This is a genomic window from Pseudomonas sp. DF11, assembly GCF_058148565.1.
Genome location: NZ_JBYVYN010000002.1, coordinates 54,966 through 285,651, shown reverse-complemented (window position 1 = coordinate 285,651; position 230,686 = coordinate 54,966). Strand labels below are relative to the sequence as shown.

General features: G+C 59.7%; 196 protein-coding genes and 2 pseudogenes (2 of these 198 only partly in view). 74 read left to right on the top strand and 124 right to left on the bottom strand.

Annotation, left to right across the window (positions count from 1 at the left end; all coding sequences use genetic code 11):
- A protein-coding gene (zigA, locus tag AC30D9_RS07930) for a zinc metallochaperone GTPase ZigA (protein ID WP_490143839.1) crosses the window boundary here: on the bottom strand, positions 1 to 931 show its 5' portion. It extends 278 nt beyond the left edge of the window; the window shows 931 of its 1,209 coding nt (coding positions 1-931); the start codon lies at positions 929 to 931; its stop codon lies off the left edge, out of view.
- Between the two features lie 145 nt (positions 932 to 1,076).
- Here zigA and AC30D9_RS07925 point away from each other — a divergent pair, with 145 nt between their 5' ends.
- From AC30D9_RS07925 to AC30D9_RS07905, 5 genes are all read left to right on the top strand, one after another.
- Complete coding sequence (locus tag AC30D9_RS07925) at positions 1,077 to 1,469, top strand: glutamine synthetase (RefSeq protein ID WP_490143838.1); 393 nt, start codon at positions 1,077 to 1,079, stop codon at positions 1,467 to 1,469.
- A gap of 116 nt (positions 1,470 to 1,585) precedes the next feature.
- The gene (gene folE2 / locus AC30D9_RS07920) at positions 1,586 to 2,482 is read left to right on the top strand and encodes a GTP cyclohydrolase FolE2 (protein WP_490143837.1); all 897 of its coding nucleotides are present in this window, start codon (positions 1,586 to 1,588) and stop codon (positions 2,480 to 2,482) included.
- On the top strand, positions 2,479 to 3,147 hold the full coding sequence (locus AC30D9_RS07915) for a metal ABC transporter ATP-binding protein (protein WP_134926518.1): 669 nt from the start codon (positions 2,479 to 2,481) through the stop codon (positions 3,145 to 3,147). The genes folE2 and AC30D9_RS07915 overlap by 4 nt, the downstream gene beginning before the upstream one ends.
- The gene (locus tag AC30D9_RS07910; RefSeq protein WP_134926520.1) at positions 3,147 to 4,013 is read left to right on the top strand and encodes a metal ABC transporter permease; all 867 of its coding nucleotides are present in this window, start codon (positions 3,147 to 3,149) and stop codon (positions 4,011 to 4,013) included. The genes AC30D9_RS07915 and AC30D9_RS07910 overlap by 1 nt, the downstream gene beginning before the upstream one ends.
- Positions 4,014 to 4,024: 11 nt before the next feature.
- Positions 4,025 to 4,900 carry a metal ABC transporter substrate-binding protein gene (locus AC30D9_RS07905; RefSeq protein WP_490143836.1) on the top strand — a complete coding sequence of 292 codons (876 nt, stop codon included), beginning with the start codon at positions 4,025 to 4,027 and terminating at the stop codon, positions 4,898 to 4,900.
- A gap of 65 nt (positions 4,901 to 4,965) precedes the next feature.
- On the opposite strand, the gene AC30D9_RS07900 is transcribed toward AC30D9_RS07905, so the two are convergent.
- A complete protein-coding gene (locus AC30D9_RS07900) occupies positions 4,966 to 5,487 on the bottom strand; it encodes a DUF3617 domain-containing protein (RefSeq protein WP_307572905.1) in 522 nt (173 codons plus the stop codon).
- Between the two features lie 141 nt (positions 5,488 to 5,628).
- Here AC30D9_RS07900 and cls point away from each other — a divergent pair, with 141 nt between their 5' ends.
- Positions 5,629 to 7,068, top strand: a complete 1,440-nt coding sequence (gene cls / locus AC30D9_RS07895; protein WP_307572908.1) for a cardiolipin synthase — start codon at positions 5,629 to 5,631, stop codon at positions 7,066 to 7,068.
- Here the strand turns inward: cls and cfaB are convergent.
- The 5 genes from cfaB to hflK (AC30D9_RS07870) form a co-directional block, all read right to left on the bottom strand.
- Positions 7,065 to 8,252 carry a C17 cyclopropane fatty acid synthase CfaB gene (cfaB, locus tag AC30D9_RS07890; protein WP_134926524.1) on the bottom strand — a complete coding sequence of 396 codons (1,188 nt, stop codon included), beginning with the start codon at positions 8,250 to 8,252 and terminating at the stop codon, positions 7,065 to 7,067. The genes cls and cfaB overlap by 4 nt on opposite strands.
- 182 nt (positions 8,253 to 8,434) lie before the next feature.
- On the bottom strand, positions 8,435 to 10,354 hold the full coding sequence (locus tag AC30D9_RS07885; protein WP_307572913.1) for a heavy metal translocating P-type ATPase: 1,920 nt from the start codon (positions 10,352 to 10,354) through the stop codon (positions 8,435 to 8,437).
- Complete coding sequence (gene hflK, locus AC30D9_RS07880; protein WP_134926526.1) at positions 10,351 to 11,403, bottom strand: protease modulator HflK; 1,053 nt, start codon at positions 11,401 to 11,403, stop codon at positions 10,351 to 10,353. Before hflK (AC30D9_RS07880) ends, AC30D9_RS07885 begins: the two co-directional genes overlap by 4 nt.
- Positions 11,400 to 12,440, bottom strand: a complete 1,041-nt coding sequence (gene hflC / locus AC30D9_RS07875) for a protease modulator HflC (RefSeq protein WP_490143835.1) — start codon at positions 12,438 to 12,440, stop codon at positions 11,400 to 11,402. Before hflC ends, hflK (AC30D9_RS07880) begins: the two co-directional genes overlap by 4 nt.
- Positions 12,437 to 14,398: a protease modulator HflK gene (gene hflK / locus AC30D9_RS07870; RefSeq protein WP_490143834.1), complete on the bottom strand. Its 1,962-nt coding sequence runs from the start codon at positions 14,396 to 14,398 to the stop codon at positions 12,437 to 12,439. Before hflK (AC30D9_RS07870) ends, hflC begins: the two co-directional genes overlap by 4 nt.
- A gap of 219 nt (positions 14,399 to 14,617) precedes the next feature.
- Between hflK (AC30D9_RS07870) and lpdA the strand changes: the two genes are divergently transcribed.
- A complete protein-coding gene (gene lpdA / locus AC30D9_RS07865) occupies positions 14,618 to 16,018 on the top strand; it encodes a dihydrolipoyl dehydrogenase (RefSeq protein WP_490143833.1) in 1,401 nt (466 codons plus the stop codon).
- Between the two features lie 131 nt (positions 16,019 to 16,149).
- On the opposite strand, the gene AC30D9_RS07860 is transcribed toward lpdA, so the two are convergent.
- The 7 genes from AC30D9_RS07860 to AC30D9_RS07830 form a co-directional block, all read right to left on the bottom strand.
- Positions 16,150 to 18,300: a hypothetical protein gene (locus AC30D9_RS07860; protein WP_490143832.1), complete on the bottom strand. Its 2,151-nt coding sequence runs from the start codon at positions 18,298 to 18,300 to the stop codon at positions 16,150 to 16,152.
- On the bottom strand, positions 18,287 to 19,480 hold the full coding sequence (locus AC30D9_RS07855) for a DUF3142 domain-containing protein (RefSeq protein ID WP_490143831.1): 1,194 nt from the start codon (positions 19,478 to 19,480) through the stop codon (positions 18,287 to 18,289). Before AC30D9_RS07855 ends, AC30D9_RS07860 begins: the two co-directional genes overlap by 14 nt.
- Positions 19,481 to 19,577: 97 nt before the next feature.
- A complete protein-coding gene (locus tag AC30D9_RS07850; RefSeq protein ID WP_490143830.1) occupies positions 19,578 to 20,390 on the bottom strand; it encodes a class I SAM-dependent methyltransferase in 813 nt (270 codons plus the stop codon).
- Positions 20,384 to 21,538, bottom strand: a complete 1,155-nt coding sequence (locus AC30D9_RS07845) for an acyltransferase family protein (protein WP_307572927.1) — start codon at positions 21,536 to 21,538, stop codon at positions 20,384 to 20,386. Before AC30D9_RS07845 ends, AC30D9_RS07850 begins: the two co-directional genes overlap by 7 nt.
- The gene (locus tag AC30D9_RS07840) at positions 21,535 to 22,407 is read right to left on the bottom strand and encodes a class I SAM-dependent methyltransferase (RefSeq protein WP_490143829.1); all 873 of its coding nucleotides are present in this window, start codon (positions 22,405 to 22,407) and stop codon (positions 21,535 to 21,537) included. The genes AC30D9_RS07845 and AC30D9_RS07840 overlap by 4 nt, the downstream gene beginning before the upstream one ends.
- On the bottom strand, positions 22,404 to 23,696 hold the full coding sequence (locus tag AC30D9_RS07835; protein WP_307572931.1) for a glycosyltransferase: 1,293 nt from the start codon (positions 23,694 to 23,696) through the stop codon (positions 22,404 to 22,406). Before AC30D9_RS07835 ends, AC30D9_RS07840 begins: the two co-directional genes overlap by 4 nt.
- The gene (locus AC30D9_RS07830; RefSeq protein ID WP_490143828.1) at positions 23,690 to 25,294 is read right to left on the bottom strand and encodes a glycosyltransferase; all 1,605 of its coding nucleotides are present in this window, start codon (positions 25,292 to 25,294) and stop codon (positions 23,690 to 23,692) included. Before AC30D9_RS07830 ends, AC30D9_RS07835 begins: the two co-directional genes overlap by 7 nt.
- A gap of 425 nt (positions 25,295 to 25,719) precedes the next feature.
- Between AC30D9_RS07830 and AC30D9_RS07825 the strand changes: the two genes are divergently transcribed.
- The 8 genes from AC30D9_RS07825 to AC30D9_RS07790 are packed head-to-tail and all read left to right on the top strand — an operon-like array spanning position 25,720 to position 34,723.
- Positions 25,720 to 26,634 (top strand): GDP-mannose 4,6-dehydratase, encoded by a 915-nt coding sequence (locus AC30D9_RS07825; RefSeq protein WP_490143827.1) that lies wholly within the window; start codon positions 25,720 to 25,722, stop codon positions 26,632 to 26,634.
- Positions 26,631 to 27,599 (top strand): GDP-mannose 4,6-dehydratase, encoded by a 969-nt coding sequence (gene gmd / locus AC30D9_RS07820; protein ID WP_134926538.1) that lies wholly within the window; start codon positions 26,631 to 26,633, stop codon positions 27,597 to 27,599. Before AC30D9_RS07825 ends, gmd begins: the two co-directional genes overlap by 4 nt.
- Positions 27,600 to 27,602: 3 nt before the next feature.
- The gene (locus tag AC30D9_RS07815; RefSeq protein ID WP_307572936.1) at positions 27,603 to 29,045 is read left to right on the top strand and encodes a mannose-1-phosphate guanylyltransferase/mannose-6-phosphate isomerase; all 1,443 of its coding nucleotides are present in this window, start codon (positions 27,603 to 27,605) and stop codon (positions 29,043 to 29,045) included.
- The gene (locus AC30D9_RS07810) at positions 29,045 to 29,842 is read left to right on the top strand and encodes an ABC transporter permease (RefSeq protein WP_490143826.1); all 798 of its coding nucleotides are present in this window, start codon (positions 29,045 to 29,047) and stop codon (positions 29,840 to 29,842) included. The genes AC30D9_RS07815 and AC30D9_RS07810 overlap by 1 nt, the downstream gene beginning before the upstream one ends.
- Positions 29,842 to 31,107: an ABC transporter ATP-binding protein gene (locus tag AC30D9_RS07805; protein ID WP_134926540.1), complete on the top strand. Its 1,266-nt coding sequence runs from the start codon at positions 29,842 to 29,844 to the stop codon at positions 31,105 to 31,107. The genes AC30D9_RS07810 and AC30D9_RS07805 overlap by 1 nt, the downstream gene beginning before the upstream one ends.
- Positions 31,104 to 32,471 carry a glycosyltransferase family 4 protein gene (locus AC30D9_RS07800; protein ID WP_490143825.1) on the top strand — a complete coding sequence of 456 codons (1,368 nt, stop codon included), beginning with the start codon at positions 31,104 to 31,106 and terminating at the stop codon, positions 32,469 to 32,471. The genes AC30D9_RS07805 and AC30D9_RS07800 overlap by 4 nt, the downstream gene beginning before the upstream one ends.
- A complete protein-coding gene (locus AC30D9_RS07795; RefSeq protein WP_307572943.1) occupies positions 32,462 to 33,592 on the top strand; it encodes a glycosyltransferase family 4 protein in 1,131 nt (376 codons plus the stop codon). The genes AC30D9_RS07800 and AC30D9_RS07795 overlap by 10 nt, the downstream gene beginning before the upstream one ends.
- On the top strand, positions 33,593 to 34,723 hold the full coding sequence (locus AC30D9_RS07790) for a glycosyltransferase family 4 protein (RefSeq protein ID WP_307572945.1): 1,131 nt from the start codon (positions 33,593 to 33,595) through the stop codon (positions 34,721 to 34,723).
- Between the two features lie 79 nt (positions 34,724 to 34,802).
- On the opposite strand, the gene AC30D9_RS07785 is transcribed toward AC30D9_RS07790, so the two are convergent.
- Positions 34,803 to 35,429 (bottom strand): glutathione S-transferase family protein, encoded by a 627-nt coding sequence (locus tag AC30D9_RS07785; RefSeq protein WP_490143824.1) that lies wholly within the window; start codon positions 35,427 to 35,429, stop codon positions 34,803 to 34,805.
- A 125-nt stretch (positions 35,430 to 35,554) separates the two neighbouring features.
- Positions 35,555 to 36,457, bottom strand: coding sequence for a LysR family transcriptional regulator (locus AC30D9_RS07780; protein ID WP_490143823.1), 903 nt, complete (start codon positions 36,455 to 36,457; stop codon positions 35,555 to 35,557).
- A 413-nt stretch (positions 36,458 to 36,870) separates the two neighbouring features.
- Here AC30D9_RS07780 and AC30D9_RS07775 point away from each other — a divergent pair, with 413 nt between their 5' ends.
- Positions 36,871 to 39,006 carry an LTA synthase family protein gene (locus tag AC30D9_RS07775; RefSeq protein WP_490143988.1) on the top strand — a complete coding sequence of 712 codons (2,136 nt, stop codon included), beginning with the start codon at positions 36,871 to 36,873 and terminating at the stop codon, positions 39,004 to 39,006.
- A 60-nt stretch (positions 39,007 to 39,066) separates the two neighbouring features.
- Here AC30D9_RS07775 and nudK read toward each other — a convergent pair whose 3' ends face one another.
- Genes nudK through AC30D9_RS07755 form a run of 4 tightly spaced genes read right to left on the bottom strand, consistent with a single transcriptional unit; the run spans position 39,067 to position 42,426 of the window.
- Entirely contained in the window at positions 39,067 to 39,663 is a 597-nt protein-coding gene (gene nudK, locus AC30D9_RS07770) for a GDP-mannose pyrophosphatase NudK (RefSeq protein WP_490143822.1), read from the bottom strand.
- Between the two features lie 38 nt (positions 39,664 to 39,701).
- Complete coding sequence (gene nadE, locus AC30D9_RS07765) at positions 39,702 to 40,538, bottom strand: NAD(+) synthase (protein WP_490143821.1); 837 nt, start codon at positions 40,536 to 40,538, stop codon at positions 39,702 to 39,704.
- Position 40,539: 1 nt separating this feature from the next.
- Positions 40,540 to 41,769 carry a nicotinate phosphoribosyltransferase gene (pncB, locus tag AC30D9_RS07760; RefSeq protein ID WP_134926548.1) on the bottom strand — a complete coding sequence of 410 codons (1,230 nt, stop codon included), beginning with the start codon at positions 41,767 to 41,769 and terminating at the stop codon, positions 40,540 to 40,542.
- Positions 41,770 to 41,778: 9 nt separating this feature from the next.
- On the bottom strand, positions 41,779 to 42,426 hold the full coding sequence (locus tag AC30D9_RS07755; protein WP_490143820.1) for a nicotinamidase: 648 nt from the start codon (positions 42,424 to 42,426) through the stop codon (positions 41,779 to 41,781).
- 182 nt (positions 42,427 to 42,608) lie between these two features.
- Between AC30D9_RS07755 and AC30D9_RS07750 the strand changes: the two genes are divergently transcribed.
- Positions 42,609 to 43,166 (top strand): adenylyltransferase/cytidyltransferase family protein, encoded by a 558-nt coding sequence (locus AC30D9_RS07750; protein ID WP_490143819.1) that lies wholly within the window; start codon positions 42,609 to 42,611, stop codon positions 43,164 to 43,166.
- Positions 43,156 to 43,863 carry an NUDIX hydrolase gene (locus tag AC30D9_RS07745; RefSeq protein WP_490143818.1) on the top strand — a complete coding sequence of 236 codons (708 nt, stop codon included), beginning with the start codon at positions 43,156 to 43,158 and terminating at the stop codon, positions 43,861 to 43,863. Before AC30D9_RS07750 ends, AC30D9_RS07745 begins: the two co-directional genes overlap by 11 nt.
- Before the next feature lie 3 nt (positions 43,864 to 43,866).
- Here the strand turns inward: AC30D9_RS07745 and AC30D9_RS07740 are convergent, their stop codons facing one another.
- The 23 genes from AC30D9_RS07740 to rpmH form a co-directional block, all read right to left on the bottom strand.
- Positions 43,867 to 45,123 (bottom strand): type II toxin-antitoxin system HipA family toxin, encoded by a 1,257-nt coding sequence (locus AC30D9_RS07740; RefSeq protein ID WP_490143817.1) that lies wholly within the window; start codon positions 45,121 to 45,123, stop codon positions 43,867 to 43,869.
- Complete coding sequence (locus AC30D9_RS07735; RefSeq protein ID WP_307572963.1) at positions 45,116 to 45,577, bottom strand: helix-turn-helix domain-containing protein; 462 nt, start codon at positions 45,575 to 45,577, stop codon at positions 45,116 to 45,118. Before AC30D9_RS07735 ends, AC30D9_RS07740 begins: the two co-directional genes overlap by 8 nt.
- Before the next feature lie 332 nt (positions 45,578 to 45,909).
- On the bottom strand, positions 45,910 to 47,742 hold the full coding sequence (gene glmS, locus AC30D9_RS07730; RefSeq protein ID WP_490143816.1) for a glutamine--fructose-6-phosphate transaminase (isomerizing): 1,833 nt from the start codon (positions 47,740 to 47,742) through the stop codon (positions 45,910 to 45,912).
- 1 nt (position 47,743) lies between these two features.
- Positions 47,744 to 48,520, bottom strand: a complete 777-nt coding sequence (locus AC30D9_RS07725) for a DeoR/GlpR family DNA-binding transcription regulator (RefSeq protein WP_060739917.1) — start codon at positions 48,518 to 48,520, stop codon at positions 47,744 to 47,746.
- A 208-nt stretch (positions 48,521 to 48,728) separates the two neighbouring features.
- A complete protein-coding gene (gene glmU / locus AC30D9_RS07720; protein WP_490143815.1) occupies positions 48,729 to 50,096 on the bottom strand; it encodes a bifunctional UDP-N-acetylglucosamine diphosphorylase/glucosamine-1-phosphate N-acetyltransferase GlmU in 1,368 nt (455 codons plus the stop codon).
- 117 nt (positions 50,097 to 50,213) lie between these two features.
- Positions 50,214 to 50,639 (bottom strand): F0F1 ATP synthase subunit epsilon, encoded by a 426-nt coding sequence (locus tag AC30D9_RS07715; RefSeq protein WP_058438442.1) that lies wholly within the window; start codon positions 50,637 to 50,639, stop codon positions 50,214 to 50,216.
- A gap of 45 nt (positions 50,640 to 50,684) precedes the next feature.
- Entirely contained in the window at positions 50,685 to 52,061 is a 1,377-nt protein-coding gene (gene atpD / locus AC30D9_RS07710) for a F0F1 ATP synthase subunit beta (RefSeq protein WP_134926556.1), read from the bottom strand.
- 27 nt (positions 52,062 to 52,088) lie between these two features.
- Positions 52,089 to 52,949, bottom strand: coding sequence for a F0F1 ATP synthase subunit gamma (gene atpG, locus AC30D9_RS07705; RefSeq protein ID WP_072397487.1), 861 nt, complete (start codon positions 52,947 to 52,949; stop codon positions 52,089 to 52,091).
- 50 nt (positions 52,950 to 52,999) lie between these two features.
- Entirely contained in the window at positions 53,000 to 54,544 is a 1,545-nt protein-coding gene (atpA, locus tag AC30D9_RS07700) for a F0F1 ATP synthase subunit alpha (protein ID WP_134926557.1), read from the bottom strand.
- A 21-nt stretch (positions 54,545 to 54,565) separates the two neighbouring features.
- Complete coding sequence (locus AC30D9_RS07695) at positions 54,566 to 55,102, bottom strand: F0F1 ATP synthase subunit delta (RefSeq protein ID WP_003187192.1); 537 nt, start codon at positions 55,100 to 55,102, stop codon at positions 54,566 to 54,568.
- 12 nt (positions 55,103 to 55,114) lie between these two features.
- A complete protein-coding gene (locus AC30D9_RS07690; protein WP_003187193.1) occupies positions 55,115 to 55,585 on the bottom strand; it encodes a F0F1 ATP synthase subunit B in 471 nt (156 codons plus the stop codon).
- Positions 55,586 to 55,643: 58 nt separating this feature from the next.
- Positions 55,644 to 55,901 (bottom strand): F0F1 ATP synthase subunit C, encoded by a 258-nt coding sequence (atpE, locus tag AC30D9_RS07685; RefSeq protein ID WP_003097235.1) that lies wholly within the window; start codon positions 55,899 to 55,901, stop codon positions 55,644 to 55,646.
- Between the two features lie 131 nt (positions 55,902 to 56,032).
- The gene (gene atpB / locus AC30D9_RS07680; protein ID WP_003187195.1) at positions 56,033 to 56,902 is read right to left on the bottom strand and encodes a F0F1 ATP synthase subunit A; all 870 of its coding nucleotides are present in this window, start codon (positions 56,900 to 56,902) and stop codon (positions 56,033 to 56,035) included.
- Positions 56,903 to 56,918: 16 nt separating this feature from the next.
- The gene (locus AC30D9_RS07675) at positions 56,919 to 57,326 is read right to left on the bottom strand and encodes a F0F1 ATP synthase subunit I (protein ID WP_134926558.1); all 408 of its coding nucleotides are present in this window, start codon (positions 57,324 to 57,326) and stop codon (positions 56,919 to 56,921) included.
- 148 nt (positions 57,327 to 57,474) lie between these two features.
- Positions 57,475 to 58,347, bottom strand: a complete 873-nt coding sequence (locus AC30D9_RS07670) for a ParB/RepB/Spo0J family partition protein (protein WP_134926559.1) — start codon at positions 58,345 to 58,347, stop codon at positions 57,475 to 57,477.
- 9 nt (positions 58,348 to 58,356) lie between these two features.
- Entirely contained in the window at positions 58,357 to 59,154 is a 798-nt protein-coding gene (locus AC30D9_RS07665; protein WP_003207100.1) for a ParA family protein, read from the bottom strand.
- An 18-nt stretch (positions 59,155 to 59,172) separates the two neighbouring features.
- Complete coding sequence (rsmG, locus tag AC30D9_RS07660; protein ID WP_209022226.1) at positions 59,173 to 59,808, bottom strand: 16S rRNA (guanine(527)-N(7))-methyltransferase RsmG; 636 nt, start codon at positions 59,806 to 59,808, stop codon at positions 59,173 to 59,175.
- A 5-nt stretch (positions 59,809 to 59,813) separates the two neighbouring features.
- The gene (mnmG, locus tag AC30D9_RS07655; protein WP_490143814.1) at positions 59,814 to 61,712 is read right to left on the bottom strand and encodes a tRNA uridine-5-carboxymethylaminomethyl(34) synthesis enzyme MnmG; all 1,899 of its coding nucleotides are present in this window, start codon (positions 61,710 to 61,712) and stop codon (positions 59,814 to 59,816) included.
- A gap of 563 nt (positions 61,713 to 62,275) precedes the next feature.
- A complete protein-coding gene (mnmE, locus tag AC30D9_RS07650; RefSeq protein ID WP_490143813.1) occupies positions 62,276 to 63,646 on the bottom strand; it encodes a tRNA uridine-5-carboxymethylaminomethyl(34) synthesis GTPase MnmE in 1,371 nt (456 codons plus the stop codon).
- 79 nt (positions 63,647 to 63,725) lie between these two features.
- Positions 63,726 to 65,408: a membrane protein insertase YidC gene (gene yidC / locus AC30D9_RS07645; protein WP_134926563.1), complete on the bottom strand. Its 1,683-nt coding sequence runs from the start codon at positions 65,406 to 65,408 to the stop codon at positions 63,726 to 63,728.
- A 2-nt stretch (positions 65,409 to 65,410) separates the two neighbouring features.
- Positions 65,411 to 65,656, bottom strand: a complete 246-nt coding sequence (yidD, locus tag AC30D9_RS07640) for a membrane protein insertion efficiency factor YidD (protein WP_010465488.1) — start codon at positions 65,654 to 65,656, stop codon at positions 65,411 to 65,413.
- Positions 65,649 to 66,050, bottom strand: a complete 402-nt coding sequence (rnpA, locus tag AC30D9_RS07635) for a ribonuclease P protein component (RefSeq protein ID WP_003207107.1) — start codon at positions 66,048 to 66,050, stop codon at positions 65,649 to 65,651. The genes yidD and rnpA overlap by 8 nt, the downstream gene beginning before the upstream one ends.
- 16 nt (positions 66,051 to 66,066) lie before the next feature.
- The gene (rpmH, locus tag AC30D9_RS07630; protein ID WP_003213577.1) at positions 66,067 to 66,201 is read right to left on the bottom strand and encodes a 50S ribosomal protein L34; all 135 of its coding nucleotides are present in this window, start codon (positions 66,199 to 66,201) and stop codon (positions 66,067 to 66,069) included.
- 566 nt (positions 66,202 to 66,767) lie between these two features.
- On the opposite strand from rpmH, the gene dnaA reads away from it, so the two are divergent.
- From dnaA to gabP, 5 genes are all read left to right on the top strand, one after another.
- Entirely contained in the window at positions 66,768 to 68,300 is a 1,533-nt protein-coding gene (gene dnaA, locus AC30D9_RS07625; protein ID WP_134922169.1) for a chromosomal replication initiator protein DnaA, read from the top strand.
- A gap of 39 nt (positions 68,301 to 68,339) precedes the next feature.
- Complete coding sequence (gene dnaN / locus AC30D9_RS07620; protein ID WP_109752832.1) at positions 68,340 to 69,443, top strand: DNA polymerase III subunit beta; 1,104 nt, start codon at positions 68,340 to 68,342, stop codon at positions 69,441 to 69,443.
- 20 nt (positions 69,444 to 69,463) lie between these two features.
- A complete protein-coding gene (gene recF, locus AC30D9_RS07615; RefSeq protein WP_039593171.1) occupies positions 69,464 to 70,567 on the top strand; it encodes a DNA replication/repair protein RecF in 1,104 nt (367 codons plus the stop codon).
- Positions 70,568 to 70,572: 5 nt separating this feature from the next.
- A complete protein-coding gene (gene gyrB, locus AC30D9_RS07610; RefSeq protein ID WP_134922170.1) occupies positions 70,573 to 72,990 on the top strand; it encodes a DNA topoisomerase (ATP-hydrolyzing) subunit B in 2,418 nt (805 codons plus the stop codon).
- A gap of 300 nt (positions 72,991 to 73,290) precedes the next feature.
- Positions 73,291 to 74,685, top strand: coding sequence for a GABA permease (gabP, locus tag AC30D9_RS07605; protein WP_307572983.1), 1,395 nt, complete (start codon positions 73,291 to 73,293; stop codon positions 74,683 to 74,685).
- 96 nt (positions 74,686 to 74,781) lie between these two features.
- On the opposite strand, the gene AC30D9_RS07600 is transcribed toward gabP, so the two are convergent.
- Positions 74,782 to 75,516, bottom strand: coding sequence for a response regulator transcription factor (locus AC30D9_RS07600; RefSeq protein WP_134922172.1), 735 nt, complete (start codon positions 75,514 to 75,516; stop codon positions 74,782 to 74,784).
- Between the two features lie 238 nt (positions 75,517 to 75,754).
- Between AC30D9_RS07600 and AC30D9_RS07595 the strand changes: the two genes are divergently transcribed.
- Complete coding sequence (locus AC30D9_RS07595; protein WP_490143812.1) at positions 75,755 to 77,272, top strand: sensor histidine kinase; 1,518 nt, start codon at positions 75,755 to 75,757, stop codon at positions 77,270 to 77,272.
- Between the two features lie 191 nt (positions 77,273 to 77,463).
- On the opposite strand, the gene AC30D9_RS07590 is transcribed toward AC30D9_RS07595, so the two are convergent.
- The 4 genes from AC30D9_RS07590 to glyQ form a co-directional block, all read right to left on the bottom strand.
- Complete coding sequence (locus tag AC30D9_RS07590) at positions 77,464 to 78,243, bottom strand: lysophospholipid acyltransferase family protein (RefSeq protein WP_134922174.1); 780 nt, start codon at positions 78,241 to 78,243, stop codon at positions 77,464 to 77,466.
- An 80-nt stretch (positions 78,244 to 78,323) separates the two neighbouring features.
- Positions 78,324 to 78,863: a D-glycero-beta-D-manno-heptose 1,7-bisphosphate 7-phosphatase gene (gene gmhB / locus AC30D9_RS07585; RefSeq protein WP_307572988.1), complete on the bottom strand. Its 540-nt coding sequence runs from the start codon at positions 78,861 to 78,863 to the stop codon at positions 78,324 to 78,326.
- 4 nt (positions 78,864 to 78,867) lie between these two features.
- On the bottom strand, positions 78,868 to 80,919 hold the full coding sequence (gene glyS / locus AC30D9_RS07580) for a glycine--tRNA ligase subunit beta (protein ID WP_490143811.1): 2,052 nt from the start codon (positions 80,917 to 80,919) through the stop codon (positions 78,868 to 78,870).
- Positions 80,916 to 81,869, bottom strand: coding sequence for a glycine--tRNA ligase subunit alpha (glyQ, locus tag AC30D9_RS07575; RefSeq protein WP_022641565.1), 954 nt, complete (start codon positions 81,867 to 81,869; stop codon positions 80,916 to 80,918). Before glyQ ends, glyS begins: the two co-directional genes overlap by 4 nt.
- Before the next feature lie 81 nt (positions 81,870 to 81,950).
- On the opposite strand from glyQ, the gene AC30D9_RS07570 reads away from it, so the two are divergent.
- The 3 genes from AC30D9_RS07570 to AC30D9_RS07560 all read left to right on the top strand — a co-directional run bounded on the left by AC30D9_RS07570 (position 81,951) and on the right by AC30D9_RS07560 (position 84,540).
- Positions 81,951 to 82,508: a DNA-3-methyladenine glycosylase I gene (locus AC30D9_RS07570; RefSeq protein ID WP_490143810.1), complete on the top strand. Its 558-nt coding sequence runs from the start codon at positions 81,951 to 81,953 to the stop codon at positions 82,506 to 82,508.
- 43 nt (positions 82,509 to 82,551) lie between these two features.
- Positions 82,552 to 83,439, top strand: a complete 888-nt coding sequence (locus tag AC30D9_RS07565; protein WP_041023035.1) for a lysophospholipid acyltransferase — start codon at positions 82,552 to 82,554, stop codon at positions 83,437 to 83,439.
- A 312-nt stretch (positions 83,440 to 83,751) separates the two neighbouring features.
- Positions 83,752 to 84,540 (top strand): SDR family NAD(P)-dependent oxidoreductase, encoded by a 789-nt coding sequence (locus AC30D9_RS07560; RefSeq protein ID WP_134922178.1) that lies wholly within the window; start codon positions 83,752 to 83,754, stop codon positions 84,538 to 84,540.
- A 114-nt stretch (positions 84,541 to 84,654) separates the two neighbouring features.
- On the opposite strand, the gene AC30D9_RS07555 is transcribed toward AC30D9_RS07560, so the two are convergent.
- The 4 genes from AC30D9_RS07555 to AC30D9_RS07540 all read right to left on the bottom strand — a co-directional run bounded on the left by AC30D9_RS07555 (position 84,655) and on the right by AC30D9_RS07540 (position 87,972).
- A complete protein-coding gene (locus AC30D9_RS07555; protein WP_490143809.1) occupies positions 84,655 to 85,218 on the bottom strand; it encodes a phage infection protein in 564 nt (187 codons plus the stop codon).
- Positions 85,219 to 85,251: 33 nt separating this feature from the next.
- Complete coding sequence (locus tag AC30D9_RS07550) at positions 85,252 to 85,671, bottom strand: organic hydroperoxide resistance protein (RefSeq protein WP_030139009.1); 420 nt, start codon at positions 85,669 to 85,671, stop codon at positions 85,252 to 85,254.
- A 430-nt stretch (positions 85,672 to 86,101) separates the two neighbouring features.
- A complete protein-coding gene (locus AC30D9_RS07545) occupies positions 86,102 to 87,226 on the bottom strand; it encodes a GGDEF domain-containing protein (protein ID WP_490143808.1) in 1,125 nt (374 codons plus the stop codon).
- Positions 87,227 to 87,408: 182 nt separating this feature from the next.
- The gene (locus tag AC30D9_RS07540; protein ID WP_490143807.1) at positions 87,409 to 87,972 is read right to left on the bottom strand and encodes a TetR/AcrR family transcriptional regulator; all 564 of its coding nucleotides are present in this window, start codon (positions 87,970 to 87,972) and stop codon (positions 87,409 to 87,411) included.
- Positions 87,973 to 88,122: 150 nt separating this feature from the next.
- Between AC30D9_RS07540 and AC30D9_RS07535 the strand changes: the two genes are divergently transcribed.
- Complete coding sequence (locus tag AC30D9_RS07535) at positions 88,123 to 88,824, top strand: glutathione S-transferase (protein WP_134922182.1); 702 nt, start codon at positions 88,123 to 88,125, stop codon at positions 88,822 to 88,824.
- A gap of 145 nt (positions 88,825 to 88,969) precedes the next feature.
- On the opposite strand, the gene AC30D9_RS07530 is transcribed toward AC30D9_RS07535, so the two are convergent.
- Entirely contained in the window at positions 88,970 to 89,344 is a 375-nt protein-coding gene (locus tag AC30D9_RS07530) for a lysozyme inhibitor LprI family protein (protein WP_134922183.1), read from the bottom strand.
- A 136-nt stretch (positions 89,345 to 89,480) separates the two neighbouring features.
- Complete coding sequence (locus tag AC30D9_RS07525) at positions 89,481 to 90,038, bottom strand: hypothetical protein (RefSeq protein WP_134922184.1); 558 nt, start codon at positions 90,036 to 90,038, stop codon at positions 89,481 to 89,483.
- 504 nt (positions 90,039 to 90,542) lie between these two features.
- On the opposite strand from AC30D9_RS07525, the gene AC30D9_RS07520 reads away from it, so the two are divergent.
- On the top strand, positions 90,543 to 90,902 hold the full coding sequence (locus tag AC30D9_RS07520) for a DUF6124 family protein (protein WP_490143806.1): 360 nt from the start codon (positions 90,543 to 90,545) through the stop codon (positions 90,900 to 90,902).
- 292 nt (positions 90,903 to 91,194) lie between these two features.
- On the opposite strand, the gene AC30D9_RS07515 is transcribed toward AC30D9_RS07520, so the two are convergent.
- The 3 genes from AC30D9_RS07515 to AC30D9_RS07505 all read right to left on the bottom strand — a co-directional run bounded on the left by AC30D9_RS07515 (position 91,195) and on the right by AC30D9_RS07505 (position 93,741).
- Positions 91,195 to 91,968 (bottom strand): MetQ/NlpA family ABC transporter substrate-binding protein, encoded by a 774-nt coding sequence (locus tag AC30D9_RS07515; protein ID WP_490143805.1) that lies wholly within the window; start codon positions 91,966 to 91,968, stop codon positions 91,195 to 91,197.
- A 91-nt stretch (positions 91,969 to 92,059) separates the two neighbouring features.
- Positions 92,060 to 92,734 (bottom strand): methionine ABC transporter permease, encoded by a 675-nt coding sequence (locus AC30D9_RS07510; protein ID WP_003196204.1) that lies wholly within the window; start codon positions 92,732 to 92,734, stop codon positions 92,060 to 92,062.
- Positions 92,734 to 93,741 (bottom strand): methionine ABC transporter ATP-binding protein, encoded by a 1,008-nt coding sequence (locus AC30D9_RS07505; protein ID WP_490143804.1) that lies wholly within the window; start codon positions 93,739 to 93,741, stop codon positions 92,734 to 92,736. Before AC30D9_RS07505 ends, AC30D9_RS07510 begins: the two co-directional genes overlap by 1 nt.
- A gap of 210 nt (positions 93,742 to 93,951) precedes the next feature.
- Between AC30D9_RS07505 and katE the strand changes: the two genes are divergently transcribed.
- On the top strand, positions 93,952 to 96,144 hold the full coding sequence (gene katE / locus AC30D9_RS07500; RefSeq protein ID WP_305490396.1) for a catalase HPII: 2,193 nt from the start codon (positions 93,952 to 93,954) through the stop codon (positions 96,142 to 96,144).
- Positions 96,145 to 96,262: 118 nt separating this feature from the next.
- Here the strand turns inward: katE and AC30D9_RS07495 are convergent, their stop codons facing one another.
- The 4 genes from AC30D9_RS07495 to zur are packed head-to-tail and all read right to left on the bottom strand — an operon-like array spanning position 96,263 to position 99,059.
- A complete protein-coding gene (locus AC30D9_RS07495) occupies positions 96,263 to 96,976 on the bottom strand; it encodes a PA5502 family lipoprotein (RefSeq protein WP_490143803.1) in 714 nt (237 codons plus the stop codon).
- 37 nt (positions 96,977 to 97,013) lie between these two features.
- On the bottom strand, positions 97,014 to 97,802 hold the full coding sequence (gene znuB / locus AC30D9_RS07490) for a zinc ABC transporter permease subunit ZnuB (RefSeq protein ID WP_134922191.1): 789 nt from the start codon (positions 97,800 to 97,802) through the stop codon (positions 97,014 to 97,016).
- Positions 97,795 to 98,577 carry a zinc ABC transporter ATP-binding protein ZnuC gene (gene znuC / locus AC30D9_RS07485; protein ID WP_307573013.1) on the bottom strand — a complete coding sequence of 261 codons (783 nt, stop codon included), beginning with the start codon at positions 98,575 to 98,577 and terminating at the stop codon, positions 97,795 to 97,797. Before znuC ends, znuB begins: the two co-directional genes overlap by 8 nt.
- Positions 98,577 to 99,059, bottom strand: a complete 483-nt coding sequence (zur, locus tag AC30D9_RS07480) for a zinc uptake transcriptional repressor Zur (RefSeq protein WP_109752856.1) — start codon at positions 99,057 to 99,059, stop codon at positions 98,577 to 98,579. The genes znuC and zur overlap by 1 nt, the downstream gene beginning before the upstream one ends.
- A gap of 66 nt (positions 99,060 to 99,125) precedes the next feature.
- Here zur and znuA point away from each other — a divergent pair, with 66 nt between their 5' ends.
- Positions 99,126 to 100,055: a zinc ABC transporter substrate-binding protein ZnuA gene (gene znuA / locus AC30D9_RS07475; protein ID WP_490143802.1), complete on the top strand. Its 930-nt coding sequence runs from the start codon at positions 99,126 to 99,128 to the stop codon at positions 100,053 to 100,055.
- A 172-nt stretch (positions 100,056 to 100,227) separates the two neighbouring features.
- On the opposite strand, the gene AC30D9_RS07470 is transcribed toward znuA, so the two are convergent.
- Together AC30D9_RS07470 and AC30D9_RS07465 are read right to left on the bottom strand one after the other, a co-directional pair.
- On the bottom strand, positions 100,228 to 101,178 hold the full coding sequence (locus tag AC30D9_RS07470; protein WP_134922194.1) for a homoserine kinase: 951 nt from the start codon (positions 101,176 to 101,178) through the stop codon (positions 100,228 to 100,230).
- Between the two features lie 59 nt (positions 101,179 to 101,237).
- Positions 101,238 to 101,525, bottom strand: a complete 288-nt coding sequence (locus tag AC30D9_RS07465) for a DUF2782 domain-containing protein (RefSeq protein WP_014335817.1) — start codon at positions 101,523 to 101,525, stop codon at positions 101,238 to 101,240.
- Between the two features lie 74 nt (positions 101,526 to 101,599).
- On the opposite strand from AC30D9_RS07465, the gene polA reads away from it, so the two are divergent.
- On the top strand, positions 101,600 to 104,368 hold the full coding sequence (gene polA / locus AC30D9_RS07460) for a DNA polymerase I (RefSeq protein ID WP_490143801.1): 2,769 nt from the start codon (positions 101,600 to 101,602) through the stop codon (positions 104,366 to 104,368).
- Positions 104,369 to 104,793: 425 nt separating this feature from the next.
- Here polA and yihA read toward each other — a convergent pair whose 3' ends face one another.
- On the bottom strand, positions 104,794 to 105,435 hold the full coding sequence (gene yihA / locus AC30D9_RS07455) for a ribosome biogenesis GTP-binding protein YihA/YsxC (RefSeq protein ID WP_109752860.1): 642 nt from the start codon (positions 105,433 to 105,435) through the stop codon (positions 104,794 to 104,796).
- Between the two features lie 191 nt (positions 105,436 to 105,626).
- On the opposite strand from yihA, the gene AC30D9_RS07450 reads away from it, so the two are divergent.
- The 7 genes from AC30D9_RS07450 to AC30D9_RS07420 all read left to right on the top strand — a co-directional run bounded on the left by AC30D9_RS07450 (position 105,627) and on the right by AC30D9_RS07420 (position 112,922).
- Entirely contained in the window at positions 105,627 to 105,917 is a 291-nt protein-coding gene (locus AC30D9_RS07450) for a c-type cytochrome (RefSeq protein WP_003196231.1), read from the top strand.
- A gap of 46 nt (positions 105,918 to 105,963) precedes the next feature.
- The gene (locus AC30D9_RS07445) at positions 105,964 to 106,575 is read left to right on the top strand and encodes a c-type cytochrome (protein WP_134922197.1); all 612 of its coding nucleotides are present in this window, start codon (positions 105,964 to 105,966) and stop codon (positions 106,573 to 106,575) included.
- A 199-nt stretch (positions 106,576 to 106,774) separates the two neighbouring features.
- On the top strand, positions 106,775 to 107,419 hold the full coding sequence (locus AC30D9_RS07440; RefSeq protein WP_490143800.1) for a thiol:disulfide interchange protein DsbA/DsbL: 645 nt from the start codon (positions 106,775 to 106,777) through the stop codon (positions 107,417 to 107,419).
- Between the two features lie 15 nt (positions 107,420 to 107,434).
- Positions 107,435 to 108,313 carry an endonuclease/exonuclease/phosphatase family protein gene (locus AC30D9_RS07435; RefSeq protein ID WP_134922199.1) on the top strand — a complete coding sequence of 293 codons (879 nt, stop codon included), beginning with the start codon at positions 107,435 to 107,437 and terminating at the stop codon, positions 108,311 to 108,313.
- Complete coding sequence (locus AC30D9_RS07430; protein WP_490143799.1) at positions 108,310 to 110,349, top strand: diguanylate cyclase; 2,040 nt, start codon at positions 108,310 to 108,312, stop codon at positions 110,347 to 110,349. The genes AC30D9_RS07435 and AC30D9_RS07430 overlap by 4 nt, the downstream gene beginning before the upstream one ends.
- Positions 110,350 to 110,453: 104 nt before the next feature.
- A complete protein-coding gene (locus tag AC30D9_RS07425; protein ID WP_490143798.1) occupies positions 110,454 to 111,233 on the top strand; it encodes an N-acetylmuramoyl-L-alanine amidase in 780 nt (259 codons plus the stop codon).
- Between the two features lie 75 nt (positions 111,234 to 111,308).
- Positions 111,309 to 112,922 carry an EAL domain-containing protein gene (locus AC30D9_RS07420; protein ID WP_490143987.1) on the top strand — a complete coding sequence of 538 codons (1,614 nt, stop codon included), beginning with the start codon at positions 111,309 to 111,311 and terminating at the stop codon, positions 112,920 to 112,922.
- 6 nt (positions 112,923 to 112,928) lie between these two features.
- Here the strand turns inward: AC30D9_RS07420 and AC30D9_RS07415 are convergent, their stop codons facing one another.
- Both AC30D9_RS07415 and algB read right to left on the bottom strand, forming a co-directional pair.
- Entirely contained in the window at positions 112,929 to 114,719 is a 1,791-nt protein-coding gene (locus tag AC30D9_RS07415) for an ATP-binding protein (protein ID WP_134922202.1), read from the bottom strand.
- A 10-nt stretch (positions 114,720 to 114,729) separates the two neighbouring features.
- Positions 114,730 to 116,076, bottom strand: a complete 1,347-nt coding sequence (gene algB / locus AC30D9_RS07410; protein WP_003196247.1) for a sigma-54-dependent response regulator transcription factor AlgB — start codon at positions 116,074 to 116,076, stop codon at positions 114,730 to 114,732.
- A gap of 436 nt (positions 116,077 to 116,512) precedes the next feature.
- Between algB and AC30D9_RS07405 the strand changes: the two genes are divergently transcribed.
- The 5 genes from AC30D9_RS07405 to AC30D9_RS07385 all read left to right on the top strand — a co-directional run bounded on the left by AC30D9_RS07405 (position 116,513) and on the right by AC30D9_RS07385 (position 121,088).
- Positions 116,513 to 116,800, top strand: a complete 288-nt coding sequence (locus tag AC30D9_RS07405; protein WP_134922203.1) for a hypothetical protein — start codon at positions 116,513 to 116,515, stop codon at positions 116,798 to 116,800.
- Between the two features lie 80 nt (positions 116,801 to 116,880).
- On the top strand, positions 116,881 to 117,045 hold the full coding sequence (locus AC30D9_RS07400; RefSeq protein ID WP_003177151.1) for a DUF1328 domain-containing protein: 165 nt from the start codon (positions 116,881 to 116,883) through the stop codon (positions 117,043 to 117,045).
- Positions 117,046 to 117,047: 2 nt separating this feature from the next.
- On the top strand, positions 117,048 to 117,512 hold the full coding sequence (locus AC30D9_RS07395; RefSeq protein ID WP_307573033.1) for an inhibitor of vertebrate lysozyme family protein: 465 nt from the start codon (positions 117,048 to 117,050) through the stop codon (positions 117,510 to 117,512).
- A gap of 704 nt (positions 117,513 to 118,216) precedes the next feature.
- Entirely contained in the window at positions 118,217 to 119,548 is a 1,332-nt protein-coding gene (gene gltP / locus AC30D9_RS07390; protein WP_490143797.1) for a glutamate/aspartate:proton symporter GltP, read from the top strand.
- A 310-nt stretch (positions 119,549 to 119,858) separates the two neighbouring features.
- Entirely contained in the window at positions 119,859 to 121,088 is a 1,230-nt protein-coding gene (locus AC30D9_RS07385; protein WP_134922204.1) for a nucleoside recognition domain-containing protein, read from the top strand.
- A 5-nt stretch (positions 121,089 to 121,093) separates the two neighbouring features.
- On the opposite strand, the gene AC30D9_RS07380 is transcribed toward AC30D9_RS07385, so the two are convergent.
- The 10 genes from AC30D9_RS07380 to AC30D9_RS07335 form a co-directional block, all read right to left on the bottom strand.
- Positions 121,094 to 121,726, bottom strand: coding sequence for an ABC-type transport auxiliary lipoprotein family protein (locus tag AC30D9_RS07380; protein WP_307573035.1), 633 nt, complete (start codon positions 121,724 to 121,726; stop codon positions 121,094 to 121,096).
- Complete coding sequence (locus tag AC30D9_RS07375; protein WP_490143796.1) at positions 121,723 to 122,661, bottom strand: MlaD family protein; 939 nt, start codon at positions 122,659 to 122,661, stop codon at positions 121,723 to 121,725. The genes AC30D9_RS07380 and AC30D9_RS07375 overlap by 4 nt, the downstream gene beginning before the upstream one ends.
- A gap of 1 nt (position 122,662) precedes the next feature.
- A complete protein-coding gene (locus AC30D9_RS07370) occupies positions 122,663 to 123,466 on the bottom strand; it encodes an ABC transporter ATP-binding protein (protein ID WP_490143795.1) in 804 nt (267 codons plus the stop codon).
- Positions 123,463 to 124,611 carry an ABC transporter permease gene (locus tag AC30D9_RS07365; protein WP_134922208.1) on the bottom strand — a complete coding sequence of 383 codons (1,149 nt, stop codon included), beginning with the start codon at positions 124,609 to 124,611 and terminating at the stop codon, positions 123,463 to 123,465. The genes AC30D9_RS07370 and AC30D9_RS07365 overlap by 4 nt, the downstream gene beginning before the upstream one ends.
- A 52-nt stretch (positions 124,612 to 124,663) precedes the next feature.
- Entirely contained in the window at positions 124,664 to 125,689 is a 1,026-nt protein-coding gene (locus AC30D9_RS07360) for a DUF5924 family protein (protein ID WP_134922209.1), read from the bottom strand.
- A gap of 232 nt (positions 125,690 to 125,921) precedes the next feature.
- A complete protein-coding gene (locus tag AC30D9_RS07355) occupies positions 125,922 to 127,313 on the bottom strand; it encodes a M16 family metallopeptidase (protein WP_307573039.1) in 1,392 nt (463 codons plus the stop codon).
- 186 nt (positions 127,314 to 127,499) lie between these two features.
- Positions 127,500 to 129,158, bottom strand: a complete 1,659-nt coding sequence (locus AC30D9_RS07350; protein ID WP_109752877.1) for a Na/Pi cotransporter family protein — start codon at positions 129,156 to 129,158, stop codon at positions 127,500 to 127,502.
- Between the two features lie 337 nt (positions 129,159 to 129,495).
- Entirely contained in the window at positions 129,496 to 130,263 is a 768-nt protein-coding gene (locus AC30D9_RS07345) for a TerC family protein (RefSeq protein WP_307573042.1), read from the bottom strand.
- Between the two features lie 76 nt (positions 130,264 to 130,339).
- Entirely contained in the window at positions 130,340 to 131,647 is a 1,308-nt protein-coding gene (locus AC30D9_RS07340; protein ID WP_109752879.1) for a CitMHS family transporter, read from the bottom strand.
- Positions 131,648 to 132,070: 423 nt separating this feature from the next.
- Positions 132,071 to 132,409, bottom strand: a complete 339-nt coding sequence (locus tag AC30D9_RS07335) for a DOPA 4,5-dioxygenase family protein (protein WP_307573045.1) — start codon at positions 132,407 to 132,409, stop codon at positions 132,071 to 132,073.
- An 84-nt stretch (positions 132,410 to 132,493) separates the two neighbouring features.
- On the opposite strand from AC30D9_RS07335, the gene AC30D9_RS07330 reads away from it, so the two are divergent.
- The gene (locus AC30D9_RS07330) at positions 132,494 to 133,153 is read left to right on the top strand and encodes an NAD(P)-dependent oxidoreductase (RefSeq protein WP_490143794.1); all 660 of its coding nucleotides are present in this window, start codon (positions 132,494 to 132,496) and stop codon (positions 133,151 to 133,153) included.
- 5 nt (positions 133,154 to 133,158) lie between these two features.
- Here AC30D9_RS07330 and AC30D9_RS07325 read toward each other — a convergent pair whose 3' ends face one another.
- A complete protein-coding gene (locus AC30D9_RS07325; RefSeq protein ID WP_134922214.1) occupies positions 133,159 to 134,109 on the bottom strand; it encodes a choline sulfate utilization transcriptional regulator in 951 nt (316 codons plus the stop codon).
- Between the two features lie 114 nt (positions 134,110 to 134,223).
- On the opposite strand from AC30D9_RS07325, the gene betC reads away from it, so the two are divergent.
- From betC to AC30D9_RS07310, 3 genes are all read left to right on the top strand, one after another.
- The gene (betC, locus tag AC30D9_RS07320; RefSeq protein WP_490143793.1) at positions 134,224 to 135,738 is read left to right on the top strand and encodes a choline-sulfatase; all 1,515 of its coding nucleotides are present in this window, start codon (positions 134,224 to 134,226) and stop codon (positions 135,736 to 135,738) included.
- A gap of 16 nt (positions 135,739 to 135,754) precedes the next feature.
- Positions 135,755 to 136,675 (top strand): choline ABC transporter substrate-binding protein, encoded by a 921-nt coding sequence (gene choX, locus AC30D9_RS07315; protein WP_307573053.1) that lies wholly within the window; start codon positions 135,755 to 135,757, stop codon positions 136,673 to 136,675.
- A 264-nt stretch (positions 136,676 to 136,939) separates the two neighbouring features.
- Positions 136,940 to 138,508: a SulP family inorganic anion transporter gene (locus tag AC30D9_RS07310; protein ID WP_490143792.1), complete on the top strand. Its 1,569-nt coding sequence runs from the start codon at positions 136,940 to 136,942 to the stop codon at positions 138,506 to 138,508.
- A gap of 153 nt (positions 138,509 to 138,661) precedes the next feature.
- Here AC30D9_RS07310 and aroE read toward each other — a convergent pair whose 3' ends face one another.
- Positions 138,662 to 139,483, bottom strand: coding sequence for a shikimate dehydrogenase (gene aroE, locus AC30D9_RS07305; RefSeq protein WP_134922218.1), 822 nt, complete (start codon positions 139,481 to 139,483; stop codon positions 138,662 to 138,664).
- A gap of 13 nt (positions 139,484 to 139,496) precedes the next feature.
- Positions 139,497 to 140,411 (bottom strand): oxygen-dependent coproporphyrinogen oxidase, encoded by a 915-nt coding sequence (hemF, locus tag AC30D9_RS07300; RefSeq protein ID WP_134922219.1) that lies wholly within the window; start codon positions 140,409 to 140,411, stop codon positions 139,497 to 139,499.
- A 164-nt stretch (positions 140,412 to 140,575) separates the two neighbouring features.
- On the opposite strand from hemF, the gene AC30D9_RS07295 reads away from it, so the two are divergent.
- Entirely contained in the window at positions 140,576 to 141,553 is a 978-nt protein-coding gene (locus AC30D9_RS07295) for an NADPH:quinone reductase (protein WP_490143791.1), read from the top strand.
- Positions 141,554 to 142,105: 552 nt separating this feature from the next.
- Here the strand turns inward: AC30D9_RS07295 and tsaC are convergent.
- From tsaC to AC30D9_RS07280, 3 genes are all read right to left on the bottom strand, one after another.
- Entirely contained in the window at positions 142,106 to 142,663 is a 558-nt protein-coding gene (gene tsaC, locus AC30D9_RS07290; RefSeq protein WP_134922222.1) for an L-threonylcarbamoyladenylate synthase type 1 TsaC, read from the bottom strand.
- Positions 142,664 to 142,724: 61 nt separating this feature from the next.
- The gene (dprA, locus tag AC30D9_RS07285; RefSeq protein ID WP_490143790.1) at positions 142,725 to 143,819 is read right to left on the bottom strand and encodes a DNA-processing protein DprA; all 1,095 of its coding nucleotides are present in this window, start codon (positions 143,817 to 143,819) and stop codon (positions 142,725 to 142,727) included.
- Positions 143,820 to 143,899: 80 nt separating this feature from the next.
- Positions 143,900 to 144,925: a LysM peptidoglycan-binding domain-containing protein gene (locus tag AC30D9_RS07280; RefSeq protein ID WP_490143789.1), complete on the bottom strand. Its 1,026-nt coding sequence runs from the start codon at positions 144,923 to 144,925 to the stop codon at positions 143,900 to 143,902.
- A gap of 169 nt (positions 144,926 to 145,094) precedes the next feature.
- Here AC30D9_RS07280 and def point away from each other — a divergent pair, with 169 nt between their 5' ends.
- From def to AC30D9_RS07250, 6 genes are all read left to right on the top strand, one after another.
- Positions 145,095 to 145,601 (top strand): peptide deformylase, encoded by a 507-nt coding sequence (def, locus tag AC30D9_RS07275; protein WP_042731214.1) that lies wholly within the window; start codon positions 145,095 to 145,097, stop codon positions 145,599 to 145,601.
- Positions 145,602 to 145,672: 71 nt separating this feature from the next.
- The gene (gene fmt / locus AC30D9_RS07270) at positions 145,673 to 146,632 is read left to right on the top strand and encodes a methionyl-tRNA formyltransferase (protein ID WP_490143788.1); all 960 of its coding nucleotides are present in this window, start codon (positions 145,673 to 145,675) and stop codon (positions 146,630 to 146,632) included.
- Positions 146,629 to 147,939: a 16S rRNA (cytosine(967)-C(5))-methyltransferase RsmB gene (gene rsmB, locus AC30D9_RS07265; protein ID WP_490143787.1), complete on the top strand. Its 1,311-nt coding sequence runs from the start codon at positions 146,629 to 146,631 to the stop codon at positions 147,937 to 147,939. The genes fmt and rsmB overlap by 4 nt, the downstream gene beginning before the upstream one ends.
- Before the next feature lie 25 nt (positions 147,940 to 147,964).
- Positions 147,965 to 149,338 (top strand): Trk system potassium transporter TrkA, encoded by a 1,374-nt coding sequence (trkA, locus tag AC30D9_RS07260; protein WP_134922227.1) that lies wholly within the window; start codon positions 147,965 to 147,967, stop codon positions 149,336 to 149,338.
- 176 nt (positions 149,339 to 149,514) lie between these two features.
- A complete protein-coding gene (locus AC30D9_RS07255) occupies positions 149,515 to 149,826 on the top strand; it encodes a tetratricopeptide repeat protein (protein ID WP_490143786.1) in 312 nt (103 codons plus the stop codon).
- Between the two features lie 442 nt (positions 149,827 to 150,268).
- Entirely contained in the window at positions 150,269 to 151,210 is a 942-nt protein-coding gene (locus tag AC30D9_RS07250; protein ID WP_490143785.1) for a lipid II-degrading bacteriocin, read from the top strand.
- 701 nt (positions 151,211 to 151,911) lie between these two features.
- Here the strand turns inward: AC30D9_RS07250 and AC30D9_RS07245 are convergent.
- The 6 genes from AC30D9_RS07245 to AC30D9_RS07220 all read right to left on the bottom strand — a co-directional run bounded on the left by AC30D9_RS07245 (position 151,912) and on the right by AC30D9_RS07220 (position 160,520).
- A complete protein-coding gene (locus AC30D9_RS07245) occupies positions 151,912 to 154,872 on the bottom strand; it encodes a bpX6 domain-containing protein (protein ID WP_490143784.1) in 2,961 nt (986 codons plus the stop codon).
- Positions 154,859 to 156,694: a hypothetical protein gene (locus AC30D9_RS07240; RefSeq protein ID WP_490143783.1), complete on the bottom strand. Its 1,836-nt coding sequence runs from the start codon at positions 156,692 to 156,694 to the stop codon at positions 154,859 to 154,861. Before AC30D9_RS07240 ends, AC30D9_RS07245 begins: the two co-directional genes overlap by 14 nt.
- On the bottom strand, positions 156,694 to 157,131 hold the full coding sequence (locus AC30D9_RS07235; RefSeq protein ID WP_134922230.1) for a bpX5 domain-containing protein: 438 nt from the start codon (positions 157,129 to 157,131) through the stop codon (positions 156,694 to 156,696). The genes AC30D9_RS07240 and AC30D9_RS07235 overlap by 1 nt, the downstream gene beginning before the upstream one ends.
- A 5-nt stretch (positions 157,132 to 157,136) precedes the next feature.
- Positions 157,137 to 158,258, bottom strand: a complete 1,122-nt coding sequence (locus AC30D9_RS07230) for an AAA family ATPase (protein WP_134922231.1) — start codon at positions 158,256 to 158,258, stop codon at positions 157,137 to 157,139.
- A gap of 375 nt (positions 158,259 to 158,633) precedes the next feature.
- A complete protein-coding gene (locus AC30D9_RS07225) occupies positions 158,634 to 159,542 on the bottom strand; it encodes a DMT family transporter (protein ID WP_134922232.1) in 909 nt (302 codons plus the stop codon).
- A gap of 3 nt (positions 159,543 to 159,545) precedes the next feature.
- Complete coding sequence (locus AC30D9_RS07220; RefSeq protein WP_167659287.1) at positions 159,546 to 160,520, bottom strand: aKG-HExxH-type peptide beta-hydroxylase; 975 nt, start codon at positions 160,518 to 160,520, stop codon at positions 159,546 to 159,548.
- A 424-nt stretch (positions 160,521 to 160,944) separates the two neighbouring features.
- On the opposite strand from AC30D9_RS07220, the gene AC30D9_RS07215 reads away from it, so the two are divergent.
- The 4 genes from AC30D9_RS07215 (at position 160,945) to AC30D9_RS07200 (ending at position 165,347) form a co-directional block, all read left to right on the top strand.
- A complete protein-coding gene (locus AC30D9_RS07215) occupies positions 160,945 to 161,652 on the top strand; it encodes an NHL repeat-containing protein (RefSeq protein ID WP_490143782.1) in 708 nt (235 codons plus the stop codon).
- On the top strand, positions 161,597 to 162,934 hold the full coding sequence (locus tag AC30D9_RS07210) for a M10 family metallopeptidase C-terminal domain-containing protein (protein WP_490143781.1): 1,338 nt from the start codon (positions 161,597 to 161,599) through the stop codon (positions 162,932 to 162,934). Before AC30D9_RS07215 ends, AC30D9_RS07210 begins: the two co-directional genes overlap by 56 nt.
- A gap of 686 nt (positions 162,935 to 163,620) precedes the next feature.
- Entirely contained in the window at positions 163,621 to 165,153 is a 1,533-nt protein-coding gene (locus AC30D9_RS07205) for an anti-phage dCTP deaminase (protein ID WP_490143780.1), read from the top strand.
- 17 nt (positions 165,154 to 165,170) lie between these two features.
- Positions 165,171 to 165,347 (top strand): hypothetical protein, encoded by a 177-nt coding sequence (locus AC30D9_RS07200; protein ID WP_490143779.1) that lies wholly within the window; start codon positions 165,171 to 165,173, stop codon positions 165,345 to 165,347.
- A 145-nt stretch (positions 165,348 to 165,492) separates the two neighbouring features.
- On the opposite strand, the gene AC30D9_RS07195 is transcribed toward AC30D9_RS07200, so the two are convergent.
- From AC30D9_RS07195 to AC30D9_RS07180, 4 genes are all read right to left on the bottom strand, one after another.
- Positions 165,493 to 165,987 carry a hypothetical protein gene (locus tag AC30D9_RS07195; RefSeq protein ID WP_490143778.1) on the bottom strand — a complete coding sequence of 165 codons (495 nt, stop codon included), beginning with the start codon at positions 165,985 to 165,987 and terminating at the stop codon, positions 165,493 to 165,495.
- Between the two features lie 41 nt (positions 165,988 to 166,028).
- Entirely contained in the window at positions 166,029 to 166,655 is a 627-nt protein-coding gene (locus AC30D9_RS07190) for a hypothetical protein (RefSeq protein ID WP_490143777.1), read from the bottom strand.
- A gap of 68 nt (positions 166,656 to 166,723) precedes the next feature.
- Positions 166,724 to 168,517, bottom strand: coding sequence for an ATP-dependent nuclease (locus AC30D9_RS07185; protein ID WP_490143776.1), 1,794 nt, complete (start codon positions 168,515 to 168,517; stop codon positions 166,724 to 166,726).
- 343 nt (positions 168,518 to 168,860) lie between these two features.
- On the bottom strand, positions 168,861 to 169,223 hold the full coding sequence (locus AC30D9_RS07180; RefSeq protein WP_490143775.1) for a DUF6124 family protein: 363 nt from the start codon (positions 169,221 to 169,223) through the stop codon (positions 168,861 to 168,863).
- Positions 169,224 to 169,916: 693 nt separating this feature from the next.
- Here AC30D9_RS07180 and AC30D9_RS07175 point away from each other — a divergent pair.
- A complete protein-coding gene (locus AC30D9_RS07175) occupies positions 169,917 to 172,109 on the top strand; it encodes a TonB-dependent receptor (RefSeq protein ID WP_490143774.1) in 2,193 nt (730 codons plus the stop codon).
- A gap of 12 nt (positions 172,110 to 172,121) precedes the next feature.
- On the opposite strand, the gene AC30D9_RS07170 is transcribed toward AC30D9_RS07175, so the two are convergent.
- Entirely contained in the window at positions 172,122 to 172,562 is a 441-nt protein-coding gene (locus AC30D9_RS07170) for a hypothetical protein (protein WP_490143773.1), read from the bottom strand.
- Positions 172,563 to 173,022: 460 nt separating this feature from the next.
- On the opposite strand from AC30D9_RS07170, the gene AC30D9_RS07165 reads away from it, so the two are divergent.
- Positions 173,023 to 173,610 (top strand): DUF805 domain-containing protein, encoded by a 588-nt coding sequence (locus AC30D9_RS07165; RefSeq protein WP_490143772.1) that lies wholly within the window; start codon positions 173,023 to 173,025, stop codon positions 173,608 to 173,610.
- A 278-nt stretch (positions 173,611 to 173,888) separates the two neighbouring features.
- Here the strand turns inward: AC30D9_RS07165 and AC30D9_RS07160 are convergent.
- The 6 genes and pseudogenes from AC30D9_RS07160 to AC30D9_RS07135 form a co-directional block, all read right to left on the bottom strand.
- A pseudogene (locus AC30D9_RS07160) lies at positions 173,889 to 174,243 on the bottom strand (DUF6124 family protein).
- A 557-nt stretch (positions 174,244 to 174,800) separates the two neighbouring features.
- Complete coding sequence (locus tag AC30D9_RS07155) at positions 174,801 to 175,436, bottom strand: SCO family protein (RefSeq protein ID WP_109752904.1); 636 nt, start codon at positions 175,434 to 175,436, stop codon at positions 174,801 to 174,803.
- The gene (gene cyoE / locus AC30D9_RS07150; RefSeq protein WP_018600879.1) at positions 175,433 to 176,332 is read right to left on the bottom strand and encodes a heme o synthase; all 900 of its coding nucleotides are present in this window, start codon (positions 176,330 to 176,332) and stop codon (positions 175,433 to 175,435) included. Before cyoE ends, AC30D9_RS07155 begins: the two co-directional genes overlap by 4 nt.
- Positions 176,320 to 177,399, bottom strand: a complete 1,080-nt coding sequence (locus AC30D9_RS07145) for a COX15/CtaA family protein (RefSeq protein WP_490143771.1) — start codon at positions 177,397 to 177,399, stop codon at positions 176,320 to 176,322. The genes cyoE and AC30D9_RS07145 overlap by 13 nt, the downstream gene beginning before the upstream one ends.
- Before the next feature lie 10 nt (positions 177,400 to 177,409).
- On the bottom strand, positions 177,410 to 177,994 hold the full coding sequence (locus tag AC30D9_RS07140; RefSeq protein WP_134922243.1) for a PA_0111/PP_0108 family protein: 585 nt from the start codon (positions 177,992 to 177,994) through the stop codon (positions 177,410 to 177,412).
- Positions 177,960 to 178,697 (bottom strand): SURF1 family protein, encoded by a 738-nt coding sequence (locus AC30D9_RS07135; RefSeq protein WP_490143770.1) that lies wholly within the window; start codon positions 178,695 to 178,697, stop codon positions 177,960 to 177,962. Before AC30D9_RS07135 ends, AC30D9_RS07140 begins: the two co-directional genes overlap by 35 nt.
- 70 nt (positions 178,698 to 178,767) lie before the next feature.
- On the opposite strand from AC30D9_RS07135, the gene AC30D9_RS07130 reads away from it, so the two are divergent.
- Complete coding sequence (locus AC30D9_RS07130; RefSeq protein ID WP_109752909.1) at positions 178,768 to 178,971, top strand: twin transmembrane helix small protein; 204 nt, start codon at positions 178,768 to 178,770, stop codon at positions 178,969 to 178,971.
- A 24-nt stretch (positions 178,972 to 178,995) separates the two neighbouring features.
- Here the strand turns inward: AC30D9_RS07130 and AC30D9_RS07125 are convergent, their stop codons facing one another.
- The 4 genes from AC30D9_RS07125 to coxB all read right to left on the bottom strand — a co-directional run bounded on the left by AC30D9_RS07125 (position 178,996) and on the right by coxB (position 183,400).
- Complete coding sequence (locus AC30D9_RS07125) at positions 178,996 to 179,883, bottom strand: cytochrome c oxidase subunit 3 (RefSeq protein ID WP_134922245.1); 888 nt, start codon at positions 179,881 to 179,883, stop codon at positions 178,996 to 178,998.
- Positions 179,884 to 179,907: 24 nt separating this feature from the next.
- Positions 179,908 to 180,459: a cytochrome c oxidase assembly protein gene (locus AC30D9_RS07120; RefSeq protein ID WP_490143769.1), complete on the bottom strand. Its 552-nt coding sequence runs from the start codon at positions 180,457 to 180,459 to the stop codon at positions 179,908 to 179,910.
- Positions 180,460 to 180,597: 138 nt separating this feature from the next.
- Positions 180,598 to 182,190, bottom strand: a complete 1,593-nt coding sequence (gene ctaD, locus AC30D9_RS07115; RefSeq protein WP_307573108.1) for a cytochrome c oxidase subunit I — start codon at positions 182,188 to 182,190, stop codon at positions 180,598 to 180,600.
- An 82-nt stretch (positions 182,191 to 182,272) separates the two neighbouring features.
- The gene (gene coxB, locus AC30D9_RS07110; RefSeq protein ID WP_134922248.1) at positions 182,273 to 183,400 is read right to left on the bottom strand and encodes a cytochrome c oxidase subunit II; all 1,128 of its coding nucleotides are present in this window, start codon (positions 183,398 to 183,400) and stop codon (positions 182,273 to 182,275) included.
- A gap of 373 nt (positions 183,401 to 183,773) precedes the next feature.
- On the opposite strand from coxB, the gene AC30D9_RS07105 reads away from it, so the two are divergent.
- Positions 183,774 to 184,424, top strand: coding sequence for a hypothetical protein (locus AC30D9_RS07105; RefSeq protein ID WP_134922249.1), 651 nt, complete (start codon positions 183,774 to 183,776; stop codon positions 184,422 to 184,424).
- A 129-nt stretch (positions 184,425 to 184,553) separates the two neighbouring features.
- On the opposite strand, the gene AC30D9_RS07100 is transcribed toward AC30D9_RS07105, so the two are convergent.
- Positions 184,554 to 185,039, bottom strand: a complete 486-nt coding sequence (locus AC30D9_RS07100; protein WP_047703887.1) for an acyl-CoA thioesterase — start codon at positions 185,037 to 185,039, stop codon at positions 184,554 to 184,556.
- Positions 185,040 to 185,321: 282 nt separating this feature from the next.
- On the opposite strand from AC30D9_RS07100, the gene AC30D9_RS07095 reads away from it, so the two are divergent.
- Complete coding sequence (locus AC30D9_RS07095; RefSeq protein ID WP_134922250.1) at positions 185,322 to 187,085, top strand: cation:proton antiporter; 1,764 nt, start codon at positions 185,322 to 185,324, stop codon at positions 187,083 to 187,085.
- Positions 187,086 to 187,098: 13 nt separating this feature from the next.
- Here AC30D9_RS07095 and AC30D9_RS07090 read toward each other — a convergent pair whose 3' ends face one another.
- The 3 genes from AC30D9_RS07090 to uvrD form a co-directional block, all read right to left on the bottom strand.
- Positions 187,099 to 187,506 carry an SMI1/KNR4 family protein gene (locus AC30D9_RS07090; protein WP_003187120.1) on the bottom strand — a complete coding sequence of 136 codons (408 nt, stop codon included), beginning with the start codon at positions 187,504 to 187,506 and terminating at the stop codon, positions 187,099 to 187,101.
- Between the two features lie 139 nt (positions 187,507 to 187,645).
- Entirely contained in the window at positions 187,646 to 188,521 is an 876-nt protein-coding gene (locus AC30D9_RS07085) for a Tim44 domain-containing protein (RefSeq protein WP_134922251.1), read from the bottom strand.
- Positions 188,522 to 188,829: 308 nt separating this feature from the next.
- Positions 188,830 to 191,013: a DNA helicase II gene (gene uvrD, locus AC30D9_RS07080; RefSeq protein WP_307573117.1), complete on the bottom strand. Its 2,184-nt coding sequence runs from the start codon at positions 191,011 to 191,013 to the stop codon at positions 188,830 to 188,832.
- Positions 191,014 to 191,274: 261 nt separating this feature from the next.
- On the opposite strand from uvrD, the gene AC30D9_RS07075 reads away from it, so the two are divergent.
- Entirely contained in the window at positions 191,275 to 194,145 is a 2,871-nt protein-coding gene (locus tag AC30D9_RS07075) for a putative bifunctional diguanylate cyclase/phosphodiesterase (protein WP_490143768.1), read from the top strand.
- Between the two features lie 68 nt (positions 194,146 to 194,213).
- On the opposite strand, the gene AC30D9_RS07070 is transcribed toward AC30D9_RS07075, so the two are convergent.
- Positions 194,214 to 194,528 (bottom strand): hypothetical protein, encoded by a 315-nt coding sequence (locus tag AC30D9_RS07070; RefSeq protein ID WP_490143767.1) that lies wholly within the window; start codon positions 194,526 to 194,528, stop codon positions 194,214 to 194,216.
- 430 nt (positions 194,529 to 194,958) lie between these two features.
- Here AC30D9_RS07070 and hexR point away from each other — a divergent pair, with 430 nt between their 5' ends.
- Positions 194,959 to 195,825 (top strand): transcriptional regulator HexR, encoded by an 867-nt coding sequence (gene hexR, locus AC30D9_RS07065; RefSeq protein WP_003187110.1) that lies wholly within the window; start codon positions 194,959 to 194,961, stop codon positions 195,823 to 195,825.
- Positions 195,826 to 196,104: 279 nt separating this feature from the next.
- Complete coding sequence (locus AC30D9_RS07060; RefSeq protein ID WP_134922258.1) at positions 196,105 to 196,314, top strand: PA3496 family putative envelope integrity protein; 210 nt, start codon at positions 196,105 to 196,107, stop codon at positions 196,312 to 196,314.
- On the opposite strand, the gene AC30D9_RS07055 is transcribed toward AC30D9_RS07060, so the two are convergent.
- A complete protein-coding gene (locus AC30D9_RS07055) occupies positions 196,256 to 197,218 on the bottom strand; it encodes a LysR family transcriptional regulator (protein WP_134922259.1) in 963 nt (320 codons plus the stop codon). The two genes, AC30D9_RS07060 and AC30D9_RS07055, sit on opposite strands and share 59 nt — an antisense overlap.
- Positions 197,219 to 197,405: 187 nt before the next feature.
- On the opposite strand from AC30D9_RS07055, the gene AC30D9_RS07050 reads away from it, so the two are divergent.
- Together AC30D9_RS07050 and oadA are read left to right on the top strand one after the other, a co-directional pair.
- Entirely contained in the window at positions 197,406 to 198,821 is a 1,416-nt protein-coding gene (locus tag AC30D9_RS07050) for an acetyl-CoA carboxylase biotin carboxylase subunit (protein WP_307573127.1), read from the top strand.
- A 12-nt stretch (positions 198,822 to 198,833) separates the two neighbouring features.
- The gene (oadA, locus tag AC30D9_RS07045; protein WP_109752923.1) at positions 198,834 to 200,642 is read left to right on the top strand and encodes a sodium-extruding oxaloacetate decarboxylase subunit alpha; all 1,809 of its coding nucleotides are present in this window, start codon (positions 198,834 to 198,836) and stop codon (positions 200,640 to 200,642) included.
- A 63-nt stretch (positions 200,643 to 200,705) separates the two neighbouring features.
- On the opposite strand, the gene AC30D9_RS07040 is transcribed toward oadA, so the two are convergent.
- The 3 genes from AC30D9_RS07040 to AC30D9_RS07030 form a co-directional block, all read right to left on the bottom strand.
- Positions 200,706 to 202,796, bottom strand: a complete 2,091-nt coding sequence (locus tag AC30D9_RS07040; protein WP_490143766.1) for an autotransporter outer membrane beta-barrel domain-containing protein — start codon at positions 202,794 to 202,796, stop codon at positions 200,706 to 200,708.
- Positions 202,797 to 203,066: 270 nt separating this feature from the next.
- Positions 203,067 to 203,900 carry an amino acid ABC transporter permease gene (locus tag AC30D9_RS07035; protein WP_490143765.1) on the bottom strand — a complete coding sequence of 278 codons (834 nt, stop codon included), beginning with the start codon at positions 203,898 to 203,900 and terminating at the stop codon, positions 203,067 to 203,069.
- A complete protein-coding gene (locus AC30D9_RS07030) occupies positions 203,897 to 204,718 on the bottom strand; it encodes an ABC transporter substrate-binding protein (RefSeq protein ID WP_307573134.1) in 822 nt (273 codons plus the stop codon). Before AC30D9_RS07030 ends, AC30D9_RS07035 begins: the two co-directional genes overlap by 4 nt.
- Positions 204,719 to 204,832: 114 nt before the next feature.
- Here AC30D9_RS07030 and AC30D9_RS07025 point away from each other — a divergent pair, with 114 nt between their 5' ends.
- Positions 204,833 to 205,732, top strand: a complete 900-nt coding sequence (locus AC30D9_RS07025) for a homocysteine S-methyltransferase family protein (protein ID WP_134922262.1) — start codon at positions 204,833 to 204,835, stop codon at positions 205,730 to 205,732.
- Positions 205,733 to 206,008: 276 nt separating this feature from the next.
- Positions 206,009 to 211,360 (top strand): dermonecrotic toxin domain-containing protein, encoded by a 5,352-nt coding sequence (locus AC30D9_RS07020; RefSeq protein WP_490143764.1) that lies wholly within the window; start codon positions 206,009 to 206,011, stop codon positions 211,358 to 211,360.
- A gap of 709 nt (positions 211,361 to 212,069) precedes the next feature.
- Here the strand turns inward: AC30D9_RS07020 and AC30D9_RS07015 are convergent.
- The 3 genes from AC30D9_RS07015 to AC30D9_RS07005 are packed head-to-tail and all read right to left on the bottom strand — an operon-like array spanning position 212,070 to position 213,842.
- The gene (locus tag AC30D9_RS07015; RefSeq protein ID WP_134922265.1) at positions 212,070 to 212,741 is read right to left on the bottom strand and encodes a GNAT family N-acetyltransferase; all 672 of its coding nucleotides are present in this window, start codon (positions 212,739 to 212,741) and stop codon (positions 212,070 to 212,072) included.
- Positions 212,742 to 212,751: 10 nt separating this feature from the next.
- Positions 212,752 to 213,198 (bottom strand): GNAT family N-acetyltransferase, encoded by a 447-nt coding sequence (locus AC30D9_RS07010; RefSeq protein ID WP_109752930.1) that lies wholly within the window; start codon positions 213,196 to 213,198, stop codon positions 212,752 to 212,754.
- A 2-nt stretch (positions 213,199 to 213,200) separates the two neighbouring features.
- Positions 213,201 to 213,842 carry an FMN-binding negative transcriptional regulator gene (locus AC30D9_RS07005; protein ID WP_307573142.1) on the bottom strand — a complete coding sequence of 214 codons (642 nt, stop codon included), beginning with the start codon at positions 213,840 to 213,842 and terminating at the stop codon, positions 213,201 to 213,203.
- Positions 213,843 to 213,943: 101 nt separating this feature from the next.
- On the opposite strand from AC30D9_RS07005, the gene pdxR reads away from it, so the two are divergent.
- Positions 213,944 to 215,488, top strand: a complete 1,545-nt coding sequence (gene pdxR / locus AC30D9_RS07000) for a MocR-like pyridoxine biosynthesis transcription factor PdxR (protein ID WP_307573143.1) — start codon at positions 213,944 to 213,946, stop codon at positions 215,486 to 215,488.
- A gap of 141 nt (positions 215,489 to 215,629) precedes the next feature.
- Here pdxR and AC30D9_RS06995 read toward each other — a convergent pair whose 3' ends face one another.
- From AC30D9_RS06995 to AC30D9_RS06985, 3 genes are all read right to left on the bottom strand, one after another.
- Positions 215,630 to 219,946 (bottom strand): dermonecrotic toxin domain-containing protein, encoded by a 4,317-nt coding sequence (locus tag AC30D9_RS06995; RefSeq protein WP_490143763.1) that lies wholly within the window; start codon positions 219,944 to 219,946, stop codon positions 215,630 to 215,632.
- A gap of 485 nt (positions 219,947 to 220,431) precedes the next feature.
- Positions 220,432 to 221,532 carry a polyamine ABC transporter substrate-binding protein gene (locus AC30D9_RS06990; RefSeq protein WP_307573147.1) on the bottom strand — a complete coding sequence of 367 codons (1,101 nt, stop codon included), beginning with the start codon at positions 221,530 to 221,532 and terminating at the stop codon, positions 220,432 to 220,434.
- Positions 221,533 to 221,544: 12 nt separating this feature from the next.
- Positions 221,545 to 222,576 (bottom strand): histone deacetylase family protein, encoded by a 1,032-nt coding sequence (locus tag AC30D9_RS06985; RefSeq protein ID WP_490143762.1) that lies wholly within the window; start codon positions 222,574 to 222,576, stop codon positions 221,545 to 221,547.
- 372 nt (positions 222,577 to 222,948) lie between these two features.
- On the opposite strand from AC30D9_RS06985, the gene AC30D9_RS06980 reads away from it, so the two are divergent.
- The gene (locus AC30D9_RS06980) at positions 222,949 to 223,461 is read left to right on the top strand and encodes an RICIN domain-containing protein (protein WP_490143761.1); all 513 of its coding nucleotides are present in this window, start codon (positions 222,949 to 222,951) and stop codon (positions 223,459 to 223,461) included.
- Between the two features lie 229 nt (positions 223,462 to 223,690).
- Here the strand turns inward: AC30D9_RS06980 and AC30D9_RS06975 are convergent.
- The 4 genes and pseudogenes from AC30D9_RS06975 to AC30D9_RS06960 form a co-directional block, all read right to left on the bottom strand.
- Positions 223,691 to 223,762, bottom strand: a pseudogene (locus tag AC30D9_RS06975) (DUF6124 family protein); the annotation flags it as partial.
- Between the two features lie 102 nt (positions 223,763 to 223,864).
- Positions 223,865 to 225,394, bottom strand: coding sequence for a SulP family inorganic anion transporter (locus AC30D9_RS06970; protein WP_307573152.1), 1,530 nt, complete (start codon positions 225,392 to 225,394; stop codon positions 223,865 to 223,867).
- Between the two features lie 92 nt (positions 225,395 to 225,486).
- Complete coding sequence (locus AC30D9_RS06965; RefSeq protein ID WP_109752939.1) at positions 225,487 to 226,218, bottom strand: carbonic anhydrase; 732 nt, start codon at positions 226,216 to 226,218, stop codon at positions 225,487 to 225,489.
- Positions 226,219 to 226,424: 206 nt separating this feature from the next.
- On the bottom strand, positions 226,425 to 227,483 hold the full coding sequence (locus tag AC30D9_RS06960; RefSeq protein WP_490143760.1) for a PA0069 family radical SAM protein: 1,059 nt from the start codon (positions 227,481 to 227,483) through the stop codon (positions 226,425 to 226,427).
- Between the two features lie 194 nt (positions 227,484 to 227,677).
- On the opposite strand from AC30D9_RS06960, the gene AC30D9_RS06955 reads away from it, so the two are divergent.
- Positions 227,678 to 228,358 (top strand): phosphatase domain-containing protein, encoded by a 681-nt coding sequence (locus AC30D9_RS06955; RefSeq protein ID WP_490143759.1) that lies wholly within the window; start codon positions 227,678 to 227,680, stop codon positions 228,356 to 228,358.
- Here the strand turns inward: AC30D9_RS06955 and AC30D9_RS06950 are convergent.
- Together AC30D9_RS06950 and AC30D9_RS06945 are read right to left on the bottom strand one after the other, a co-directional pair.
- Complete coding sequence (locus tag AC30D9_RS06950) at positions 228,300 to 230,351, bottom strand: M3 family metallopeptidase (RefSeq protein ID WP_490143758.1); 2,052 nt, start codon at positions 230,349 to 230,351, stop codon at positions 228,300 to 228,302. The genes AC30D9_RS06955 and AC30D9_RS06950 overlap by 59 nt on opposite strands.
- Before the next feature lie 115 nt (positions 230,352 to 230,466).
- Positions 230,467 to 230,686 carry the 3' portion of a YheV family putative zinc ribbon protein gene (locus tag AC30D9_RS06945; protein WP_047230061.1) on the bottom strand. Its footprint extends 59 nt past the window's final position, so the window shows 220 of its 279 coding nt (coding positions 60-279); its start codon lies off the right edge, out of view; it ends in the stop codon at positions 230,467 to 230,469.

Genomic DNA, 230,686 nt, shown 5'->3' with positions numbered 1-230,686 from the left:
TCAAGCCGCCGGCCTGGGACCAACTGCCCGCCTCCTCAGGTTTGCTGGCCAGCCAGAAAAAACCTTTCGAACGCAGGAGTTTGCCGTTGGGCCACGGGCGATCGATAAAGTTGAAGAACCGCTGGGGATGAAACGGCCGGCGTGCCCGATAGGCAGTCGAGGCGATGCCATATTCCTCGGTTTCTGGCACGTGCTCACCACGCAGTTCCTGTAGCCAGCCAGGGGCCTGGGCCGCGCGCTCGAAGTCGAAGAGGCCCGTGTCGAGAATTCGGCCCAGCGGCACCTGCCCCATGACCATCGGGATGATCTGCGCCTGGGCATTGAGGCGCCGTAAAATCGCGGTCAATTCTTCCCGATCATGCTGGCTGATCAGGTCGATTTTGCTGATCAGAATCACGTCGGCAAACTCGATCTGTTCGATCAGCAGGTCGGTGATCGAGCGTTCATCCTCCTCACCCAGGGTTTCGCCCCGTGACGCAAGGCTTTCGGCGGCCTGGTAATCCAGCAGGAAATTCACCCCGTCGACCACCGTCACCATGGTGTCGAGTCGTGCCACATCGGCCAGGCTTCGGCCTTCTTCATCACGAAAAGTGAAGGTTTCCGCCACTGGCAGCGGTTCGGAAATGCCCGTGGATTCGATCAGCAGGTAATCGAAACGCCCTTCCCTGGCGAGTTGCCCGACTTCTTCGAGCAGGTCCTCGCGCAGCGTGCAGCAGATGCAGCCGTTGCTCATTTCCACCAGTTTTTCTTCGGAACGACTCAGGGTGACATCTCGCTGGACTTCGCTGCCATCGATGTTGATCTCGCTCATATCGTTGACGATCACGGCAACTCGCAGATTGTCGCGATTGCGCAGGACGTGGTTGAGCACTGTGCTTTTACCGGCGCCGAGGAATCCAGAAAGAACGGTTACAGGAAGACGATTGGGCATCAGGTATATCCTCATCGGGCGGCCGCTTCGATTACGGCTCGTTTCCAGGGGTTGGCTAGGTTTAGGATTCGGTTGTTTTTATGTTATAGTATAACAACACAATTCAACCAGCCCCCCCCGTCCCTCATTGGCCTGAGATCAATCCATGCGCAATCCTTTGAAATTGGTATTGGCGAGCCCATTGCTGCTGTGGGCGTTGAGTGCTTCGGCCCAAAGTCCGCTTTTGGCGAACTGCACCCGTAGTGCGAATTTGCTGGCGTGCGCGGATAGTCAGGGCAACGCATACAGTGTCGCGACGGCTGGAAGCACCATTTATTTGCGAGGTTTTGAAGCAGCCAGTCACCGCTATTGGGCGCAAACGAATAGCCGTTACGGTCAGCTCACATTTTTTACTGGCTTGGCATCGGATGGAGAAAGTTGGGTCGGATACAGCCGGCGTGTGGGCTGGACCACCCTTAATCGATTCTCGAGTTCAGGGGGGAGTAAGGGTGCTTTTGTATGCGGACGCATGAATGGTTGCCAGGACTCTGCTCGCTGATGTTTCACGTGGAACGCGGACGCTTGGCGAGATGAAACTCCTTTCATGGAAAAGGTTTCTATAAATTAGTCGTTATACTATAACATCTAATTTTGAACCTTCGATGGACCTTGACCATGAACGCGTTAACCCTGCCCGACGTCGCTGCGCAGGCTTCACGTCAAACCCTACCCCTCGATTGGGTCGGCATGTGTGGCATCGCAACGCCGGTTTTGATTGGCGGCCAGCGTCTAAGTGCATTGGCCGACGCGGGCGTCAGCCTCGATGACGGTGAGGCGCGAGGCATTCACATGTCACGCCTGTACTTGGCGCTGGAGCTGCTTGAAGAAACGACGCTTTCACCCGCGTTGTTGCGCCGAATCCTGGAGCAATTTCTCGATAGCCATGAAGGCCTGTCCCATGCGGCATCGCTCAGTGTGCATACCGATCTGCTGCTCAAGCGTCCGGCATTAATCAGCCCACTGGAGGGTTGGAAACGCTATCCGGTGAGCATCGAAGCCCACTTGAAAAACACATTGTTCCACGTGGAACTGAAAATTCAGATTGCCTATTCCTCGACTTGCCCTTGTTCAGCCGCGCTTGCTCGACAGTTGATCCAGCAGCAGTTCGTCGACGACTTCGCTAACAAGCAACTCGAGCATGCCGAAATCCTGTCCTGGCTGGGCTCATCGAACGGTATCGTCGCCACCCCGCATAGCCAGCGCAGTACCGCGACCCTGACCCTACGCCTGAACGCCAACGCAAAAGAATTGCCGTTGTTGTCGTTCATCAATGAAGCCGAAGTGGCCCTCGGCACCGCTGTGCAGACCGCAGTCAAGCGCGCCGATGAACAGGCATTCGCCCTGGCCAACGGACAAAACCTGATGTTCTGCGAAGACGCCGCACGGCGACTCAGTACGGCTCTGCGTCGGTCGCCCGACATCGTTGCCCTGGATGCGCGCGTCGTTCATGCCGAAAGCCTGCACGCCCATGACGCCGTGGCTCAAAGTCGTTGGATTCGAGGCGCCTCATGATCAACTGCCAATCGCTACGCTGGGGTGCTCCCGGACAACCTCTCACGCCGCCGCTCGTCATGGAGCGACCGGCCGGCAGCCTCACGGCGATCATCGGTGCCAACGGCTCGGGCAAAAGCAGTCTGTTGAAGGTGCTCGCGGGATTGCAAAAACCGCTATCCGGTAAAGTCACGCTGGATGTTCCGCGGCGCGGCGGGGTTTCGTTCATGCCGCAGCAACAACATCTGGATCGGCAATTCCCTATTAGTCTGCAAGAGTTGGTGGCCGCCGGCTCCTGGGGCAATCAACACACACCGGCCTTGCGCAGGCAGTTGCTCCAGAGCGTACTGGCCGATTGGGCGCTGACCGGCCTCGAGCATCGGCCACTGATGGCGTTGTCTGGAGGCGAGCTGCAACGTGCCCTGCTCGCTCGCCTTAGCCTGGCCGAAGCGCCGCTGCTGTTGCTCGACGAACCCCACGCCGCCCTGGATGAACAAGGCCAAGCACTGCTGTGGAAACACATCCATCGCTGGCATGCCGCAGGCCGGACCGTCGTGGTGGTCTGTCATGATCTGGCAGCGGTACGCCAACACATCCCCCATACATTACTGATTCGCAGCACGGGCTGCGTGCTGGGGCGCAGCGTCGACTTGATCGCCCAACAACCCCAGACGTGGGTGGCCTGATGCTTGCGGCCTCCCATCTCTGGCAACCGTTTCAAGAGTTTGTCTTCATGCGCAGGGCTTTGCTTGGCGGTCTTGTGCTGGCGTGTAGCACGGCTCCATTGGGCGTATTCCTGATTCTTCGGCGTATGAGCCTGATTGGTGACGCTGTGGCGCACGGCATTCTGCCTGGCGCTGCCCTCGGTTTCTGGTTTGCCGGGCTGAGCCTTCCGGCCTTGACCGTCGGCGGCCTGGGCGCGGGCTTGAGCATGGCCGGGCTCGCCGCCTGGATTACCCGGCGTACCGGTCTAAGGGAGGACGCCAGTCTCGCGGCGATTTATCCCATTTCCTTGGCGGCTGGCGTGTTGATCCTCGGCATGGCCGGCAAACGCCTGGACTTGCTTCACCTGCTGTTCGGCTCGGCATTGGCGGTAGACGGCCCGACACTCACCGGCATGCTGTGGGTTTCAGGAGCCAGTCTGTTGGCGATGGCGCTGATTTATCGACCGTTGCTACTCGATACCCTCGACCCGCTGTTCCTGCAAACCGTCAGCCGTCTCGGCCCGTTGGCCCATGGGGTGTTCCTGACCCTGGTGGTGTTGAACCTGGTGATCGGCTTCCAGGCCATTGGCGCGTTGATGGTGGTCGGCCTGATGATGCTGCCGGCGGCCGCATCGCGATTCTGGAGCCGTCGCCTGCCGCTCCTGATGTTGATCGCGGCGCTGTTCGGTTGCCTCTCCGTGTGGCTTGGCCTGTTGTTGTCCTTCTATTACTCACTGCCCAGCGGACCGTCCATCGTACTGGTGGCGGGCGCGTTGTATTTGCTGTCGGTGGTATTCGGTCCGGTGCACGGTTTGCTGCGCCGCCCGCCTTTGCTCACATCCCAATGAGGTGTTTCCCGATGCGCGTTCTGCTCGTGCTAATCAGTCTGGTGCTGTCCATGTCCGTGTCCGCCGCCGAAAAGCTCCAGGTGGTGACCAGCTTCAGCATCCTCGCCGACATGACCCGACAGGTCGGCGGCGAGCACATTCAAATCACCAACATGGTTGGGCCGGACGCCGATGCACACACCTACGAACCCACGCCAGACGACGCCAAGGCGTTGCTCAGGGCAAAACTGATCATCAAGAATGGGTTGGGCTTCGAGCCGTGGCTGGATCGCCTGGTGACCAGCACCGAAACCAGCGCGCCGGTGATCAGCGCCAGCCGCGGTGTAATCCCGCGGTCACTGGATGAGGATGGCGAGACCGTCCCCGACCCGCACGCGTGGCACAACCTGGCGAACGCCGAGCTGTATGTCAGCAACATCACCAAGGCACTGGAAGCTGCGGACCCGGCCAACAAAGCGGACTACGAGCGCAACAGCCAGGCATACCTGAAGAAAATCTATGCTCTGCTCGCCGAGGCCAAGGCCAAGCTCGGCGCATTGCCAGCCGGTAATCGCAAGATCGTGACCTCCCACGATGCGTTTGGTTACCTGGGCCAGGCCTATGGCATCGAGTTCATGGCCCCCCAGGGTTTGTCCACGGAACGTGAACCTTCGGCGGCAGAAGTCGCGGCGCTGATTACCCAGATCCGTCAGGCGAAGGTCAAAGCGGTGTTCATGGAAAATATCAAGGACGCGCGCCTGCTCAAGCAGATCGCCGACGAGAGCGGCGCCCACATCGGCGGCACGCTGTACTCCGATGCGCTCGCGGCCAGTGGACCGGCCAGCACCTTCACCGGCCTGTTCGAATACAACCTCAACACGTTGTATGAGGCGTTGAGTCGGCCTTGATCTGGCACCTGTGAGAGCAAGATTTGCTCCCACAGGTCGCCCCGGCCCATTACTTCAAACGAGGTTCAAGCCCTCGGCTTGACCGTCCCGCAATCCTGCCCCAGCCACACCGCGCGCGTATCAAGGCTACCGTTCTGTTGGATGCCGGTGGCGTTGAAAGTGCCATTGACCTTGGTGGTGAATTCACGATCGCTCTGGAACGTCGCTACCCCGTTACCTTGGGCTTTCGGGCAACTGAAGCGAAACTTCCACTGATTGCCGGTGCGCTCGGTGATCTGCTGCTTGCACCCCGATTGCGGGTCTTGCAGTGGAATGTCATTGGTTTGCACCTGCGCCGGGGTCAGGCAGACACGAATACCTTTACCACCCATGGTGATGCCCTGTTTTTCCAGCATCGCCCGTTGCTCCGGGGTCATCTGGGTTTGCAACTGGCCGAGGATCAGTTGCAGATCCGGCAGGTTCTGGTTATCAACCTTCATGTTGCTGGTGGTCAGTTCCCACAAACCCGGCTGGAGCATCTGCGCCTGAGCCGCCATCGGAACCGACAAGCCAATCGCCAAGGCCATACCCAGCAGACGAACATTCATTGCATAAACTCCAGAGGACAAGTGGCCGTTAGACGCCGCCCACAGGCTTCGGTTCAGGCCCGGGACGAGTGAATTAAATAGCGACATTCGCCATGGAACATGGTCTGTTAAGCATTGAAACTTCCGGAGCAAGGCTGCCCCATGGATTATTTTGGCCCGCATGTTTTCGGTTACTTGATCGCGCTGCTTCACACCCTGGGTTCCATCGCCGCCGTCCACGCCGTCCTGACGGTACGCACTGCCCAAGGCTCGATTGCCTGGGCCCTGTCGCTGGCGTTCATTCCCTATCTGACGTTGATTCCTTATCTGGTGTTTGGCCGCAGCACGTTCGATGGTTACATCAAGGCTCGCCGCCAAGCCAACGAAGAGATGCGCAAGGCAATCTCCGAGCTGAACTGGCGGCCCTGGGTCGAAGAAGCCCTGACCGCCCGCGCCTCCCAGGCCTACGCCTCGTTGCGGGCGATGCCAAAACTGGGACGCACACCGTGCCTGGCGAATAACCAGGTACGTTTGCTGATCAATGGCCCTGCCACATTCGAGGCAATTTTCCAGGCCATCGAGCAGGCTCGACAGGCCGTGCTGATTCAGTTTTTCATCATCCATGACGACCGTCTCGGCCAACGCCTGCAAACCCTGCTCTTGAAGAAAGCCGCCGAAGGCGTGGCCGTGTACTTGCTCTATGACCGCATCGGCAGCCATTCCCTGCCCCACCGCTATGTACAGGACCTGCGCGACGGTGGCGTCCATGTAAAAGCGTTCGCCACCCGCAGCGGCTGGCTCAACCGGTTTCAGGTCAACTTTCGCAACCACCGCAAGATCGTAGTGGTGGACGGTGTGCAGGGGTTTGTCGGCGGGCACAACGTGGGCGACGAATACATGGGCCAGAAGCCACCCCTGGCGCCGTGGCGCGACACCCATGTGCAAGTGTGCGGGCCGGTGGTGGCGAGCATGCAAGAGTCCTTCGCTGAAGACTGGTTTTGGGCAGCCCGTTCGCTGCCGCCGCTGATCCTGCCGGACAGCTATCCAGACAACGGGGTGCTTTGTCAGTTGCTGGCCAGCGGCCCAGCCGATGCCTACGAAACCTGCTCACTGTTTTTCGTCGAGGCCATTCACGCAGCCAGCGAACGCGTATGGATCACAACGCCTTACTTCATCCCTGACGAAGCGGTATTCGCGGCCTTGCGCCTGGCGGTACTGCGCGGGGTCGATGTGCGCATCCTGCTGCCCTCGCGACCCGACCACAAAGTCGTCTACGCCGCGTCGAGCCTGTATGCGTTTGAAGCGGTGCGGGCCGGGGTGCGGATGTTCCGTTATGCACCAGGCTTCCTGCATCAGAAAGTGGTGCTGATCGACCGGGAAATCAGTGCCATCGGCAGCGCGAACCTGGATAACCGTTCGTTCCGCTTGAATTTCGAAGTCATGCTGCTCACCGTGGACATTCCGTTCGCCACCGAGGTCGAGCAAATGCTTGAGCAGGACTTCGCCCAGGCCCAGGAAATCGACATACAGGAAAGCCGGGAAACCCATCGCCTACAGAAAGTCGGCATGCGGGTCGCCCGGCTTATTTCCCCGATACTTTAAGGCGCGTAGATGTCGTCGCGGGTCCAGGGTAGTTCGTGGCTACCGTCAGCGTGGGCCTTCACCGCCAGGATCTGGTGCAGATTGATCCAGCCCTTGGCGAACGCGTAGGCACAGCCGGCCAGGTACAAGCGCCAGATCCGCAGTGCCTGTTCCGGCACCTCCTTCGACGCGGCTTCGAGGTTGTCTTCCAGGCGTTCACTCCAGTGATCGAGGGTACGCGCGTAGTGCAGGCGCAGGCTTTCCACATCGACGATCTCCAGTCCCGCTTCGCTGATCTGGGCGGAAATCATCGACAAATGCGGCAGTTCACCATTGGGAAACACATACTTCTCGATGAACTCACCCGCGCCGCGACCGACCGGACGACCGTCGGTGTGCTTGGCGGTGATGCCATGGTTCATCACCAACCCGCCCTCACGCACCGCACCGAACAGCGTCTTGCAGTACTGCTCAAGGTTGGCGTGGCCGACATGTTCAAACATGCCGACGCTGACCACTTTGTCGAAGCGGCCATCCTGGGGCAAATCGCGGTAATCCAACAGTTGCAACTCGACCTGATCCTCCAGGCCTTCGGCCTTGACCCGTTCCCGCGCCAGTGCCAGCTGCGCCTTGCTCAGGGTAATGCCGAAAACCTTGGCACCAAACTCCCGCGCGGCGTAACGGGCCAGACCGCCCCACCCGCAACCGACGTCCAGCAGATAGTCACCCGGCTGTAATCGTAGCTTGCGGCACAAATGGCGGAATTTGGCTTGCTGGGCCTGTTCGAGGGTTTCACTGCCCGTCTCGAAATAAGCACAGGAATAGGCCATGTCACTGTCGAGCCACAGCTGATAAAACGCGTTGGAAAGGTCGTAGTGATAGGAGATGGCCTTGGCGTCGGTTTCCTTGTCATGGACGGAGCGCACCGGCTGGTTGTCAGGATCGTCCTCGACCAATGCCTGGCTCAACTCATCGCAGACCCGAATGACTTCGTGGATCGGACCTTCGAGCTCCAGTTTGCCCTCAACAAACGCCGCCCCCAATGCGTCCAGGCTGGGATGGGTGAATTGCGCGACCATTTGTGGGTCCTTGACCACGATCGTGACACTGGGATCGGCACCCAGGGTAAATTCATGGCCGTCCCAGAGCCGCAGCCGAAGCGGCAGATGCAGATTCTGTAAGGCCGGTGGAAGTTGCGCGAGCATGAGTAATCCCCCCTTTTTTCAGACGTCTGAAATGAGGGTAGACCATCATAGAAAAATAGCAGGCTATCGAATTTATAGCCTTTCTCTATCACTGCCCCAAATTCACTCCTTGTGCCGGGTACGGCCAGTATGGGTGCCCTCTCCAACAGAGACTGCAAGGGTGAAGCACAGTTCGCCAAGAGCTATCCAACGGTTTCCTTCCCTTGGATTTTCAGCAGTGGCTCCTGGAACCGCAGCAATCGCCCCGCATTACCTAACACTAGCAGGGTACTGAGATTGTGCAGCAGCGCCGCGATCATCGCCCCCGCCGCGCCGAGCCAGCCGAACGCGGCAAAGGCGACGATTGCCAACGTCCAGCCCAGGCCGATGATCACATTGACCTGCAATGTGAGCCTGCATTGGCGACTCAATCGCACACAAGTGCCAAGGCGCCGCAGGTCGCTGCCGATCAGCACGATGTCTGCCGATGCCAGGGCGATGTCGGCACCACCCGCGCCCATTGCGACGCCCACGACCCCGGCCTTGAGCGCCAGCGAATCGTTGATGCCATCGCCCACCACCATGGGGCGAAACCCATGATCGATTTCGGCCATGACCCGTTTGAGTTTGTCTTCCGGTAAAGCCTGGGCTTGCAGATCGCCGATGCCGACATCCCGGGCCAGGGTCGTGGCCACACTCTGGCGGTCGCCGGTCAACAACAACTGACGCCCCAGGCCCAGCTCGCGCAGCTCAGCCATGGCCACCCGGGCCTCCGGCTTGACGCTGTCGGCCAACAACAGCCAGGCGAGGAATTGCCCGTCCAGGGCCAGGCCGGCAATCGGGCCGTCGTGCTCAGGGACCGCTGAGGTTTGAATGCCCAGGAGTGCGAACAGCTCCGGCCGACCGAGCGCCGCTTCCCCCTGCGCGGTCATCGCGACCACGCCCAATCCCTGGCGCTCGTGGATATCCGTCAGCGGCAGGCAGTTTTCCTGCTCCACCAACCCCGCCAACGCACGACTGACCGGATGACTGCTGGCCGAACCGAGGCTGGCGGCCAAAGGCAACAGCAACGATGCGTGAGCATCCTGGGCATGTTCGATGGATTGCAGGCGCAGCACGCCATAGGTCAAGGTACCGGTCTTGTCGACCACCAACGAGGTCAGGTCCGCCAATTCTTCCAGGAAGGCTGAGCTACGGATCAGGATCCCGTGGCGAGCCGCCACCGCGATCCCGGCAATGGCGGTGGCCGGCGCCGACAGCACCAACGCACAAGGACAGGCAGCTACCAATACCGCCAGCATCGCCTGGGCATCGTTGGTCACGAACCAGGTCACCGCCGCCAGCAACAACACCAGTACCAGGTAGCTACCGGCGTAACGTTCCAGCAAACGGGTGATGGGTGGCTTGGAGCGTTCGGCGTTCTGCATCAGGGCGATGACTTTGCCCAGGGTGGATTCGTCGCCGGTACGGGTCACTTCCAGGCGCAGCAGGCCATCGAGGTTGATCGCGCCACCAAAGACTTCGGTGCCTACCACCGCCTCCAACGGCACCGACTCACCGGTGATGGGCGCGGTGTCGAGGCTGGCCTGGCCGGACAATACCCGACCATCGGCCGGCACCCGATCGCCGGCACGCACCTCCACAATATCGCCGGCTCGAAGCGTCGCGTTGTCGACGTCGATGATGGAACCGTCGGCTTGCACCTTACGACCTTGACTGCGGGTCAGTTGACCCAGGGCATGGATCGCCTCCTGGGAACCGATAACGCTGCGCTCTTCCAGCACATGGCCGAAGATCATGATGATCGGCAACAGTGCCGCCGTCAGCAGGTCGCCGGTGGCCCAGGCACCAAGCATTGCCAGGGCGATGAGTTGGTCAGTGATCCCGTGCAGGCTCGGGTACCGCAAGCTGTACCAGGCCGAACGCATCACCGGCACCGCCACCAGCAGCGAGGCAAAACCCAACAACAGTTGACTGACACCGCTCTGCTCCGGTGACCAGCCGCGCCATACCAGGCCCAATGCGAGCAGGCCGAGGGCGAGCATCGCCAAGGTCAGTTGCCGAGCGGCGACGCGTTGTTCAGCCGAGGACAACATCGGCACAGTGTTGGTTTGGGCGGTCATTGTCCGGCTCCCTGGATGATCAGGCGGGAATCGTCTTTCGGGTCGACCGTGGTGACTGAACCGGCCTGGCGAAGGATGGCAGGCATGCGCTCGCGATACAGGCGCAGCAGCATTTGTGGATCGCTACCTTGGGTCTTCGCCAGGCCAAGCACCGTGGCCGTATCGGCTGAAGCCTTGGCGAGGCGCTCGCTGGCCTGGGCATGGGCGACCTGCACGGCACGGTCGGCGTCTTGGCGGGCGGCCTGGGTAAGCTTTTCGGCTTCGGTACGCGCGTTAGCCACGGCTTTATCGGCCTGCTGGCTGGCCGTCAGCACCGCATTGAAGGCACTGACCGCCGGCCCTGGCAGACTCGATTGCACATCGACCCGCACCACTTCGATGCCCAAGCCCTGCCCTGTCGCCGCCAGGTCGGCCAGGCGTCGGTTAAGACCCTGCACCAAATCACCACGCAAGCGCTCGCGACGCTCGGCTGCCTGATTGTCGCTGCCCATCAATTCAGGGCGAGCCACCAGAATGGTGTCCAGGTCCCGAGCCGCGGTCAGGGCCACGGCACTGCGGGTAGCCAGTCGGTCCAGGGCCGGCAGGACATGTTCACCTTGCAAGACGAAGGCGTAAGGGTCGGTGACCTTGTAGAACACCCGCACATCCAGTTGCACCACGCCGGCATCACCGGTCAATAAATAACCAGAGCCGGCCAACGCATCGCTGACGGGCGTGGCGAAACTGGCCACGCGATCGGCCTGCAGGGCCGCGTCCGAGCGCAGCAGATTTTCCACTCGCCGCTCGAGCACCCGGTCCGCCGCTGGCAGCAGGATTACCTGTTCCACAGGGCGCGGCCACGCCAACAAAAGGCCAGCATTCTGGATGCGATCCAAGGCGCCAAAGTGCAGCACTACCGCGCGATTCTGCGGATCGATCTGCCGCACGTTGGAAAAGACCCAAGCCAATGCGGCCAACACCGTGACGGCGTAAAGCGCCAGAAACGCCAGGCGCCCGGCTTGAATCCACGGGCTGGATAACTCGTTTGTTCCACGTGGAACCAAACTCATGGTTGTGTTCCACCTTTGCCTTCCAGGGAAACAGGACCGTCCACCAGGACACGGAATGGCGCGGCATCGGTGCGCAAAATCAATTTCGTGCCTGGGCTGACAATGGTGCCCAAGGTGTCCAGCGAACGTAACAGGTTGTAGAGCTGCGGGGAGCCGGCGTAGGCCCGGCCATAAATTTCGGCCGCTTCTACCCGCGACTGCGCTTCGATATCGGCAGCCTTCACGGTGGCGTCAGCCTGCATGACTCGCGCATCCCGCTCTGCGGCGGAGCGAATCTGCGCCGCTTCACGCTTGCCGATGGCAGTGCGTTCGGTGGCGATGGTCTCGCGCTCGGCCCGCATGCGATCCACCGTCGCCGTCAGCGTCACCGAGGGCAAAGTCAGACGCTCGATGCCAACTTGCAATACCCGCACGCCATAAGTGGTAAGCAATTGTTGATCGATCTGTTGACGCAACTGCGCTTCGAAATCGGCGATGCGCACCTGGCTGGCATCAGTGTTGACCAGATTCGCCAAGTCAAAACTGGCGGCCGTGGTTTCCAGCGCCGAGCCGACGAAAGTGCGGATCTGCCGCGCAGCTTCGTCTGGTTGGTTCTGCACTGCGCGCATGAAACGCTGCACGTTGTCCGGGTCACCCTGCACCTGCCAGGCCACGTAGGCCTGGACGATGATTCGCAGTCCATCACGGGTGCCGACATCCTGCAGGCCACTGGACGTGGTGCGTAATCGCAGGTCCACCGGGATCGCCGCTTCGAACGGCGCCGGCCAGCGCCAACCGAGGCCGGGTTGCAGCAGCACCCGTGCCGGGTTGCCGAAACGGGTGATGACCGTGGCTTCCCCCGAACGCACTTGCACAAGGCTCGCGGCTGCGACGGCAAACGCCACCAGCAGCGCCGCCCAACCCATCCGCCGCCAGGGGAACGGACCGGCGGGCTGCGAATCGCCATGGTGGTGGTGATGGTGGCCATGATGATGACCGGCATGACCGTGATCGTGACCGGCGTGGTCGTGGTGACCGTGTGAAGAGGACTGGCTCAATGGGCAGCTCCTGGCTGGACAGGGTTACGCGGCGACGCGGGGTCTGCCGGCAGCGTGAAGGTACGCAAGTCGATGGTCGGCGCGTTGCCACTGCCGCCCAGGCGATGATCGAGAACCAGCAACTGGGCTTTGCCAAGGCCCTGGCTCAGTTGGCTCAAATAATGTTCCAGCACGAAAGCGTGCCCCGCCGTGGCGTAGGCCTTGCGATCGGCGTTGAAACGCAAGTCGGCAGCCTGGGCGGTCGCGTTGATTTCCCGAGCAGTGGCATTAGCCTGGTCATGGGCAATGCTGGCTTGTAGTTGCGCTTGGTTGGTCTGTTCCGCCGCCGCGCCACGCTCTCGGGCGATCAGCGCCTGGGCGCCGATCTGCGCCGCCTGCACGCCGTGGTAGGCATTGGCCGCGCCGGCCGGCGGATGAATCGCCTCCACGACCGTCGCGAGGATTTCCACACCGCTATCGAGCGCTTGCAAGTCAGCCTGCACGGCGCGACCGATTTCGTCGGCCAGGCTGACACGGTCCGCGCCCAGCAAACCGTCCAGCGTACGCGAAGCAAATTCATGCACCAGGATGCGGCTGGCTGTGCTGCGGATCAGCGTCGGCACATCGGCGCTGTTGTAGGTCGCCGCCAGCGCTGCGGCGTCAGTCAGGCCAATGCGATAGACAAAACGCACATCCATGTTGACGATCTGGAAGCTCTGCTGGTCGGCACGACGACTGGCAATGACCTGGGACTTGTCGTTCACATGGCTGGCGTCCCACAGCCGATTGGCGATTGCCGGGGCCGGCCCCTCCGCCGGTTCGGCTTCGCTGGTAGCCCGATTATCCGAGACGCTGGTCGCCAGCTCATGCACAACACCATTCTCGACGTTGAGCACCCTGCCCCATGGCCATGGCAACGCGACATGCAAACCCGGACCGAAGACCTCCACCGGTTTACCAAAACGCTCATAGATGCCCCGCCCCTGCAGCGGCACTTCGTGCACGCCCGTCAACAACCAGCCCACCAGCGCCACCAGCGCCAACACCGGTAAAAAAGCCCGGCGCATGTAACTGAAGGCCCAGATCTGGCGCAGATCGATGCCAAAACGGTTGTGCAGTTCATGTTGCAAGGCGAGCAGCGGTTGCGGCGGCCAACGCAGCAGATCGGCGATGACACTTCGGCCCAACAGCGTCGGTTCCAGGGCGTCCCGGCGCGGGATGAATAACGACAGCACGGCGCGCAGCAACAATTCTGCCGCCACTAGCCCCGGCAACAGCCCCATCAACACCGCCAGACGCATCGGCCAGATGGACGTTTCTGCGGCGAACAACAGACACAAGGCGCCAAGCACCAGCACGATGATCGCTACTCGCGTCAGTTGCGCCAACGGCGGCGCTTCCGGCCATTCCGCGGGGGATTGCTGGGCCAATTGCCGCTCGAACACCAATAACCCGAACGCCAGGAGCAACGACAGCACCGCCCCCACACTGGCCGAGACACCGAGGGTGGCAGCGGGCAACGCCAAGTTCCAGACTTGCTCCAGGCTCAGCAACACCAGCACTGCCCAACCGGCCAGCCACAACGCAGGCGCACCGATTTGCTTCAGCAGGCCGACCCAGCGTGCGCCGATTCGCTCCAGCAGCCGCTCATACCAACCCAGGTTATCAACAGGCTCGTTTTGCGCAGGCAAGTTATCCACAACCGGCAACAGCGCCCTGCTACGCCATTGCGTCACCCACCAAGCCGATTGCAAACCTGCTACCAAAACCAAGAGTCCCGCCGCTTGGCTGACCAGCAGAACCGGCCATAGCGATTGCGGTGAAAACACCCCGATAAAAAACGCTAGCACCAGACCCAAACCCGCCACGCTTCCCAGGGCGAAGGCGATCTGCTTCAAGCGACGCCCTTGGAACGACGCTCGCTGAAAACGCGGCCATTCGGCCACCTGTGCCCCCTCGACATCAAGATCGACTTGCATACCACCCCAGCACTCGTGGCGATCAAAATCCGGCCCGTGACAGATGCCACCGACACTCCGTTATATGCCGTTACCTTATAACGGTTCCTGTGAAATTTCCGTTTTGAATTCTTCATGACAAGGTCCGCTCCGACCTCTTGACTTAAGCCTTGACCGAAATCTCTGGAAACGCTCATATTACGAACATAATTTTTTATCAGGCCAAGCGGGAGAACAGCGATGAGCAATTACGACGTGGTCATTCTGGGCGGCGGACCCGGAGGGTATAACGCGGCGATTCGCGCCGGCCAGTTAGGGTTGAAAGCCGCCTGTGTCGAAGGCCGAGCCACCCTCGGCGGCACCTGCCTGAACGTCGGCTGCATGCCCTCCAAGGCACTGCTGCACGCCTCGGAACTGTACGAGGCCGCCATAGGCGCGGAATTCGCCAACCTGGGTATTGAAGTCAGCCCTACCCTCAACCTCGCGCAAATGATGAAGCAGAAGGATGAAAGCGTCGCCGGCCTGACCAAGGGCATCGAATTTCTGTTTCGCAAGAACAAGGTCGACTGGATCAAAGGCTGGGGGCACATCGACGGGCCGGGCAAAGTGACCGTCACCGGTGACGATGGCACCAAGACCGAACTCAGCGCCAAGGACATCGTCGTCGCTACCGGCTCGGAGCCCATGCCCCTGCCAGGCGTGACAATCGATAACCAGCGAATCCTCGATTCCACCGGCGCCTTGTCCCTGAGTGAGGTGCCCCGGCATCTGGTGGTGATCGGCGCCGGCGTCATCGGCCTCGAACTGGGCTCGGTCTGGCGACGCCTGGGGGCCGAGGTGACCGTGGTGGAATATCTCGACCGCATCTGCCCGGGGGTGGACGGCGAGGCCGGCAAGACCCTGCAACGTGCCTTGGGTAAACAAGGCATCCAGTTCAAGCTGAGTTCCAAGGTCACGGGCGCCGTTGCCTCGGCCAGCGGCGTGCAATTGCACATCGAGCCGGCGGCGGGCGGCGAATCACAGACCCTGGACGCCGATTACGTGCTGGTCGCCATCGGTCGCCGGCCTTACACAAAGGGGCTGGGGCTGGAGAACGTCGGGCTGAGCCCTGACCAGCGCGGCATGCTCGCCAACCAGCAGCACCGCACCGAAGCGCCTGGCGTCTGGGTGATCGGCGATGTGACGTCCGGGCCGATGCTGGCCCACAAAGCGGAGGACGAGGCCATGGCCTGCATCGAACAGATCGCCGGTAAAGCCGCCGAGGTCAACTACGCGCTGATTCCCAGCGTCATCTACACCCGTCCGGAACTGGCCAGCGTCGGCAAGACCGAGGAACAGCTCAAGGCCGAAGGTCGCGCCTACAAGGTCGGCAAATTTCCCTTTACGGCCAACAGCCGGGCCAAGATCAACCACGAGACCGAAGGGTTCGCCAAAGTCCTGGCCGATGAACGCACCGATGAAATCCTTGGCGTGCACCTGGTGGGCCCGAGCGTCAGTGAGATGATCGGTGAATACTGCGTGGCCATGGAGTTCAGCGCTTCGGCCGAGGACATCGCCCTGACCTGTCACCCCCACCCTACCCGCTCGGAGGCGTTGCGCCAGGCGGCGATGAATGTGGAGGGGATGGCGACGCAGATGTAGGAACAGCGCAAATCTTGCGTGAACACTGTTTGGTCTGGGGACATGGTTAACCTGTGGTGAGGGGATAAATCCCCTCGCCACAGGGGGCCATCATGACCCGGTCCAAACGCTGTGTTCGGCTGGTCGCTAGCTTAGCCGGCCGACATCCGCGCCTTGCGCCGGCGCCGGCTGATCAACCCCAACGCCACTGCTACCACCAACACGACCCCGCCCACTTCCAGCCAAACCTTGTAAGGGCGCAGCGCCGAACGAATCGGGTCCAGGGCCTGGGTCACGTAGCGTTTGTTCGCCGTACCGAAATCCGGTTGCTGGCATTGGTGACCGAAATCCCCGGCCCAATCCACATACGGACCTTCCTTCACATAGCGTTGATACAACGCGCTTTGCTCTTCAAGGCTGGAGTTGTACCCCACCGCTTTGCACAGCACCGCCGCAAACGCCTGGCTGGTATGTGGCAAATGATCCGCAGCCTGGCTGGCCAGCGCTGTGGCGACAAAACGATAGTGATAACGCACGTCCGGCTGCGCCGCGCTGGCTTGCTGGCGTTGGACTTCGCCTTCAGCCACCAGCGGCCCGACGCTCAGCTCGACCGGTTCCAGGCTGTAGTTGCCTCCCAGGCTGGCGTAATCCGGCGCCATCTCATAGCCAAGCAGTTCCATGCCCCACTCACGCGCCATCCGGGACGCATGGAAATACGCCTCGGCCCGCCGGGTTGGCCACCATTTGGACTCGGCATCCTGGCGCAATTGCCCATAGGCACGGGCCTTGTTCTGCAGGTCAGCGTTATCGAAATAAGCCGGCGCCTCATCAAAGCGCCCTTCCCTCAGTAAGCGACGGCCCAACAGATTGCGCAGGCTCGCGGCCACCGGCAGTGGCACGTAGTTGTCCCGATCCTCCTGGCTCAACGCCGGTGGCGCCGGGACTTGGGCGTCGACGTACTGCTTGAGCTCATCCACTGTGAGCACACGCTCGGCCACTGCGGCTGCGTCGTACCAATAGTTGCTCTGGCCGCGATAGAGCTGATCGAAGGCTTGCAGGTAATCGCCCCGCTGCAAGGCCAGGATCGCGCTTTCACCTTCGACCCGGCACTTGGGTTGCACCGACTCGAAATTCCAATCCGCTGTGCGCCGCGGGCCCCAGGATTCATCGTTCGGAAAGGCCTGGGCTGCCTTGGCATAAGCCGCCGCCGCGGCCACCTTGTCGCCGTCGCGCAATGCCAGCTTGGCCCGCACCCACCAGGCCAGGCCGGTGTTGGCGGCTTTTTGCACAAAAGCCTGGGCGCTGGCGTAATCGCCGTGCTGGTAACTCACCGCCGCCAGACGGTCGGCGTCGTCCAGGTTGTCCCGAGCGTTGGCCTGCAACAGTTTGAAGAGCCTTTTCTCGCCCGAGGGTTCTTCACCGTCCCACCAACCGACGCGGCTGAGCAAGTAGGCGGTGACCAACCGCTGCACCGCCTTAGTCTTGAGCAGTTCGCCCAAGCGTTCATCCGGCTGGACGCTCAAATCACCGGCCAATTGCAGCAATGAGCTGTAGCCGACCGCAGATCCCTGCAGGTTCTGGGTCGCGTACAGCCCAATGGCGCTGTCCCAGTCGTCAGCGGTGTAGGCCACCCGGGCTTCTTCGCCAAGGCTGGCGATGCCCAGTTCCAGTGGATCGCTGAAGCCGGCAATGCTCATTTCCCGGGCCTGGCGAAACGCTGCTCGCGCCTGGTCCTGCAAGACCACAGGGTCACCGCTGCCGGCCTCGGTGCTCACGGCGAACAATGCCCGGCCCAGGGAGTACGCGGCCCAGGTGCTGCGCAACCGACGTTGGTCGGCCGGTAATGCCAGCAACTGCTGGAACGCTTCCACGGCGCGTTGATGTTCACCGATGTTGAAAGCCGCCGCGCCAACGGCATACAGGCGCAGCTCATCGGGCAGGTTGGCCGCTTCGGCTGCCACCTGATCGACATCGGTCAGGGCCCGCAGGCGCTCCACCACCGCTTGCTGCGGCGGGGTCAGGCCAATCTGCTCGGCCTTGGTGCGTTGTTCAACGTAGGAAGACTGGTCGTCATAGCTGTAGTCCGGGTTGCGCGTCGCCTCGGTGGCCGGCTTGAGCCCGGCAATCGCCTGGCCGAGGCGGCTGACCTCGAAGCGAAAGTTGCCTTCGGGCAATTCGGCCAGCGACTGGGCGCGGTTATCCAGCAGGCGCATCGGAAAATCCGGCCCGCAGGCCAGCACCGGGCCCAGCGGCAGGCAAAGGCTCAGACACAGCAGGTGGCGAGGCCACTTACGGGTAAACATTGAAACCTCCTTGGTCAATTTTCGTACAGCGCGCCCAGCCGATCGCTCGTTGGCTACCAGCCGCCAAGCGGCCTTCCTGAATGCGGGTGAAGGTAAGCAGTCCGGGGGTTTGTTGCAACGTATAACCGGCCAAGGCATCGACGCCGTCACACGCGCCCACGGCAAGCGTCAGGCGCTGGGGCCAGGGGCTGTCGAGATTGCCCTGGTTGACCAATCGGATATCGTACAAACCGCCCTGTTCGCCCCATTGCAACGCCAGGCGACTGTCCAGGGTGTCTCCCCGGGCAACGGCGCCAAGCGTGGTCAGGCTCCACGCCCGACGGTCGCCAGCCAGCGGCAGGCGAAACCAGATCAGCCCGGCGAGATGTTTCGGCGGATCGGCCCGCAGATCTGTCGCAAGCCCGGCCACTTGCCGCGGGTCGGCCAGCAGCTCGCGCCGTTCGCCAGCCCGATCGATCGGCACTTCACTTTCCACCACCGGCACGCCGCTTTCCTGGGTCAGCAGCGCCACGCCGTAAGCCGGCAGGGCCAGATAAAACGGCTTCTGGGTGACCTTGCCCCAGCGCTGCGCCCAGTGCCGGGCCTGTTTCGGATCGAACAATCCTTGCCGTGGATCGCTCACCGCGTGGACCTGCAACACACTGCTGTCCACCGTTTCCAACAACCCCGCCAATGCTGGGCTGTCGAGCCAGGCCGGCAGCGCCGTGATGCTCAGCCGCAAGTTGGCGGGCAGGACTTGCCGCAGTTGGCCGAGGAATTTTCCATAGGCCGGCAACCGTGCATTGCCGGCATCGTGGTCGATCTCTATCCCTATTGGCGCCAGACCTTGGGCTTGCCAATCACCCAGCACCTGCTGGATTTGCGCGATCACTTCGTCCTGGTCCAAGGCCTTGAGCTGGCCATCCAGGCGAATCACGGCGATCAGCGGACGACCGTCAGTCTTGAGCATCGCCGGATCGATCCGCGCACGACTCCAGCCCGCCCCGGGAAAAGCCTGCAACGCCAGCACCCGCAGCGTGGAAAAATCGCCCTGGCTTTGGCGCAGCGCGAGCTCATGGGCCGGCGTCCACTGGCGTTGCCAGATATAGAGTTGTTGGTCGAGAGCCGGAGTTGGAGGCTTTTCACACCCCCCCAACAGCAACATGGCGAGGGCCAGGGTTAGCCGGAGAAGAAAAATCATGAAGCCTTACCACCCCGAAAAAGTGCGCAGATTAACGCCGTGCACATCATTGTGGGAGCGAGCAAGCTCCCACAGGGTTGGTTTCTCCAACAGCCCATCAAGGCTTACGCGCAATAATCACCTGACTCTTGGCCACCACCGCGTCCAGCGCCTGCTTGATCTGCGCGCCACGGGGCGAGTTCAGCACAGCCTGCCAGGTGTCGGCCCAATGATTGAGCAATGGGTGGTCGGCGTTGCTGAAATCGACCTTGGCCTCCCAGAACAACAGCATCCACATCGACCAGTAGAAACCGTATTGGCTGTGGCTCAACACCTCCAGCCCAGCGTCACTGACCATCGCCTTGAACTGCTCTTCGCTGATGATGCGAATGTGGTTGGGCTTGCGGAAATACTCCGGCGCGGCGATGTCTTTTTGCAGTTCTTCGGAACTGGGGTGCGGCACGCTCAGCAGGTACAGCGCGCCGGGCTGGCCGACCCGCACCAGTTCAGCGAGGAACTGCGCCGGGTCGTCGACATGCTCGATGACTTCGGTGGACACCACCCGGGTGGCCGTGGCATCGGCAATGGGCAGCGGGTTGCAGTCGGTCACGTAGCACTCGACTTCCCGCGCGGGAGTGTCGCTCAAGCGCTGGCGAGTGGCTTCGACCTTGGCCGCGTCGATGTCGGCGATGATGATCTTCGCCCCGCGCATCCCACAAAAATGCACGTTGCCGCCATCGCCACAGCCCACGTCCAGCAGCGTGTCTTCAGGCGTCACCGGGAAACCGGTGAACAGTTCGCCGGTTTGCTGGTTGAACCAGCCGCTGAGCATCGCATCGTGCAGCCCGAGCATATACGGGTCGACTTTCTCGGCGACCGGCTCGGCAGGCGCGGGCGTGCCCGTGGTGAGTTTCTTCAAAAGGCTCAGCATGACGGGGCTCCAGAGACAGGAAGGACGGTTCGGGCGGCGGACAGGCGTTCAACCAGTTGGGCGCCACGATTGCGCATGGGCATTTCGACCCAGCGGTAGTTGAGTTCGCTCAACAGCCCGATCAGCGACAGGGCGCAAGCCAGGGCCAGCCAGGGATGGCTTGCCGGGTCCGGCGAACCCAAGGGCGCGAAACGAAACCACAACTCGCGCAGCAGGAAAAATACCGGGATGTGGATCAGGTAGATCCCATAGGAACGACTGCCCACCCAGGTCAGCGCGGTTTTCAATCGGCTGCGGGGCAACAGGTAATCCCGATCGTAAGAGGCCACCCAGACCAGCACGGCACTGAGCACAGCAATGACCCCGAGCCGGTAGAACGACAAATTGAAGTGCTCGGTCGCGATCCAGGCCATCACGCTGCCCAGGGCCAGTACCAGCAGCACACCCAAGGGCGGGCGGCGCAGCCACGTGGGCTCGAAGCGCCAATAGCTGGGCCGCAGGCTCCAGATCGACAACAACACACCCAGCGCCAAGGCATCGGTACGAATCACCGACAACCACAGCGCCCGCCAGGTGAAAAACTGCACCAGCACCACCGCCAGCAGCACCCACACCAGATAGCGGCGCGAGACGAACACCAGCAGCGGCAGGATCAGATAGAACTGCTCTTCCAACGACAGCGTCCAGTACACGAAGCTCGCGCCGTATTCGTAATGCATGAACGCATCGGCAAAACGCAGGTTGGCGAATTGCAGGAAACCGGCCAGGGTCGCCTGCAGGTTGGCCTGCACGCTGCCAAATGCCCCGGAACGGTTCAGGAAAAACACCGCCAACAACACCAGCAGCAACCAGAGCCAGGCCGACGGCAGCAGGCGAAACGCCCGGCGAATCCAGAATTCCCGGGTGACGGCCCAGAACTGCCGGGGGCTGTCGCAGCGACGCAACTGCGGGATCAGGCTGCGTCCGATGACGAAGCCGGATATCGCGAAGAACAGGTCCACGCCCCACCACAGCTGGAAACTCTCGGCCAGGGCCGCCAGACGCGGCCATCCGCCAGGAAACGGCATGCCTTGCAGGTGATGGAACAACACGCCGATCACCGCAACGGCGCGCAGCAACTCGATGTCCATGATCCGCTTGCTGCTCATGAAGTGCTCCCGGAGAAAGAATCGGGTTTACGCGCGATGATGACCTGGCTCTTGGGCATGAACCGGTCCAGCACCTGCTTGATCGCCAGGCCGTCGGGTTGCGCCAACAAGCCCTGCCAGAGGCTCGCCCAACGCTCCATCAACGCGGGATACGGGGCCTGGATACGGTCGCGCACGGCGCCCTCGAGGTCCCGGCCAGCCGCCTGTTCGCTGGCCCAGAAGAAAATCATGCCCATGACCCAGAAAAATCCACTGGCCTGGCGATGCTCGATCACCAGCCCGGCGTCCTCCACCAGCGCGGCGAATCGTTCGGCACTGAAAATCTGCACATGATTGGGTGCTCGAAAGTAGCCCGGCGGCGCGATGCCTTGCTGCAAATGCTCCCCCACCGAGGCCGGCACGCTGAGCAAATATTGCGCCCCGGGCCGGCCCATGCGCACCAGTTCGGCCATGAACGGCGCGGGTTCATGGATATGTTCGAGCACTTCCATGCAGACGATCTTGTTCGCGCAGCCATCGGCCAGGGGCAGTGGCAGGCTGTTGCTGACCAGGCCCAGGAACGGCGCGCTAGCCTGGGCCTCGACCTGGCGAGCCAGGTCGCGCACCTTGTCCTGTTCGCTGTCGGTAAAGATCACGGACGCACCCTGGCGCATCGCAAACAGCGTCGCCACACCTTCGCCGCACCCCACATCCAGCAAGGTATCGTCGGCCGTGATGGCAAAGCCCTTGAGCAATTCGCCGGTTTCACTGCAAAACCAGCCGTCAAGCATCGCGTCGTAGAGGCCGGCATCCCGGGGCGAAACGGCCGCCGCCGGCGGTGGTGAAGGCTCCACCGCGGGTCTGAACCCGGCCAGCCATCGCCGGATCATGGCTGCTGCGCGTTCCTGCGCCGCTCAGTCAGGTCTTCGAAAAACGCCCGCAAACGCTGCTCGGCGTTGGCCTGGCTGCAGAACTTTTCCAGGCTGCGCACGGCGTGGGCCGACATGCGGCGATAGCGCTCGGGGTCGTTTTTGGCCACGTCATAACTGGCGCGATAGGCCGAACACAGCGAGTCCCAATCAGTGACATAACGCAGGGTCCGGTACGCCGCACGCGGGTCGTGGGGCCAGGCGGTCAGTTCCTCGGTCGAATCCACCACGAAGGCATTGTCGTGGTCGATGTAGTCAGCCATGGCCGTGTTCAGCGGCGCGATCGCCGGACGGCCGCAGGACATGAATTCCATCAACGGCAAGCACTGTCCTTCGCCATAGGAACTGTTGACCACATACCGGGTGGCTTCCACCAGTCGCTCGTAGTCCGCGTCCGCCAGGTAACCGTGAATCAGCACGATACGGCAGCGGTACGACTGGTTCTTGTAGACGTGATGAAGCATGTCGGCGAGCGCGGCTGTGACGTCGTGATGCGTCAGCTTGAGCACCAGGGTCGCGTCGGGAACATCACGGAACGTCGTGCAAAAGGCGCTGATCATGTCCTTCCAGTTCTTGCGCCCGTCGTAAGGATTGAACACGGAGGTATAGATCACACCGTCCAGCAGCAACTCGCAATCCTCGGCCGGGCCGTCCAGCGCCAGCGGCGTGCCGGCCTGATGCGCCGGCGGGCCATAGGGCCGCAGGTCCGTGGTGCGGCTGTCGATCAACAGACCACGCAATTGCAGGCGCATGTGATCCACCGTCGGCCGCTGGGCCAGCATCGCGCCGCGAGCGGCAAAGCGGTCCCATACCGGCGCCGCGATGGCGGCGATGGGGAAGTCCGCGCCCATCACCTCACGGACGGTCGTGACGGTGAAGTTGGAGTGGGTAATCGCCATGCCGGTTGCGCCCAGGACCACCCGCCAATCGTGCCGGGGTTCGCCCTGCCAGCTTTCGGTGGGGATGGTGCTGAACTCCCAGGCGAACACTGGAATCGTCGGGCAAGCGTAGTGGGCGGCGGTGCGATGAGGGGGTGAAAACGACAGGAATACGCAATCCTCGCCACGCCCCAGGCAATCGGCATACAGCTGATCGACCTCTTCGTCAGGCCGAGTCACTTCGACGACCCGCCCCAACCGCTCCAGCACCGGGCGAAACTCCTTGAGCACGAAGTAATAGCTGTACTCGGGCTTGCCGAGGTTCTCCAGGATGTTGCTCTGGTTGGTTTCCGAATAAATGATGATCAACATGAGGCGCTACCTGCCTGGACCACCAGCGGCAGCCTTTCGTCACAGCCTGGCGCAGCCAGGAAATCCGCCAGGCGCCGCTGCACCGGGGCGAACGCGCAATAGCGGCGCATCCGCTCGTTCGCGGCAACGGCCATGGCCTGGTAGGTCTGCGGCTGGTGCTTGGCCATGGCGTAGCTCTGCTGGTAGGCGAGCTTCAATGAACCCCAGTCGGGCCGATGGCGCAGGGTGCGATACAAGATGCGCGAGTCTTCCGGCCAGATGGTCGGTTCACGGCTGGACTTGACGATAAAAGCCACCTCGGCATCGATGTAATCGCGCATCGCCGTGTGGTCCGGCGCGATGACCGGGCGTGCACAGGACATGAACTCCATCAACGGCAGGCACAGGCCTTCGCAGCGGGACGCGTTGACGTAGAAACTCGCGGCGCCATACAGCCGGGCGAATTGCTCGTCTTCCAGGTAACCGTGCATCACCACCACCCGGCAACTGAACGGCGACAGCTGGGACAGCAACGTCAGCAGCTCGACGTAGTAGGTCGACAGGTCGTTCTGGGTCATTTTCAGCACCAGCGTGGCGTCCTCGACGTCGCGCAGGGCCCAACAGAAGGCAGTGATCAACTGATGCCAGTTCTTGCGACCGTCATCGGGGTTGAACACGCTGACGTACACCACCCCGCTGACCTCGGTCTCCACCACTTGGCTGGTGTCCGGCAGGATGGCCTGGGGATGTTCCGGTGGCGCGGGCTCGGGAGTGGGCTCCTCGACGAACACCGGCGGCGGCGCCGGCCCTCTGAGGATCCTGCTGACCGCAACGCGTACCGGCACCGGTACCAGGTCGCGGACCGCCTCGCGATACCAGCACAACAGGTTGTGCTTGAACAGCCACACGGGGCCCTGCTCGGTCTTGCCGGTACGGATGACTTCACGCAGGTAATGGCGGGAAATGAATGCCCGCCGCCGCCAGGTCAGGGGCGGCGGCTCGATGATCGATTTCGGTTCTGGTTCTGGCTCAGGCGTCTCTTCGATGATCGGCGCGATCAAACCATCGGCCGACAGCCCGAGGGGTCGGCTGTCGATGATGCAGCCCTTGATCTGCAAGGTCGTTCCCGGGTTGACCGGCAGGCTCGGATATTGCTCCCGAACCGCCGCGAAACGCTCCCACAGCGGTGTGGGCAGTACCAATACCGGGAAGTCCTCGCCCAAGGTCCGCCGGATCGCCTCGGCCGTGTGGCTGGACAAGGTAATCACCCGGCCATGACGGGCCAGCGTGCGGCTCCAGTCATGCCGCAGATCGTCGTCCCAGTGCTCGGCCGGGATCGAATCGAACTCCCAGGCCACCACGCAGACCATCGGGCAAAGCAGGTCCAACGGCGTCTTGTGCGGGGGTGAAAACGACAGGAACAAGCAGTCCTGCCCGGCCTGCCGCAATGTCTGATACAGCGGATCGACCTCGGCGACTGAAGACACCACATGCACCGGCCCCAGGCTTTCCAGCACGGGACGATAGGCCTTGAGCACGAAATAATAACTGTACTCAGGGCGGCCAAGGCTCTGGCTGATGGAGTGATCGTTTACGTCCGAGTAAAGAATGAAATTCATGGCATCCCATCATGGCGCCGCCATCCTGGCAGCCCTACTTCATGACGGTCGAATCACGTATCGAGCCGGCCCGGGGGCCGTCACGCGTCGTTCATCTTGCTACCCGTCTCGTTCTTGTTTTTTTAGGGGCCGCCCCTGGGGTTCATCTCGAAGATCGAAACCGGGGACAGCCTGACGAGGGGCATTCTAAACACATCCACCAAGGGTTCGTGAACCGCTTGGCGTGAATAAACCGACTATAAATATGAGAACTGACCGGTCACGGTTTGCCCTGTTGAAATTGCGGCAAAATTGGCACAGATTGGCAACCAAACAACTACAACAAACGCTTCTCTAGGCTGACCGTTGAGTGACTTTTCCCCGATCTTACGGAAATTTCCCACTCAGTTCGCAATAGACGAAGCGACCGTCAAGGGAGCTGGTGCTTGAAAAAACGTCTGTTCGTTACGGGCCTCAGCGGTTTCGTGGGACGTCACATCAAATCTCGACTGAACAGTCATGATTCGGCGTGGCAGGTGATGCCTGTCGCTGCCCGCTACGACCTGACGGATGCCAAGACCTTGGAAGGCCTCTGGCCCGAGGTTCCCGATGCCGTGATCCACCTGGCGGGCCAGACATTTGTCCCTGAGGCCTTCCGCGATCCGGCGCGCACCCTGCACATCAACCTGCTGGGCACCTTGAACCTGCTCCAGGCCCTCAAGGCCCGGGGTTTCACCGGGACGTTCCTGTATGTCAGCTCCGGTGATGTCTATGGCCAGGTCAGCGAAGACCAATTGCCGATCACCGAACTGCAACCGCCCGCCCCGCGCAACCCGTATGCCGTGAGCAAGCTGTCGGCCGAACTGCTGAGTCTGCAATGGGGCATGAGCGAAGGCTGGCCGGTGCTGGTGGCCCGCCCGTTCAATCACATCGGCCCCGGTCAGAAAGACAGCTTTGTCATTGCCAGCGCCGCCCGGCAAATCAGCCGGATCAAGCTAGGCCTGCAACCGGCTCGGCTACAGGTGGGCGATATCGACGTGACACGCGACTTCCTCGATGTCGGCGATGTGATTTCGGCCTACCTGGCCCTGCTGGACAAAGGCGCCCCGGGGCAGATCTACAACATCTGCTCGGGCCGCGAGCAGAGCATTCGCAGCCTGATCGAACAACTGGGCGATATCGCCCAGGTCGATGTGCAACTGATCCAGGACCCTGCGCGACTTCGCCGTGCAGAACAGCGTCGTGTCTGTGGTAGCCCAGCCAAGCTACGACAGGCCACCGGATGGACGCCTGAAACAACAACACAACAATCCTTGCGGGCGATCCTGTCCGACTGGGAGATACGGGTACAACAAGAATGAAAAGTGCACTGATCACAGGGATCACCGGCCAGGACGGCGCGTATCTGGCCAAGTTGCTACTCGACAAAGATTACAAAGTCCACGGCCTGGTGGCGCGACGAAGCAGCGACTCGCGCTGGCGGCTGCGAGAGATGGGCATCGAACAGGACATCGTTTACCTGGACGGTGACATGGCCGATGCCTGCTCGGTGCAACGGGCCGTGATCAAATCGGCGCCGGACGAGGTGTATAACCTGGCCGCGCAAAGTTTCGTCGCGGCCTCATGGGACCAACCGGTGACCACCGGCATCGTCGACGGGCTGGGGGTCACCCACCTGCTCGAAGCCATTCGCCAGTTCAGTGTGCATACCCGTTTCTACCAAGCCTCCACCAGCGAAATGTTCGGCCTGATCCAGGCCGAACAACAGGACGAGCACACCCCGTTTTACCCACGCAGCCCCTATGGCGTGGCGAAACTGTACGGCCACTGGATCACCGTCAACTACCGGGAAAGCTTCGGCCTGCACGCCAGCAGCGGGATCCTGTTCAATCACGAATCCCCGCTGCGCGGCATCGAGTTCGTGACCCGCAAGGTCACCGACGCTGCTGCGCGCATCAAGCAAGGCAAGCAGCAGGAGTTGCGCCTGGGCAATATCGACGCCAAGCGCGACTGGGGCTTTGCCGGCGACTACGTCGAGGCCATGTGGCTGATGTTGCAACAGGACAACCCCGACGATTACGTGGTGGCCACCGGCGTCACCACCACCGTACGCGAGATGTGCAGGATTGCCTTCGAGCACGTGGGCCTGGATTACCGTGACTTCGTCAAGATCGACCCGGCGTTTTTCCGCCCGGCCGAAGTCGAGGTGTTGCTTGGCAACCCAGCCAAGGCACAACGCGTCCTGGGCTGGAAACCCAGGACCGACCTCGACACCCTGATCCGCATGATGATGGATGCGGACATGAAACGCGTCGCCAAGGAGTAGGTCATGCTCATTCCCGTGATTCTCTCCGGCGGTGCCGGGACGAGATTGTGGCCGGTGTCCCGCGAAGGTCATCCCAAGCCTTTCATGCTCTTGCCCGACGGCCAGTCGCTGCTGGGCAAGACTTATCGGCGCGCCGCGGGGTTGTTCGATGGCCGCGGCGACATCGTCACCGTCACCAATCGCGAGTACTACTTCCAGAGCCGCGATCACTATCAAAGCGCTCACCTGGAGCGTTATCGCGGTCACTTCGTACTTGAACCCACGGGCCGCAACACCGCGCCGGCCATCGCCACGGCCACCCTCGCCATACAGGCCCTGCACGGTGACGAGGCGATCCTGGTGGTCATGCCGGCCGACCACCTGATCCAGGATGAGGCCGCTTTCAAGGCCTCCGTGGAACACGCGGTGGAACTGGCTAAAAATGGCCATCTGGTGACCTTCGGCGTACTGCCCTCGGCACCGGAAACCGGTTTCGGCTATATCGAACGAGGCAAGCCCCTGGATACCAAGGGCGCAGCCGAGGTCGTGCGCTTCGTTGAGAAACCCGACTTGCAGACCGCCACGCAGTACCTGGAAAGCGGCCGCTTCCTGTGGAACTCGGGGATGTTCTGCTTCTCGGTCAAGACCCTGCTGGCGGAGCTACATACCCACGCTCCCGAGCTGCTGGAACAGGCGCGCGCCTGTGTCACGGCCAGTACTGCGGTGGAAACCTCAGGTTGTGTGCAGCAGGAATTATCCGCGGCGCATTTCACCGAAATGCCGGACATCTCTATCGACTATGCCTTGATGGAACGCTCCGCCAACGTCGTGGTGATCCCGGCGGCCTTCGACTGGAGCGATATCGGCTCCTGGAGCGCCATCGCCGACCTGGTACCCGCCGACGCACAAAACAACCGCGCCACCGGCGAGGCCCTGTTTATCGACAGCCAGAACAACTTCGTCCAGAGCGACGGCCGCTTGGTGGCGGCCCTGGGCGTGGAAAACCTGATCATCATCGACACCGCCGATGCCGTGCTGGTGGCCCATGCCGACCGCGCCCAGGATGTTCGCCGCGTCGCCCGGCAGCTCAAGGACAAGGAACACGAAGCCTATCGCCTGCACCGCACGGTCAGCCGGCCATGGGGCAGTTATACCGTGCTCGAAGAGGGGCCACGCTTCAAGATCAAGCGCATTGTGGTCAAGCCTGGCGCATCGCTGTCGTTGCAAATGCACCACCATCGCAACGAACACTGGGTGGTGGTCGAGGGCATGGCCAAGGTCACCAACAACGGCTCGGGCTCGCACCTGGTCGCCAAGAACGAATCGACCTTCATCCCCGCCGGCCACAAGCACCGCCTGGAGAATCCCGGTGTCATCGACCTGGTCATCATCGAGGTCCAGAGCGGCGAGTACCTGGGGGAAGACGACATCGTCCGCTTCGAAGATCACTATGGCAGGGCCGTCTGATGTTGCTGGCCTTGCAACGCACACTGTGGAGCTACCGTGGCTTCGTCCTTGGCAGCGTCAAGCGCGAATTCCAGGCACGCTATCGCAACTCGTTGTTCGGCGCGTTGTGGACAGTGCTCAACCCGTTGTCGATGATCCTCGTCTACACGGTGATTTTTTCCCACATCATGCGTGCCCGCCTGCCCGGGGTGGAAGACGGCATGGCCTACAGCGTCTACGTCTGTGCCGGGCTGCTGACCTGGGGTTTGTTCGCGGAAATCACCACCCGCAGCCAGGGCATGTTCCTGGAAAACGCCAACCTGCTGAAGAAAATCAGCTTCCCCCGGATCTGCCTGCCGGTGATCGTACTGTTCAACGCGGGGATCAACTTCGCGATCATCCTCGGGCTGTTTCTCGGTTTCCTGCTGATCACCGGGCGCTGGCCGGGCATGACCTTGCTGGCATTGGTACCGTTGCTGGCCCTGCAAGTGCTGTTCGCCGCCGGGCTGGGCATGCTGCTGGGGATCCTCAATGTGTTTTTCCGCGATGTCGGGCAGTTGTTCGGCATTTGCCTGCAATTCTGGTTCTGGCTCACGCCGATCGTTTACCCGATGACCATCCTGCCGCCGTCGATCCAGCAACTGCTCGCCTTCAACCCCATGACCGCCCTGATGCAGAGCTACCAGAACCTGTTTCTCTACAACCAGTGGCCGGTCTGGAGCTCGCTGGTGCCGTTGCTGGTGGCCGGCCTGCTGTTATGCACCTTGGGCCTGCGCATGTTTCGCCGACGCGGCGGTGAAATGGTGGATGAACTCTGATGGGACATTTGCGCGTCACCGGCCTGGGCAAAGCCTACAAGCAGTATCCGAACCGCTGGAGCCGGCTGTTCGAATGGCTGATCCCTTTTTCCCGCCCGCGCCATCAGTTGCACTGGATCCTGCAGGGTGTGGATTTCGAGATCCAGCCGGGGGAAGCCGTCGGCATCGTCGGGGTCAACGGTGCCGGCAAAAGCACCTTGCTCAAAATGATCACCGGCACCACCCAACCCACCTGCGGCCACATCCAGTTGCAAGGCCGCGTCGCCGCGTTGCTGGAATTGGGCATGGGCTTTCATCCGGATTTCACCGGCCGCCAGAACGCGTTCATGGCCGGTCAGTTGCTGGGCATGCAGGTGGAGGAAATCGAAGCCTTGATGCCCGAGATCGAAGGGTTCGCCGAAATCGGTGAAGCCATCGACCAGCCAGTACGCACCTATTCCAGCGGCATGCAGATGCGCCTGGCGTTCAGCGTCGCCACCGCCCGGCGCCCGGACATCCTGATCGTCGACGAGGCGCTGTCGGTGGGCGATGCCTATTTCCAGCACAAGAGCTTCGAACGCATCCGCAGCTTCCGCAAGGCCGGCACCACGCTGCTGATCGTGTCTCACGATCGTTCGGCGATCCAGTCGATCTGCGACACCGCCATCCTGCTCGAACACGGGCGCATGGCCATGCGCGGCAAGCCGGAAGAAGTGATGGATTACTACAATGCGATGCTGGCCCAGCGCGAGGGCCAGGTGGTCCGCCAGGAGATGCTCGCCAACGGCCAGGTGCGCACCATTTCCGGCACCGGCGAGGCGGGCATCATCGATGTGCAACTGCTCAACAGCCAGGGGCAGCCGGTGGAAGTGGCCGAGATCGGCCAGCCGATGGTGTTGCAGGTGCGGGTTGAAATCCGCCAGGACATCGAGCGGCTGGTGCTGGGCTTCTTGATCAAGGACCGCCTCGGCCAGCCCATGTACGGGATCAACACCCATCGCCAGGACAAAGCCGTGACCGACCTCAAGGCCGGCGAACAGATCACCTTCCGCTTCAGTTTCGACATGCGCCTGGGCAAGGGCAATTACTCCGTCGCCCTCAGCCTGTCGCGGCTAGACTCGCATCTGGACCGTAATTTCGAATGGCGCGACTACGGGTTGGTGTTTCACGTCATCAATAATCGCCAGGAGGATTTCGTCGGCTGTTCCTGGCTCCAGGCCGAAACCAGCATCCGACGTTCGAGCCAGACTGCCGTCGAAGCGGTGCCGCAAAAGGAGTTGCCATGAGCCGTCTGTTGGTGGATTGCACCTATGTATACGACCACCCGAATGACAACTCCGGCATTCAGCGAGTAGTGCGCAACGTCATTCGCGAATTGCCGGCCAAGGACCAGGAACGCGAATGCATTCCCGTGGCGATGCTGCAGGGCAAGCTGTACGAAGTGAAAAGCCTGGCCCCCCTGCCCACGGAAGGGCTGGATCTGGCCGGTCTGCGAGTACGGCTGATACAGTTCGCCAACCTGTTCTGGGTCAGACATCGGTCTCTCGAACAGCAGCGCCCTTTCAACCAGTCGATCTGGGCTCGCCGCATCTTGTACGTCGCTTGCCGACTGTTCGCCCTGGCGTGCCTGAGCCTTCCCATTCGAATCCTCGATCGCCTCCTTAAACGCAAGCCCGGCCCGGCGCGCAGCGTCCCGCTGGAACATCGGGCCGGCGATCAACTGGTGTTGCTGGACTCTTCCTGGCATTCAGGTTTCTTTCCCCTGGCCGAACAGCTCAAGCGTGATGGCGTCGGGATCATCTCGGTAATCTATGACCTGATTCCCCTGACCCATCCACAATTCTGCGACGCCGGGCTGGTCAAGGTGTTCAACCATTGGTTCGACTGGATTGCCCGAACCGCCGACGGCTACATCGCCATCTCCACCACCATCCGCGACCAGCTTCGCCAGGAAATGATCCGGCGCATTGGTGAACAACAGGTGAGCGAGCGCTGGTTCGACTATTTCCATCTGGGCAGCGAACTGGACCTGATCGACGCCACTCACGCCGTCGACCCGACCTTGGTGCGACTGTTCAAGCGCCCCGAACCGGTGTTCCTGATGGTCAGCACCATCGAACCGCGCAAAAATCATGCTTATCTGCTCGATGCATTCGAGCGTGCCTGGGCCGCCGGTTCCCAGGCACGGCTGTGTATCGTCGGGAAAATCGGCTGGAAATGCGAGGCGCTAATCGAACGTATCGAGCGTCATCCACAATTCAACAGCCGCTTGTTCATGTTCAACAATCTCTCGGACCAAAGCCTGGAACACGCCTATCGACACTCCACTGCGCTGGTGTTCCCATCCTACGTGGAAGGCTTCGGCCTGCCGTTGGTGGAGGCCATGCAACGCGGCTTGCCGGCAATGGGCAGCGACATCGCGGTGTTTCGGGAAATCGGCGGTGACTTCATGGCCTACTTCGATCTCGACGATCCCCAAAGCCTGGCGAACCTGGTCATCGACATGGAACACACCGGGGTATTCCCGGCCAAGCGCAACCTGGACCAATGGCAATGGTTGAGTTGGCGCCAGGCCAGTGCGCAATTGGTGGAGCGGATCGAGCGACACGTCGACGAAGCCAACGTCGACAGGGAAACAGTATGCGGATAGCCCTCAACGCGCGCATTCTCCAGGCGCCACGCACCGGCATCGGCCACTACGTAGCCGAGCTGGCGACTGCCTTGACCCGGGAACCGGATGTGCAGTTGTCACTGTTCCACGGCTGGAGCTGGAGCCCGCAGTTGCCGCAAACAGCCAAGCCTGGCTATTCAAAGCTGAGCCCCTTGCTGCGACGGGTTCCGGGCGCCTATCAGGCGCGGCGCTGGCTGGAGCAGAAACGTTTCGATCAAGGCCGTTCAAAGGCCATCGACCTGTATCACGAACCCAGCCTTTGGCCGCTGGCCTTCGAAGGGCCGACGGTGATCACCCTCCATGACCTCACGCACCTGCGCTACCCCGAAACGCAACCACCGGCACGCCTGAAGGAAATCGAGCGACGGCTCAGTCGGGCGGTGGAACAGGCACAGCTGATATTGACCGACTCGCAGTTCATCGCCGATGAAGCCCGACAACATTTCGGCCTACCAGCCGAGCGTCTGAAGGTCGCGCCGCTGGGGGTGGCGGCACGTTTCCACCCACGCGAACCGGAAGCGATCGACGCCGTGCTCAAGGCCCATGGCCTGGAGCACCGCCGTTATTTTCTCTGTGTCGGCACCCTGGAGCCACGCAAGAACCTGTCGTTGGCCCTGCGCGCCCACGCCGGGCTCCCGGAATCCGTGCGTCAGACGTTTCCCTTGTTCATCGTAGGAATGAGCGGATGGCAACAGGCGCAGCTCAATGATGAGTTGAAATACGCCCTGGCCGGCGGTCATGTTTGTCTGGCGGGTTACCTGCCTGACGAACAGGTCGCCCAACTGTTGGCGGGGGCACGGGCACTGATTTTCCCGTCTTACTACGAAGGCTTTGGCCTGCCAGTGCTCGAAGCCATGGCCAGTGGCACACCGGTGATTACCACCCGTTGCTCGGCGATGCCGGAAGTGGCCGGGACGGCCGGTATTTATTGCGAGCCCGACGATCCGCAAGGCATGCGCGACGCCATGGCCCGATTGATGGAAGATCACCCGCACTGGCAAACGTGTCGCGAGGCAGGATTGCAACAAGCGGCGCTGTTTTCCTGGGAACGCTGTGCGAAGGTCACCGCCCAAGCGTATCGCCAGGTCTTGGGAGGTTGAATGCGAGTCCTGCACTTTTACAAAACCTATTTGCCTGACTCCATGGGCGGCATCGAACAGGTCATCTTCCAGCTGTGCGACAGTACTGACCGGTTGAGTATCGATAACACCGTGTTGGCCCTGAGCAGGCAGCCAGCTTCCGAACCGATCAAGATCCGGCAGCATGTCGTTCATCAGGCCCGAATGGATTTCCAACTGGCGTCCACTGGTTTCTCCTACAGCGTGTTCAAGAGATTCCGTGAGCTGGCCGACGAAGCAGACGTGATCAATTACCACTTTCCCTGGCCGTTCATGGACCTGGTGCATTTTTTCAGCGCCGTGAAGAAACCCTACGTCGTGACCTACCATTCGGACATCGTTCGCCAGCGGCATCTGCTCAAGCTCTACCGCCCCTTGATGCGGCGCTTTCTCGACGGCGCCGAACGCATCGTCGCGGCATCGCCGAACTACGTTCATACCAGCGATGTACTCAAGGAATACAGCGCCAAGACCCGGATCATCACCTATGGCCTGAACAAGACCAGTTATCCACAGGCTGACACCGAACGCATGGCGGGATGGAAGGCAAAACTGGGCGAGCGGTTCTTTTTGTTCGTGGGGGTGATGCGCTACTACAAAGGCCTGCACATCCTGCTCGATGCCCTCAAAGGTGTGGATTACCCCGTGGTCATCGTGGGCGCCGGCCCGCTGGAAAAACAACTGCATGCCCAGGCGAACGCGTTGGGCCTGCGCAACCTGCATTTCCTCGGACGCCTGGGGGATGAGGACAAGGTCGCGCTGCTGGAACTGAGTTATGCCATCGTGTTTCCTTCGCACCTGCGCTCCGAAGCCTTTGGTATCTCCCTGCTCGAAGGCGCGATGTTCGGCAAGCCAATGATCTCCAGCGAAATCGGCACCGGCACCAGCTACATCAATGTCCACGACGAAACCGGCCTGGTGGTGCCACCGAGCGATCCCGAGGCGTTCCGCGAAGCGATGCGCACCCTGTGGGAAAATCCTGCGCAAGCCCAGGCCATGGGCGCCAGGGCCGAAGCCCGTTACCGGCAGTTGTTCACTTCCGAGGAGATGGGCCACAAGTGGGTGCGGCTTTACGAGGAACTGCTGGAGGAAAAGGCGCTTTCCTACGCCTGATCCCCCTCACGATAGAGCGACACAATCCTATGTGGCGAGGGGATTTATCCCCTCGCCACAAGATGACTCACCTGCCGTTTCAGGCCTGCTTTTGCAACCCGACAACCGTACGCGGCATGCCCACGAACCCGGGCAAGGCTTCGATCCGCGCCAGCCAGGCTCGTACATTGGCATAGTCATCCAACGACACATTACCTTCCGGTGCATGGGCGATGTAGCTGTAGCCGGCGATGTCAGCGATGGTCGCAACGTCACCCGCCAGATAAGCGCGGCTGCTCAATTCCTGATCAATGACTTTCAGCACGTTGTGGGAACGGACAATCACGTCCTCGGCGTTGTAGGGCGCGCCAAACACCGTGATCAGCCGCGCCGTGGCCGGCCCCGCATGGATAGGCCCGGCCGCCGCCGACAACCAGCGCTGCACCCGGGCGGCGCCGATTGGATCGGTCGGTAACCAACGGCCCTCGCCATATTTGAGCGCCAGGTACACCAGGATCGCATTGGAATCCGCCAGCACCACGCCGTCATCGTCAATGACCGGGACCTGGCCAAACGCATTGAGCGCCAGGAAATCCGCCTGTTTGTGCGCCCCTTTGGCCAAGTCGACGAAGATCTCCTCGACAGGTAGCCCGAGCAACGAAAGCATCAGTTGAACGCGATGGGAATGGCCGGAAAGCGGGAAGTGATAGTGCTTGATAGGGTTCATGGTCGACTCCGCTGCAAGTGACGCCATCAGCACAACGGCGTCGATGGAGTCATCTTCCGCTCCAGGCAAAAACAAGAGAATCACCCAGAAACGCAATCCATTGTTTCGCCCAAAGAAATAATGCTTCAGCCATTCAAAGCCGGATTTTCGCGCAATGCACTGACGACGAAGTCGACAAAACTGCGGACGCGCGCCGGCGCATTGCGCCCGCCCTGGTACACCACATGGATCGGCAGAGGCGGCAATTCGAAATCGGCCAGGACAATTTCCAGTTCACCGGCGGCCACGTTGCTCGCCACCTGATAAGACAGGACCCGCGTCATCCCCAACCCCTGGCAGGCGGCGGTGATCGCGGCCTGGTTGGCCGTCACCACCAGCCGAGGCACGGGCCGGACGGCCAACGGTTGGCCTGAGTCGACGAAGGTCCAGCTTTTGACCTGGCCAATGGCCGATGATGCCACCACGGGCATGCGCTCCAAGTCATCCGGATGCCGGGGCCGCCCGTGGCGTGCAAAGAAATCCGGGGAGCTGCACACCACTCGCCGTACTTCACCGACCCGCACGGCGTGCAGGTTGCTGTCCGGCAGTTCGCCAATGCGCAGGGCAACGTCGATGCCCTCCTCGGCCAGGCTGACCGTGCGGTCCAACAGCAAGGCGTTGATGCAGACCTCGGGAAACCGCTGCAGGTAATCCACCAGTAGCGGCGTGACGAACGACTGACCGAACAGCACCGGTGCGGTAATCGTCAGCTGTCCACGGGGCTGGACGTGGCTGCCGGCCGCCGAATCCTCGGCTTCCTGCAAATCGCTCAAGATCCGGCGACAGTCCTCGAGAAAACGCTGGCCGGCTTCGCTCAGGTACACATTGCGCGTGGTGCGCACCAGCAAGGGCGTGCCTATGCGTTGCTCCAACGCCGCCACCGCCCGTGTGACGCTGGCCGCCGACAGCCCCAGGCGCCGCGCCGCCGCGGAAAACCCCGACTCCTGGGCCACAGCAAGGAAAACCTGCATTTCCTGGAACCTGTCCATCCATCCCCCGATGAGAAATCCTGATACAAGTTTTTTTACTCGGCCCAAAGCCGCGCTACACGGCCATTGTAGAGACCTGGGCCAGTGAACCACAGCGTAACGCCGCCGGACACTGGGACATTGACCCGGCCGCTGGCGACTGTGCTTGGTACCATCCATTTTTGTGACAGTTTAATGACTGTAAGACCCTCCCCTGTGGGAGCGAGCCTGCCCGCGATGGCGGCGTGTGTCAGTCGATAGAAATTTGCGCTGATCCGACGCTATCGCGAACTGGCTCGCTCCCACAGGGTCATCGCGTGCTGTTTAATGGATTGGCTTCAACTGGAAGACCTGCTGTGAAAGTTTTTTCCCACCCTTTAACCCATCCCCTCGCCCCCCTTGTCGCCCTGGTCGGATGCGTATTGCTGATCCCGATGATCCTGCGCCTGACTCTGGGCTGGTCCGACCCACTGGGCTATCTGTCGGACCTGGGCATCGGCGGGTTACTGATCGCGTTGCTTTACCGTCGTCCCTGGTGGCTGGCATTGCCGGTATTGCTGGCCTGGAGTGCGTTGACCCTGGCCAGCATCGAGTTGGTCAGCGCGGTCGGGCGAATGCCCAATCCTTCGGACATTCATTATCTGACCGACCCGCAGTTCGTTGAAAATTCCACCAGTGGCGGCTTCGCTCATCCGTGGCTGGCCGCGCTCCAGTTGGCCGCGCTGGCGTTCTGGCTGATGACCCAATGGGCCCACCGTCCATACCAGGCCCCACGCTTGCCTCGCCACGCCTGGGCCGTGCCCGTGTTGCTCCTGCTGGGCCACGGCGCGTTGCAGTCCTGGCACCCCAGCGAAGCGGACCAATGGAATGTGTTCAACCTGCCCCACCAACTCGTTACGGCGGGTATCGCCGCCGGGCAGGATCAAGCCCGGCAATGGCTCGACGGCGATGCCGCGGACCCAGCCCCGGCCATGGAAGGGCTGACCCGCCTGGACCTCAATGGCAACAGGTTGCTGGCCGAACCGGGCCGTGCACGCAACGTCCTGGTCATCGCGCTGGAGGGCATCCCCGGGGCCTACGTCAGCGCCAACCGCCAGGCCTTGAACAGCAGCTATCAGGAGAACCTGATGCCGCACCTCAGTGCCTGGGCCGAGCGCGGCATGAACACCCCCGATTACGTCCTGCACAGCCATCAGACCATTCGTGGCTTGTACGCGATGCTGTGTGGCGACTACGACAAACTCGACGACGGTACGCCCAAAGGCGTCGAAATGCTCAACCAGACCCAGCGCAACCAGGCCTGTCTACCGGCCCAGTTGCGCCAGAACGGCTTTTCCACGCATTTCCTCCAGGGCGCGGGCCTGCGGTTCATGGCCAAGGATCGGATCATGCCGCACATCGGCTTCGACACGACCCTGGGCATGGAGTGGTTCACTCGTCCCGCCTACCTGGAATTCCCTTGGGGCAAGGACGACAGGACCTTCTTCGAAGGCGCGCTGGACTACGTCGAACAACTGCAACGAGCGGACAAGCCCTGGATGCTGACCCTGCTGACCGTGGGCACGCACCAGCCCTACTCGGCGCCGGATGAATACCTGCAACGCTACGACACCGCCAAGCAGGCGGCGGTGGGTTACCTGGACGACGCACTGGCGAGCTTCCTGGCGGGCCTGGAACGCCAGGGCATCCTGGAGAACACCCTGGTGGTCATCACCTCGGACGAATCCCACGGCATCGATGACATACGCCTGGCGTCGTCCTGGGGATTCAACCTGACCCTGGCCCCGGAACCGTTGCCCCGGATCAAGTCAGGCACCTACGGCCATGTGGATCTGACCGCTTCGATCCTCGATTACTTCGGCTTTGCGGTGCCCACGTCGTTGTCCGGCCGCTCGATGTTCCGTGACTACTCGACAGGCCGGGAAATCATGTCGTTCACCAACGGCAAGCTGCGCTATCACGACGGCAAGGGCACGTTTACCGAGTGCGACTTCCTCCAGCATTGCCGTTACTACACCAGCGAAGGCTTCATCGCTGACCGCGCCACCTACGGCGGGCAATACAGCGGCCAGCGCGCCAGGCTGATTGGCGCCCAGGCCACGGCCCTGGGCCAGACCCTGATGCGCACACCTTTGAACCAGCATTATCAATTCGGCAGCGCGGATAAAATCCCACTGCCGGCCCAGGTCACCAACGATTGGACCGACAACCTGATCGGCGCCCAATACTTGGAAATGCCCAAGGGTTCACAGACCCGCGTCAGCTTGACCATCCGCACCGTGGAGGCTGACCATGCCGCCTACATTTCCCTCAAGGCCAAGGAGTTCGAGAAGGAAGTGCTGATGGACCTGCCCACCGACGTCGCGGTGACACCCGACCAACCGCTAGTGATGAACATCAGTTTCGACAACCCGCAGCAGCGCAAGGCGTTTTCCTTTCATCTGCTCGGTCATGGCGTCGGCGCCATCGAAATCAGCGACTTCAGCGTCGTGACCGAACTGCCGGAGCAGATGGACCAGCCGCAATACCTGGACGATATGCAGGAAGACAGCGAGGCCCAATCCAGCTGAACAAAAAACGCGCAGCCCTTGAACACGGCTGCGCTGGAGTCCGTCCACAAGAGGCCAGGGCTAATCCAGCAACCGATGCAGCTTGGCGTACTGCAACAACATGATGGTCTTGCCGTCGCAGATCTGCCCGGTCTCGATCATGCCCAATGCCTGGTCGAGGGGCAGCTCCAGCACTTCGATCTCTTCACCTTCTTCTTCCAGGCCACCGCCTTCGTGCTGCTTGTCTTCGTCAAAGTACTCGCCGACGAAAAAATGCAACCGCTCAGTCACCGAACCCGGGCTCATGAAGGCTTCGAACACCTTGCGCACGTCCTGGATGATATAGCCGGTTTCCTCCTGGGTTTCCTTGCGGATACAAGTGTGCGGGTCGTCGTTGTCCAACAGGCCGGCGCAGGTTTCGATCAACAGGTCATCGTGGCCATTGACGAAGGCCGGGAAGCGGAATTGCCGGGTCAGTACCACGGTCTGCTTGGCCTTGCTGTACAGCAGGATGGTGGCGCCGTTGCCACGGTCGTAGGTCTCGCGCGTCAGTTCGCGCCATTGGCCGTTGCGGCCGAGGTAGTCATAGGTGGTCTTGCGCAGCACATACCAGTTGTCCGAGAGGACTTCGACCTGCTTGATGCGTACGCGATCCTTGGTGCTGGTTGCCTGTGTCATTTGCCCACTCCGTTCGAGACCAAAGGTCCCATTAAACCCTATTGCGACGATACCGGAACGCGTGGCAACGCTCGTTTGTGGGCCGTCTTGGCGTAGGCGCGCTCAATGATCTGTCGCGCCCGCGGCGACACCTCTTCGCCCATCAGATACGCATCGATTTCCTCGTAGCTGCAGCCATACGCCACTTCATCCAACTTGCCGGGTGCCAGGTCTTCCAAGTCCGCGGTCGGCGCCTTGCGCACCAGGTACGCGGGCGCGCCCATCGCGTCAGCCAACCCTCTCACCTGGGTCTTCGTCAGCCCGGACAACGGCGCCAGGTCGCATGCGCCGTCGCCAAACTTGGTGAAAAACCCCATCACCGCCTCTGCCCCATGATCGGTGCCAACCACCAACCCGTTGCTCAGATTGGCAATGGCGTATTGCGCCAGCATCCGTGCCCGGGCCTTGGCGTTGCCTTTGACAAAGTCGGTGAGTTCGGCCGAAGGCTGCAAGCCATCGATTTCGATACTGCCCATCAGCCCGTCGACACACGCGGCGATGTTGCTGGTGGTGATCGAGTCCGGCCGGATGAAGTCCAGGGAAGCCTGGGCATCTTGTTCGTCGGCCTGGGCCTTGTACGGCAGCCGGACGGCGATAAATTGCGCCGCGTAGTCTTCATCCCGCAGTTGCTCCACTGCGAGCTGGCATAGGCGGCCGGCGGTGAGCGAGTCGACGCCGCCACTGATACCCAGGACCAGGGACTTGCAACCCGATTCGCGCAATACCTGCTTTATGAATTCGATGCGACGGGCAATCTCGGTTGCTTCGCCACCCTGCGTGAGTTGGCGGTCGATGCCCAGTTCCCGGGCAATGCGGTCTTGCGCAAGCGTAGTCATATCAGGCTCCCAACTGTGGATTGATCAGGGCAACGTTGAACACTTGGGCGGCGTACCGCAGAAACGAGGCATCCTCGCAGACGTTCTTGATCGGGTCGTCGGAGAACTTCACCACCGGCTCGCCGTGGACCCGCACCAGTTTCATGACGATGCTCAGCGGTTCGACACCGTCGACATCGCAGGCCAGGCTGGTGCCCATGCCAAAGCCGAACTTGGCCTTGCCACGAACATGACGCAGGATCGGCAGGCACTTTTCGAAATTGAGGCCATCGGAGAACATCAGGTCCTTGGTACGTGGATCGATGCCCAGTTCCCGGTAGCGCCCCAGCACCTTGTCCGCCCAGACGATCGGGTCACCGGAATCCTGACGCAGGCCGTCATAGAGCTTGGCGAAGTACAGGTCGAAATCCTTGAGGAAGAAGTCAGTGCTGATGCAGTCCGTCAGGGCGATACCGAGCCGGCCGCGATACTCGTGCACCCAGTTTTCCAACGCTGCGTTCTGGCTCTCGCGTAACCGCCCCAGTTGCTGGTGCACCATCAGCCATTGGTGAGCCATTGTGCCGATCAGGGGCAGATCGAACTCGTAGGCCAAGTGAGCGTTACTGGTGCCGACAAAGACCCCAGGAAAATCGCTGCGCATCACATTCACCACTTCACGCTGGGCCCTGAACGACAGCCGCCGCCGGGTGGAGAAGTCTGAAACACGAAACTCGGCGAGTTCTTCACGACTGGCATTTTTCTCCAGCCATTCGAACTTCTGGTACAGCTTGCGGGTGACGTCGGCCAACTCGACTTCGGGGTATTTCTCGCGGTTGCGCAGTTCGCTGACCATCGCCAATACCGGCTGCTCGAACATGATGCAGTGCAGCATCGGCCCACGGACGCGGATGTGCAGTTGGCCGTCGACTTCCGAAACATGTATGTAGCGCAAATTGAAGCGAAACAGGCCGAGAAACTGTTCGAAGTCCGGTGTCAGGTACTCACGGAAACGCTTGTTGAACAGAAACCGCTGTTCCCCCTCGCGCATCTGCAACCCAGCGAGTTTCTCAAGCTCCACACGAATGTCCGGGATCAGGTGACCGAGCCGCTCTTTGGAACGCACGATGAACTGGTATTCCACCTCGACATTCGGATGCTGGTGCAAGACCGCCTGCATCATGGTGAAGGTGTAGTAGTCGGTATCCAGAAGGCTCTGGATGACGCCGTTGCTTGAATCGTATGCACTGTCCATGGTTCGTCCTTATGCGCTTGCCAAGCGGATGGTTTCTTCGCGAGTCGCGGCAACCGAGATTCCCGCTTGCTGCATGTCGTGAATGGCTTGAAGGGCCCCCTCCTCGCTGATGGCCCGGCAGGCCGGAAGGTGAATGATCACCTTGAAGCCGGCGGCGGCCAGTTGCAGAGCGGTGATCTTGACGCAGAAATCCAGCGCCAGCCCGCCGACAATGACCTGTTCCACCCCCAGACTTTTGAGGTACTCGATCACCCCGGTGGACAGCTTGCCGTGCAGGTCGTGGTAACAGGCGCCGTACGGGTGCAGATCCGGCTCGACACCCTTCCAGACGAAATAGTCGTAGTCGTAGGGGGTCGGCAGTTGATCCAGCAAGGCAAAACCTTCGGTGCCAGGAACGCAGTGGCTGACCCAGGTGATGTCGGCGTGCTCGAGCCCGGTGGGCACGAACATTTGCGCGTGATCGGCGACCACCCATGGGGCCAGGGGCGTATGGGCGTCCTTGCTGCCGATACGGAGGCTGGCCAGCGACGCGATGAAATTCAGCTCACCGGCAATCTGATCACCACCCGGCACTGGAAGCTCATCGGGGCATAACGGCGTGAAGCTCTTTTGCGCATCGACATCGAAGGAAGCGGTTTTCCGGGTCAGGCTGTTCATGCTGGGTTTCTCCTCTTCATGGTCACGAGAGTACATAAGATGTACTTTCATAACAAGCTACTCACAGAAAATATTTTTGCTGGTCCTTCTTTGTGCAATGCCTATGGCTCAGCTAAAAGCTGATTTTCACCAGAAAGATTTTACTGATAGAGTACATGTCATGTACCAATAGAGGATAAGCCATGTTCGAGATAGCCCTGTATGGCGGCGCCTTCAATCCCCCCCACGCCGGTCATGCCCAGGTGATGATCGAGGCCTCATGCCAGGCCAGACGCGTGCTGGTGGCTCCAAGCTTCAGGCACCCCCACGGCAAGCAAATGGTCGACTATGAGGTTCGCCTGAACTGGCTGGAATCGATCGTCGAGAAGGTTCAGCCGCTGTGCCGCGCCGAAGTGCGGGCAAGCCGGGTGGAGCAGGTCGTGGCCCGTGGCGTTGAAGGCGCGATCTACAGCTACACCCTGCTCGCCCACCTCGCCGACAGCCTGGCCCTGGACGGCAAGCGGATCGCGTTGGTGGTGGGTCGGGACGTCGCGGATCAACTGCCGACCTTCTATCGTGGCGAGGAACTGCTGGAGCGTTTTTCCATCCTTTGCGTGGAGGAAAAGATCCACGTGCGCAGCACAGGAGTTCGCGAACGACTGGCCTTGGGCAAGCCGCTTCCCATCGACTGGATGGCACCCGGCATGAACCCGTTAAACTATGACCTTTACGCTACCCACGGAAATCGACATGCCCATTAGCACAGCCCCCGCGCGGGATTATCTGCACACCATCGACCTCTGTGTGCTGCGCTTCTGCCGGGAGACCCAGGCGCTGGAAATCCTCCTGAACCGACGGGAAGCCGAGCCGTTCATCGGTCATTGGGCCCTGCCCGGGATCGTGGTCAACGGTGGCGTCGAAGACCTCACGCTGAACGACGCCGTGGAGCGCCTGCGTCATTCAAGCAAGGTCGGCATGCCGCTGGCCTGGATCGAACAGGTGGGCACGGTCGGCGACGCGTTCCGCGATCCGCGCTGCTGGTCATCCTCGACGTTCTACCTGGCGATTGTCAGCGATGCGGTCCAGCTCGCCGAACACCAGGGATTTTTCCCCCTCAAGGACGTCGCAGACGCCTCGATCAAACTTCCTTTCGACCACAACAGCCTGGTGGCGGCGGTCCAGGAGCGGTTGTTGTCCAAAGCCCTCTACAGCAGCCTGCCGCTGATGTTCCTGGGCCCGGAATTCAGCGCGCCGGAAGCGGTGAACATTTTCTCCGTGGTGCTCGACCGCCCGGTGCTCAAGACCAGCATGCGCCAGCGTTTGCTGAAGATGACCGAGGCGGGTTATTTGCAGGAAACCGGACGCAAAAAAAGCGGCGACGGCGGTCGCCCGCAACGCACGGTGGAGAATCTCAAACCGGGTAGCGTTTATCTGTTTGATCGGTGTTTTCTGGAGTAGCGCTTAGCGGGCAAGCGCGAATGCTGGCGCCATCCGCTCCTGCTCATTAGAGGAAATTCCCAGATAGCGCGCAACCCTGGGCCATTTCCTGACGACGCCCTGGAACCTCTCGATGGTTTGTCTGGCATCGTCAGCAGACACGCGGAAGTAGCCGGCCACGCTCATTGCCAAATCAAGGTCTATGGCGTTATCTGCCTCTGAAACGTTGAGTCTCAAACCAGTGTCGCCAGGGACAGGGTTCATGTCATACGCAGGCGAAAGACGCCAACCGCGCCCAGGCTCTAATAGGAAGCCATGGTTTCGTAGATGATCGTCAGTATTCGAAACCAGCATGTTGAAGACTATTCTTCGCCAAAGCTCGCGAAGATCTGCTTCGGGAGCGGCGCCCGCCCTTATCAATACTTCTGCAATCTCCAGATAACTCGCCCCTGTCTCATGCCCATCACCATCCTGGTGCTCCGTCAGGGTCATCGCTGAAGCAAAGTGAAGCCGACCACCCTCTGCTGTTCTGTCAAAGCGCTTAACCATGAAACAGTGGTGATCACTTGCGTATCGTTGCGCTCTTCCCTCAGCAACATGCAGCTCACAGCCTTGGGCCAATGTGTTGACGACCATCTCCCAAGCGCCTACGTCGTGGGTATCTCTATTACTGGGGAACTTTCCTATCCAGAGAGCGTGATCGTCATCTACTACGCTTGCCTTGGGCCTCGCTCCACCCAGGGAGCCACCTGGGGCAATGAGCATTCGAATCCAGTCCTGACCCTGAGCCCCCCGATCTTCTCCAGCTTCAAATCGGCGCGAAGCCTCTTCAAGCTCACGCATGCGTGCCATGGGTGGGGCGGCTTGCTCCACATGGTCATCAAGGAACGCGCCCTCTTCCTCGACTTTGAAACGCAGTCCCCCTACCCGGTAGACGTCGTGGACACCGATGAGGTAGTCCGAGTCAAATAGCCGTGCGTCCTGCGGTACAACGCCTGCTCTTTTATCCCGCTCCAAGCGACGATCCATCAGCAGTCGCCCCCATCGATCAGGTGAGGAGTCCGACACGCACCCAAAGCAATTTCTCGCTGGATATTGCCGTCCTTCGTAAGGCTGAATCCGGGGGTCGATGGCGATTTGAGTGTGGATGGTTTGAAGAACAGCCCGCGCGTATTCAAATTCCATACGCTCGGATCCTGCCAATCTGCGGGAATGAAGGGTCCCAAGCAATACCGGTGCTGTTTCATCCCAGTCTGCGTAGACGAAAATCCTTTCAGGCATCGTCGTCCCCTAAAAGCTTCTTGGCCAGTTCAGAGCTTGTCTGGCTCCGACTGTCAGCGGCTGGCGATGTAGAAATATTTTCTTTCGCTGAAACGCTGACCAGGTTGTTCCAATGAAACTCACTGGGCAGCCGTACTTTTGGCTTGATGTGCTCGACTGCAGAGCGCCCTTTCAACTCAGCATCTTGCAGATCACGGCCTAACTCATCTGTGCGTGCGAGCAATTCGAGGTCCTTCTCCAACCCCAAGGCTACTAACACTGAGACGTAGGCGCCGATGGTCACAGCGGGGCTGCCACTCTCCAGCGCTCTCAACGTGGGGGCGCTCATGCCTGCCCGCGCCGCCATTTGCGCCGCCGTTATCTTACGGCGCTTACGAGCCAGCTCGATGCGTTCACCAAACTGGCGCAGGAGCCGTTCGGCTGACGGCATGAGGGGTGAGGTTTTTTTAGGCATGGCTGTATTTTTTCAATTTCTTCAGGAATTTGAAAAAATACTAGCATATTCTTTTCGCCATTTACTCGACAGAGCAATTTATGAAAGTATTTTTTCATTAAATTAATAAAAAACGAAAAATACTTTCAATGAATTCTGGCAGCTCGCTCAAAGGGACCAGCCCAGACGCTACTGAGAGCCTGATGGGTAAAGAGACGGCAGGAATAACACGCAACGGCCTGGCCACCAGGATCGGCAGTGCGAAGTGTCTGGTTTGATGATCGGGTTTAGCAGTGCTAAACCCGATCGGACTTATTACTTGGGATCAGCAGGGACCGACCCTGGGAGACGACTCACTCCACCGTCACAGACTTCGCCAAATTCCGCGGCTGGTCCACATCGGTCCCCTTGAGCACCGCGACGTAGTACGACAGCAGTTGCAGCGGGATGGTGTAGAGGATCGGCGACAGGATGTCGTGGATGTGCGGCATGTGCACCACGTGGGTGCCTTCGCCATTGGTCATGCCAGCCTTTTCGTCGGCGAAGACAATCAGTTGGCCGCCGCGGGCGCGTACTTCCTGCAGGTTGGACTTGAGCTTTTCCAGCAGCTCGTTGTTCGGCGCGACGGTGACGACGGGCATGTCGTTATCCACAAGCGCCAGCGGGCCGTGCTTGAGTTCGCCGGCCGGGTAGGCCTCGGCGTGAATGTAGGAGATCTCCTTGAGCTTCAAGGCCCCTTCCATCGCCACCGGGAATTGCGCGCCACGGCCCAGGAACAGGGTGTGGTTCTTCTCGGCGAACAGCTCGGCGATTTTTTCCACGGTGCTGTCCATGGCCAAGGCTTCGCCAAGGCGGGCCGGCAGGCGGCGCAGTTCTTCCACCAGCTTGGCCTCGACGCCTTCACCCAGGGTGCCGCGCACCTGGCCCAGGGACAGGGTCAGCAGCAACAGGCCCACCAGTTGCGTGGTGAACGCCTTGGTCGACGCCACACCGATTTCACGGCCGGCCTGGGTCAACAGGGTCAGGTCGGACTCGCGCACCAGCGAGCTGATGCCGACGTTGCAGATCGCCAGGCTGGCGAGGAACCCCAGTTCCTTGGCGTTGCGCAGGGCGGCCAGGGTGTCGGCGGTTTCACCCGACTGGGAAATGGTGACGAACAGCGAATCGGGTTGCACCACCACTTTGCGATAGCGGAACTCGCTGGCGACTTCGACCTGGCACGGGATACCGGCCAGCTCTTCCAGCCAGTAACGGGCAACCATACCGGCGTGATAACTGGTGCCGCAGGCGACGATCTGCACGTTGCGGACCTTGGCGAACAACTCCGCCGCCTGTGGACCGAATGCCTGGACCAGGACCTGGCTCTGGCTCAGGCGACCTTCCAGAGTGCGTTGCACCACGGCCGGTTGTTCGTGGATTTCCTTGAGCATGAAGTGGCGGAACTCGCCCTTGTCGGCAGCTTCGGCACCGTCGCGGTACTGGACGGTCTCACGTTCCACGCTTTTGCCGTCCAGGTCCCAGATCTGCACGCTGTCGCGGCGTATTTCGGCGATGTCGCCTTCTTCCAGGTACATGAAGCGGTCAGTGACCTGGCGCAGCGCCAACTGATCGGAGGCCAGGAAGTTTTCCCCCAGGCCGAGGCCGATGACCAATGGACTACCGCTGCGCGCCGCCACCAGGCGATCGGGCTGTTTCGCGCTGATGACCGCCAGGCCATAGGCACCGTGCAGCTCCTTGACGGTGGCCTTGAGGGCGACAGTCAGGTCCACCAGGTCCTTGAGCTTGTGATTGAGCAGGTGAGCGATGACTTCAGTGTCGGTGTCCGAACTGAACACGTAGCCGAGCGTCTTGAGCTGTTCACGCAGGGCTTCGTGGTTTTCGATGATGCCGTTGTGCACAACCGCCAGGTCGCCGGAGAAGTGCGGGTGAGCGTTACGCTCGCATGGCGCGCCGTGGGTGGCCCAGCGGGTGTGGGCAACGCCAAGGCGACCGACCAGTGGTTCGGCCTCCAGGGCCTGTTCCAGCTCACTGACCTTGCCCGGGCGACGCATGCGCTCGAGCTTTTCGTCATTGGTGAATACCGCCACACCGGCGCTGTCGTAGCCGCGGTATTCCAGGCGCTTGAGGCCTTCGAGCAAGATTGCAGTGATGTTGCGTTCAGCAACGGCGCCGACAATTCCACACATGCTATTTCTCCTGGCTGACAGGCGCGCAGATCACGGTGATACCGCGGGCCTGAATCTGATCGCGAGCCTCTACGGGCAGGCGATCATCGGTAATAAGGGTATGGACGCTGCTCCACGGCAGTTCCAGATTGGGAATCTTGCGGCCGATCTTGTCGGCCTCCACCATCACGATCACTTCCCGGGCCACCTCTGCCATCACACGGCTCAGGCCCAGCAGTTCGTTGAAGGTGGTGGTACCTCGAACCAGATCGATGCCGTCGGCGCCGATGAACAACTGGTCGAAATCGTAGGAACGCAGAACCTGCTCGGCCACCTGGCCTTGGAACGACTCGGAGTGAGGATCCCAAGTGCCGCCGGTCATCAACAGCACCGGCTCGTGCTCCAATTCGCTCAAGGCATTGGCGACATGCAGGGAATTGGTCATTACCACCAAGCCCGGCTGTTGGCCGAGTTGAGGAATCATCGCCGCCGTAGTGCTACCGCTGTCGATGATGATCCGCGCATGTTCGCGGATCCGCTTCACAGCGGCCCGGGCAATGGCGAGTTTGTACTTGGAGACGGTTTGTCCGTTATCGGCCACCAACTCCTGCGGCATCGGGACCGCGCCACCGTAGCGACGCAGCAGCAGACCGTTGGTTTCCAGCGCGGCAAGGTCCTTGCGAATCGTAACTTCCGAGGTTTCGAAGCGCTTGGCCAGTTCATCCACACTGACCTCACCCTGCTCCTGGAGCAAGGCAAGGATATTGTGCCGGCGTTGTGGCGTGTTGCGTTTCGACATGGCGAGATAAGTTTCGATTCGAAAGATAACGTAAGCAATCAAAACCTATTGCAGCGATATCGTCAAGGCGCCACAAGAAAAATTCAGAAATCCCCTAACCATTGTGGGAGCGAGCTTGCTCGCGAAGGGGCCAAGTCAGGCAATATCGCTTTACCTGACACACCGCTGTCGCGAGCAAGCTCGCTCCCACAGAGGGTTGTGGATAACTTCAGGATTTCTTGATTTTTTCTGGGCGCTTCCAACCGTCGATGTTGCGCTGGCGGGCGCGTCCAACCGCCAATTGAGCGTTATCCACATTCTGCGTGATGGTTGAACCGGCGGCCGTGGTTGCACCGCTGGAGATATCCACAGGCGCGACCAAAGAGTTGTTCGAGCCGATGAACACGTCTTCGCCCAACACGGTTTTCCACTTGTTGGCGCCATCGTAGTTGCAGGTGATGGTGCCGGCGCCAATGTTGGTGCGGGCACCGACTTCAGCGTCGCCGAGGTAGGTCAAATGTCCGGCCTTGGCGCCTTCGCCCAGGTGAGCGTTCTTGAGTTCGACGAAGTTACCCACATGGGCATGGGCTTCCAGCACAGAGCCTGGACGCAGCCGGGCAAACGGGCCGGCGTCGCTGCCTTCGCCCATGATCGCACCGTCGAGATGACTGTTGGCCTTGATCACCACGCCTTTGCGCAAGGTGCTGTCCTTGATCACGCAGTTCGGGCCGATGACCACGTCGTCTTCGATGACGACCTTGCCTTCGAGGATGACGTTGATGTCGATGACCACATCGCGGCCCACGCTGACTTCACCGCGCACGTCGAAACGAGCCGGATCACGCAGGGTCACGCCTTGCGCCATCAGGCGGCGGGCGGCGCGCAATTGGTAGTGGCGCTCCAGCTCGGCCAGTTGCCGGCGATCATTGGCACCCTGCACTTCCATGGCGTCCAGCGGCTGCTCGGTGGCAACGACCATCCCGTCAGCAACGGCCATGGCAATCACGTCGGTCAGGTAGTACTCGCCTTGGGCATTGTTGTTCGACAGGCGACCCATCCAGTCACCCAGGCGCGCGGCCGGCACGGCAAGAATCCCGGTGTTGCCCTCGGTGATCGCGCGCTGGGCTTCGTTGGCGTCCTTCTGCTCGACAATCGCGGTCACCTGGCCGTCGGCGTCGCGCACAATGCGACCGTAACCGGTAGGATCATCCAGCTCGACGGTCAGCAGACCCAACTGCTGGGGGGCGACGTGCTTGAGCAGGCGTTGCAAGGTCTCGACTTCGATCAGCGGCACATCGCCGTAGAGAATCAGCACCGTATCAGCGGTAATGAACGGCACGGCCTGGGCCACCGCATGGCCGGTGCCCAGTTGTTTGTCCTGCAGGACGAAATTCAGGTCATCCGCCGCCAGGCGTTCGCGTACCGCATCGGCACCGTGGCCGATCACCACGTGAATGCGCTGTGGATCAAGTTGCCGCGCGCTGTGGATAACATGGCCGAGCATGGAATTGCCGGCTACCGGGTGCAATACCTTGGGCAGCGCCGAACGCATGCGGGTGCCTTGACCTGCCGCGAGGATAACGATTTCGAGAGACATGACTGGCTACCAATCCTGGGTGGTCAGCGGCTGCGACCAGATGATGAGTGTCGGAAAAAAAGAAAAAAGGGTAGCCGAAGCTACCCTTTTTAATCAATCGCACAGAAAGCAGACGGATTAGCCGCCGAACTTCTTGCGGATCTGCTGGACGGTGCGCAGCTGGGCTGCGGCCTCGGCCAGACGTGCAGCAGCAGAACCGTAGTCGAAGTCTGCGCCTTTTTCGTTCAGGGCCTTCTCGGCAGCCTTGACGGCTTCCTGAGCGGAGGCTTCGTCCAGGTCGGCAGCACGTTGCACGGTGTCGGCAAGGACCTTGACCATGTTCGGCTGAACCTCGAGGAAACCACCGGAGATGTAGAACACCTCGGTTTCCCCGCCCTGCTTGATCAAGCGGATCGGACCCGGTTTCAGATTAGTGATCAGCGGTGCGTGACCCAGAGCGATACCAAGATCACCCAGCTCACCGTGCGCAACCACCATCTCGACCAGACCGGAGAAGATTTCCCCTTCCGCACTGACGATATCGCAATGGACTGTCATAGCCATCTGATTGCCTCAACCTAAATTAGCGCCCGTTGCCGGGCGCCGGGATTACAGTTTCTTGGCTTTCTCGATCGCTTCTTCGATGCCGCCGACCATGTAGAACGCTTGTTCTGGCAGGTGGTCGTAGTCACCGTTGAGGATGCCTTTAAAGCCAGCAATGGTGTCTTTCAGGGAAACGTATTTACCCGAGGCACCGGTGAAGACTTCAGCCACGAAGAACGGCTGCGACAAGAAGCGCTGGATCTTACGAGCACGGTTTACCAACTGCTTGTCGGCTTCCGAGAGTTCGTCCATACCCAGGATCGCGATGATGTCCTTCAGTTCCTTGTAACGCTGCAGCACGTACTGAACGCCGCGAGCGGTGTCGTAGTGATCCTGGCCGATCACGTTCGGGTCCAGCTGGCGCGAAGTCGAGTCCAGTGGGTCAACCGCTGGGTAGATACCCAGGGAAGCGATGTCACGGGACAGAACGACGGTGGCGTCCAAGTGGGCGAAGGTGGTCGCTGGCGACGGGTCGGTCAAGTCGTCCGCTGGTACGTATACCGCTTGGATCGAAGTGATCGAGCCTTGCTTGGTCGAAGTGATGCGCTCTTGCAGCACGCCCATCTCTTCAGCCAGGGTCGGCTGGTAACCTACTGCAGAAGGCATACGGCCCAGCAGTGCGGATACTTCGGTACCGGCCAGGGTGTAACGGTAGATGTTGTCGACGAACAGCAGAACGTCGTTACCTTCGTCACGGAACTTCTCGGCCATGGTCAGGCCGGTCAGGGCTACGCGCAGACGGTTTCCCGGTGGCTCGTTCATCTGGCCGTAGACCAGTGCCACTTTGTCCAGAACGTTGGAATCCTTCATCTCGTGGTAGAAGTCGTTACCCTCACGAGTACGCTCACCCACACCGGCGAACACGGAATAACCGCTGTGCTCGATGGCGATGTTACGGATCAGTTCCATCATGTTTACGGTCTTGCCTACACCGGCACCACCGAACAGACCGACTTTACCGCCCTTGGCGAACGGGCAAACCAGGTCGATAACCTTGATGCCGGTTTCCAGCAGCTCGTTGCCACCGGCCTGCTCAGCGAAGGTTGGCGCAGGACGGTGAATGCCCCAGCGCTCTTCGGTGGCGATCGGGCCAGCTTCGTCGATCGGGTTGCCCAGTACGTCCATGATCCGGCCCAGGGTCGCTTTACCGACCGGTACGGAGATGGCTGCGCCAGTGTTGCTGACGTCCAGACCGCGCTTCAAGCCCTCGGTGGAGCCCATCGCAATGGTACGAACCACGCCGTCGCCCAGCTGCTGCTGAACTTCCAGGGTGGTTTCGGCGCCTTGAACCTTCAAGGCGTCGTAGATGCTCGGTACGCTGTCGCGTGGAAATTCCACGTCGATAACGGCGCCGATGATTTGAACGATACGTCCGCTACTCATAGCTGGATCCTCTGAATATTTGAACCGTTAAACCGCGGCAGCGCCGCCGACGATTTCCGAGATCTCTTGGGTGATCGCAGCCTGACGCGCCTTGTTGTAGATCAGCTGCAAATCGCTGATCAAATCACCGGCGTTGTCGGTAGCGTTCTTCATCGCGATCATCCGCGCCGCTTGTTCAGCTGCGTTGTTCTCGACCACCGCCTGGTAGACCTGCGACTCCACGTAGCGGACCATCAAGCCGTCGAGCAGCTCCTTGGCATCCGGTTCGTAGAGATAGTCCCAGTGGTGCTTGAGTTCCTGTTCCGGGGTCGCCACCAGTGGAATCAACTGCTCCACGGTCGGCTGTTGCGTCATGGTGTTGATGAACTTGTTGGATACCACGGACAGGCGGTCGATCCGGCCTTCCAGGTAAGCATCCAGCATCACCTTGACGCTGCCGATCAGGTCATTGATCGACGGTTCTTCACCCAGGTGGCTGATAGCAGCGACGACGTTACCGCCGAAGTTACGGAAGAAAGCCGCACCCTTGCTACCGACCACGCACAGATCGATCTCGACGCCTTGTTCGCGGTTTACCGCCATGTCCTTGACCAGGGCCTTGAACAGGTTGGTGTTCAAGCCACCGCACAGACCACGGTCACTGCTCACCACAACGTAACCGACGCGCTTGATGGCGCGTTCGATCATGAACGGGTGGCGGTATTCCGGGTTGGCGTTGGCCAGATGACCAATCACCTGGCGGATGCGCTCCGCATAAGGACGGCTAGCAGCCATGCGCATTTGTGCCTTGCGCATTTTGCTGACCGCCACTTTTTCCATGGCGCTGGTAATCTTTTGCGTGCTTTTGATGCTCGCAATCTTACTGCGAATCTCTTTTGCGCCTGCCATGTAACACCTATCAGGTTAGCAAGCGGGAGCCTTGCGGCTCCCGCTGCGGCTTACCAGGTTTGGGTGGCCTTGAACTTCTCGATACCGGCTTTGAGGCCAGCGTCGATTTCGTCATTGAAGTCACCTTTAACGTTGATCTTGGCCATCAAATCGGCGTGATCGCGGTTGAAGAAAGCGATCAGCGCTTGTTCGAAGCTGCCGATCTTGGCGATTTCAATGTCAGTCAGGAACCCACGCTCAGCGGCATACAGCGACAGCGACATGTCAGCGATCGACATTGGCGCGTATTGCTTCTGCTTCATCAGCTCGGTAACGCGCTGACCATGCTCAAGTTGCTTACGGGTCGCTTCGTCCAGGTCAGAAGCGAACTGGGCGAATGCCGCCAGTTCACGGTACTGGGCCAGGGCGGTACGGATACCACCGGACAGCTTCTTGATGATCTTGGTCTGAGCGGCACCACCCACACGGGATACCGAAACACCGGCGTTCACAGCAGGACGGATGCCCGAGTTGAACATGGCCGATTCCAGGAAGATCTGACCGTCGGTGATGGAAATCACGTTGGTCGGAACGAACGCGGAAACGTCGCCAGCCTGGGTTTCGATGATTGGCAGAGCGGTCAGGGAACCGGTCTTGCCAGTCACTGCGCCGTTGGTGAACTTCTCTACGTACTCTTCCGAAACGCGGGAGGCGCGCTCCAGCAGACGGGAGTGGAGATAGAACACGTCGCCTGGGTAGGCTTCACGGCCTGGTGGACGGCGCAGCAGCAGGGAAATCTGGCGGTAGGCCACTGCTTGCTTGGACAGGTCGTCGTAGACGATCAGCGCGTCTTCACCGCGGTCGCGGAAGTATTCGCCCATGGTGCAACCGGAGTACGGTGCCAGGAATTGCAGCGCGGCCGATTCCGAAGCACTGGCAGCCACGATGATCGTGTTGGCCAGGGCGCCGTTCTCTTCCAGCTTGCGAACCACGTTGGCGATGGTCGATTGCTTCTGACCGATTGCCACGTAGACGCAGAAGATGCCGCTGTTTTTCTGGTTGATGATCGCGTCGATCGCCAGAGCGGTCTTACCGATCTGACGGTCACCGATGATCAGCTCACGCTGGCCACGGCCGACAGGGATCATGGCATCGACAGCCTTGTAGCCAGTCTGTACAGGCTGGTCTACCGACTTACGCCAGATCACGCCAGGAGCAACTTTCTCGACCGCGTCGGTCTCGGTGTTGTTCAGCGGACCTTTGCCGTCAACAGGGTTACCCAGTGCGTCGACTACGCGACCCAGCAGTTCCTTACCAACCGGAACTTCGAGGATGCGGCCGGTGCACTTGGCGCTCATGCCTTCAGCCAGAGTCGTGTACGCGCCCAATACCACGGCACCTACAGAGTCTTGCTCCAGGTTGAGGGCCATACCGTAGACGCCGCCCGGAAACTCGATCATCTCGCCGTACATGACGTCGGCCAGACCGTGAATCCGCACGATGCCGTCAGATACGCTGACGACAGTGCCTTCGTTACGGGCTTGGGAGGTCACATCGAGCTTTTCGATGCGGCCCTTGATAATTTCACTTATTTCGGAAGGATTGAGTTGCTGCATTGCTCTGCTGCCCCTTCAAACTCAAGATTTCAATGCTTCGGCAAGTTTCGCGATTTTGCCGCGAATCGAGCCATCGATAACCAGGTCGCCGGCGCGGATTACAACGCCCCCTATCAGGGACTTGTCTTCCTCGACTTGCAGGCGCACTTCCCGGTTGAGTCGTGCACTGAGAACCTTGGCGAGTTTGTCTTGCTGTTCTTGGTTCAATGCGAAAGCACTGGTCACTTCCACGTCTACCGACTTCTCTTGCTCGGCCTTGTACAGGTCGAAAAGAGCGGCGATCTCCGGCAGAAGCGGGAGACGGTCGTTTTCGGCAACGACGTGAATGAAATTCTGTGCCTTGGCATCGAACTTGTCGCCGCACACGTCAATGAACGTGGCGGCCTTTTCTGCGCTCGTCAGTCGCGGGGCCTTGAGCACGCGCTGCATGGTGTCGTCTTGCGACACCGCTGCTGCCAGGCCGAGCATGGCTGACCAATTGGCCAGTTGCTGGTGGGCCTGAGCGTGCTCGAAGGCCGCCTTAGCGTAAGGTCGGGCCAACGTGGTCAGTTCTGCCATGATCGCCCTCGCTTAGATTTCAGCAGCCAGTTGGTTTACCAGCTCTGCGTGCGCGTTTTGATCGATTGTGGCACCCAGGATCTTCGAAGCACCGCCAACGGCCAGGGCACCCACTTGGGCACGCAGCGCGTCTTTGACACTGTTGAGTTCCTGTTCGATCTCGGCTTGAGCCTGAGCCTTCACACGGTCAGCTTCGACGCGAGCCTGTTCACGGGCTTCGTCAACAATCTGGGTACCGCGTTTCTTGGCTTGCTCGATGATTTCAGCTGCCTGAGCCTTCGCTTCGCGCAGTTGCTGACCCACTTTCTCATGGGCCAACTCCAGGTCGCGAGCTGCACGGCTGGCAGCGTCCAGACCATCAGCGATCTTCTTTTGACGTTCGTGCAATGCCGCAATGACCGGAGGCCATACGAACTTCATGCAGAACAGTACAAAAATTAGGAACGCAACGGACTGGCCAATCAGGGTCGCATTAATGTTCACGCCAACACCTCGCAGTTACGTTGTCCATCACACCAATCTACTCGAGACATCCGAGTAATTAGCCAGCGATTTGACCAACGAACGGGTTCGCAAAGGTGAAGAACAGAGCGATACCAACACCGATCATGGTCACGGCGTCGAGCAGACCAGCCACGATGAACATTTTAACTTGCAGCATTGGAACCATTTCTGGCTGACGCGCTGCGCCTTCCAGGAACTTGCCGCCCAACAGGCCGAAACCAATTGCGGTACCCAGTGCGCCCAGGCCGATCAACAGTGCAACAGCGATAGCGGTTAGACCAACTACAGTTTCCATCTTTCCTCCCGACTTTTACGTCGTATGGTTTAGGTTTTTTAGATTAAAGCGGTAAAACAAATCGTTTCTCAGCCCGGTTCGGGCTCCTTCCCGTTTGACCGGGAAGGACATCAGACTAGTCGAGACTGGCCTTAATGGTTTTCTTCGTGCGCCATCGACAGGTAGACGATGGTCAGCATCATGAAGATGAACGCCTGCAGGGTGATGATCAGGATGTGGAACACAGCCCACGCCCATTGCAGGACTACACCCAGGCCGCTGAGCCACAGCAGGCCGCTGCCGAACATCACAGCGATCAGGATAAACACCAGCTCGCCGGCATACATGTTGCCGAACAGACGCAGTGCCAGAGAAATCGGTTTGGCGATCAGGGTCACGAATTCCAGCAGGAAGTTCACCGGGATCAGCAGGGCTTGAACCAGGATGTTCTTGCTGCCGAACGGGTGCAGGGTCAGTTCGCCGATGAAGCCGCCGATGCCCTTGACCTTGATGCTATAGAAAATGATCAGTGCGAAAACCGAGAACGCCATGCCCAGGGTCGCGTTCGGGTCGGTGGTCGACACGGCGCGGAATGGGATGTGGTGGTCGCCGGAGATCAGGATGGCCAGCTGAGGAATCCAGTCGACCGGTACCAGGTCGACGGCGTTCATCAGGAACACCCAGACGAAGATGGTCAGTGCCAGCGGTGCGATCACCGGGCTACGGCCATGGAAGCTGTCTTTCACGCTGCCATCGACGAATTCGACCAGTACTTCAACGAAGTTCTGCAGTGCGCCGGGCTGACCGGAAGTCGCCTTTTTTGCCGCCATGCGGAAAAGAAGAACGAAAATCAGGCCCAGTGCGACCGACCAGCCGAGGGTATCGACGTGGAAAGCCCAGAAGCCCATTTCCTTGGCTTCTGCTGCGGAGTGGGCAAAGCCCCAGCCGCCGTTGGGTAGCTGACCGAAGGTCAGGTTCTGCAAGTGGTGCTGGATATAGCCCGAAGCGGTTGTCTCTGCCATGGTTGCCTCAAACGCCCTAAGGTCTCGAAAGTCTTGTTCTCATTAGCAGGGGAGCGAACCAGCTAACCAGTTGGGTCAGCAAGAAGACACCAAATACAGCCAGTGGTGCCAATGGCTTCACACCTGCGAACGTCAGTGCAAACAGCACTGCCGTCAAAATCAGTTTCCCCGCCTCGCCGGCATAAAAAGACCGGACGATGGCCTGGGCTGCTCGGGCGCCGGAAAACCGAAATGCCCTGTGAGCGAAGTAAATATTGGGGAGCAAGGCTATCAGGCCTCCGCAAAGACCTGAGTATCCGGCGACGACTCCCTTCCATTGCCAGAGCGCCAATGCGGCGATCAGTACAACGGTGAATTGAGTCATCAAAACCGGGAAAACTGCCAGACGATGGAACGGCAAGCGGTTTGGCGTGCGGGTTTCCATCGCTTTTGCTCTCCAAGGGTCGGCCGCCATAATTCAATAACTTGGCATAATTTGTGCCGACAAAATGCGCGCAGAGTATAGGGGCGGTTCTGCCCCTATTCAACTGTCAGGTAGTGATTTCCGACTGCGCGCTACAAGAGCAATTGTTTCAGCGAATGTGTGCAAGGACACCTTGCAGTTCATCGAGGGAGTTATAACCGATCACCAATTGCCCTTTGCCCTTCTTGCCGTGGCGAATCTGCACCGCAGAGCCCAGGCGCTCGGCCAGGCGCTGTTCCAGACGAGCGATATCAGGATCGACTTTGGGGGCTTCGACGGGGGCCGGTTTACCGCTGAGCCACTGACGAACCAGTGCCTCGGTTTGGCGCACAGTCAGGCCTCGTGCGACAACATGTCGCGCCCCTTCAACTTGTTGATTTTCCGGCAAACCGAGCAATGCCCGGGCATGACCCATTTCCAGGTCGCCATGGGAAAGCATGGTCTTGATGACTTCTGGCAACGCAATCAGGCGCAGCAGGTTGGCCACGGTCACGCGGGACTTGCCCACCGCCTCGGCGACCTGTTGCTGGGTCAGCTGGAATTCCTGCTGCAAACGCTGCAGGGCCACGGCTTCCTCGATCGGGTTGAGGTCTTCACGCTGGATGTTCTCGATCAGCGCCATGGCAATGGCGGTTTCATCCGGCACATCGCGCACCATGGCCGGGATGGTTTCCTGCCCGGCCTGCTGGCTGGCGCGCCAGCGACGTTCGCCAGCGATGATTTCGAAACGCCCGTTGGCGATCGGACGAACCACTATCGGCTGCATCACGCCCTGGCTCTTGATCGATTGGGCCAGTTCTTCCAGTGCCTGCGGGTCCATGTCCCGGCGCGGCTGATATTTGCCGCGCTGGATCAGGTCCAGGGGCAGATGCTGCAACTCGCGCTGATCGGCCTGGACGGCCTGTTCTTCCAGCGAGCTGACAGTCGGACCGCTGAGCAGTGCATCCAGTCCACGTCCGAGACCTCGTTTCTTGACGGCCATGGGGTTTCCTTAAGTTGGCTGGGCTGCAGCGGTGCGTGGGTTGCGGCGCTGACGGCGAACCATCTCGCCCGCCAGGGCCAGGTAGGCCAGCGCACCACGGGATTGTTTGTCGTAGGCCAGGGCCGGCATGCCGTAGCTCGGTGCCTCGGCAAGACGGATGTTACGCGGAATGACCGTGTCGTAGAGCTGCTCGCCGAAGTGCTCCTTGAGCTGGGCCGAGACATCGTTCATCAGGCTCAGGCGCGGGTCGTACATGGTCCGCAGCAGCCCTTCGACCTTCAGGTCCGGGTTCAGCAGTTCGGCGATGCGCTTGATGTTATCCACAAGGTCGCTCAACCCTTCCAGGGCGAAGTACTCGCACTGCATGGGGATAATTACCCCATCGGCGGCCACCAGGGCGTTGAGGGTCAGCATCGACAACGACGGCGGGCAGTCGATCAGGATGTAATCATAGTTTTCCCGGATCGGTGCCAAGGCGCTGCGCAGACGGCTTTCCTTCATCTGCATTTCCAGCAGCACGACTTCGGCCGCCGTCAAATCACGGTTGGCCGGCAGCAGTTGATAACCACCGTGCTCGGAGAAGTGCATGGCCTGGCCCAGATCGCATTCACCGATCAGGACGTCGTAGATGGAGTTTTCCAGGCCATGTTTATCCACACCGCTACCCATGGTGGCGTTGCCCTGTGGATCGAGATCGATCAACAGCACCCGACGCTTGGTCGCGACCAGGGATGCTGCGAGGTTGATGCAGGTGGTGGTCTTGCCCACACCACCTTTCTGGTTCGCTATCGCGAATACCTTAGCCATTCTTGCTTGTGTTCCCAATCATGCCGTGCGGCGCAGTATCAGCAGATGGCGTTGGCCTTGGCAACCGGGTACGGCCAAGGCGTGTTCGCTATCGAGGTGGAAGTCTGCCGGCAATGCTACCAGCTCATCGGCCGGATGAACGCCCTTCATTGCCAGCCAGCGCGTATTGGCGTCACCCAGGTGGCGAGTCCAGTTGCTGAAGTTCTCCATGCTGCTGAACGCCCGGGAAATGATCCCGTTGAACGGCTGTGCAGGCTGGAATGCTTCGACGCGGCTGTGGATAACTTGCAGGTTATCCAATTTGAGTTCGAGTTTGACCTGGGTCAGGAAGCGGGTTTTCTTGCCGTTGCTGTCCAGGCAGGTCACTTGCGAGTCGGGAAACAGGATCGCCAGCGGGATTCCCGGCATGCCGCCGCCGCTGCCGACATCCAGCCAGCGCCCGTTTTCGATGAAGGACATGACGCTGAGGCTGTCGAGCAAATGCCGCGAGACCATTTCATCCGGATCGCGCACGGCGGTCAGGTTGTAGGCCTTGTTCCATTTGATCAACAACGCCAGATAACCCAGCAGCTGCGCGTGCTGGGTTTCGCTCAGGCTGACGCCGAGCTGACGGGCACCTGTGGATAACTCTTCAGCATGTTGCGAGGTGACCATCGAACTCAAGCGCTTTGCTCCAACTGGCGGCCCGCGCCGCGTTTTTTCAAATGAATCATCAACAGGGAAATCGCCGCCGGAGTCACGCCGGGGATGCGCGAAGCCTGGCCCAGGGTTTCAGGGCGCGTAGCACCGAGCTTGCTCTGGATTTCTTTCGACAACCCGGAAATGCCCGAGTAATCGATATCCACAGGCAGCTTGATGTCTTCGCTGGCGCGCAGACGGGCGATTTCGTCCTGCTGACGGTCGATGTAACCGGCGTATTTGGTCTTGATCTCGACCTGTTCGGCCACTTGCGGATCTTCCGCACCCTGGCCGGTCACTTCCACCAGCCCGGCGTAGTCGATTTCCGGACGGCTCAAGAGGTTGAGCAGGTTGTATTCATGGGTCAGTGGCGTGCCGAATTTCGCCGCTATGGCATCGCCCTGCTCGGTGCCGGGACGAACCCAAGTGCTTTTCAGGCGCTGTTCTTCCAGCTCGATACTCTCGCGTTTCTTGCAGAACGCGGCCCAGCGCACGTCGTCCACCAACCCCAACTCACGTCCTTTCTCGGTCAGGCGCAGGTCGGCGTTGTCTTCACGCAGGATCAGGCGATATTCGGCGCGGGACGTGAACATCCGATACGGTTCCTGGGTACCCAGGGTAATCAGGTCGTCCACCAGCACACCGATGTACGCCTCATCGCGACGCGGGCACCAGGTTTCTTTGCCCTTGGCGAGCAGTGCGGCGTTGGCTCCGGCGAGCAAACCCTGGGCACCAGCTTCTTCGTACCCGGTGGTGCCGTTGATCTGTCCAGCGAAGAACAGACCGCCGATAGCTTTGGTTTCCAGGCTGTACTTCAAATCGCGAGGATCGAAGTAGTCGTACTCGATCGCATAACCCGGGCGCACGATGTGCGCGTTCTCCATGCCCCGGATCGATTGCACGATCTGCAATTGCACGTCGAACGGCAGACTTGTGGATATCCCGTTCGGATACAGCTCATGGGTAGTCAAACCTTCCGGTTCGATGAACACCTGGTGGCTTTCCTTATCGGCAAAGCGATGGATCTTGTCTTCGATCGACGGGCAATAGCGCGGGCCGACACCTTCGATTTCACCGGCAGCGGAATACATCGGCGAACGATCGAGGTTCGCCGCGATGATTTCGTGGGTGCGGGCGTTGGTGTGGGTGATCCAGCAACTCACTTGCCGTGGATGCTGTTCCTTGCTGCCCATGAACGACATCACCGGGATCGGCGTGTCGCCAGGCTGCTCGGTCATCACCGAGAAATCCACGGACTTGCCGTCGATGCGAGGTGGTGTACCGGTTTTCAGGCGCCCGACACGCAATGGCAACTCACGCAGACGGTGAGCCAGAGCAATCGACGGTGGATCACCGGCGCGACCGCCCGAAAAATTCTGCAAACCGATGTGGATAAGTCCGCCGAGGAAGGTCCCGGTGGTCAACACCACGGAGTCGGCGAAGAAACGCAGGCCCATCTGCGTGACAACACCGCGCACCTGGTCCTGTTCGACGATCAGGTCATCGGCCGCTTGCTGAAATATCCACAGGTTCGGCTGGTTTTCCAGGATTTCACGGACAGCGGCCTTGTACAGGACGCGGTCAGCCTGGGCGCGAGTGGCGCGCACGGCGGGGCCTTTGCGGCTGTTCAGCACGCGAAACTGGATACCACCCTTATCGGTGGCCACGGCCATCGCACCGCCGAGGGCGTCGATTTCCTTGACCAGGTGGCTTTTGCCGATCCCGCCAATGGCAGGGTTGCAGCTCATGGCGCCAAGGGTTTCCACGTTATGCGTCAGCAACAGGGTCTTTGCTCCCATGCGTGCTGATGCAAGTGCTGCCTCGGTACCGGCATGACCGCCGCCGATGACGATCACTTCAAAACGGGAAGGGAAATCCACCACGCACCTCGTGCCTGCTTTATTCAGGTAATTCGGAAATAGGTTTTGTCTGGTCCTGGGCGTTTTTCGAGCCAGGTCGGCAAGTATAGGGACTTCGCCCTTTCTAAAGAACCCTTTGCACAAAATTTAACCAGCTGTGGAAAACTCGCGGTTAAAGAAATTAAAAAGAAAGAAATTTATAAAACCTTTGTTTTTATGTTTATTCTTACTGAGCACCCTATCTGTGGATAAGACCTCACAGGCCTTTATTTTCAATGTGTACAGAGATTCAAAACCCTGTGGTCATGTGCCATTGAGAGGCTTGGATAACCGGTGTAAGCCTGTGGATGAATGGGCCTGTTATCCACAGAGGCGCTTATCTTCAGTTTTGAAGGGGGTTTATCAACCGACCTCAGTGGCAGTTATTCACAGGGCTTAATCCACAGAAAGCCGCCGTGATGGGCAGGCCGGTGCCCACAGGCAAGCCGCCATCAAGGGCAATCGTTCTAAAAAAGGAGAAGGAACGACCGGGTTTGCGTTGGACTCGATAGGCTTCGAGGACAAACCCGGTTTGAAAGGCGGGGTTATTTACCGATGCAGAAGCTGGAAAAGATCCGCCCCAAGAGGTCATCGGAACTGAAGGCGCCGGTAATTTCCCCAAGGGAGTGTTGTGCCTGGCGAAGATCTTCGGCCAGCAACTCACCCGCCCCTGCCAAGGTCAGCTGAGCGCGCCCGTGTTCCAGGGCGGCGCTGGCGTGGCGCAAGGCTTCAAGATGCCGCCGGCGGGCGCTGAAGCTACTTTCCGATGTCTGCTCATAACCCATGCATGCCTTGAGGTGCTCGCGCAGCAGTTCCAGGCCTTTACCCGCCGATTTCGCGCTCAGGCTGATGGTCACATGGCCGTCGTTGCTGACCTCGAGAACAATCGCTTCCCCGGTCAGGTCGGCTTTGTTGCGAATCAACGTGACCTTTGCCGGATCCGGGCGAACTTCGAGGAATTCAGGCCATAAGGCAAATGGATCGTCCGCTTCCGGCGCGGTGGCGTCCACCACCAGCAGTACCCGGTCGGCTTCACCAATGGCCTTCAGTGCCCGTTCAACGCCGATCTTTTCCACCTGGTCCTCGGTGTCGCGCAAACCTGCGGTATCCACAACATGCAGTGGCATGCCATCGATGTGGATATGTTCACGCAGAATGTCCCGGGTGGTGCCGGCGATCTCGGTGACAATCGCTGCCTCGCGACCAGCCAGGGCGTTCAGCAGGCTGGATTTGCCAGCATTCGGCCGTCCGGCGATCACCACAGTCATCCCATCGCGCAACAAGGCACCCTGCCCGGCTTCGCGAAGCACTGTGGATAACTCATCGCGTACCTTATCGAGCAAACTCAGCACGTGGCCATCGGCGAGGAAGTCGATTTCCTCTTCCGGGAAATCGATTGCCGCCTCGACGTAGATCCGCAGACCAATCAATTGTTCGGTGAGGTTATGCACACGCTGGGAAAACGCTCCTTGCAGGGAACGCAATGCGTTGCGGGCAGCCTGTGCAGAACTGGCTTCGATCAAGTCGGCAATCGCCTCGGCCTGGGCCAGGTCGAGCTTGTCGTTGAGAAATGCCCGTTCGCTGAACTCACCCGGCCGGGCCAGACGACAGCCCAATTCAAGGCAGCGCTTGAGCAGCATGTCCAGCACGATGGGCCCGCCGTGTCCTTGCAGTTCCAGCACATCTTCGCCGGTAAACGAATTCGGTCCCGGGAAATACAAAGCCAGCCCTTCGTCGAGCACCTGCTGGTCGTCACTGAAAAACGGGCCGTAATGAGCAAACCGCGGCTTGAGTTCACGACCGCTGATAGCCTTGGCCGCGACACTGGCCAGGGGCCCCGAAATACGGACGATGCCGACACCACCGCGACCTTGGGCGGTGGCAACGGCGGCGATGGTTTCACGCGGTGCGCTCATAAACCGGTATCCAGACAAAAGTGGCAGATAGCAAAACGCCCCACTAGGGGGCGTTTTGTGTGGTTATCCACAGAGCAAGTTACGCCTCGGCTTTTTTCGTAGCCGCTTCGATCTTACGCGTGATGTACCACTGCTGAGTAATGGACAGCACGTTGTTCACAACCCAGTACAGCACAAGACCGGCCGGGAACCACAGGAAGAAGAAGGTGAAGATGATTGGCATCATTTTCATGACCTTCGCCTGCATCGGGTCCGGAGGCGTTGGGTTCAACTGCTGCTGGATGAACATGGTCGCGCCCATGATGATCGGCAGGATGAAGAACGGATCCTTGATCGACAGGTCGGTAATCCACAGCATGAACGGTGCCTGACGCATCTCCACGCTTTCCAGCAATACCCAATACAGCGACAGGAACACTGGCATCTGCACAAGAATCGGCAAGCATCCACCCAGCGGGTTGATCTTCTCTTTCTTGTACAGCTCCATCATGGCCTGGGACATTTTCTGCCGGTCATCGCCATGTTGTTCTTTCAGGGCGGCCAGTTTCGGGGCCACTGCACGCATGCGCGCCATGGATTTGTAGCTGGCGGCCGACAACGGGAAGAAAAGCCCCTTGATCAGCATGGTCAGGAAGATGATCGACCAGCCCCAGTTACCGACGATGCTGTGGATATGTTGCAGCAACCAGAAGATCGGCTGGGCAATGAACCACAGGAAACCGTAGTCCACGGTCAGTTCCAGGCCTGGGGACAACTCTTTCAGTACCGCCTGGCTTTTTGGACCGGCATACAGAATGGCGCTGGTTTCGGCTTTCGCACCTGGCGCGGCAGTCAATGTCGGGCCGGTGTAACCGATGATGAAGTTGCCTTTGCTGTCTTTACGCGTCTGGACGATGTTGCTTTCGCCCTTCTGCGGAATCCAGGCTGTTACAAAATAGTGCTGCAGCCAGGCAACCCAGCCACCTTGGACGGTTTCCTTGAGCTGACCCTTGTCCATGTCCTTCATGGACACTTTCTTGTACGGCTCCGAACTTGTCCACAGAGCAGCGCCCAGGTAAGTCGCGGTACCGGTGGCCGTGCTGGAAGAAGGATCGTCGCTGGCGTCACGCTTGAGTTGCGCGAACATCGCGCCGGACCAAGGCTGGGCGCTCTGGTTGTCGATCAGATAGGAGACGGTTACGTCATACAGGCCGCGTTTCAATGTGAAACGCTTGATGTAGTTGACGCCATCCTTGCTGAACTTCAGGTCCACGACCAGTTGGTCCTGACCGTCAGCCAGTTGATAAGTCTTCTTCTCGGTGGAATAGATCGGGCGACCGGCCGGGTTCGAATCCGGGCCGTTGGTGCCGATCAGGCCACTTTGGGCCAGATAGGTCCGCTCGTTACCGTTGTCGAACAACTGGAACGGGATTTCCGGATGATCCTGGCGACGTGGGTATAGCGGCAGCTTCAGCTGGGCGACATCACCACCTTGTGGATCGATTGCCAGCTCGAGCACGTCCGTCTTGATCTGGATGAGATCTTTGCTTACGGCCACTGGGGCTTCGGCAGGAGCGCTGGTATCGCTTGCCGCGCGCGGGATGTCGTCATTGTTGGCGGCGTTGTTGCCAACAGGGGCATCCGGCAGGCTCGGTGCGGTATTGCTGGCTGCAACATTCTGAGTCGGCAAGGCAGCCTGGCCATAGTCCTGGTTCCATTTAAGGACCATGACGTAGGACACGATTGCCAGGGCGACGATCAGGATCGTGCGTTTGATATCCATGATTACTCGGCCATCGAAGAAGAACGGGAGGTAGGGATAGGCGGAACCGGGTCATAACCGCCGGGATTCCACGGATGACAGCGACCTAAACGACGAAAGGTCAGCCAGCCACCGCGCAGTAGGCCATGATTTTCTATGGCTTCGTACGCGTAGCAGGAACAACTGGGGTAGAAACGACAGTGACTGGCCATCAAAGGACTAATGGCATAGCGATAAAACTGGATCGGAACGAGTGCCAGTTTACGCATCGGGACTGTCTACCCCTACAGTTTCGGTGTTGACTGCTGGTACTGGCTTGTTGCGTGCCAGACGCTTCCAGAGTTTGCCGAAATGCTGAATCAATTCGGGGTTTTCTACGTCACCCAAACCTTTGCGCGCGACGATAACAATGTCCCATCCAACCAGTGAATCCTGGTTCAGGCGAAACGATTCGCGCATCAGACGTTTGAGGCGATTGCGCTGAACGGAGAGCTTGACGCTCTTTTTCCCAATAACCAGCCCTAGTCGGGGGTGATCGAGATCGTTGCTGCGCGCAAGGAGCAGGAGATTTTTCCCCGGAACCTTGCCGGTAGGGGAGTCAAAGACTGCCTTGAAATGCCGGGGTGTAAGCAGACGCTTTTCCCGACTGAAGTCCTGACTCACCTCCAGTGCCGGATTATCAAACTGCCAGACGCGCACGACCTTTGGCGCGACGACGCGACAGGACGGCACGACCGTTCTTGGTAGCCATGCGAGCACGGAAACCGTGGGTACGAGCGCGTTTGATAGTGCTTGGTTGGAAAGTACGTTTCATGTCGTGTTACCTGGTTCGTCCACAACGGGCCGGAATGGCCCCCGTTTTAAGAGACCGGGGATTCTAGAGAAAGCAAGCCTCTAGGTCAATTTCCAACCAGCGTTTCCTTTAAATAGATATCCGGCCGCTTTGGCGGATTCATCAGCCCACGCTAGATATAGAAATAAAGAAGGGAATTATTTAAAGCTTTTCTGTAAAGCTTATAAAAGCAAGGCTGGCACCTAGCTGTGGATAACCATTCCGAGGCCTTGTAATCCGCCATGTACAGGGAATGACAACTACAGGGGAAAGCGGTGGCAAGCCTGTGCTGCGCTGTCGGATAAGCTGTGTGTGGAATGGTCAGTTATCCACAGGCCGGTTATCCACCGACTTTCGCCCCCACTTGTGCAATGCCCTCAAGGTCGGTTATCCACAGAGCTTATCCACCGACCGCCTGTCGTCTTTCTCTGCGTTAAGGCATTGATAAATCATGCGCGATGGGCAACCTGCATGTGGATAAGTGGACGCCTGCTCGCTACAATGGCCGCTTGTTTTTGCCTCACCGGCTTTCAACTTAGGGGATATCCGTGTCAGTGGAACTTTGGCAGCAGTGCGTGGAGCTTTTGCGCGATGAGCTGCCTGCCCAACAATTCAACACTTGGATCCGTCCACTACAGGTCGAAGCCGAAGGCGACGAGTTGCGTGTCTATGCACCGAACCGTTTCGTTCTCGACTGGGTCAACGAAAAGTACCTGGGCCGGGTCATGGAACTGCTCGACGAGCATGGCAATGGCATGGCGCCCGCGCTGTCCTTATTAATAGGCAGCAAGCGCAGCTCGGCACCACGCGCCGCACCCAATGCACCGCTGGCCGCCGCCGCGTCACAGGCCCAGCAAGCGGCCACGGCACCGGTTAACAACCATGCGGCCCCTGCCCCGGCGCCCGCGCCTGCCCCGAGCAAACGCAACGCACAAAAGGTCGCCGAGGTCAGCGAAGAGCCCTCCCGGGACAGCTTCGACCCGATGGCCGGTGCCAGTTCCCAGCAGGCGCCAGTGCGTGCCGAACAACGCACCGTCCAGGTCGAAGGTGCGCTCAAGCACACCAGCTACCTGAACCGGACCTTTACCTTCGAGAATTTCGTCGAGGGTAAATCCAACCAGCTGGCCCGTGCGGCCGCCTGGCAGGTCGCGGACAACCCCAAGCATGGCTACAACCCGCTCTTCCTTTATGGCGGCGTAGGCCTGGGTAAGACCCACTTGATGCACGCCGTGGGCAACCACCTGTTAAAGAAGAACCCGAATGCCAAGGTCGTGTACCTGCATTCCGAGCGTTTCGTGGCCGACATGGTCAAGGCGCTGCAACTGAACGCGATCAACGAGTTCAAGCGTTTCTACCGTTCGGTGGACGCCTTGCTGATCGACGATATTCAGTTCTTCGCCCGCAAGGAACGTTCCCAGGAAGAGTTTTTCCACACCTTCAACGCGTTGCTTGAAGGCGGACAGCAGGTCATTCTCACCAGTGACCGCTACCCGAAAGAGATCGAAGGCCTCGAAGAACGCCTCAAGTCGCGTTTCGGCTGGGGCCTGACGGTGGCCGTCGAGCCGCCGGAGCTGGAAACCCGGGTCGCGATCCTGATGAAGAAAGCCGACCAGGCCAAGGTCGAGCTGCCTCACGACGCGGCATTCTTCATCGCCCAACGTATTCGCTCGAACGTGCGTGAACTCGAAGGTGCCCTCAAGCGGGTGATCGCTCACTCGCACTTCATGGGCCGCGACATCACCATCGAGCTGATTCGCGAATCCTTGAAGGACCTGTTGGCGCTTCAGGACAAATTGGTTTCTGTGGATAACATTCAGCGAACTGTTGCTGAATACTACAAGATCAAGATTTCCGATCTGTTGTCCAAGCGCCGTTCGCGTTCGGTGGCACGGCCGCGCCAGGTGGCCATGGCCCTGTCCAAGGAACTGACCAACCACAGCCTGCCGGAAATCGGCGATGTGTTTGGCGGACGCGACCACACCACCGTGCTGCACGCTTGCCGCAAGATCAACGAACTTAAGGAATCCGACGCGGACATCCGCGAGGACTACAAGAACCTGCTGCGTACACTGACCACTTGATGACCACCAGCGCAGCTTATTAAGGCAAGGGACTAGACCATGCATTTCACCATTCAACGCGAAGCCCTGTTGAAACCCCTGCAACTGGTCGCAGGCGTCGTCGAACGCCGCCAGACCTTGCCGGTACTTTCCAACGTGCTGCTGGTTGTCGAAGGCCAGCAACTGTCGCTGACCGGTACCGACCTGGAAGTCGAGCTGGTCGGTCGTGTGCAACTTGAAGAACCGGCCGATCCGGGGTCCATCACCGTGCCGGCGCGCAAGCTGATGGACATCTGCAAGAGCCTGCCCAACGATGCGCTGATCGACATCAAGGTCGATGAGCAGAAGCTCGTGGTCAAGGCCGGCCGCAGCCGTTTCACCTTGTCCACGCTGCCAGCCAACGATTTCCCGACTGTGGAAGAAGGCCCGGGTTCGCTGACCTGCAGCCTGGACCAAAGCAAATTGCGTCGCCTGATCGAACGCACCAGCTTTGCCATGGCCCAGCAGGACGTGCGTTATTACCTGAACGGCATGCTCCTGGAAGTGTCTGCCGGGGTCATCCGCGCCGTCGCCACCGACGGGCATCGCCTGGCCATGTGCTCGATGCAGGCCGACATCGGTCAGCCGGATCGCCATCAGGTAATCGTGCCGCGCAAAGGCATCCTGGAGCTCGCTCGTCTACTGACCGAGCCGGACGGCAACGTCAGCATCGTGCTGGGCCAGCATCACATTCGCGCCACCACCGGCGAGTTCACCTTCACTTCGAAACTGGTGGACGGCAAATTCCCTGACTACGAGCGTGTGCTGCCAAAAGGTGGCGACAAACTGGTCTTGGGCGATCGCCAGGCGCTGCGCGAGGCCTTCAGTCGCACCGCGATCCTCTCCAACGAGAAGTACCGTGGTATCCGCCTGCAACTGGCCAATGGTCAACTGAAAATCCAGGCGAACAACCCGGAGCAGGAAGAAGCGGAAGAAGAAGTGGGTGTGGAATACACCGGCGGCTCCCTGGAAATCGGCTTCAACGTCAGCTACCTGCTCGATGTGCTGGGCGTGATGACCACCGAGCAAGTACGTCTGATCCTGTCTGACTCCAACAGCAGTGCGCTGGTGCAAGAGTCCGATAACGACGATTCGGCTTACGTTGTCATGCCGATGCGTCTGTAATCATGCTCAGCAGAAGCTAGATGTCCTTAAGTCGCGTCTCGGTCACCGCGGTGCGCAATCTGCACCCGGTGACCTTCTCCCCTTCCCCCCGCATCAATATTCTTTACGGCGCCAACGGCAGCGGCAAAACCAGCGTCCTGGAAGCCGTGCACCTGCTTGGGCTTGCCCGATCGTTTCGCAGCACCCGCCTGTTACCGGTCATCCAGTACGATCAATTGGCGTGCACGGTGTTTGGGCAGGTGGAACTGGCGGAAGGCGGCCATAGCGCTTTGGGGATATCGCGGGACCGGCAAGGTGAGTTCCAGATCCGCATCGATGGGCAGAACGCGCGCAGCGCTGCGCAGCTGGCCGAGATACTGCCGTTGCAGTTGATCAACCCGGACAGCTTCCGTCTGCTGGAGGGCGCACCGAAGATTCGTCGGCAATTTCTCGACTGGGGCGTGTTTCACGTAGAGCCGCGTTTCATGACCACTTGGCAGCGCCTGCAGAAGGCGCTGCGCCAGCGAAACTCTTGGCTGCGACATGGTACACTTGACGCCGTTTCGCAAGCGGTTTGGGACAGGGAACTGTGCCAGGCCAGCGCTGAAATCGATGAATACCGCCGCGCTTACATCAAAGCCTTGAAACCGGTCTTCGAGCAGACCTTGAGCGAACTGGTTGAACTTGAGGGCCTGACGCTCAGCTATTACCGAGGCTGGGACAAGGACCGGGAATTGAGCGCCGTACTGGCGGGCTCGCTGCAGCGGGACCAGCAGATGGGGCATACCCAGGCTGGACCACAACGCGCTGACTTGCGCCTCAGATTGGGCGCACATAATGCCGCGGACATCTTGTCCCGGGGGCAGCAGAAGTTGGTGGTGTGTGCCTTGCGCATAGCCCAGGGGCATCTGGTCAGCCAGGCCCGTCGCGGTCAGTGTATTTATCTGGTGGATGACTTGCCGTCCGAGTTGGACGAAGCCCACCGTCGCGCGCTTTGCCGCTTGTTGGAAGACTTACGCTGCCAGGTTTTCATTACCTGTGTAGACCACGAATTATTGAGGGAAGGCTGGCAGACGGAAACGCCAGTCGCTCTGTTCCACGTGGAACAGGGCCGTATCACCCAGACCCACGACCATCGGGAGTGAAGGCATTGAGCGAAGAAAATACGTACGACTCAACGAGCATTAAAGTGCTGAAAGGCCTGGATGCCGTACGCAAACGTCCCGGTATGTACATTGGTGACACCGACGATGGCAGCGGTCTGCACCACATGGTGTTCGAGGTGGTCGACAACTCCATCGACGAAGCCCTCGCCGGCCACTGCGACGACATCAGCATCATTATCCACCCGGATGAGTCCATCACCGTTCGTGACAACGGCCGTGGCATCCCGGTAGACGTGCACAAAGAGGAAGGCGTTTCCGCCGCCGAAGTCATCATGACCGTCCTCCACGCTGGCGGTAAGTTCGACGATAACTCCTACAAGGTCTCCGGCGGTCTGCACGGTGTAGGTGTGTCGGTGGTGAACGCACTGTCCGAACAGCTTGTGCTCACGGTTCGCCGCAGTGGCAAGATCTGGGAGCAGACCTACGTCCACGGCGTGCCCCAGGCACCGATGGCGATCGTTGGCGACAGCGAAAGCACCGGCACCCAGATCCATTTCAAGGCTTCCAGCGAAACCTTCAAGAACATCCACTTCAGCTGGGACATCCTGGCCAAGCGGATTCGTGAGCTGTCCTTCCTCAACTCCGGTGTCGGCATCGTCCTCAAGGACGAGCGCAGCGGCAAGGAAGAGCTGTTCAAGTACGAAGGCGGCCTGCGTGCATTCGTTGAGTACCTGAACACCAACAAGACGGCGGTCAACCAGGTGTTCCACTTCAACGTCCAGCGCGATGATGGCATTGGTGTGGAAATCGCCCTGCAGTGGAACGACAGCTTCAACGAGAACCTGTTGTGCTTCACCAACAACATTCCGCAGCGTGACGGTGGTACTCACCTGGTGGGCTTCCGTTCGGCGCTGACCCGTAACCTGAACAACTACATCGAACAGGAAGGCCTGGCGAAGAAGCACAAGGTCGCCACCACCGGTGACGATGCCCGCGAAGGCCTGACCGCGATCATTTCGGTGAAAGTGCCGGATCCGAAGTTCAGCTCTCAGACCAAGGACAAGCTGGTCTCTTCCGAAGTGAAGACCGCGGTCGAACAGGAAATGGGCAAGTACTTCTCCGACTTCCTGTTGGAAAACCCGAACGAAGCCAAGCTGGTGGTCGGCAAGATGATCGACGCCGCCCGTGCCCGTGAAGCGGCGCGCAAGGCCCGTGAGATGACCCGCCGCAAAGGCGCGCTGGATATCGCCGGCCTGCCGGGCAAACTGGCTGACTGCCAGGAAAAGGACCCTGCCCTGTCCGAACTGTACCTGGTGGAAGGTGACTCTGCTGGCGGTTCCGCCAAGCAGGGTCGTAACCGTCGCACCCAGGCCATCCTGCCGCTCAAGGGGAAGATCCTCAACGTCGAGAAGGCGCGCTTCGACAAGATGATCTCCTCGCAGGAGGTCGGTACGCTGATCACCGCCCTGGGCTGTGGCATCGGCCGCGAAGAGTACAACATCGACAAGCTGCGCTATCACAACATCATCATCATGACCGATGCTGACGTCGACGGTTCGCACATCCGCACCCTGCTGCTGACGTTCTTCTTCCGTCAGTTGCCGGAGCTGATCGAGCGTGGCTACATCTACATCGCCCAGCCGCCGCTGTACAAGGTCAAGAAAGGCAAGCAAGAGCAATACATCAAAGACGACGACGCCATGGAAGAGTACATGACGCAGTCGGCCCTGGAAGACGCGAGCCTGCACCTGAACGAAGATGCCCCAGGTATTTCCGGTGAAGCCCTTGAGCGCCTGGTCAACGACTTCCGCCTGGTGATGAAGACCCTCAAGCGTCTGTCGCGCCTGTACCCGCAGGAATTGACCGAGCACTTCATCTACCTGCCAGCGGTCAGCATGGAACAGTTGTCCGATCACGCGGCGATGCAGGATTGGCTGGCTCAGTACGAAGTTCGCCTGCGCACCGTCGAGAAATCCGGGTTGGTCTACAAGGCCAGCCTGCGCGAAGACCGTGAACGTAACGTCTGGCTGCCGGAGGTTGAATTGATCTCCCACGGCCTGTCGAACTACGTCACCTTCAACCGCGATTTCTTCGGCAGTAACGACTACAAGACCGTCGTATCCCTTGGCGCGCAACTGAGCACGCTGCTGGACGAAGGTGCCTACATCCAACGTGGCGAACGCAAGAAAGCCGTGACCGAGTTCAAGGAAGCCCTTGAATGGCTGATGGCCGAAAGCACCAAGCGCCACACCATCCAGCGATACAAAGGTCTGGGTGAAATGAACCCGGATCAGCTGTGGGAAACCACCATGGACCCAGGCTCGCGTCGGATGCTGAAAGTCACCATCGAAGATGCCATTGGCGCGGACCAGATCTTCAACACCCTGATGGGTGATGCGGTCGAACCTCGTCGTGACTTCATCGAGAGCAATGCGTTGGCGGTGTCCAACCTGGATTTCTGATCCTTAAGCGCGCCTTGCATCCAAAAAAGCCAACGCTCATGCGTTGGCTTTTTTTTACGTTCCAAAATAGATGCCCACTTTCAGACCCTGTGGTCGAAAATGGGGTAGCTCGGTAACACTTTGGAACAAAGCTTTGCCACTCAATAGGTTAGGAATTGGATGAGAGCCGCGGATACCGGGGCTTCAGGTTTTTTGGCGCAGAACTTGCGTGTTAAATAACTTACACATCGTTTTTTTAAATTTACAGAAAACGATGGGACGAGGCGGTACGAATAAATCCAAATACCAAGGGTAGTCTCAATGAGCGGTACGCAAACTTCCAATCATCTGGAGCAAGGGCTCAAGCCCCGTCATGTGACGATGCTATCCATCGCCGGCGTGATTGGCGCCGGCCTATTCGTTGGCTCCGGTCACGCTATCGCAGCGGCGGGTCCGGCTGTGCTGCTGGCCTACGCCGCCGCGGGTGCCTTGGTGGTGCTGGTGATGCGGATGCTGGGCGAAATGGCGGTAGCGTCGCCGGACACCGGCTCCTTTTCCACCTACGCCGACCGTGCGATCGGTCATTGGGCCGGTTTCACCATTGGTTGGCTCTACTGGTGGTTCTGGGTCCTGGTCATTCCACTGGAGGCCAACGCCGCCGCGACCATCCTGCATGCCTGGTTTCCGAACGTGGCCATCTGGGCCTTCACCCTGGTCATCACCCTGCTGCTGACGGTCACCAACCTGTTCAGCGTGAAGAATTACGGGGAGTTCGAATTCTGGTTCGCCTTGGTCAAGGTCGTGGCGATCATTGGTTTCATTGGCCTCGGGATCCTGGCGATCTTCGGCTTGCTGCCTACCAGCCAGGTCAGTGGTGTTTCGCACCTGTTCGATACGCAAGGCTTCTTGCCGAATGGCATGGGCGCGGTTCTGGGGGCGATCCTGACCACCATGTTTTCGTTCATGGGCACTGAGATCGTGACCATCGCGGCGGCCGAATCGAAGAACCCTGGCCAGCAGATTTCCAAGGCGACCAACTCGGTGATCTGGCGGATTGGCTTGTTCTATCTCGTTTCCATTTTCATCGTCGTAGCCCTGGTGCCGTGGAACGATCCGCTGCTGGCCAGCGTGGGTTCCTACCAGACGGTGCTGGAACGCATGGGCATCCCCAACGCCAAGCTGATCGTCGATATCGTGGTTCTGGTCGCGGTTACGAGTTGCCTGAATTCGGCGCTGTATACGGCTTCGCGGATGATGTTCTCGCTAGGCAAGCGTGGTGATGCGCCAGCGGTTTCCCAGCGCACCAACAAGAGCGGCACGCCTTACTGGGCCGTGATGTTGTCGACCGGAGCGGCCTTTCTTGCCGTGTTCGCCAACTACGTGGCCCCGTCTGCGGTCTTCGAGTTCCTGTTGGCCAGCTCGGGCGCCATTGCGCTGCTGGTGTACCTGGTCATTGCGATTTCACAACTGCGTATGCGCAAACAGCGCATGGCTCGCGGTGAAAAAGTCGCCTTCAGCATGTGGCTGTTCCCTGGCCTGACCTATGCGGTGATTGTCTTCATCGTGGGGGCCCTGAGCATCATGCTGTTCCAGGAAGCCCATCGCGTGGAAATCCTCGCGACCGGTTTACTCAGCGTGCTGGTCGTTGCGTCCGGGTTACTGGTGCAGCGTCGTCGGATCGCAAAAGCGGGAAGCTTGGTCCAGACGATCGGGTGATATCCATTGTGGCGAGGGGATTTTTCCTTGGGGGCCGCTACGCAGCCCAGCGGGGATAAATCCCCTCGCCACATGCATCCAATATTTACCGGTTTTCTAACTCGCGACAGACGCCTCGCTTCCCGCCGCCACACTCTCCAACCGATACCCATACCCGTAGATCGTCAGCAGTTGCCAACCGCGATCCGCCGTCAGCCCGAGCTTGTTACGCAGGCGATAAATGTGGGTGTCGAGAGGTCGGGACGAGGTCATTTCCTCGTGGGTCCAGAAACGTTCGTAGAAATACTCCCGGGACAGTGGCCGGCCCAGGTTGGCGAACAGGCACCGGGCCAGGCGATATTCACGTTCGGTCAGGCTGATGGGAATGCCGGCGCGGGTGATGGTCAGTTCGGCGTCGTCGAACGCCAGATCATTGAACACCAGCACATCGCTGGCGGGCGCGCGTTGCAGGTTGTGGCGGCGCAGCACGGCAGTGACCCGGGCCTTGAGTTCGTTGGGCCTGAAGGGTTTGCTCACGTAGTCGTCGGCACCGCTGTTGAGGGCCTGGACGATGTCGTGCTCGCCGTCGCGGCTGGTCAGCATGATGGCGGCCGGTGGGGAATCCATGTGCTCGCGGGTCCAGCGCAGCAATGAAAGCCCGCTGATGTCCGGCAGTTGCCAGTCGAGGATCAACAGGTCGAAGGTTTCCCGGCGCAGTTGCCGCAACAGGTCCTCGCCTCGTTCAAAGCTGTGCAGGGTCCAGGCTTGCTCGCCCCTGCCGGGGATTTGTTGCAATGTCTGTTCTACCCGGCGCAGCTCGGCCGGTTCATCGTCCAGTATGGCGACACGCATGCAATGCGATTCCTTGATCTCGAGAGTAACGGACATCTTCAGGTGGCAATGCAAGGCAGCCAGTGGCTGATTCGTTGTCATTGACCTGTCGCTGGCTGCGACAATACCGGCTCGCGGCACAGAGGGAAAGGCAGCAGCGCGCCACCCATCGAGTCCGCTATAGTCGTGGGCTTTTCCGGCTGTCGGCATGATGCAGGCCTGTGAAGAATCCCAACCCTTGAATTCGGCCAGGATGCCTATGAGTAACCAGCGTCGCCGTGAAAGTCGTGAGCCAACCCAGGTCCAGCGGTTATTTCGACAGTTGGTGCGGGAATGGTTGTGGATAAGTCTGCTGCTGTTGCCGCTGACGGCCCTGTTGTCGTTGAGCAGCCAATCAACGGGCAACCGTGCAGGCGCCGCGTTGGTGTCGGTGTGTCTGGTGGCCTGTGTATTGGGTTTGCTGCTGTTGCGTCCGCGCCTGGCCCTGTGGACGACGGTGGGTGGCATGAGCCTGGCCTTGTTGATCAGCGCCGTGCTGGGCGCGCGAGGCTGGTGGTGGTCGCCCATGGCCAGTGTGCTGGGCATTATGTTCGGCTACCTGATCTGGAATTGGCGACGCCTGAGCGTAGTGCTGGCTTATTTTGGCTGGGAGCTGGCCCGCCTGGACGCGGAGCCCAAGGTCTTTCCGGAACGTCGTCGTGCCTCTTACACCGGCAGCGACCGTTTGCAGGGCCAGATCATGGCCCTGGAACAGGCCATGAGCCGAACCCGCGACACCCGGCGCTTCATTGCCGATGGCCTGGAATACCTGCCCGTGGCGACCATGATCAGCGATCCCCAAGGCAAGCTGTTGCTCGGTAATCGCAAGGCACGCGAGCTGTTCGGCCATGGTCTGGCGGGCGGCGATGTGCTGGAGCATCTCGGGCAGTTGGGTTATCCAGAGTTGGAGCATGGGGCGCATCACCGGTTATCCACATTGCCCTTGGTGGAGTTTCGCGACATTCGCGAGCGCAGCTTGCGCCTGGAACGGGCGGCGCTGTTGCCGGTTGATGGCGATGCGCCGATTGGCTGGTTATTGAGCCTCACTGACCTGAGCGCCGAACGTGAAGCGGAAGAACAGCGCAGCGTCATGCTGCGTTTCCTCTCCCATGATTTGCGCGCTCCGCACTCGGCGATCCTTGCGCTGCTCGATGTGCAGCGGCACCAGGCTGGTGGGGATAATCCGCTGTTCGACCAGATCGAGCGCCAGGTACGTCGCGCCCTGGACCTGACCGAGGGCTTCGTGCAATTGGCCAAGGCCGAATCCGAGGCGTATCAATTCCAGCCGACGCTGTTCGCCATGCTGGTCCTGGACGTGTTCGACCAGGCACTGCCCATCGCCCAGGCAAAGCGTATCCAGTTGGTTCATGAAATAGAGGATGAAGAGGCGATGGTGAGGGCGGATCAATCATTGCTGACCCGTGCTCTGTTCAATCTGCTGGAAAATGCCATCAAGTACAGCTCGCCCGACTCCTGTATTTCGCTGCAGGTTCATTGCACATCGGGCTGGTTGATCTGCAATGTCGCTGACCAAGGCAAGGGCATCGGCGCTGAGGAACTGCCCGACCTGTTCAGTCAGTACCGACGGTTTTCATCGGCCCAAGGGGTCGATGGCATTGGCTTGGGGTTGTCGATGGTCAAGGCCGTGGTTGACCATCACGAGGGGAAAATCGAGTGCCATAGCGTGGTAGGTAAAGGCACGACGTTTAGCCTGCGATTCCCGTTGCTGGAAGAATAAAAATCGCAGCGTTCGGTGGCTCTTACTAATGCGTGTAGAGGCCGCCGAAGACTGCGACTTTTTGGTGCTATAAAAAACTTATGCACCTGGGAACGAGTTTTATGTGTTTAGGAAATATGTATTAAAAACATATACATACGACATAAAAGCAACGGATTTCGAAAAAACGGTACACAGGTTATCCACAGATTTCAGACAGCGATCTGATCGGTGCCGGCCGGGGTGGCTGGCGCCGGCGGTAGCGAACCCATTTCCCGTTGTGTCTGTTCGTTCCAGGCCTGGACACGATCGTTAAGCTCGGCAATGGCGCGCGGCCCGCTGCCTTCGGCATACATCGGCGCGCCGATCACCACGGTGATGACCCCTGGCGTGCGGATCCAGCCCGCCTTGGGCCAGAATTTGCCGGCATTGTGTGCAATCGGCAGCACCGGTAGGTCGGCGTTCACGGCCAATGCGGTACCGCCTCGGGAAAACTTGCCCACCGTTCCGTAAGGCACACGAGTGCCCTCGGGAAAGATCAGCACCCAGACATTGTCCTTGAGCAACTCGTCGCCCTTCTTCGCCACATGCTTGAGCGCAGCCTTGGGATTGTCGCGATCGATGGCAATCGGACGCAGCATCGCCATGGCCCAGCCGAAGAACGGCACGAACAGCAGCTCACGCTTGAGTACTTGGCTCAACGGCTCGAAATAAGCCGAGAGGAAGAATGTCTCCCAGGTGCTCTGGTGATTGGACTGGATCACGCAGGGCCGGTCCGGCACGTTCTCGGCGCCCTTCACTTCATAGCTGATGCCCAGGAACACCTTGCTCAGCCACAGTGCGCAACGGCACCAGTACACATTGATGAAGCGGTAGCGCGCCTTGAATGACATGAACGGCGCGATAAAAAAACTCAGGGTGCACCACAGCAAGGAGCTGGTGCCCAGCAGCAGGTAAAAGAGAAAGGTTCTGATGGCCTGCAATATCGACATAGCGGCGTTTACCGTTGCGGGCAATGCCCGCCTGTTCAAGCGCTTCCCGAACAATCCTTGATCAGGATGTCTTGGGAGCTCTAATTGTGGATAAGTTCAGCGGCAATGGCCGCCAGGTCGTCAAAAATCAAGGTGCCCACCGGAAGAGTCTTGCCCAGGGTCTTTTCGCCTTTCCCGGTCTTAACCAAAACTGGCTGACAGTCGACGGCCTTGGCTGCCTCCAGGTCACCGAGGCTGTCGCCGACGAACCACACACCCGCCAGTGGCACAGCATAATGCTCGGCAATGGCTTTCAACATGCCCGGCTTGGGTTTGCGGCAATCGCAACCGTCATCCGGTCCATGTGGGCAATAAACGATCAGCCCGACTTCCCCGCCCTGCTCGGCCACCAATTCACGCAAGTGCTCATGCATGGCCTCGAGCACGGCAAGGTCATAATAGCCGCGGGCAATGCCCGACTGGTTGGTGGCGACCGCCACCGTCCAGCCGGCCTTGCTCAACTGCGCGATGGCTTCGATCGAACCGGGCAGTGGCAACCACTCCTCCACCGATTTGATATATGCGTCGGAGTCGTGATTGATCACCCCGTCCCGATCGAGAATCAGCAGTTTCAACAGCAACTCCTCAACCCAGCACGGAAATATCGGCAATATTGAGGAACAGGCTGCGCAGACGTGCCAGCAACGCATAGCGATTCTTGCGCACGTCTTCGTTGTCCGCATTCACCATCACGGCTTCAAAGAACGCATCGACAGGCTCGCGCAGTGCCGCCAGGCGGGCCAGTGCTTCGGCATACTCGCGTTTCTCCATGAGCGGTTGCACCGACGCATACGCCTGTTGAATCGCCGAGTGGAGCGAAAACTCCGCGGCATTATCAAAGTAGCGTGCTTCAACGGCCTTGACCGAAGGCTCGGCCTTGCTCAGCAGGTTCGACACTCGTTTGTTCACCGCCGCCAGCGCTGCGGCTTCCGGCAATTTGCGGAACGCCTGCACCGCCTGTACGCGCTGGTCGAAGTCCAGGGCCGAACCTGGTTTCAGGGCACGCACCGACAGGTAGGTCGCGACCTCGACGCCTTCATCTTCATAACGCGCACGCAGGCGGTCAAAGATGAATTCCAGCACCGCCTCGGCCAGGCCGACAGCCTTGACCTTGCTACCGAACGCGTTGACGGCAAAGGCCACGGCGTCGTTCAGGTCCAGGTCCAATTGCTTGTCGATCAGGATCCGCAACACGCCCAAGGCCGCGCGACGCAGAGCGTACGGGTCCTTGCTGCCGGTGGGCAGCATGCCGATGCCGAAGATGCCGACCAGGGTGTCGAGCTTGTCGGCGATGGCCACGGCCGCCCCGGTCAGGGTGGTCGGCAATTCAGCGCCGGCACCGCGTGGCATGTACTGCTCGTTCAGCGCCAGGGCCACGTCTTGCGGCTCGCCGTCGTTGAGGGCGTAGTAGTAACCGGCGACACCTTGCATCTCCGGGAACTCACCGACCATCTCGGTGGACAGGTCGCACTTGGACAGGATACCGGCACGGGCCGCGCGCTGGGCGTCGCCGCCGATGCGTGGGGCGATGTACGCCGCCAGTTTCGATACGCGCTCGGCCTTGTCGTAGACGCTGCCGAGTTTTTCCTGGAACACCACGTTGCGCAGGCGCTCGTTGAAGCTTTCCAGGGGCTGCTTCTTGTCTTGCTTGAAGAAGAACTCGGCGTCGGTCAGGCGCGGGCGAACGACTTTTTCGTTACCGGCGATGATCTGCTGTGGGTCCTTGCTTTCGATGTTGGCGACCGTGATGAAGCGCGGCAGCAACTTGCCTTCGGCGTCCAGCAGGCAGAAGTACTTCTGGTTGTCCTGCATGGTGGTGATCAGCGCTTCCTGGGGCACTTCGAGGAAACGTTCTTCGAACGAGCACACCAGCGGCACCGGCCATTCCACCAACGCGGTCACTTCATCCAGCAGGTTGGCGGGCACGATGGCGGTGCCTTCCTGCAGGGTGGCCAGCTCCTCGGTGCGCTTGCTGATCAGCTCGCGACGCTCGTTGGCGTCGGCCAGCACGTAGGCGGCACGCAGGTCGGCCAGGTAGTTGGCCGGCGAGGTGATGCGTACGCTCTGCGGATGATGGAAGCGGTGGCCGCGGGAATCGCGACCGGCCTTCTGGGCCAGGATCGTGCAGTCGATGACCTGGTCACCGAGCAGCATCACCAGCCATTGGGTCGGACGCACGAACTCTTCCTTGCGCGCGGCCCAGCGCATGCGCTTGGGGATCGGCAAGTCATTGAGGGAGTCTTCGACGATGGTCGGCAACAGGCTGGCGGTCGGCTTGCCCTTGATGTTCTGGCTGTAGCGCAGCTTGGGGCCGCTCTGATCGATTTCGCTCAGGTCCACGCCGCACTTCTTGGCGAAGCCCAGGGCGGCCTGGGTCGGGTTGCCATCGGCATCGAACGCGGCCTGGCGTGGCGGGCCGTCGAGGTTGATGCTGCGGTCCGGCTGCTGGGTCGCCAGGGCGGTGATCAGCACGGCCAGGCGGCGTGGTGCGGCGTAGACATGCTTGGTTTCGTAGTTCAGGCCAGCGGCTTGCAGGCCTTTGTCGATACCGGCCAGGAATGCATCGGCCAGGGTGTTCAGGGCTTTGGGTGGCAGTTCTTCGGTGCCCAGTTCAACCAGAAAATCTTGAGCACTCATTGTGCAGCCTCCAGCTTAGCCAACACTTCATCACGCAGGTCCGGGGTCGCCATCGGGAAGCCCAGCTTGGCACGGGCCAGCAGATAGGCTTGCGCAACGGAACGCGCCAGGGTGCGCACACGCAGGATGTATTGCTGGCGCGCGGTCACGGAAATCGCCCGGCGTGCGTCCAGCAGGTTGAAGGTATGGGACGCCTTCAACACCATTTCATAGCTTGGCAACGGTAGCGGCTGGTCCAGTTCGATCAGGCGCTTGGCTTCGCTCTCATAGAAGTCGAACAGTTCGAACAGCTTGTCGACGTTGGCGTGTTCGAAGTTGTAGGTCGACTGCTCCACTTCGTTCTGGTGGAACACATCGCCATAGGTCACTTTGCCGAACGGACCGTCGGCCCACACCAGGTCGTAGACCGAATCCACGCCTTGCAGGTACATGGCCAGGCGTTCCAGGCCATAGGTGATTTCGCCGGTCACCGGGTAGCACTCGATGCCACCGGCCTGCTGGAAGTAAGTGAACTGAGTCACTTCCATGCCGTTGAGCCAGACTTCCCAGCCCAGGCCCCAGGCGCCCAGGGTTGGCGATTCCCAGTTGTCTTCGACGAAACGAATGTCGTGCACCAGCGGATCGAGACCGACGTGCTTGAGCGAGCCCAGGTAAAGCTCCTGGAAGTTTTCCGGGTTCGGCTTCAGAACCACCTGGAACTGGTAGTAGTGCTGCAGACGGTTCGGGTTTTCGCCGTAGCGGCCGTCAGTCGGGCGGCGGCTGGGCTGCACATAGGCGGCGTTCCAGGTTTCCGGGCCGATGGCACGCAGAAACGTGGCAGTGTGGAAAGTGCCGGCGCCTACTTCCATATCGTAGGGCTGAAGTACCACGCAACCTTGCTCGGCCCAGTATTGCTGGAGGGCGAGGATCAAGTCTTGGAAGGTACGCACGGCTGGCGTAGGCTGGCTCACGAAATTCACCTGTTTCTTGGGCTGCGATTTAAAGAGCGGGAGTATACCCGATTCGTTCGTGCGCACGCCCCCTGGAGCCTTATGCCACGCTGCTTTTGGTGTTCCGAAGATCCTTTGTACATGGCTTATCACGATCAGGAGTGGGGCACGCCGCTGCGCTATGCGCAGGGTTTGTTCGAGTTGCTTTTGCTCGAAGGGTTCCAGGCCGGGCTGTCCTGGATCACCGTTTTGCGCAAACGCGAGCACTACCGCGAGGTGTTGTACGGCTTCGATGTGCAGCGCGTGGCGCAGATGAGCGATGCGGAAATCGACGACCTGATGCTCGACCCCGGCATCATCCGCAACCGCCTCAAGCTCAAGGCTGCCCGGCGCAATGCCCAGGCCTGGCTGGCCCTGGAAGATCCGGTGGCGTTCCTCTGGTCGTTCGTCGGTGACAAACCCATCATCAACCATTTCAAGGACCGCACCGAAGTGCCGGCCATCACGCCCGAGGCGCTGGCGATGAGCAAAGGCCTGAAAAAAGCCGGCTTCACCTTCGTCGGCCCGACCATTTGCTACGCCTTGATGCAGGCCTCGGGGATGGTCATGGATCACACCCAGGACTGCGACCGCTACGCCGAGCTGGCAAACGGTGGTTAGAATAGCCGGCTCGCAACACGGCCCATACATTCAGGAGTGACCTGTGGATAAGTTGAAAGGCGCCTTGCTGGTCGGCGCTCTGCGGTTGTTTGCGCTGCTGCCTTGGCGCGCGGTGCAAGCGGTGGGTTCGGCCATTGGCTGGCTCATGTGGAAGCTGCCCAACCGCTCCCGCGACGTGGTGCGGATCAACCTCGCCAAATGTTTTCCCGAGATGGACCCGGCCGAGCGCGAACGCCTGGTGGGCCAAAGCCTCAAGGACATCGGCAAATCCCTGACCGAAAGCGCCTGCGCCTGGATCTGGCCGGCCCAGCGCTCCATCGAACTGGTGCGTGAAGTCGAAGGCCTGGAAGTATTAAAAGAAGCGCTGGCCTCCGGCAAAGGCGTGGTGGGCATCACCAGCCACCTCGGCAACTGGGAAGTGCTCAACCACTTCTATTGCAGCCAGTGCAAACCGATCATTTTCTACCGTCCGCCCAAGCTCAAGGCGGTGGATGAATTGCTGCAAAAGCAACGCGTGCAACTGGGCAACAAAGTCGCCGCGTCGACCAAGGAAGGCATCCTCAGCGTCATCAAGGAAGTACGCAAGGGCGGCCAAGTGGGCATCCCCGCCGACCCGGAACCGGCCGAATCCGCTGGCATCTTCGTGCCCTTTTTCGCTACCCAGGCCCTGACCAGCAAGTTCGTCCCCAACATGCTCGCCGGCGGCAAGGCGGTCGGCGTCTTCCTCCACGCCCTGCGCCTGCCGGATGGCTCCGGCTACAAAGTCATCCTCGAAGCCGCCCCGGAGGCGATGTACAGCACCGACACCGAAACCGCCTGCGCCGCCATGAGCCAGGTTGTAGAGCGCTATGTACGGGCCTACCCGAGCCAGTACATGTGGAGCATGAAACGCTTCAAGAAACGCCCGCCGGGTGAGGCGCGGTGGTATTGAAGGTCTGTTACTTCATATGAGCGACACAGGGATTTTGGATCTATGAACACCCAAGCCCACCTGTGGAAGCGAGCTTGCTTCCACAGGTGGCCGACATTTCCACTTCATCGACCCGGATGGCTATGAACTGGCCGTGTGGTCGGCTTCCTGATGTTCGATTGATAACAAAGAGGCGCAAAGCCTCAATCGTGTCCATGATTAAAGGCTTGCGATGTCGGCGACGTTGGGATGGCGAAGTCAGTCCAGAATCCGTTGGATGACCGTCCAGCCATATCGCACTTCCTCTGGTTCATTAATCAAGGAGTCACGCTCATGAACATCGACTTCACCGGACGTCACGTATTGGTCACCGGCTCCACCAGCGGTATCGGTTTTGCCACAGCCAAAGGCTTCCTCGAATCCGGCGCCCACGTGGTCATCAACGGTCGCAGCGAGAGCAGCGTGGAAGATGCGTTGCAGCGCCTGGGCGCCCTTGCTTCAAGGGCCGACGGCTTTGCTGGCGATCTCAGTAACGCGTCTGGCTGCCAAGCGCTGATCGCCAAGTACCCACGCTTCGATATCGTCATCAACAACCTGGGCATTTTCAAACTGGAAGACTTTTTCGAGACGCCGGACAGCGAATGGCAGCGCTTCTTCGAAACCAACGTGATGTCCGGCGTGCGGGTTTCCAGGGCCTACGCGCCGGGCATGGTCGAGCGCGGTTGGGGGCGGATTGTGTTTGTCTCGTCGGAATCCGGCGTGAACATTCCCGCTGACATGATTCACTACGGCTTCACCAAAACCGCGCAACTTTCAATCGCTCGTGGCTTGGCCAAGCGCCTTGCCGGCACGGGCGTTACGGTGAACTCGGTGTTGCCTGGGCCGACCCTTTCAGAAGGCGTTGCCCAGATGCTCCAGGCAGATGTCGAGCGCAGCGGGGAAAGTCTGGAGAAGGTGGCGGCGGATTTCGTCAATCAGCACCGCAGTACCTCGATCATCCAACGTGCGGCACGTGTCGAGGAAGTGGCCAACATGATCATCTATGCCAGCTCGGAACAGGCCTCGGCCACCACGGGAGCGGCGCTGCGTGTTGATGGTGGTGTGGTGGATAGCATCGTTTAGGAGCTTATGACACGTTGCAAAAACGCCGCTTCCTCATGAGAGATAAGCGGCGTTTTTTCTTTTGGAAGCAACATGGGTTGATTCGACCAGCTTTGGAGTGGTGAGGGGATTTGTTCAGCCCACTCTGTTTTCCATCAGGCGATCAGAACCGCCTTCGGCGACGCGGTTTTCGATGAGTCGATCGGAGCCACCTTCAGCTACACGGTTCTCGATCAGGCGATCGGAGCCACCTTCGGCCACGCGGTTCTCGATCAGGCGATCGGAGCCACCTTCGGCCACGCGGTTCTCGATCAGGCGATCGGAGCCGCCTTCGGCGACGCGGTTCTCGATCAGGCGATCGGAGCCGCCTTCAGCTACACGGTTCTCGATCAGGCGATCGGAGCCGCCTTCAGCTACACGGTTCTCGATCAGGCGATCGGAGCCGCCTTCAGCTACACGGTTCTCGATCAGGCGATCGGAGCCGCCTTCTGCGACGCGGTTTTCGATGAGTCGATCGGAGCCGCCTTCGGCCACGCGGTTCTCGATCAGGCGATCGGAGCCGCCTTCAGCTACACGATTTTCGATCAGGCGATCAGAACCACCCTCAGCGAACGTAGGTTGAACAAAAGAAGTCGCGAACGCATTGCCGAGCGACAGAGCCAGAAGCGAGCCAACGAGAGTTTTGCTGAAAGTTTTCATGTCCTGATCCTTTTTATTCGTAGATGGAGTGAGTTAGACGGTGACGTGCAAACGGACGTCGACGTTGCCGCGTGTCGCGTTGGAGTACGGGCAAACCTGGTGAGCCGCGTCGACCAGCGCTTGAGCATCGGCTTGATCCAGACCTGGCAGGCTGATGTGCAGGTCAATGTCCAGACCGAAACCACCAGGGATCTGGCCGATGCCAACGTGTGCCGTGATCGAGGCGTCAGCGGGGATGCTGCGTTTGCTTTGGCTGGCGACAAACTTCAATGCGCCGATGAAGCAAGCCGAGTAGCCGGCGGCGAACAACTGCTCAGGGTTGGTGGCTTCACCACCAGCGCCGCCCAAGGCTTTTGGAGTGGCCAGTTTCACGTCGAGAATCTTGTCGCTGGAGACAGCACGGCCATCACGGCCACCGGTGGAGGTTGCGACTGCGGTGTAGAGAACGTTCATGGTGTTTCCTCGCTTGCTGATTGATTTGATCGAGTGTTGGATTTGGTTGCGCTAAATGTTTGTGCGCTAACCAGTTGAGTTAAAGTTAAAGGACAAATAATTAGCGCGCAAGATAAATTTTTGAAAATTTTCCGATTTTGAATTAACTAATTGATACTAAAGGGAATTTATTTTTAGCGTCGCAGTATCGCCAACCCGTTTGGGCCGCAGGGTGAGTCAGGATGAAGGAGGTGTCAGGGGGAATCAGCAGGCCTGCGCAATAGCTGGCCTTCGAAGAGAAGGGAATTCACAAGCAGAATCATGGGATTTTCGATCGTTCCCACGCTCCTGCGTGGGAATGCCGACGGGGACGCTCCGCGTTCCGCTTCTGGAACATGACGCGGAGCGTGGGGACGATCAACTCCCCACTAACGATGCAAAGCCAACCAAACTAAGCAACAGCCACTCGATTGCGCCCCAACGCCTTCGCTCGATACAGCGCTTTATCCGCATCGTTCATCAAGCTTTGAAGATCCTTATTACAGGCCTCCGTCGACGCGACGCCGAGGCTGGCTGATATGCAGTGCACAGGCTCGATCACCAAGGCTGCGATGGTATCGATGAGCCGCTCTGCAATCTGGGTGGCGACTTCGATGGAAGTGTTCGGCAGCAGAATGGCGAATTCTTCCCCACCTAGCCGGCCATGGATGTCCGTTGTGCGAAACGACGAGCTGATGACCTCTCCCATTTGGCGCAAAACCTGATCCCCGACCTGATGGCCGTAAGTGTCGTTGATGCGCTTGAAGTGATCCATGTCCAACATGACCGCGCACAACCCTTGCCGCTTGGCCTTACATTCGTTGTAAAGCCGCTGGGCATGCTCGAAAAAAGCCCGTCGACTCTTCAAGCCGGTCAGCTCATCGGTTTGAGCGGCGCGGGTTGAAATGCTGTTCGCCTGTTCCATTTCACGGGTGAGTCGGAAGGCGGTTTCCAGTGCCTGGGACATTTTGTGTGTAGCGCGGGCAGCAAATGCCGCGAACACCAGAATCGAGAGGGCCATGCCGACTTGGATCGGGGATGGTTGAAACAGCAGCCAGGCGGTGCACGGCAACAGCACCAAGCCGATGGAGACGAGTGTCATATCACGATAGGCCGAATAGCAGGACACCGCACTGACAGACATCCCGACCGTGAAGAGCATGACCAACGCCTGGGACAAAAGATCGTCTGCTGGCATCAGAACGAATGCGCCGCCGCCCCAGACGCTGGCGGATAACACCAGCGAGATCCAGTATTTGCGCTCCCAATATTGCGGCGTGCGCTGACTTTCGTCGCTGCGGAAATAGGCGACAAACATCAAGATGCGCAGCAGCGTCGAGCCGGTCAGTATGGCCAGCCACCAAAAAATCACGCTGTGTTCAAAACGGTCCCAGCACAGCCAGCTCAACATGATGGCCGCGAGGTAACTACCGAAGACCGCAGAAACGGATTGGCGAAACAGTTGCTGCAAGCGGTCAGTTCGCACTTGCTCGGCTATTACAAAATCCTGGCCATTGCGCAATCTTGGGCCATCCATTTGAACCACCTGGTTATGACGCAACAAAAAAACGATTGTGGCACCCTGCCATTAGCGCAAACAACTGAATTACGCTCTTGGCTCCAACCAGATTTCAATATCCCCACTGAAATTGAACCCCATGGCGAGGGAGTTTGCTCTCGCGGGCATTGCGCATCATCTGTTTAACAAGGAACAAGCAATCAGACCGGAATCAGTCCCGTCTCCTGATAGCTCAAAATCAGATCATCGAACAGACGGATATCCGCCCGTGTTCGCGCTATCAACTGAGCACCCGCAACCGCGGTGTAAATGGCGCGGGCTCGGCGTTCGGATTGTTCTGGGCTGGTCGCTCCGGCATCTGCCAACACCTGGGCGAGCCACGTCACGTTAACGTCTGCAAATGCCCTGATCTCGCGCGACACCTCTTCGGGAAGGTCTTCGTATTCGGCGGCCATGAAGCTGGACAGGCACAGTCTGTTGCCGTCTTCGAGCGACTTTCGAAAAGTCGCCGGATACAACTGCAGGCACCGCTTCGGATCGGTATTGACGGCGCGTATCTCTTCCAACACCCGCAGCGCGTCCTGCCAATAGCGTTCGGCGACCGCGGCGCCCAGGCCTGCCTTGCTCGGGAAGTGGTAGTAAATGCTCGCATTCTTGATGCCCACTTCTTCGGCAATGCTACGGAAATTGATCCCGCTGTAACCGTGCAGTTGAGCGGCGGATTTCGCCGCCGCCAATATGGCTTCCCGAGCATTTTCGTTCACGTTGCGCCCCTCGCTTCGAGCTTCGAATTATTCATATGCGCGGATTCTACTCACAGTTCCGTTTACCTGCCAATTGACAGGTAGGGGATTGACAGCAGAAAAACATCGGCCCAATCTTTACCTACCAATTGACAGGCAGGTGATCGGATCATGACCTCTTCGCAGCAGCACGTTGACGTTTCCACTGTTCCTTCGATGAAAATCTACGATTGGTTCAACGGCCCTTACCCCGCCCGAGTGCGCATTGCGCTGGCGGAAAAGGGTTTGCTACCGAAAATCGAATTCGTGTCGGTGAATCTATGGGCCGGTGAACACAAGCAACCCGAGTTCCTGGCCATCAATTACTCCGGGACATTGCCTGTGCTGGAGCTGAACGATGGGACGCGAATCGCGGAGTGCACGGCGATTACCCAGTACTTGGATAGCCTGGTCGGCGAACCGACGCTGACGGGCGAAACGCCTCTGGAAAAGGGCCTCATCCATATGATGACCAAGCGTGCCGAGAACGAGTTTCTCGATGCGGTCAGCGTGTACTTTCACCATGCAACACCGGGCCTCGGGCCCAAGGTCGAGCTGTACCAGAATGCGGAATGGGGTCGCCGGATGGGCGACAAGGCGATCAGGGGCATGGGCTATTTCGACAACCTGCTCAAAGACCAGCCCTTTGTCGCGGGTGACAAGTTCTCGATGGCCGACATTGCGGTGCTGGGCGGCATGATCTTCGCCTCGCTGGTGCAGCTCCCCGTGCCTGAAGAGTGCGTGGCACTTCGAGCCTGGCACGCCAGGATGCAGGAGCGTCCCAGCGTCCAGGCATGGCGTGCCATGGTCGAGCGCGGCGTTGAGCCGCGATAGCGAGTAACCCGCCAAAGAAAAACCCGACGCTCTACGTCGGGTTTTTCCTGGATATTCCGACCCGCAAGCGAGTCACGGGTGCAAAAGGGATGGAGCGCAATGTTGAATGAGCGCGAGCAAACCCGATGTGCTGATTGTTTACGGGTTACTCGACTTGCGACAGCTTGGCGTCATCGCAACCGGCAGCACGGCACTCGCGCTCGACAGCCTTGAGTATGACGATACGCGCCTCGGTCTTCTCATTGGCACAGTCCAGGTAGAGCAGGCCATCGTTGGAACAGGCGCTGTCACGATTTTTGATCCACTGGATTTGAGCGGCTTTTACTTTTTTCTTTTGCTCCGGGTTCAGAGCACTCATCGTCTTCTTGTATTGCTCGTTGATTTCCTGATCCGACTGAACCATTTTCAGCGACGCGCAATAGGTTCTGTCATAGGCGTTTCTAGGGTTATCGCAACTCATCGCAGATGCCGATGCTGATGCCATTGCCAGCAATGCCCCAACCAACAAAGACTTGATCACTCACTTCTCTCCCTGAATGCCCTCTATTCATTAGAGGTCGCGGCGGGGAATTTATCATGAGGGTTGTCGAACAATGAAGCGGATCCTACCGCCTTCATGTTTTCCATGGCCCACGATCGGCCGCGACTGCCTTTCGCTACAACTTTGATTTTCTCGACCAAAGATCAAGGTCGCTGCCGCACGCCGCAACGATGTAGTTCCCACACCAAGAAAATCCGAACGCCCTCACGTGGTCCCTGTAGATCACCGTGCAATCTGCTTGATGACCCTCAATCAGCGCATTTTTGAAGGGTTTGCTCAGAATAAGGCTGTTTTCAGGCCAATCCGGGGAAACCAGCTCCAGTCCCTCCCCGGCGATGTTGCTGGTTGGCAAACCACCGCCCTGTATGCCACACAGCGGTATGACTTCATCGGCGATCACGCCAATGCCCTGGCAATGCAGCCCGAGCTCGCTCAAGCCCGCATATTCTTCATAGTCGCGCTCAATTTTTTCGCCTGTGTCGCAGTGCACAACACTCCGCCCCGAGCTTGAGATAACCAGCAAATAGGGGCCTTCTTGCGAAAAGCCTACCGATAGCAGCCCACCGACGGCTATCGAAGCTACATGAGCCCAGCCCTCGGGGTTCTCATCAACAGGGATCTGGTCGATGAGTCGTATCAAGCGCTTTCGATTGTCTTCGCGTAATGAATTCATGAGTGCATTCGGATAAAAAGGTTGCCCAGCATCCCCAAACATCCCCAAGCCGGTCAAACATTCGTGGCGAGGGAGCTTGCTCCCGCTGAGCTGCAACGCAGCCCCGCCCACTTCAAACCTCAACCGTAAACCCGTCTAGCCCCAGTTTACGGGCCAAAACCAAGCCCTGTTTATTCCGCTGGCGTGATCCTTCCATCAAGCTACACATCCTTGCGCCATTACCTACAACTACGCCAGAATCCGCCCGCTTGTGCGCCTTGCCTCGGGGTTCTATCGTTTTCCTGCCACTGCCCATCAGTGGTCGGGTTTAGTAGCCCGAGGTACTTAGTAAGGTGCAAAGCTCCATCAGTCAGGTATTTCCATGCCTGTATTTGATGGCGGCTGTGCGCAGGGCGCCCTCGGGCGCGCCGGCTTTGCTGAGTCCCCGGTCTACTAACCTGCGTACAGCTGCCACCCCTTGTTTAGTAGCTGGAGGGTTGCGGCTTCACCTACAGGACTTAGCACATGATCAAACCTACGCCGAATCCGCCAGAGGCGGACCAAGCTTCCCTGCGAACCAAATCCAAAGCCAAGAAACACGACGAAGCCACCAATCGCGTCTTGGATTACTACCTCCTACCAAAATCGGAAAAGTCCGAAGATGCGTCCCAACCGGGCCAGCTCTTCACCGTCGCAAAAAACGCCGATAACGAATCCCTCCTCGCCAACCTCAGCGAAACCCTGGCGTCAGCCGATGCGATGGTCAGCAACCTGGCCTTTGACTTGGAAGGTCCCCGTCGTCACATTGCCCTCGGTGTTCAGCAACTGATTGAACTGAGTTCATTGCTGGCGAATCGGGTGTTGGATAACGTTGATCCGCGATAGCAAGTAAACGTCCTCCCAAAAAGCAAACCCGACATCTTGTGTCGGGTTTGCTTTATTAACGCTCTAGAAACACGAAAGCCCGCAGTGATTTCTCTCAAGCAGGCCTCGGAAGTTAGGCACGAGAGTCACTCCTCATGCGTTGGGATAAGTATTGTTGCGGGACGATCACTAAGGTCAATCAAATTTGATGGCCTCCGTGATCTTGCGGATCTTTGCGCGACGCGCAATTTCCGAGCAAAAAAAAACGGGTCTGCATTCCCACGCAGCCCCGTTTTCTCACCACCTGATCAGCTCAAAAAGCCGGCAAAACCGCCCCTTTGTACTTCTCAAGAATAAAAGCCTTCACTTCCGGCGTATGCAACGCCGCCGCCAGCTTCTTCATCGCCTCACTGTCCTTGTCATCCTCACGAGCCACCAGGATGTTCACATAAGGCGAGTCGCTACCTTCAATCACCAGCGCATCCTTGGAAGGATCAAGCTTGGCCTCCAACGCATAGTTGGTATTGATCAACGCCAGATCCACCTGGGTCAGCACCCGCGGAATGGTCGCTGCTTCCAGCTCACGGAATTTCAGATCCTTCGGGTTCTCGGTGATGTCCTTGGTGGTGGACAGGATGTTGTTCGAATCCTTCAACTTGATCACCCCAGCCTTCGCCAGCAGCAACAACGCACGACCGCCGTTGGTGGCGTCGTTCGGGATGACCACGTTGGCGCCGCCCGGCAGTTCTGTAAGGGCCTTGTACTTGCTGGAGTACGCGCCCAGGGGTTCCAGGTGCACGCCGGCCACGCTCACCAGGTGCGTGCCCTTGGCCTTGTTGAACTCATCCAGGTACGGCTGGTGCTGGAAGAAGTTGGCGTCCAAGCGCTTTTCGGCGACTTGTACGTTGGGCTGGATGTAGTCGGTGAAGACTTTGACCTGGAGGTTCACGCCTTCTTTGGCCAGGGCCGGTTTGACGAATTCGAGGATTTCCGCGTGCGGCACCGGGGTGGCGGCGACGGTCAGGGTGTCGGCGGCGTGGGCGGAAAACGCTGCGGCGGCAGCGAAGGCAACCAGTAGTTTCTTCATTCAGCTAACTCCTTTTGAGTGCCCGCTTGCGGCGCCTGCTCTCGGCGCCTGCCAGCGAATGGCCGGCTCATGGTTTATTGGCCGCGAGGCCTTATTTTCTAGAAAAATGCACAACCAGTTTGTCGCCCACGGTTTGCAGGACCTGAACCAGCACCAGCAGCAACACCACCGTGACCACCATCACATCGGTCTGGAAGCGCTGGTAACCGAAGCGGATCGCCAGGTCGCCCAAACCACCGGCACCGACTACACCGGCCATGGCCGTGTAGGACACCAGCGTAATCGCTGTCACCGTAATCGCTGCAAAAATGCCTGGACGGGCTTCCGGCAGCAAGGCATTGACGATGATCTGCCGCGTAGTCGCGCCCATGGCCTGGGTCGCTTCAATGATGCCGCGATCGACTTCGCGCAGGGCGGTTTCCACTAGGCGGGCGAAGAACGGTGTCGCGCCGACCACCAGCGGTGGAATCGCGCCGGCCACGCCCAAGGAGGTGCCGGTGATCAATACTGTGAACGGGATCATCACGATCAACAGGATGATGAACGGCAGCGAACGCAGGATGTTGACGATGAGCGACAGCAGCGCATACACACCGCGGGCTTCGAGCAACTGGCGCGGGCTGCACAGGAACAGCAACACCCCCAGGGGCAGGCCGAGCAGCACGGTAAACAACAGCGAACCGAACAGCATCAGGAAGGTGTCGCCCGTCGCCAGCCAGATTTCCAGCCAGTCGATGTTGGAGAAGAACGAACTCAACAGTTCCATTAGCGCAGCACCTCCATGTGGACATCGGCCGCGATGAAGCGGGCAAACGCCGCCTCCATGTCACCGCCGGTGATGGCGAGGGTCAGTTGCCCGTAGGGGGTGTCTTTGATGCGGTCGATGCGACCGGCGAGGATGCTGTAGTCCACCCCGGTTTCCCGGGCGATGGTTCCGAGCAATGGCGCGTAGGTCGCTTCGCCCTGGAAGGTCAGACGCACGATGCGCCCGGGTACGTGGGCGAAATCGTCGCGCTGTTCGCTTTCGTCGATCTGCTCGTCTTCCTGGACGAAACGCTTGGTGGTCGGGTGCTTGGGGTGCAGGAACACTTCCGCCACCGGGCCTTGCTCGACGATCACGCCGGCGTCCATCACCGCCACTTGATCGCAGACGCGGCGGATCACGTCCATTTCATGGGTGATCAGCACGATGGTCAGCTTCAGTTCACGGTTGATTTCCGCCAGCAGTTGCAGCACCGAGGCGGTGGTCTGCGGGTCGAGGGCGCTAGTGGCCTCGTCGCACAGCAAAATCTTCGGTTTGGTCGCCAGGGCGCGGGCGATGCCGACGCGCTGCTTCTGGCCGCCGGACAGTTGCGCCGGGTACTTGCGGGCGTGGTCGGACAGCCCGACCCGTGCCAGCAACTCGGCGACGCGCTGATCGATTTCGCTGCGGGACAATTCGCCCGCAAGCGTCAGTGGCAATGCGACGTTGTCGGCCACGGTCTTGGACGCCAGCAGGTTGAAGTGCTGGAAGATCATCCCGACCTGCTGGCGGAAGCGGCGCAGGCCACTGGCGTCCAGGGCGGTGACTTCTTCGCCGTCGACGATGATCTTGCCGCCAGTGGAATCTTCCAGGCGATTGATCAGGCGCAGCAGGGTACTTTTTCCCGCACCGGAATGACCGATCAAGCCGAAGACCTGACCGTTCTCAATCGTCAGACTGGTCGGATGCAGGGCGGGGATATCCCTACCGGCGACCCGGTAGGTTTTATAAACGTTTTGAAACTCGATCACGTAGCGAACCTTGTGGGGCGCGTTGGAAAAGGATCAGCGGTTAGCCGGGCGCGCATTTTAGCCTGTCTGTATAGAGGTTCTTAGCATTTATTTGCGATCGGACCAGTCATTTGGCAATAACGCGATCAATGGGCATAAAAAAGGAACACAGCCAAACGGCATCGGTCACTCATTAAGCAACTCGAAAATGCCCAGGTATCGACCTGCGGCATCGAACTCAAGAGTCCTGGCCACGGCGGGGATCGCAAAGAGGAGTCATGCCTGATGAGTACCGAAAAGCCCACGGTCAACAAGAGCCAACTGGCCGGGACCGACACGCTGGATCGCGGCAACACCAACGCCAAGCTCGAGAGCCTGGAACAGTTTCGCTCCGACGCCACCGAACAGGCGTTGCGCACCAACCAAGGTGTGAAAATCGCCGATAACCAGAACACCCTCCGCGTCGGCGCTCGTGGTCCCTCGCTGCTGGAAGACTTCATCATGCGTGAAAAAATCACGCATTTTGACCATGAGCGCATTCCGGAGCGCATCGTCCACGCCCGTGGTACCGGCGCCCATGGTTATTTTCAGACCTATGATGCGCACTCGGCCTTGACCAAAGCCGGTTTCCTACAAGATCCGAGTAAGAAAACCCCGGTGTTCGTGCGTTTTTCCACCGTGCAAGGGCCACGGGGTTCCGGCGATACCGTGCGGGACGTGCGTGGCTTTGCGGTGAAGTTCTTTACCGACGAAGGCAACTTCGACCTGGTGGGCAACAACATGCCGGTGTTTTTCATCCAGGATGCGGTGAAGTTTCCAGACTTCGTCCACGCGGTGAAACCCGAACCCCACAATGAAATACCTACCGGCGGTTCGGCCCACGATACCTTCTGGGATTTCGTCTCGCTGGTGCCGGAATCGGCGCACATGGTGATCTGGGCGATGTCCGACCGAGCCATTCCGAAAAGCCTGCGCAGCATGCAGGGCTTCGGGGTGCACACCTTCCGCATGATCAACGCCGAAGGCAAAAGCAGCTTCGTCAAATTCCACTGGCGCCCTACGGTGGGCACCTGTTCATTGGTGTGGGACGAAGCCCAGAAACTGGCGGGTAAAGATACCGACTACCACCGTCGCGATCTCTGGGAATCGATCGAGATGGGCGACTACCCGGAATGGGAATTTGGCGTACAGATTGTCGCCGAGGAAGATGAGCATAAATTCGACTTCGACCTGCTCGACCCGACCAAGATCATTCCTGAAGAACTGGTTCCCATCACGCCCCTGGGCAAGATGGTGCTGAACCGCAACCCGGACAACTTCTTCGCCGAAGTCGAGCAGGTTGCGTTCTGCCCCGGGCATATCGTGCCGGGTATCGATTTCTCCAACGACCCGTTGCTGCAGGGCCGGCTGTTTTCCTACACCGATACGCAAATCAGCCGACTCGGTGGGCCGAATTTTCATGAGCTGCCGATCAACCGGGCGATTACCCCGGTGCACAACGGCCAGCGTGACGGCATGCACCGCAGCACCATCGACAAGGGGCGCGCTTCCTACGAGCCGAACTCTATCGATGGCGGTTGGCCGAAGGAAACCCCGCCCGGCCCTGAGGACGGTGGCTTCGAAAGCTATCCAGAGCGCATCGACGCCTACAAGATCCGCCAACGCAGCGATTCGTTCGCCGACCATTTTTCCCAGGCGCGGTTGTTCTACAAGAGCATGAGTCCTCATGAGCAGGAGCACATCATCGCCGCCTACAGCTTCGAACTGGGCAAGGTGGAGCGGGAGTTCATCCGGAAACGGCAGGTCAATGAGATCCTCGCCAACATCGACTTGGATCTGGCCGGGCGAGTCGCGAAAAACCTCGGCTTGCCGGCACCGACTGCGGGTACTGTCGATGTTCCGACGCCTTCGCTGGAGCAATCCCCGGCCTTGAGCCAGGCGAACCTGCTGTCTGGCGACATCAAGACCCGGAAAGTGGCGGTGCTGGTGGCCAACGGTGTCGATGGGGCGATCATCGACGTCCTCAAACAGGCCCTGAAGGCCGAGGGCGCCCACGCCAAAGTGCTGGGGCCTACTTCGGCGCCGGTCACCACCGCCGATGGGCAGACGTTGGCGGTGGATGCGTCCATGGAAGGCCTGCCGTCGATTGCCTTCGACGCGGTGTTCGTACCGGGTGGCGCGGAATCGATCAAGGCCTTGAGTCGCGATGGAGTTGCGTTGCATTACGTGCTGGAGGCCTACAAGCATCTGAAAGCCATTGGGCTCCATGGTGAGGCCCGGCAGTTGTTGGTGGAGTTGAAGCTGGAGGTGGATGCGGGGTTGATCGAAGACGCGGAGGCGAGCGGTTTTTCGCGGTTTTTTGCGGCGATTGCTCAGCATCGGGTTTGGGCGCGGGAGCCTAAGGCCAAGGCGGTTCCGGCTTGAGGGTTGTCTGAAAGAGATTGTTTGCTGGTAGGACGCTATCGCGAGCAGGCTCGCTCCCACATGGGGTTTTGTGATCGACACAAAATCACTGTGGGAGCGAGCCTGCTCGCGATGCTTTTTAAGGCTTACGCGGAGTTAGAACCATCTGCGCCGGCACGCTGCGCAAAATCTGCTTTTGCAACTTCAGGTCAAACCCAGGATCAAGTTTCTTGACCCGCTTGGTCAGCAACGTCGCTAGCCACGGATAATCGTCGGTGCGTGGCGCCTGGATGCTGACGTCACATTGAAAATTCACCACATCAGCGGCGATGGCATCCAGTTGACGGCGCATTTGCTGTATATCGGCGATGTTGAGTGCCACTGTGGTGCTTTCGGCACTCGGATCAATCACCTTGGCGACCGGTTTGGCTTCGGCGGCCTGGAGGGCGGCTTCGGCTTTTTCCAGCTCGGCCTTGCGGGCCTCGGCAATGGCGCTGTTGACCTCACCGGAGAGTGCCGGGGCCTTGGGCATCAGGGCTCGGGCACGGCTCAGGGCGGTGGCGGCGGCGTTGACATCACCTTTCTGCAGATCGATCTGGCTGCGACGCAAGTACGCCTCGGCCAGTTGCCGCTGGTAGGGTTCCAGCGACGGGTCTTCGGGCGACTGGGCTTGCAAGGCGGCCAACTGGTCTTCAGCGGTGGTCAGCTCATTGCTGGCCAGGCTTTGCTCGAGCTGCGCGATGGCCGGGCCCCGCGTATCGGGGGCCTGGGTGACCGGCGGTGTACTCTGGCAAGCGCCCAGCAGCAGGGAAAATGCGACAAGGAGCAGATAACGGGAGGCGAACGGCTTCATTCCTGCGACTCTCTATTTGCGCAAAAAGCGAGCAAGTCTACACCCCTCGGCGGGGCAGGACAAAACTCAGCAGAAACAACGCAGCGGCGCTGACCACGATCGACGGCCCCGCCGGAGTGTCCTTGAACCACGACAACGCCAGCCCACCGCACACCGCGAGCATACCCAGCAGGCTCGCGCCCAGGGCCATTTGTTCCGGGGAGCGGGCGTGCCGCTGTGCCGCCGCCGCTGGGATGATCAGCAATGACGTGATCAGCAAGACACCGACGATCTTCATCGCCACGGCGATGACCACGGCGATCAGTAGCATCAATGCCAACCGCAAACCCAGCACGGGCAGGCCTTCGACCCGGGCCAACTCCTCATGCACGGTGACGGCCAGCAATGGCCGCCAGAGCGCGACCAGCAACAGCAGCACTGCCGCGCTGCCGCCGAGGATCCACGACAGGTCTGTCGGACTGATCGCCAACAGGTCGCCGAACAGGTAGGCCATCAGGTCAACCCGCACGTCATGCATGAAGCTTAGTACCACCAACCCGAGGGACAGGGTGCTCGGCGCCAGAATACCCAGCAACGTGTCGGACGCCAGCGGCTGGCGGTGTTGCAAGGTCACCAGCACCACCGCCAGCAACAGGCAGCCAACGGTCACCGCCACCGCCGGGCTGACATCCAGCAGAAACCCCAGGGCTACGCCGAGCAACGCCGCGTGGGACAAGGTGTCGCCGAAATAGGCCATGCGCCGCCAGACCACGAACGAGCCCAAGGGGCCGGCTACCAGCGCGAGGGCCAGGCCTGCGAGCAGGGCGTACAACAGAAAATCAGCCATGCTTGCAGCCATCTCCATGAACATGATTGGAAGCAGAAGGGGCACTGACCACCGAACCATGCAGGTCATGGGCGTGATCGTGGTGGTGGTGATAAATCGCCAGGCTTTGTGCGTTCTTTCCGAACAGCTCGACGAAGGCCGGATCGCCGCTGACCTGCTCGGGATGCCCGGAGCAGCAGACGTGGCGGTTGAGGCAGACCACTTGGTCGGTGGTGCTCATCACCAGGTGCAAATCGTGGGACACCATCAGCACGCCGCAACCATGACGGTCGCGCAGGCGCGTGATCAGGCTGTACAGCTCGGCCTGCCCCGCTACATCGACGCCTTGCACCGGCTCGTCGAGCACCAGCAGTTCAGGCTCGCGCAGCAGAGCGCGAGCCAGCAGCACGCGCTGCATTTCGCCACCGGAAACACTTTGTACCGGGCTATCGATCACCTGTTCGGCGCCGACTTCGTTGAGTGCCGCCAAGGCCCGTGCGCGGTCCACGCCAGGCACCAGGCGCAGGAAACGCAACACCGACAACGGTAGCGTCGGGTCTACGTGGAGTTTTTGCGGCATGTAGCCGATCCGCAGCTTTGGCTTGCGCCAGACACTGCCGCTGTCCGGCTTGAGCAAACCGAGCACGGCGCGCACCAGGGTGGTCTTGCCGGCGCCGTTGGGGCCGATCAAGGTGACGATCTGCCCCGGCTCGACGCTCAGCTGGATGTTGTCCAGCACGCTTTGCCCGGCGAACGTCACGGCCACCTGTTCGAGGCGGATCAACGCATTGCTCATCAGGCCCCCTGGCAGCCGGAGCACAGACCGACCACTTCGACGGTCTGGGTGTCGACCACGAAGCCGACTTCCTTGGCACTGGCGATGATCGCATCGCTGATGGACTTCTGCTCCAGCTCGATGGCCGCATGGCATTCGCGGCAGATCAGGAACTGGCCTTGGTGGGCGTGCTCGGGATGGTTGCAGCCGACGAAGGCGTTCAGCGACGAAATGCGATGCACCAGGCCGTTTTCCAGGAGGAAATCCAGCGCCCGATAGACCGTTGGCGGCGCGGCGCGGCGGCCGTCCTGCTCGCTGAGCACGGCAAGGATGTCGTAGGCGCCCAGCGGCTTGTGGCTTTGCCAGACCAATTCCAACACGCGCCGACGCAAGGCGGTCAGGCGCAACCCCTGGCGCGCGCAGATGGCATCGGCCTCGGACAGCGCGCTGTGCACACAGTGGGAGTGATCGTGGGGACGACTGGCAAGGGGTGTAATAGGCATGGGCAGCGACGAGTTTAGTGAGAGACGTTATTATGTTACCCGTTCTCGCCTCTACGAGTGGTCATCGTGTCCCGATTTTTTTCGCTCTTTGTCGTTTTTGTCGCAAGTTTTCTACTGATTGGCCCGGCCCAGGCCGACGTCAAAGTCCTTACCAGCATCAAGCCGTTACAGCTGATTGCCGCTGCGGTGCAGGACGGCGTGGCGGTTCCGGAAGTGTTGCTGCCTCCCGGTGCTTCGCCGCATCACTATGCCTTGCGGCCGTCCGACGTACGGAAGGTGCAGTCAGTGGACCTGCTGTACTGGATTGGGCCCGACATGGAAGGTTTCCTACCGCGAGTGTTGAACGGTCGTACCCTGCCCTCCGTCGCGGTGCAGGATCTGCCGGGGCTCAAGTTGCGTCACTTCGCCCAGGACAGCGCCTCCCACGAGGACGATGACCATGACGGCGATGAACACGATCACGACCATCGCCCCGGCAGCGTGGATGCCCACTTATGGCTCTCGCCGCTGAATGCGCGGGTGATCGCGGCGAAAATGGCGGCTGACCTGAGCGCGGCGGATCCGGCCAACGCTGCCCGCTATCAAAGCAACCTCAAGGGTTTCAACCAGCGTCTCGACTCTCTGGATACACGCTTGAAGGCGCGCCTGGCCGGGGTCGCGGGCAAGCCGTATTTCGTGTTCCACGAAGCGTTCGACTATTTCGAAGACAACTACGGCCTCAAGCACGCCGGGGTGTTCGCCGTGGCCGCCGAAGTCCAGCCCGGTGCCCAGCACGTGGCGGCGATGCGCACCCGTTTGCAGGCCGTGGGCAAGACCTGCGTGTTCAGCGAACCGCCCCTGCGCCCGCGCCTGGCTGAAACCCTGGTGGCCGGGTTGCCGGTGAAGTTGGCGGAGCTGGATGCACTGGGCGGCTATACCCCGGCGACGGCGCAGGGGTATGAGCAGTTGTTGGAGAAGTTGGGCAATGATTTGGCGGGTTGCCTGGAGTCGCTATAGCCTGCCAACGCAAAACCTGTGGCCAGGGATTTATCCCCGCTGGGCTGCGCAGCAGCCCCTTGCTTTCGGTCTGATGAGCCGCGGCGGCGGATATTTCTTGAGGGCCGCTTCGCGCCCCAGCGGGGATAAATCCCCTCGCCACAAGAGCATTCAGATTCGCGCTAGCCTGCTGCTATAAAGCGAAAGGCAACGGTGTGTGGACTGTCTGCCGCTGCGCCAAGCGCTGCTGGAACTCCATCGGATCGTGGATCAACACATCCTGCCCGGCAAACGATTCGGCGGCGATCAAACGCGACAGCCAGAACCGCACGCAGGCCACGCGCAGCATGGTCGGCCAGAGTTCGGCCTCGGCGGGAGTGAACGGTCGCAGCGCCGCATAGGCCCCCAACAACGCCCGCGCCCGTGCACCATCAAGCACACCGTCGTCATCCGAGCACCAGTCGTTCAAGGCAATGGCCACGTCATACAGCATCGGCCCGGAGCAGGCGTTGTAGAAGTCGATCAACCCGGTCAGGTGCGTGCCTTCGAACATCGCATTGTCGCGAAACAGATCCGCGTGGATGTTGGCCCGGGGCAGGGCCAGGATGCCTACTTTTTGCGACGAAATTTCGTCTAGCGCAGCCTGAAGGAGCCGACGCGGCTCGGCATCGAGGTGCGACAGCAGCTTGGCGCCCTCCTCCTGCATCCAGTCCAGGCCGCGGTCGGTCTTGCGCTTGATCATGTTGTCTTTGGTCGCCAGGTGCAGGTGTGCCAGCAACTCGCCGACCTGGGCGCAATGTTGCGCGTTGGCCTGCTTGATGTGCTTGCCTGCCAGGCGCGGTTGCAACAGTGCCGGTTTGCCCGCCAGTTCCCGCAGTGCCACGCCGTCGGTGGTGCGCAAGGCATAAGGCACCGGCAGGTCGGCGTCATGCAGCACGTCCAGCAGTTCGATGAAGAACGGCATTTCCTGCACCGGGCCGCGCTCGACCAGGGTCAGGACGAACTCGCCCTGCTCCAGGCTGATGAAGAAATTGGTGTTTTCGCTGCCGGCGGCGATCCCCTGGAAATCAAGCAGACGGCCAAGCCCGTAAGGGGCGAGAAAGGTTTCCAGCTCGGGCCGAGCCAGGGGGGTGAACACAGACATGGTTAAAACTGCCAGTACGGGCGCCCTTCAGCGGGCGCCGGTTGAAGTCACGAGCGGTATTACCACTCAAAGATTTTCCACGACGGAATCAGCATATCCGGCTGGTCCGAGCGGATGAAGTTTGCATCAGTGCCATCAGCGCGTACCAGGAAATAAGGCTTACCGTTCTTGGGCGTGACCTTGATCGCGTACAAAAATCCGTTTTGCCGGTACTCCTGAATGGTTCTATCACCTTCGGTGCGGATGGTGACGTCCGGGTCCGCCGAGGGTGCGTCATCCGCTGCCATGACGGCCAACGGTGTAATTGCAAACAAGCCAGCCAGTAACAGGCGATTTAGTGTACGCATGATAACCTTGTCCCTTTGTCGTCAACGGTCCCGCTATTCTAGCCCCGGACCCGCCGAAAAGGTTGATCCTGCTCATGAGCCAAGCCCCCCTCGTCCTGGTGGACGGTTCTTCTTATCTGTACCGCGCCTTTCACGCGCTGCCACCGCTGACCACCTCCAAAGGCCTGCCGACCGGTGCGGTCAAAGGCGTGCTGAACATGCTCAAGAGCCTGCGCAAGCAGTATCCGGACAGTCCGTTCGCCGTGGTGTTCGACGCCAAGGGTGGGACTTTTCGCGATGCGCTGTATGCCGAATACAAGGCCAACCGCCCGAGCATGCCCGACGACATGCGCGTGCAGATCGAGCCGCTGCATGCCAGCGTCAAGGCCCTGGGCTTCCCGCTGCTGTGCGTGGACAACGTCGAGGCCGATGACGTGATCGGCACCCTGGCCCGCAGCAGCGCCGCAGCCGACCGCCCGGTGGTGATCTCCACCGGTGACAAGGACATGGCGCAGTTGGTCGATGGGCACATTACCTTGGTCAATACCATGACCGGTAGCGCCCTGGACGTGGCTGGCGTGAAGGAGAAGTTTGGCGTCGCTCCCGAGCAGATCATCGATTACCTGGCGTTGATGGGCGATTCGTCCGACAACATCCCGGGCGTCCCGGGCATCGGGCCCAAGACTGCGTCTGGCCTGTTGGTAGGCGTCAATGGCGGCCTGACTGAGCTGTATGCGCAACTGGACATTGTTGCCACCTTGCCGATTCGGGGCGCCAAGACCCTGGCCGCCAAGCTTGAAGAGCACAAGGAAATGGCGTTCCTTTCCTATGAGCTGGCAACCATCAAGACTGACGTGCCGTTGGACATCGGCCTCGACGACCTGCAAATGGGCACGCCAGATCACGAGAAACTGGCCGAGCTGTACACGTTGCTGGAGTTCAAGAGCTGGTTCGAAGAAAACCAGCGCGACGCCAAGCGTGCCGGCCAGGAGATCGTTGAAGTCAGCGACGAACAACCGGGTGCCGCCGAGGCCAAGTATGAGGTCATTCTCGATCAGGCAAGCTTCGATGCCTGGCTGGCCAAACTCGACAAAGCGCCGCTGTTCGCGTTCGTCACCGAAACCAACGGTGGCGACGCCCAGCACTCGCAACTGGTGGGATTGTCGTTCGCCGTTGCGCCGTTCGAGGCCGCCTACATCCCGCTGACCCATTCCTACATGGGCGTGCCGGAGCAGCTGGACCGCGATACGGTGCTCAAGGCCCTCAAGCCCCTGCTGGAAAACCCGAACAAGCTCAAGGTCGGCCAGCACGCCAAGTTCGAAACCAACATCCTGGCCAACTGCGCCATCGGTGGCGACCAGGACAATGGCATCCTGGTCCAGGGCATCGCCTTCGACACCATGCTTGAATCCTATGTGCTGGACTCCACGGCGACCCGCCACGACATGGACAGCCTGGCGCTCAAGTACCTGGGCCAAAGCAAGACCGATTTTCAGGATATCGCCGGCAAAGGCGTCAAGCAGCTGACTTTTGACCAGATCTCCCTGGAACTGGCCGGCCCTTACGCCGCCGAGGATGCGGACGTGACCTTGCGCTTGCACCAGGCCTTGCAGGAGAAGCTGGCCGCTACGCCGAGCCTGGGCAAAGTGCTCACTGAAATCGAAATGCCGTTGATGCCGGTCCTGGCGCGTATCGAGCGCCAGGGTGCGCTGGTCGATGCCAACCTGCTGGGCGTGCAGAGTGTCGAGTTGGGCGAAAAACTGGTGGCCCTGGAGCGTGAGGCGTTTGCCATCGCCGGCGAGGAATTCAACCTGGGCTCGCCGAAGCAATTGGGCGTGATCCTGTACGAAAAGCTCGGCTTGCCGGTGCTCAGCAAAACCGCCAAGGGCCAGGCGTCCACCGCCGAAGCGGTGCTCGCCGAACTGGCGGAGCAGGATTACCCGCTGCCCAAGGTGCTGATGCAGTATCGCTCGCTGAGCAAGCTCAAGAGCACCTACACCGATCGCCTGCCAGAGCAGATCAACAGCCGCACCGGTCGCGTGCATACCAATTACCAGCAAGCCGTCGCTGCCACCGGGCGTCTGTCGTCCATCGACCCGAACTTGCAGAACATTCCGATTCGTACCGCCGAAGGTCGACGCATCCGCCAGGCCTTCATCGCGCCGAAAGGCTACAAGCTGTTGGCGGCGGACTACTCGCAGATCGAATTGCGGATCATGGCGCACCTGGCCAAGGATGAAGGCCTGCTCCATGCCTTCCGCAATAATCTGGATGTGCACCGCGCCACGGCGGCCGAGGTTTTCGGGGTCGATCTGGAGGCTGTCACTCATGACCAGCGTCGCAGCGCCAAGGCGATCAACTTCGGCTTGATCTATGGCATGAGCGCGTTCGGCCTGGCCAAGCAGATTGGTGTCGATCGCAAGCAGTCCCAGGCCTATATCGACCGCTACTTCGCCCGCTACCCAGGTGTGCTGGCGTACATGGAGCGCACCCGCGCCCAGGCGGCTGAGCAAGGTTTTGTCGAAACCATTTTCGGTCGCCGGTTGTACCTACCGGACATCAACGCGAAAAACCCGGCCCTGCGCAAAGGCGCCGAGCGCACCGCCATCAACGCGCCGATGCAGGGCACGGCGGCCGATATCATCAAGAAAGCCATGGTGGCGGTGGATCGCTGGCTGACCACGTCAGGGCTGGATGCCAAGGTCATCCTGCAGGTACACGACGAACTGGTGCTGGAAGTGCGTGAAGACCTGGTCGACCAGGTGCGCGAGGAGATCCGCCAGCACATGAGCGCCGCCGCCGTCCTGGACGTGCCACTACTGGTGGAAGTGGGCGTGGGTAATAACTGGGATGAGGCGCACTGAGTCGTAACGGCTGAACTGAACGCACTGGGGATAGGGTGAGCCCTGTGGCGAGGGGATTTATCCCCGCGGGGCTGCGCAGCAGCCCTAAGACCTTTCACCTCAGTGTGTCAGCTGATTGCGTTCGGCTTTTTTGGGGGCTGCTGCGCAGCCCAGCGGGGATAAATCCCCTCGCCACATGAAACACCGCAATTCCGGGGGCAGAGCATTAGTTCGGAAAATTCCTAGGGTTATTCCTAAAAATAATCTGAACTAAACCCGTGAATTGCCACTCAGAGATTTTGAATGGCTAGTGAAGCCCTTCAATGCTCCTATGTTGTGTTAAGTGTTGGCAGATATCTGGACCCCGCCCTAGCGGTCCGGAACTTGGACCCCGAACTTCCCCCTCCCCATAAGAAGTCCGGGGTTTTTTTTGCCTGCGATTTGGCTTATTCCGCCGTTTCGCTGCCCTTGTCGGCCAATTCCATCCAGTCGGCCAATACAGTGTAGGCCTCTTCCAGGCCCATGCGCTTGGGTGCCGAGAACAGCTGGATGGTGACTGCGTCGCCCCAGCCCTTGCGAATTTCCGACTGCACTTTGAGCAACGTATTTTTTGCCGCGCCGTAGGTGAGCTTGTCGGCCTTGGTCAGCAGGATGTGCATCGGCATGCCACTGGCGACCGCCCAGTCGAGCATCAGCAGATCGAAGTCGGTCATCGGATGGCGGATGTCCATCATCAGGATCAGGCCTTTCAAGCTCTCGCGGCTACCCAGGTAGGCTTCCAGGTGGCGCTGCCAGTGCTGCTTGAGCGGGATCGGCACTTTCGCGTAGCCGTAGCCGGGCAGGTCGACCAAACGGCGTTCATCGTCTAGCTTGAAGAAGTTCAAGAGCTGCGTGCGGCCCGGGGTTTTCGAGGTGCGTGCCAGGCTGGCATGGGTCAGGGTGTTCAGCGCGCTGGATTTGCCGGCATTGGAACGCCCGGCAAAAGCCACTTCAAAGCCTTCATCGTCGGGGCATTGATCGACTTTGGCGGCGCTGAGCATGAAAGTGGACTGTTGGCACAGGCCAAGGATGGGGTTCTTCAGTTGCATGGGATTTCCGATGTGGGCGGCGTCGGGAATGGACGCGGCAAGCTGTGTCGTTTCCGTTTCAGTGACGCCAGTATATAATGCCGCAGATTTTGTGTGCGCTTTGTCCCAGCGTAGGATGAAGCTCACGGGAGCGACCGACCGAAATTGCGCATTAGAACGCAGCTCGTTCCCAACCCTGAAAAGGTCGTTTTATGACGAAATGGCTGCTAGCTGCCGGTGTCTTGATGCCGCTTTACAGCGCTCAGGCTACACAGGATCCGGAAGCTGTGTACAACCGTGTTTGTGGTGCCTGTCATTCCGGCCAACTCCCCATGGCGCCCCGCAAGGGCGATCAGGAAGCTTGGACGCCGAGGTTGGCGAAAGGTATGGAGACGCTGGTGCAACACGTGACCCAGGGTTTCAAGGCGATGCCGCCGCGTGGTTTGTGCATGGACTGCAGTGCCGAGGATTACCGAGCCATCATCCAGTGGATGAGCGAGTGAACCCGGTCCATAACTCTTTAACCCTTAGCCGTAGTTGGATTAGCTGATGAACAAACTGATCGTGAGTCTGCTGTTGACCTTGGGGATATCCGGCGTAGCCCACGCCGCTGGCGATGCCGCTGCCGGTCAGGCGAAAGCGGCCGTATGCGGGGCCTGCCATGGCCCGGATGGCAATAGCATGGCGCCCAACTTTCCGAAACTGGCGGGCCAGGGCGAGCGTTACCTGAACAAGCAACTGCACGACATCAAGTCCGGCAAGCGCACGGTACTGGAAATGACCGGCCTGCTGAACAACCTGAGCGATCAGGACCTGGCGGACATCGCGGCGTATTTCGCCAGCCAGAAGGGCAGCGTTGGCGCTGCTGATCCAAAGCTCGTGGCACGTGGTGAAGCACTGTTCCGTGGCGGCGACCTGAGCAAGGGGCTGCCAGCCTGCACCGGTTGCCACTCCCCTGACGGCAAAGGCAATGCCGCTGCCGGTTTCCCACACTTGGGCGGCCAGCATGCCCAGTACGTTGCCAAGCAACTGACCGATTTCCGCAAGGAAGAAAGCGGCCGGACCAACGACGGCGATACCATGCCTATGCAAAGAATCGCCAAGAAACTGAGCGATGAAGAGATCGCAGCAGTGGCCAGTTACATCCAGGGCCTGCACTAAGGCCGTTGGCCGGGCGTTGCGAGAGGTGGACACCCCTTGCAACGTTAACGCTCGATTAATCTCTCGATGCGAGCATCAAAAGGGTGGCTTTGGCCGCCCTTTTTTGTGGCCGCTGCCGTTACACTAGCGAACTAGAACCCGCCACGGTCAGTCTTAAAAACAGGCCTCGCGAGGTCCCCTCATTGTCCAGGAGTAAAGCATGCGTAATCTGATCACCAGCGCCGCGCTCGTCGTCGCCAGCCTGTTCGGCATGGCCGCCCAAGCCAACGCGGAAGAATCGAAGGCCCCTTACGTCGAATTGACCAATCCGGTTCCGGTGGCCGTGCCTGGCAAGATCGAAGTGGTGGAGTTGTTCTGGTACGGCTGCCCGCATTGCTACGCTTTCGAGCCCGTTATCAACCCATGGGTCGAGAAGCTGCCTGATGATGTGAACTTCGTACGCATCCCTGCCATGTTCGGCGGCCCATGGGACGCCCACGGCCAGATGTTCCTGACCCTCGAAGCCATGGGCGTCGAGCATCAGGTTCACGCGGCGGTATTCAACGCCATCCAGAAAGAAGGCAAGAAGCTGGTCAAGAAAGAAGACATGGCTGACTTCCTCGCTACCCAAGGCGTCGACAAGGACAAGTTCCTCGCCACCTTCGACTCCTTTGCCATCCAGGGCAGGATCAAGCAGGCCCGGGAGCTGGCGAAGAAGTACGAAATCACCGGTGTACCGACCATGATCGTCAACGGCAAATATCGCTTTGACATCGGCTCTGCCGGCGGTGCCGAACAAGCGCTGCAGCTGGCCGACCAACTGGTCGCCAAAGAGCGGGCGGCCAACAAGGCTGCTGCCAACTAAGCGCGGCCGACGCCCATGGCCCGCTGGGGTACCGAACGCATCGTTGGCCTGCATGAACCGCGGGTCAACGAGCATCATGTCACGTCCACGGGCCTGCCTGGCGACAGCCGCTTGCGGCTGCTCAGCTTCAATATCCAGGTGGGTATCAGTACCGAGCGTTACCGGCATTACCTGACCCGGGGCTGGCAGCACCTGCTGCCGCACACCGGACGCGCCGGTAACCTGCAAAAAATCGGCGACCTGCTGAAGGATTTCGATCTGGTGGCCCTGCAAGAGGCTGACGGCGGGAGCCTGAGATCAGGTTACGTCAATCAGGTGGAACATCTGGCCCAACTGGGCGCCTTTCCCTACTGGTACCAGCAACTCAACCGTAACCTCGGTCGTCTCGGCCAGCACAGCAATGGCGTGTTGAGTCGCTTGCGCCCCTGGGCGATCGAAGATCATCCGTTGCCGGGGCCAAAGGGTCGCGGGGCGATCCTCGCGCGGTTCGGCGAAGGTCCGGAGGCGCTGGTGGTGGTCATGATGCATCTGGCGCTCGGGGCGCGTACCCGGACGATGCAACTGGCGTACATTCGCGAGCTCATTGGTGGATACAAGCACCAGATACTGATGGGTGACATGAACACCCATGCCTCCGATTTGCTGCAGACCTCGCCCTTGCGCGATCTCGGTCTGCTCGCGCCACAGCTGGAAGCGACTTTCCCCAGCTGGCGCCCCCAGCGTTGCCTGGACCATATCCTGCTGAGCCCTACCCTGACCCTCGAACGCGTCGAGGTGCTGGCCCAGCCCATTTCAGATCACCTGCCGGTCGCGGTCGAAATTCGTTTGCCGGGTTCGCTCACGGCTGATGCCTTTCCCGCGCTGAGTCCTGCCCCTCGCGGATCCGATGAATGAGCGACGACGCCGAACGCTGGAGAGAGAAGTACCTCAAGAGTATCGAACAGCAGGAAAAGCTCGAGCGCCGTTGGGCTGCTCGGCTCGACTTGCTGCGTCGTGGCCTGGTGCGCAGTACCCTGGCCGCCGAAGGCACTGACCGAGCTGTCGACCAATGCATGAAAGAGATGCGCGAGGTGGTGCGCACCGATGACATGGATGCCGGCCTCGCCGCCCTGCTGCCGCGCCTGGAGAAAGCCGTACTCGATTCCGAGCAGCGCCGCGAAACCCGGATCGAGCAGATGAGCTCGGCGTTGACTGCCCTGGTTGCCCAGTTGCAGAGTCTGCCGCTGCCGAAGGAAGTCAGCCGGCCACTGAAGAAATTTTCCAAACAGTTGGAGGACCGGGTCGGCCAGGCCCGGGAGATTCCGCTGCTGCTCAGCGAATTGAGCGGCTTGCAAGGCAAGGCACTGAGCGCCCTGGACGCCCCTGTCGAAGCGAGTCGACCTGGCCTGCTGCAACGGCTGTTTGGTGGCCAAGGCCATGAAGAAGCGGCGTCCCAGCCCCACGAACGTGCCCAGGCCAGCGTAGCGCCTGTGGCAGAAACGGCCGTGCCCGTAGTCGTGGAGCCGGCAACCGACGCAGAATCCGTCGCGTTAGCACCAGCACCGCAGCCATCGGTCACGGAGCAAGCACCCGCGTTGGAGGCAGCGCCCGAACCGGTTGTCCCGACTGCACCGAAGATCGAGCCCGCTCCCGCCCTTGAAGCCGAAGTGGTTCAGCCCATCAGCGAACCGGACGAAGCAACCGAACCCGCGCCATTGCCGACGCCGGTCACCGAAGAACTTCCGGCGGCGGCACCTGCGCTGGATAATCCCGACGAACTGATGCCCGAGGAACCTGCACAGGCCCTGCCCGACCCCTCGCTGCCTCCAGTGGAGCCCGCCGAGCCGCTGGAAGCCGTCGATGTGGCTGACGCCCAGTACGCCCTGCCCGACTCGCCAGAACCGTCCTACAGTTCGGTCGCCAAGCACATCGAAGACACGTTATTGGGCCTGTTGGGCGACCTGACCTTGCCCGAGCGGCATCGACCACAAGCCGAAGCCATGCGCGAGCGGTTGCGAAACGGTTTGAATTGGTACGAACTGCTGCCAATCCTCGACGATCTGGCAGTACTGATGTTGGCCATCACCGACACCGGCCAGCATGAATTCGAAGCGTACCTGCAGCGTCTCAACGATCGGCTCGAGTCATTCCAGAGCAGCCTGCAGGCCGCCAGTGAAGACCACGCCGACAACCTCTCGGCCTCCAGGGAGATGGACACCCAGATTCGCGAACAGGTAGACGGCCTGCAAAGCAGTGTGCAACAAGCCGATGACCTGGAAGGCCTCAAGCAGGTGCTCGAGAATCACCTCGAAGGCTTGCTCGGCACGATGGATCAACACCGCCAGCAACGTGATCAACGCGAGCAAGAGGTCTCGGCTCGCCTGAAAAGCCTGGCCGATCGCGTCGCGCTGATGGAGCAGGATGCCCAGGTCGTGCGGGAGAATCTCGAGGAGCAGCGGCAAAAAGCCCTGGTCGACCCGCTCACCGGGCTGCCCAATCGAGCGGCCTGGTCCGAGCGCCTGGAGCATGAAGTCGTCCAGTGGCAGCAGCACGGCAACAGCTTGCTGCTGGCCATGCTCGATCTCGATCATTTCAAGCGCATCAATGACAACTACGGCCATCTGGCCGGGGATCGGGTGTTGAAACTCATCGCCTCGGTCCTGCGCAAACGCCTGCGTGGCGGTGATTTCATCGCGCGTTTCGGGGGCGAGGAGTTTGTCCTGCTGGTGCCCGACACGCCCCTGGCCGCCGGCGCGAAGCTGGCCGAGGCGCTGCGCCTGGCCATCGAAGCCTGCCCGTTTCATTTCAAGGGCGAGCCGGTGACAGTGACGGTATCCATTGGCCTGACGGCCTTCAAACCGGGCGAACACAGTGATTCGGTGTTTAAAAGAGCCGATCAGGCGCTCTATCGGGCAAAAAATGCCGGGCGCAACCGTGTAGAGCTGGGCTGAGGGGCTAATTGTTCCAATTTGTTTAATATCGTCGCGCGCATCGGATCATCGCCAAGCGATACGTTACACTGTTGCATTATTTCCAGCGCGTAATGCCTTCCGCCATGAAATTTTTTTCGCTCATTGTTTCTTTATTTATCCTGGCCGGCTGCGCGAGCGGCCCGCGGTTCGACACCAGCCACCCTTCCGTCAACCAAGACAACCGCATCCAATTCGTGGTGGTGCATTACACCTCGGCTTCCCTGGAGCGTTCATTGGCCCTGCTGACTCATGGCGAAGTCAGTGCCCATTACCTGATCGGCGATGATAAAGGCGCGACCATCTACAAACTGGTGGATGAAAGTCGACGCGCCTGGCACGCCGGAGAAAGTGAATGGGAAGGCCGGACCTGGCTCAATTCCAGTTCCATCGGCATCGAAATCGTCAATCCGGGTTTTGTCGACACGCCCACCGGACGCCTCTGGTATCCCTACAGCGAAGCCCAGGTCCAGTCCTTGATCGTATTGCTCAAGGACATCATCCAGCGCAACGGAATCAACCCGCGCAGCATCATCGGCCATAGCGACATCGCGCCCCTGCGCAAGCTTGATCCCGGCCCGCTGTTTCCCTGGAAGCGCCTGGCGCAAGCCGGCTTGGGGGTTTGGCCGGACGAGCAGGCAGTGGTTCGCCAGCAGGCCATCTTCGCGTCACAGTTGCCGCCCGCCAGTTGGTTCCAGGCCGAGCTGGTCCGCCTGGGTTACCCGACGCCGCAGACCGGCGAATGGGACGTGGCCACCCGCCATGTGCTGGCCGCCTTCCAGATGCACTATCGGCCTGCCCGTTTCGATGGCACGCCGGACGCGCAAAGCGCGGCGATCCTGCAGGTGCTCAACCAGACAAAATAATGACGCCCGTCTGACGAATCGGGCCAAATCCAAATCAGAAGCTATAACTCATTGGTAACTTTCGGATTGCCCATGATGACGGCTGCCCGCGAAACCCTGCAGAGCTGGCTCCATCGCCCGCTTTTTTTGGCGATGATAGCGGCTGCCTTGAGTACCGTCCTACTGCTGGCGGGGAGTCTGTTTGTGGTCATGCAGCAGATCCAGCAGCGTGAAAGTGACCAGATGAATGCCCAGGGCGAGCGCTTTCTGCAAAGGCTGGAACAGCTTTTCGGACAACTGCGCGAAAGCCTCGACGACCTGCAAAACCAGCCGTTGCGCGGCTGCGACGATGAAATGATCGCGACGTTGCGAGAGGTCAGCTTCAATTACCGTTTCGTTTATGAAGCGGTGTACATCGATGGCAGCGGCGTGTGCTCCAATCGTCCGCGCCAGAGCGGATTGGCGGTGACCCGCCCGCCCGACCTCCGGGGCCCGACCTACAGTTACTGGCTCAATACCACCACCGAACCCAACGAGGACCGCGCGGCATTGATGCTGGGACGCGGCAATTTTCGGGTCGCCACTTCCCGCGGGCATTTGGCCGACGTGGTCGACCTGCCTCCGGGCAGCAGCCTGCTGGTGGTCCTGGATCATGGCGAGCGAGCCATTCCCGTGTTGGGCCCCCCTCAACACTGGCCGCCCACGGAGCCTTGGCCACCCAAAAGCCACAATGCCTTGCAAGCGACGCAAACCCGGCTGATCTATCGGATGCCCACCGACAGCCCGGAATATCAACTGGTATTGATTGCCCAGCGCAACGGTTTCACGATTCCGGCCAACGCCTGGTGGATGTTGCCCATCAGTCTGATGTTAGGCCTGGGGATTGGTTTTCAGGTGTTTCTGCTGGCGCGCCAGCGCCAATCCATGGATGCCGAACTGCACGGGGCCATTCGCCGCGGTGAGTTGCAGGTGCTTTACCAGCCGATTTTCGACCTCAACAGCCGCAATTGCGTCGGTGCCGAAGCCTTGCTGCGCTGGCGACGACCGGACGGCACCCTGACCAGCCCGGACTTGTTTATCCCGATGGCCGAAAACACCGGGCAGATCCGCCAGATCACCGATTTCGTGCTACAGCGGCTGTTCGATCAATTGGGCCAGTTGTTGCGGGCCAATCCGCAGTTGTACATCTCGGTGAATCTGGCGGCCTGCGATGTGATGGTGCCGCGTATCGGCGAAGTGATCGCCCGCCTGCTGGCGCTGCATCGCGTGTCGGCACATCAGATCGCCTTCGAAGTGACCGAGCGCGGGCTGATCGATGTATTGGTCGCCCGGGATAACCTGCAATCGCTGCGCGATGTCGGGCATCAGGTGTTGATCGACGATTTCGGCACCGGTTATTGCAGCCTGGCCTACCTGCAAACCCTGCCGGTGGACTGCCTGAAAATCGACAAGGCCTTCATCGATGCCTTGGGCCACGATGCCGCCAGCAGCGGCGTGGCTCCGCACATCATTCGCATGGCCCATGCGCTGGAACTCAAGGTGATCGCCGAAGGCATCGAGCATGAAGCCCAAGCCTCCTATTTGAGCAGCGAAGGGGTGAAATTCGGCCAAGGTTGGCTGTTCGCCCATGCCCTCAGCGCAGTGCAACTCATCGAATTGATTACCCGTGGCCGCCGTTTGCTTGGGCGCCGTTTCGATGACGAAGCCTGAGGCTGCTCAGACCGCCAGCGCCATGTAGAACTGCGTGCCCTGCCCCGGCCTTGAATAAACGCCCATGCGCCCGCCGTGGAGCTGGACGATCTCCTTGCACAGCGCCAGGCCGAGGCCCGCGCCACCCTTCTTGCGTCCGACCTGGACGAAAGGTTCGAAGATCCGTCCCTGCTGGCCGTAGGCAATGCCTTCACCGTTGTCTTCGACACTGATGATCACCCGCTCGCCATGGCGTCGGGCCTGCAAGCGAATCTGGCCGTTTTCGGCAGTGTGGCGCATGGCGTTGTCGATCAGGTTATCGAGCACTCTGTCCAGCTGCGCGGCGTCGGCATGCAGTCGCGGGAGCGGGCCCTGGATCGCCACGAGGAGTTCGATGCCCTTGGCTTGGGCCTGTTCGGTAAAGCGCAGCCGGGCGGCTTCCAGCAGATCGTCGATGGAGCAAGGCGCCAGGGTCAGCTTTTGCAGGCCGTTCTGGTAGCGAGAGAAGTTCAGCAGGTCATTGATCAGTTGCATCAGCCGCTGCATTTCTTCCGTGACGGTGTTGAGCAGGTCCGCCTCGCGTGACTCCTCTGGAAAATGCAGGCGCTCCTGCAACAGGCCGAACGCCATGTGCATGCCCGTCACTGGCGTGCGCAGTTCATGGGAGGCACGCAGGACGAATTCGCTGCGCACCCGTTCGAAGGCACGTTGTTCGGTCACGTCATGCAGCACCATGACCGCGCCGAGGATGTGGCCCTGGGTATGGCTGACCGGCGTGAGGCTGTAAGTCAGCGCCCGCGACTCGCCATCGACTTCGATGCTCAGGTCTTCCGGCACGCGCTCCAGGCTTCCGCCGCGCAGGACCAAGTGCAACTCTTCATCCAGTTCAAGGCGTCCCAGCGCCTCGCCGAGTCCTTGGCCCAGGCGCGCCTCATCCCAACCCAATTGCCGCTGGGCCACCGGATTGAGGTGTTCCAGCCGGCCTTGGCGGTCGATCATCAGCAGGCCGTCGTCGATGCTGTCGAGCACGGCTTGCAAGCGTTGTTGGCCGGCGAGCAGTTCATCGACATTGGTGGCCTGGTGCTCGCGCAAGGCCTGGGCCATGACGCCGAAGCGGCGGGTCAGGAGATTCAGCTCGGCGGCGGAGGATATGGGCAGCGTGACCTCGAAATTGCCCTGGCCGATGTCGTCCGCCGCGGCCGCCAGCGCCTCGATCGGCGCGCCGAAACGCCGGGCAATGCCATGGGCGGTGATAAACCCGATGATCAACACCGCAAACCCCACCAGCCCCAGCAGTCCGGAAATCCACAGCGCCCGTTCACGGGCACGGTCCTGGGTTTCACTGATGTTGGTCAGGGCCTGGCGATAGCCCTCGATCAGCCCATTGCGCAGTACGTTGAATTTTTCGGTAAGGTCCTTGATGCCCGAGAGCTGGCTCGGCTGCTGGCGAGATGCGGTGAAGGCCTCAAGAAACTCAATGTAGTCGGCCTTGGCCTTACTGAAGCTGTTTGTCGACTCATCCAGTTCCCGTTCGTGGGCGATCCCCTCGTCGATCAACGCCAGGTATTGCTGTTTGGATGTCTCCAGAGCCGCGAGGTCGGGCTTGTCGTCGAGCATGATAATCAACTGATCGCCCAGGGTCTGGCGCAGCTTGAGGCCCAGGTCCAGCAGGATGAAGTTGTCGCGTACCGATTGTTCCTGGGTGTTGGCCATCTGCATCACGCTGACCAGGCCAAGCACCAGTCCCAGCAAGGCCACCGTGATCAGGGCCGAGATACTGAGAAACAGTCGTGTGCGCAGCTTCATCGCCAGTTTCATGAGGTGCTGCTCACAAGTTGTACTGCTTGCGTTTGCGATACAGCGTGGAGGCATCGATCCCCAGGGTCTTGGCCGCCTGGTCGAGGGTGTCGGCCGTGGCCAGCACCGCGCCGATGTGGGCTTTTTCCAGTTCGTCCAGGCTCAGGGCGGCGCCGATGCGCGGCGCATTGTTGACCGGTTGCTCGGCCATGCCCAGGTGACTGATTTCGACTTTTTCCTGGGGGCAGATGATGCTGGCGCGTTCGACCACGTTACGCAGTTCCCGGATGTTGCCTGGCCAACGATAGCCTAGCAGCGCTTCGCGTGCTTCGTCGCTGAAACCCCGGGCCGGGCGTGCGTATTCCTTGACGAAGCGGGCCAGGAAGCGGTCGGCCAGGGTCAGGATGTCTTCGGCGCGCTCGCGCAGCGGCGGTAGATGCAAGGTAATGACGTTCAAGCGATACAGCAGGTCTTCGCGAAAACGCCCGTCGCGCACCATGTCCTCGAGGTTGAGGTTGGTCGCGGCGAGAATCCGCACGTCGGCACGACGGGTGACCGGGTCCCCTACCCGCTCATATTCCTTGTCCTGGATGAAACGCAGTAACTTGGGTTGCAACGTCAGTGGAAAATCGCCGATCTCGTCGAGAAACAGTGTACCGCCGTCGGCCTGGTTGACGCGCCCCAGCGTACTCTCGCTGGCGCCGGTGAAGGCCCCGCGGCTATGGCCGAACAATTCGCTTTCCATCAATTCGGCGGTCAGTGACGGGCAGTTGATCGTTACGCAGGACTTTTTCGCCCGCTTGCTCCAGCCATGGATCGCCCGGGCCAACTCGCCTTTACCGGTGCCGGATTCGCCGAGGATCAGGATATTGGCATCAGTGCTGGCCACCTGGCGCGCGGTTTCCAGGACAACTTTCATCGCCGGGCTGTGGGAGTCGAGACCGTCCTTGGGCTTGCGCACCTCCCCTTCAAGGGCTTCGAGCCTGGCCGACAACTGGCGTACTTCCAGTTGCTTGGCGGTCGCCAGGCGCAATTGATCGGGGCTGCAAGGCTTGACCAGGTAGTCGGCAGCCCCGGCCTGGATCGCATCCACCGCCGTATCGACCGCCGAGTGGGCGGTGACGATGACCACGCGCATCCAGGGGGCCTGGATACGCATTTGCGCCAACACATCCAGGCCGTTGTCTTCGCCCAGGCGCAGGTCGAGGAAACACAGGTCGAACACCTGGCGTTGCAGCAGAGCGTCGGCCTGCGCGGCGCTGTTGGCAGTGGCAACGCTGTAGCCTTCGTCTTCCAGGCAGTATCGGAATGTACGCAGGATGGCGGACTCATCGTCTACCAGCAGAATGCGGCCTTGGTGCTCAGTGGCGGATTCCATTTTCCTACGCTCCTTTAATGATGATCTTGGTTAGTGTCAGAAAAATCGGGCAAGTTGCATGGTCGATTCTGAGGGGATATTACCCACGCAGTATGCTCCTGTGGACGTCTGACTCCTAAAAGACTGATTTGAGTTCCTTTTTTTATGATTCGTGTGGGTCGGACGGTTCGCATCGCTCATTCCGACAGTTACGTCTGACGGGCAATTCAAAAACACCCTAGCGAATTTTCTCCCTCATTCGTGCAATACGCACGACTCGCTTGAGGGCCATCGTGCAGGATGCGCTCCATACGGTGATTGGCTGTTTTGTAACTATATGATTTTAAAGGAGTTTATTAATGAAAAATCCTGGCACGCCGGCTGCAATGTCCTGATCAACGTGGCGTTTAGAGCGCCTCAACCAGATCACCGCACCCGGGTGGGGAGGAATTCCAGGATGAATCGTCAAAGTGCCGCCCAATTTCGATTTTCTTCTCTGCACATCCAGCAAGGCTTATGGGCAGCCCTGGCATTGCTGGTCACCCTCGTGATAGGCCAGCAATGGATGCTCTGGCAAGAGCGTCAACAGCCAGAGGCGCCACAGACGTTGATTCACCGTGCCCCACAAACCCATTTCAGCGCCGTCAGCAGTGTCGCGGAAGCCTCCGCTTCAATGCGCATGATGGATGTCGACCAGGCTCAGCCAATGGTCGATATGCCACGTGAAGAACGCTGGGTGTTTTAACCCGACGGACCGGTCGTCCATCGCGCCGGAACCATCACCGCCAGACCCTCACTAAATAGAAAAGCGTAAGGAGAATCACCATGTTGAGCTGGGCAATTACCTTCCTGATCATTGCCATCATCGCCGCAGTACTGGGCTTCGGCGGTATCGCAGGCACCGCCACGGGCATCGCCAAGATTCTCTTTGTCGTGTTTCTGGTGATGTTCATCGCTTCCTTCTTCTTTGGCCGTCGCGGCCGAGGCTGACCATGAGCGTGACATTCAAAGGACTGGCCGCCGCCCTGTTGTTGGGCGGCAGTGCCATGGCAATGGCTGCCAATGACGGACAGATGCGGGTCAATGAGTTACTCGCGGCGGACCCGCAATACCGCGAGACCTGGCAGCACGTCGTGAAAAAAGAAGAACGCCTGCCCGAATGGGTGATGAACCTGTCAGGCGATTCGCAACAGATGAATGCTGTCGAGGAAGATGGCGACAAGTACCTGGTGGGACCGTTGTGTGAAACCCAGGCGACATGTCGCAGCCAACGCTTGATCGTCGCCTTCAGTTTCGACAAGGACGAGGCCTACGCCCTGTGGGTGCAAGTCCCTGCAGGGCTGCCGGCCGACAAGTCGCCGACGCGTCATGCCGACTACCGTTTCCTCGGCAAGCCCGATGAAGGTATGCAGAATCTGTTAATGGAGCAACTCAAGAAAGATCCGAATTGGTACTGATTCTGAAAACGAGAAAAGCAGCCCTGTTTTTCTCTGCTGCACGGTCCGAGGAGGGCCAGTGCATGACCAGGGGGCCGGGACGTTCTGACCGATAAGGGTCGGAGTGACCTACGGGCACAGGGAGTGCCTGCGAAAGGGCCGGGTCAGGTAAAAGCTGCGACGCAGGTTCGCAAAGCCATCACGGCTGGGCGAACTTGCGTGGCGCTTTATGACGCAAGATACGTGAGCCAGAGCGGTTGATCGATTGGATGCCGCCAGCCGCCGCGCGATGCGGCATTTTGTCTCCTCCCGCCGATTTATTGCCCTTTCCCTGACCGTATATCGGAGAATGCCGGCGCGTTTTCTCCCATGGGCGGCGTCTCGATTCGCAGTCGTTTCATCGGTTGCCCCCGCCGGCGAGAGACGGCGCAGCTACGCTGAAATGGCCGGTTCACGGCACTTATGCCTGCATAAATGGCGTATTCGAGCCGGTTGGAATGCGGATTTCGCTTGAGAATTCTCATGCCGATTCGGCATAGGGTAGGCGTTTACGGCATTAGACGAGCCCCCCTTGCATCGCAATAGTTGCGCCTTTTTTCGCCTGCCAGTAAGCCGCTAATGCGCTCGGGGTGACCTTATACGGGGGCAGGGGCGCGATTGGTTTTCGTCATCGACGATTCCGTTCGTGCCCCCTGTCCGAGTCCAACTGAAGTAAGGGTAATGATATGAAGAAGGCACGACTAAGCCTCGCCTGGCAGATCCTCATCGGTCTGGTGCTCGGGATTGCATTGGGCGCGCTGCTCAACCATTTCAGTGCCGAGAAGGCCTGGTGGATCAGCAACGTGCTGCAACCGGCGGGCGATATCTTTATCCGTCTGATCAAGATGATCGTGATCCCGATCGTGATTTCCTCGCTGATCGTCGGCATTGCCGGGGTCGGTGATGCCAAGAAGCTCGGGCGCATTGGCCTGAAGACCATCCTTTACTTTGAAATCGTCACCACTATCGCCATCGTCGTCGGCCTGTTGCTGGCCAACTTCTTCCAGCCAGGCAGCGGCATCGACATGAGCACCCTGGGTACCGTGGATATTTCCAAGTACCAGGCCACCGCCGCTGAAGTCCAGCATGAGCATGCGTTTGTCCAGACCATCCTCAACCTGATCCCGTCGAACATCTTCGCCGCCGTGGCCCGTGGCGAGATGCTGCCGATCATTTTCTTCTCCGTACTGTTTGGCCTGGGTCTGTCCAGCCTGCAATCGGACCTGCGCGAACCGCTGGTGAAAATGTTCCAGGGCGTGTCGGAAAGCATGTTCAAGGTCACCCACATGATCATGCAATACGCCCCGATTGGCGTTTTCGCGCTGATCGCGGTGACGGTCGCCAACTTCGGCTTCGCATCCCTGCTGCCGCTGGCGAAACTGGTGATCCTGGTTTACGTCGCCATCGCCTTCTTCGCCTTCGTGGTGTTGGGCCTGATCGCCCGCCTGTTCGGCTTCTCGGTGCTCAAGCTGATGCGCATCTTCAAGGACGAGCTGGTATTGGCCTACTCCACCGCCAGTTCCGAAACCGTGCTGCCGCGCGTGATCGAGAAGATGGAAGCCTACGGCGCGCCGAAAGCCATCTGCAGCTTCGTCGTGCCCACCGGTTACTCGTTCAACCTCGACGGCTCGACCCTGTACCAGAGCATCGCGGCGATCTTCATCGCCCAGCTGTATGGCATCGACCTGTCCATCAGCCAGCAATTGCTGTTGGTGCTGACCCTGATGGTCACCTCCAAAGGCATCGCCGGTGTGCCGGGCGTATCTTTCGTGGTGTTGCTGGCGACCTTGGGCAGCGTGGGCATTCCCCTGGAAGGCCTGGCCTTCATTGCCGGTGTCGACCGCATCATGGACATGGCCCGTACTGCCCTGAACGTCATCGGCAACGCCCTGGCCGTGCTGGTCATCGCCCGTTGGGAAGGCATGTACGACGATGCCAAGGGCCAGCGCTACTGGAACTCCCTGCCGCACTGGCGCAGCAAAGAGTCGCTGCCGGCCGGGGAAACGTCCAGCCATTAATTCACAACCCTATGGGGGCTGCAGTGCGGCGATCCGACTGGCTCAAGAGAGAGGTTGGATGTGACGGCCCCTTCGCGAACAAGCCCGCTCCCACATTTGATCCGAGGTGAACACATTATTCATGAACACCTCGAAACCTGTGGGAGCGGGCTTGCTCGCGAAAGTGGCGACTCGGTCTTACTGATTGATCAAGACAGTTGTCCCAACAAAGTTCGCCGTTGGCAGAAACGACAAACCCCGGAGCAATCCGGGGTTTGTCGTTTCTGCCAGCCCCGCTATCATTCGCGGCATCTTCCGGGGGATTTAACCGATGCTCAATGGCCTGTGGCTTGGCTTCTTTATCGTGGCAGCCGTATCGGCGCTGGCGCAGTGGCTGATTGGCGGCAACGCCGGGATCTTCGCGGCCATGGTGGAAAGCATTTTCGCCATGGCCAAGCTGTCGGTGGAGGTGATGGTCCTGCTGTTCGGCACCTTGACCCTGTGGCTGGGGTTCCTGCGGATCGCCGAAAAGGCCGGCATCGTCGATTGGCTGGCCAAGGCCCTCGGCCCGCTGTTCCTGCGCTTGATGCCGGAAGTGCCCGCCGGCCACCCGGCCATTGGCCTGATCACCCTCAACTTCGCCGCCAACGGCCTGGGGCTGGACAACGCCGCCACGCCCATCGGCCTCAAGGCCATGCGCGCCCTGCAGGACCTCAACCCCAGCCCGACCATCGCCAGCAATGCGCAGATCCTGTTCCTGGTGCTCAATGCTTCGTCGTTGACGCTGTTGCCGGTGACGATCTTCATGTACCGAGCCCAGCAGGGCGCGCCTGACCCGACGCTGGTGTTCCTGCCGATCCTGATCGCCACCACGGGCTCGACCCTGATGGGGCTGCTGTCCGTGGCGTTCATGCAGCGCCTGCGCCTGTGGGATCCAGTGGTGCTGGCTTACTTGATTCCAGGTGCGCTGGCGCTGGGCGGTTTCATGGCACTGCTGGCGACGCTCTCGGCCACGGCCCTGGCCGGGTTGTCTTCGATCCTCGGCAACCTGACGCTGTTTGGCCTGATCATCCTGTTCCTGGTGGTGGGCGCCCTGCGCAAGGTCAAGGTGTATGAAGCCTTCATCGAGGGCGCGAAGGAAGGCTTCGACGTCGCCAAGAACCTGCTGCCCTATCTGGTGGCAATGCTCTGCGCCGTCGGTGTACTGCGGGCCTCGGGCGCGCTGGATTTCGGCCTGGACGGCATTCGCCACCTGGTGCAGTGGGCCGGCCTGGACACGCGGTTCGTCGATGCCTTGCCGACCGCCATGGTCAAGCCGTTCTCCGGCAGCGCCGCCCGGGCGATGTTGATCGAGACCATGAAGACTTCCGGCGTGGACAGCTTCCCGGCCCTGGTGGCGGCGACCATCCAGGGCAGCACCGAGACGACCTTCTACGTGCTGGCGGTGTACTTCGGCGCCGTGGGCATCCAGCGGGCGCGCCACGCCGTGGGCTGCGCGCTGCTGGCCGAGCTGGCGGGTGTCCTGTCGGCGATCGGGGTCTGCTACTGGTTCTTTGGCTGAGGCCGTCAGGGCGCCGGCGTTGCGAAACGCTGGCCCTGCTCCAACGTCCAGTTCACCACCTCGGCGGTCAGCCGATCACCGGCCCGGCCAAAGCCGTCCACCACCGCCGGTACTTTCGCATCGCCCAGCGGCTGGCGCACTTCAAAACGGCGGCTGGCCAGGATGCGCTGGTCGAACCCGCGCACCAGTAGCGCGTCCAGGCGAATCACCACGCTGGCCGCTGTGCCTTGGTATTCGGTCTGGAACGCCTGCAACTGCCCGCCCAGCTCCAGGTCTGCTTGCAGGTTGCTGTCGGCGACACTCAACAGCCTGACGCGTCCATCCTGGGCGAAGCCATCGAGCAGGCGGTTACGCAACAGCACCGGGGCCGGGTCGCTCCAACGCGAGGCCGCATAACTGCTGAACAAATTACCTTGGGGAATGACCGCGATTTTCGGGCTGTTGAGCACTTCGCTGGCTTGCGGGCTGGCCAGGCGCAACGACCAGTTGACCGGCACGCCAGGGGCGGCGGACGCCTGGGTGGCGGGCAGGCGATAGACGTCCGCGGGTTCGCTCTTGGGCAGGATCGAACAACCGGCCAGCAGGATGAATCCTGTCAGCAACAGGGCAGGGCGGACGAGTCGATGGGTCGGCTTCATGGCGTGAACTCCTTGTCCTTGTCGTTACCCAGCAAATAGCCGCTGGGGTTGGCGTCCAGGCGCCGGGATATGCCGCGCAGGGCACTCAGGGTTTCGCGCAGCTCGCGCACGGCCGGTGCCAGGGCATTGAGGCCCTGCATGCCGTTGTTCAGCGAGTCGCGGTTGTCGTTCAGCAGTTTGTCCAGGGTTGCCGTGCTGCGCGCCAGCGATTGCATGGCCTGCCCGGCACTGCCCACGGCTGCCTTGCCTTGATCGTCGAGCAAACCATTGGCGTTGCGCATCAACGCGGTGGTCTGCTCCAGCGTGGCGCTGGCCTGTTTGCCGATGGACGCCAGTTGCTGCATGGCCTGGCGAATGTCGCCGCGTTGCTCGGCGATGACCCCGGTGGTTTGCTCCAGGTGTTCGAGGGTGTTGCCCAGGCGTTGGACGTTGTCCGAGGAAAACACCTCGTTGGCGTTGTGCAGCAGCAGGTTGATGCTGGTCATCAAGTCATCGCTGTTGTTGAGCAGGCGGGCGATAGGCGAGGGCGCGGCGATGATCACCGGCGGTTCACCGTCGTGCCCCGTCAGCGCCGGGCTCTCGGGCGTGCCGCCGCTGAGCTGGATGATCGAGGTGCCGGTGATGCCGGTCAGGGCCAGCTTGGCCTGGGTGTCCTGCTTGATCGGTGTTTCACCGCTCAAGCGTATCCGCGCCAGCACCCGGCGCGGGTCGTTCGGGTCCAGGCGCAGATTGACGACGTCGCCGACCTTGATGCCGCTGTATTCCACCGAACTGCCCCGGGACAAGCCGCTGACCGCCTCGTTGAATACCACTTCATAATCCTTGAACTCGCTGTCCACGCTGGACTTGGCCAGCCATAAGCCAAACAGCAGGGCGGCGGCCACCACTATGACGGTGAACAGGCCGATCAGCACATGATGGGCTCGGGTTTCCATGTCAAACCTCGTTCGATTGTGTAGCGGCCGATAGCGCCGCGCGGCCGCGAGGGCCATGGAAGTATTCGTGAATCCAGGCGTCGTCGGTTTCCGACACCTTGTCGATGACATCGGCCACCAGTACTTTTTTCTGCGCCAGCACCGCCACCCGGTCGGTGATGGTGTAGAGGGTGTCCAGGTCATGGGTGACCAGGAACACACTCAGGCCCAGGGCATCGCGCAGCGTCAGGATCAACTGGTCGAACGCCGCCGCACCGATGGGGTCGAGCCCGGCGGTGGGTTCGTCGAGAAACAGGATGTCCGGGTCCAGGGCCAGTGCCCGGGCCAGGGCGGCGCGCTTGATCATGCCGCCGGACAGCGAGGCGGGGTATTTGTCTGCGGCAGAAAGTGGCAGCCCGGCCAGGGCGAGTTTCACCGCCGCCAGGTGCTCGGCATCGGCGCGGCTGAGGCCGGCGTGTTCGATCAGCGGCAGGGCGACGTTTTCTGTCACGGTCAATGATGAAAACAGCGCGCCTTTCTGGAACAGCACGCCAAAGCGCCGCTCCACCCGCGAACGTCGTTCCAGGGGCAGGTTCGGCAAGTCCTCGCCGAACACCCGCACGGAACCCTCGCTGGGCTGGTTCAAGCCGACGATGCTGCGCAACAGCACCGATTTGCCGCTGCCGGAGCCGCCGACCACGGCGAGAATCTCGCCCCTGTACACATCCAGGTCGAGGTTTTCATGCACGCTCTGGCGACCAAAGCGATTGCACAGGCCCCGCACTTGAATCACCGCCTCGCTGGGCGGCCGTAAAGGTTGGCTCACCAGTTCATCTCCATGAAAAACAGCGCGGCCACGGCATCGAGCACGATCACCACGAAAATCGACTGCACCACGCTGGACGTGGTGTGGGCTCCGACCGACTCGGCGCTGCCGCTGACCTTGAAGCCTTCCAGGCAGCCCACGGCGGCGATCAGGAAGGCAAAGATCGGCGCCTTGACCATCCCCACCACGAAATGCTGCACGCCGATGTCCGATTGCAGCAGTGACAGGAACATGGCCGGGGAAATACCCAGCGACAGGGCACACACGACCCCGCCGCCGATAATGCCCGAGAGCATGGCCAGGAAGGTCAGCATCGGCAGCGCCACCAACAGCGCCAGCACCCGTGGCACCACCAGCAACTCGACCGGATCGAGGCCAAGGGTGCGGATCGCGTCGATTTCTTCGTTGGCCTTCATCGAGCCGATCTGCGCGGTGAAGGCGCTGGCGGTGCGGCCCGCCATGAGAATCGCCGTGAGCAACACCCCGAATTCGCGCAGGAACGAAAACGCCACCAGGTCCACGGTAAAGATGCTGGCACCGAAATCGGCCAGCACGGTCGCCCCGAGGAACGCCACCACCGCGCCCACCAGGAACGTCAGCAGGGCGACGATTGGGGCTGCGTCCAGGCCGGTCTGTTCGATATGAACGACCATCGCTGTCATGCGCCAGCGCTTGGGGCGAAGCAGGTTGCGGGCCAGGGTTTCCAGGATCAGGCCGATAAAACCCAGCAGTTGCAGGGTGTCTTGCCAGACTTTGTCCACGGCGCGGCCGATGCGGGTCAGCAACTGTGTCATCACGCTGACCTGGGGCTCTTTCAGCGGCACACAGAAGTCCGTCAGCGAGCAATAGACCGTCTGCAACAGCGCCCGCTCGGCGGCCGGCAAGCTGCAATCGGGGTGTTCGGCGGTCTTGCCCAGCCGTTCGGAGCCCAGCAACTCCACCAGCAACGAAGCCCCGGCGGTGTCGAGGGCGCCGAGGCCGTTGAGGTCGATCAGGGTGTTTTCGTCGTATTGGCCGCGCAGCGAGTCGCTCAAGCGCTTGAGCTGCGGGTAGTGGGCCAGCGTCCAGTCGCCGCTGACCCATAGCTTCGCCGCAGAGCCGGACGTATCCAGTCGGGCAGTGCCGGTGTGGGATCCTGGGGTCATAAACTCCATGCTCGTTCGACTTGAACAGCGCTACCTAATAGCACGGCCGCGGTCATTTTGCTTCGGGTGTGGCGGCGCTCACATTGAAACGCAGCACACCGATCATCTGGCCATTTTCCGTCAACACCCGCACTTGCCATTTGCCGGTCGGGTCATCCGGGAAGTTCTGTTTGTGGGTCCAGGCGCGATAGCCTTCCTTGCGTCCACCATGGATGTCCAGGGCGATGCGGTCGACTTCTTTGCCATTGAACTGCCAGACATGATAAATCCGCTCATCGAGCCCACGGGGCGCGTTGATGGCCGTGTAGGCGTACAAGCCATTGCCACGAATCTGGGCGGCGCTGACTTCCTTGAGACTGGCGCCCGGCGTGCGGTCCTCCAGTTGGGTGCTGATCGCCACTTCGGTCATCCACAGCGTGGCCGGCGGCACCCAGGAGCGCAGTACCCAGCCGGCGGCGCCAATGCCCAGCGTGATGCACAGGATTGCCAAGGCGTTGCGCACGGTGCGGATCGGGAAGATCGAGGCCAGGCTGGGAAACGACAGCAGCATGGCAATGCCCAGCGCCAGCTTGAAACTCTGGTCAGTGGTCAGGTGCAGGATGACCGGCAAGGCGGTGAGCAGGGCGGCGAACAGCGTCAGCGTGTGCAACGCCAGGAACGCCCAGCGTCGCGGTGCCAGCCATTTGTAGTAGAGCGGGTCGGTGATCGAGATCAGCGCGGCGACCGTCAGCAGGCCGGTGAAAATCAGCTGGCTGCTGTTCCAGGTGGTCGTGATGAAGAAGAACGGCAGGACGAAAAACAGGCTCTCCTGGTGAATCATCTGCGTGGCGTAGCGCAACAGCGGCTGGGGTATTTCCCGCTTGAAAATCCGCGTGAACAGCCGGGTCATGCTGTTCTCGACCATCAGCCAAAGCCAGCTCACCAGCATCAGGATGGCGATCCAGGTCGCCAGGCCCTGCTGGCGGTCCACCAACATGAAACTGCCGACCCCGGAGATGAAACCACCAAGCGCAATGACCCCTGGATAACGCTTCATCAATTCAAGGATGCGCTGGACGTAGAGCGTCAGGTTTTGCATTCGGCGGTTTCACAGTAAGTCGTAGGAAATATCCCTGACAGAGTATCGTCCGGACATCGATGTGACGAGTGCGCACTTTAGTGGCGAGGGGGTTTATTTGTGGCGAGGGGATTTATCCCCGCTGGGCTGCGAAGCAGCCCCACAGACCCCTTGAGTGAAATCGAGCGGCCCTTGATAGCGACTGCTTCGCAGTCGAACGGGGATAAATCCCCTCGCCACAAATGTCCCGAGATCATTCTTCGTGCAGTCGAGCCTTGCGGCGCACCTGCCACACCACCAACCCGAGCAACAGCAACCCCAGCACACCGCCCAACCCCCACACGAGCTCATCATCACTGAGCAGCGGCTTCTCGATGCGCAGGTAACCCGGGTCCTTGAGCAGCTCGCGCAGGGCCACGTTGGCCTGTTCCAGGCTTACCCCCTGCAAGCGCACGGCCGGGTTGGCGAAGCGGCCGTCTTCATAATCGCCCAGGGCGCCCCAATAGTAATCGGCCAGGGCGCTGTTCCCTTGAACCGCCCAGGTCTGATGCGCGATGGCCGCGCGTTTGATGCGCATGAAACTGTCGGGGTCGAGGCCATCCTTGAGCAGCGTATTACGCAGCTCCTCGAGCGCCTGTTCCGCTTGGGGTAGATCCTCGCGGGCCAGGTCCGCGTTCAGGCTGAAAAAGCCAACGCCGCCAAACACCTCGCGCTCGGTCCACGGCCCGTAGGACAGGCCGCGAGCCAGGCGCAGTTGGCGATAGAGCGCCCAGTCCAGGTAATCCTTGAGCAGGTCGAAGGTTTCGTCATGTTGTTCGTCCAGCACCGGCTCCGGGAACAGCCAATGCAGCTTGGCGTTGTTGCCCACCAGGCCACGGATCAGGTTGCGCTTGGTGACCGCTTTGTAGCGGATCTGCGGCAGTGCCTCGTGCGCGCTGGGCTCCACCGGCTCGAGTTCGCCAAAGGCGCGTTCCAGGTAGGCCGGTAGCAGTCGGTCGAGATCGCCGACCACGATCAGCGTCATGTTGTTCGGCGCATACCAGTCCTTGTGCACCTGCTTGAGGCGGGCAAGGGTGAGGTGTCCGACCTCGGCCCGTTCCGCGCAGCGCAGGCCCAACTCAACCGCCAACTGGTTGCTGGCCTTGTGGCCCAGGTCCTGGTGATCGAGCCAGCGTTGCAGGTGGGTGTAGTGGCCGCCGTCTTCGCGTTCCACTACCCGCTTGGCCGCTTCCAGGGCTTTTTCATCGAGGCGGGTGCGGGTCAACAACGCCAGCAGCAGGTCCAGGACTTTGCGTTGATTGCGCGCCGGCGCTTCGATGACAAACGTGGTGTCGGCGTTGCTGGTGAAGGCGTTCCACTCGCCACCCAAGGCTTGCATGCGCTCCTCCAGGCCGCCTTCGCCACTCTCGTCGACGCCGCTGAACAACAGGTGCTCGAGCAGATGTGGCAGTTCCTTGTCGGCACAACTGAAGTCGTCCAGGCCCACGCCAACCACCAGGCGGATCGCCACGTGCCCGCGCTCCGTGCCGGGCTTGAGCATCAGCTGCATGCCGTTGGGCAGCGTATAGCCTTCGACCTGGAACCGGTCCAGGGCGACCACGGGCAATGAGCCAAGCAAAAGAAAGGCGAGCAACAGACAACGCATAAAGGCTTCCTGGCGGCTGAGTGGAGGTCCATGGTGCCGGGCAGGCTGTCATCGGCGGATCGTCGCCCGGAGTCGGCTCGCTCCCCCATCGAAATCTATGCGGTGTTCATGACAGCGGGAGCAGTCGGGCCGGTGAACGGTTTCAGGCCCGAGCCATTGTTACTGACTGACCAATGCGCCAGTCGTTCACGGTGAATGGGTAATGTCGGAAATTTCATCCGCCGCCAGCGCGCCGATCTCGGACGTCTCCAGCACCACATAGGCGCTGCCGCAAAACAGCGAATTGAGGCGTCTCATGTCGGCGATCAGCTCCAGGTGCAGGGAACTGGTCTCCAGGCTTTGCACGACCTTGCGCTGCAAGCGGCTGACATGGGCATGGGCCATTCGCCGTTCCTGCGCGCGAAAGCGCCGTTTCTCACGCAGCAACTGGCGGGCGCTTTCCCGATCGGCACTGAGGAACACCGACAGCCCCAGCCGCAGGTTGGCGATCAAGTGGCTGTGCAGCCCGGCCAGCTCCTCCAGGCCTACCTCGGAAAAGGAGCGCCGTTGCGAGGTCTTCTGCTGCTGGACCTTGCGCAACATGCGCTCGATGAGGTCGCTGGCCAGCTTGAGGTTGATCGCCAGTTCGATGATTTCCGCCCAGCGGCGGCTGTCCTGTTCGCTGAGGTCCTCGCGGGGCATTTGCGCCATGTACAACTTGATGGCGCTGCACAACGCCTCAATGTCGTCACTCATGCGCCGTACTTCCTGGGTGACCGCGGTCTGTTCGCCGCGCAGCACGTCGAGCATGGCTTCGAGCATGTTTTCAATCAGGTCGCCGATGCGCAGGGTTTCCCGGGCGGCGTTCGCCAGCGCCAGGCTTGGCGTGGCGAGGGCCGCGAGGTCCAGGTGCCGGGGCGTGGCCGTGCCATTGGTGTTCGGACGTTCCGGCAGCAACCAGGTGCAGAGCCTGGCCATCGGCGCGACGCTGGGCAGCAGCACCAGGCAACGCACGGCGTTATAGAGCAGATGGAAACCGATGACCGTTTCCTGAGGGCTGAAATCCAGGCCGTCCAGCCAGCCCACCAGCGGATCGAGCACCGGAATGATCAGCAACAGCCCGATCAGCTTGTACAACAGGCTGCCCAGCGCCACCTGGCGCCCGGCGGTGTTCTGCATGCTGGTACTGAGGAACGCCAGGACGCCGCTGCCGATGTTGGCGCCGATCACCAGGCCGATGGCCACTGGCAGGCTGATCACCGCGGCACCGGCCAATGTCGCGGTCAACAGCACGGCTGCCAGGCTGGAATAGGAGATCATCGCGAACAGCGCACCGACCAAGGCATCGAGCAGGATGTCGCCGGTCAGCGAGGCGAAGATCACTTTCACGCCCTGGGCGTGGGTGATGGGGGCGGCGGCTTCGACGATCAATTGCAGGGCCAGGATGATCAGGCCCAGGCCAATGCCGACCCGGCCCATTTGTCCGACGCGGGTCTGTTTGCGCGAGAGGAAAAATATCACCCCGAGGAAAATCAGCAGCGGCGACAGCCACGACAGGTCGAGGGTCAGCACCCGTGCCATCAGCGCCGTACCGACATCGGCGCCCAGCATCGTCGCCAGGGCCGGGGTCAGCGCCATCAGGCCCTGGCCGACGAACGAGGTGACGAGCATGGCCGTGGCGTTGCTGCTCTGGACCATGGCCGTGACCATGATGCCGGCGACGAACGCCAACCAGCGCCGGGACATGTTCTGGCCGATGACATGGCGCAGGTTCGAGCCATAGACCCGCAAGATGCCGGTACGCACGATATGCGTGCCCCAGATCAGCAGGGCCACGGCGGAGAGCAAATTGAGCAGGGTCAGCATGAGGAGCCCCCTGTTAGCGTCCCAAAGGGACAAATTGACGATGCCACATTCTTCTTTCTTGTACTTAAGCTGTAGTTGCCGAACGGTTCGAGCGCCAGCATTGCACAGCTAAAGATGGGTTTGAAACAAAACTGTCATAAAAAACCATTCACCAAAGACACCACGAAACCCTGTGGGAGCGAGCCTGCTCGCGATAGCGGTCTGTTAGCCAATGAAGATGTTGAATGTTGCGGCCTCATCGCGAGCAGGCTCGCTCCCACAGGTTTTGCATCCGGCCACTTTCCGGTGGACATGAAAAAGGGGCTCGAAAGCCCCTTCATTCATTGCCCCGCAACCGTTACTGGCCCGGAACATCCTTACGCAGTTTCACCGGATCCTGCTGCTTGCGCTTGCGGGCGATCGCCGTGCGCATCTTGATGTTGATGGCTTCCACCGCCAGGGAGAAGGCCATGGCGAAGTAGACGTAGCCTTTTGGCACGTGCACGTCGAACGACTCGGCGATCAGCACGGTACCGACCACCAGCAGGAACGACAGCGCCAGCATTTTCAGCGACGGGTGCTTGTCGATGAACTCACTGATGGTGCCCGAAGCCGCCATCATCACCAGCACGGCGACGATGATTGCCGCCACCATCACCGGTACATGGGAGACCATGCCGACGGCGGTGATGACCGAGTCCAGGGAGAACACGATGTCGATGATCGCGATTTGGATGATGGTGTAGATGAAGTTGCCGCCCTTGCCCGAAGGCTCGTCGTTGGTTTCATCTTCGCCTTCCAGCGCGTGGTACATCTCCTGGGAGCTCTTCCACAGCAGGAACAAACCACCGAAGAACAGGATCAGGTCACGACCGGAGATACCCTGGCCGAACACTTCGAACAAGTCGGCGGTCAGGCGCATGACCCAGGTGATGGACAGCAGCAACAGGATCCGCGTGACCATGGCCAGCGCCAGGCCGAAGATCCGGGTGCGCGCCTGCATGTGCTTGGGCATGCGGCTGACCAGGATCGAGATCATGATGATGTTGTCGATACCCAGGACAATTTCCAGGGCGGTCAGGGTAAAGAAGGCAACCCAGATTTCCGGGTTGGTCAGCCATTCCATGTGAGTTCCTTTGAGCGAGTGTTAAACCACGACGCCAGCGATGAGCTGGCGGCGTAGTCGTTTGTTGCCGTTACAGTTACAGAGTGCTGAACAGCGGGAAAGTCCCCAACAGCAATGCCGCAACCAGTATGCACAGGCAGACCAGTACTGCCCACTTCAGGGTGAAACGTTGGTGATCACCGAACTCGATCCCGGCCAGCGCTACCAGCAGGTAGGTCGATGGCACCAGCGGGCTCAGCAGATGGACCGGTTGGCCGACGATCGAGGCCCGGGCCATTTCCACCGCCGTGATGCCGTAGTGGCTGGCCGCTTCGGAGAGTACTGGCAACACACCATAGTAAAACGCGTCGTTCGACATGAAGAACGTGAACGGCATGCTTACCAGCGCCGTGATCACTGCCAGGTACGGGCCGAGGAAATCAGGGATTACCGCCAGCAGGCTTTTCGACATGGCATCGACCATGCCGGTGCCGGACAGGATACCAGTGAAGATACCTGCCGCGAAAATCAGACTGACCACCGACAACACGCTGCCGGCATGAGCCGCGACGCGATCCTTCTGCTGTTGCAGGCAAGGGTAGTTGACGATCATCGCGATACTGAACGCCACCATGAACAGCACGGGAAGCGGCAGGAGGCCGGCGATCAGGGTGCACATCAACGCCAGGGTCAACAGGCCGTTGAACCAGATCAGTTTCGGACGGCGAGCATCCGGGAACTGCGAAACGCTGATTTCGCTGTGATCGATCTCGTCGCCGACCAGGTGCAATTCACCCAGGCGCGCCCGTTCACGCTTGCCGTAGAAGTAGGCAATGACCAGGATCGCCACCACGCCGGCGGCCATGGCCGGAATCATCGGCACGAAGATGTCGGATGGGTCCACGTGCAGCGCACTGGCCGCGCGGGCCGTCGGGCCGCCCCACGGGGTCATGTTCATCACGCCACCGGCAAGGATGATCAGGCCAGCCATGATGCGCGGGCTCATGCCGATGCGGCTGTAGAGCGGCAGCATCGCGGCGACGCAGATCATGTAAGTGGTCGCGCCGTCACCATCGAGGGAAACGACGAGCGCCAGGACGGCGGTACCGACCGAAACTTTCAACGGGTCGCCCTTGACCAGTTTGAGGATCTTGCGCACGGCCGGGTCGAACAGGCCGGAGTCGATCATCAGGGCAAAATACAGAATCGCGAACATCAGCATCACCCCGGTCGGGGCGAGCTTGGTGATGCCTTCGAGCATCATCGGACCGATCTTCGGCGCAAAGCCACCGAACAGGGCGAACAGGATCGGGATGATGATCAAGGCGATCAGCGCGGACAGGCGCTTGGTCATGATCAGGAACATGAACGTAATGACCATGGCGAAGCCAAGGAAAGTCAGCATAGGAAATACTCCAGGCGTGGTGCGGCGGGCAAAGGCGAACCGGACAGGTCAGCGCAGGATGCTAAGCACGGGACGGACGGATGGAGTGGGTGCAGCGGGACGGGTAGCAGCGGACATCAGAATCACCATTGTTGTTGTAAAGGGGCCGAATGAGCCTTTGGGGCTCGCTTCTGGCCACCGGTCTTTTGCCGGTAGTGGGGGCGATCCTAATCGCGCAAGCTTTCAGCCAGCTTTCGCAACGCCAGGGAATGATGAGTCGTGCTGATGCCGCGACGAGCAGTGTTCTTGTGGCGAGGGGATTTATCCCCGCTGGGGCGCGAAGCGGCCCTAATCAATGATCACGCCGTGTCAGCTCAAATGCGTGATGTCCTTTTGGGCCTGCTGCGCAGTCCAGCGGGGATAAATCCCCTCGCCACAGAAACCTCAGGTGCTTGCTTTAAACGCCGAAAGATCCAGCGGCCGCACCGCGCCCATCCAGATCGCGTGCTCGGTGTGGTCCATCAAGTCGTCGCCGGTGTCCGGGTGCATGAAAATCACCAGCCCTTTGCGATTGAGCGCCAACCACGGCAGGACCACGCCGATGTACTGCGGATCGAAGGCCAGCTGACAGCTCCAGTCCGGGTGTGGGCCGACCGGGCGTTGGTGGACGCGGCCCATTTTCAGCGGGAACAGTTGCGCCGCTTCCTCGCACAGGGCCCGGGCCTGGTCGAGGGTGTTGGCGTCGAAATATACGTGGGCGTGATAGCCCTTGATCCGCTGCATCTGTCACTCCTTGAAAAGAGGCCGAACCCTCGCCGTTTTCCGCGGGTCAGAGGCCTTATACGCGGAAAAAAAGGAAAAACAGCCATGAAAAACGCCGAAACCCCGGTCATCAAAGTGGTGCTCTATGGTGCCATGAGCAGCCTCGGCAGTGCGTTGATGGCTGAAATGCTACGACGCCAGCACGAAGTCATCGCCATTCTCGACGATCTCACCGCCCTGGCTCCACGCCCGGGCCTGCGGGCCAAGACCGGTGATCTTTTCGATCCGAAGCGGGTCAAGCAAAGTGTGGCCGGCGCCAGTGCCGTGGTGTGTCTGTTGAACGCGCCAGGGTTGCCGATGAACAGCGAACAAGTGGAGCGCACATTGATTCCCGGCCCCGTAGAGCAAGTATTGGCCGTGGATTCACTGATTGCCGGCATGCAGGCGGTGAATATTCCACGGCTGTTCCTGGTGGGTGACTTCGCCGTGCTCGACGAAGAGCCGACGGATGACGATTTGCAGCGCCACGCCGCCGAAGAAGTACTCGATGCGCTGAAGAACAGCACCTTGCAGTGGACCTTGATCAATGCGCCTTACGCCGCGCCAGGCTTGGGCATCGAACATTTCAGCCAAGTCAGTACGAGCCTGGAACCTGGAATGGCCGAATCCCTGGAGCGGCTCAACCGGGTGGCGGTCGGCATCGCCGATGAGCTGCATCTGAACTTGCATGTGGGCGAGCACGTCAGCTTTGTCGAGGCCGTGTAGGCGCGTTAAACGGCAATGGAAGGCAGCGGCAAGCCCGTCAGCGACTCGGCACTGTTGGCCTGTTCTTCCATCAGCCAATCCACGAATTGCCTGATTAATACGCCGCGCCGTTTACGCTGGGGCAAGACCACGTAATACCCCAGCCGCGACAGCACCGTTTCAGCGATCGGACGACACAGCAGCCCCTGCGCCAATAAGTTATCCACAAGGTGACGCCAGCCGATGGCCACGCCCTGGCCGCCAATCGCCGCCTGGATCAGCAATGTGTAGTTATCGAAGCGCAACTGCCCTGGCGCCGGCGGTGACGTGATGCCCAGCTCGCGAAATACGCCACTCCAATCGAACCAGCTACTGCTGTTGCCCGCGCGCAGGTGCAGCAACGGAAATTCCGCCAAGGCCTGGGCGGGCAAGGGCAGGGGGCGTTCCTTGAGCAACAGCGGGCTACACACGGGAAAGACTTCTTCGCTGAACAGCCAGCGACTTTCGCCTTGTTTGAAGCGACCGTCGCCGAACAGCACGGCAACGTCGATATCGGTCCGGAGCATGTTGTGGTTGCGCTCGCTGGTCACCAGGCTGACGTCCACCTGCGGGTTGGCCGCGTGAAAGCGATGCAGGCGTGGCATCAGCCAATAGGCGGCGAAGGCGAAGTCCGTGGCGACTTGCAGCACCTCATGCTGATGCTGGGCGGTGATCGCGCTCAACCCGGCATCGATGCTCTGCAAACCGGCCTGTACCTGCTCGAACAGGATCGTCCCGGCCTCGGTCAGTTCGATGCCGCGGTAGATGCGGTCGAACAACCGTGTACCCAGCTGCTCTTCCAGGCGCTTGATCTGCTGGCTGATGGCCGGTTGCGTGGTGCCCAGCTCAATCGCCGCCGCCGTGAAGCTTTGTTGGCGCGCTGCGGCTTCAAAGGCGCGGAACAGTTCCAGAGACAGGTCACCCAAGGCGTCATACATAAGCTGTGCTTATCCTAGTCATTATCCTGTATGGGCTTTACCCCAAAACCCGGGGGCTACATGCTCAATCGCAGCAATTTCGCATAACTGCCTACTATGGAATGCCGCGAATACATGAAGCGCAAGAACATTCTTTTCATCATGGCCGATCAAATGGCCGCGCCAATGTTGCCGATCTACGGTCCTTCGCCGATCAAGCTGCCGAACCTGACGCGCCTCGCCTCTGAGGGCGTGGTATTCGACGCCGCCTATTGCAACAGCCCGCTCTGCGCGCCGTCCCGCTTTACCCTGGTGAGCGGCCAGTTGCCGAGCAAGATCGGTGCGTACGACAACGCGGCGGATTTTCCGGCGGATGTGCCGACTTATGCCCATTATCTGCGGCGCCTCGGCTACCGTACGGCGCTGTCCGGCAAGATGCACTTTTGCGGGCCGGACCAGTTGCACGGCTACGAAGAGCGCCTGACCAGTGACATTTACCCGGCCGACTACGGCTGGGCGGTGAACTGGGACGAGCCGGACGTGCGGCCGAGTTGGTACCACAACATGTCGTCGGTATTGCAGGCCGGGCCATGCGTGCGCACCAACCAGCTGGATTTCGATGAAGAAGTGGTGTTCAGGGCCCAGCAGTACCTGTTCGACCACATCCGCGAGGACGGTGACCAGCCGTTCTGCCTCACCGTATCGATGACCCACCCACACGACCCGTACACGATTCCCAAGGCGTTCTGGGATTTGTATGACGACAACGACATCCCGTTGCCGCAGACCCCGGCGCAAACGGAGCTCGATCCACATTCCCAGCGGCTGCTGAAGGTTTATGACCTGTGGGACAAGCCACTGCCTGTGGATAAGATTCGTGATGCCCGCCGTGCCTACTTCGGCGCCTGCAGCTACATCGACAGCAACATCGGCAAGCTGCTGCAGACCCTGGAAGACACCGGTTTGCTGGACGACACCATCATCGTGTTCTCCGGCGATCATGGGGACATGCTCGGCGAAAAGGGCCTCTGGTACAAAATGCACTGGTTCGAAATGGCTGCCCGCGTGCCATTGCTGATCAGTGCGCCGGGGCAGTTCGCCAGCGGCCGGGTGAGTGCAGCCGTGTCCACCGCCGACTTGCTGCCGACCCTGGTGGAGCTGGCCGGCGGCACGCTGGAACCAGGGCTGCCGCTGGATGGCCGCTCACTGGTGCCGCATCTGCAAGGGCAGGGCGGGCATGACGAAGTCTTCGGTGAATACATGGCCGAAGGCACCATCAGCCCATTGATGATGATCCGTCGCGGCCCGTGGAAATTCATCTACAGCGAAGATGACCCATGCCTGCTGTTCGACGTGCGCAACGATCCGAAGGAACTGGAAAATCTCAGCCAATCCCCTGAGCATCAATCCCTGTTCGCCGATTTTCTCGCCGAAGCGCGCGCCAAATGGGACATTCCGACGATTCACCAACAGGTGCTCGCCAGCCAGCGACGCCGCCGTTTTGTCGCCCAGGCGCTGACCCTGGGCAAACTCAAGAGCTGGGACCACCAGCCGCTGGTGGACGCCAGCCAGCAGTACATGCGTAACCACATCGACCTCGACGATCTGGAGCGCAAGGCCCGTTATCCACAACCCTGCCAAAACCAATAACGTAAGGGGCAAACACATGCAAAAGTTATCCACAGTACTGACCGCCGGGCTGTTGGCGTTGAGCAGTGTTTCGGCGTGGGCCGAGCAGAGCTGCGAAACCGTGAAAATGGCCGACCCGGGCTGGAGTGACATCGCCGCCACCAATGCCATCACCGGTTTCCTGCTGGACGGGATGGGCTACAAGGCCAAGGTCGACACCCTCGCGGTGCCGATCACCTTCGGTGGCCTCAAGGATGGCCAGGTGGATGTGTTCCTGGGTAACTGGATGCCTGCGCAGCAGGGCTTCTACGACAAGTTCGTGGCCAATGGCGATGTCACGCAACTGGCCAAGAACCTGGACGGTACGGAATTCACCCTGGCGGTACCGGACTATGTCTGGGACGCGGGTGTGCATAACTTTGCCGACTTGAACAAATTTGCCGACAAGTTCGACAAGAAGATCTACGGCATCGGTTCTGGCGCCCCGGCCAACCTTTCCCTGAAAGAAATCATCAAGACCAATGACTTCGGCATGGGCGAATGGAAACTGGTGGAATCCAGCGAACAGGCGATGCTGGCGGAAGTCTCCCGGGCTGTGAAGAAACAGAAGTTCGTGACCTTCCTCGGTTGGACCCCGCACCCGATGAACGTGCAACTGAAAATGCACTACCTCAAGGGTGGCGAGAAGTACTTCGGCGACACCGGTAGCGTCTATACCTTGACCCGCAAGGGTTATGCACAGGCCTGCCCGAACGTTGGCAAGCTGTTGACCAACCTGAGCTTCACCCAGGAAATGGAAAACAGCATCATGGCCGAGGTGGTGAACAACAAAGTCAGCAACGCCGACGCGGCCAAGGCCTGGATCAAGGCGAATCCGGCGGTGCTGGATAAGTGGCTGGACGGCGTGAAGACGGTGGACGGCAAGGATGCGTTAGCGGCGGTGAAGGCCAAGCTCTGACGATCGGTATGCTCCGCGTACATTCCAGGGTTAACGCGGAGCATCGAGCACAACCCGTTGTGGCGAGGGGATTTATCCCCGTTGGGTTGCGGAGCAACCCTAATGTGTCGCCTCGGTGTGTCAGGACAATGGTGTTCAACTGTCTGGGGTTGCTTCGCAACCCAGCGGGGATAAATCCCCTCGCCACAGATAAAACGCCCTCACCACAGGGAGAGCGGCGCGTTGTCCTGATACCCTTGCCCTAAACCCCATCCTTGAGGCCCCATGGCAATCCCCACCCGCCATTCACTCTTTCCCTTCCTGAGCTGGCTGCCCCGACAGACCCGCGCCAGTGTCGGTCGCGACCTGATCGTCGGCCTGAGCGGTGCGATTCTCGCGTTGCCGCAGTCCATTGCCTACGCCCTGATTGCCGGTTTACCACCTGAATACGGCTTGTACGCGGCGATTGTCCCGGTGCTGATCGCTTGCCTGTGGGGCTCGTCCTGGCACCTGATCTGCGGCCCGACGGCGGCGATTTCCATCGTCCTGTATGCCAGCGTCAGCCCTCTGGCCGTGCCCGCCACTGATGACTACGTGACCTTGATCCTGTTGCTGACGGTGTTGGCCGGTATCTTCCAGTGGCTGCTGGGGCTGTTGCGGTTCGGCGCGCTGGTGAATTTCGTCTCGCACTCGGTGGTGCTGGGGTTCACCCTCGGGGCGGCGGTGGTGATTGCGCTGGGGCAGTTGCCGAACCTGTTGGGCCTCGACCTGCCGAACGAAGCGACGGCGTTGAAAGGTTTGCTGATGTTGCTCAGCCACATCCAGGCTGTGGATAAGCCGTCGTTGCTGCTGGGAATAGGCACTTTGGTGCTGGGAGTGGTGCTCAAGCGCTTGCTGCCGCGTTGGCCGAGCCTGTTGATAACCTTGGTGATCAGCAGCCTGGTGGTCTGGTTGTGGCCGGCGATGTTCGGGCATGTGGCATTGGTCAGTGCCTTTGCCGGGCGCTTGCCACCGTTCACGCCGCTGCCGCTGGACCTGGAGCTGATCCTGCGCCTGCTGCCCGGCGCCGTCGCAGTGGGCATGCTCGGGTTGGTCACCAGTCTGTCCATTGCTCGCTCGTTATCGGTACGCTCCGGGCAATTGCTCGATGCGAATCAGGAGGTGAGGGCGCAGGGGCTTTCCAACATCGTTGGAGGATTTTTCTCCGGATCGTTGTCGGCCGGTTCCTTTACCCGTTCCGGCCTCAGCTATGACGCGGGCGCCTGCTCGCCCCTGGCCGGGGTGTTCTCTGCCTTGTGGGTGGCGTTGTTCGCGGTCGCCGGGGCGAACCTGATCGCGCATATCCCGATTCCAGCCATGGCCGGCAGCATTCTGTTGATCGCCTGGGGGCTGGTGGATCATCGCGGCATCCGCGCGTTATACCGGGTGAGCCGGGCCGAATTCGTGGTGATGAGCCTGACCTGCCTGGCCACGTTGCTGCTGGAGCTGCAAACCGCCATCTATGCCGGTGTGTTGGCCTCGCTGTTCTTTTACCTCAAGCGCACCTCGCAGCCGCGAGTGCAGCATTTTCGCGAAGGGGAAGCGGAGATCCTGCGGGTCGGCGGCTCGATCTTTTTCGGGGCCAGCCATTACCTGCAAGCGCGCTTGCAACGGTTGCAGGCGCAGCGGGTGGTCATCGATGCCCAGCAGATCAACTTCATCGATTACTCCGGGGTGGAAATGCTCCATCAGGAAGCCCGGCGCCTGCTTAGCCAAGGGCGTAGCCTGACCTTGCGCATGGCCCGTCCCCAGGTGGTGGAGGAGTTGCTGAAGTTGGAGGGCGCGCAGAAGTGCCCGATTCACTTTGAGGATTGAAGAAGTTGCAGAGAGCTTAAGGCTCACCGCCTTGTGGGCTCACACACCTGTGGCGAGGGGATTTATCCCCGTTGGACTGCGAAGCAGTTCCAAAAAACGGGGCCGCTTCGCGCCCCAGCGGGGATAAATCCCCTCGCCACAATAGCCTAAAGCCTAGAGTGCCAACTGGCGGCGCAGTTCGGCCAGCACCGGCGCGGTGTCAGGGCGTACGCCACGCCACAGGTAGAAGGCTTCGCCGGCCTGTTCGGCCAACATGCCCAGGCCATCCATCGCCACCGCCGCACCGTGTTCGCTGGCCCAACGGCAGAATGAGGTCGGTTCCTTGCCATACATCATGTCGTAGCAAACCGTCTTGCCCGGCTCGATCAAGCTTGTGGCAATCGGCGGCACGTCCCCCGACAGGCTTGCGGAGGTGGCATTGATGATCAGGTCCACCGGTTCTTGCAGCCAGTCGAAACCACTGGCCGAGACCGGGCCCAGGTCGGCGAACAATTCGGCCAGTAATTCGGCCTTCTCCACGGTGCGATTGGCGATGATCACCGAGGCCGGCGCTTCGGCCAGCAGCGGTTCCAGGGCGCCACGCACCGCACCGCCGGCGCCCAGCAACAGGATGCGCTTGCCCTTGAGGTTGAAGCCGGCGTTGACAGTCAGGTCCCGGACCAGCCCGGCGCCGTCGGTGTTGTCCCCCAGCAGGCGGCCGTCAGCCAGTTTGCTCAACGTATTGACCGCTCCGGCCCGCTGGGCCCGCTCGGTCAGGCTGTCGGCCAGGCGGAAAGCGTCTTCCTTGAATGGCACCGTGACGTTCGCCCCACGGCCCTCGCGGAAAAATTCCCGCGCGCAGCCGGCGAAATCCTCCAGGGGCGCCAGCAGAGTGCCGTAGTCCAGTGCTTGCCCGGTTTGTTCGGCGAACAGGCGATGGATCAACGGCGACTTGCTGTGGCCGATCGGGTTACCCATTACAACGTAGCGGTCCATGGATAATCCTCGTTCAGGCCGTCGCCAGCCAATCGCGATCCTGCAGGAAATACTCGGTCAGCCGCGCCTCTTCGCTGCCCGGCTCGGCTTTCCAGTCATAGCCCCAGCGCACTTGTGGTGGCAGCGACATGAGGATTGATTCGGTACGCCCGCCCGATTGCAGCCCGAACAGGGTACCGCGGTCGTAGACCAGGTTGAATTCCACGTAGCGTCCACGGCGGAACTCCTGGAATTCCCGTTGCTTGGCGGTGAACGGGTCGTGCTTGCGGCGGCGTACGATCGGCAGGTACGCCTCGATGTAGGCGTCGCCGATGGCGCGAATGAAGGCGAAGCAGGTGTCGAAATCCCACTCGTTCAAGTCATCGAAAAACAGGCCGCCAATGCCCCGGGGCTCGTTGCGATGCTTGAGGTGGAAGTAGCTGTCGCACCAGGCCTTGTAGCGCGGATATACCTCGGGGCCGAACGGCGCGCAGGCCTGCTCGGCGACACGGTGCCAATGGACGCAGTCTTCTTCCACGCCGTAGTAAGGCGTCAGGTCGAAGCCGCCGCCAAACCACCAGACCGGCTCTTCGCCTTCCTTCTCGGCGATGAAGAACCGCACGTTGGCGTGGGAGGTCGGCACATGGGGGTTGTGCGGGTGGATCACCAGCGACACGCCCAGTGCTTCGAAGCCGCGCCCAGCCAGTTCCGGTCGATGGGCACTGGCCGAGGGTGGCAGGCCACTGCCGAAGACGTGGGAAAAGTTGACGCCGCCCTTTTCGATCACCGTGCCGTTTTCGATCACCCGCGTGCGACCGCCACCACCGGCTGGCCGGGTCCAGGCATCTTCGACGAAGCGAGTGCCGCCGTCCTCGGTTTCCAGGGCGGTGCAGATACGGTCTTGCAAGTCGAGCAGGTAGGCTTTCACGGCCTCGGTGCGAGTGGACATGACATCACCTTGTTCAGGGCTACGCTACGCGGCGTATAGCGGGCCGGTGGCAAATGGGCGCACAGGATACCACCGCACTTGCCGACACCACAGTTGACGACGGTCAAGCTTAGGAGTCCGATAGAAGGCTTGGTTAAAAGTCCCGCGACAAGGAGAAAGTGAAGATGGCCAAACGTATCCAGTTCAGTTCCCACGGCGGTCCCGAAGTGCTCGAGTACGTCGGCTACCAGCCAGCCGAGCCGGGCCCGCAGCAGGTGCGCGTCAGCAACAAGGCGATCGGCCTGAATTTCATCGACACCTACTACCGCAGCGGTCTTTATCCGCCGCCGACGTTGCCGTCGGGCCTGGGTGCCGAGGGCGCGGGTGTGGTCGAGGCGGTCGGTTCAGATGTCACGCGGTTCAAGGTCGGCGACCGTGTGGCGTACGGCAGCGGCCCGTTGGGGGCCTACAGCGATGTGCATGTGTTGCCCGAGGCCAACCTGGTGCATTTGCCCGACTCCATCAGTTTCGAACAGGCCGCCGGCGTGATGCTCAAGGGGCTTACCGTGCAATACCTGCTGCGTCAGACCTATGAACTCAAGGGTGGCGAAACCATCCTGTTCCACGCCGCCGCCGGTGGCGTGGGTTCCTTGGCCTGCCAGTGGGCCAAGGCCCTGGGCGTGAAGCTGATCGGCACCGTCAGCTCGCCGGAAAAAGCCGTCATTGCCAAAGCCCATGGCGCCTGGGAAACCATCGACTACAGCAAGGAAAACGTCGCACAGCGGGTGCTGGAACTGACTGACGGCAAGAAGGTGCCTGTGGTGTACGACGGGGTCGGCAAGGACACCTGGCTGACCTCCCTGGACTGCGTATCGCCCCGGGGCCTGGTGGTGAGCTTCGGCAATGCCTCGGGTGCGGTGGACGGCGTGAACCTGGGGATTCTCGCGGCCAAGGGCTCGCTGTACGTCACCCGCCCGACCCTGGCGACTTACGCCAACAACGCCGAAAACCTGCAACGCATGGCCGATGAGCTGTTCGGGATGATCAATAGCGGCAAGATCACGGTGGACATCAACCAGCGTTATCCACTGGCGGAAGCGGCCAAGGCTCATACCGAGTTGTCGGCACGGCGCACGACCGGGTCGACCATTCTCCTGCCCTGATTCAGAGGTTGCTAAAGAACCTGTGGGAGCGAGCCTGCTCGCGATAGCGGTATGTCAGCCAACATCAATGCTAACTGACCCACCGCTTTCGCGAGCAGGCTCGCTCCCACATTCATTCTGTGGTGTTCATAAATGCTGTGTTCACCACAAAACCTTTGTGGGAGCGGGCCTGCTCGCGAAAGCGGTGGGTCAGCTTGCATCAATGTTGGATGTGCCGGCGCCTTCGCGAGCAGGCTCGCTCCCACATTCATTCTGTGGTGTTCATAAATGCGGTGTTCACCACAAAACCTTTGTGGGAGCGGGCTTGCTCGCGAAAGCGGTGGGTCAGCTTGCGTCAATGTTGGATGTGCCGGCGCCTTCGCGAGCAGGCTCGCTCCCACATTCATTCTGTGGTGTTCATAAATGCTGTGTTCACCACAAAACCTTTGTGGGAGCGGGCTTGCTCGCGAAAGCGGTGGGTCAGCTTGCATCAATGTTGGATGTGCCGGCGCCTTCGCGAGCAGGCTCGCTCCCACATGGGATCTGTGTCGAAGAGGGGATGTGTGTTCGGGTTCAGTCCGGCCGCACCACTTTGCCGGTCGCCAGGTCACGAATCACGCTGGGATTCTTGCGCCCACCCAGGTTGCCACCCAACACCAGATCGATCTGCCCGCGAAAATACTGCTCGACACGAATCCGCGTGCGCGCCGCCGGGCGTCCTTGCGGGTTGGCCGAGGTGGACACCAACGGCCCCACCAGTGAGCACAAGTCGCGCACGGTGGGATGATCGCTGACCCGCAGCGCGACGGTGTCGTGCACCCCGGTGATCCATTCCGGCAACAGGTTCTGGTGCGGCACCAGCCAGGTATTGGGCCCCGGCCAGGTGCTGGCCATGCGGTCCATCCAGGCTTCGGGGAAGTCTTCGAACAGAAAGTCGAACTGGTGAATGTTGTCCGCCACCAGGATCAGCCCTTTGTCGGGCAGCCGCGACTTGATCGCCAGCAGGCGTTCCACCGCCTCCTCGTTCCAAGGGTCGCAGCCCAGGCCCCAGACCGCTTCGGTTGGATAGGCAATCACCGCCCCGGCGCGAATTTCTCGCGCGGCTTGTTGCACACGCCAACTGTTGACCATGAAAGATTCTCCCGCAACGCAAATAAGGCTGTGGGCAGTTTACCGATCTTCCTCATAAAACCTAGCGCGCGAACCAGCGTCCGTTGTCACAGGTGGCGCGTCCTTCCATTTCCAGCTCGGTCAGCGCCGCCAGCACCTTGGGCAAACCCCAGCCGCTGGCGTCGGCCAGCGCTTCGCTGCTCAGCGGCGCGGCATGCAGCAGGCGTAGCAGCGGATGGGTCACGGGCACGGGTTCCGAGGCCGGCGGTAACTGTTGCCAACCGCGCAGCGCCTCAAGGATGTGCTCGACGGTTTCCACCAGCGCCGCACCGTCGCGGATCAACTGATGGCAGCCTCGGGCCCCGGGGTGATGGATCGATCCAGGGATGGCGTAGACCTCGCGACCCTGTTCCGCCGCCAGTCGGGCGGTGATCAGCGAACCGCTGGCGACACTGGCCTCGACCACCAGCACACCCAGGGACAAGCCACTGATGATCCGGTTGCGACGCGGAAAGTTGCTGGCATGGGGCGGCGCGTCCAACGGGAACTCCGACAATACCGCGCTGCCTTGGGCAATCATCGCGTCCGCCAGCCGACGATTGCGCTGTGGATAAAAATTTTCCAGGCCGGTGCCCAGCACCCCGACGGTGCGCCCGCCCACATCCAGCGCCGCCTGATGAGCCGCCGCATCAATGCCCAGGGCCAGGCCGCTGGTGATGACAAAACCGGCCCCGGCCAGGCTGCGGGAAAACGCTGCCGCGGTGTCCATGCCCGGCCGCGATGCCCGACGACTGCCGACCATCGCCAACTGGGGTTTTTCCAGGATCGAGGTGTCGCCGGCGACGAACAGCAGCGGCGGCGCGTCGCTGATTTGTGCCAGCAGTGCCGGATAGTCGGGTTGGTCCCACATCAGTAAATGCTGGTCCGCACGCTCTAGCCAGGCCAATGCATGGGCGGCGCCGTCACGCACATCGGGGTTGCGCCGGGCCTCGGCGCAGGCCAGCGGCAAGCCCAATGCGCGCCAGGCGCTGGCCGGTGCGCTGATGGCCTTGGACGCCGAGCCGAAGGCCTCCATCAGGGTCATGAACCGCTTGGGTCCCAGTTCCGGCAAGCGTTGGAGGCGTAGCCGGGCCTCCAGTTCCGCAGGGGAAACCGGAGCAGATTCAGGTAATGACATGCGATCATCCTTGACCGTTATAAGTCCCGTACAAACGGGAACAAGCTGTGGATAACTCTGTTGGTAACTTGTGAGACCCGTTATGGATTACGGACCTTGTCGAGCACTGCCAACGAGCGCGAGGCGTACAGCACCAGGCCGTAGCTGAGCTTGTCGTAGGTGCGGAACACCATCAGCAGGCCAGCGCGCTCATCGGGGATTTTCACCGGCTCTCCGGTGATGCGGTCGCGTACGGTTTCACCGGTCTTCATCACCGCCAGCACATTGCCTTCGGTCAGTCCGTCACGGCGGCCCTTGTTCAGGGTGACCACGTCCAGCGCGCCGATCTGGGTCACGCCCCGGGGCACGTCCAGGATCAACCCGTTGATGTCCGATTTCGGCGCGCTGGGCATGAACGTCGAATTGATCGAGCGCTCTTCGCCGCTGAACAGGCGATCACCCAGGCGTACTTCCTGGGTGGTGCGTTGCAGGGCCAGGGTGGTGACGTCGCCTTCGGTGGCGACCACCTCGCCACCGCCGATGTCGTCGGCGTTGATGCCCAAAAATTCCTTGGTATCTGGATCGGTGTAGACCTTGCCCTGGCGGAAGATGCCGTACGCCGACTGGCCCGCATCGAACGAGCCACGGGCAAAGACCCGATCCCCCATACCGCTGAGGACCCGTTCGGCATTGCCGGCGACGATATATGGCGCCTTGTTGAACTCCTCAGGCGTGTCGACGATGCGATTGCTTAGCAAAAAACTGTTGATGGCTTGCAGCGGAATGCTCGGGATGGCATCGGCCACCGGCGAGCTGCGAATGCGCGGCGACAGCTTGATCGTGCCGCGGGAGGCGCCGCGATTGAGGGTCAGGCGCGGTTGGCCGTTGACGTAGACCAGCGACAGGGTATCGCCGGGATAGATCAGGTTGGGGTTTTCGATCTGCGGGTTGGCCTGCCAGAGCTCCGGCCATTTCCACGGCTCGCGCAGGAATTTGCCGGAAATGTCCCAGAGTGTGTCCCCCGTCACCACTGTGTATTGCTGGGGAAAACCTTCCCGAAGTTGCACTTGCCCGTGCGCGATACCGGCCGAGGCCAGGAGCAGCAGGGCGAGTAGTGATTTCCTCATGCGGTGAATCCCTTTATTATGTGCGTTCGCGTAAAACGCCAGAGCCCCCGTGGCTCGCTCCGTGAGGCGCTATTCTTCACAAGAGCAACGTTTTACAACGGTAGCCTGCATCCCAAGACACGCCAGGCCAGCCACCCGACTTTACCTCACACGTGCATTTATCAAGCTTATGGCCATTTTGAACATTCTCGAATTCCCGGACCCGCGCCTGCGCACTATCGCCAAACCGGTGGCCGTAGTGGACGACGAAGTGCGTCAGTTGGTCGACGACATGTTTGAAACAATGTATGAGGCGCCAGGCATCGGCCTTGCCGCGACCCAGGTCAACGTGCACAAGCGTATCGTCGTGATGGACCTCTCCGAAGACCGCAGCGAGCCGCGGGTGTTCATCAACCCCGAGTTCGAAACCCTGACCGACGAGATGGAGCAATACCAGGAAGGCTGCCTTTCGGTGCCGGGCTTCTATGAAAACGTCGACCGCCCACAGAAGGTCAAGATCAAGGCCCTGGACCGTGACGGTCAACCTTACGAACTGATCGCCGAAGGCCTGCTGGCGGTGTGCATCCAGCACGAGTGTGACCACCTCAACGGCAAGTTGTTCGTCGATTACCTGTCGACCCTCAAGCGTGACCGGATCAAGAAAAAACTGGAAAAACTTCATCGCCAGAATGCTTGATGCCCCCCTTCAAAGGCTTGCCGCGGCAAGCCTTTTTCTTTTTGCGACTGCTTTGAAATTGAGAGCTTCCCATGACTGAGCCACTGCGCATCGTCTTTGCCGGCACTCCCGAATTTGCCGCCGAACACCTCAAGGCCCTGCTGGCCAGCCCCCACGAAATCGTCGCGGTCTACACCCAGCCGGATCGGCCGGCCGGTCGCGGGCAAAAACTGATGCCCAGCCCGGTCAAGCAGTTGGCCCTGGAGAATGGTCTCCAGGTGTTGCAGCCGCCGACCCTGCGTGATGCCCAAGCCCAGGCCGAACTGGCGGCGCTGAAGCCGGATTTGATGGTGGTGGTCGCCTACGGCCTGATCCTGCCCCAAGTGGTGCTGGATATCCCGCGCCTGGGTTGCATCAACAGCCACGCCTCGCTGTTGCCACGCTGGCGCGGTGCGGCGCCGATCCAGCGTGCCGTGGAAGCCGGCGACGCGATGAGCGGCGTCACGGTGATGCGCATGGAGGCCGGGCTGGACACCGGACCGATGCTGCTCAAGGTCAGCACCCCCATCAGCGCCGAAGACACCGGCGGCAGCCTGCACGACCGCCTCGCACTGATCGGCCCGCCGGCCGTGGTCCAGGCCATTGCCGGCCTGGCCGCCGGCACGCTGGAAGGCGAAGTGCAGGATGACAGCCTCGCCACCTACGCGCACAAACTGAACAAGGACGAGGCCCGCATCGACTGGAGCCGCCCGGCCATCGAGCTGGAGCGCCTGGTACGGGCCTTCACCCCCTGGCCGATATGCCACAGCACCTTGAACGGCGAAGCCCTGAAAGTGCTGGCGGCCAGCCGCACCGAAGGCAAGGGCACACCGGGCGAAATCCTTGGCGCCAGCAAGGACGGCCTGGTGGTGGCCTGCGGTGAACAGGCGTTGTGCCTGACGCGCCTGCAACTGCCTGGCGGCAAGGCGCTGAACTTCAGCGACTTGTTCAACAGCCGTCGTGAGAAATTTGCCGTCGGCACGGTCCTGGGCCAAGCGGCGGACGCCTCATGAACCCGCGTCTGGCCGCCGCCAAGGCACTGGCTGCCGTCCTCAACGGCAAAGCCTCGCTCAACAGTTCCCTGCCGACCCAACTGGACAAGGTGGAAGACCGTGATCGCGGTTTCACCCAGGACCTGGCGTTCGGCACCGCCCGCTGGCAGCCGCGCTTGTCGGCCCTGGCGGCCAAGCTGTTGCAGAAGCCGTTCAAGGCCGCCGATGCCGACGTCGAAGCCTTGTTGCTGGTGGGGCTCTATCAATTGCTCTACACCCGCGTCCCGGCTCACGCCGCCATCGGCGAAACCGTGGGCTGCGCCGACAAGCTGAAAAAGCCCTGGGCCAAGGCCCTGCTCAATGCTGTGTTGCGCCGCGCCCAACGGGAAAGCGAAGCCCTGCTGGCCGAGCTGGAACATGATCCAGTGGTGCGCACCGCGCACCCGCGCTGGTTGCAGAAATCCCTGAAGGCGTTCTGGCCCGAGCAGTGGGAAGCCATCTGCGCGGCCAACAATGCCCATCCACCGATGATCCTGCGGGTCAACCGTCGTCACCATGGCCGCGATGCCTACCTGGCCTTGCTGGGCGAGGCGGGCATCCCGGCCATCCCGTGCCAGTACAGCCGCGACGGCATCGTCCTGGAAACCCCCGGCGATGTGCGCGCACTGCCGGGCTTCGCCGAGGGCTGGATCAGCGTCCAGGACGAAGCCGCGCAACTGGCCGCCGACCTGCTGGAGCTGGCGCCCGGCCAACGGGTGCTGGACGCCTGCTGCGCACCGGGTGGCAAGACTTGTCACATCCTCGAGGTCGAGCCGAAGCTGGCCGGCGTGGTGGCGGTGGACCTGGAAGCCAAGCGCCTGGTGCGGGTGAAGGAAAACCTCGAACGCCTGGGCCTGGAGGCGGAGCTGATCGCCGCCGATGGCCGCGATACCGCGGCCTGGTGGGACGGCAAGCCGTTCCAGCGCATCCTGTTGGACGCGCCATGCTCGGCCACCGGCGTGATCCGCCGGCATCCGGACATCAAGCTCACCCGTCAGCCGGACGACATCGCCGCACTGGCTGTGCTGCAAGGCGAACTGCTCGATGCCCTGTGGTTGACCCTGGAAGTCGGCGGCATGCTGCTCTACGCCACCTGTTCGACCTTGCCGACCGAGAACACCGAAGTGATCGAAGCCTTCCTCGCCCGCACCCCGGGCGCCCGCGAGCTGGACATCGCCAGCCAGGCCGGCCTCAAGCAACCCCATGGCCGCCAGTTGCTGGCCCAGGAAGGCGGGCATGACGGGTTCTACTACGCCAAGCTGATCAAGATCGCCGCCGCACGCGGTTAAAACCGATTCGATAGGGAGTGAGTGGATGAAAATCATCATCCTCGGCGCAGGGCAGGTCGGTGGTTCGCTGGCGGAACACCTGGCCAGCGAGGCCAACGACATCACCGTGGTCGACACCGACGGCGAACGTCTGCGCGACCTCGGTGACCGCCTCGACATCCGTACCGTACAAGGTCGCGGCTCTTTGCCTACGGTGCTGCGCCAGGCCGGCGCCGACGATGCCGACATGCTCGTGGCGGTGACCAACAGCGACGAAACCAACATGGTCGCCTGCCAGGTCGCCCATACGTTGTTCCACACCCCGACCAAGATCGCCCGGGTGCGCGAAGCGGCCTACCTGACCCGCGCCGACCTGTTCGACAACGAAGCGATCCCGGTGGACGTGCTGATCAGCCCCGAGCAGGTGGTGACCAACTACATCAAGCGCCTGATCCAACACCCGGGCGCCTTGCAGGTGATCGACTTCGCCGAAGGCAAGGCGCAACTGGTGGCGGTCAAGGCCTACTACGGCGGGCCGCTGGTGGGCCAGCAACTGCGCCAGTTGCGCGAGCACATGCCCAATGTCGAGACCCGGGTCGCGGCGATCTTCCGCCGTGACCGACCGATCCTGCCCCAGGGCGACACGGTGATCGAAGCCGACGACGAGGTGTTCTTCATCGCCGCCAAGGCGAACATTCGCGCGGTGATGAGCGAAATGCGCCGCCTGGACGAGAACTACAAACGCATCGTCATCGCTGGTGGTGGGCAGATCGGCGAACGCCTGGCCGAAGCCATCGAAAGCCGCTACCAGGTCAAGATCATCGAGATGAACCCGGCTCGCTGCCGCTACCTCTCGGACACCCTCGACAGCACCGTGGTGCTGCAAGGCAGTGCCTCGGACCGCGACCTGCTGTTGGAAGAAAACATCGCCGACGCCGACATCTTCCTGGCCCTGACCAACGACGACGAAGCCAACATCATGTCGTCGCTATTGGCCAAGCGCCTGGGGGCGAAGAAGGTCATGACCATCATCAACAACCCGGCCTACGTCGACCTGATCCAGGGCGGCGACATCGACATCGCCATCAGCCCGCAACTGGCGACCATCGGCACCTTGCTCGCCCACGTACGCCGTGGCGACATCGTCAGCGTGCACTCCCTGCGCCGTGGCGCGGCCGAAGCCATCGAGGCGATTGCCCACGGCGACGCCAAGTCCAGCAAAGTCATCGGCAAGGCCATCCGCGACATCGGCCTGCCACCCGGCACCACCATCGGCGCGATCATCCGCGACGAAGAAGTGCTGATCGCCCATGACGACACCATGATCCAGACCGGCGACCATGTGATCCTGTTCCTGGTGGACAAGAAGCACATTCGTGATGTGGAGAAGCTGTTCCACGTGGGGTTGAGTTTCTTCTGATCCAAAGTATGCAGTGACAGGAAGGGCCTCATCGCGAGCAGGCTCGCTCCCACAGAGGATCTCCATTGCTCACAAATATCGTGGGCAACCCCAACCCCTGTGGGAGCGAGCCTGCTCGCGATAGCTATCTAGCAGCCAACGGATCAACCCCTGACACAACCGATAAGGACGCCGCCATGCTCGACTCCCTGGAAAAAATGCTCGCCAAAGGTGTGGATAACTCATTGCTGCGCTTCGGCCTGGGCAAGGGTTACCTGGACCTTGGCGACTTCACCCGCGCCGCCGAACACTTCCAACGCTGTGTCGAATTCGATCCCAAATACTCAGCCGCCTGGAAACTGCTGGGCAAGGCCCATCAAGGCCAAGGCGATGCCGCAGCAGCCCGCCAAGCCTGGGAACAAGGCCTTGAAGCCGCCCGCGCCCATGGTGACAAACAGGCCGAAAAGGAAATGACCGTGTTTCTGAAGAAGCTGGATCGCCACTCCTGACAAACTTGCAGCCCAACACAGCCCCCCTGTGGCGAGGGGATTTATCCCCGCTGGCTGCGCAGCAGCCCCAAACAGCCAACGCGGTTTGTCTGGCCGCTTAACTGACAAACATTCACCGCTCCAACATTGGTCCCCGACGCACCCTCTCGACACCAGTCATCAAGACTTGCCTGAAGACGCACATGTCCGAATTTCCCACATGATCATTGCCCTTGGGGTTGTCCCTGAAGCGGCGGCGGTTTGAGCAGATTAGCTGAACGGAAAAGGGAACGTATTTAATATCAGAAATAAATTCGTCCCCTTATTCCGAAAGCCCTGTAGTCCATCTCCTAAGTTGTCATTGAGGTATTGAGCCTCCTATCTCTCCGTGCTTCATTAGAAATCCAGACAAGCAGTTCTGGCCACAGCGCATCTAACTTTTCGATCAAAAGGACTTGAGCTCATGAAGCAGAACGGAATTGACTTACCCCCGACTCAGGTAAATGGTACGTGGCGCGGCTCTTTAGGAGGATATTGGTCCACGGACGGTATCATCATTGATGGTACTTATATATTTCCACCGCCTCAGCCAGATGTACTAACAGAAGATGATGATTTTTACATAACTGATCTTGTAAAAACTCAAACCGGACTGGACGACTTCACTTTCAATCTCAAAATTCTCGACAAGGCTATAAATCATAAAAACGCTTATGGCGCAATAAAAGATATATGGCAGATTGTCGAGCGGGAACGCGGTTGGGTAGCTCCTTATTGGCGCATAAATGACGTTTTCTTCAAAAATAAAGCTATTTGCTTTAGTTTGGCTGACGCGCTTGAGAGAAGCGGTTTTACGTCGAGGGAAGCTATTATAGCCATCGCCCACTCAAAATACGCCCGCAGTACAACATTCAAACTGGAAACACCAAAGTTATCTGGAGGTACATTCAGCCCGGTTAAAGCATTGGCGCACTATTTATGGGGGAAGGGAGAGAAGCTTGAGGTCGATATCAATACTATTGGTTTACAAATAAGAGAGCACAAGCTCTCATTATTGAAACAGACTATCGAGAGCACTAAATCACCGGGTACGTATCATCTGGTGGACCCAAAGGTGGCTTACGACACTGGTAAAGACAGTCTCATCAGTGGTGCTTACCTTGGGCGAATCACGCTCCATGTTGAGGGTGATTTCATTCGCAGCCAAGATACATCTTGGCAGTTCCTGGGAACAGTCAAAGCCTATCACGACTTTTATGACTTCGATAAAAGCGATAGACCGCTCGCGCTTGAGCAACTAACTACGGCTGGCAGAGCCCTACCGGGAACTGGGTACGAAATAAATATTTCGGGCGAGCATAAAATCCACTTGATAGGAAAAGGCTTTCAGACTCCTAACTTCTAAACAGTAGTGCCATGGCATCGGGTAGCACTGTTGTCATGGCGCAAGGACAAAAACATGAAGATAAGGCATTCGTTGTTTTTTTATTTGGCAAGTCTCTCAGCTACTCCAATAATCGGTGGCTACAATTTATACTTTAACTTAGAGAATAATTTATATGCGGCCGAACATGACACTATCGCTATCCCATTCACAGCAATCATCTGCACGCTGCTCATATCTCTGCTAATTTTAGTGTTACAGCGACCTTATCGGTTAAGAAAATCAAACAACATGCCCCCCTCCCTTCTTACAAAATCCGCAAGCGCCCTCGCCACAATCGTAACGTCGGTCCTATTGGTTGATAATCTAATCTACTGGTTGCACCCAAACCATTTGCCAACTTTTCTGATATTTTTAATGGCTTCCTATTTTTATATCTATTATCAGCTGCAGCTTTATGGCATTAAAATTGGCGACCCTAATCGCTAGTTTCAGGACGCTGCCGGCAATTCGAAATCATTTGAATCCCATACGTTCGTTGTAGCAGTGAAAAGGGGATTTATTTGCGGCAAATAAATCCCCTTTTACCCAAAAAAATGACCGTGTTCCTTAAAAAAAACTGGATCGCCAGCGCTAACAAACTTCCAGCCCAGCCCCTGTGGCGAGGAGCTTGTTCCCGCTTGAGTGCGCAGCACTCATAAAATCCTCACCTCGGCGGCGCGTCACTGCACCGACAAAGTTCGAGTCATAGAGCGGGTTGTGTCGATATGCCACAGCCGGCCCTGATGGTCGAAAAGCACCCATTCATTGCCCACGCAACGCAGTTGCGCATGATGCAGCGGCCAGTGCAGGACGGCGCATAACCGGTCATTGTGGCGGTGAATGAAGTGCCAGCGTGCCTCGTCGTCGCCGGTTGCGTAGCAGACCACCAGCCACTGCTCGAACGAGTAGATGTGCAACGGATCGGTAAACTCTTGAACCAGACCGAGCAAGGGATAGCGCTTGCTCGTCCCGCCTTCGTACGCCCTCAGCATGGGATCGCTGTCGGCTTCATGCTCGATCCAGAACTCAGTGGTTCGGCCTGCCGCGTTATACACCTGCCAACTGTGTTCCTGACGCCTCGCGGGTATAGGTTCGCGGCTGAGCAATCGGCGGTCGGGCAGGCGGTAATGCCAGAGCTGGAAATTGTGTGGGGTTTCCAGCAATACGGATTCGTTGCGCTCGTCATCCCGAAGGAAAGTAACCTGCCCGGGCAGATCGCCGACGTGCCAGAGTGTTTCGAATCGGCGATCCACGTCCACGACGCGCAATTGCGAGCCGCGGCCGACGGTCCAGCTCGTGCCGTCGAAATTCTTGGCGAAGGCGTCCAGCATCAGCACGCCCAGATCACTGGCGCTGCGATTGACCAGATCCAGTTTGCAGATGCGCCAGACGTCGCCGCGACGCGCGAGCGCCAGCGCGACCTGTCGGCTGTGGCCCAGCACGATGGTCTGGGCGGGCACCGGAAAGTGAAAGACCATCTTGCCGCTAGCCTCGACCACCGATGCGCCAGCTTCGCCCAATGCCAGGAGATAGCGTCCGTCGGTCAAGGGCACGGCATCGCAGAGCGTCCGGTTGCCCCTTTCTGGCGCCGTGAACGACAAGGGGTCGCTTACCCGCTCAAGGCCCTGATTAAGAAGTTTGTTCTTGGGAAGGGCGCTGCCGGGCAAGTCCGCTTGTAGCAATTTGTCCTTGCTCATTTTTACCAGCGCTTGAAGCTGGTTCTGGGTGAGATGAGCGTGTGGCCCGGCCTGATCGCAGATCATCGCCCGCACGGTCGCGGCAGCCAGCCAGGCCAGCGCGGGACTGTGGGCCTTGTGCGCCAGCAGCGCCTGGGCCAAGGTGGCGCGCTCCGTAATCCGCTCGGGGTCGTTGCGCAGTTTTTCGACCCAGCTTTGGTATGTCGAGAGGGTGTCGGGAAGCAGGATAGCCCGTTTCACCAGCGCGCCGATCGCCAGGCTACCTCCTGCGGCCTCGGCGGCCAGCAGCCATTGCGTGGCGCGTTCGTGTTCTGCCGGCAGACTCCAGATCACGTCTACCGCCTGCAACCACAGCCCTTTTTCGGTCAGGGCCAGCGCCCATTCCAGGCGCAGACGCGCGGCGGCTTCCGGCCATTTCTTTTCGAGCAGGAGGACGGCATCGGCGAACGCGTTGTCGCGCCGTGCGACTTGCAACGCTCGCTGCCAATCTCCTGCCAGGCATAGCAGGCGCACGATGGTTGAGCTGGGCATATCCCAGGCCAGCGCAAGGTCGGCCGCCTGTTGGTGGCGCTGGTGTTTTTCCAGGTAGTCGAGGGCTTCATGTCGTGCCCTCAACAGCTCGGCCAGGACAAACACGGCTTCCTCGATACGCCCTTCGCGATCCAGTCGCTCAAAGGACTGTCGGTAGACCTGCTTGAGGTGGGTTCCAAGATCTGCCTCAAACAGCATGCTGGTGCGAGGCCCTGAGTGCTGGGTGAGTGTCAGATCCTGGCGCCTGTTGGGCGTGCCGAAGGCTTGACCTGCATCGCCCTGGCCGCCACCCAGCGGGATGGCGTGGCGCAGTGCTTCTTCCAGGTCGCCGTTTTCGAACATTTCCAACATGCGTTGCATGTAAGCGGCCTGCCGCTTTCCGTAAAGCGCTGACAGGCGTGAATTCTGGGTCAGGCGCGTCAGCCAGCGCCGCCATCTGGCCGGGCCACGTGACTGGCCCGACGCCCTTGGCGGCACGGTAGGCTTCGATGATCGGGCGGCATTGGCGGTAGCGGCAGTGGGCGTGTTGCTTGCTGCCGAGAGTGTGCCATTGCGCCGCATCCAGGCACGCACGGCCATCAGTATCAGGGTGAAGAGTGCCGCGCCGATGACTGTCCAAACCAAGACACTGCCCAGATCGAATGTGGAGGGATCCACAGGGCGTGGCGGCTTGGCTCTCTCAGCGGCAGGAGTAGCGGTCGGCAAGTACGAACCGTTGAGGGAAAGAATTCGATAAAGGCCAATACCCACGGCCAGCGCAATTAAACCTAGCAGGCCGTTTTTCAACTCGCCGGTACTATGCCGGTTGTTCGCCGGGCCTGGCGTGTGACGCGCCGCAGGTACGCCAGGCGTGGCGGCCTGACGCTGGCGCTCCAGCAGGGCTTGCATCACCGCCTCCCGCTCGGGGCTGACCGGCGCAAGCGAGTCACCCAGGATTTCCCGTATGTCGGTCTGTACCGCCAGCGGATCGGCTAGCGGTTCCGGCAATACGTCCTGGCAATCGTAGGTGTCGAGCAGTGCGTACTGGCTGACGTCGATCCATTGACCGGGGGTCAGCGTAGTGGCGTCGCGCAGGTGCAGGGCATTGACCTGGGTGCCGCGTACCAGCCAGACATCGGCGTGGGCCAGGCGCTGCATTTCTTCAGGACTCAGCCGGGCTGAGCAGAGCGTTCGGCCCTGGCGGATCAGCGGCCAGCCAGCGAGCCCTTCACAAAGCATGGCGCGTGCCTTGGGATAGCGCAGCAGGTCGCCGTCGGCAAAGCGATAGGCCCTGGCGTCGGTTTGCCAGTGGGTGAGTATCAGCCGCGCCCGTTCCTGCTCGCTGAAGCGCTCTACGGGGAACCACAGTGCCTCGATCGGTTGATAGCCGCTCAGTGCCGGCCGGCGAATAATGACTGCATCAGGTCCGGACATGGGTGTCGTCCTCCGGCTGCGTTTGTGCCTGATTGCACATGACCTGCAACACCCTGCGCTCGTCCCGGACCGAATACACCACCAGTTCCCGAGCCTTGGTCAGGGCGGCGACCAACCCGCTCATCGGGCAAAAGCTGATCCTGGCAATGGTCTCGTTGGTGGTGAACAGCACATGTTGCTCACCCCGGCAGTACAAGGCGACGGTCTGCTGGTTGGGGCCGAGCAAGACCATGGAAAACGCCTCGTCCTCCCCAATCAGCAATCCCAGGCCTTTCCAGCCCGGTGCCAGGTCGACCTGGCTGGTCTGAAGGTCGGGAGCCACCATCTGCCACCGCTGCTGCCCGTCGACCAGGCGCATCCACGCGCAACCGTGGAAGGCTCTTTCCCAGAATGGACTTGCCGGGAACAGCACCTGATCGATGTCGACGTCTTTCGCCGTGCCGATCACATGGCCCGTGGACTGGCTGATCCAGGGATTGATGCGGTGGACATACAATCGACCGGCATCGTGGCGCAGATAGGCCAGCATGCTGCGATCGACCTGCTCCATGCCCACCACCTTATCGGCGATCGAGTGGGTGACACCGGGCTGGTGCGGAGTGGGCAGCTTGCCGTTGTCGACCACCCAGAAGGCCAGATGACCCTGGCCGTCGAGCAGGAAAACCCTGCCGTAGGTGCCGTTGTGCAACCACGCCACGGGCAGCAACGTGGCAGTGCCTGGGGGCAACTGCAGTTGGTCACGCTCAGGCCGGGTGACGGGTTTGAGGCCAGGCATGTTCCAAAAGACCAGTTGCTCGTCGAGGCTCAGGATCGCACCGGGCATGCGGCCCGGGAACGTGATCGCCAGCGGCGTGCTGCGGTTGTTCCAGAGAGTCCGGCGAACATCGAGCGGTTTTTTCTGCCGGGGAGCCGGAAGCTTGATCACCACAAGCCCAGGCTCGTCGAGCAGTTTCAGGGCGACATGGAAGCCGCTGCTGGCAATGATCGGGGCCAGCGTCAGCGCAACCCGTGGAATGAGGGCCTTGACCGCGGTGCGAGCCATCTGTCGCGCGACATCGAACTCGCCCTTGATCAATTGCAAGGCAAGGCGCTGGTCGGGATTGGGCAGGGCAACTTGACGGGTGGCCCCATTTTGCAGCGTGACCATCAGGCTGCGGCCATCGAGGCTGCCCTGTATCTGGACCCGATGAGTGCAGGAGCGGGCGTCGGTGGCGGGCAGTCGTTGGCCGACGATCCAGCGCTCGCCGCTGTCGTAATCCTGCTCCGACAACCAGGCGCGCCAGGTGTGCCAGTGCTCATCGCTGACGGTCTGATACGTACGGGCGTCGAGCAGTTGCTTCAAATGCGCGGCGCCCTTGAACTCATGCAACTGTGGCGAGTTTTGCAGGATGCCCCAGCGCAGCTCGGCCTCGGCTTCGCTGGCCCGGCGGGCGAGCAGGATCAGCAACGCCAGATGCACCAGTCGTGGCCCGCCCAGCTGCAGTGGGCCGGCGTCGAACAGCACAACGATCATGCGATTGGCCTGATGAGTGCGATATTGCGGCGCCAGGAACAGATGCTCGCCAACTGCCGCCCTGCGCAGAAATTCGTCGGGCAGCTCATCGGCCAGCAACCATTCGCTGGTCAGCAGGCGTTCATAGGGGCCACGGCGTTGCAGATCGCCAAGTCCGTCGGGTTCGGGTTCACCGCCCTGCTGCATGCCGCGCAATGGGCCTAGCAGCGGATTGAGGCGTGCGAACAGATCCGCCAGCAATGGCAGCTGTTCGGGGGGAAACCATTGCAGCCAATCTCGCCAGGGCTGCAGGGATTGCGGTAATTGCATCAGCGACCTGCCCACCCATCCTGAATGCGTTGCAGATGCCGGGCCGTGACGGGTAGGCATCGGTCGAGCGGTACCACTACCTTGGGGGCATGCCACAGCAGCAGTGGCGCACGCGCGAATCTGTCGAGCAGCGCTTGCCCCATCAGCTCCAACGGTGCGTCGGGTTCCCAACTGGTGGGCAGCCAGAGACCGGGTGCGGCGGGCTCGGTGCAGGCGTAATCGATGCCCTCGACCCACGGCAGGTCATCGGCATTGCCCGTGACGATCAGCACGTCACGGTTGGCAGTGGCTTGCAGGTGCGCGGTCTGGTCTTCGGGCATGCGCAGCAGCCGTGCATGCAGGCGCGCCGCAACTTCGCCCCAGGCCACGGCGGCCTGTGGTTGACCGGGCTCGCGCCGCACTCGCCAGCTCCAATCGATGGTCGTGGCGGCGAGCATGTTCGTCATGCCTGGGTTGTCAGCAGATGGGCCACTTGTCCGCGCGCCTCATGCAGGCGCTGGGGGATGGTCTGGCTGTTGAAGTTGGCATCGATTTCGCGCAGCAGCGCTTCCAGCAACGGGCTGGCAGGCGGTTCGCTGCGCGCCAGGTAATCCTCTGCCGTTTCAAGCAGACGGTGCAGGCGAGCCATCGGTTGCAGCGTCGCTTCCTCGACGGCGCTGAACAGATGGCTGTTGCTGCACTGGGCAAGAAGATCCTGCAACACCTCGCGGCCGTGTTGCTGGATTTCCCGGGTCGGCAGCACGTAAAGCAGCGGCCAGAGGTCGGCTTCGCTGGCTTCCAGATGCCCGCGCAGCAAGGCCGCCGCTGCGATCAGGCGCTGGGACTTGACGATACGTCGGTCGGAAAGCTGTATACCGGCTTCCCGCAACCGGCGGATGGCCTGGGCCAGCGCTGGCCGCACCCGTGACAAATCGACGTCCTTGAGCGCGTGGCCCAGCGTGTCGAGTTGAGTCAGCCCCAGCAGTTGCGGGACCGGGCGTTGCTCCGACTGCCAGCCGCCGGCCAGCATCGCTTCGAGCTGGTTGTCGGGTACTGCGTCCACGAACAGGTGCAGCAAAAAGCGATCGCCGAAGGCCGCCAGCGATTCGTCGTCGGGCAGGCCGTTCGCCGCTGCGACGCAGACGCGCAAAGGACACTGGACCTGGGTGTGACCACGGCGGAAACGTCGTTCGTTGAGCACGCCAAGCAGGGTGTTGAGGATTGCCGTCGAGCCCAGGAACACTTCATCCAGGAACACAATGTCGGCTTCAGGCAGCATGCCGCTGATATCGGTCTCAACCGTGCCTTCGCGCAGCTTCTTCAGATCGACCGTGCCAAACAGCTCCGAAGGCTCGGTGAAGCGCCCCAGCAGGTACTCGAAGTAGCGACCGCCCATGGACTGCGCGACTCGACGCACCACTGCGCTTTTCGCCGTGCCGGGCGGGCCCACCACCAGAATGTGCTCCTGGGCGACGGCCGCCAGTACGATCAACTCGGCCAGCTGTTCGCGGCCGACCAGGCCCTCGGTGGCTGCGCGAACGGCGTGACGGATCTGACTGGCGGCGAGATCGAGCGAAGCGGACATGGGCATCTTCCTTGAATCTGGAGGGGCACATCTTGCCTGAAGGAAAGGGCGAACTGGCCAGTTCATCGGCATGCGATGCGCAAGCTTGAGGCGGTATGCGACACCCTTTGCTGGGAGCTTGGGGGGTATGAGATGGCGGCGGGGTTGAGTAGGTAGGCCGAGAAGAAGGGAGGCAGACTGAATATCAGAAATAAATCCGTCTCCTTATTCTGTTTTCAAGACTCTTTGAAAAGTTAAACTCTGCAGATACCTCAACGCACAAAAAAGTGCTTCGAAATGACAAGTGAAATGCACTTTTTTTGGGCGGCCTGGCCGAGGCGGCATTGAAGTGATGCATGTGTTCGTGCGGCAAATGTTAAACCAAGGAAGATCGTGTCATCTTTGGATGGCGGTCTTGTTGAACAACTGCTCAATGCTATGTCGTAGGTTGAACAAGATCACGCCGCAGAAAACCAAACCTATCGATAGAATGACGGTTCCGTTTATCGGGTAGCTAAAGAACAGGTAGGAAATGATGATGGCGAAAAACGGAACCAGCAAGCCAATCGGGGCTACGGTGGATCCGGAATACTTTCTTATGTTGTAGTTCCATATCCAGTACCCCAACAGGGTAGTCACGTAGGACTGTGAGATCAGCGACACGATGACTTTATAGTTTATCGCATCCTTCAGGCTATAGAATGAGTCGGCACCTTCAAAATACAAGGCAAGAATAAATAGAATGGGAAGGCTGAACAAGAAGCTCCAAATCATAAAAGGTAGCAGGTCTTTAGGTTTGTACTTTTGAATGATGAAAGTACACAAGCTAAAGCAAAGAGCCGCGAGCAAGCAGATAGCAACACCCAACGGACCTGAACCCTGATTGTTTTTGATTAGCATCAAGAACAGACCTGAGAGTGATATTGCGAGGGCGATAATGCTGATGTTGGAAGCTCTTTCCTTAAAGGCAATCAGGCCGATGATAAATGTAATGAATGCGCTGAGCTGAATAATGAGGGATACCGTGCCGGGGGAGGTGCCTGTATAGATGGCAATGTTGGCGCACCCCCATATTCCGCCCCCAAACAATATTCCATACGCGGCGAGTACATAAGCTGGAATCTTAGGTCTTGGCATGAAAAATACAAACGGGAAGACGCAAAGCGAAAACCTGATGAAGGTCATCACGAATGGTTTGATCTGTTCCAGCCCTACTTTGATCAAGGCGAAATTTCCTCCCCAGATCAGCGCCACTAGCAATAAGAATGCGTAGTCATAGGGGGCGATTTTTTTAAAGCTGTTCATTGATCAGAATCCATTTTCCAGCATGTCATCATAGATATTACGAAAAGGCGATATTTTGGTGATTTCCTGCAAGCACTCATCGAAAATCTGTTGCCCCATGGGCGTCAACACCCCGTCCCGCTTGATCTGAGCTGCGGTTGCGAAAAATCTCTTCTCAGCCACCCGCCCTTTCTCAAGCGCCTCCTCTGCTAGTTTTCCAAGCGCTATTTTTCCCAAGCCAGACATCGCGAGTGCAATTCTGGCCAGCACGAAAAGTGCGTGAAATATACCTAGCATGGGACGTGCATCAAGCCTGAATGGCGCTGCGTATAGTTCATTCTCTGGATTCAAGACAAACCGGTCATCTGTGCTTTTTAAAAACAGTCTTAAATGAGCAGCCTCATGGACTACCTGTTGTGCGTAATAGATGGGGCTATGGACTTCATCGGCCCAGATCAAAACCAGCCCTAATAAATTGAAACTGCTGGCCGATCTGATATGGTATTCATCGCCAGGGCCAGTCAAGACTATTTCGTCTATCAGAATCTCAGCTTCCTTGTACAGGTCTATCGATTGGGCCTTGAGAAGCTCTATCCCTGCAATTAACTTGGCTTTCTCAACCTCAGCAACCTTCGCGCTGATAAAACCAATGCTGATTTTGCCAGACGCCTCTTCTCGTATTTCATCGACAACCAGGTCAATTTCTTCTTTTCGGTTGTTTTCATAAAACCCAGAAACCCGGAATCCTTCTGATCCATGCCTTTCGTTTTGCTTGGCTTCTTGAAAAAAATACAAGCCTGAATCTGCATCATTAGCTTGCAAGCTTTTGATGCACTTATTGTAAAATGCAAAAGACTTCCAAGACAGCTTGGTCACGGATTCGGATTTTTGATAGTTATCATTGAACACGCTTGCCAAGTAGGACATCGACTCTTTGTATTGATTGAGCAATGCGTAGGAATCTTGGCGATACTCTTCATTAGTGATTAAGATGCTCAATTGTTTCCTCCTTGAAATCGGGCTCTCCATAAAAAGAAGGACCGCCATAGCGATATGGCAGTCCTTCTAATAAATCACCGTCGAAATATTACTCGCCGATAGATTTGTTTACGCTCGACAGCGCAACCATTGCAGTCAGGCTCAGTGCGGATTGAGATACGATCAGTTTGGACATATCGAGTTTCATAAAAATCTCCATTTTTTTGAAAGGTTATGCCGTTCGCATTTCATTGCAAGGCAAAGCGAAACTAGCATAACCATTTTGATAAATGACACTATTATTTTTTTGTACTATATACTCATTTGCTATATTGGATCCAATTTTCAGGAATATAAGTTGTCGCTTGGTCTTCGAAGAGCAAAGTGGCAACTTGACTGAGCCGTGCCTATAGTTTTTGGCGCCATATCGATCGGAGGCCTGAACATGAGTCAGAGCATTTCGCCCGCCGCTTCAACTGCGCAGAACACCGGCATGGTCGCCACGACCTTATGGGGTTCGGACAAAATCGCAGGTATCACGGTCGATCCGGACGGTGCTATCTGGCTTGGCGCTTATAGCCGCCTGGGGCTGGGAGGCGAAGAGGATTCAGGTTTCACCGGCAGCCTGGTCCGGTTCAATGCCAACGGCAGCCTGGACCGCGACTTCAGCGGCGACGGTAAATCCCTCCTTCCTGTGTCGCTCGATATCGAGGACGGCGGTAATGCCGCTGTGCAGCCGGGAGGGAGCTACCTGGTGGCGCGCTACGTGAAAGTAGGCGATGCCTGGGTGTCGGGCGTCAGTCGTAACTTGGCGGACGGCAGCCTCGATACGAGTTTCGGGAACGGCGGCACCGCGACAGTGCCTTTCTATTGGAATGAAGATCTAGGCCAGCAAGCGTCGTTCTCTGTGCAACGCGGACGGCAGCTTTTTCGCCAGTGCCGGGTATCCCTCTGGGGAGATCTATATCGCCCGCTTCGAAGCGACGGGGGCCTTGATTTCGTCTTTTGGAGAGGCCGGGGTCCTGCACCTGCCAGCGTCCGTCGGCATTCACCCCAGCGGCACGCTCGACGTTTCGCTGCAGGGAGACGGGAAGGTATTGGTCACGGGGCAAGCTACCCTGACCCGCCTCAACCCGGACGGTACGCTGGATAGCAGCTTTGCGAACGGGGGCAGCCTGGCCCTGGATGTCCACGCAGACGCCCTCGTCATCCAGGATGACGGCAAAATCCTGCTGGCGGGCGCCTCGGGCGGCGTGGCGAGCGTCATCCGACTCAATGCCGACGGCTCACTCGACACCGGTTTCGGCGATCAGGGTCAGGTACGTTGGGGCTCGGAAAGCGCTCCTTTCGCAGTCGCCGACATGATCGTGCTGGCCGACGGCAGGCTGTTGATTGGTGGCAGCCAAGGTACCAGCGCGGACGGCTATCTGGCCGCCTTGGTCCAGTTGAACCCCGACGGCAGCCTGGACCACAGCTTTGGCAATCCCGACGACGGCTATTACCACCTTGACGGTGGCCACGACGATGACTTCTTGCTCGGCACCGCGTCGTTCGACGATGCGATCTTTGGCGGGGCCGGAAACGACCTGCTCGATGGCCAGCAAGGTCGTGACCTGCTGACCGGCGATGCCGGCGCCGATACGTTCCGTTACCAGTCAGTCACCGACAGCTACCGAACCGCAACCGCAGCCCATAGCGACCGCATCACCGACTTCGACCCCAGCACCGATACGATCGACCTCTCCTCCCTGGGCTTCCTCGGGCTGGGCAATGGCTATGACGGAACGCTGGCGATACGCGTCAATGAAAGCGGGACGCGGACCTACCTCAAAAGCTTCGAGGCCAATGCGGATGGGGAACGCTTCGAAGTGGTCTTCGACGGTAACTTGGGCCAAGCGCTGAATGAAACCAACCTCCTGTTTCAGCAAGCCAGGTTGATGGGCACCGAAGGGGACGATCGTTTACAAGGCAACGCTCGAGGCGAAGTCATCGAAGGGTTCGCGGGCGACGATCGTCTTTATGGCGCGCTAGGGAATGATGTGTTGGTTGGCGGAGAGGGCCGAGACCTGTTGGTGGGTGGCGGTAACAACGATGTGTTCCGCTTCGACGGACTGAGCGACAGCTACCGTACCGCCACCGAAAACCACACGGATCGGCTGATGGACTATACCGCCGGTGAAGACATGATCGACTTGTCCGCCTTGGGTTTTACCCGACTGGGGAATGGTTACGACGGCACGTTGGATGTGGTGGTCAATGAGGCCAAGAACCTGACTTACTTGAAGAGCTACGAAGCCGACGCATCCGGGGCTCGATTCGAGTTGAGCTTGGTGGGGGACCATTCTGGTTATCGTGACTTGAACATCATCTTCGCTGAGCCCTTGGAAGCGGAGGCTATTCAATTGATTGGAGTGGCTAACGATTCCTGGGTGTAAAACGCACTCCCTGCTGTGCTTCAGCCTGGATAAGGGCTACCTGGACCTCGGCGAATTCACCCGGGCAGCCGAACACCTTCAGCGCTGCGTCGAATTCGACCTAAGTATTCGGCGGCGTGAAACCACGCAAACAGCTTTTTGTGGCGAGGGGATTTATCCCCGCTGGGCTGCGAAGCAGACCCAAATAGCCAACGCGGTCGTCTGACATACCGGGAGTAACGGAGACTTCTCCTTAATCGATGTCTGTTTTCGGCCAATAGCGGACTGTCTCATTGGCAGTTTTCGGAACCGCGCGAGTCGAATAGAAAAACCTACCTTTGTAGTAGCTTTCGCATGCGCTTATGACTGGGATCTGTGGCGCGAGTAAAATGCAAGGTCTGCTGCACTAGCTAAGTGTCATTTGTTACTGCGAAGCATCGCCGTGGGGCTGGACACACTTCAGAGCAAGGTTGGTCGTTGAGTCTCTCAGTGCTGCCTTTCGATTGCGGTCTTGGCTGGAAAAGTGTTTTTTTTTGAGAATGGAGCTAATGTGGATGGAGCAGGTAGTAATTCCATGCGCTGGCGTACCGCTTGTCTTTAAGTGGAACTCTCAATCGCATAACTAAGGACTGGGTACAGTGATGGCGGCTAAATCTTCAGGACGCAGAGGTCAAAGTCGGAGAAAGTCTCCTAAAGGTCCAGCGAAGATGGAGGACACGACCTCGCTGACCCCTAAAAAAGACCCCGAGCTGGTTTTCGGACTGGTGGGCCCAATCGGGGTAAATCTGGATCCTGTTATCGCTGTGCTTAAAAGTCAGCTGAGTGGGCTTGAATACACCCCTTATGTGGTAAGGCTCAGTGAGCAGATTGAGACCTTCTTTGACACATTCCATAACTCTAAACCTGAAGCTGAGCGTATTAGCGCGCTAATGGACGCTGGGACCAAGCTTAGGGTGCAGGGTAATGAAGGCGCCGCAGTTGCAATGCTGGGGTTAGCGGCGATCAGGCAGTTGAGGGATGATCACAGTGAAGGGATACCTTCACGTCAGGCTTTCATTCTGAGATCACTGAAGCATCCAGACGAAGTGGAAATGCTACGCGCGGTTTATGGTAAAGGATTCTTCTTAATCTCCGTTTATTCTCCCAGAGATATGCGCGTTACTGCCCTTGCTGAAAAAATCAGCCGCTCTCAATTTGGTAAGGGAACCAACCCAAGGGCGGTAGCTGAGGAACTCGTTCAAAAAGATGAACAAGAGGAAAGCATACCTCTGGGCCAAGACGTAAAGGATGCTTTTCCTCTTGCCGACCTGTTTGTAGACGGCAGAAGCAAATCGACAATCGATTTGCAAATAGGACGCTTTCTTCAATTGCTTTTCGGAAACTCTTTTCTTACTCCTACACGAGACGAGCATGGCATATACCATGCGAGATCCGCAGCGTTGCGCTCGGCGGATCTGAATCGACAGGTCGGTGCTGCGATCTTGAAGCCAGAGGGGGACATTATTGCAGTAGGCTGTAATGACGTTCCCAAGTCGGGAGGGGACCTGTATTGGCCAGGGGACAGAGATGATGCCCGCGACTTCCAGAAGGGCATCGATTCCATGGCAGATGAGCGGGTGCAGGTTTTAGGAGAAATGCTGGAGCGCTTAAATTCCAGTGGTCTGCTTTCAGCGAAGGCAAAGGAAAGGGATATCATGGCTCTAGTGCAAAGTTTAATATCCGGCTCAGACAAAAAAATACTTAAAAATAGTAGGATAATGAATATCCTTGAGTTTGGCCGGAGTGTTCACGCTGAAATGGCTGCGTTGATGTCTGCTGCCCGATTGGGGGTGTCTGTTGCAGGGGCCACGCTATACTGCACGACTTTTCCATGTCACATGTGTGCACGCCATATTGTTGCTAGTGGCATAAAGCGTGTGGTCTATATCGAGCCCTATCCCAAGAGTAAAGCCAAACAACTGCATCAGGACTCAATTAGTATAGATGCCCCTACCGCATCCAGAACTCAGGTAAATTTTGAGCCTTTTCAAGGCATCGCCCCTCGTCAGTACCAAGAGATTTTTGAGCCAAGCCGAGCACGAAAAGATGAAAATGGAAAAGCCGTGGACTGGCGGGAGCTGGGGCACCAGCCCCGTATCATCAGATACATAGACACTTATCTTCAGCTTGAGCAACTGATAATCGGTCGTGAAATCCCAAAGCTTCTTGCAAAGCTAGATGTTAAACTGTCAGCAGACTGAGTATGGAGCGAGGTAGCATGAAAAAGTCAAGCGCTTTGGCGCAGCAGGTCATGAAGGCTCAGCAAGCAATGAAAGAGTGGCCTGACTCTATTCGGACCGGGCTTAAGCTTGAAAATTCAGTTGGATTTATAAGCGCTGGCGTGGACGAAAAGAAAGACACCGGTATGAATACGAAAAGTCGGGTGGCTAAATAATCTTTAGATTGACCTACTGTTATTTTTTATAGTAAAGGGGATAAATTTATTTGCTGAAAATAAATCTGTCCCCTTTTCTCAAGGGCACAGCTTTTCGCCTTCCGACGATCGATTTGAGTGATAATTGAGCGCGTTGCTCTATGTCCTATCTGCTTAACCAGCCCAAAAGAGCACCTAGCGCCACGCCGAGCAAGCTAAACAGAGGTGATGATAACCAGCGATGCTCTCTGTTTTGCTCCAGTGCTCGTGTATGTAAATTTATAGCCGTATTTATTAAAACTGAAATATCAGAGCTGTTAAGTGGTGCTCTTGAGACTTGCGCAAGTTCATTGCTGCTTAAATCGATATATTCGTCAGGTGATAATTCTCGCTGTTTCTGTACCGAGTATCTCCGACGGTAACTTCTACGCCAAGCTAAAGAAGCTTTCACTCCGGCTGTGTCGAGTCTGAAAAACTCAGGATGCTCTATAAATACTTTCCTCCAATGCTCGGCTTTGTTTTTGTCTCCACTGATTCGCATAGCCCAATTTTCAAAATCTAGCTTGTAGTAGCCATAGCTTCCCATAACCTGAATGGCGGCAATTACATCGCCTAGACGATTGTTGTCATAAAGATAAGGTGTTTTCGACTTGATGACCATACAGCACTCCTTGCGGTGCGTCTAACGTTGTTAAGGAAGAATCATACAGGAGGTGGAAGGGTCCAATTTCGTACCTCGACGTTTCGCTTTTTGGGTTTTATATCTTTGATGTTTGAATAAAGATCGGGCTTAATATTGTATTGGCCGTTAACTATGGTGTGGCAATGGATGTCAGCTTTTTTACCGTAGTTAGCAATCCAGTTTTCCGCATGTAGGTGTGCGAATTTAATGCTGTCTATTAAGTTGGATAGTGTATCGTCTGTGTCTACGCTCAACCTAATCACAACTGTTGGGTGACCCGCTGATCTGCATATAATGCTGCGGTATTCGATGGGTTCCGTTCGATTCAATGATGTATTTTTTCGAGCTTTGCTGATGAGGTTTTTTACGCTTTCTTTGAATTTTTCCTCGAAAAGTTCATCTAGAATATGATCACCTGCCCAGCCAGCTACGAAAAAAATTAAGCCTATAATTGCAGTTGAAATTTCAGCGTCAGCGGTAACCTTACGTTCAAACTTCAACTCGGATCTGTCAGCTGCTATATCGTCAGCTTCTTTAATTCCCACGTCTTCTAGATATGGTGATAAGTTTTCATCAAAGGCGTCAAGAAACCTAATAAGTTGATGTGACTGCCCCCCAAAAATAAATCTATAGCTGAGGTTTTTCATATGCAGGTCCATTTTTAAAGGAGGTAGGCAGATTTTTTGATAATAAATCTGCCCAGTTCGCTTTCTTGTTAAATTAACGGAGAATAGACATTGGTTAACAGTTGTTTGAGTTGTTTTGGAACGCCGTCCCAACTTTCCCCCCATTCAAGAGTACGCTTGTAGGCATTGAAAGGTTTTTCAGAACCTGGTGCCGGATAACCCAAGAAGTCTTCGATGCATTCCTCTAAGAGGATCAGCTTTGTGTCATTACCCACTGCAGCCTTTATCGGCTCGTTAAATTTCTCCGCGCCTTCGGTGCCTTTGTCGCGATCATGGATAACAAAAAAATCTACATTGAGTGCGTTCAGATATTTAACTAAGCCGATAATTGCGGCCTTACCTCTAGCCTTGACCATTTCGCTTCCTGATAGGACGAGTGATTTCATTTCCGGCGGCATTCTGCGAATTGCCTCTTTAATGATTACCTCTTCTGTATCGCCTTCGACGACCAACACCCTCCGGGTGAAGAATATCCGCGACACGTGATCGTCAAGCTTGATAAGCATTTTCACCTGATCTTTATCGTTGTTTTGCAGCTTGACGAACTCCTCGGATACCGAAAAGGGCAGTACGCTGGTGTGTCCTTTTTCGTACTGAAAGCGATTGAGGACCTGTTTGGGTTTGCGAGAAAGGTCGATCAGGTAGGGGGAGTGAGTGGTGGCAACTATCTGAGAGTTCTGGTCGGACAGGTCATAAATAAGATCCCGCATCTGGTTTGCGGCACTCGGATGCAGGTAAATTTCTGGTTCTTCAAAGCCGATAATGAGTCCGCGCTCATCGTTACCTTCGCGTCGTTTCAGCCATTGCTGTCTAAATCGAAGCAGGCCAAACACTGCGGCGCGAACCATGCCTGTACCTTGGTTTGCTACGCTTGTGCGGATATTGCTGGACATTTCAATTGCGAACGTAGGGACGAGTGCATCTGGGCTAGAGAGATCAGCAGCGGCATAAATGCGAGACTCTGGGAATACTCCACCGAGAACGGTGTTCAACTCCCCCATCATCTTGCCAAACTCTGAGCCAGCATCACTTGGATCAAGCTCCTTGGCGAGCAGACTCAGGCAAGCTTGGGCGTCTTTGTAATTGGCAGAGTTTTCGCGGACATCCTTGAACAGTTCGTGCAGGATCTTCTGCAGCACACCACTTTTCTGATCGATTTCGTGGGAGGCAGCCTCTGCTGGAATGATGAGGATGGAGGGGAGTTTAGAGAGAACAACGCCACCTATGCCGCCAGGATTAAGCGCCCACTCTTCTTCTTCACTGGTTTCCCACAGCTCGTCGATGAGTTCGAGCTTATCTCGGTCTCCGGCCGAAATTTTCTTGTCCAAGACAGGAAAGTTCTCGGCGATCAGCTCTGGGGTTGCCCCGGCAGCGATGAAGTCAGCAGGTTTCTGCAAATCGGTAAACCCTGGTTTCATCGTTCGTTTAAGGGTCTTCAATTCGATCTTGACATCTTCGAGTACCTTGTACGTTTTGCGATAGAAAATGCTTTTTCCAGTCTCTCCGGTGTCTTTCGGATCATATGAGAAGATACGCCCTTTGAAGCCTCGCCACATAGAAGCAGCTTCGGGGATGTTCCTGAACTCCGCTTCTAGAACGACAGTGTCACAAGTGGTTTTCGTTTCACCTGTCTCTTCATCTAGTTCGGAGCAGAAGCAATCGATATCCATTCGTTTGCTGTTAGAAAGCAGCCATCCAATGGCCTTGAGTACTGAGCTCTTTCCCGCATTGTTAGCGCCGATCAGAAAAGTCGCATTACCGAACTCTATTTCAGCAGTGTGTAAGCGCTTGAAGCCTTTAATAGAAAGCCTATGAAGTCGCATAAATCTCTTCCTTGGACCGATTTTTATGAGTTAGTCGTAGGTGCTTCTAACTGTAGGACTGAGGCGTAAAAAAAACTCTATGAACATGGCTAAACGCTATCAAGCATAGACCACGATTTGGGGGAGGGAGGGCGAGAATGACGGGCAAATCGGCTAAGTCCTGAGTGCTTCAGTGATTGCTAGAAAGAAGGGGAAAGCAACAGGCTAGGCGGTAAAGGGATGGTGGTTGGATATTTGGGAAAGGGTTGGCGGCGGGGGACTTTATAAATCACTCGCCCGTCTGTGGATGAAAGACTCAAAACCCGACGCAGAACGCCGGGTTTTTTCATTGGCAAATGTTTACCTACTGCCTCGGCTCCACGTTATCCAACACCCGATTCGCCAGCAACGAACTCAGCTCAATCAACTGCTGAATCCCCTGCGCCACATGACGCCTCGATCCCTCCAGATCAAACGCCAGATCACTCACCATGGCATCAGCCGAAGCCAGGGTTTCGCTGAGGTTGGCGAGCAAGCATTCGTTATCGAGGCCTTTTACGACGGTGTATAGCTGCCCCGGTTTGGGGTCGTCTTGGGATTTATCCGATTTCGGTAGCAAGTAGTGATCGAGCACGCGTTTGGTGGTTTCGTCTTGCTGCTTGGCTTTCGATTTAGCGGATGTAGAAGTGGAATCTGCCTCTGGCGGATTCGGGGTTATTTTGATCATCGGTGTGGGCCTCATAGTAGGCCGCACCATCTCGCTACTAAACGAAAGGGTGGCGGCTGTGCGCAAGTTAGTAGACCGGTAATCCACACCAAACCCGGCGCGCCCGAGGGCGCCATGCGCACAGCCACCATCAAGAACAGGCAAGTACCTGACTGATGAGACTTGTACAACCGAGGTGTGAACCGGGCTACTAAACCCGACCACTGATGGGCAGTGGCAGGAAGACAATAGAACCCCGGGACAAGGCGCACAAGCGGGCGGATTCTGGCGTAGTTGTAGGCAAAGGCGCAAGGATGCGTGGCTTGATAGAGGGGTGTAGGTGGGGGCTGTAGGAGGGAGGTTTTTTAGTGATGCAGGTGGGGTGTTCGGCTCTGGAACTGGGGCGATTTCATCGCGAGCAGGCTCGCTCCCACAGGGGATTGGGGTTGTTGCAGATACTGCGTTCACACCTGTGTGGGAGTGAGCTTGCTCCCGCTGGCCTGTGCAGCAGGCCCTGTATTTCTTCAGGCAAACCGCATCGTTCGGTTTGCGTCTGCTGCGCAGCCGAGCGGGAGCAAGCTCCCTCGCCACGGGGGCTGACTCAACCGCTTTCCAAATCTTTTATGGCAGCATGCCATTGGTTATAGATAATCTATCTGCGAATCATTAGCATTAACTGCATTGGTTTCCCGTTTCCCCGCAGGTACTCACTCCATGCTATTTCCATCTCGCCTTACGCTGCTGGCTGCATGTTGCTCAGTCAGTTTTCTTGCCCGAGCGGCAGAGCCTATTGAATTGGGAGCGACCGACGTTACTGCCAGTGCGATCAAACCCAACTCCAACACGCTACCCACGCCCTATGCGGGAGGTCAGGTGGCGAGGGGAGGCCAGATGGGGGTGCTGGGCAATCAGGACAACATGGATGTCCCGTTCGTGATGACCAGTTACACCTCGCAGTTGATTGAAGATCAACAAGCTGAAGACGTGGGGGATGTGCTTCTCAATGACCCGTCGGTGCGTCAATCCTATGGGTTTGGTAACCAATCCCAAGTGTTCGTGATTCGAGGCTTGCCGCTTAACAGCGACGACATTTCCTACAACGGGCTGTATGGCGTCTTACCGCGTCAGATTCTGTCGACGGATGCTATCGAGCGTGTCGAGGTGTTCAAAGGCCCCAACGCGTTTATCAACGGTGTCAGTCCGACGGGCTCGGGTCTTGGGGGCGGCGTCAACTTGCAGCCCAAACGCGCAGAGGATGTGCCGACGCGTCGTTATACCCAGGACATCAGCACCGATGGCCGCATTGGCGAGCATTTGGATATCGGGCAGCGATTCGGCGAGGATAACCGCTTTGGTGCAAGGTTGAATCTGAACCAGCGGGAAGGTGAAACAGCGATCGACAACCAGGACCAGCGCACAAAGTTATTCGTTGCGGGCCTGGACTATCAAGGGGATAACTTCCGCGTTTCCACCGATTTCGGGTATCAGAAACAGCGTATCAATGGACTGCGTAATTCGGTGAATATCGGCAACGCCACCCGCATTCCCACGGCTCCACACGCCAGCCACAATTATGGGCAGGACTGGACTTACTCCGAAACGGAAGACACCTTCGGCATGGTTCGTGGCGATTGGGATCTGAACGAAAACTGGACCGCATACCTTGCCGGTGGTGCAAAGCACACCCGAGAAACCGGGGTATACGCCACACCGACACTGGTCGGCAATAACGGCGTAGCGACGATCGGTGGTTCGGAAATTCCTCACAATGAAGACAATACATCGTTCAGTGGCGGGTTGAACGGGCGCTTTAACACGGGCCCTGTTTCCCACCAGGTTGCGATGGGTGGCTCGACGATCTGGACCGAGCAGGAAAACGCCTACACGTTCTATCGTCCCGTTACCGGGAACAGCAATATCTACGACACCCCCAAGCTGCCTAAGCCGACGGCGGTGTCCAGCACGGGCGGTGAAATGGGTGATCCAGGGGTGACCGGCAAAACCCGCAACCGTAGTTTGGCGATTTCCGACACGCTGGGCTTGTTCGATGACACATTGCTGGTCACTTATGGTATTCGTCGTCAGCAGTTGCGTGTCGAGAACTATAAGTACGATGGCACTACTTCAAACGGTGTAGCCAATCCAGCAAACGATGGCAGTCGTAGCGCGCTCTACGATGAAGCCATTACCACGCCCGTTTATGGCATCGTCTACAAGCCTATGGAGAGCGTGTCGCTCTACGCCAACCGAATCGAGGGCCTTGCAAAAGGGCCCGTGGCGTCCGGTACCGGCATCACGAACCTGGGCCAAGCCTTTCCCCCTGGCCGCACCAAACAGTTGGAAGCGGGCATCAAGCTGGACCTGCAGACCTTCGGTGCGAACTTGGGTGTTTTCCGCATCGAGAAACCTTCCGATGGTTACGTCGACAACGCACAGAGCCTCTATGTGCGTGATGGGGAGCAGGTCAACAAGGGGCTGGAGCTCAGCGTTTTCGGCGAACCCATCGAAGGCCTCCGGTTGATGGCCGGCGGTACTCGCATGACGTCTGAGCTGAAAAAAACCGCTGGCGGTCTCAACGATGGCAATCACGCTATCGGGGTGCCAACGTTTCAACTCAATGCCAGCGTAGATTGGGATGTTCCGGGTATCGAAGGTGCCGCTCTCAGCGCAAGGATGTTGCGCACTGGCGGGCAGTACGCTGATCAGGCTAACAACCTGAGCTTGCCTACCTGGAACCGTTTCGACGCTGGCGCACGTTACAAGATGAAATTCGTGGAGAAAGACCTGACGTTGCGCGTCAACGTGGAGAACATTACCGATAAGAACTACTGGGCGTCGGCAAACGGCGGCTACCTTTCGCAGGGTGATCCGCGGTTGGTGAAGTTTTCGGGGACTATCGATTTCTAAGTAAAAAGGGACTCACTCCGCCCCGCTAGCCGGCTGATTGCCTATGCAGTCAGGCAGGTCTGTGCCAATCGTGATCATTTCGACGGAAACGGTGGGGTGGCTGCCAAAGCCCCAAGACACAGGCCCCCCATAATTCACCAGATCGTAGATCGCGCTTTCGCCCATCAGCTGGCCGTTGCGATTGTCGTACAAGCGGAAAAAGGCCGGAATCTCCCAGCGAACAAACCACTGTCGCTCCTCTGGCTCATCCGGGGGTGACTGGGGGTGAAAGAGGCCGGGCAGTATCCAAAAAGGCTTGAACTCCTGAACCCGAAAGCAGCCGTTGGGGCTGATCCTGGCGGCGCCGACGGGCTTCGCCAGGGCCTTTTCCCACCACTGTGAAACGCCCCATAGCCCCGCGCAGAACACGAGTGCAATGAGGGCTAATGTTGGGAGCCGGGTTAGTTTATTCATGTTCGCAGGCCTGTCGTCGGTAACTCGCATCTGAAGTTGTTTTTCCCACTCTTAAGTCGCAGTCACTGGGCTAACGCTCAATGTGCTGTTCGACTGCCGGGATGGCGGGAAACTCGGGAAACTGGGGACAGACCACGATTTTGCGTTCACCTGTAATCGGACCGTCTCATAATCGTGGTCTGTCCCCCGTTTCTGCTGCCTTTGATGGTCGCGGACTGTACTGAATCTCAACGGTTGTGGAATTCAAATTGATTTCGGCTGATTTCGTACAGAGCCTAGCGGCAAAACACTTCATAAGGTGTACTGCGCGCACCATGCGACAGACCCACACATGCTGTGGTGCATACAGCCCCCCTTACACGATAGCGTCTTCTCTTGAGTTTGATGCCGGCCTTCGATTAGATATGAGGCGTAAACGTTGTGACGTGAATAGCACCAAAACACAGGGGAGTAGCACTAAATGGCAAGGATAGAACCCGTTTTCGGCAGCATCAGCAGCGAAATCGAAAACCCATACCAACCGGGTGACGCCCAACTGATTGACGACGAGGTTGTCACGTTTTCAAAACCCAAGATTCTTGATTTTTCCGGGCGTATTTCTCTGGCGCGCTTCTGGCTGATTCGTGTGCCCTTGGTGCTGGTTCTTCCGTGCATTTTGCTGTCGTTCTTTATGGTGGGGTTGCGCCATCAACTGGTGGTTTTGCTGATAGTCGGTGTCACCGTTGTCGTTCCTGCCATCCTGCTCGACGTGTCTCTACTGGTACGCAGGGCACGTGATCTAGGCTGGAGTCCGATGATATGGGGAATTCTCTTCGTGTTCCCTGTTATCGGCTTTGTGATAACGCTTCCGCTCGTCATGCTGCCGGGGCGTAAAGCGATCAATAAATACGGCCCGCCCAATCCACCTCTCTCGACGTTGGTAAAGCTACTTACCGCGCTGTTGGTGATGCTGGTGCTTGTAACTTCAACCGTGCTAGTTGCGTATTTTCCCCAATACCACCCACAGGCACTCTACGAGCGGTTCTTTAATGCATTGGCTCAGGCATAACGTTAGCGTACGCGAAGTCCATGCTTCGCCTCATTGCGCGGCAAGTGCTCAGGTGCCTTTGTAGAGAGCGCTGCGCGCACCACGCGATAGCCCTACGTACGCCGCGGTGATGTCCATTGGGAAAAGAGAACAGATTTATTTCTCTGCTCTAAACGTCCGCTCTTGGCTGTTTGCAGCCTATCGCTAGGAAGGACCGTGGTGGGATATGCGGGAAAAGAAATTTGAGACGAACAAAAACCCGACGCATAACGTCGGGTTTTTTCATTCGAGAAAAAATACTACTGCTGCGGCTCCACGTTATCCAACACCCGGCAACGAACTCAGCTCAATCAACTGCTGGATACCCTGCGCCACATGACGCCTCGATCCATCCAGATCAAACGCCAAATCACTCACCATCGCATCAGCCGAAGCCAACGTCTCAGTGAGGTTGGCAAGCAAACATTCGTTATCGAGGCCTTTCACGACGGTGAATAGTTGTCCCGGTTTTGGGGCGTCTTGGGATTTATCCGGTTTCGGTAGCAAGTAGTGATCGAGCACGCGTATGGTGGTTTCGTCTTGCTGCTTGGCTTTCGATTTTGCGGATGTAGAAGTGGAATCTGCCTCTGGCGGATTCGGGGTAATTTTGAACATAAGCTTCGGTTCCGATGTGGTGCCGACACCCCGAAGCTACTAAACAATGGGGTGGCAGCTGTACGCAGGTTAGTAGACCGGGGAACCGAAGAAGCCGGCGCGCCTGAGCGCCCTGCGTACAGCCACCATCAAGCACAGGGGAGGGCCCTGTTTGAGAAGCGCTTGTACAACTTCGATTACCTCGGGCTACTAAACCCGACCACTGATGAGCAGTGGCAAGGAAGACAATAGAGCCCGGGGAAAGGCGCAAGGATGCGTGGCTTGGTGGAGGGGTGTAGCCAGGGTCTGTTGGAGCGGGGTTTGCCGGCGATGCGGGAGACTTGTTTTGGTCTGGAACCGAGTCGATATCATCGCGAGCAGGCTCGCTCCCACAGAGAGAGTGGAGGCAGGAAGACCTCGCCCTGAAAGCCACCGCGTTGTGCCAGGTTGATCGCATTTAGCCTTTCGGGTGGGGGGGCTGCTGCGCAGCCCAGCGGGGATAAATCCCCTCGCCACAATGAATTCCCTCAGCACAAGGAATCGGTATGGCTTAACTGAACGGCATGCCGTTGGAAGTGCTATTTCCGCTTGAGCATCTCCGGCAACTGCGCCACTAGTTTCTGATTATTCAACGGCGCACGAATAAACCCACGCTGGGTACCGTCCGGGCCAATCACGGCGAGGTTACCGCTGTGATCAACCGTGTAGTTGGGTTTGCTGGTGTCCGCCGGGATAAACGGAATGCTCACCGCATTCGCCAGTTTCTGCAGGTCTTCAACCGATGAAGCGGTCAGGCCTTTGAACTGCGGATCGAAGTAGCCCAGGTACTGCTTGAGTTGCTTGGGCGTGTCGCGGTTCGGGTCGACACTCACCAGTACGATCTGCAACTTATCCACAGCCTCGGGCGGCAGTTCGCTCTTGATCTGGCGCAGTTGGGCGAGGGTGGTCGGGCAGATGTCCGGGCAGAAGGTGTAGCCGAAGAACAGCAGGCTCCACTTGTCTTTCAAGCCGTCCATCGCCACGGGTTGGCCGTCCTGGTCGGTCATTTTCACGTCCGGCAGGTTGCGACTCTGGGGCAGCAGGATGATGCCGGCGTCGATCAGCGCGGTCGGGTCGCCCTGGCCTTTGCCGGACAGCACCTTATTGATGGTCAGGCCGAGGATCAGCGCGATCACGGCCACGAGAATGAAGACGGTTTTCTGAGTTCGAGTCATAGGCTCAACAGTAAGTAATGATCTACAAGCAGGGCGATGAACAGCAGGAACAAGTACCAAATAGAGTACTTGAAGGTGTTGATCGCCGCGTGCGGCCGACTGCCACGGTACAACACCACGGCCCATTGCAGGAACCTGGCACCCAGTACCAGGGCGCAAATCAGGTACAGCATCCCGCTCATCTGGATCACGAACGGCATCAGGCTCACCGCCAGCAGCACCAGGGTGTACAGCAGGATATGGATCTTGGTGTAGTGCTCGCCGTGGGTCACCGGCAGCATGGGGATGTCGGCCTTGGCGTATTCCTCCTTGCGGTGAATCGCCAGGGCCCAGAAGTGCGGTGGGGTCCAGGCGAAGATGATCAGCACCAGCAGCAGCGGTTCGGCGCTGACATGCCCGGTGGCGGCTACCCAGCCCAGCAGCGGAGGCGCCGCGCCGGCTAGGCCGCCGATGACGATGTTCTGCGGTGTCGCCCGTTTCAGGAAGCCGGTGTAGACCACCGCATAACCGAGCAACGAGGCCAGGGTCAGCCAGGCGGTCAGCGGGTTGGTGAACGCCAGCAGCATGGCCTGGCCGGCCACCGCGAGGGCCAGGGCGAAGGTCAGAGCGGCGGCTGGCGAGACCCTGCCCTCGGCCAACGGCCGCTTGTGGGTGCGAGCCATGACCGCGTCGATGCGCCGGTCCACCACATGGTTGACCGCCGCCGCGCCGCCGGCACACAACGCGATGCCCAGGTTGCCGAACACCAGCACTGTCCACGGCACGCCGGCGCGGGTGGCGAGGAACATGCCGACCAGCGAGGTGATCAGCATCAGCACCACCACTTTCGGCTTGGTCAGCTCCAGGTAATCGCGCCAGATCGCTTGGCTGTGGCGTTCACCGGTCAAGGTTGCCATGGCATCTCTCCTTTTATTGTTATGGGGCTGACGCCGTGTTTATGCGGGTTGAACCGCCAGCGCAGCGGGACTTGATGCTTGACCCGGACCAGGCTAGTGCGGGCGTGATAGTTGACCAGCACCAGGGTCAGCAGTAGCGCGGCGCCCCCGGCGTTGTGGGCGACGGCCACCGGCAACGGCAGGTGGAACAGCACGTTGCTGATGCCCAGGGTGATCTGCGCCGCCAGTGCCGCCAGCACCAGGCCGGCCAGGCGGGTCATGCCGACGGCCTTCAATTGCCAGGCCAGCCCCAGCAGCACCACGGTCACCAGCAACGCGCCGATGCGGTGGGTCAGGTGGATGGCGGTGCGGGCGTCGCTGTCCAGTTGCCCGCCCAGGTAGTTGGGGCCGATGTGTTGGGTCAGGTGGAAGCCGTTGGCGAAATCGGCCGGTGGCAGCCATTGGCCGTGGCAGGTGGGGAAATCGATGCAGGCCACAGCGGCGTAGTTGGAGCTGACCCAGCCGCCGAGGGCGATCTGGCCGATCACCAGCAGCAACCCAGCCGTTGCCCAGTGTTGCAGGCGCTTGGGCACGGTCAGCGCCGGCAAAACGCCGGACAACCTCAATGTGAGCAGGAACAACAGGCTCAACGTCGCGAACCCGCCCAGCAAATGCCCGGTGACCACTTGCGGCCACAGCTTGAGGGTCACGGTCCACATGCCGAATGCCGCTTGTGCGAAGACCACGGCCAGCAGGAACAATGGCAATTTCAACGGCTGGCCGGGGCGGTGGCGGTTCATCCAGGCCCGGGCGGCCAGCACGGTAATCAGCAAGCCCAGGGTCCCGGCAAAGTAGCGATGGACCATCTCGTTCCAGCCTTTATGGGCTTCCACCGGGGCGTCGGGAAAATGCAGCTCGGCATGGGCCAGTTGGGCTTCGCTCTTAGGCACGCTGATGAAGCCGTAGCAACCGGGCCAGTCCGGGCAACCGAGGCCGGCGTGGGTCAGCCGGGTGTAGGCGCCCAGCAGGACGACGATCAGTGCCAGCAGCGTGGCGAACAGCGCGAGGCGAAATCCAGGTTTGGCCATGTCGATGCCCTCATCCGATGTTCGACAGTTTCAGCAGATGGCGCAGGTCGTTGAGCAAGTCCTTGCCCTTGACCCGGGCGTCGTAGCGCAGCACCAGGTTGCTGTGGGGATCGATGATCCACAGTTGGGCGCCGCCGGAGCCTTGGGCGCCTTTCTGATAGGCCGGCAGGTCCAGGGGGTAGCGTTGCAGTTGTGGGTATTCGCGCTGCAGTTGCGCGTCATAGTCCGCGTCCAGCGGTTGCGCGATAGCCAAGGCGTGGCTGGCGCGGGAGGCGTCGCGACCGAGGCCGATCTGCACCTGGCGGGCCAGGTACACCAGTTGCCGGCAGTCCACCGAACATTCCTGCGGTGCGGTGACCAGGATCTGCCAGCGCTGCTCGTCGGCCTGTACGCCAATCTCGGCGCGGGTCTGGCCGTTGCCGATCAGTTCGCCGTGGTAGCTGCGGCTTTCCGGCACCCAGAACTGGAATTTGTACATGCCGGTGGCCAGGATCATCGGGCCGATCACCCCGAGCACGATCAGCAGCAATTGCACGCGGCCCTTACGACGGTTGGGCGCCTCAGACGTGTTGGTTGGATTCATGGTGCTTCCCATGGTGTCTCCCTGCGTTGTGCCATCCGAGATAAAGGAACAGGCCGAACAGTGCCGTCGCCATGGCGAACCACTGCACGGCATAGCCGAGGTGTTTTTCCGGGCCCATGGCCACGACGGGCCAATCGGTCCGGTAGGCGCCGGGACCGTTTTGTTGGCGTAACTCATAGGTGAAACCGCTGCGGCCCAGTTCGGCCCAGAGCTTGTCCGGCTCGATGGCGGTGACCAGTCGCGGCCATGCGGCGCCAGCCGGGTCGGCGTGCAATTGGAATGTCGTGCCGGGTGCGACGTAGATCCAGGCTTGTAGGCTTATTGGTTGTTCCGGTGTGTTGAAGACCGGTGGAGTGCGCCGGTCAGGCCAGGGCAGCCAGCCGCGATTGACCAGCAGCCACAGCCCGGTCCGGTGGTCGAGGAACGGTTGCAGCAACTCGACGCCGACCTTGCCGTCGTGTTGGCGGTTATCCAGCAGGATGCTGTGCTCAGCGTCGAACTGGCCCTGCAGCGTGACCGGACGAAAGGCCGGATCGCTGGTGTGGGCAAGCTCGGTGCTGTCCATCGGCGGCGCCACGCGGCGCTCGGCATAGTTTTCCATGAGCACACGCTTCTGTTCGCCCCGGCTCAATTGCCAGAACCCCAGGCACACCATCACGGGCACCAGAATGGCGACCACCAGCGACGGCACGATGCCCGGCCGGAAGTGTTTCATGGCGCCGTCCGAAAGCCGTCGAACGGGATAGCTATACTCACGTGCATCGCGTCCCCCCGGAGTGTTCCTGATGCTAAAAGCAGCCATCGTCCTGATGCTGATTGCCACGATTGCCAGCCTGTTCAGCGGCCTGTTTTTTCTGGTCAAGGACGACAGCGATTCCAATCGCCTGGTCATCGCCCTGGCGGTGCGGGTCAGCCTGGCCGCTGTCACCGTCGGCTTGATCGCCTGGGGTTTTTTCAGCGGCCAGTTGGTGTCCCACGCTCCCTGGTAAAGAGCCGCCTTGGTAACCCCTGCCTCAGAGCACGTAGACGAAGATGAACAAGCCGATCCACACCACATCGACGAAGTGCCAGTACCAGCTCGCCGCCTCGAAGCCGAACTGGTGCTCGTTGTCGAAGTGCCCGCGCATGATCCGCATCAGCATGACGAACAGGATGATCGTGCCGATGGTGACGTGGGCGCCGTGGAACCCGGTGAGCATGAAGAACGTTGCGCCGTAGACACCGGAGCCCAGGGTCAGGCCCAGTTCTTTATAAGCGTGGATGTATTCCTCGGCCTGAAAGCCCAGGAAGGCACAACCCAGCAGTACCGTGATCGCCAGCCAGAGTTTCAGCGCGCCGCGATGGCCTTTTTTCAGGGCGTGGTGGGCGATGGTGACGGTGACGCTGGAACTGACCAGCAACACGGTGTTGAGCAACGGCAAACCCCACGGGCTGATGACCTCCTTGGGCGCCGGGAAGAGTTTCGGGTCGGGGTTGTTCAGCAACGGCCAGGCGAACTCGAAGCTTGGCCAGAGCATGTGTGACAGGCCCTTGGTGCCTTCGCCCGCCAGGCCTGGTGCCGAGATGTTGCGCACATAGAACAGCGCACCGAAGAACGCGATGAAAAACATCACTTCGGAAAAGATGAACCAGCTCATGCCCCAGCGGAACGAGCGGTCGAGTTGTGCGCTGTACAATCCGGCGCGGCTTTCCTTGACCACCGCGCCGAACCAGCCGAACAGCATGTAGGCCAGCAAGAGGCCGCCGACGAAAAAGATCAGTGGGCCATGGGATTCCGGGCGCACCGCCTTCAGGTCGTTGAACCAGGTCGCCAGGCCGTACACCGTGACGAACATCCCGACCGTGGCGATGATCGGCCATTTGCTTTGGGCCGGGACGTAATAGTGTTCGTGAGTTGCCATTTATTGTTCTCCTTATCGGGCACGCTATCGGTCAGTGTTTACAGCCACCGGTGGATGACGAGCGGTGATATCGAACAGCGTGTAGGACAGCGTCAGGTGCTTCACTTCCTTGGGCATGTCCCGGTCGACGATGAAGCGCATGGGCATTTCGATGCGTTCGCCGGGTTGCAGCACTTGCTGGGTAAAACAAAAACACTCGGTCTTGTGGAAATACGCCGCCGCGTTGCTCGGCGAGATACTCGGAACCGCCTGGGCGCTCATCGGCCGGTCGGTGGGGTTGTGGGCGACGAAGACCATCTCGTTCACCGCCCCTGGCCGGACCACCAGTTCATTGCCCTTGGGATAGAAGTCCCAGACCATGTCCACCGAATTGGTCGACAGGAACTGCACGCGAACCTGCCGAGACTCATCGACGGTTTGCTCGCCTTCATACTGCCCGGCGGTCTTGCCGTTGATGCCAAACGCCTTGCACATCACGTCGTAGATCGGCACCAAGGCAAAGCCGAAGATGAACATGGCCACCACCACCAGCAGCAGGCGGGTGACCAGTTTCTTCAGCGAAATCGAATCAGCCATGGTTTCCAGTCCCTACCGAGAACCCTGTGGGAGCGAGCCTGCTCGCGATAGCGGTGTATCTGGCACACCGAGTCGCGCTTATCGCGAGCAGGCTCGCTCCCACAAAAGCCGCGGTGTTTCCCACAAAAGCTGCGGTGTTCATTTCACTTCCGGCGGCGTAGTGAAGGTGTGATACGGCGCCGGCGACGGCACGCTCCACTCCAACCCTTCGGCCCCATCCCACGGCTTGGCCGGTGCCGGCTCGCCGCCACGGATGGTCTTGATCACGATGAACAGGAAGAAGATCTGCGTGGTGCCGAACATGAACGCGCCGATGGACGAGACCATGTTGAAGTCGGCGAACTGCAGGTTGTAGTCGGGAATCCGCCGGGGCATGCCCGCCAGGCCGACGAAGTGCATCGGGAAGAACGCCATGTTCATCCCGATGAACGACAGCCAGAAGTGCAGCTTGCCGAGGGTTTCGTCGTACATGTGGCCGGTCCATTTCGGCAGCCAGTAGTAGGCCGAGGCGAAGATCCCGAAGATCGCGCCGGGCACCAGCACATAGTGGAAGTGCGCGACCACGAAGTAGGTGTCCTGGTACTGGAAGTCCGCCGGGGCGATGGCCAGCATCAGCCCGGAGAAACCGCCGATGGAAAACAGGATCACGAACGCCACGGCGAACAGCATCGGTGTCTCGAAGGTCAGCGAGCCCTGCCACATGGTGCTGGCCCAGTTGAACACCTTCACCCCGGTGGGCACGGCGATCAGCAGGGTGGCGTACATGAAGAACAGCTCGCCCACCAGCGGAATGCCGACCACGAACATGTGGTGCGCCCAGACGATGAACGACAGGAACGCAATGGCGGCCGTGGCGTAGACCATCGAGGTGTAGCCGAACAACGGCTTGCGCGAGAAGGCCGGGATGATCGAGCTGACGGCGCCGAAGGCCGGCAGGATCATGATGTACACCTCGGGGTGGCCGAAGAACCAGAACACGTGCTGGAACAGCACCGGGTCACCGCCGCCGGCGGCACTGAAGAAGCTGGTGCCGAAGTGGATGTCCATCAGCATCATCGTCACGCAGCCGGCCAGCACCGGCATCACCGCGATCAGCAGGAACGCGGTGATCAGCCATGTCCAGACGAACAGCGGCATTTTCATCAGGGTCATGCCGGGGGCGCGCAGGTTGAGGATGGTGGCGATCACGTTGATCGCGCCCATGATCGAACTGATCCCCATCAGGTGGATGGCGAAGATGAAGAACGTCACGCTTTCCGGCGCATAGGTGGTGGACAGCGGCGCGTAGAAGGTCCAGCCGAAGTTCGGCCCGCCGCCGGGTGTGAACAATGTCGAGACCAGCAGCAGGAACGCCGCCGGCAACAGCCAGAAGCTGAAGTTGTTCATGCGCGGCAGGGCCATGTCCGGCGCGCCGATCATCAGCGGGATCATCCAGTTGGCGAGGCCGACGAACGCCGGCATCACCGCGCCGAAGACCATCACCAGGCCATGCATGGTGGTCATCTGGTTGAAGAACGCTGGCTCCACGATCTGCAGGCCGGGCTGGAACAGCTCGGCGCGGATCACCATGGCGAACGAGCCGCCCAGCAGGAACATGGAGAAGGCGAACCACAGGTACAGCGTGCCGATATCCTTGTGGTTGGTGGTCAGCACCCAGCGCATCAGGCCCTTGGCGGGGCCATGGGCGTGGTCGGCGCCGGCATGACCGTGGTCATCGATCACAGCACTCATGTCCTGTCTCCTTCGAACGAGTGGGCTGGACGGTGCGGGGCGTTGAGCCCCGACCGGTTGCGAGAACGAACGTCAGGCCGGCTCATTTGCTTTCCGCCTGTTTGAGTTCCAGCACTTCTTTAGGCGTAACCATGTCGCCCTTGTTGTTGCCCCAGGCGTTACGTTCATAGGTCACGACCGCAGCGATATCGACTTCCGACAGCTGCTTGCCGAACGCAGCCATGGCGGTGCCGGGCTTGCCGTGGAAGACAATGCTCAGGTGATCAGCCTTCGGCCCGGTGGCGATTTTCGAGCCCTTGAGTGCCGGGAACATCGGCGGCAGGCCCTGGCCCTCGGCCTGGTGACAGGCCACGCAGGTGGTGTGGTAGATCTTGTCGCCACGTTCCTTGAGCTCGTCCAGGGTCCATTCCTTGCTGGTCAGCTCTTTGAGCTGCGCGGCTTCGGCCTTGCGTTCGCCCAGCCATTTTTCGTAGTCGGGCTTGCTCTTGACCTCCACCACGATCGGCATGAAGCCGTGGTCCTTGCCGCACAGCTCGGCGCATTGGCCGCGATACAGGCCGGGCTTGTCGACGCGGGTCCAGGCTTCGTTGACGAAGCCTGGGATCGCATCGCGCTTGACCGCGAAGGCCGGTACCCACCAGGAGTGGATCACGTCGGCGGAGGTCACCAGGAAGCGCACCTTGGCATCGACCGGCAGCACCAGCGGCTTGTCGACCTCCAGCAGGTAATGCTCGCCCTTGGCGCTCTGGTTATGGATTTGTTCGGCGGGGGTGGCCAGGTTGCTGAAGAACTCGACGTCCTGGCCCAGGTACTTGTAGTGCCACTTCCATTGATAGCCGGTGATCTGGATATCGATGTCCGACTCGCTGGAGTCGTACATCTTGATCAGGGTGGCGGTGGCGGGAATCGCCATGGCTACCAGGATCAGGAAGGGCACGATGGTCCAGAGGATTTCGACGCGGGTGTTTTCGTGGAAATGCGCGGCATTTTGGCCGGTTGAGCGGCGATGCATCATCATCGACCAGAACATGGCGCCGAAGACGATGATGCCGATGACCACACAGATCCAGAAGATGGTCATGTGCAAGTCGAACACTGCATTGCTGATCTGTGTCGCTCCAGGCGCCATATTCACAGTCCAGGCCGCTTGCGCCTGACTGAAAATCGACCACAACAGGAGGCCCATCCATACGTGTGGATGTCGCGTCATTGCGGGTTCCCCTTATCGTTCTTGTTATCCCGTAGGCTTAACGCCTGCGGCAAGGGAGAGCGGTTACATCAGACTGCGAACTCGACCGCCGTGCCTTGCTGCATATGCATCGGGTGTCATCAGCTAACTCCATTCCAACCCGAGTATAGACAGCACCTGCAACCTCGCAACGCGATGGCGTAAATCGTTTGAAACACCCGGGGCTTGCGCTAGAGCCCACGAATGGAGAAGGATGCAAGCCTGAGTGATGGCAAACCGATATAACTGTGACGCAGCAAGGATGAGGCGGTTATGAAAAATAGGTCTTAGGAGTGTTTTTGCGCCAGCTAAGTTATGTCTTCCCTATTTCATTGCCTTGTTTCCTGGAGTTGTCATGAACACCGCCGCATTGCGCGAGCAGATTCAAAAAGCCCAACAACACGAAGCCGAGACCGGCCAGTTGACTCGTCAGTTGGAAGCCCAGCTGCCGAACCTGCACGCCGCCATTCAACTGCCAGACGTTGACGCCAAGGGCGTCATGACCCGCTTTGTCAGCGCTTACATCGAGCAGGTGCCGGACCTGCTGGACGCCGCCAATGAGGTGGCCCGCGAAGCCGGCATCGAATCGCAGATCAAGCCCGTACTGAAAATTGCCGAGCAGTTTTTCCTCCAGCCGCCGAAGGTAATGGAAGGTCACGTCGGCCTTGACGGCCTGTTGGATGAGGCCTACCTGGCGCATCGGTTGGTGGAGGAGGTCAATGACCTGTACATCAAGCATTTCAGCCAGCCGTTGATCCCGCTGGACATGACTGTCGCCAACCTGATCGCTCACCATTTGATCGGCGAACCGTTCGCCAACCAGTTGGATGAAGCCGTGCATCACGCCGTGGACGAAATGCTCGACGAAGATAGCTTTGCGCTGGAGTCGGTGGAGACTTACCGGGACAAGCTGGCCAGCCCGGACACCGGCGCTGCCTGGAAGCGCTGGCCGTGCCTGTCGCGCCAGCTGGGCGTTGGGCTGGAGCTGGATCAGCCAGCGGCCTGATCCATCAGGAAACCCCGTAACCCCTGTGGGAGCGGGCTTGCTCGCGAAAGCGGTGAATCAGTTAGCTAAATGCTGCCTGACACTCCGCTTTCGCGAGTAAGCCCGCTCCCACATTTTTTAAGTGACCGATCAAGGCCCGTCCGCCTTGATCTCCTGGTAGCGTCGCTCCAGTTCCTGACGAATCTGTCGACGTTGCTGAGCCTGTTCGTAACGGCGTTTCGCTTCGCTGTTTTGCGGCTGCAATGGCGGGACAGTCGCGGGTTTACGCTGGTCATCCACCGCCACCATGGTGAAGAAGCAACTGTTGGTGTGGCGTACCGAGCGTTCGCGAATATTTTCGGTCACGACTTTGATGCCCACTTCCATCGACGTGTTGCCGGTGTAGTTCACCGACGCCAGGAAGGTCACCAACTCGCCGACGTGAATCGGCTCACGAAAGATCACCTGGTCTACCGACAAGGTCACCACGTAGCGACCGGCATAGCGGCTGGCGCAGGCGTAGGCGACTTCGTCGAGGTATTTGAGCAGGGTGCCGCCATGGACATTGCCAGAGAAGTTGGCCATATCGGGGGTCATCAACACCGTCATCGACAGTTGGGCGTTTCCGGGTTCCATAACGTACTCACGGTTCAAGGCAGCGATAGTGGAGGGGCACCTCTGCGGGTGCTGGTGAGTGGCCTGTACGCAGGTCACCAAGGTTTTAAAAACCACCGATATCGGGACGCCGCGCCTGTGGTTGCCGTCACGTGCCGATGGATCTGTTTCCATATATTGCACCGTCTTTTTGTCGGAAGTCGCGGTGTTACCCTTCAAAAGCCCGTTGCGAGGGCAATTCCTACAGAGGAAATGGATTTCTCCAGCTCTGCAGTGCGTCATTTTGAACAGGGAGCCCCCGACATGCATGCCATCAGCTTCATTCAGGACTTGGCGATCATCATGATGGCGGCGGGGTTGGTGACCGTACTCTTTCATCGTTTCAAGCAGCCGGTGGTATTGGGCTACATCGTGGCCGGCTTCATCATTGGCCCGCATACGCCGCCGTTCGGCCTTATCCACGACGAAGACACGATCAAGACCCTGGCCGAACTCGGGGTGATCTTCCTGATGTTTTGCCTGGGCCTGGAGTTCAGCCTGCGCAAACTGTTCAAGGTCGGGGCCACGGCCTTCATCGCGGCGTTCCTCGAAATCGTGCTGATGATCTGGATCGGCTATGAAATCGGCCGCTGGTTCGAGTGGAGCACCATGGACTCGCTGTTCCTCGGCGCGATCCTGGCCATTTCCTCCACCACCATCATCGTCAAGGCCCTCAACGACCTGAAGATGAAGAACGAGCGTTTCGCCCAGCTGATTTTCGGGGTGTTGATCGTCGAGGACATCCTGGGCATCGGCATCATCGCTTTGCTATCGAGCATTGCCGTCAGCGGCACCGTGAGCTCCGGCGAGGTGTTTTCCACCGTCGGCAAGTTGTCGCTGTTCATGATCGTCGCGTTGGTCATCGGCATTCTGCTGGTGCCGAGGGTGCTGGCCTACGTGGCGAAGTTCGACAGCAACGAAATGCTGCTGATTACCGTGCTGGGCCTGTGCTTCGGCTTCTGCCTGCTGGTGGTGAAGCTGGAATACAGCATGGTGCTCGGGGCGTTCCTGATCGGGGCGATCATGGCCGAGTCCCGGCAACTGCTGAAAATCGAGCGGTTGGTTGAGCCGGTGCGTGACCTGTTTAGCGCGATTTTCTTCGTCGCCATCGGGCTGATGCTCGATCCGGCGATATTGCTGCAGTACGCCTGGCCGATTGCGGTGATCACAGGCGCGGTGGTGCTCGGCAAGATGTTGTCCTGCGGTCTCGGTGCCTTTATCGCCGGCAACGACGGACGTACCTCGCTGCGAGTTGGGATGGGTCTTTCGCAGATCGGCGAATTCTCCTTCATCATCGCGTCATTGGGGATGACCCTGCAGGTCACCAGCGACTTCCTCTATCCAGTGGCGGTTGCCGTCTCGGTGCTGACCACACTGCTCACGCCTTACCTGATCCGGGCCGCCGATCCGTTGTCCGTCAAGTTGGCGACGGCCATGCCGCAACGACTGACGCGGGTATTGGGGATGTATGGCGAATGGCTGCGCAGCATCCAGCCCCATGGCGAAGGGGCGATGGTGGCGTCGATGATCCGGCGGATCTTGCTGCAGGTTGGGGTCAACCTGGCGCTGGTTATCGCGATTTTTGTCTCGGGCGGTTATTTCGCCGAGCGAATGTCGGCCTACCTGCAAGCCTGGATCAGCGACCCGAGCTGGCAGAAGGCATTGATTTGGGGCGGGGCGTTGCTGTTGTCGCTGCCGTTCCTGATCGCCGCCTACCGCAAGCTCAAGGCGCTGTCGATGTTGCTGGCGGAGATGGGCGTGAAGCCGGAGATGGCTGGCCGCCACACCCAGCGCGTGCGTCGGGTGATCGCCGAAGTGATCCCGATCCTCTCGCTGCTGGTGATTTTCCTGTTATTGGCAGCCTTGTCGGCCAGCATTCTGCCGACCAACAAGTTACTGGTATTGATCGCCGTGGTGGCGACTGCCGTGGCGGCACTGCTCTGGCGCTGGTTCATCCGCCTGCATACGCGGATGCAGGTGGCCTTGCTTGAAACCCTGGACAATCACAAGGAATCGTCCGGGCATTGACCAGCGTCGGGCCTCAGCTTTCCAGCCAGACGTCCCGCGCCCAGTGCCAGACCGATTCCCAGGTTTCTTCGGCGATCAGTTCTTCTTCGGCCTGCCACAGCACCACGGTGCCGTCTTCTTCGACGCAGTAGTAATCGTCGCCGTCCTGGCAGATCGGGATCAGGCTGCGGTCGACACCGGCGTCCCAGGCATTGGCGGCCACGTCTGGCAGGTAGGTGTGGGATTGTGGATCGGTGACGGTCACCGGTTCCAGGCTGCCATAGACCACGTCGCTGACGGTCAGCAAAAACTCCCTGAAGACGAATGGGATATCGATGAACAGCTGCTCTTCGATCTCTACCAGCAGGTCTTCGTCGGGCAACTCCAGCGGAACCGGCACGGGCTCGTTGGCTTCACGCAATTGTTCGATGATTTCTTCCACGTCCGGGATCCTCTTTCTCGATGGCGCGGTTTTACATGGAGCGGTTTATACAGTAGCTCGCTATAGATGCAACCGCGAAATGGAAAACCCCGGCCTGAGCCGGGGTTCTTTTATTTCAACATGCAAACCGCGCAAAGGTTCAACCGTTCTGGCGGATACCGGCCACCAGCCAAGGCTGGTCATTGCCCTGGGCACGTTCCATGTTCCAGCTTTCGCTGAACGCCTCGCCCTTGTCGAAGCGAGAATCCTTCGACACACCGCTGAAGGTCAGGGTGGCGATGGTCTTGTCGGCGCGATCGTCGACACCGTCCAGTTGTACCTGCAGATTGTCGATATAGGTGGACTGGAAGCCATCACCCAGCTCGGCCCGCTCGCGCTTGAGGAACTCCAGCAGTTGCGGGGTCACGAACTCGGCGATCTTGTCCATTTCGTTCGCGTCCCAGTGTTGCTGCAAGGACATGAAGTGGCTGCGCGCGGCTTCGATGAAGCGTTGCTCGTTGAACCAGGCCGGTGCATTGATGACCGGACGGGCGGCCACAGGCGCTGCCGAACCACCGAAGATCGAGCCACTGGCTGGCTGCTGGTTGAACACTTCACGCTGCATCGGCGCGTGGCCGGCCGGAGCCAGTTGCTCCTGCTGCTTGCGACGACGGGCGGCAATGAAGCGGAAGACCAGGAAGGCGATGACCGCCATGATCAGGATGTCGAAGATCTGCATGCCCTGGAAGCCGTCGCCCATGAACATGGAAGCGAGCAAGCCGCCGGCGGCGATGCCGGCCAGGGGGCCGAGCCAGCGCGAAGCACCGCTGGCCTTGGTGGCTGCGCCCGCGGCACCGGCCGCGCCTGCGGTGGCGGCAGTGGACCCGGCGGCCGAGGACGGCGCCATCTGGCTGGTCTGGTGAGTCGGGGCTGCGCCCGAGCTTTTACCACCGCCAAAGCGCTTGGCGGCATTGGCGTCGATGGCCATCGTCAGGCCGATGCACAGCGCCATGGCGATGCTAAGAAAACGTTTCATATAAAGGCATTCCCATTTGTGGATAGCACGCGCGCCATGTTGCACAGCTGAACTGTTGCTGGCTAGCGACAGAGTGTTTCGGGCTTTTGCGTGACAGGTTAGGTTCAGCTTCGCCGCGCAAGAGGGCTTGTTCGCTTTGGGCTGTAGGAAAGGGGGACAAGTTCTATCGGAAAGTCGGCAGGCGTAAGTAACCCGACCTGTGGGAGCGAGCCTGCTCGCGATGGCGGCGTGTCAGTCAACATTATTCTTGACTGATCCACTGCTATCGCGAGCAGGCTCGCTCCCACATAAAGCTGTTCTGACAGCTTTTAGATCGCTTCCAACTTGGCATACCCCAGCATCAGCCACTTGCTGCCTTCGCTGAAGTTCACCTGCACCCGGGCCTGGGCCCCGGCACCCTCGAAGTTGAGGATCACGCCGTCGCCGAATACCGAATGCCGTACGGTCTGGCCGAGGCTGAAGCCGGTTTCCGGAATATCGCTACCGCCGAACAGGCTGCTGGTGCTTTGTTGCTGGCCGCCGCCGAACGGTCGGCTGACACTGTTGGACAGCCGCACTTCCTGAATCAGGCCCTTCGGCACTTCACGTACGAAGCGCGACACCTTGTTGTAGGTCTCGCTGCCATACAAGCGTCGGGTTTCGGCGTAGGTCAGTACCAGGTTCTGCATGGCGCGGGTGATACCGACATAGGCCAGGCGCCGTTCTTCCTCCAGACGTCCCGGTTCCTCCAGGCTCATCTTGTGGGGGAACAGGCCTTCTTCCATGCCCACGAGGAACACGTAGGGGAATTCCAGGCCCTTGGCGCTGTGCAGGGTCATCAGCTGGATGCTGTCTTCATGCTCGTCGGCCTGGGTGTCGCCGGCCTCCAGGGAGGCATGGCCCAGGAAGGCCGACAGCGGTGACAGGTCTGCGTCTTCTTCGGTGTTCTCGAAGTTGCGCGCGGCGCTGACCAGTTCCTCGAGGTTTTCTACCCGGGCCTGGCCTTTCTCGCCTTTTTCCGCTTCGTGGTAGGCGATCAGGCCGGATTGCTCGATGACGGTCTGGGTCATCAAGTGCAGCGGCATCTCCCCGCACTTGGCGGCGAGGTCTTCGATCAGGTCCATGAACGCCTTCAGCGCACCGGCGGCGCGACCGGTCACGCCTTTGTTGGCGACCAGCTGACGCATGGCTTCCCACATGGACACGTGGCTGTGGCGGGCGTGATCGCGAATGGCTTCGACGGTTTTCTCGCCAATGCCCCGCGTCGGCACGTTGATCACCCGCTCCAGGGCCGCGTCGTTGCCGCGACCTTCGATCAGGCGCAAGTAGGCCATGGCGTTCTTGATTTCGGCACGCTCGAAGAAGCGCTGGCCACCGTAGATGCGGTACGGGATCCGTTCGCGCAGCAAAGCCTCTTCCAACACCCGCGACTGGGCGTTGGAGCGGTACAGGATGGCGATGTCGCTGCGGGCCAGGCCGGTTTTCAGCGCGCTTTCGATGGTTTCCACCACGTAGCGGGCTTCATCGTGTTCGTTGAAGGCGGCATAGAGGTTGATCGCTTCGCCTTCGCCGCCATCGGTCCACAATTCCTTGCCCAGGCGCCCGGTATTGTTGGCGATCAGGGCGTTGGCGGCCTTGAGGATGCCGGCGGTGGAGCGGTAGTTCTGTTCCAGGCGGATGACTTCGGCGTCGGGGAAGTCCGCCGAGTACTGGTGAATGTTCTCGATCTTGGCACCGCGCCAGCCGTAGATCGACTGGTCGTCGTCACCCACTACCATCAGGCTGTCGCCGCCCTTGGCCAACAGGCGCAACCAGGCGTATTGCACGGCGTTGGTGTCCTGGAACTCGTCCACCAATACATGCCGGAAGCGCTTTTGATAGTGAGCCAGCAGGCCTGGGTGGTCGCGCCACAGGTCCAGGGCCCGGAGCAGCAGCTCGGAGAAGTCGATGACCCCGGCGCGCTGGCACGCCGCCTCGTAGGCTTCATAGATGCTACGCATGGTCGCCAGGAACAGGTCGCCGCTGGCCTGGATGTGCTGCGGGCGCAGGCCTTCGTCTTTCTGGCCATTGATGAACCATTGCGCCTGGCGGGCCGGCCAGCGCTGCTCGTCCAGGCCCAGCTCGCGGATCACCCGCTTGACCAGGCGTTGCTGGTCGTCGCTGTCCAGGATCTGGAAGGTCTGGCTCAGCCCGGCTTCCTGCCAGTGCGCCCGCAACAAGCGGTGCGCCAGGCCGTGGAACGTGCCGACCCACATGCCGGCGGGGTTGATGCCCATCAGTTGCTCGATGCGATGGCGCATCTCGGCCGCGGCCTTGTTGGTGAACGTCACCGACAGGATCGAATGGGGCGAGGCGTTCTCGACCTGGATCAACCAGGCGATACGGTGCACCAGCACTCGGGTTTTACCGGAGCCAGCACCGGCCAGGACCAACTGACGACCCACGGAGGCTGCTACGGCCTGGCGTTGGGCATCGTTGAGGGAGTTCAGCAGAAGGGAGAGATCATCGCGCATCGGGGCATTCTAGGGTGCGGCGTCACCCCGGGCAAACCGAGCTTTGCATCAGCCGATAAAAGACCGGTTGTGGATGACCGGTGGGTCACAGGCTACAGCCATTGGCGGGGCTCGCTCGGGAACGGCGCCACCCAATGAAACAACGGCTTTTTTCAGTATTTTTATGAGCTGGGGCAGTGTGGGATGGCCCATGGCTTGTGTATGCTCGGTGCTCGCTTCGGGTTCTCCACGCTCCACTGAATAAGAACAAGAACAGTGCCAATGACCCTCAATTCCGATCCGGCGGGCCCCTGTGTGGAACCGCGGGTCATCTACAAGCAGTACGCCACGGAGATGGCGGTCGAGCGCACGCGTCTGCTGTATCAAGGCTCATTGCTGCCTACGCTGTTCATGTTGCTCAACGGTCTGGTCTGCGCCGTGCTGTTATGGGAGCCGCGACGCTATTTCCTGGTCAGCGTCTGGCTCGTCTGGTTGTTGTCACTGGTGGCGTTGCGGGTGATCCAGGTGGCGGCTTTCGATTCGGCCATGCCAGGCCGCCAGGCGCACCCGATCTGGCTGCGTATGTTTTTGCTGGGCTCGGCGATGACCGGCCTGACCTTGGCCGGGGCTGGTATCGCGCTGGTCCCGGCCGACAGCTTCCAGCAGCAGGCCTGGGTGTTCGGCCTGATTGGCGCGGCCGCCCTGTCGGCCAGTGTGGCCTACGCGGTGAGTCTGCCTGCGTTCCTGTCCTTTACCTTGCCCTGCCTGTTGCCGGCCATCGGCTATCTCTTCTGGGGCGGCGATGAGCAGCAACGCGGGTGGGGCTGGCTCGGGCTGATTGTGCTGGTCTCGCTGAGCGTGGTGGCCTGGCAAGTCAACCGGTTGATCAAAAGCGGCATGCTGCGCCGTTTCCAGAACCAGGCGCTGATCGAGCACCTGCAGCAGACGCAGGCCCGTAGCGTCGAGCTCAACACCGCGCTGGCCCGGGAGGTCGAGCAACGTCGTTGTGCCGAGGAGCAACTGCGGGCGGCCCAGGTTGGCCTGGAGGCGCGGGTAGCGCAGCGCAGCCTTGAACTGGAGGTCGCCAGCCAGGCCCTGAGCAAGAGCGAGGCGCGTCTGGCCCTGGCTCTGAAGGCCAGTGAGCTGGGGTTGTGGGATTGGAATCTGCAGACTGACGAAGTCCACCACACTCAACTCAAGGAACTGTTCGGCCTGGAGCCCGAATACATCACGGCGATGCTCAGCCACCTCACCCCGCGGCTGCACCCCCAGGACGTGCCGGCGCTCAAGCGAGCCCTGGTCGAACACCTCAAGGGCCGCAGTGAGGATTACCAGATCGAATACCGTGTGCGTCATGGCGATGGTCACTGGGTCTGGATCGAAGACCGTGGCCGGGCGGTGGAGCGCAGCGAGAGCGGACGGGTGCTGCGCATGGTCGGCACCCGGCGCGACATCAGCGCCAGCAAGGAACTCGAGCAGCAACGGCAACTGGCGGCCACGGTGTTCGAGGCCGCCAGCGAAGGTATCGTGATTTTCGACCCCAACTACGTGCTGCTCGCTGCCAACCAGGCATTCACGCGGGTTACCGGTTTCGATATCAATGAGATGCTCGGGCGCAATGTGGTTGAGCTGCCGTGCAGCCGCGACGCGCGCCGGCACTACCCCGTCATTCGCCAATCGCTCAAGCAGCACGGCACCTGGCAGGGTGAGTTGGTAGAGGCGCGGGCCAACGGCGAACTGTACCCGCAATGGCTGCAACTGAACGTCGTGCGCAATGCTCGGGGAAATGTCAGCCATATCGTCGGCTTCTTCGCCGATCTTTCGGCTCGACGCGAATCCGAAGAGCGGATGCGCTACCTGACCCATTACGACGAGCTGACCGGGCTGGCCAATCGCTCGCTGTTTCGCGAGCGCCTGCACGAAGCCCATCAGCGTGTGCGCCAGGGCGGACGGCGCAGCCTGGCGTTGCTGCATATCAACCTGGACCGTTTCAAATTGCTCAACGACAGCCTTGGTCATGACATCGCCGACCAGTTGTTGCAGAAAATGGCCCGTCGCCTGATCAATGCGTTGCCTGAGGCGGATACCATCGCCCGGCTGTCCGGCGATGAGTTTGCGGTGTTGTTCGATGCTTATGGCAACCTTTCAAGCCTGGCGCGGGTGGCGACTCGCCTGGCCGCCAAGTTGCGAGTGCCGCTGACCATCGAAGGCCATGAACTGGTCCTCAGTGCCTCCATCGGCATCAGCCTGTTGCCCGACAACACGCGGGAAGTGGCCATGCTGGTCAGCCAGGCGAACATGGCCATGCAGCATGCCAAGCATCTGGGGGGCAACAATTTCCAGTTCTACACCGACAGCCTCCAGGCCAGCACGCTGGAGCGCCTGCAACTGGAGAATCAGCTGCGCAAGGCCTTGGAAGAGCGGCAGTTGAAGGTCTTTTATCAACCCAAACTGTGCCTGGCGACCGGTCGCCTGAACGCCGCCGAGGCGTTGGTGCGTTGGGATCACCCGGTCATGGGCCGGGTGCCTCCGGGGGATTTCATCGGCCTGGCCGAAGAAACCGGGTTGATCGGGCCGATTGGCGAATTCGTGTTGCGCCAGGCTTGTTGGCAGGCCTGCGAATGGCAGCGCCAGGGGCTTGCGCCGATCAGGGTGTCGGTCAATCTGTCGGTGCATCAGTTGCGCCAGGGCAAGCTGGTCAGCCTGGTGCGGCAAGTGCTGGAAGAAACCGGCCTGGAGCCCCGATACCTGGAACTGGAGCTGACCGAAAGCCAGTTGCTCGACAGCGTCGAGCACATCATCGCCACGTTCCAGCAATTGCGTGACCTTGGGGTCAAGCTGGCGATCGACGATTTTGGCACCGGTTACTCATCCCTGAGTTACCTCAAGCGCATCCCGGTGGATTACGTGAAGATCGACCAGGCGTTTATTCGTGGGTTGGGCGAGGGCAGCGTGGATGCGGCCATTACCCGGGCAATCATCGCGATGGCCCATGGATTGTCACTCAAGGTCGTGGCCGAAGGCGTTGAGCGGCAGGAGCAGCTTGAGTTTCTCAGCAACGAGCATTGCGATGAGGTTCAGGGGTATTTGATCAGCCGACCGGTGGAAGCCGAGGGCGTGGCGGAGTTATTGCGGGCCCAAGACTTGGGTTGATATTTACCAGGAACATAACTTTCCGTCAGGCAACAAAACCGTCTGACGGAAAGTTATGGGATGTATGCTTAGTGGGTTACCAGTACTTCATCGATGTGATGCAGTAACTCGCCTTCGAAGAAAATACTGACGCCAGTGACATTGGAGTCGCCCAGCTCTTTATATTCGACGAACTTGTCGGTGAGTACCGATGCGGCCGCGTCCCCGGAATGTTCAAGTTTCAATTCCAGTCGCAAATCGAAGGATTTATCCTGGGTGTCGCTTCGTACCAGCGTCGGGATAACGCCGCTATTGGCTACGGTAACAGTGCCAAAGGTACGGAAAGACGCATTGCCTGGCATGCGGTCGATTTGTGCGGTCCAAGCTTTAGTAGTGATTTTCATGATAGTAACTCCTGTAATTAAGTTGATTGCGTCCTGCGGGAGTGAATATATCGACTTTGACTTGATAATGTCTTGGGGAATTGCGATTGGTATTGTAAGGAGACGTTAGTCTGGTGATTTGCTAGTTTATTTCCAGGAATCTATTGTCGAGATGTTGTTGGTGGCAGTCACAAGTTGTGAGTAGTTGACTCTTTTGCGGATAGACACTTCTTTCCCACGTTAGAGGGCTCAGGTCGCACCTGAAAATCACCGGATCGGCAGCGCTGAGGGTTTGTGCAACGCAGAGACTGCTACATCAGGGGATCCTCGGCAAAACAAAGGGGCAACGAGGTCATCCAGTTACGTTTTGAGCGGGCAAAAAGCCAATTCTTGTAGTATAACTACAAGCTTGCTACATCCCGGCATCTGCCCATAACAAGAGTCCAGCCCCTTGAACCTGCTGCAACACATCGCCCAGTCACGCCACTTGCTACGCAAGTCGGAGCTGAAAGTCGCCGATCACGTATTGCTTGATCCAGCGGCCGTGATGCATAGCTCCATGGCCGATCTTGCCCACAGCGTCGGCATCAGCGAGCCGACCATCGTGCGTTTCTGCCGGGCCATCGGTTGCTCGGGTTTCCAGGACCTGAAGCTCAAGTTGGCGCAAAGCCTGGCCGCCGGTGCGAGCTTCGGCCAGTTTGCGATCCATGAGGACGACTCGGTCGCGGACTACAGCCTGAAAATCTTCGACACGACCCTGCACACCCTGATGGAGGTTCGCGAGAAGCTCGACCCGGTGGCATTGCAAAAAGCCGTCACGGCCATGTCCCAGGCCCAGCGTGTCGAGTTTTATGGCTTCGGCGCCTCGGGCGCGGTGGCGGCCGATGCCCAGCACAAGTTCTTCCGGCTGCTGCTCACGGCGGCGGCTTATTCCGACCCGCACATGCAGGCCATGTCGGCGGTTACCTTGAAGCCCACCGATGTGGCGATCTGCATCTCCCAATCGGGCCGTTCCAAGGATCTGCTGATCACCGCCAACCTGGTACGCGAAAGCGGTGCCTCGTTGATCACCTTGTGTCCGAGCCAGACGCCGCTGGCAGAACTGTCCACGGTGAACCTGGCCATCGACGTGCACGAAGACACCGAGATCTACACACCGCTGACCTCGCGTATCGCCCATCTGGTGGTGATCGATGTGCTGGCAATGGGCGTCGCCATGGCGCGGGGCCCAAGCCTGGTCAACCACCTCAAGAGCGTAAAGCGTAGCCTGCGCAGCTTGCGGTTGTCGCCCAAGTCGGTGAAGGCGCTGGACGACTGAGTCTCGAACCCTGAGGTTGAGGGCTTCTGTGGCGAGGGGATTTATCCCCGCTGGGCTGCGAAGCGGCCCCTCGAACAGCCATTACAAATCACCTGGCACACAAGAAAAAGCTGAGGTCTGCTGCGCAGCCCATCGGGGATAAATCCCCTCGTCACAATGAGTCGGGCGCGCCTTGGAAGGTGCGTTTTGCGAATTCATCGTTCTGTAACCCTCGTGCCGCCAAACCGTCATCGCGCGCCGTCATCGTAAAGCTCCCGTATACGTCTTGGGAGTCTCGACATGACCCAGTCCTACGAAGAACGCAGCGCCGTCAAAACCCGTCGTCAGCAGGAAGACCAGCGCCGCATGGCGTTCCGTCGTGCAATCGAAGACCGCTATGAGCAGCGCCAGCTTCTGGCCGAAATCAGCGAATTTCCTGACGCCGCAGAGTTCAATTACTGGCAGGCAACGCCGGCGGCTTCCCGTCGAAACGCTCAACCAGGCCAATGATCTGAGCGCGCTCACCGCGAACGAATGCCAGGAAGGCGTGAGCCACCGGTGACAGGCGCTTGGCCTTGGCCTGTACCAGGCACCAACTGCGGTACAGCGGCAACTCCTCCACCGGCAGCTCGATGAGTGCGCCGGACGACAATTCCCGGCTCACGGCGTGGCGCGTCAACAGCGCCACGCCCAGCCCGGCCACCACGCACTCGCGCTGGGCCTCCGCCGACGCCACCTCCAATGTCTGGGTGAAGTGCACCCGTTTTTCCTTGAAGTATTCCTCGCAAGCCAGCCGTGTGCCTGAGCCTGGTTCGCGCAGCAGCAGCGTATACGGCTCCAGATCCTGCAGGCGCAGTGGGCCCATGTGGCACAACGGATGCTCGGGCGGCGCCACGGCGACGATGGGATTGTTGAGAAATGGCAGGAATTCCAGGCCCATGTCCTGGGGTACCATGGACATGATCACCAGGTCATCACGGTTGTCCGAAAGCCGGCGGATGACCTGGCCGCGATTGACCACGGTGAGGTTGAGATTGACCTCCGGGTGCTGGCGCTTGAACGCGGCGAACAGGTGCGGCACGAAGTACTTGGCGCTGGACTCCACTGCCAGCTTGAGCTGGCCTTGCAGTGAGCCCTGCATGTCCGAGAGCTGCATGTCGAGGTTTTCCAGGCGCCCGAAGATGTCCCGGCTGGCCCGTTGCAGCGCTTCGGCGGCTTCGGTCATGTAGAGTTTTTTGCCAACATACTCAAACAGGGGTTGGCCGATAAGCTCCTCAAGGGATCGAATCTGTAGGCTAACGGCCGGTTGTGTGAGGGACATTTCATCGGCTGCACGGCTGTACGACCTCAGGTCGCACACCTCGTTGAAAATCTGCAATTGACGCAATGTCATACGCATCAATGACTTACGCATTTTCTAAACACTCTCGACCGGGACGATTAGTGCAACTATAAGTCTTTGCTTATGCGTGTCCCAATAAATATTCATTTTTGTTAATCAACGGCCAGGACTAGTGTGGGGACTGCGACCAATTGTTACATCTGGTCACGCGTCGGCCTGAACCCAGGTCGTGGTATCACCGGCTCAAGGGAACCTTCAATTGATAACAAAGATCCTGATCGCCAACCGTGGTGAGATTGCCGTCCGCATCGTGCGTGCTTGCGCCGAGATGGGCATTCGCTCGGTCGCGGTCTACTCCGACGCGGACCGCCATGCGTTGCACGTCAAGCGTGCGGACGAGGCCCACAGCATCGGCGCCGATCCGCTGGCTGGCTACCTCAACCCGCGCAAACTGGTGAACCTGGCGGTGGAAACCGGCTGTGATGCCTTGCACCCCGGCTACGGTTTTCTCTCGGAAAACGCCGAACTGGCGGACATCTGCGCCGAACGCGGAATCAAATTCATCGGTCCGTCGGCCGAAGTCATTCGCCGCATGGGCGACAAGACCGAAGCGCGCCGCAGCATGATCAAGGCCGGCGTGCCGGTCACGCCGGGCACCGAAGGCAACGTGGCGGGCCTCGAAGAAGCCCTGACCGAAGGTGATCGGATCGGTTACCCGGTGATGCTCAAGGCCACCTCCGGTGGTGGCGGTCGGGGTATCCGTCGCTGCAACAGCCGTGAAGAACTCGAACAGGCCTTCCCGCGGGTCATTTCCGAAGCCACCAAGGCGTTCGGTTCGGCGGAAGTGTTCCTGGAAAAATGCATCGTCAACCCCAAGCACATCGAGGCGCAGATCCTCGGTGACAGCTTCGGCAATGTGGTGCACCTGTTCGAGCGTGACTGCTCGATCCAGCGGCGCAACCAGAAGCTGATCGAAATCGCCCCCAGCCCGCAACTGACCCCCGAGCAGCGCGCCTACATCGGCGACCTGTCGGTGCGCGCGGCCAAGGCCGTGGGCTACGAGAATGCCGGCACCGTGGAGTTCCTGCTCGCCGAGGGTGAGGTGTACTTCATGGAGATGAACACCCGGGTGCAGGTGGAACACACCATCACCGAAGAAATCACCGGTATCGACATTGTTCGCGAACAGATCCGCATCGCCTCCGGGCTGCCGCTGTCGGTCAAGCAGGAAGACATCCAGCACCGTGGTTTTGCGTTGCAGTTCCGGATCAACGCCGAGGACCCGAAAAACAACTTCCTGCCCAGCTTCGGCAAGATCACCCGCTACTACGCCCCGGGCGGCCCGGGTGTGCGCACCGACACGGCGATCTACACCGGCTACACCATTCCACCGTTCTACGATTCGATGTGCCTGAAGCTGGTGGTCTGGGCGTTGACCTGGGAAGAAGCGATGGACCGTGGCCTGCGGGCCCTGGATGACATGCGCCTGCAGGGGGTCAAGACCACCGCCGCGTATTACCAGGAGATCCTGCGCAATCCGGAATTTCGCAGCGGCCAGTTCAATACCAGCTTCGTTGAAAGCCACCCTGAACTGACCAACTACTCGATCAAGCGCAAACCCGAAGAGCTGGCCCTGGCCATCGCCGCCGCCATTGCCGCCCACGCAGGCCTGTAAGGAATCATGACCATGTCCAAGAAGATCTTTGTTACCGATACAATCCTGCGCGACGCCCACCAATCGCTGCTCGCCACCCGCATGCGCACCGAAGACATGCTGCCGATCTGCGACAAGCTCGACAAAGTCGGCTATTGGTCGCTGGAAGTCTGGGGCGGCGCGACATTCGACGCCTGCGTGCGCTTCCTGAAGGAAGACCCGTGGGAACGCCTGCGCCAACTGCGCGCGGCGCTGCCCAACACCCGCCTGCAAATGCTCCTGCGCGGTCAGAACCTGCTGGGCTACCGCCATTACAGCGATGACGTGGTCAAGGCGTTCGTGGCCAAGGCGGCGGTCAACGGCATCGATGTGTTCCGTATTTTCGATGCGATGAACGACGTGCGTAACCTGAAGGTTGCCATCGAAGCCGTGAAGGCCGCCGGCAAGCACGCCCAGGGCACCATCGCCTACACCACCAGCCCGGTGCACACCATCGGCGCGTTCGTGGCCCAGGCCAAGCAGATGGAAGCCATGGGTTGCGACTCGGTGGCGATCAAGGACATGGCCGGCCTGCTGACTCCGTACGCCACCGGCGAACTGGTCAAGGCGCTGAAAAGCGAACAGTCGCTGCCGGTCTTTATCCACTCCCACGACACCGCCGGCCTGGCCGCGATGTGCCAGCTCAAGGCTGTCGAGAACGGCGCCGATCACATCGACACCGCAATCTCCAGCTTCGCCTGGGGCACCAGCCATCCGGGCACCGAGTCGATGGTCGCGGCCCTCAAGGGCAGCGAGTTCGACACCGGGCTGGACCTGGAATTGCTCCAGGAAATCGGCCTGTACTTCTACGCGGTGCGCAAGAAGTACCACCAGTTCGAAAGCGAGTTCACCGCGGTGGACACCCGGGTCCAGGTCAACCAGGTTCCGGGCGGGATGATCTCCAACCTCGCCAATCAGTTGAAAGAGCAGGGCGCGCTGAACCGGATGAACGAAGTGCTGGCGGAAATCCCACGAGTGCGCGAAGACCTCGGCTTCCCGCCGTTGGTTACCCCAACCTCGCAGATCGTCGGTACCCAGGCGTTCTTCAACGTGCTGGCCGGTGAGCGCTACAAGACCATCACCAATGAAGTGAAGCTCTACCTGCAGGGCGGCTACGGCAAGGCGCCAGGTTCGGTGAACGAGAAGCTGCGTCGCCAGGCCATCGGTAGCGAAGAAGTGATCGACGTGCGTCCGGCCGACTTGCTCAAGCCGGAAATGACCAAGCTGCGTGGCGAAATCGGTGCGCTGGCCAAATCCGAAGAAGACGTACTGACCTACGCCATGTTCCCGGACATCGGCCGCAAGTTCCTCGAAGAGCGTGAAGCCGGCACCCTGACCCCGGAAGTGCTGCTGCCAATCCCTGAAGCGGGCAGCGTGAGCTCGGCGGGCGGCGAAGGTGTGCCGACCGAGTTCGTCATCGACGTTCACGGTGAAACCTACCGCGTCGACATCACCGGTGTGGGCGTCAAGGCCGAAGGCAAGCGTCACTTCTACCTGTCCATCGATGGCATGCCCGAAGAGGTCGTGTTCGAACCGCTCAATGAGTTCGTCAGCGGCGGCAGCAGCAAGCGCAAGCAAGCCACTGCGCCGGGCCACGTCAGCACCACCATGCCGGGCAACATCGTCGATGTGCTGGTCAAGGAAGGCGACGTGGTCAAGGCCGGCCAAGCGGTGCTGATCACCGAGGCCATGAAGATGGAAACCGAAGTGCAGGCGGCCATCGCCGGCAAGGTCACCGCTATTCATGTAGCCAAGGGCGACCGGGTCAACCCGGGCGAAATCCTGATCGAGATCGAAGGCTGATCTAACAGCCTCGATACAACGCTTTAACCTCGGGGGGGCATGTGCTCCCCTTTTTTTTGCCTGTCAGAACATCATGCGCCATTGCCCCATCAGCGCGCCGTTACGGTTGTCCTGACCGGTTTCGCCACGATAGTTCAGCCCCAGGGTATGCCGGGGCGAAACGGCCAGGTCCAGCCCGGCTTCCAGGAGCAGGCTGTCACGGTCCAGCTCGACGCCTTCGACGGTATAGGTATTGCCTGCGCTGGTCAGGCGCTGACGGGAAGTGCCCCGGGTCTCGCCGTATAGGTGTTTCCAGCCGAGATTCAAGCGGGGCGTCAGTCGCATGCCTTGGTCAAGAGGGAAGGTCCGGGCGAGGCGCAGGCCAAGGTTGCTGTTGTAATTGTCCTGAGACTGGCCACTGAACTGCAGCGCCGCGCTTCCACCTTTCTCGGTATAGCGATCACGTTGATAGCGTTGGTAGCCCACTTGGACATAGGGCTCGACATCGAAATGCCCTACGTTCAGGTTGTAGCCGAGTTGCCCGAAGACCTGCTGCGTATTGGCATCGTAACGACCTTTGAGGCGATCCCTGAAACCGTTGAAGGCCACGTGACGCTTGGTGCTGCCGTCATGATTGCCGTAAATGGCGCCCAGGCGCAGTGCTATCGGCCCGTCCTGATGCAAGGCATAGGCGCCCACGTGCCAGCTGTCGAGCCGGCCATCGAATGGGTGACTGTCCAGCCGCGTCTGGGTCTTGCTGCCGATTACACCCAGGCGCCAATCAGGACTGACAGCCCAATCGGTTCCCAGCATCAAACCTTTGGTCGAGTGCTTCAGGGCCTGGCTGCCCAACTGCTTTCCAATGCGGCCGCTGTTGCCGATGGCCTGGACCCAGACTTGGCCGTCGCTGTGTACGTTTTCCGAGTTTCTCCGGTCCATGGCCGAGAGCATGCCGGTGCCGATTGGCGCGCTGCTGCTCAGGGTGGCATTGCCCAGGTCTGCCGCGTTGTAGCCGCTGAGTTGGTCGATGGCGTCGGCGGCGGTCGCCATATCGCTGCCGAGCAAGGCGTTGATGGCGGCATTGGTTTTTTCGGCTGGCGTGGCGGCGTGCAATTGGCTGGCGGGTTTGGGTGGGTGGGCGATGATTTCTGGCGGTTCAGCGGGCTTGTTTGTCGGGGCCTCGGTGTTTGGGTTGGCTGCGGGGGCCTGGGCGACGCTGGGGACTGCAATGGGTTCGGCTGGTTTGACCGGTTGCGGTTCTTCGATACTGGCCGTGAATGCTCGCCCGTTATCGGAAGTGGCTGCTTCCCTGAGTGGGATATCGTTGCGGGCATAAGTCAGGCTGACTTGCGTATCGGTGGAGGTCAGCGTCGCCGTCATGAATGCAAGCGTACTGGAGACCGTGCCGAACGCTCCTTCGATCGTCCCCGCGCGGATGATCGTGTGCTCGCGCGCTTCAATGTATTCGCCTGGCACGCCGGCAACGGTCAGCGTCGCGTTGTTCAGGAACGCGGTGCCTTCAACGTTGATCATGGAGCTACCGCCATCTGCGTTAACCCCGTAGATCAGCTCGGCAGTCTCCGCCAACGAGAAATCCTTGGTGATGGAGGGTGCGCCTATTTCGGGGCCGACTTCCAACTGGCCCGCGACACTCAAGAACTCCACTGTTCCATTGCCGCTGAAGCGGGCCTCCTCACGCACTTCCACACGACCGGCCATTCCTGAGTTCATCATGTGGGCGCCTGGCTCGACAATCACACGATTGGCCAACACTCCCTTGTTATCCAGCGTGCCGAGAACTCCTAGTTGTCCGTCGATTCGGCCAGTGTTGATCAACGTGGTGTCCGGCTCGATCACTCCCCAGCCAGCGAAACTCCCGGTGTGCTGCCATTCGCCTTGTGTGACCTGCAGGGCCAGGAAATTGCGGGTTTCAGCCAATACAGGATGCTGGGCAGCGTCCAGTTGCAGAATGTTTTTTCCACCACCACCGTCAATGATTCCGGGGAATCTCCCGTTTCCGCTGATGACGACCAAGTCGTTTTTGCGAGTCCATTTCTCGCCGCCTTTGCGAGCGGTGCTGGCGTTATGCCGTTTGGTGTCCGTAGCGTCGGCGAAGGCCTTGAGGCGCTCTTGTTGCTCGGCGGTTGTAAGGAAATCGGCGGGTTGCTGAGCCATCGAAACATCGGTGCAACCGAGCACCAAGGCGATTGCCAGTGCGAGGTGTTGAGGTGGGTATAAGTGCTGAATAGACATCGAATACGGACTCATTTGAAAGGAGTCCGCACTTTAAAAATTTCACCCCTGGCCACGATGCCAGCTAACGCCTCGCCTTGGGCAAGACACAGCAGATGAAATCTGTAGGCCGGTCGTGTTGCGATCCAGACATCGTCGCGTTGGCTTCCACGACCTGAAGCTTCGCCCTACAACTTCTTCGGATGTGTCCTGTCAGCTGCGCTTGAGATACGCCTTCCCATAATGCCGCTCCATCCGTGCCTGGATCAGCTCCAGCGCAATGGACATCAACCAGTAGATGATCGCCGCCGTCGTCAGCATCTCGATATAGCGATAGCTGGACCGACCATAAGACTGCGCCAGGAACATCACTTCCCAGACGCCCATCACCGAGATCAGTGAAGAATCCTTGAGCATGGAGATGAACTGGTTGGTGGTCGGCGGGATGATGGTGCGCATGGCCTGGGGCAGGGTGACGCGCCAGAAGATCATGGTTTCGCTCAGGCCCAGGGCGAGTGAGGCTTCGCGCTGGCCGTGGGGGACGCCGAGGATGCCGGCGCGGAAGATTTCGCTCAGGTAGGCGCCGTAGTTCAGCGACAGGGCGATGATCCCGGCGGCGATGGCGCCGGGGACCACGCCCAGTTGTGGCAGGCCCAGGTAGATCAGCAAAATCTGGATCAGCAGCGGCGTGCCGCGAAAGAACGACGCGTAGAAACTGGCGATGCCAAACGCCACCGCGCTGCTCGACAACCGTGCCAGGGCGGTGATGAAGCCCAGCAGTGACGACGCGACGATTGAGCACAGGCACAGAAACAGGGTCAGCACCGCGCCTTGCAGAAAGCCATTGGGCGCCAGATGCATGCCCAGCAAGTTCGGCAGTTTGTCGAGGATGATGGAGAACTTCAGGTCGAAGCTCAGGAAGAAACTCGCGAACAGCACCAGCATGGCCGCCCAGGTCAGGTAGAGCCGGGTGCGGAAACCGAAGATTTTTTGCAGGCGTGACTCAGCCACCGGTGGCGGTGGCTGAGGAGTTGGGAAAGATGTCATTGAGTAATGTCGGCGCCGATCCATTTTTGCGAGAGTTTGCTCAAGGTGCCGTCCTGTTTCAATTGGGCGAAGACTTCACGCACCTTGGCGTCCCATTGGGCATCGCCTTTTTCGATGGCCACCGAGTTCGGCTCGGCGTAGAGCGATTCGCCCGCCAGTTTGAAGCGTTTGTCTTCGGTCAGGCGCGGCTGGGCGGTCACCAGGTTGGTCAGTACCGCGTCCAGGCGGACCCCGGCGCCCAGGCCGAGGTCCTGGAACGCCACGTTGTCGGTGTCGTACGGAGCGATCTGCACGTTCTCGAAGGGGTAGCTCAGGTGGGTGTCTTCGGCGCCTTCGATCACCAGGTTCTTGTTCAGGTAACTCTCGTAGCTGGACGCGCTGATGAGGCCGACTTTCTTGCCGCTCAGGTCCTTGGCGCCGTGGATGCTGTCATCCTTGGCGTTGACCACGATCACCGCTGGCGAGGCGTAATACTGCACCGGGAAATCGAACACTTCGGCGCGGGCCTTGCTCGGCGTCATGGAGCAGATGCAGATGTCATAGCGCCCGCTCCAGTGGCCGGCAGCGATCACGTCCCAGGAAGGGGTTTCCAGGCGCAGTTTCACGCCCAGTTTCTGCGCCACGGCCTTGGCCACGTCGACGTCAAAACCGTCGAGCTGGTTCTGATCGTTCAGGAACGAGAAGGGCGGATAGCTTTCCATCAACACACCGACCAGTTCTTTTTTCTGCTCGATGCGATCCAGGGTGGCGCCGGCGAAGGCTTGCGACGAGGCGGCCAGCAGGGTCAGGCCCAGGGCCAGCAATGGTTGTCGTTTCACGGGAAATCCCTGGGTAGAAAAATAAGTTGTAGTTAACCGATTGGTGCGTATTAAATAGTTATAAGAACAACTCCGGTAGTGAGTATTTTTCATAAGCTTATGAGTGAATCGCATATGGGCGCAGCAACGACAGTCATTCTCGATGGCGGCATGGGCCGCGAACTGCAACGTCGTGGCGCGCCGTTCCGGCAGCCCGAGTGGTCGGCCCTGGCCTTGAGCGAAGCGCCCCAGGCGGTAGAGGCGGTGCATGCGGCCTACATCGCCAGTGGCGCCAATGTCATCACCAGCAACAGCTACGCCGTAGTGCCGTTTCACATCGGTGAAGAGCGTTTTGCCGCCGAAGGCCAGGCCCTGGCTGCGCTGGCGGGTGAGTTGGCGCAAAGGGCGGTACAGGCTTCAGGCAAAGCGGTGCGAGTGGCCGGGTCGTTGCCACCGTTGTTCGGCTCCTATCGGCCGGATCTGTTCGACGCTTCTCGGGCCAGTGAATTGCTCGCGCCGCTAGTGAGCGGCCTGGCGCCCCATGTCGACCTGTGGCTGGCCGAGACCCAAAGCTCTACGGTCGAAGCGCGGGCGATTCACGCCGGGCTGCCCAAGGACGGCAAGCCGTTCTGGCTGTCGTTTACCCTGAAAGATGAAGACACCGATGAAGTGCCACGCCTGCGTTCCGGCGAACCGGTGGCGGACGCTGCGGCGGTCGCGGCCGAGCTGGGTGTCGAAGTGTTGCTGTTCAACTGCAGCCAGCCGGAAGTGATCGGCGTGGCCATCGATGCCGCGCGGGAAACTTTCGAGCGGCTGGGGGTGAAGATCCACATCGGTGCCTACGCCAACGCCTTCCCGCCGCAACCGAAGGAAGCGACGGCCAACGATGGCCTGGACCCATTGCGCGAAGACCTCGATCCACCGGGCTACTTGCAGTGGGCGGCGGATTGGCAGCAGCGTGGAGCCAGTCATCTGGGTGGCTGCTGCGGAATCGGGCCTGAGCATATTGCGGTGTTGGCGCAAAAGCTGATCTGAATCTTGATGTGAAATACTCCTGTGGCGAGGGGATTTATCCCCGCTGGGCTGCGCAGCAGCCCTAAAGCAGTGAACTCACTCTTCCTGGCGCACCGAGTTGTTTGTTTTGGGGGCCGCTGCGCAGCCCAACGGGGATAAATCCCCTCGCCACTGCACTCGCTGAAATTCGGGCTTACGCTTTCCCCAAGCCCTCTAGCCACCCCTATACATATATATGTCATTTGCGCTCGAACGGCGCGATAGGGTCCCAGCCCTGATCACAACCGGGACGCTTAAATGACTGTCTTCTCTGAAAATGAACATGGCGCGCCTTCTGTCGCACCCTTGAAACCCCTCAGCCTGTTATCCAACGGCCTTCGATTCCAACCGCATACGTTTGCCGATCAATGGCTGGGCCAGTGGGGCCTCGTCGGCGATGCGCCGGTGACGGTCACTTATCAAGAGGTCGAGACCGAAGAGTCGGCCGCGATCAGCAAGCGCACCTCGGTGCCTTTGCGTGACGCCGTGACACAAGGCTTTTTGATCGCCCATCAAAGCCGGGTCCACCCCTCTGCCCGTTCGCCGCGCGAGGGCTGGGTCTACCCACATCGAAGTCTTATGTCCCTGGATTTCTCGTCGCTGCGGGTCGCCGGTAAACCCCTGTCGCCAGACGTCTTGCAACAATTGCAGACAGGTATTGCCCCCGGCTACCAGGGCACGGGCCAGCCTGTTGTCACCGAGGTGGATGCCCAAGGCAATCTGCTCAGTGTCCGTGGCAAGGAACAAGCCCGGCAATTGGCACTGCTGGACAGCAATCAGGTGAAACTGGCGCGGTTGTTCGCCGGCCTGCCCACGTTCGACTCGGTGCTCAAGAGCCTGCTGATCAGCAGGATCAAGATAAACATCCCCGAGACAAAATTTCGCCCATCACTGCTTGAGAATATCGATCCGGATCATTGGTATGTAAACCACTTCAGCATCGACGCCGTCGGCGGACGTTCATTGATCGCCTCGCAGAGTTTTACCGATGTTCTATTGAGCTGTCTGGCGACGGATACACCGCCCACGTACGCGGTCGGTGGCGTGGGGTTCTTCACCCGTCCGGATGCGGTGGAAGAGGCGGATAGCGTATTTGTCAGCCCGGTGGACAGGAAAATCCTGGCGGCCATGGAGGCGGTTTTCTATATCGCCCAACCCACAACCAATGACAGCCTGAAACGTCAGTTCCGTGACGATTTCATCGCCTTTCGCCGTAACAAGCACTGGGGCGATTCGCTCGATACCTCAACCCGGTCTACCGCTGAAGCGGCTCTCGCTCATTTGTTGTCCAGACGATTCCTGCACCTTTTCGACCTGTACAAGGCCGATCGGGATTCAGGCATTGCGTTAACCCAAAGTGAACGAAGCCAGCAGAGTGAAGAAGATCGCCTGCTGGACCTCATCACGACCCACCCGGGCATGGCGGACAGAAACCGTTTGTTGCGAGCCCCCATTCCCCATGTCTACGCCGTCATGCTCGATATGGGCAGCGCGGCTGCGCAGAAATGGCCCGCTGCAATGGTGATCAAACGCACGGATCAACCTTGGTTGTTTCTCTACTCCCTGGAAAGGGGAATCCAGCGCTTCCGTTCTTTCCAGGCGTTGGTCAATAAAGTAAGTCCTACCTATGACGGGCAGAAACGCACGATCCGGGATATTTCCTCTGAATTGTCCGGGCATGTTTTTGAAGTGGCGGCAGATGACCTGCTGCAGATCCAAGGCGCCGCTCTGGAAACGTATCTCAATGCTCCGCAAAACGAGACGGTCGCTTTGGCGGCCTTTGCGCTAAATGTTGAAGATGCGCTGGATTTACCCATGTTGTCGCTTTCCGGGCCGCTGACTGTCCGTCAGGAGATCCTGGTTGAAAACAACCGCCCGGACTTCTACAAGAGCGCAACAGGTTCGGAGCAATCGACCTATCGCAACTTGGAAAAACAGGTCTTGGAAGCGGCCTATGAACTGGGTGCCCGCGATATCCAGACGCTGTGGCAGTTCACCCGCCAGAAGGTCAAACACTACCTTCAACAAACGGTGCACCCCGGCATCGATCCCGACCCGGACAAGTGCCTGGTCATGTTTTCCTTCGGGAAAAGTGCCAGCCCAAGGCAGTCCCGTATCTCCAGCTTGACTCAGTTGATGCTCGATAACCTGCGTCCGACTCAGTATCCCAACGCAATGCGCGAAGTGCAGGCGGTCTATGTCGCCGATCAGGATGGACAACGTATCCGGCACCCGGCCAACGGTTATTTCGTCATGTTGACCGGGCACGAACTGGCTCGGATGGTGACGAGCATCGATGCCGGAGGAAGCTACCGAACCCTGCTTGGCAAGGAGATGAACAAGCCGGACTACAAGAAGTCCTGGCAAACGGCGTATCTGGCCAATATGAAATTCAAAGGCTACGAAGCCGCGCTCAGGGGCAATGAAGTGTTCAAGAGCACCGTGCTCGATACGGCCTTCACTCCACCGAAACCGTGCAAGCGCCTCGCACTCTGGCTGGATGCGGTCCTGCGCTCGCCGGCGGCACAGACACGCCCCCTGGTGTTGGGGCGACGGGTGCACGTCCATGGTCTTCTGCTTGGAGGGAGCGTGGGCGCTGGAGGGCAGCATGGGAGGATGAGCAATGCTCTCAGCATCGATGGCCCGCTGATCTTTTCCGAACAGGAAGGGCCGGACATCAAGGGAACGGTTGGCGTTTATTTTCCAGACAGCCCCGAGGGCGACGACTTCCATGAGTTTGCCGACCTGAGCGATGGGGTGGCAGAGCTATTGCCACGAGAGGAATGGCAGGCGTATTTCCGTTCGCGCATTGCCACCAGCGACCCTGAAGAGATCAAGCGTACCCTGGGCCAGCGAGGCGGCCGCCCGCTGATCCGTGGCACGTTGCTCAGCGGTGATCTGCTCGAGGCCCTTCATCGGGCGCACGTCAACTTCCACAGTGCGCATGCCGACCACCGCTCCAATAGCAACCTGGATGTTCATTATCAAACGCTCGGCAGGTTTGGACAGGTGGCGGTCGAGGTTGCCCTGGAACTGGCGACGATGTTCCTGGCCCCCGGTTTCCAGATGCTCAAGAGCATCATCAAGACCGGCCTGTTGATATCCAGGACCGGTTCTATCCCGCTGAACCTGAAAGCCCTGGCGTTCGTGCACACCGTGGCCAACCATGGCGGCTGGCGCCTGGTCCGAAACGTGACGCTCGCGCCACGAGGTCAATCCTCTTTCCGGGTGTTGACGGCTCGCCAAAGCCAGGACGAGGCGCTGACCGGGCTGCCCTTGGAGGCGGCGGTCTATCGATCCTATGCCGTGTCGGATACCTCGGTGATACAAGGGCTGACAGCGGACGCACGCGGCTTTTATCGCACGACAGTCAGCGATATGGCCACCGGCAAGGTTATTGCCCGCCCGGTCTATGTGCGACAACCCGATGGTACGGTGTTCCGCGTGCACGACCATACGAAGTTGAACGCAACCGAGGCCACGCTGGTGGACCCTGCTACCGGATTGAACATCCGCTCTGTCGGGGTGATGAGAAGTACGGTGGCGCGGATGCCCAATGGCGAGTGGCGCGCCGTGGGATTTGGCCGAGGCGGCGGCAAACGCCCGGCGGATACGCCTGCCCAACCTGGCCCTTCAAAGAAACCAGCCCTATGGGTTTCCGATGTTTCCAATTCGATCCGCACGCCGGGCACTTGGAACAATCGGATCATGGACCTGGTGCCGTCAATCATGACGCGCCTGACGATCTGGCCACAAAACCGCAGCTTGCTGATCATTGATGAAATATCCGCGGAGCGTGCCTGGTCGGTGCGTTTTACCCCCGGGCAACATGAAACGATTTATCCGGTGGCCGAGCATCCGGATAGAGCGGACACAGATGTCGTTTTGAGACGAACCGGTCATGACCATTACAGTTTGCTCTTGGGTGAGAGTGTGGTGGAGTTCAATGCCGATGGTGATTGCTTGTTCAATGCCTTGACGGCTGGGTTGAATGCAGGCCAGGCCCAGGAGACGTTCACGATGCAGGGGCTGCGCAACGCAGCAGCCGATCATGTCGATCAACATCCGGAGCTGAGTCAATACGTGGCGCCAGAAGTCTCCGACATTCAGCAAGCGCTCTTCGAGAATGCGCCTTCGCTGGTCAATCTCCTGGACAATGCGGCGGTGCTCGATCTTACCCGGATCATTTACGGCACGCCCAACCCGCACCGCTTGTTCCAACCGACCTTGGATTACCTGGACCTGCATGTAACCAGAAGTATTCGCACGGCAATCACTGAGGCGCCAGGGACCAGGTTACCCCCCGAGATCCTGCAGGAAGTCGGCCGCCTGGTGTCGCCCCGGTCCCCGGCCAATCTGATGGTGAACACCAGTGCTCCTTTTTCCGCGCAGGAAAAAGTCACCATGCAGCGATTGTTCGAGGACATCCTGCTGAGGCCTGTCGATGACCAGAACATTCTCCGGCTGCTCGACAACAAGTACCTGCTGGTTTCCAGAGACGTGGCCCATATCATGCTGGAGTATGGGGTCACCGCCCGGCAGTTGCTCGGTCATCACCCTCGCAATAGCCTGGGCTATGTCAGGTTCGATGAACAGTTGCACGGCCATCTGGACGCGGATGCGATTGAAGAACTGCTGGACGGTGCCCATCTCGTGGATCGCAATGATCTGGATGACGCACAAGACCTGCTGAAGCGTGTTCGGGACAAGTTCGTCGATGACGATGCTGAGCTGTTCGATCAGTTCATGTATGCCGACAGGGTCGAGCGGACCATTGATTTACTCAGAACGGCCCTTGGGCGCTTCCCTGTTCTGCGGCGGCGGGTCGACATTCTCCTGAGATCCCCCGTTATCATTCACAACCTCGGTGGCATGTTGCCCGTGAGTGAGGTCGCGCGGTTGATCCGTAATCCGGCGCTGACCGACAGGCGCTTTGAACTCATCGCCGCGTATGCAAATAGCCGTTATGGCGAGCTGGAGCGTACGGGTCGCATCGACTTTGACTGGATGCAGGTGTTCGATGATCGGAATCTGCAAAGCATAATCACTTATCAAAATAATTTGACGGCGTTCATGAGATTCCTGGGCACGGCGCGGGAGAACATCGAGAGCATAGACGTGACTGCCGTCGCAAAGCTGTTCAGCCCTCCAGGGCATTTACCTTCCAATACCCGGGTGGCCCTCCTGTTCAATACCCCGGGTTTATTGGGGAACCTTATGGGTCTGCAACCCAGTTACGCCATGCAGATCTGGCTCGACCTGATTGGGCCGCACTTTAGCGATGCGACGATTGGGCGGGCGCTTCAACGGCCGGGGTCGTTGCGTACCGGACTGGATTTTGCACTTGCATTAAGGGATAGCCTGGGAAATGAAGAAGCCCACGCGAATCGGATTGTTCAAAGCCTGCTTTCCATCAGCCAACGTCGGGCCCAGCAATATCTGTACAGCTTTGACTTCCCAACCAATCGCCTGGGCCATAGCCGCCTGGACTTTGCCGTGTACCTGGAAAGTCACCAGCAAATACCGGGCTGGGCCTGGCAGTACGCACGGCGGGGCGTGACGCCTGACTCGCTCAAGCAGTTTGGCGAGATGAAGCCGAAGCCGGATTGATTGGACGGTGGGCAGGCGATGAATGTGTCGCCTGCCCAATAGCCATCGCGAGCAGGCTCGCTCCCACAAGAGACTGGCGCCGAACACAAATCTTGTGCCTGATCCGGGATCAGCCTGTGGGAGCGGGCTTGCTCGCGAAGGCGCCAGGTCAGTCGATATCGATGTTGCCTGACACACCGCTTTCGCGAGCAGGCTCGCTCCCACAAGAGACTAGCGCTGAACACAAAGCTTGTGCCTGATCCGGGATCAACCTGTGGGAGCGGGCTTGCTCGCGAAGGCGCCAGGTCAGTCGATATCGATGTTGCCTGACACACCGCTTTCGCGAGCAGGCTCGCTCCCACAAGGGATTGGCGGTGAACACAAATCTTGTGCCTGATCCGGGATCAACCCGTGGGAGCGGGCTTGCTCGCGAAGGCGCCAGGTCGGTCGATATCGATGTTGCCTGACACACCGCTTTCGCGAGCAGGCTCGCTCCCACAAGGGATTGGCGGTGAACACAGATCTTGTGCCTGATCCGGGATCAGCCTGTGGGAGCGGGCTTGCTCGCGAAGGCGTCAGGTCAGTCGATATCGATGTTGCCTGACACACCGCTTTCGCGAGCAAGCCCGCTCCCACAAGGGATTGGCGGTGAACACAGATCTTGTAGCCGCCCCTGGCCCCCTGTGGGAGCGAGCCTGCTCGCGATAGCGGACGACCAATCACCGAAAATCTACGAGCGACACTCCACCAACCCAAGCACCTGCCCATCCGCGCGCTGGTTCTCTTCACTCAACCAACGCTCGAACCCCGCACCGATCACCGGCCATTCCGAATCCAGCATCGAGTACCACGCGGTGTCGCGATTCTGGCCCTTGACCACCATGTGCTGGCGGAACACCCCTTCGAACGTGAAGCCCAGCCGTTCGGCGGCGTATTTGGAGCGGGCGTTGGCGTTATTGCACTTCCACTCCAGGCGGCGATAACCCAGGGCGAAAGATTCCTTGGCCAGCAGATACACCGCCTCGGTGCTTTTCGGCGAGCGCTGCATCGGTGCGCCGAAGGTCACATGGCCGATCTCGATACGGCCCTGGGCCGGCACGATGGACATCAGGCTGAGAATGCCCTGCACATCGCCGCTGGCGCGGTCGATCACGCTGAAGAAATACGGGTCGGCGTTGGCCGCATGATTCTGCAGCCAGGCATCGAAAGCGCCGCGATCCCTGAAGGGCCCATAGGGCAAGTAATCCCAGAGCTTCGGGTCGGCCCCGGGGCCTTCGAGGGCTTGCCACAGGCCATCGGCATGACGCGCCGGATCGAGTTTTTCCAGGCGGATGAAACGCCCTTCGATCAGTTGCGTAGACGGTGCGGGGGCGCCTTTCCAATCGGCGAGTGAAGTCGACATGCTGCGCTCCTTAAAGGGCTTTGCGAAATTGAATGAAACCCGGGCGCTCGGCGATACGCTCGTAGAGCTGGATCGCTGTGGCGTTGGTTTCGTGGGTCAGCCAGTGCACCTTGCAGCAACCATCGGCCTTGGCGGTGCGGTAGACGAATTCGATGAGCTGGCGACCGACGCCGGTGCCACGGCATTGTTCCGTCACCAGCAGGTCTTGCAGGTAGCAGGAATTCTCGATGCTCCAGTTCGAACGGTGATAGATGAAATGCACCAGGCCCACCGCCGTGTCGCCGTTCCAGGCCAGGGCCCCATGGGTCGGCTCGCGGTCATCGAGCAGGCGTTGCCAGGTGCTTTGGCTCACCGCGTCCGGCAACTCGGTGTTGTAGAACCGCAGGTAGGCCTGCCACAACGGCAGCCAGGCGGCGTGATCGTCGGCGCTGACGAGGCGGATTTCGACTTGGCTCATGTTCACTCCTTGGATGATGGGTCTGGCATCAGGCGTGCGAGCGCCTGGTCCTGTGGGTCGGGGCTGGCGGCAAGCCCGTTGCGCACGCCGGCGATATCCACCGGGCTGCGGTTCTGGTTGAGCTTGCGTTTGCCTTCCAGGCGCTGGATGGGCAAGGCGAAACCGACGATCGCCTTGAGCATGCTGTCGATGTACTCAGCCGGTGCATCATCGATTTTCCAGGGCTGGGCGCGGCCGGTCTCGTGGCGATCGGTGAGGGCGCTGACCAGGTTGCGCAGGCGATGAGGGTCGCTGAACACCTGCGCGCTGCCGTAGGCATGTACCGCCAGGTAATTCCAGGTCGGCACGACTTTGCCGTGTTCGGCCTTGCTGGGGTAGAAACCCGGGCTGACGTAGGCGTCGGCCCCGGTGAAGACCACCAGGGCTTCGGCGCCAGCTTCCAGGTCGCGCCATTGTGGATTGGCCCGGGCCATGTGCCCGTACAGGCTGCCGTTGGGGCCTTGGTGCGGGTCCAGCAACAACGGCAAGTGGCTGGCTTGCAGGCCGTGTTCACCCTGCGTGATCAATACGGCCAGGCGGCAATCCCCCATCATGCCGTGCAGTTGGGGCAGGTCTTCGACAGCAAAGGCTCTAGGGTTGTACATGACGATTTTCCTTGGCGAATGCGAGCATCCTAGGCAGGCTATTGGTCTGTTGTAAGAGCCACTTCCGGCCAATTCGATAGGTCCATTTTGCGAGGGCTGTCATGAACAACGCAGTGCCGCCTCTGTCGTTCAACCCCGCCGGCATCGAGCTCGATCGCCGCCAGGGGCTCAGCCGTCAGCTTTACCAGGCCCTACGGGCCCGAGTATTGGATGGGCGCCTGGCCAGTGGCACGCGCCTGCCGGCCAGTCGTGACCTGGCGGCGGCATTGTCGATTTCGCGCAACAGTGTGGTGCGCGCCTACGACCAGCTCTACGCCGAGGGTTTCATCGAAGGGCGGGTGGGCGACGGGACTTATGTGGCGAAACTGTCTTCGACGACGTTGCCGCTGAAAAACATATCCACAAAAGTATCCACAGGGTTTTCAACAGGCTTACCCACAGCCTTATCCACAGATTGGCTCGATTTGCCTGTGGGTTCATCCAGTAAAGTTATCCACAGCAACGGCTTGAATCGTGTCGAAACGCACCATTTGGCACAGCCTCCCAGTGGTCCGCCGCGAGCGTTCAGAGTCGGTGTCCCGGCTTTCGATCTATTCCCGTTCGACGTCTGGGCCAAGCTGAATGCGGCTTTCTGGCGCAAGCCGGATCTGCAACAGCTGTGTTATGGCGATCCCCAGGGCGATGCACGCTTGCGCGGCCTGATCGCGGCTTACCTGCGCAGTTCCCGAGGCCTGCACTGCACGGCTGAACAAATTGTGATCACCAGCGGTGCCCAGCAGGGCATCAGCCTTTGTGCACAGCTGTTGGTCGACCCGGGCGACGTCGTGGCGGTGGAAAACCCGGGTTATCGCGCCGCCGGGCATGCGTTTGCCGTCGCCGGTGCCGAGGTGAGAGGCGTGCCGGTGGACAGCGATGGCTTGGATTGCACGGCCCTGGGGACGTTGAGCCACTGTCGACTGGCCTATGTCACGCCGTCCCATCAGTATCCGACCGGGGTGGTCATGAGCCTCGCCCGGCGATTGGAGCTGCTGGCCTGGGCCGAGCGCAACGACGGCTGGATCGTCGAGGACGACTATGACGGCGAATACCGCTACAGCGGTGCGCCGCTGGCGCCTTTGGCGGCGCTGGATCGCCAGGGTCGTGTGCTCTATGTCGGCACGTTCGGCAAAGTGGCTTTTCCGGCCCTGCGCCTGGGCTATCTGGTGCTGCCGCCGGGTTTGGTGAACGCTTTCGCCCGACGCCGCGCCGTGGATGTGCGTCACTCGGAAGTCAGTACCCAGGCGGTGATGGCCGAATTCATGGCAGCGGGGCATTTCCAGCGGCACATCAGGCGCATGCGCCGGGCCGCCCTGGCCCGGCGTGACGCGCTGCTGGCCAGCTGGCCGAGGGCGGTTGCGGGCGTTGGTGTCATGCCCACGGTCGTGGCCGGGCTGCATGTCACCGTGCCGGTGGACAGTATTGAGCGTGAGCAGCAGTTGATCGCGCAAGCCACCCAGGCCGGGATCGAAATCAACGGCTTGAGCGGTTATTGGTTGCCCACCACCACGACGCCAGTACGCGCCGGGCTGGTGCTGGGGTTCGCCGCCGTCCCGCCAGCGGCGATTGGCACCGCGCTGGCGAGCCTGGCAAAGGCCTGGAAAATATGAAGGCGCAATGCCTGCCGGTCAGTCAAACGCCATCCCTGTGGGAGCGGGCTTGCTCGCGAAAGCGATGGGTCAGTCACATCAATGTCACTGACCCACCGTCTTCGCGAGCAAGCCCGCTCCCACAGGTTCAGATCCTGACCGTCACGAGGGCTGCTTTGGAAAGAACACTTCCTTGGCCTGATCCACCGCAATTTCGCTGCGATAAAGATCGATCAGTTGGCGCTGAGTGAGTTCCTGGGTGGCCCCGGCGCGTGCTCCCTTGACTTGTTCCGGTGTTTTCAAGCGTCCGGAAAGGTAGGCGTGGGCGGGGACCCAGTCGGTGGAGTAACGGAAATCCGCATACCAAAGCGTTTTGTTTTCCTTCACGTCCTTGATCTCATACCGGTCGAGATAGCCGCGAAGCGGGCCTTTGTTTTTTTGTCGGTTCTTTAGTTTGGTGATGGAAATACGGTTGCGGCTTTTAAGCCATATGACGCCATCCATGGTCGGAGGGCGATGCTTGATGACATTCAATACAGCATCGAAGGCTTCCTCATAAAGGGCCTTCGCTTGCGTCTTGAGTTCCGTACGCAGGGTTTCGGCCGTACGCTTTTGTTTCACTGAAACTTCAACGGTTTCGTTCGAGGCACTGTCCAGCGCTTTTTTGATTGCAATGCCGACTTTCTCCATCCGGTTTGCATGGGCGTTCAGAATCATCCCGATACCGGTGGGTGATCGGCCTGGCGCATTCATGTGCTCCTCGACCTGCGCCTGGAACGCCTCCAGTCCATCGATCAGGGCTTGACCCTTTGTGAGGCTGACTGCCAGCGGAGGGACGATCTGCGGTGTATCGGCGAGTGCGTGGGGCACCCACTCACCGGTTCCCTTGCGGTGGAAGGTGGCGATGATCTTGTCTGTGACCGGGTTCTTCACGTCGACCCAATCGGTTTCTTCCTGCGCTTTCGTTAAACGAGGTTCACCACTGACAAGGCCCCAGAAGCGTGCCCTGATGAACTTCTTCCTGAACCTGGGGCGTGGCTCGTAGGGGTTGCCCATGCTGCGCCGGTTGCTTCTCTCATCGAGGGCCTGGGCCAAATGGTGCAATGCGCGTTTTTTCAAGCCGTCTATCTGCTTGCTCAGCCGATTGAGTTCGGCCGGGCGGGCGCTGTCCTTGTATTCAGTGCCCACGTACTCGAGTTGTTCCTCAAGGGCGGTGAATTGTTCCGTGAGGCTGCCAAATGCATCGATTTGCTCATCCAGCCGGATCACGCTGCGTTCCTCCATGGCATCGTGCAGGCTTTGGAAGGCAATCGTGGCGCTATCAACCAGTTGGTTAATGACGGCCCAACCTTCGGGCATTGTATTGACGCTATCGAGCGACAGGCAGAGGTGGCGATACATGTCCAACTGGATAAGTCGAATGCCGTCGCTTTTGTAGGTGGGCATTCTTGTACGGTGCTGCCGGATAAATTCAAAACCTTCACGCCCCAGTATCTTGAGCCTGGAAAAACGTGTCTCCATGTAATCCAGGCGTTCGTTCATGTCCTCGCCGACTCGGATCATGCTTTCGGCTGCATCGACGTGTTGTTGCTCCGCGACCGCGACACCGGTGGTGGCCATGTCCATGGCTGCTTTCAGGGCTGGGGTAAACCGTTCCTTCAGCGCGTCTATTTCTTCGAACGTGAAGTTGATCTGTGCGTTCAGGTAGCCAAGCCTGGCTTGGGGAGCGTCGGGTCTTGATTGGAAGACGGGCCATTGAGTCAGTATGGTCAACGCTTCTTCGTAGCTTTCGCGCTGGGTTTTCAAGGTGCTCAAGTACACGTTGCGCTTGGTCTCCTTGAGGCGGCCCGAAGCGCTGTTCAATTCCTGCGCGTTCATTGTCAGCAGCGCCTGATGCTCCGGTTTTTTTTCTTCGAAGCGGTTCAGTTCGGCCAGCAGTTGAACGCTGCGACGGTGAGTGTCGGCGATGACTTTTTCCATGGCACCCTTTGATCCCCTGCCGCGCAGGCGCAGGCGGATGTCGATATGCCAATTGCCGTGTATATCCAGCCTCAAGGGAGGGCCCAGGCGCGAGGGATTCTTTTCGTCGACGACGCAGACCTTATCGCCCAGCATCATCACGTTGAACCATTTTTCTCCCACCTTGGCGTACCACTGCCCTTGTCGTTGATAGAGCCCTTTGGACGTGCCATCGGTATGGGCCTGCCCGGGTGTTTCGGGTGCTTTGACGCTGAACGTATCGAGGAGCTTGGCGCTCTCTCCCGATTTGTCGGTCAAGGCACCGCTGGAATGGATGGACTCATAGTGCTCGGGGTGCGGTTCCTTAGTGTTGGAAGGCGCGAGTTTTTCGATGATGAGCTTGGGTTTGACCAGCTTGACCGGCTCCTCTATCACCTCCGGTGCCGCTGCCCGGCGACTGCGCGTGCCTTCTCTGGCATGGTCGATAGCGTGTGTGGTGATCGCCATGGCCAGGTTCAGCAGCAGGTCGACGAATGCCTCCCATGTGGCCTGGTCGTTGGCGTGTTCGCTGTCCTGCATCAGCGTTTCGATGTCATCCAGAATTTGCCAGAGCCAGACGGCTGTGCCCACGGCAGCACCCAGGTAAGGCAGGGCCAGGTTGAAAATCAGCCAGCCTGCCTGCTTGAAAGTACTCCAGCGGGTTTCGCTGTTGGAAACCGATTGCCGATCTGCAAGCTCGACCAGGGCATTGGCATTGGCCTTGAACAACAGTGGCAGGAAGTCGGGGCCCAGGTTGTCTTCGCTCAAGCCGACGGGCGCGCTATCGACCCATGACGTAAAAGGATCCGTCGCAAACTCGACGATGGCCCAGGGTGAGGGCAGGGGGCCCGAGAAAATGTATCGGCTGTAATTGCTGCGCACCTCCTCGGGCAGCCAGGCCAGGACCGATTGGCGCAATTCAGGGATTTGCCTGATCGCATACAACAGGTTGCTGGACGAGGGGTACTGGCACAACTGCGGCTCAAGCAACGGTCGATAAAGCAGGCAGGGACCGGCGTCCGGATTTTTCGGGCCGATCACGAACATGTTGGTCACGACGTCTTGCGCGGGGAGCAACTTTTGTTCGGATATGAAGGCCAGCCTGCGCAGGACGATGGGTTGTCCGTCGACCGTGCGATCGGCTTCCTCCGCTTCCATCAGTGCGGCGACATAACGGTAACCCCGCTCGTCGATGTTCCCACGCCGTCGGATCTTTCCCTCCAGTGCCAGCATCGGCAGTTGAATGCGCAACTGGGAGGTGTACAACTCTTCGCGGCGGGCCGATTCGGTCGGATCGTCGAGCAGTTTGCTCTTCACCAGATCGGGGTAGACGCGACCGATATCGATTTTGGTGATGAGGCTTTCGATGTAGTCGGTCGTCATCCAGGTGGGCAACACCTTGCCGTCGAGGGACCTGACGGTTTTGTTGCCCAGGGGGAGTGCAATCAGGTTTTGCAAGGCCAGCTCGACGAGATTGAAGCGGGTGGTCTCGAATTTGCCCGGAACGATAAAAGAACCCCAAGCCACGAGGCTGAGTATCTGGATCTCGATTTTTTCCGGATCGAGGGTCGCAGCGTCGGCATGGTCCGCTTTCATCTGCTGCTTGAGGGCGTCCAATGCAAACTCCTTGATAGGAGCGATACCGTCCAGGTAGGTCTTGCCGGCATGGGAGCTGCTCAACGCCGACAGGTTTTTCATGTGCTGGGCGAACAGAATCTGATCGGATATCGACGCTGCCAGCAGCCAGTCGGGAATCTTTTTATCGAACCAGCTCGCGCCAATACCTTTTTCTGCGTCCAGCCCGCTGGTCACTGGCTGATCGTCCTCGATGGATGAGATTTTTTTCAGGAAGCTGGCGTTGCCGAGGATCTTGACCTGCATGGCGATCAGCCCGCAGGCCTTGTGATCGAAGATGTTGCCGGTGGGTTCATACAGCCGCCACTGGATTTTCTTGCGCAACGTGGTGTCCAGTTGCGTCGGCAGAAATTGCCCGAGCGCTTGCTGCGACTCGAATTTTTTGTAGCCGTCGCGCAGCGAGTACGCAAGGATGATCTCTGTGTTGGAGATTGTTCCGATCAATACCACCAGCGAGTTTTCGTTCAGGCGACTCACCTCGGTCCCGTCGACTTCATCGATGTCGATCAGGTATGCGTGAGTGTCGTAGCGATCATGTTGCTTGCGGTCCTCCAGGCTGGGGTAAAGGAACAATTGCCTGGCCATGTCGCACTCAGTCGCGGTCCAGCCATTGACCTCTTTGACGTCCCAGATCTTGCGCAGCGTCCTGGAGAGTTCATGCCAGCGTGGGCCGGATGTGCCCACCGGAGCGTTCCAGTACGCCAGTTGCTGTTCCTGGCAGGCGGACAACATGACGGGCTCCAGTTCGTTGATCAGGGCTCCGATCTGTTCGATCCGTACCGGCAGATGCACCTCCGGGGTGGTGATCGGTAGCTGGGTCAGAAAGTGCACGCCTTCGATCAGCATGGTCGATCCCTCCACGCCCATTCGTTCGGCCACCATATCGCTGAGGGTTTCGTAGCGAGTAGGCAGTTCCACGATTTCGCCATCGACGATGTCCCAGCGAGGCTCGCCCACTACCGTGTTGAGCGGATCGAGGTTGAGTGTCGGGTACATCTTCTTGAGGGCCCTGCGCAGGAGCACGGCGGCAACTTCCGGGGAGGTGGGGCCTGCGAGTAGCTGGTTGAGCACAGCATTCTTGAGGCTGGCTTCGGGTGTGGTGTTCGTGGTTGTAGAGGTTCTTGTCATCTGACGCTCCCTGTCTTGCGAAAGGTGGAATCCCCGCCGCTGAATGCGTTGGGGATTCCATGCTAGGGAGGGACAAGACAGGGAAGGTGGTAACTATGTATATGCCAGGCAAACCTTGTGGCGGGGGGATTTAGCGAAACGTCGCACCGCCCCGCCAGGGCTGCGAAGCAGCCCTGATAACGCTCTCCTTGTCACCGGTGTATCTACTGGCCGGATTTGATCCGGGTCCAGGCCCGTGTCCGTGCCCGTTCGGCGTCCCGGGGCAACGGTTGCAAGGTGTAGAGCGTGGCCATCGCCGTCTCGGTCGGGTACAGGTTGGGGTTGCCGCGGATCGCCGGGTCGACCATGTCCGTGGCGTCCTTGTTCGGGTTCGGATAACCGACGAAATCGCTGACCGGCGCGATCACCTTCGGCTGCAACAGGTAATTGATGAAGGTGTAGGCGTCGTCCGGGTTGGCGGCTCCTTTGGGGATGGCGAGCATGTCGAACCAGATCGGCGCGCCTTCCTTGGGCAGGCGCATGTCCACTGTCACGCCGTTCTTGGCTTCCTTGGCGCGGTTGGCCGCCTGGGAGAAGCTGCCGGAGTAACCGACGGCCACGCAGATGTCGCCGTTGGCGATGTCGGCCATGTACTTGGACGAATGGAAATAAGTGATGTACGGACGGATCTTCATCAACAACGCTTCGGCCTTGGCGTAGTCCGCCGGCTTCTTGCTGTTGGGGTCCAGGCCCAAGTGCTGCAGGGCCAGGGGCAGGATCTCCGACGGTGAATCGAGTAATGCCACGCCGCACTGCTTGAGCTTGCTGATGTTCTCTTCCTTGAAGATCAGGTCCCAGCTGTCCACCGGTGCGTTGTCGCCCAGGGCGGCCTTGATTTTGTCCGGGTTGAAGCCAATCAGGATGGTGCCGTACATGTAGGGCACGGCGAACTTGTTGCCCGGGTCGTTGGCTTCGATCAGCTTCATCAGCTTGGGATCGAGGTGGTTCCAGTTCGGCAGCTTGCTGCGGTCCAGGGGCTGGAACACCCCGGCTTCGATCTGCTTGGCCAGGAACACGTTGGACGGCACCACCACGTCATAGCCGGAGTTACCCGTCAGCAGCTTGGCCTCCAGGGCCTCGTTGGTGTCGAAGATGTCATAGACCAGTTTGACCTGGCTGTTCTGCGCCTTGAAATCGTCCAAGGCCTTGGGCGTGATGTAGTCGAACCAGTTGTAGACACGCAGGGTGCGCTCCTGGGCCTGGACCGCGCCGCAAAGCAGCGCGGCGCACAGGGCTGGAGCCATTAAACGCTTGAGTCTGTTCATGCTGTTATTTCCTCATTGGGCGTTTTGGAAACCTTCAAGGACGTTCACGGCATTGATGCCGATTTCTGCCACCGCGTAGCCGCCTTCCATCACGAACAGCGTCGGCTTGCCTAGCGCCGCGATGCGCTTGCCCATCGCCAGGTAGTCCGGGCTGTCGAGCTTGAATTGCGAGATCGGGTCGTCCTTGAAAGTGTCCACGCCCAGGGACACGACGATGACATCGGCGTCGTAGCCCTGGATTTGCCCGCAAGCCTGCTCCAGTGCCGCGCTCCAGGTGTCCCAGCCTGAGCCGGCCGGCAAAGGGTAGTTGAAGTTGAAGCCCTCGCCTTGGCCCTCGCCGAGCTCGTCGGCATAACCCAGGAAGAACGGAAACTCGGCTTCCGGATGGCCGTGGATCGACGCGAACAACACGTCGCTGCGTTCGTAGAAAATCGACTGGGTGCCGTTACCGTGGTGGTAATCCACGTCGAGGATCGCGACCTTCTTATGGCCCTGGTCGAGAAAGGCCTGGGCGGCGATGGCGGCGTTGTTCAGGTAGCAATAACCGCCCATCAAATCGCCAGCGGCGTGGTGCCCTGGCGGACGGCACAACGCAAAGGCACTGCGCGCACCGCGCTGGATATCCGCCTGGGCGGTGAGGGCCACTTGCGCGGCGCTGTAGGCGGCCTGCCACGTGCCGGCGGTAATCGGCGCACCGCCGTCGAAGCTGTAATAGCCGAGCTGGCCATGCAGGCTTGTCGGGATGACCGTGCGCAGGGTCCGTGCCGGCCAAGTGAAAGGCAGCAAATCGCCGTCGCGCTCGAACTCAGCCCAGCGATCCCACGCACCTTTGAAAAATTCCAGGTAAGCCGGGCTGTGGATACGCTGGATCGGCCCCAGGCCAAAATCCTGCGGCGCCTCCACCGGCCCCAGCGCCTGCGCCTTGACCCGTTCCAGTACATGGTCGGCCCGGGACGGCATTTCGAAACAGGGCATCAATTGCCCGTCCATCAATTCGCAGCGCCCGTGGTGCAGGTGGTGATCGTCCGAGTAAATCGTCAGCATTTTTTGTTCTCCGCAAGGCTGATCCGTTTGAACACAGTCTTGCGGCGCGCGACGTTTCAGAGAACGGCAGGAGAGGCCAAAAGGGGATCGAAATGGCCAAAAGATTTGACCGTAAATCGCCCCTTGTTGGCGCGGGTGTGCGCGGGCGTGGGGCATGGAGGTTTTTGTGGGTTTGGAGGAACTTCGAATGAAGTGCAGCGATAATCTAGCAATATCCAGCATTGATAGACTAATTAAAAGCACGCTTTATATTTTAAGGCATTAGTTATTATTCGAAAATCGTATGTAAAACTGTAATTTCTGACAGTGCTCAAGTTTAAGGATTTTATCTAGCATCTCTGGCAAAGGTCATCAGATAACATGAGTGGAACCATGAAGAGTAAAAGCATACCAAATGCTAAAACACCTGAGCAGACAAAAGGAGCCCCCGGGTCTTCCCTGATCATTCCACCAGGAATCTATAGAATATATTCATTTTTAAGCAACTACAAAATAGTTGATATGGCCCTAAGCGAAGATAGTAGAGGCAGACACAATGTTAAATTGTATGACGACAGTGATGCGCCGGAATCCACATGGCACATTAAGTATTCTGGCAACGGAGATCATACGATTTCCAATGGACTATACCAAGCAAGGTTAGTCCAGCCCTACGATGGAAATGTAGTTGCCGCCCCCTCGGGAGGCATGGGCCAGGAAGTTTATTGGATATTCAAGGATGCGGGATCCGGAGGTTTTTTCTATATCCAAAACAAACGCTACGGCACAGTAATGGATGTAAAGGGGGGGCAAACAGGGAATAATACCAATATTATCGACTACGCTTATGGTGGAACAGAAAATCAAAGATTTAGATTGTGGAGAATAGGGGATAATCCTGGCTGAAACCATACACCTGAAGCAGGTATGTAGATCTGCTAGGCACTGTACGAAAACCTTCGGAACCCATTCCAACTGTGTGAATGCCAGGATCCAGTAAAGTTCGCGACCCATCAAAGGGAGGAGTTTCCGATGGCAAAACGATACAAACTCTCTGATGAGTCCCGTTGGTGGAAAAAAATTGGAATAGAAAAAGGCATATCGAATTGATAGGCCTTTTTCGTTGCTCTGGTTGCTAGCGCGGGTCGACGTTATCCAGCACTCGGTTCGCCAGCATTGAACTCAGTTCGATCAGTTGCTGATCACCTGTGGGAGCGAGCCTGCTCGCGATTGCATTGCATCGGCAACATCGCAGTTGACTGATACACCGATATCGCGAGCAGGCTCTCTCCCATCTGGACTCAAGGTGTCAGGCAGAGGCTGCGCCAACCCCCACGGTGGTCCGCAACCGCCCTTCCAAGCGGCGTTTGAGCCCGCGGGATTCGATCAGCAGTTTCGAGCCCTTGCTGGCGTTCGCCCGGCCCCATTCTTCCAGCAGTTCCAGGCACGAGTGGTCGATGTAGCTCAGGTTATTGAGCGGCACATGCACGGTGGCGCCTGTCGGTATGGTGCCCAGCACTTGGGTCAGCGCCGGCACCTTGAGGAAGGTTGCCGCCCCGACCAAGCGAAGCTCCATCTCGCCTTCCCGGGGCAGGTCGATCAGGCTGATTTTCAGGCGCGAGGCTTTCCAGGCAAGCTTCGCCAGGGTCAGGCCGAAACCGATCAGCACACCGGTCAGCAGGTCGGTGAAGATGATCGCCAGCGCCGTGGCGGCGTAGGTGAACATCGGCATCCGGCCATAACGACCCAGGCTGCGAAACGCCTTGAGGTCCACCAGTTTGAAACCGGTGTAGACCAGCACACCCGCCAGGCTCGCCACCGGAATGCTTTGCAGAACGCTGGACAGCAACAGCACGAAGAGCAACAACCACAGGCCGTGGAAAATCGTCGACATCCGCGTGGTGGCCCCGGCCTGGACGTTGGCCGAGCTGCGCACGATCACGCCGGTCATCGGCAAGGCGCCGAGCAGGCCGCAGAGCATGTTGCCGACGCCTTGCGCCGACAGTTCCCGGTCGAAGTCCGCACGTTCACCGCTGTGCATGCGATCCACGGCGGCTGCTGACAGCAGGGTTTCGGCGCTAGCGATGAAGGCCACGGCGAATGCGGCGATCAGCAGCGTGGGGTCGGCCAGGTTCAGCAGATCCGCCGGGCGCAGCCAATCAATGGCTTCGGCAAGGTTCTCGGGGACCTCCACACGTTTGACTTGCAAGGCCAGCAGCAAGCTGGCGACAGTCGCCAGGCCTACGCCCAGCAAGGCGCCAGGAATGAAGCGCAAGCTATGGGGACGGAATTTTTCCCACAGCCACATCACCGCGATCGTCGACAACCCGAGCAGGCCGGCCTGCCAGCCAAAGGATGGCAAGGCCTGGGCCACCGCTGCCGGGAACGCCGCCAGGTTATCCAGCCCTGATGGCTTGGGCGCGGCGTCGAGCATCACGTGGACTTGGGACAACACGATCAGCACGCCGATACCGGCGAGCATCCCGTATACCACCGCAGGTGCGGTGACCCGGAACCAGCAGCCGAGGCGAAAGCGCCCGGCCAACAATTGCAGCAGACCGGCCAGCAGCAGGATCGGCCCGAGCATTGCCACGCCATGCTGGCGCACCAGTTCGAAGACCAATACCGCCAAGCCAGCGGCCGGGCCACTGACTTGCAGTTTGGAGCCGGCCAGAAAACCCACCACCAGGCCACCGACGATGCCGGTGATCAAGCCCTTGGCGGGCGGTAGGCCGGACGCGATGGCAATGCCCATGCACAAGGGCAGCGCCACCAGGAACACAACCACCGAAGCCAACAGCTCCCGTGGCAGAACAGCTTTTAATTGAGCAGCACGCATGGCGACTCTCCCGCAGTTTTCTTCAGGCATGGCGAGGCCCTACCGCGCAAACAGCGGTAAGGCTTGAACCACACGAGGATGTTTAGGAGTGGTTAGAAGCGCGCTTTGGGCGTCGCCACCGGTATCGGATGGCTGCCATCGAGCGGCAGGAAACGTCCCTGGTCCGCGTCGTAGGCTTTGATCTCGCTGGTCTCGATGTTGTACACCCAACCGTGGATGAACAACTGACCGCTGGCCATGCGCGAGGCAACCGAGGGATGCGTTCGCAAATGCTGCAACTGCGCGATCACGTTCTCTTCGGTGAGGATGGGCATGGTTTGTTTTTCGTCACCACACGGGCAGTTGTCGTGGACCATGGTCTTGGCCACTTCGGCGTGGCGCAGCCAGGCTTTTACCGTGGGCATTTTTTCCAGGGTGTCGGGGTTGAGTACCGCACGCATGGCGCCGCAATCGGAATGGCCGCAGACAATGATGTGCTGCACGCCGAGGGCCAGCACGGCGTATTCGATGGCGGTGGAGACGCCGCCGTTCATTTGTCCGTAAGGCGGAACGACGTTGCCGACGTTGCGGGTCACGAACAGGTCGCCGGGGGAGCTATGGGTGATCAACTCGGGCACGATGCGCGAATCGGCGCAGGTGATGAACATCGCCCGGGGTTTCTGGGCGGTGGCGAGTTTCTTGAAGAGCTCTTCCTGCTGCGGAAAGATCTCGTGATGGAAATGCAAAAAGCCGTCAACAATATGCTGCAGCGCTGCATCGGCGGTTTCCGCCTCGGGTTGGGCTGAAGCCGACGCAGCCAACGGCTGTTTATCCTTGTCACTCATGATTCATCCTCTTTTTGACGGTCTGACGCCAGTGGCTGGTTAAAAAACATCCAGGTCGAGATGTTCGACCCGTCAGTCACTCGCTGAACAAGGTAGCGGCCGAAACTTAACTCAAACTGAAATCGAAGGCTCTAGGACAACGATTCCAGGGGTGGCGAAACACTGGCGCAGTTCATGTCCAGTGGCCTTTCCAAGGTCAACTTTAATCAAATCAAAGACATCTGTCGGCCCGGCGGACAGAAGGCATCGCAATCAAGAGTGTACCCGTCGCGGCGCTCAAGCCCCAATCGCTTGAGTGCCTTGGCGAAACGCTGGGCCAGCAGGTCGGCGAACGGACCCTCGCCGCGCATCCGCGCACCGAAGCGGCTGTCATACAGCTCGCCGCCACGACTCTGGCGAACCAGGCTCAGCACGTGGGCGGCGCGTTGCGGGTAGTGCGCCTGCAACCACTCCTCGAACAGTGGCGCGACTTCCAGCGGCAGGCGCAGCATGACATAGGCGGCATTCTGCGCGCCGGCGGCGTGGGCTTCGGTCAGCAGGCTCTCGATCTCGCTGTCGTTGATCATCGGGATCATCGGTGCACACAGCACCCCCACGGCAATACCCGCCTCGTGCATGACCTTGATCGCCCGCAACCGCGCCTTGGGCGCCGCCGCGCGGGGTTCGAGAATGCGCTTGAGTTCATCGTCCAGGGTGGTGAGGCTGATCATCACGTGCACCAGGCGTTGTTGTGCCAGCTCGGTCAGCAGGTCCAGGTCGCGCAGGATCAGCGACCCCTTGGTGACGATGGTCACCGGATGCCGATAACGCAGCAGCACTTCGAGAATCCGCCGGGTTATCCGTTGTTCGCGCTCGATAGGCTGATAGGGATCGGTGTTGGACCCCAGTGCGATCGGCGCGCATTGATAGCCGCGCCGGGACAATTGTTCTTCCAGCACATCGGCGGCATTGGTCTTGGCGATCAGCTTGGTTTCGAAATCCAGCCCCGGCGACATGTCCCAATAGGCGTGGCTGGGCCGCGCATAGCAGTAGATGCAGCCGTGTTCGCAGCCTCGGTACGGGTTGATCGAGCGGTCGAAGGGGATATCGGACGAGGTGTTGCGGGTAATGATGGTCTTCGCCATTTCGATGCGCACTTCGGTGCCCTGGGTCGGCGGGACTTCCTGGTACCAACCGTCATCTTCGGCCACCGAGCGACTCGGGGCGAAGCGGTTGTGCGGGTTGGCGGCGGTGCCGCGACCGCGCGGCGGAAGGGGGGCAGACATGGGGATACTCCGAAGGCTGTATGCGCATACAGTATTCGCTGTTTTCCATATAGACCAGTGCCGTTCAGCAGCCAAGAACACTGGCGTCATTGCACAGCACAGTTCACAAGGCTTTGACGTCCTTCTTACGGGTTTTTAACCGGAGCGAGCCGAAACTGGTCACCTCGCACTCTTTCGGTCCCGGTCGCCCCCGCATGCTCAAGTTATGTTCGCGTTCACTGTTTTGCCTGGCCTTGCTCATCGGGCTGACCCAATCCCCGGCCCAGGCGGCCGATGCCGCTGAGACGCGGCCGGCTGAATGGGCCCAGCCAGTGGAAAAGGACTACAACCTGTACCAGATGTCCCCCACGCTCTACCGCAGCTCCTTGCCGGACGGCGGGGCCTTGCCCTTGCTGAGCAAACTGCGGATCGGCACGGTCATTACCTTCCTGCCGGAATCGGATGCGCACTGGCTGTCCACGCCCGGCATCGAACGGGTGCAATTGCCCTATCGCACCAACCATGTCGACGACAGTGACATCCTCCGGGCACTGCGTGCGGTCCAGGCCGGCGAAGCCAAGGGGCCGGTGTTGATGCATTGCAAGCACGGTTCGGACCGCACCGGATTGGTGGCCGCCATGTACCGGGTGGTGGTTCAGGGCTGGAGCAAGGAAGACGCGTTGAACGAAATGACCGAAGGCGGCTTTGGCGACAGCCATCACTTCAAGGATGGCGTTCGCTACATGATGCAGGCCGATGTCGAAAAACTCCGTACCGCGTTGGCCAACGGCGATTGCAGCACCAGCGTCTTCGCCCTTTGCTCCCTGGAAAGCTGGGTCAATTCAACGACGCCGGCACAACACCTCGACCCTCAGGTTTCGCTGCCGCAACGCTGATCGGCGGCGTGCCGGTAAAGGCGGCGATGGATTCGACCAGCGGCCGCGAATCACCCGGACCAAACAGGGTTTCACGCAGCGCCCGGCCTGTCGCCGGGTTGAACAGCCCGTCGCGCTTGAACCGCTCGAACACGCTGAGCGCCAACTCCTTCGACCAGGCATAGGCGTAAATCTTCGCTGCATAGCCAGTCACCATGTAGTCCAGGCCATTGGGCCAGCGTTCGTTCGTAGCCACAGGCAAATGCCCGAACTGCGCGTTGATCTGGTCGAACACCTGCTGGACGGTGCGCCCATCGCCATGGCTCTGGTGCAGTTCCATATCGAACAGTGCGTTGCGCAACAGCAGGGCGGTTTCCCAGCTGGCCTGAGTGTTGGCGAAGGTCAACAATTGATCAGCGACCTGGTCAGGCATCGCCGCACCCGTCTGGTAGTGCTTCGACACGCGGACCAGGCATTGCCTGGAGAAACACCATTGTTCGAACAGCATGCCGGCAAACTCGGACGTGTCGCGGGACAGATCGGTGATGCCGGAAATGTCGCGGTACTCTGCCCGGGTCAGCAAATGATGTAGGCAATGGCCGAACTCATGGAACAGGATGCGCAACTGCAGGTGATCGAGCACGGCCGGCTGGGCGCCTGAGCCGCGTGGCAGCCAGCCATGCAGGATGGCGATAGGGTATCGGGGGCGCCCCTCGGCGGTGACGTAGCGGTTTCGCAGGGTGGTGGTATTGGGATAACCGCTGCGGTTCGCATCGTCGAACGGATCGAAATACAGGTAACCAATGACCTGCCCCCACTCGCGGACTTCGAAAAGACGCACCTCGGGATGCCAGGTTGCAACGTCCTGACGCTCGATGAAATCCACCCCGAACAGCTCCTTGGCGATCAGCAACAGTTGGGCAAACGTCGACTCCAGGGGAAACCAGGCACTGAGGGCGTGCCGGGAGGTTCCCGCCACCTGCTGGCGAAGCTTTTCCGTCAGGTACGGATAATCCCAGGGCTGGAGTTCACTGAAACCCTGCTGGCGGGCAAATGCCTTGAGCTGTTCTGCGTCGTTGGCAAAAGCACTTTGGTGCAGGGCCAGTTGCCCATGCAGGAATGCCGTGACCTGTTCGGCCGACTCGGCTTGCTCTGGTTCGACGGCCATCTGAGCGAAATTCCCGTAGCCGAGTGACGTCGCGTAGCGATGACGGTCCTCCAGCAATTGCTTGAGCACCTTGCCGTTGTCGAACTGGCCCGCCTGCGGCCCCTGGTCCGATGCGCGGGTGCTGTAGGCCACGTGCAGCTCTTGGCGTAAAAGGCGATTGTCGGCATAGCCGGTGACGATGCCAAATGACTCGTCGTTGAGTGTCAGCAGCCATCCCGTGCGTCCGGCTTCACGCGCCTGGCGGGCCATTTTCTGCGTGAAAGCGCTGGGCAGGCCACTCAATTGGGCCTCATCGTCGAAGGTTTTACTCCAGGCGTTATTGGCTTTGTGCAGGTTTTCCAGAAACAGCTGCTGAGCCCCTTGGATACGGCGCTTCAAGGCGACCAGGCCGGCCTGCGAGGTGGGGGGCAGAACGTGCTGGCGAAACTGTCGCAGGATTTTTTCCAGGACGCGTTTACGTGCGGGTTCGAAATGCTGGGCGATCTGGCTGTCTGCCAGGCGCTGATAAAGCTGGAACAGTTGCGGATGCTGTCTCAGCCAGCGCTGGAAATCATGCAGTCGCTCCGTGCAGTCGAGTGAAGCCTGTGCCCATTCGTCTCCCGGCCTGGTCGAGGCCAGAAGATCCAGCAGCGAGTCGAAACCTTCCAGCCGCGTGTGGATTTCATCCATGGCCAGCACCAAATCGTCCCAAGTGGGAAACGGTGCCTGGGTCTTGATGATATGGGCTACCTGAGCGCGGCTTTCGGCAAGGATCCGGTCGAGGGCCGGTGAGAAATGCCAGGCTTGGATCCGGGCGAAGGGGGGCAGGTCATAGGCCTGCAACAGCGGGTTGTCGGCGTGGGGCATGGAAGTCTTCCTGTCAGTGGACTTGATGGACAAGTCTGGGCAGGAAGGCTGCAAGCCCGGCGGTATATATGTATCGCTTCCGGGCCGTGCGGCCCGGAAGGTGATGCGGAAGATTTCAGTCGGTTTTTTTCTTCAACTTGGGGTTGGGGAAAAACTGCACCGCCTGGACCTTGGCGTCCGGCACCTTGAGCGCCGAGGTATTGACCCGGGTGCCCAGTTCCTTGGGCACCGACAGGCCTTGCTCGTTGAGCGTGTCGGAGTAACCGCAGGCCACACATTCACGGTGCGGTACGCCGTCTTCGTTCCACATCATCAGCTTGTCCGGCTCGCTGCAG

What these genes read in the sequence shown, in the direction of transcription:
- AC30D9_RS06965 (WP_109752939.1), bottom strand. Translation starts at nt 226,218, where the DNA reads ATGAGTGACAAGGATAAACAGCCGTTGGCTGCGTCGGCTTCAGCCCAA.
- recF (WP_039593171.1), top strand. Translation starts at nt 69,464, where the DNA reads ATGTCCTTAAGTCGCGTCTCGGTCACCGCGGTGCGCAATCTGCACCCG.
- AC30D9_RS07255 (WP_490143786.1), top strand. Translation starts at nt 149,515, where the DNA reads ATGCTCGACTCCCTGGAAAAAATGCTCGCCAAAGGTGTGGATAACTCA.
- AC30D9_RS07510 (WP_003196204.1), bottom strand. Translation starts at nt 92,734, where the DNA reads ATGGAACTGTTGAGTTCGTTCTTCTCCAACATCGACTGGCTGGAAATC.
- AC30D9_RS07040 (WP_490143766.1), bottom strand. Translation starts at nt 202,796, where the DNA reads ATGGCTCAGCAACCCGCCGATTTCCTTACAACCGCCGAGCAACAAGAG.
- AC30D9_RS07840 (WP_490143829.1), bottom strand. Translation starts at nt 22,407, where the DNA reads ATGATCCGGCGATGGCTGGCCGGGTTCAGACCCGCGGTGGAGCCTTCA.
- pdxR (WP_307573143.1), top strand. Translation starts at nt 213,944, where the DNA reads ATGAACAACGCAGTGCCGCCTCTGTCGTTCAACCCCGCCGGCATCGAG.
- AC30D9_RS07550 (WP_030139009.1), bottom strand. Translation starts at nt 85,671, where the DNA reads ATGAACGTTCTCTACACCGCAGTCGCAACCTCCACCGGTGGCCGTGAT.
- AC30D9_RS07815 (WP_307572936.1), top strand. Translation starts at nt 27,603, where the DNA reads ATGCTCATTCCCGTGATTCTCTCCGGCGGTGCCGGGACGAGATTGTGG.
- AC30D9_RS07750 (WP_490143819.1), top strand. Translation starts at nt 42,609, where the DNA reads ATGTTCGAGATAGCCCTGTATGGCGGCGCCTTCAATCCCCCCCACGCC.
- AC30D9_RS07740 (WP_490143817.1), bottom strand. Translation starts at nt 45,123, where the DNA reads ATGCCTGAAAGGATTTTCGTCTACGCAGACTGGGATGAAACAGCACCG.
- AC30D9_RS07225 (WP_134922232.1), bottom strand. Translation starts at nt 159,542, where the DNA reads ATGAACAGCTTTAAAAAAATCGCCCCCTATGACTACGCATTCTTATTG.
- AC30D9_RS07470 (WP_134922194.1), bottom strand. Translation starts at nt 101,178, where the DNA reads ATGTCTGTGTTCACCCCCCTGGCTCGGCCCGAGCTGGAAACCTTTCTC.
- AC30D9_RS07560 (WP_134922178.1), top strand. Translation starts at nt 83,752, where the DNA reads ATGAACATCGACTTCACCGGACGTCACGTATTGGTCACCGGCTCCACC.
- AC30D9_RS07790 (WP_307572945.1), top strand. Translation starts at nt 33,593, where the DNA reads ATGCGAGTCCTGCACTTTTACAAAACCTATTTGCCTGACTCCATGGGC.
- AC30D9_RS07120 (WP_490143769.1), bottom strand. Translation starts at nt 180,459, where the DNA reads ATGGCTGATTCGATTTCGCTGAAGAAACTGGTCACCCGCCTGCTGCTG.
- AC30D9_RS07385 (WP_134922204.1), top strand. Translation starts at nt 119,859, where the DNA reads ATGCTCAATGGCCTGTGGCTTGGCTTCTTTATCGTGGCAGCCGTATCG.
- AC30D9_RS07310 (WP_490143792.1), top strand. Translation starts at nt 136,940, where the DNA reads ATGGCAATCCCCACCCGCCATTCACTCTTTCCCTTCCTGAGCTGGCTG.
- dprA (WP_490143790.1), bottom strand. Translation starts at nt 143,819, where the DNA reads ATGTCATTACCTGAATCTGCTCCGGTTTCCCCTGCGGAACTGGAGGCC.
- AC30D9_RS07350 (WP_109752877.1), bottom strand. Translation starts at nt 129,158, where the DNA reads ATGCTGACCCTGCTCAATTTGCTCTCCGCCGTGGCCCTGCTGATCTGG.
- glmS (WP_490143816.1), bottom strand. Translation starts at nt 47,742, where the DNA reads ATGTGTGGAATTGTCGGCGCCGTTGCTGAACGCAACATCACTGCAATC.
- dnaN (WP_109752832.1), top strand. Translation starts at nt 68,340, where the DNA reads ATGCATTTCACCATTCAACGCGAAGCCCTGTTGAAACCCCTGCAACTG.
- nadE (WP_490143821.1), bottom strand. Translation starts at nt 40,538, where the DNA reads ATGACTACGCTTGCGCAAGACCGCATTGCCCGGGAACTGGGCATCGAC.
- AC30D9_RS06955 (WP_490143759.1), top strand. Translation starts at nt 227,678, where the DNA reads ATGCTCAAGTTATGTTCGCGTTCACTGTTTTGCCTGGCCTTGCTCATC.
- AC30D9_RS07525 (WP_134922184.1), bottom strand. Translation starts at nt 90,038, where the DNA reads ATGAATTCATTACGCGAAGACAATCGAAAGCGCTTGATACGACTCATC.
- AC30D9_RS07780 (WP_490143823.1), bottom strand. Translation starts at nt 36,457, where the DNA reads ATGGACAGGTTCCAGGAAATGCAGGTTTTCCTTGCTGTGGCCCAGGAG.
- AC30D9_RS06985 (WP_490143762.1), bottom strand. Translation starts at nt 222,576, where the DNA reads ATGCTGACGATTTACTCGGACGATCACCACCTGCACCACGGGCGCTGC.
- AC30D9_RS07180 (WP_490143775.1), bottom strand. Translation starts at nt 169,223, where the DNA reads ATGATCAAAATAACCCCGAATCCGCCAGAGGCAGATTCCACTTCTACA.
- AC30D9_RS07670 (WP_134926559.1), bottom strand. Translation starts at nt 58,347, where the DNA reads ATGGCCGTCAAGAAACGAGGTCTCGGACGTGGACTGGATGCACTGCTC.
- AC30D9_RS07155 (WP_109752904.1), bottom strand. Translation starts at nt 175,436, where the DNA reads ATGACTCGAACTCAGAAAACCGTCTTCATTCTCGTGGCCGTGATCGCG.
- AC30D9_RS07845 (WP_307572927.1), bottom strand. Translation starts at nt 21,538, where the DNA reads ATGAGCAGCAAGCGGATCATGGACATCGAGTTGCTGCGCGCCGTTGCG.
- AC30D9_RS07190 (WP_490143777.1), bottom strand. Translation starts at nt 166,655, where the DNA reads ATGAAAAACCTCAGCTATAGATTTATTTTTGGGGGGCAGTCACATCAA.
- AC30D9_RS07520 (WP_490143806.1), top strand. Translation starts at nt 90,543, where the DNA reads ATGATCAAACCTACGCCGAATCCGCCAGAGGCGGACCAAGCTTCCCTG.
- AC30D9_RS07055 (WP_134922259.1), bottom strand. Translation starts at nt 197,218, where the DNA reads ATGCGTAAGTCATTGATGCGTATGACATTGCGTCAATTGCAGATTTTC.
- ctaD (WP_307573108.1), bottom strand. Translation starts at nt 182,190, where the DNA reads ATGAGTGCTGTGATCGATGACCACGGTCATGCCGGCGCCGACCACGCC.
- AC30D9_RS07325 (WP_134922214.1), bottom strand. Translation starts at nt 134,109, where the DNA reads ATGTATGACGCCTTGGGTGACCTGTCTCTGGAACTGTTCCGCGCCTTT.
- coxB (WP_134922248.1), bottom strand. Translation starts at nt 183,400, where the DNA reads ATGACGCGACATCCACACGTATGGATGGGCCTCCTGTTGTGGTCGATT.
- algB (WP_003196247.1), bottom strand. Translation starts at nt 116,076, where the DNA reads ATGGAATCCGCCACTGAGCACCAAGGCCGCATTCTGCTGGTAGACGAT.
- AC30D9_RS07415 (WP_134922202.1), bottom strand. Translation starts at nt 114,719, where the DNA reads ATGAAACTGGCGATGAAGCTGCGCACACGACTGTTTCTCAGTATCTCG.
- AC30D9_RS07675 (WP_134926558.1), bottom strand. Translation starts at nt 57,326, where the DNA reads ATGGAAACCCGCACGCCAAACCGCTTGCCGTTCCATCGTCTGGCAGTT.
- AC30D9_RS07355 (WP_307573039.1), bottom strand. Translation starts at nt 127,313, where the DNA reads ATGCGTTGTCTGTTGCTCGCCTTTCTTTTGCTTGGCTCATTGCCCGTG.
- AC30D9_RS07400 (WP_003177151.1), top strand. Translation starts at nt 116,881, where the DNA reads ATGTTGAGCTGGGCAATTACCTTCCTGATCATTGCCATCATCGCCGCA.
- AC30D9_RS07595 (WP_490143812.1), top strand. Translation starts at nt 75,755, where the DNA reads ATGAGTAACCAGCGTCGCCGTGAAAGTCGTGAGCCAACCCAGGTCCAG.
- AC30D9_RS07020 (WP_490143764.1), top strand. Translation starts at nt 206,009, where the DNA reads ATGACTGTCTTCTCTGAAAATGAACATGGCGCGCCTTCTGTCGCACCC.
- AC30D9_RS07850 (WP_490143830.1), bottom strand. Translation starts at nt 20,390, where the DNA reads ATGCTGAGCCTTTTGAAGAAACTCACCACGGGCACGCCCGCGCCTGCC.
- AC30D9_RS07810 (WP_490143826.1), top strand. Translation starts at nt 29,045, where the DNA reads ATGTTGCTGGCCTTGCAACGCACACTGTGGAGCTACCGTGGCTTCGTC.
- AC30D9_RS07085 (WP_134922251.1), bottom strand. Translation starts at nt 188,521, where the DNA reads ATGAAACGTTTTCTTAGCATCGCCATGGCGCTGTGCATCGGCCTGACG.
- mnmE (WP_490143813.1), bottom strand. Translation starts at nt 63,646, where the DNA reads ATGAGCGCACCGCGTGAAACCATCGCCGCCGTTGCCACCGCCCAAGGT.
- AC30D9_RS07545 (WP_490143808.1), bottom strand. Translation starts at nt 87,226, where the DNA reads ATGGATGGCCCAAGATTGCGCAATGGCCAGGATTTTGTAATAGCCGAG.
- AC30D9_RS07695 (WP_003187192.1), bottom strand. Translation starts at nt 55,102, where the DNA reads ATGGCAGAACTGACCACGTTGGCCCGACCTTACGCTAAGGCGGCCTTC.
- AC30D9_RS07435 (WP_134922199.1), top strand. Translation starts at nt 107,435, where the DNA reads ATGGCCCGCTGGGGTACCGAACGCATCGTTGGCCTGCATGAACCGCGG.
- AC30D9_RS07230 (WP_134922231.1), bottom strand. Translation starts at nt 158,258, where the DNA reads ATGTCCGCTTCGCTCGATCTCGCCGCCAGTCAGATCCGTCACGCCGTT.
- AC30D9_RS07140 (WP_134922243.1), bottom strand. Translation starts at nt 177,994, where the DNA reads ATGGGAAGCACCATGAATCCAACCAACACGTCTGAGGCGCCCAACCGT.
- AC30D9_RS07170 (WP_490143773.1), bottom strand. Translation starts at nt 172,562, where the DNA reads ATGAATAAACTAACCCGGCTCCCAACATTAGCCCTCATTGCACTCGTG.
- cfaB (WP_134926524.1), bottom strand. Translation starts at nt 8,252, where the DNA reads ATGCTCGCGCAACTTCCACCGGCCTTACAGAATCTGCATCTGCCGCTT.
- AC30D9_RS07105 (WP_134922249.1), top strand. Translation starts at nt 183,774, where the DNA reads ATGAACACCGCCGCATTGCGCGAGCAGATTCAAAAAGCCCAACAACAC.
- atpB (WP_003187195.1), bottom strand. Translation starts at nt 56,902, where the DNA reads ATGGCAGAGACAACCGCTTCGGGCTATATCCAGCACCACTTGCAGAAC.
- AC30D9_RS07420 (WP_490143987.1), top strand. Translation starts at nt 111,309, where the DNA reads ATGACGGCTGCCCGCGAAACCCTGCAGAGCTGGCTCCATCGCCCGCTT.
- AC30D9_RS07205 (WP_490143780.1), top strand. Translation starts at nt 163,621, where the DNA reads ATGGAGGACACGACCTCGCTGACCCCTAAAAAAGACCCCGAGCTGGTT.
- AC30D9_RS07185 (WP_490143776.1), bottom strand. Translation starts at nt 168,517, where the DNA reads ATGCGACTTCATAGGCTTTCTATTAAAGGCTTCAAGCGCTTACACACT.
- AC30D9_RS07125 (WP_134922245.1), bottom strand. Translation starts at nt 179,883, where the DNA reads ATGGCAACTCACGAACACTATTACGTCCCGGCCCAAAGCAAATGGCCG.
- choX (WP_307573053.1), top strand. Translation starts at nt 135,755, where the DNA reads ATGCAAAAGTTATCCACAGTACTGACCGCCGGGCTGTTGGCGTTGAGC.
- pncB (WP_134926548.1), bottom strand. Translation starts at nt 41,769, where the DNA reads ATGGACAGTGCATACGATTCAAGCAACGGCGTCATCCAGAGCCTTCTG.
- AC30D9_RS07715 (WP_058438442.1), bottom strand. Translation starts at nt 50,639, where the DNA reads ATGGCTATGACAGTCCATTGCGATATCGTCAGTGCGGAAGGGGAAATC.
- AC30D9_RS07365 (WP_134922208.1), bottom strand. Translation starts at nt 124,611, where the DNA reads ATGACCCCAGGATCCCACACCGGCACTGCCCGACTGGATACGTCCGGC.
- AC30D9_RS07375 (WP_490143796.1), bottom strand. Translation starts at nt 122,661, where the DNA reads ATGGAAACCCGAGCCCATCATGTGCTGATCGGCCTGTTCACCGTCATA.
- AC30D9_RS07135 (WP_490143770.1), bottom strand. Translation starts at nt 178,697, where the DNA reads ATGAAACACTTCCGGCCGGGCATCGTGCCGTCGCTGGTGGTCGCCATT.
- AC30D9_RS07905 (WP_490143836.1), top strand. Translation starts at nt 4,025, where the DNA reads ATGCGCGTTCTGCTCGTGCTAATCAGTCTGGTGCTGTCCATGTCCGTG.
- tsaC (WP_134922222.1), bottom strand. Translation starts at nt 142,663, where the DNA reads ATGGTCAACAGTTGGCGTGTGCAACAAGCCGCGCGAGAAATTCGCGCC.
- znuB (WP_134922191.1), bottom strand. Translation starts at nt 97,802, where the DNA reads ATGGCTGATTTTCTGTTGTACGCCCTGCTCGCAGGCCTGGCCCTCGCG.
- AC30D9_RS07430 (WP_490143799.1), top strand. Translation starts at nt 108,310, where the DNA reads ATGAGCGACGACGCCGAACGCTGGAGAGAGAAGTACCTCAAGAGTATC.
- AC30D9_RS07195 (WP_490143778.1), bottom strand. Translation starts at nt 165,987, where the DNA reads ATGGTCATCAAGTCGAAAACACCTTATCTTTATGACAACAATCGTCTA.
- aroE (WP_134922218.1), bottom strand. Translation starts at nt 139,483, where the DNA reads ATGGACCGCTACGTTGTAATGGGTAACCCGATCGGCCACAGCAAGTCG.
- glmU (WP_490143815.1), bottom strand. Translation starts at nt 50,096, where the DNA reads ATGTCTCTCGAAATCGTTATCCTCGCGGCAGGTCAAGGCACCCGCATG.
- AC30D9_RS07175 (WP_490143774.1), top strand. Translation starts at nt 169,917, where the DNA reads ATGCTATTTCCATCTCGCCTTACGCTGCTGGCTGCATGTTGCTCAGTC.
- polA (WP_490143801.1), top strand. Translation starts at nt 101,600, where the DNA reads ATGAGCCAAGCCCCCCTCGTCCTGGTGGACGGTTCTTCTTATCTGTAC.
- AC30D9_RS07745 (WP_490143818.1), top strand. Translation starts at nt 43,156, where the DNA reads ATGCCCATTAGCACAGCCCCCGCGCGGGATTATCTGCACACCATCGAC.
- AC30D9_RS07725 (WP_060739917.1), bottom strand. Translation starts at nt 48,520, where the DNA reads ATGTCGAAACGCAACACGCCACAACGCCGGCACAATATCCTTGCCTTG.
- AC30D9_RS06995 (WP_490143763.1), bottom strand. Translation starts at nt 219,946, where the DNA reads ATGCTGATCGAAGGCGTGCACTTTCTGACCCAGCTACCGATCACCACC.
- AC30D9_RS07280 (WP_490143789.1), bottom strand. Translation starts at nt 144,925, where the DNA reads ATGAGGAAATCACTACTCGCCCTGCTGCTCCTGGCCTCGGCCGGTATC.
- AC30D9_RS06970 (WP_307573152.1), bottom strand. Translation starts at nt 225,394, where the DNA reads ATGCGTGCTGCTCAATTAAAAGCTGTTCTGCCACGGGAGCTGTTGGCT.
- AC30D9_RS07885 (WP_307572913.1), bottom strand. Translation starts at nt 10,354, where the DNA reads ATGACCGCCCAAACCAACACTGTGCCGATGTTGTCCTCGGCTGAACAA.
- AC30D9_RS07295 (WP_490143791.1), top strand. Translation starts at nt 140,576, where the DNA reads ATGGCCAAACGTATCCAGTTCAGTTCCCACGGCGGTCCCGAAGTGCTC.
- AC30D9_RS07015 (WP_134922265.1), bottom strand. Translation starts at nt 212,741, where the DNA reads ATGTCGACTTCACTCGCCGATTGGAAAGGCGCCCCCGCACCGTCTACG.
- atpG (WP_072397487.1), bottom strand. Translation starts at nt 52,949, where the DNA reads ATGGCAGGCGCAAAAGAGATTCGCAGTAAGATTGCGAGCATCAAAAGC.
- AC30D9_RS07830 (WP_490143828.1), bottom strand. Translation starts at nt 25,294, where the DNA reads ATGAATTTCATTCTTTACTCGGACGTAAACGATCACTCCATCAGCCAG.
- AC30D9_RS07755 (WP_490143820.1), bottom strand. Translation starts at nt 42,426, where the DNA reads ATGAACAGCCTGACCCGGAAAACCGCTTCCTTCGATGTCGATGCGCAA.
- AC30D9_RS07200 (WP_490143779.1), top strand. Translation starts at nt 165,171, where the DNA reads ATGAAAAAGTCAAGCGCTTTGGCGCAGCAGGTCATGAAGGCTCAGCAA.
- AC30D9_RS07245 (WP_490143784.1), bottom strand. Translation starts at nt 154,872, where the DNA reads ATGTCCGGACCTGATGCAGTCATTATTCGCCGGCCGGCACTGAGCGGC.
- cyoE (WP_018600879.1), bottom strand. Translation starts at nt 176,332, where the DNA reads ATGGCAACCTTGACCGGTGAACGCCACAGCCAAGCGATCTGGCGCGAT.
- AC30D9_RS07360 (WP_134922209.1), bottom strand. Translation starts at nt 125,689, where the DNA reads ATGCAAAACCTGACGCTCTACGTCCAGCGCATCCTTGAATTGATGAAG.
- def (WP_042731214.1), top strand. Translation starts at nt 145,095, where the DNA reads ATGGCCATTTTGAACATTCTCGAATTCCCGGACCCGCGCCTGCGCACT.
- AC30D9_RS07075 (WP_490143768.1), top strand. Translation starts at nt 191,275, where the DNA reads ATGACCCTCAATTCCGATCCGGCGGGCCCCTGTGTGGAACCGCGGGTC.
- rpmH (WP_003213577.1), bottom strand. Translation starts at nt 66,201, where the DNA reads ATGAAACGTACTTTCCAACCAAGCACTATCAAACGCGCTCGTACCCAC.
- AC30D9_RS07665 (WP_003207100.1), bottom strand. Translation starts at nt 59,154, where the DNA reads ATGGCTAAGGTATTCGCGATAGCGAACCAGAAAGGTGGTGTGGGCAAG.
- AC30D9_RS07795 (WP_307572943.1), top strand. Translation starts at nt 32,462, where the DNA reads ATGCGGATAGCCCTCAACGCGCGCATTCTCCAGGCGCCACGCACCGGC.
- AC30D9_RS07785 (WP_490143824.1), bottom strand. Translation starts at nt 35,429, where the DNA reads ATGAACCCTATCAAGCACTATCACTTCCCGCTTTCCGGCCATTCCCAT.
- cls (WP_307572908.1), top strand. Translation starts at nt 5,629, where the DNA reads ATGGATTATTTTGGCCCGCATGTTTTCGGTTACTTGATCGCGCTGCTT.
- hflK (WP_134926526.1), bottom strand. Translation starts at nt 11,403, where the DNA reads ATGAGTTTGGTTCCACGTGGAACAAACGAGTTATCCAGCCCGTGGATT.
- AC30D9_RS07380 (WP_307573035.1), bottom strand. Translation starts at nt 121,726, where the DNA reads ATGAAGCCGACCCATCGACTCGTCCGCCCTGCCCTGTTGCTGACAGGA.
- AC30D9_RS07345 (WP_307573042.1), bottom strand. Translation starts at nt 130,263, where the DNA reads ATGGAATGGCTGACCAACCCGGAAATCTGGGTTGCCTTCTTTACCCTG.
- atpD (WP_134926556.1), bottom strand. Translation starts at nt 52,061, where the DNA reads ATGAGTAGCGGACGTATCGTTCAAATCATCGGCGCCGTTATCGACGTG.
- AC30D9_RS07340 (WP_109752879.1), bottom strand. Translation starts at nt 131,647, where the DNA reads ATGCTGACTTTCCTTGGCTTCGCCATGGTCATTACGTTCATGTTCCTG.
- AC30D9_RS07145 (WP_490143771.1), bottom strand. Translation starts at nt 177,399, where the DNA reads ATGGCCAAACCTGGATTTCGCCTCGCGCTGTTCGCCACGCTGCTGGCA.
- AC30D9_RS07440 (WP_490143800.1), top strand. Translation starts at nt 106,775, where the DNA reads ATGCGTAATCTGATCACCAGCGCCGCGCTCGTCGTCGCCAGCCTGTTC.
- AC30D9_RS07925 (WP_490143838.1), top strand. Translation starts at nt 1,077, where the DNA reads ATGCGCAATCCTTTGAAATTGGTATTGGCGAGCCCATTGCTGCTGTGG.
- AC30D9_RS07010 (WP_109752930.1), bottom strand. Translation starts at nt 213,198, where the DNA reads ATGAGCCAAGTCGAAATCCGCCTCGTCAGCGCCGACGATCACGCCGCC.
- AC30D9_RS07805 (WP_134926540.1), top strand. Translation starts at nt 29,842, where the DNA reads ATGGGACATTTGCGCGTCACCGGCCTGGGCAAAGCCTACAAGCAGTAT.
- AC30D9_RS06990 (WP_307573147.1), bottom strand. Translation starts at nt 221,532, where the DNA reads ATGAACAGACTCAAGCGTTTAATGGCTCCAGCCCTGTGCGCCGCGCTG.
- AC30D9_RS06980 (WP_490143761.1), top strand. Translation starts at nt 222,949, where the DNA reads ATGAAGAGTAAAAGCATACCAAATGCTAAAACACCTGAGCAGACAAAA.
- AC30D9_RS07005 (WP_307573142.1), bottom strand. Translation starts at nt 213,842, where the DNA reads ATGTACAACCCTAGAGCCTTTGCTGTCGAAGACCTGCCCCAACTGCAC.
- AC30D9_RS07405 (WP_134922203.1), top strand. Translation starts at nt 116,513, where the DNA reads ATGAATCGTCAAAGTGCCGCCCAATTTCGATTTTCTTCTCTGCACATC.
- AC30D9_RS07590 (WP_134922174.1), bottom strand. Translation starts at nt 78,243, where the DNA reads ATGTCGATATTGCAGGCCATCAGAACCTTTCTCTTTTACCTGCTGCTG.
- AC30D9_RS07235 (WP_134922230.1), bottom strand. Translation starts at nt 157,131, where the DNA reads ATGCTCGCCGCCACGACCATCGATTGGAGCTGGCGAGTGCGGCGCGAG.
- AC30D9_RS07735 (WP_307572963.1), bottom strand. Translation starts at nt 45,577, where the DNA reads ATGCCTAAAAAAACCTCACCCCTCATGCCGTCAGCCGAACGGCTCCTG.
- nudK (WP_490143822.1), bottom strand. Translation starts at nt 39,663, where the DNA reads ATGACACAGGCAACCAGCACCAAGGATCGCGTACGCATCAAGCAGGTC.
- AC30D9_RS07775 (WP_490143988.1), top strand. Translation starts at nt 36,871, where the DNA reads ATGATCCTGCGCCTGACTCTGGGCTGGTCCGACCCACTGGGCTATCTG.
- AC30D9_RS07915 (WP_134926518.1), top strand. Translation starts at nt 2,479, where the DNA reads ATGATCAACTGCCAATCGCTACGCTGGGGTGCTCCCGGACAACCTCTC.
- trkA (WP_134922227.1), top strand. Translation starts at nt 147,965, where the DNA reads ATGAAAATCATCATCCTCGGCGCAGGGCAGGTCGGTGGTTCGCTGGCG.
- rsmG (WP_209022226.1), bottom strand. Translation starts at nt 59,808, where the DNA reads ATGGTCACCTCGCAACATGCTGAAGAGTTATCCACAGGTGCCCGTCAG.
- gabP (WP_307572983.1), top strand. Translation starts at nt 73,291, where the DNA reads ATGAGCGGTACGCAAACTTCCAATCATCTGGAGCAAGGGCTCAAGCCC.
- AC30D9_RS07900 (WP_307572905.1), bottom strand. Translation starts at nt 5,487, where the DNA reads ATGAATGTTCGTCTGCTGGGTATGGCCTTGGCGATTGGCTTGTCGGTT.
- AC30D9_RS07855 (WP_490143831.1), bottom strand. Translation starts at nt 19,480, where the DNA reads ATGATTTTTCTTCTCCGGCTAACCCTGGCCCTCGCCATGTTGCTGTTG.
- AC30D9_RS07495 (WP_490143803.1), bottom strand. Translation starts at nt 96,976, where the DNA reads ATGAAGCCGTTCGCCTCCCGTTATCTGCTCCTTGTCGCATTTTCCCTG.
- AC30D9_RS07570 (WP_490143810.1), top strand. Translation starts at nt 81,951, where the DNA reads ATGCCACGCTGCTTTTGGTGTTCCGAAGATCCTTTGTACATGGCTTAT.
- AC30D9_RS07835 (WP_307572931.1), bottom strand. Translation starts at nt 23,696, where the DNA reads ATGTTGATCATCATTTATTCGGAAACCAACCAGAGCAACATCCTGGAG.
- yidC (WP_134926563.1), bottom strand. Translation starts at nt 65,408, where the DNA reads ATGGATATCAAACGCACGATCCTGATCGTCGCCCTGGCAATCGTGTCC.
- AC30D9_RS07425 (WP_490143798.1), top strand. Translation starts at nt 110,454, where the DNA reads ATGAAATTTTTTTCGCTCATTGTTTCTTTATTTATCCTGGCCGGCTGC.
- zur (WP_109752856.1), bottom strand. Translation starts at nt 99,059, where the DNA reads ATGCCTATTACACCCCTTGCCAGTCGTCCCCACGATCACTCCCACTGT.
- atpE (WP_003097235.1), bottom strand. Translation starts at nt 55,901, where the DNA reads ATGGAAACTGTAGTTGGTCTAACCGCTATCGCTGTTGCACTGTTGATC.
- AC30D9_RS07535 (WP_134922182.1), top strand. Translation starts at nt 88,123, where the DNA reads ATGACCTCTTCGCAGCAGCACGTTGACGTTTCCACTGTTCCTTCGATG.
- AC30D9_RS07800 (WP_490143825.1), top strand. Translation starts at nt 31,104, where the DNA reads ATGAGCCGTCTGTTGGTGGATTGCACCTATGTATACGACCACCCGAAT.
- AC30D9_RS07070 (WP_490143767.1), bottom strand. Translation starts at nt 194,528, where the DNA reads ATGAAAATCACTACTAAAGCTTGGACCGCACAAATCGACCGCATGCCA.
- lpdA (WP_490143833.1), top strand. Translation starts at nt 14,618, where the DNA reads ATGAGCAATTACGACGTGGTCATTCTGGGCGGCGGACCCGGAGGGTAT.
- yihA (WP_109752860.1), bottom strand. Translation starts at nt 105,435, where the DNA reads ATGCAACTGAAGAACCCCATCCTTGGCCTGTGCCAACAGTCCACTTTC.
- AC30D9_RS07215 (WP_490143782.1), top strand. Translation starts at nt 160,945, where the DNA reads ATGAGTCAGAGCATTTCGCCCGCCGCTTCAACTGCGCAGAACACCGGC.
- oadA (WP_109752923.1), top strand. Translation starts at nt 198,834, where the DNA reads ATGTCCAAGAAGATCTTTGTTACCGATACAATCCTGCGCGACGCCCAC.
- AC30D9_RS07025 (WP_134922262.1), top strand. Translation starts at nt 204,833, where the DNA reads ATGGGCGCAGCAACGACAGTCATTCTCGATGGCGGCATGGGCCGCGAA.
- atpA (WP_134926557.1), bottom strand. Translation starts at nt 54,544, where the DNA reads ATGCAGCAACTCAATCCTTCCGAAATAAGTGAAATTATCAAGGGCCGC.
- hflK (WP_490143834.1), bottom strand. Translation starts at nt 14,398, where the DNA reads ATGCAAGTCGATCTTGATGTCGAGGGGGCACAGGTGGCCGAATGGCCG.
- AC30D9_RS07910 (WP_134926520.1), top strand. Translation starts at nt 3,147, where the DNA reads ATGCTTGCGGCCTCCCATCTCTGGCAACCGTTTCAAGAGTTTGTCTTC.
- AC30D9_RS07600 (WP_134922172.1), bottom strand. Translation starts at nt 75,516, where the DNA reads ATGCGTGTCGCCATACTGGACGATGAACCGGCCGAGCTGCGCCGGGTA.
- yidD (WP_010465488.1), bottom strand. Translation starts at nt 65,656, where the DNA reads ATGCGTAAACTGGCACTCGTTCCGATCCAGTTTTATCGCTATGCCATT.
- znuC (WP_307573013.1), bottom strand. Translation starts at nt 98,577, where the DNA reads ATGAGCAATGCGTTGATCCGCCTCGAACAGGTGGCCGTGACGTTCGCC.
- uvrD (WP_307573117.1), bottom strand. Translation starts at nt 191,013, where the DNA reads ATGCGCGATGATCTCTCCCTTCTGCTGAACTCCCTCAACGATGCCCAA.
- fmt (WP_490143788.1), top strand. Translation starts at nt 145,673, where the DNA reads ATGACTGAGCCACTGCGCATCGTCTTTGCCGGCACTCCCGAATTTGCC.
- AC30D9_RS07450 (WP_003196231.1), top strand. Translation starts at nt 105,627, where the DNA reads ATGACGAAATGGCTGCTAGCTGCCGGTGTCTTGATGCCGCTTTACAGC.
- AC30D9_RS07035 (WP_490143765.1), bottom strand. Translation starts at nt 203,900, where the DNA reads ATGACATCTTTCCCAACTCCTCAGCCACCGCCACCGGTGGCTGAGTCA.
- folE2 (WP_490143837.1), top strand. Translation starts at nt 1,586, where the DNA reads ATGAACGCGTTAACCCTGCCCGACGTCGCTGCGCAGGCTTCACGTCAA.
- AC30D9_RS07240 (WP_490143783.1), bottom strand. Translation starts at nt 156,694, where the DNA reads ATGCAATTACCGCAATCCCTGCAGCCCTGGCGAGATTGGCTGCAATGG.
- AC30D9_RS07395 (WP_307573033.1), top strand. Translation starts at nt 117,048, where the DNA reads ATGAGCGTGACATTCAAAGGACTGGCCGCCGCCCTGTTGTTGGGCGGC.
- AC30D9_RS07130 (WP_109752909.1), top strand. Translation starts at nt 178,768, where the DNA reads ATGCTAAAAGCAGCCATCGTCCTGATGCTGATTGCCACGATTGCCAGC.
- AC30D9_RS07515 (WP_490143805.1), bottom strand. Translation starts at nt 91,968, where the DNA reads ATGAAGAAACTACTGGTTGCCTTCGCTGCCGCCGCAGCGTTTTCCGCC.
- hemF (WP_134922219.1), bottom strand. Translation starts at nt 140,411, where the DNA reads ATGTCCACTCGCACCGAGGCCGTGAAAGCCTACCTGCTCGACTTGCAA.
- AC30D9_RS07465 (WP_014335817.1), bottom strand. Translation starts at nt 101,525, where the DNA reads ATGCGTACACTAAATCGCCTGTTACTGGCTGGCTTGTTTGCAATTACA.
- AC30D9_RS07165 (WP_490143772.1), top strand. Translation starts at nt 173,023, where the DNA reads ATGGCAAGGATAGAACCCGTTTTCGGCAGCATCAGCAGCGAAATCGAA.
- gmd (WP_134926538.1), top strand. Translation starts at nt 26,631, where the DNA reads ATGAAAAGTGCACTGATCACAGGGATCACCGGCCAGGACGGCGCGTAT.
- glyS (WP_490143811.1), bottom strand. Translation starts at nt 80,919, where the DNA reads ATGAGTGCTCAAGATTTTCTGGTTGAACTGGGCACCGAAGAACTGCCA.
- AC30D9_RS07060 (WP_134922258.1), top strand. Translation starts at nt 196,105, where the DNA reads ATGACCCAGTCCTACGAAGAACGCAGCGCCGTCAAAACCCGTCGTCAG.
- AC30D9_RS07095 (WP_134922250.1), top strand. Translation starts at nt 185,322, where the DNA reads ATGCATGCCATCAGCTTCATTCAGGACTTGGCGATCATCATGATGGCG.
- AC30D9_RS07100 (WP_047703887.1), bottom strand. Translation starts at nt 185,039, where the DNA reads ATGGAACCCGGAAACGCCCAACTGTCGATGACGGTGTTGATGACCCCC.
- AC30D9_RS07250 (WP_490143785.1), top strand. Translation starts at nt 150,269, where the DNA reads ATGAAGCAGAACGGAATTGACTTACCCCCGACTCAGGTAAATGGTACG.
- AC30D9_RS07445 (WP_134922197.1), top strand. Translation starts at nt 105,964, where the DNA reads ATGAACAAACTGATCGTGAGTCTGCTGTTGACCTTGGGGATATCCGGC.
- AC30D9_RS07555 (WP_490143809.1), bottom strand. Translation starts at nt 85,218, where the DNA reads ATGAAAACTTTCAGCAAAACTCTCGTTGGCTCGCTTCTGGCTCTGTCG.
- betC (WP_490143793.1), top strand. Translation starts at nt 134,224, where the DNA reads ATGAAGCGCAAGAACATTCTTTTCATCATGGCCGATCAAATGGCCGCG.
- gltP (WP_490143797.1), top strand. Translation starts at nt 118,217, where the DNA reads ATGAAGAAGGCACGACTAAGCCTCGCCTGGCAGATCCTCATCGGTCTG.
- rsmB (WP_490143787.1), top strand. Translation starts at nt 146,629, where the DNA reads ATGAACCCGCGTCTGGCCGCCGCCAAGGCACTGGCTGCCGTCCTCAAC.
- AC30D9_RS07335 (WP_307573045.1), bottom strand. Translation starts at nt 132,409, where the DNA reads ATGCAGCGGATCAAGGGCTATCACGCCCACGTATATTTCGACGCCAAC.
- AC30D9_RS06950 (WP_490143758.1), bottom strand. Translation starts at nt 230,351, where the DNA reads ATGCCCCACGCCGACAACCCGCTGTTGCAGGCCTATGACCTGCCCCCC.
- AC30D9_RS07330 (WP_490143794.1), top strand. Translation starts at nt 132,494, where the DNA reads ATGAAAAACGCCGAAACCCCGGTCATCAAAGTGGTGCTCTATGGTGCC.
- AC30D9_RS06960 (WP_490143760.1), bottom strand. Translation starts at nt 227,483, where the DNA reads ATGTCTGCCCCCCTTCCGCCGCGCGGTCGCGGCACCGCCGCCAACCCG.
- AC30D9_RS07860 (WP_490143832.1), bottom strand. Translation starts at nt 18,300, where the DNA reads ATGTTTACCCGTAAGTGGCCTCGCCACCTGCTGTGTCTGAGCCTTTGC.